The following is a 230,686-nucleotide window of genomic DNA, read 5'->3' on the forward strand; positions in this document are numbered from 1 at the left end:
CACGTGACGCCGAGTCCTGAAGATATCTCTTTAACTAAGCGATTGACGGAAGCAGGGCAGCTCATTGGCATTGAAGTGCTTGATCATGTCATTGTTGGCGACGGTCGGTATATAAGTTTGAAGGAGCATGGTCATCTGTAATATAATAATAAGGATTGTCGGAATGAGAAGGGAGTAACAACATGCTAGGTGGTTTTTCGAAAGATTTGGGAATTGATTTGGGTACAGCAAATACACTTGTATTCGTTAAAGGCAAAGGTGTTGTCGTAAGGGAGCCATCTGTTGTTGCCCTGCGCACAGACACGAAAACAATAGAGGCGGTAGGGGAGCAGGCAAAAAAAATGATCGGCAGAACGCCGGGCAATATTCGTGCTGTTCGTCCAATGAAGGATGGCGTAATTGCCGACTTTGAAACTACTGCAACGATGATTAAATATTTTATTCGCTCTGCTCAAAAGCAGCGCTCGTTATTCCCTCGCCATCCGAACGTTATGATCTGTGTGCCGTCCGGTATTACAGCCGTTGAAAAACGCGCGGTTGAAGATGCAGCAAAGCAGGCGGGCGCAAGAGAAGCCTATACGATTGAAGAGCCGTTTGCAGCTGCAATAGGCGCTGATTTGCCTGTATGGGAGCCGACCGGCAGCATGGTTGTTGATATCGGCGGCGGAACGACTGAGGTAGCTGTCATTTCCCTTGGCGGCATCGTGACGAGCCGTTCTGTTCGCGTCGGCGGTGATGAAATGGACGATGCGATCATCCAATACATTAAAAGAATGTATAATCTGATGATTGGGGAGCGTACCTCTGAACAGCTCAAAATGGACCTTGGCTCTGCGCTTAAGCTGGATAAATCGGAGTCGATTGAAATTCGCGGCCGAGATTTGGTGACAGGTCTGCCAAAAACGTTAAAGATTACGTCCGAGGAAGTAACGGATGCGCTTAGCGATACTATCACTGCGATTGTAGATGCAGTCAAAATTACTTTGGAGAAATGTCCTCCGGAGCTTGCGGCGGATATTATGGATCGCGGTATCGTGCTGACAGGCGGCGGAGCGCTTCTGCGCAACCTGGATAAGCTTCTTCAGAAGGAAACAGGCATGCCGGTTATTGTTGCTGAAAATCCGCTGGACTGCGTAGCAATCGGCACAGGACGTTCGCTTGATCATATTCACTTGTTCAAAAAACGCGGCTCAGGGCCGCGGCATAAACGATCCTAATCGAATAATTGTATAAAGATAAAGATGGCAGGTGATCGGGCTGTTTAATCTAATGCGTAATAAGCGAGTTTTTATGCTTATGATCGGTATGATCCTTTTCATCGCGGTTATTGGTTATTCCTTAAGCGACCGCGGTGAACTGTCATTGCCGGAAAAAATAACGAAGGACACCTCGGCATTTGTGCAGCAATGGTTCTATAAGCCCGCTGGCCATATAGCGGGCTTCTTTGAGGACATAAGACAGCTCAGAAGCGTATATGAGGAAAATGAAAGGCTAAATTTGCTGGCAGCTGCCTATGCCCGAGAAAAAGTGAATTATAATTTTATTCAGCTGGAAAATGAACGTTATAAAGAAATGCTGCATTTTACTGAGCGCCAGAAGCAAATCCATAACTACAATTATTTAATAGCCCAAGTCATATCTGTCAGCAATGATGCTAACAACCGGTCCCTCAACATCGATCTTGGCTCCAAGCATGGCATTAAGCGCAATATGGCTGTTACAACCGTCGATGGCTTAATTGGGATTGTAAGTGCGGTTTCCCCCTATTCAGCAACTGTTACTCCTATCACCGAGCTTGACGAGAATTCGCCTACCTTTAATTCGATATCAGCAACGGTTTTTGGACGAGAAGACGAGTCGTTCGGCATATTGAGCGGCTACAATAAAAGCACGGGCAAATTGATTATGACCAAAATCGCTGAAAATGATAAAATGGAAATAGGCGATACTGTTATTACATCCGGTCTCGGCAATGTTTATCCACGCGGACTGATCGTAGGAACGATTGAAGCGAAGCAGGTAGGCGATTTTGGCCTAACGTATACAGCTGATATTAAAATGTCGGCGAGCTTTGATCATTTAACTGAGGTATTCGTCGTTCAGGTTCCGGACATGGAGGAAGAATAATGAGCATGAATCGAATCGTGGTGCTCATGTTCTTTGTTTTTATACTGGAAGGAGCACTGATGCCCTGGCTGATTCCGGCAGGATTTGGCGACCGTATAATTCCTCATTTTGTATTTGTATTCGTATTGTATGCAGCTCTTTATGGAAACCGGCATCAAGCCTTGCTGCTTGGCGCCGGCTTTGGCTTGCTGCAAGACATCGTCTATTTTGGACATTTAATAGGGGCGCACACGTTCCTGATGGGCTTAATCGGATACTTTACCGGCGTACTGTTTGCTGCCCGCAAAGCGACCTTGATGATGGCCGTAGCGGTAGTGGGGCTCGCGTGCTTGTTATATGATTCAACTCTATTATTTATTTATAAGGTATTTAAAATTTCCAACGCAGATTATGCGTGGGCGTTGCTTAATCATATATTGCCCAGCTTATTTTTACAGCTTGTATTTATGCTGCTTTGTTACATACCTCTTCGCAAAATGTTCCAGTCTACGCAAAAGATTCAAACGGAGGATGATGAGGAGTAATCCAAATGCGGTCTAAAGAGAAGGAATTCGAGCAGCAGAGCAAGAATTAACTGTATAGGGCTGAGGAGGGACGAAATTGACCGAAAAGCAGTATATCGTTATTAAGGGAGTCAAGGAAGGTCTATTGTTCCTTCTCGACGACCAATGCACATTTGATGCTTTGCTGGAGGAATTGAAATATAAGCTTGAAAAGACGCATCAGCAGCTGCTGACGGGACCTTTGGTTCATGTACATGTTAAGCTTGGCAATCGTCTGCTGGCTGAAACCGATAAGGAATTAATTCGCAATATTATTCGTACACAAGGAAACTTGATCGTTCAATCTATTGAATCCGACCATGCTGAGGAAATGAAGTACGGCCCGAAGCTTCAGGTTTTAACCTCCATTGTCCGGTCAGGACAAACCGTGGAACATGACGGCGATTTATTGCTGATGGGGGATGTTAATCCGGGCGGCAGCATATTATGTACAGGTGATATTTACGTGCTCGGCGCGCTGAAGGGCTTGGCCCATGCCGGTACGGCAGGGCGTACCGACGTTATTATCGCAGCCTCGCTTATGCGGCCAACTCAGCTTCGCATCGCAGATATTGTAAGCAAGCCGCCAGAAGAATGGATGAGCGGCGATGCTTCAATGGAATTCGCCTATCTAAACGAAGGTCAGATGCAAATGGATAAGTTGACGCAGTTGTTCCGTATACGGCAGCATTCGATCATGTTTAAAGGGGTGTAGATTATGGGAGAAGCAATCGTAGTCACTTCTGGAAAGGGCGGCGTTGGAAAAACAACGACTTCCGCCAATGTCGCGACAGCGTTAGCTCTATTAGGAAAAAAGGTTTGTATGGTCGATACGGATATCGGGCTCCGCAATTTGGATGTTATTATGGGCCTTGAGAATCGTATTATTTATGATTTAATCGACGTTGCGGACGGAAGATGCCGTTTGAACCAGGCATTAGTCAAAGACAAGCGCTTTGATGAGCTGTATATGCTGCCGGCGGCGCAAACGAAGGATAAGGATGCAATCAAGCCGGAGCAGGTGCGAGAAATTGTTCTGGAGCTGAAGAAGGATCATGATTATGTGATCATCGATTGTCCTGCAGGCATTGAGCAAGGATTCCGCAACGCAATAGCTGGGGCTGACAGAGCGATCGTGGTGACGACACCGGAAAATGCGGCTGTGCGCGATGCCGATCGAGTTATCGGCATTTTGGAGCAGGAGAAAATTCCTTCACGCTTAATTATTAACAGAGTGCGCTCCAATATGGTGAAGAGCGGCGAGATGCTCGATATTGATGAGATTTGCCAAGTGCTTGCTATTGATCTGGTAGGAATAGTTCCCGATGATGAGAAAGTAATTGTCGCCTCGAATACAGGCGAGCCGACTGTTATGAACCCGGCATCACGAGCAGCTATTGCTTATCGTAATATAGCAAGGCGTATTCTGGGCGATATGGTTCCGTTGATGCAATTGGATGAAAAAGTAGGAGCCTTCAAGCGTTTCCGCAAGTTTCTAGGGATAGGATGAGTACTGCGTGCTAAACAAAATAAAAAAGCTGGATATAAGCATTTTGCTCATTCTTTGTTGTTTAATGGCTATTAGCGCTATTGTTATTCACAGCGCTACAGCCAATAACCCGATGTATGCACAAACTCCCGTTAAGCAAATCATTTTTTTTGTACTCGGCTTTATAATAGCGATATGTTCTGTATTTTTTGACTATCGCATTGTACTTAAAAGCTGGTATATTTTATATGGACTCGGAATAATAATGCTTGCCCTTGTATTTTTCGTCGGTGCAGAGATCAACGGTGCAAAGGGCTGGTTTAAAATAACCGAATCGCTTTATTTTCAGCCTGCCGAAATCGTGAAGATTATTCTCATTATAGGTATTGCATATTTAATGGGCAGGAGACAAGGCGAGAAGCTGGGCTTTATGCGGGACTTGGTGCCGATCGGACTTTTTGCTTTTGTGCCATTCATGCTCGTTATGCTGCAGCCGGATTTGGGCAATGCGATCATTTATATCGTTATCGTTCTGGGCATGCTTTGGATTGGCAATGTGAAGTATGTGCATGTCATGATCGGTGCTACCGTCGTTGTTGCAGGAATTTTTCTGTTTATGTTTTTATTCAATACATTCAATGATGAAATCTATGATTATTTGAATAAAGAGAATAAACGGCATTGGTATGAGCGCATCAATACGTTCATTAATCCTGACGAAGCGACTGCTGATGCGAAGCATCAATCCGAAAATGCACAGATTGCTATCGGCTCCGGCGGCCTTAGCGGCGACGGATATCTCAATGGCGATATGAAAAATGGCGGATTTGTGCCGTATGCCTATTCAGATTCGATATTCGTAGTAATAGGTGAGGAATTCGGATTTCAAGGAGCGGCAGTATTGCTATTGCTCTATTTTTTATTAATTTACCGGATGATAGTTATCTCTTACCGATGTTATGACATACGTGCTTCCTATATTATTATAGGCATCGTATCGATGTATGTTTTTCAGGTTTTTCAAAATATCGGCATGATGATCGGGCTGATGCCTATTACAGGAATTACGCTCCCTTTCGTCAGCTACGGCGGAACATCGCTAATTCTTAATATGCTTTCAATCGGATTAGTGTTTAGCATCAATGCGCACCAGCAGCTATATGAGCTGGAGTAGCTGAATACGATACGAACATGATAAGTTGTCCTGCAGCTGAAGCGGGGACAGCTTTTTTTGTTAAATTATAAGACTTTACAAGTTTTCACAATAAACTTGTTCTTATCATTCATCGGTAAACGCGCCTTTCCAAAGAACGGCGGAGCCGTTTATCCTTGTGTATCAATTTATGAGCTATTTAAGTTGTATATAAAACGGACATATATTTTTTCAGATTACAGAGGTTGTCCGCATACTTGACTTGCTGCCCTCATACAATGGATAGCAGTACAAGCCTTTTAAAATCGGTAAACATGCTTTCTTCGTTCAAGTGAAGAATGCGGGGTTCCGTTTATTCCAGATAGGCTTGAAGCGGGAGGGAGTCGAAATGTCTCGTAAATGGAAGCAAAGCTCTAATCAAAGCACTAATCAAAATCAAGCTGATAATTATAGTATGAAGCCGGCTGATCGAGATCCTGAACGTGATTGGAAGAGCAAGCCAGACCGATGGGCTGCATGGGAGGAGGCTTCGAGCCGGTTTACGAAGCAAACCTATGTGAACGAGCCGGATTGGAGCAGGTTCAGCGATCCGCGCAAAAGATCTGTTTGGTTGAAGGAGCTTGGCTGGAAAACCTTATGTGCCGCATTGCTTTTTGCTGCGATTTGGGGACTGTTTCAATACGATAACAGCTGGACAAAACGAGGACAGGCTTTCGTGAAACAAGCATTGACTGATGAAATTGATTTCGTGGCTGCGGCCGCTTGGTATAAACAGACCTTTGCAGGCTCACCGACATTGCTGCCTATATTTGGTCAGAAGCCGCAAAATGCTGTCGGCGTTGATGCCGAAGTCAAAACAGCTGTCGTCGCCCCACTAGAGCAGGGCGACCTTGTGCGCACCTTTGCAGAGCTGCTTAATGGAATCGAGCTGGCAGCGCCATCGGCCTCTCCGGTAATGGCGATTGAAACCGGACGTGTTATTCTGGTATCGGAGGATCAGGCAAGTATTATGATTCAGCATGCAAATCGAAGGGTGTCAATCTATACCGGACTCGGAGCGGATGTCAAAGTAAACGACTGGGTGGAGGCCGGAGATCAAATCGGAACCTTGCTCAAGTCAAATACCGGCTCACATAGCCTTCTGTATTTTGCAATTAAAGATAATGATCGGTATGTTGACCCGTTGGACGTGATCCCATTTGATTAAATGGCGCGGAATAATTTGGTCCGTACATCCTTTATTCGTCATTCTGATGATTGGCGCCGTAATAACCGGTTACTTTCTGGAATTATTTACGTTATTTATTATAGTGCTTGTTCATGAGCTGGGCCATGTTGCAGCCGCCAGATACTTTGGCTGGACAGTAAGGGAAGTGAAGCTGCTGCCGTTCGGCGGCGTGGCGGAGGTAGAGGAGGCGGGCGGAGTTTCGGCCAAGGAGGAGGCGCTCGTCGCGCTGGCAGGCCCTCTTCAAAATCTGTGGCTGGGATTGCTCGCATGGGGGCTTGGCGCGCTTGGCTGGTGGGATGAGCAGTGGTCAGAGTATGTGTGGCGCGCCAATGCGATGGTCGGTCTGTTCAATCTGCTGCCTGTCTATCCTTTAGATGGGGGAAAGCTGATGCAAGCCGCATTAAGCTATATGGTTACCTATTATAGAGCAATGCTTTGGACGATGCGGGTAAGCATGCTCCTTAGCTTGCTAATTGTTATGGCGGCAGTCATTCCGGCTGTCTTGTACAGTACTGGCATTCAGCTTAATTTTTTAATTATCGGTTGCTTTTTACTGGCCTCCAACTGGTCTTACTATCGTAATATCCCCTATTTATTTTTTCGTTTTCTCATATACAGGGAGCGTGTGGCGGAGAAAGCGATAAAAAGCGGTGAAAGCGCTCGAGCGATCATAGTCGGCAGCAAGCAGACCATTTTGTCGGTAGCCCGTTTGCTGAAGCGTGAAAAATATCATCTTATCTATTTGATGGAGCCTGGCGGTGCCGGCATGAAGATGATTCCAGAACAGGAAATTGTGAGGGATTGCTTATCTGGCCGAAATCCTTATCGTGCAGTGGAAGAGCTTTTCAGTTAAAATAAAAGAAAAGCTGATGGCAGGTGATTTCGGGAATGCGACAAATGCTAATGCACGCTAATGGGCAAATGCTGCAAACAGTCGTGCTCAAGGATGGGCAGTTGCAGGAATTTTATATGGAACGATCAGGAGAAAGCGGACTGGCCGGCAATGTGTACTTAGGGCGGGTCGTCAATGTGTTGCCAGGAATGCAGGCCGCTTTTGTAGATATTGGACTTTCTAAAAATGCTTTTTTATATATCGATGATTTGCTTCATCCTCATCTGGACAAGCAGCCTGAGCAGAAGCCGTCTATCCAGTCAGTCGTCCATGCCGGGCAGCTTCTAATTGTACAGCTGATTAAGGAGCCGTTAGGCACAAAGGGAGCTCGCGTAACGACACATATTAATCTTCCTGGCCGATCTCTCGTATATATGCCTAGAGCAGATTACATAGGGGTTTCCAAAAAAATAGTTGATGATCAGGCACGGGAATGGCTTCGTCAAATAGGAGAACAGCTGCGGGAAGGCGATGAAGGCATTATTTTGCGAACAGCGGCTGCCAGCGAAAGCGAATCTGCTTTGGCTGCTGATTTTTTTCAGCTGCGAGAGCTTTGGAGAAAAATCGAGGTATATGCCAAGGAGTACAGCTCTCCGATGATTCTGCACAGCGAGGCAGATTTGATGCAGCGGGTTGTCAGAGACCGCCTTACTGCTGATATTGATGAGATATGGATCGATGATCAGGCACGCTATGCCGACGCTTCAGCACTAGTCGCGCTGATGACACCGTCGCTTGCAGACAGGCTGCGGCTGTACAAGAATAAAGGGCAACAGTCGATATTTGAATATTTTCAAGTTGACGAGCAGATGAATTTGGCATTCGGGCGGCGGATACCGTTGGCAAGCGGTGGATACATGATATGGGATGAAACGGAAGCATTGACTGTAATTGATGTCAATACGGGCAAGTTTATTGGCTCGCATGCGCTTGAAGATACTGTTTTTCAAACAAATATGGAGGCAGCGGAGCTGATATCCAGATTGCTGCGCATTAGAGATGTAGGCGGAATCGTTATTATCGATTTTATCGATATGGAGCTGGAAGCAAACAAGCAGCTTATTCTGTCCCGCATGACAGAGGCAGCAAAGGAGGATGGCACGAAATGCTCGATCGTGGGCTGGACGAAGCTGGGCTTGATGGAGCTGACACGAAAAAAATCCCGCGAGAGCAACCTTCACAGAATAAAAGAGGCATGCCATGTTTGCGGGAAATGAATGGCAACTTATAGTTGTATGCCTGTATAATATGTGATATATTATTTAAGTGTATATTTCGTAGCGAATTTGCGAGTATGCAGGTACCGCTCCGATCGGGTTCAAAGCTACCGGATTTATGCCGGACACCTTGATCAGGCGAGTCTTCAAATTAACAAGGAGGTGCAACCACAATGTTCGCAATTATTGAAACAGGCGGCAAACAGTACAAAGTTCAGGAAGGCGATGTAATCTACATCGAGAAACTGGACAACAACGAAGGTGACAACGTAACTTTCGATCGTGTTCTTGTTGTATCTGGCAAGGATGGTCTAGTAACTGGCTCTCCAGTAGTAGCAGGCGCTACTGTAACTGGCAAGGTTGAAAAACAAGGCAGAGCTAAAAAAATCATCGTATACAAATACAAAGCGAAAAAGAACTACCGTCGCAAGCAAGGTCATCGTCAGCCTTACACGAAAGTAACAATCGACAAAATTCAAGCTTAAGGCGAGTTTTTAGATGATTACTATACTCGTGGAACGAAGCGCTGCTAACAATCGGATTAATCGCTTCACCATAAGCGGACACGCAGATTATGGCGAGCATGGGGAAGATATCGTATGCGCTGCAGTGTCAGCCGTGTCGATCGGAACCGTTAATGCGATTGAGAAGCTGGCCGGAGTTGAGCTGCCGGCACAGATGAAGGACGGATGGCTGAAGTCGAGTATACCGTTATTGAATGATCAAGAAGCGGAAGGCAAAACGCAGCTGTTGCTGGAATCTATGCTTACTATGCTCACATCCATATCAGAATCGTACAGCAAGCATGTTTCTGTAAAGGAACGTAGGAGCTGATTAATTTGAAACGTTTTTTGCAAAGGGAGGGAATTTCTATGTTGCAAATGAATCTTCAACTTTTCGCATCCAAGAAAGGTGTTGGTTCCACAAAGAACGGTCGTGACTCGCACTCCAAGCGTCTTGGCGCTAAGCGTGCTGACGGTCAAATCGTTTCTGGCGGAAGCATCCTGTACCGTCAACGCGGAACAAAAATTCATCCTGGTACTAACGTAGGTATCGGTAAAGATGACACTTTGTTTGCTAAAGTAGACGGTGTTGTGAAATTCGAGCGTTGGGGACGCGATCGTAAAAAAGTCAGCGTTTATCCTGTAGCTCAAGCAGTAGAAGCTTAATAACCAAAAGCCCCGCTCAATGCTGAGTTCGGGGCTTTCGCTTTTTTTAATGACCATGCGACTGACGCATGGTATACTGGATAAGCTAGGAAATTAAACAAAGGCAGGTTCTATCCATGCTATCCCAATTTTCTACGCGGCATTATGCTGCATTATCTATATTACTGCCATTGACTGCTGTAATGGTTTGGTCTAGTTATTTTTGGATACATATCGTTTTTATATTGTGGACAGCAGCGGTGTCAGCTTATTGGATATATTCAGAACGAAAGCAGTATGGCGAGAGACAAAAGCGCATCATTCAAACGCTGCAATTGTCGGCAGTTCGCACACTCAATCATCATCGTCATGACTGGATGAATGATTTACAGGTGCTCTATGGCTACGCTCGTCTTCAAAAGCAGGATCGCTGGATGGAATATATGGAGAAGGTTAAGGATAAAATGACTGCTGAGAGCGACATTGCCAAGCTCGGCAATACAGCGCTGATCAGTTATATTCAATCGTTTCGCACACTGACTAATCAATTAACGCTGGACGTTGAAATTGAAGGCAGAATTGTATTGGATGAGATTGTATTAGACAGCGAAAAGATCGCGCAATCTCTTATTGATACGCTGAACGCATATCGTATGCAGGCTATTGCTGGAAGCTTGCAAACCGCTTCATTGAAGCTGCGTTTGTTTACGGATCAAGCCAATCTTTATGCGCAGTTTGTGTATGAAGGCGAAATGGCGGATGAGCGGCGCTGGAAGCAAAGAATAGATGAGCAGTTAAAAGACACACCTGTGAAGCCGGCAGATTCAAAGCTTGATTATACGAGCTTGCTGCTTAAAGCTGAATTGCACGTTTGAACGGAGGTTCGTCATGTTTGTCGATAAAGCGAAAATTTTTGTAAAAGGCGGAGACGGAGGAGATGGGCTAGTATCCTTCCGCCGTGAGAAATATGTAGAGAATGGCGGGCCTGCTGGCGGAGACGGCGGCCGCGGCGGCGATTTGATTTTTGAGGTGGACGAAGGCCTGCGCACATTAATGGACTTTCGTTATCAGAAGCATTTCAAAGCAGAGCGCGGAGAACGAGGAAAAGTAAAAAGCATGATCGGCGCCAGCGCGGACGATACAATTGTCAAGATTCCGCCTGGTACAGTAATTATCGATGATGATACAGGCGCCATTATTGGCGATATGACTCGACATGGACAACAGGTTGTTGTAGCTAAGGGCGGCCGCGGCGGCAGAGGTAATATCCGTTTTGCAACACCTAGCAATCCGGCTCCGTACATTTCAGAAAATGGCGAGCCGGGAGAAGAACGCTGGATTGTGCTTGAGCTTAAAGTAATGGCTGATGTTGGCCTTGTCGGATTTCCAAGCGTAGGCAAATCGACGCTGCTTTCAGTTGTATCGGGCGCAAAGCCTAAAATCGGCGCTTATCATTTTACGACGCTGACGCCTAATCTTGGCGTCGTTGATGTGGGGGACGGCCGCAGCTTTGTAATGGCTGATCTGCCCGGTCTAATTGAAGGAGCACATGAGGGCGTTGGCCTCGGCCATGAATTTTTACGCCATGTAGAGCGGACTAGAGTCATTATTCATGTTGTGGATATGGCAGCTTCTGAAGGGCGCGATCCATTTGATGACTGGCTCAAAATTAATGCCGAGCTCGTTCTCTATAATGATAAGCTAGCGGATCGGCCGCAAATTATTGCAGCTAACAAAATGGACATGCCTGAGGCTGTGGAGCAGCTGGAGCTGTTCAAGCAGCAGCTTGCTGAATACGAGAATGGCCACAAATATCACATCGTTCCAATTTCTTCCTTGACCAAGCAGGGCATACAAGAGCTGCTGTATAAAGCTGCGGATGTGCTCGATGAGTCGCCAGTGGAAACAGCCGTCGAAGAGGTTAAGGAAAATGAGGAGCGCAAAGTATTTACGTTCAAGAAGAAGGAAGAGATGACCTTTACTGTACACAAGGAGGATGACGTTTACGTCGTTGTGAGTGAGGGCATCGAGCGCTTTATGCAGCGTGTTAATTTGAACTCTTACGATGCTGTAATGCGGTTTGCCCGCGTAATGCGCAAGATGGGTGTAGATACTGCGCTTCGCAAAATTGGTGCCAGAGATGGCGATTATGTGCGGATTGGCGATTTTGAATTCGAATTTTTTGAAGGCTCGGACTATAATCCATACGATTAGATGATTGCCTTAAAACTTGCTATTATTGATTTATTGTAATAGCAAGTTTTTTATTTTATCCATTAAACAATTAAAAACCTATTGCCGGATGCGGCTTAATTCGCTATAATGTCCACTATAGGTGTACAAATGTCTTTCTGGGGGATACAAACAATGGCGGATCGCTATTTTGTCGTTCGTGAGGATTTGCTGCCCGAAGGAATCGTAAAGACGATTCAAGTGAAGGAAATGCTGAATCGCGGCGAAGCAGTTACTGTACATGAAGCAGTAGAGCGTATCGGCATTAGTCGCAGTGCTTTTTATAAGTATAAAGACGGTGTGTACCCGCTTAGCGAGCTGGCGCGAGATCGTATTGTTACGATTTCGATGGATCTTGAGCATCGGTCCGGCATTTTATCTACTGTGCTTGCTTTAGTTGCAGGACAGAGCGGTAATGTGCTCACGATAAATCAATCCATACCGCTGCAGGGCTTTGCCAATGTTGTTATTTCAGTCGATATTTCAGAAATGTCCGGCGAGCTGACGACGCTTGTTGAACTGCTCCGCAAGCAGCAGGGCGTTCGCAAGGCAGCGGTAATCGGTCAAGGATAATATAAAAAATTGGGGGAATGGAAATGAAGCCAGTTAAGGTAGGATTGTTAGGGCTTGGAACTGTAGGAACTGGAGTCGTACGAATCGTAGAAGGCCATCAGGAGGATTTGCTGAATCAGTCGGGTTCTCCGATACAGATCGAGAAAGTAGCCGTTAGAACGATTAATAAAAGCCGCAGCGTTGCAATCGATGAAAGTAAATTGACGGAAGATCCTTGGGATGTTGTGCGTAATCCGGATATTGACGTAGTGATTGAAGTGATGGGCGGAATTGAACAGACAAAGGAGTATATTATAGAAGCGCTTGAGCGGGGCAAGCATGTCGTAACCGCGAACAAGGATTTAATGGCTCTTTACGGGCCGGAGCTGCTCGAAAAAGCAAAGCAAAGCGGCAGCGATCTTTTCTATGAAGCAAGCGTAGCGGGCGGTATTCCAATCATTCGTACGCTGATCGAAGGGTTCTCCTCTGATCGTCTGACAAAAATTATGGGGATAGTCAACGGAACAACGAACTATATTTTAACTAAAATGAGCCAGGAGGGCGCTACCTATCTCGATGTCCTTAAAGAAGCTCAAGAGCTGGGATATGCGGAGGCTGATCCTACTGCCGATGTCGAAGGCCTTGATGCAGCGCGCAAGATGACAATATTGGCTTCATTAGGTTTCAGATCAACGGTTTCACTGGATCAGGTTTCAGTAAAGGGCATTTCCTCTGTTACGAAGGAAGATATATTGTATGCCAAGCGTCTAGGCTACGAATTGAAGCTGCTTGGCATTGCTGATCGCGACGATGATCTTATCAGCGTAAGCGTACAGCCAACTATGGTGAAGCAGTCTCATCCAATCGCATCTGTCAACGGCGTTTTCAACGCGGTATATGTGTATGGCGAAGCTGTAGGCGAGACAATGTTCTATGGACCAGGCGCAGGCGAGCTTCCGACTGCAACTTCAATCGTTGCTGACCTGGTTGCTGTAGTCAAAAACATAAAACTTGGCGTAAGCGGCAAGCAAGCAAGCTTATCCTACAAACAAAATAAGCTGAAAACGGATGATCAGATCCATTCCAAATACTTTTTGCTGCTGCAGGTAGCTGACCGTGCAGGTGTGCTCGCGCGCATTACTCAAGTATTCGGAGATTACAATGTCAGCCTTGAATCTGTTTTGCAGCATCCAAATGCTGAAAATCCTGAAGCAGAAATCATTATCATCACTCATGATGCTACTAAAGCTTCAGTCAATAAAGTGTTAGATGTGTTTACTACTATGGATGTTGTTCATAAAGTGAAAAGCGTCTATCGAGTGGAAGGTTAATCGAATGGATAAACAACGTGTTATAGTAAAGGTGCCCGCAAGCACTGCCAATTTAGGCCCTGGCTTTGATTCGCTGGGCATGGCGCTTTCCTTGTACGCTTGGATAGAGCTTGGCTATGCTGAGCAAACCAGCTTCGAGCTGCATGGGGAAGGCATGAACGGACTTGCGCAGGACAAAACAAATTTAGTGTATAAAGTAGCGCAGCTTGTATTCAAGGAAGCTGGAGTGAGCATTCCCGAGCTCAGTATTCGCATGTACAGTGAAATTCCATTGACGCGCGGACTGGGCAGCAGTGCGACGGCAATCGTAGGCGCGCTGGCAGCCGCCAATGCGCTGATCGGTTCTCCGCTTTCACAAGATAAGCTGTTTCAAATGGCGACAGCGCTGGAGGGACATCCGGATAATGTAGGAGCCTCCTTGTTTGGCGGTATTGTAGTATCTGCCTGGGATGGAAAGGCTGCACAGCATGTGCGGCTGGAGCCGCCCAAGCAGCTGGAAACGCTCGTAGCTATACCCAATTTTCACCTGGCTACTGAAAAGGCACGCCATGCTTTGCCTGCGCAATTGAATATGTCAGATGCTGTATTCAATATTGGCAGAAGCTCCTTGCTCGTTGCAGCTCTTGCAAGCGGCCAGCTTCAATTGATTCAGCATGCGATGCAGGATCGCTTGCATCAGCCTTATAGGGCTGCTCTCATACCTGGCATGACTGAAATTTTGGAAGCAGCTGTTTCCAAAGGGGCGCTTGGCGCTGCTTTAAGCGGGGCAGGCCCTACGCTTATCGCGTTTGTTGATAAGGATAGCGCGAACAAAGACGAGCTTGAGCAGTTTCTCAAAGCGACGCTGGCGCAGGAAGGCATTGAAGCGGACACGTTATGGCTTGCGCCAAGCTCAAGCGGTCCTGAGGTGATATCCGTACAGGCGGCAGAGGGGAATGCCGGTTCGTTTCTCGATTTGATAAAAGGAGAAGTGCGGATATGAAAACAGTAGCATTGCTGCCGGCCGGATCTGTATCCGATGAGGCAGCCAGACATTTATTTGCAGGCGAACAAATCAATTGGAAGTATCATCGGCTTATATCCGATGTATTTTTATCGACTGCGAACGGTATAAGCACTTATAGCATCATTCCGACTGAAAATACGATCGAGGGTTCAGTGAGCCTGCATATGGACTGGCTCGTGCATGAGGTTGATTTGCCGATACAGGCTGAATGGGTATATCCGTCTATTCAAAATTTAATTGGAAATTATGGGGAATTCCGTTTCTCCAACGGTGAAGTTGATTATTCAAAAATTAAAAAAGTGATCAGCCATCCTGTTGCAATGGCACAATGTTTAAAGTTTTTAAATGAACATTTGCCGCATGCAGAGCGGGAGCATGCAAGCAGCACAGCGGAAGCAGTCAAGCTTGTCAGCAAGCAGCCTGGGGAAGGTGTTGTAGCTTTAGGCACGCTGATTGCTGCCTCGCTTAATCAGTTGGATGTACTGGCCAAAAGTGTAACGGATCATAACAATAATTTTACGCGCTTTGCGCTTGTGGGCAAAGAACCATATAAAGCACGCACCTCCAACCGCATAAAAACGAGTATTCTTATTACGTTGCCAGAGGATTATCCTGGAGCTCTGCACCAGGTGCTGTCTGCTTTTGCCTGGAGACGGATTAACCTGACGCGCATTGAATCGCGCCCTACTAAGAAAAAGCTTGGCAATTACTATTTCTATATCGATATCGAAATGTCACTTGATTCTGTCCTGCTTCCTGCAGCGCTGCAGGAAGTTGAAGCGATTGGCTGTCAGGTTCGTGTTCTTGGCTGCTATCCTGTTTTTTCTTATGAACAGTTATGCATGCAAGAATAAATATAGTACAATACAAGTAATGAGCAAAATTTGCCAAAACAATATTCGATTTTACAATTGTCGACCTAATATTCGGAGGTGTAATAGTAGCAATGGCACAGCAATGGATTTATTTGAACGGGGAGTATGTTACAAAAGAGGATGCAAAAATTTCAGTATATGATCACGGCTTTCTCTATGGTGACGGAATTTTTGAAGGGATCCGGGTATACGAAGGCAATATATTCAAATGCCAGGAGCATTTAGTGCGCCTTTATGACTCCGCTAAGTCTATCATGCTTGATATTCCGCTTTCAATGGAAGAAATGGAAGCAGCATTAATCGAAACATTGCGACGCAATGAAATGAGAGATGGTTACATTCGCCTTGTCGTTTCTCGCGGACCTGGTAATTTGGGGCTTGATCCGAAGCGCTGCCCGGCTGCTTGGGTTATCATTATTGTGGAGCAGCTCGCTATTTACTCTGAAGAAGCATATCGCAACGGTCTTGTTTCGGTTTCCGTGTCGCAGCGCCGCAATATTCCTGATGCGCTGAATCCAAAGATCAAATCTTTGAATTACTTGAACAATATTTTAGTTAAAATTCAAGCTAATCTTGCCGGCGTAGGCGAGGCCATTATGCTAAACTCACAGGGCTATGTTGCTGAAGGATCCAGCGATAATATTTTCATTATCAAAAATGGTACTGTATTTACACCGCCTTGCTATGTTGGCGCGCTTGAAGGCATTACCAGAGCAGCCATTATAGAGCTGTGCGAGAAGTTTGGCTACAAGCTGAAGGAAGAGCCATTTACACTGCATGACGTCTATGTGGCAGATGAAGTGTTCTTTACAGGAACAGCGGCAGAGGTTATTGCTGTGCGCGAGGTTGACGGAAGAACGATCGGAGCTGGCAAAGCAGGTCCTATTACGACACATTTATTGCAAGAATTCCGCAAAATAGTTACTGTTGACGGCGTAAAAGCGTTTGACTAATAGCATATCTGTTTTAACCTTAAAAGGTCTGCATGGATGCAGGCCTTTTTGCTGTTATATGAAATATCATAAAGAAACGGTAGGCGCCCCCCTCAAAACGGCAAAATGTATATAAATATCATACAGAATCGATCGGTGCTTCCTCAACGCTACTTTTAGTTGGTGCATTTCGCGAAGTAAAGGTATTTCAACAGTCTGAATTCATAGGAGTAATTGACGGAATGCGACTTTTGTAGACAGGTTTGTAGACAAGTTGCTATCATGCCAGTTAATATTTGTTATATTTTTTTGCAAAATTAGGAGAGAGTTGCCCATGTTCTGCATAGGATGTATGGATTGATATGAGGCATTAGCCGTGCCGAATGATTAAGAACGTGACAGGAGGTAATAAGTAAGTGAGAATTCATATTGTCAAATCAGGCGAATCTTTATACCTAATTGGGCAGAAGTATAATGTCTCCGTAGAAGAAATCATGAAATTAAATCCACAAATCAAAGATCCGAACGTAATAGATGCAGGTATGAAAATTAAGCTGCCATCATCCCACACGCAAGGAGGAGGTGGAGGGATGCAAGGTGTCGAGGTAGTGAATCAGCATATTGTCAAACAAGGAGATACATTGTGGAAGCTTTCAAAAGCATGGGGAATTCCTTTGGCCACCTTGATTCATGCGAATCCGCATTTGAAAAATCCGAATGTACTGCTGACGGGAGAAGTTATTAACATACCTAAGGCACATGCAGCTAATTCATCTCATACCGGCAGCCAGGGGGCAAATGCGAATGCTGGCGCAAATGTAGGACCAAATGCAAAGGCAAACACAGGTGCAAACGCGAATGCAAAGGCTAATACTTCATTAATAGAAAAAGCTGCTCCAATTGCCAAGTCGGCCAATGCTATTAAGCAAGGCGTTCAAGGAATTGTCGGTAAGCTGTCGACGACTCCTATTGTCGGCAAGAAAAATACGGCGCCAGCAGCCGAGAAAAAGCCGACTGCGCCAATCGTAGCGCCAGTTGAGCCTGCACCAGCGCCTAAACCGGAACCGGCGGCTATCAAGCCAGCGAAAACTGTTAAGCCTATGGCGCCAACGAAAGTTGAGCCAGCGCAGGTTAATAAACCAATTGAGGCAAACAAAGTTGCGCCTGCTCAGAAAAAGGTTGAGCCGATGGCCAAACCGGCCCCATCTAAGGTGATGCCGGAAGCAATCAAGCCAGCGCCAACGAAAGTAATGCCGCAATCGATCAAACCCGCTGCAACGAAGGTAATGCCGGAATCAGTGAAGCCGATGCCGAATATGATGGCAGAATCCGTTAAGCCGGCTCCATCCAATATTATGCCGCAATCGTATAAGCCAATGCCAATGAACGTTGCTGAAAAAACGCTGCCAATGTTAAGCCCCGCCGAGAAAAAAATAATGCCATATCAATCTGAATATTTGTCAGAGCTTGAAACGTTCAAGCAGTATAATGTGCCTGCAACTGAAGCCATGGCAAATATGTATGCAAACAATAAAAAAGTATCGCCGTATATGTCGGGTAATGAGTCATTAAAACAATCAGTTTCGCCGTATATGTCAGGCAATGAGTCATTAAAACAATCTGTATCGCCGTATATGTCAGGCAATGAATCGTTAAAACAATCTGTATCGCCATATATGTCAGGCAATGAGTCATTAAAACAATCTGTATCGCCATATATGTCAGGCAACGAGTCATTAAAACAATCTGTATCGCCATATATGTCAGGCAACGAGTCATTAAAACAATCTGTATCACCGTATATGTATCAGCCAGTCCCTTATTATTATCAGCCTTGCGGCTGCCATTACGGGTACGGACCTGTGCAGCAGCAAATGTATCCGTATGCAGGGATGTATCAAGCTATGCCGAATGCAAGCAATGTATCGGCACAGTCAATGATGTCAAAAGGAAGCAATGTGTCGGCACAGTCAATGATGCCAAAAGGAAGCAATATATCGGCACAGTCAATGATGCCAAATGCAAGTAATGTGTCAGCACAGTCAATGATGCCAAATGCAATTAATGTATCGCCCATGTCGATGATGCCGAATGCAGGCAATGTGCAGGCGCAGTCGATGATGCCGAATGCAGGCAATGTGCAGGCGCAGTCGATGATGCCGAATGCAGGCAATGTGCAGGCTCAGTCGATGATGCCGAATGCAGGCAATGTGCAGGCGCAGTCGATGATGCCGAATGCGGGCAATGTGCAGGCGCAATCGATGATGCCGAATGCGGGCAATGTGCAGGCGCAGTCGATGATGCCGAATGCGGGCAATGTGCAGGCGCAGTCGATGATGCCGAATGCGGGCAATGTGCAGGCGCAGTCGATGATGCCGAATGCAGGCAATGTGCAGGCGCAGTCGATGATGCCGAATGCAGGCAATGTGCAGGCGCAGTCGATGATGCCGAATGCGAGCAATTTGCAGGCGCAATTCATGCCTAACGCGAGCAATGTATCGGCGCAGTCTATGCCGAATGCGGATTATATTCAATCGATGTCGACGATGTATCCGCCGCCGGGCTATGGCTACAGCCATTATTCCGACCATTATCCCTCGCAAGCTTTCCAGCCGACCTATACTTCATGGCCCCAAACTCCTGAGTTTGGATGGTCGCCAGATACATTCGCCAATCAGGCAGCGCTGGCAGAGGATTGCGGATGTGAAAAAAAACGTGATGAGCATTTGCTAACGAATGCAAATGCAAACCAGGCAACGGCGTTTGAAGATTTTACAAACGTGCCAATCAAGGCTTCGACAAAGAAAAGAAAGAAAAAAGTATCCATTAAAACCGTTACGGCGAAAAAAGGAAGCAACTCAAAAAAGAGCAGCCCATGGATTAAAAGATAGTAAATAAAAAAGTACAGGCGATAAGAGCTGTATCTTTCAGTCAATAAGGAAGAGGAAGCTGCGTTAAGAAACAGGCGGCAGGGCATTCTTTATCAGACTAATGAAACAGCTCTTTATGTATGATGAATAGTTATATAATTATGGAAGCATACTAGCCAAAACAAGTAAGGGAGGCTTCCATATGATGACATTCAGCTTGTGGAAGCAATTGAAGAAAAAGTTGAAGCGTAAAAGAAGGCCGCTTTGGTCCATGTGTGCTGCAACAGCCGTATTGATGGCAGTAATTATTTTATTAGCGACAGCAGAGCATACAATGGCCATGCATATTGCCAATGGACGTTCGACCAGTCATTTGGAGCCTGCTCATGATAAAAGCGTGCTGCAAAAGCTGGAGCAAACGGAGCAGACGCTGCTGGTAAAGCTGCATCGTGTTTTTGTATGCGGAGAAGAGGAGCAGGTGCTGGGGGAGCTTTCTCCAAAGCAGGTTATAAATATGCTTACCCAGTATCCGGATTGGACGGCTATATTAAATCAGGATGACCGTTCTGTGCTGCTGGAGCAGCATATTAATGATTTATCAGATTATTGCAAATCCAATGCATATTTTGGTGTGGATCGCCAAGGCAATTTTTCCTTATTTGACGGGCTGCCTGTTAAAGATAAAGTAATGCGTACCTTTTTTCAAATCGACATTCAGTATATGGAAAGCAATTTGCCGCAGGAACGAGTAGATCAGCTTGCAAAAGGCATACGTGTTAACGATATTGATGAATATAACAGCGTTTTGTCCACGTTCAGCGATTTTGCAAAGGAAAGAAACGAGGAAGGCCGCGAAGGAACAGAGCGTTATTAAAAGAAGATCATGCAGACAAGGAGAGCTTGTACCCTACGAGGTACAGGCTCTCAGGCTGTCGAGACTTTCTCGACAGCCTGACTGCCCTAAGGGCAGTGTTTTCCACTTTAGAATTCCCCAAAAGCTAAAATTTTTAAAACTAAGTAAAGGAAATCAGGCCGTTGAAAAACACTAACGGAACTGAGACACGCTATTGTACTTAAATCAGCTTATTCTAAAATCTAAAGGAACTGAGAAACCTTATTTACTCAAACTCACTACCTAAACGGGAAAAGAACACTTATAACGCTTCACAGTTCCGTTACAGATTTAAACCATCTTTTTATTGCTAAATAGAGCCTCTCAGTTCCGTTACATTCTAAACAGATGGCATTACGACTTTTGCTCGGTTATTTAACTCCTACAACGAATCGACGGCTTCCCGTTTACTGCTTTAGGGCTGTTATCCGAGCTATTAAGCTGCTGCGGAGCTTTTTCAACACGCTGAGAGCTTGTACCCTACGAGGTACAGGCTCTTTTCTTTTTTAATATTAACCGAAGTAACGATATTATATGGGCCGGTAGTCGCTTATTACGAAACATTCGTTCTCATTGCCAAATAATTTTGCTATAATGGAGGATGGATAATTATGTTTTGATGAGGAGCTGGCAGTTTGCGTGTACTAGGCATTGACCCCGGCATCGCTATAGCGGGCTTCGGGTTTGTAGATTATATCGGTCATAAGCTGACTCCCGTTCAATATGGCGCGATACAGACAGAGGCACATACTCCATCAGAGGAGCGGCTTTTGCAAATCTATGATTCGGCAGGAGCGCTGATGGATCGCTATAAGCCAGATGCGGTGGCGGTCGAGAAATTATTTTTTAATCGGAATGTGACGACTGCGTTTGCGGTCGGGCAAGCGCGAGGCGTAATTATTTTGGCTGCTGCCCAGAGAGGATTGACGGTAGCGGAATATACACCGCTTCAAGTAAAGCAGGCTGTTGTAGGCTATGGCAAGGCGGAAAAACGCCAGGTGCAGGAGATGGTCAAAATGTTTTTGCGGCTATCAGCTGTACCCAAGCCTGATGATGTTGCCGATGCATTAGCGGTTGCGATTTGTCACGCTCATTCTGCAGGCATATCGAACAAAATAAATGAGGTGACCGGTCGATGATAGATTTTTTGCGTGGAAAAGTGGCCTTGCTTGAGGCTGATTATATCGTTTTAGATGTGAGGGATATAGGATATCGTGTATTTACGCCGAATCCTTATGCCTTTGCAGGCAGTGAGGATACCATTACCGTGTACATACACCATCATGTAAGAGAGGATGCCATTTTACTGTATGGCTTTTCAACGCGGCATGAACAAACGTTGTTCCGCAAATTGATTGAAGTGTCCGGTATCGGGCCGCGCGTCGCGCTCGGCATTCTTTCAGGCGGTCAGCCTGATAATGTAATTATGGCCATTCAACAGGAAAATATTGCGTTTCTCACCAAACTTCCTGGCATTGGCAAGAAAACGGCGCAGCGCATGATTTTGGATTTGAAGGACAAGCTTCTGGGCCTCGGAGGAGATGAAGGCTTGCTGGCGAAGGATTTATTTGGTGAACCGCATGCCATAGCAAGCAGCGATAACGGGCACGAAGGCTGGAGCGAGGCGAGAGAAGCGCTTGCTGCGCTTGGCTATAAAGCAGCTGAGCTGGACAAGGCATGGGCTGTTCTGCAAGAGAAGGTGGATGGAAGCGAATCGGTTGAGGCTCTTATGAAGCTTGCATTTCAGCAGCTTGTGAAAGGGTAACGGAGGGAGTGACTATAATGGATGATGATCGGATCATTTCCGCAAATCTGATGATGGATGAGCATGCGGTGGAGCTGAGTCTGCGTCCGCGTTATTTGGCTGAATATATAGGCCAAACTAAAGTAAAGGAAAACTTGACGGTTTACATAGAGGCTGCAAAAATGCGCAAAGAAGCGCTTGATCATGTGTTGCTTTACGGCCCGCCAGGACTTGGTAAAACGACGCTGTCCAACATTATCGCCAATGAGCTCGGCGTTAATCTGCGGACTACATCGGGACCCGCAATAGAGCGGCCAGGTGATTTGGCTGCGCTTTTGACCAATTTGCAGGAAGGCGATGTTTTGTTTATAGATGAAATTCATCGCCTGCATCGAACCGTAGAGGAAGTGCTCTATCCTGCAATGGAGGATTTTGCGCTTGATATTATGATAGGAAAGGGGCCCAGTGCACGGTCTGTACGTCTGGATCTGCCGCATTTCACCTTAATAGGCGCTACTACTAGGGCAGGCTTGCTGTCTGCGCCGCTTAGAGACCGTTTCGGTGTAGTTAGCAGGCTGGAGTTTTATACGGTAGATGAGCTGGCGTTTATCGTTTCACGCGCAGCTGAAATTTTGGATGTAAGCATCGTAGGCGAAGCATCCCGGGAAATTGCGCTGCGCTCGAGAGGAACTCCTCGCATTGCGAACCGCTTGCTCAAGCGGGTACGTGATTTTGCCCAGGTGCGCGGCGATGGGATCATTACGCATGAATTGGCGCAATCAGCGCTTGAGCTTTTGCAGGTCGATCCTATGGGGCTCGACAGTATCGATCACAAAATGCTGCACGCCATGATGACTAATTTTGCTGGAAGGCCGGTAGGGCTGGATACAATAGCAGCTACAATCGGGGAAGAAAGCCAAACGATCGAGGATGTGTATGAACCTTATCTGATGCAAATAGGTTTCTTGCAGCGTACGCCAAGGGGAAGAATGGCAACGGAGAGCGCTTATTTGCATTTAGGCATTCCGATTCCGAAGCGAAACTAACTCTCGGTGTCGGAATAATTGAAAGGAGCTTGGCAGGATGGATATGAAAAAAAGCTTGATTCAAGCCAAAAGGCTGTCTTTATCGTTTCTTATTGCTTCACTATTAATATTGGGTGTCCAATCGACGCCAGCTTATGCTGCTGTTCCTTCACTTGATCAAATCAGAGTGGCTTTGTTTATGAAGCTTCCCGGCAAATATGAATCGCTTGCGCCAGCTGCCGCCTTCTCATCGCCCGGCGGAATGCAAATCGGGACGAGAGCGCCTGATGGCGTTACAAGCTGGTTTTCGGCTGCTGCTAACAGCGAGGCAAGATTTGCAGTTGATGATTATAAGGCCAGAGTACTTGAAACAAGTGATTTCGCAACAGCTTTATCCGTGTATCAGCATATCGTCTCTGCGAAAGGGACTGCTTATATAACGAGCTCGGCCAAGAGCGGAGCAGCGTTGTATCAAGTGTCTGAGGGTGCTTATGCGACTGCTGCGGAAGCAGTATCCGCTGCGGCACGCTGGAGTGCCGACAGTAAGCTGACCGCCTTGCTCAAAGGCTACAAGCCTTCAGCGATAGGCCCCTATCACCTAGAATCGCCAGCTTATCCTACCGAGGAAGCAGCGCTAAAGGCAGCACAGCAATTCGGTGCAGCAGGCCTTGACGCTTATGTGGCCATTCGGGCAGGCAGCAAGGGAGGCGTACAATATAGCGTTATGGTAGGCGCTGCAACTTCCGCAGCTGAGCTGAAGGTAGTGCAAACAGCTTCGATTAAAGTGCCGGGCGGATCTGCGCTGAAAGAAGCGGCAGCTGGACAGGGATATTTCTTAAAGCAGGCGGATTATTCTGCAGGCGGCAGTGCCAAGTCCGCAGTTACCTTATACTCCTTTCCTGCCAATGAAATGAAAGTATGGATTTCTCCTGCCAAGCCAGAACAGGCGATCAAGCTGAATGAGCGAAGCAATCATTCATATCGCGGAAGCTTCGAGCTTAGCAGCTTTAACGGGAAGCTGGCAGTCATTAACGAGCTTTCTTTCGAGGAATATTTGTATTCTGTCGTTGCTGTAGAAATGTATACAAGCTGGCCTATGGAAGCACTAAAGGCACAAGCGGTCGCAGCGCGTACCTTTGCACTTCAGAAAGGATTTGGTTTTCAAATCGCGCACGTCGTTGATACAACTTTAAGCCAGGCGTATAATGGCATAGGAGTGGAAGTCAAATCAGCAACAGATGCGGTTCAAGCTACAAAGGGTGAAGTTATTTTATATAATGGCAAGCTGATAGAAGCATTGTATTCCTCCAGTGCAGGAGGGAAGACAGCTGATGCATCGGAAGCCTGGAATAGCAGCATACCTTATCTGGTTAGCACTGCCAGTCCCGACGAAATTTCAGAGCAAGGACTGTTGCATTGGTATAAGGTCGTGCTTGGAAGCGGCCAGATCGGTTATATCCGCGAGGATTTGTTGAAGGGTACAGGCCGCAAGACAGCTGCGGACAGCACTATAATGGAATTGACTACAGATAACACTAATGTCCGCCGCCATCCTGTTGTTCAAGACAGCGTTCCTGTCGTAGCTATATTAAATAAAGGTGACCAAGTCATTGTGCTGGAAAAAGTACTTCAATCGAATGAAATGAGCTGGGTGAGAGGCCCATTCACTTCTCCAGAGCTTGTGACAGCAATTAATGCAAGAGTGAATCCGAAAATTACAGGATCTATCTCATCAATTGAAGTAACAAAAAGAGGCCCCTCCGGTAGGGCGCTCGAAATAGCAGTCAATGGAGAAAAGCTCGCTGTATCATCCCCTGACGGATTTCGTTCTGCGTTAGGGGTGCAAGGGGCGCTGCCAAGCACATTATTTACTGTAGCGGAGGAAGGCAAGCTTGTTATTCTTGGAGCAGGCGGCCAATCGCGTACGAAGACGGATGAGAAGCAGTCCGTATATGTAATGGGCGCTGCAGGAAAATCTGCTGTATCAGCCGATCCATACTTATATGTTTTGGGCAGCAAGGAGCAGGTTAGAGCAGTCAGCAAGGAAGCGACATTCAGCTTTAGCGGCAGCGGCTTCGGCCATGGTGTCGGCATGTCGCAGTATGGCGCTTATGCACTGGCAGAACAAGGGTATGACTATGCTTATATTTTGAAATACTATTATAAAGATGTAACTATCGAGAAGGACTGATTGATTTTTTATGAATGTGGACTGGTTTGATTTTCATTTGCCGGAGGAGCTTATCGCGCAAACGCCGTTAAAGGAACGGACAGCTTCTCGACTGCTGGGCCTGAACAAGCAAACGGGTGAAATTACACATGGCATGTTTACTGACCTAGAGAGTTATTTGCAGGCAGGGGATGTGCTCGTTCTCAACAATTCAAGAGTAATTCCAGCCCGTCTAATGGGTATTAAAGCAGATACAGGCGCCAAGGTGGAGCTGCTCTTGCTCAAGCAGCTTGGCGAGGATCGCTGGGAGGCGCTTGCCAAGCCAGCCAAGCGAATGAAGCTTGGCTCCAGGCTGCAATTTGGCGTCAATGAAGAGGGCGAGCCTTTACTGGAAGCAGTAGTAGAGGAAGAAGGAGATATGGGAGCGCGGGTAATCAAATTTCACTACTCTGGCATATTTCAAGAGCTGCTTGACCGGCTGGGCGAAATGCCGCTTCCTCCTTATATTAAAGAAAGACTGGAAGAACGCGAGCGATATCAGACGGTTTATTCCAAGCAGGAAGGCTCCGCAGCTGCACCTACAGCAGGGCTTCATTTTACAAAGGAATATTTGGAGCAGCTGGCAGCCAAAGGTGTGCAAATCGCTTATGTAACGCTTCATGTAGGGCTTGGAACATTCCGGCCGATGTCAACGGAAACGGTTGAGGAGCACGAAATGCATGCCGAATATTATGAGCTGGATGAGCATAATGCCGGATTAATTGCCAAGGCGAGGCAGGAAGGACGGCGAATTATAGCTGTTGGCACCACTTCCACGAGAACGCTCGAAACGATTGCGGAGCGATTCGGCAGTGAACCGCTTATTGCTTGCAGCGGCTGGACCTCCATTTTTATTTATCCAGGCTATAGTTTTCAAATTGTAAATGCGATGCTGACGAATTTTCATTTGCCAAAATCTACGCTGATGATGCTGATCAGCGCTTTGGCTGGCCGGGACCGAGTAATGAAAGCCTATGAGGAAGCCATCGTCAGCCAGTACCGATTTTTTAGCTTTGGGGATGCGATGTTCATTTATTAAATAGAATAGGAAGCGTGAACAGTGGCAGTTAAATACGAATTTATTAAACAATGCAAGCAAAGCGGCGCCCGTCTCGGCAGAGTGCATACGCCGCACGGTATTATCGATACGCCTACCTTTATGCCGGTAGGTACGCAGGCTACCGTAAAAACGATGAGTCCGGAAGAATTAAAGTCTATGGATGCGCACATTATTTTAAGCAATACGTATCATTTGTTTTTGCGGCCAGGCCATGGAATTGTAAAACAAGCCGGCGGGCTTCACAAATTTATGAACTGGGATCGTCCCATCCTGACAGACAGCGGCGGATTCCAAGTATTCAGCTTAAGTGAAATGCGTAAAATTTCTGAAGAGGGCGTCCATTTCCGTTCCCACCTAAATGGAGATAAGCTATTTATTTCTCCAGAGGTCGCAATGGAAATCCAGAATGCGCTTGGTTCGGATATTATGATGGCATTTGATGAATGCCCGCCTTATCCGGCAGAGTATAAATACGTGAAGGAATCGACTGAAAGAACGAGCCGATGGGCCGAGAGATGCCTAAAAGCACATGCCAGACCTCATGATCAAGCGTTGTTCGGCATCGTACAAGGGGGGATGTTCGAAGATTTGCGCATTCAAAGCGCAAAAGATTTGACTTCCATGGATTTCCCGGGGTATGCTATTGGAGGATTAAGTGTTGGCGAGCCTAAGCATCTTATGTATGAGGTGCTTGATTATACGGTTCCCCATTTGCCATTCAACAAACCGCGCTATTTAATGGGTGTCGGTTCGCCGGATGCGCTTGTTGAAGGCGCTATACGAGGCGTTGATATGTTTGACTGTGTATTGCCGACACGCATTGCTCGCAATGGGACAACGATGACAAGCAGCGGACGACTCGTTATACGCAATGCGAAATTTGCAGAAGATTTTGGGCCTCTTGACCCGAATTGCAGCTGCTATACGTGCAAGAACTACTCCCGCGCATATATCCGCCATTTATTGAAGGCGGATGAAACGTTCGGGATCAGACTTACTACATATCACAATTTGCATTTCTTATTGCAGCTCATGCGGGACGTTCGCCAAGCGATTATGGACGATCGGTTACTTGATTTCCGTGATCAGTTCTTTGAAGCGTACGGACTTAATGATAATGAAAAAGGATTCTGAGAGGGGGGAAAACAATGTCAGAGTGGTTTACAGCAGCAGCTGATGGCGCCCAAGGCCAAAGCATTTGGGGACTTGTGCTGCCATTTGTTCTAATGTTTGCAGTGTTTTATTTCTTGCTTATCCGCCCGCAGCAGAAAAAGCAAAAGCAGCGCACATCGATGTTGAATCAAGTGAAGAAGGGCGACAAAATTACGACGATCGGAGGCTTGCACGGCACAATCGTGGAGCTTACTGATGATACAGTTGTAATTCGTGTCAATGATACAACAAAAATGACGTTTGAGCGCAGCGCAATTAATACAATTAGCAGCAGCGCGCCAGGTTCAGCAGAATAATGCAAAGCCGAGCTTATCACCAAAGGTGAATGAGCCCGGCTTTTTTTAATATATAAGTAAGTATAAGATTTGTCCAAAGGACGGCGGAGCCGTTTATCCTTGTTATTTGAAGCAGAAGTTTTCACCTAGCGCCTATTCAACGAGAAAAGCTTACCCTGTTTATTTTTTTAAGTTTACGCCAATCATCCCGCCTAATGCCCCGGCAAGCAATGCTGTTAAAAGAATCGTCCCGCTATGCCATGTAATTGAAGTATTAGCAGCAAGAAAGCTGATGATCAATATCATAATAAAATAGATAATGCCGAGCATTCCGCCGTTATACCAGCCTTTTTGCTCTGAGCGCTTGCCGGCAGCCGCACCGCCAAACAAAGCAGCCGCGCCGTGTACAATCATTGTGTATGTATTCATATTGCTTTCTTTAACATCTGTGAAATAAAGCAGCAAGGATAAAATAAGAGCGCCCGCAGCAAGCCAAATAAGGGAAAAAACGGCTCCTGCCAAAAGCGGCGATTTTAAGTTGGGCGTTTTCACTGTACCTTTAATTACCTTCATCCTTATAACCCTCCTATTAAGAACAGTAATAATACACCTTATGGTCAAGCTGTTCATTTTAGTACAGCATTCCAAGCATGCTGCCATATTTATGTATACTTTCTTTTGCATGTTGTTGCACGCAACAGGTCAGAATAGCTGTACATGCCTATGCGCTAAAAAATTGGAGGTGATGGGAATGGAATTGTGGAGTCTGTTTCTGCGCACAATTATTACGTATATTATCGTATTTCTCATCATGCGTTTAATGGGAAAACGTGAAATTGGCAAGCTATCCTTGCTTGATCTTGTTATTTCCTTCATGGTAGCTGAAATTGCTGTCATTGTAATAGAAGATTTGGATCGGTCGTTGTGGGAAGGAATCGTACCTATGGCTACATTAGCCATCATTCAAATAACGACTGCCATCATATCGCTGCGCAGCCGCAAGCTCCGCATCTGGTTTGACGGCAAACCGAGCGTCATTATTGCCGATGGGCAGATTTATCATGATGTGATGCGCAAACAACGTTACAATTTGGATGATTTAATGCTGCAATTAAGAGAAAATCAGATTACATCCGTAGAGGATGTAGCTTTTGCTATTTTAGAAACGAGCGGTAAGCTTTCGGTCATCCCTAAGGAAGACAACAGAGCTGATCCTGAGGATGAGATAAAGCAGGTAAACAAAAACGAGCATGCAGAACATAAATGCATTGAAACTAAGCCATCGATTATTCCGGCAGGCTACCGTTTTGAGATATTGCCAATTCCATTAATTATGAACGGCAAGGTACAGGATGAAAATTTAGATAAGCTGGACAAAAATCGTTTTTGGCTGAAAAATATTATGCAGGAGCATTCGATCAGAGATTTCAAGGATGTATTTTTTTGCTCGATAGACCATCGGGGCGAGCTATATATCAACACGGTGAACAATAAGCTATTTAAACCAACGCCCGATTAGCGGAATGCGTATCACATCGAAACGGTCGATAAACTTCATCCAGATCATCAGCAACAAATAGACGGTGATGCTCGCCATACAGGCGATAATCAGGTTCAAATATTCCAAACTGAGCAGCTCCTTATTCATTACAAATTTAGCGGCTGCTCCCATAATTATCATGGCGGCGCCAACCTTTGCGAAATCAAGCAGCTTCATTTTAAAACCGATGTGGCGCAGCACGCTGATGCCGTGTAAAAGTGTAACGAGTATGGTGTTCACATTAATGGCGATAAGAGCGCCATATATACCGAGCGATGGCTGTGAGGCCAGCTGAACAATCAAGGTAAGCTTGACAACTGCGCCTATGAAAGTATTCGTTAGAGCCGTTCCAGGCCGGTTAAGCGCCTGCAGCGCAGCCTGCAAAGGAGCCTGCAAATAAATAAAAATTCCGATTGGCGCCATAAGCTGCAGCATTGGCGCATATTCGCCGTGAGCGTATAAAATACGGCATAGCGGCTCTGCAAATAATGCCATCACGACGATAAACGGTGCGCCTGAAACTAGCGCAAGACGCATCGATTGATGCAATCGTTTTTGAATCAGGCCGAATTCACCTTTGGCAGCAGCTTCTGAAAGGGATGGGACAAGCGATACAGCAAGCGATTGCGTAAGAGCGGTTGGCAGTAAAATAAGCGGTATAATCATTCCCTGCAGCGCTCCGTAATGGGCGGTAGCGATTCCTGTTGCTATTCCGGCGGCTGCCAGAGAGCGAGCGATAAAAATAGACTCAAACAAATAGGATAAGGATCCGACCAGCCTGCTGCCAGTAACGGGAATGGACAGGCCCAGCAAACGGCGGAGCACTTTTGGCGGCTTTTCGAAGATTTCATTTTTTTTATTAGGCTGGCTGGCCGCAGCCAGCTTTTCTTTTTTCTTCTCTGAATAATATTTCCACAAATAAACTGCTAATCCGCCCAATTCGCCGATTGTAACGCCCAGCATCGCTCCCGCAGCAGCCCATTCTAAGCCTAGAGGAAGCAGTAAATAAGCAAATAGCAAAGAAAAAATGATACGGATTATCGTTTCAATCGTTTGGGACAATGCGCTTGGAATCATATTTTGCTTGCCTTGAAAATAGCCGCGGTAAACAGCTGATACGCCTACAATAAGCAGCATTGGCGACATCATGAAAAACGTCCGATACACTCGAGCATCCGGCAAGACGTACTTTGTAATAATTGGCGCAAAAATAAGCATAACTGCAGTTAAGAAAGCGGCAATTGAAATGCTGAGCAGCATAGCGGTTCGGAAAATATGCTTTACGCGGGCATGATCGCCCTTTGATTCCGCTTCTGCTATCCATTTGGCTATAGCAAGCGGTATGCCTCCTGTAATAAAGGTTAGCATAACGATCAAAAACGGATAGCTGAGCTGATATAAGCCGACACCTTCTGCTCCGATAATTCGCGGCAGCGTTATGCGGGGAACGAATGCAAGCAGCCTGTTAATAATTCCTGCTGCAAGCAGAATCATAGCTCCTTTAATGAATGATTGCTTGGTCATTGGGCGCCCTCATTTCAAATATCGGTAATGGCGGCACAAAAATTTCTAAGAGTGCCTGTACTATATGCTTATGCACAGCATGTACATTTACATGTCTGTCATTTAAGCACTAAGATTTATAAGTTTCGCTATATATTGTTCTTGGAGTTCACGTAGAAACCGTGGTCCTCGAATAAGGACGCCATCGGACATTTCGCAACAATTTTAAGTTGAAGCAGGAAAAAAGAAGACAAAAGGCGAATTACGAACTATGGTACTATTATGATGGAGGTGCGGTATGGCGGATACTGAGCTGGATGAAATGATTGAGGAGTTGTGCAGCAGCAAGGCTGAGGAATTCCGACTTATCGGCTACGATAATATAACTGCAGAAGAAATATGGCAATGCGTCAGTGCTCCGTATGCCAAGAAGGGTCGGCCGGCGCTTCATCAGATTGTAAATGATATTTTGTCGTTGAAAATTACGCAATTTATGAATTTCATGACGATGAGCGCTTTTAAAGGCACTTTATTTTAAAATGCTCCTTCTTGGCCGCTGCAAGAAAACATGCCGCATTTTATGCTAGGCATGTTTTTCTTTTTTTTGACTCATTTTTGAAGCATCTGTATAATAGGACTATTGAGACCATAAGGGGGATTAAGTCGTATGCACGGGAAGAGATTCGTTGCCTTCCTTGGGATCGTGGTTATTTTGTTCGGCGTAATTGCTTGGACAAGCCCGTCTTTAGTGAAGGATGTAAGGCTTGGCCTGGATTTGAAGGGCGGCTTCGAAGTATTGTATGAAGCGGAGACGTTTCAAGAGGGCGGTACGGTAACGCCGTCGCTTCTAAAGGAAACTGCCAAAAACTTAGAAAAAAGGATTAACAGCACAGGTGTTGAAGAGCCTGAAATTACGACAGAAGGAACGAATCGCATTCGCGTGAAGCTTGCTGGAGTAGAGAATGAGGAAGAGGTCCGCGCGCTGCTTGCTAAGCCGATTCGACTAACCTTCCGCGGTCCAGATGGCAAAATTGAGCTCGAAGGCACTGACTTTAAGCAGGACGGTGCTGGCGTTGGCAGAGATAACATGAACAATCCAGTTGTTACAATCGAGCTGGTTGATGCTGCCAAGTTTGAGGAAATTACAGGCAGACTTTCCAAGCAAGCGCCACCAAATAATTACTTAGCCATTTATCTGGATGAAGAGGAGCTGTCACGTCCAAGCGTAAATTTTGCGATACCGGGCGGCTCTGCTCAAATTCAAGGCAACTATACTACGAAAGAAGCAAAGGATCTTGCTGATTTAATTAATCTCGGAGCCCTGCCGCTTAAGCTTAACGAAAAGTATACACAAAGCGTGGGCGCAACCTTGGGACAAGCCTCGCTTACAAGCACTGTTGAAGCAGGTGTTATCGGAAGTATTATCGTGCTCGTATTTTTAATTGTAATATTCCGCATTCCTGGTGTAGTAGCTGCTATTTCTGTCATTTCTTATACATGGCTGCTAATTCTAGTATTTAATTTATTAAATGTCACGTTAACTTTGCCGGGGATAGCGGCTTTCGTGCTCGGGATCGGTATGGCGGTCGACGCCAATATTATTACTTACGAGCGGATCAGAGAAGAAATTCGCAGTGGGAAAAGCTTGCTGTCTGCTCTGAAGGCCGGCTCGAAAACTTCGCTTAGAACGATTATGGATGCGAACATTACGTCTATCATTGCAAATATTGTACTTTACTATATCGGCAATGGCGCCATCCGCGGTTTTGCTTTGACGATGATTTTCAGCATCGTAGTAAGTATTTTGACCAATATTATTTTCTCGCGTTTCTTAATTACACTTATTATTCGCAGCAACGTATTTAAGAAGCCAACCTACTTTGGAGTAAAGGAGTCAGAAATCCGTGAACTTTAGTGAAAAAATCTACTACGATTTTATTAAAAATCGAAACAAGTTTTTTCTGTTCTCCCTTATTCTAGTTGTTGTCGGCATCGCATCTTTATTTATTGTAAAGCTTAACTTCGGTGTTGATTTCAGCGCAGGGACGAATATGGACATTGCCACGCAAAAGGCAACCAATAAAGAAGAAGTCGACCAGATCATGAGTAAATTTAACTTCGACTATATCGCTACTGTAGGCGGAACGAATGATGAGCGCGTAACGATCCGCTTCAAGGAAGTGCTGGCTCAAGCTGATACGAATGCAATTAACAGCGCATTTAATGAAAAGCTTGGCACTGACGTATCGTCTGAGGTAAATATTGTATCGCCGGACATGGCCCGCGAACTCGGCATTAAGACGATCTGGGCAATATTAATTGCCAGCCTTGGCATCATGCTATACGTTATGCTTCGCTTTGAATGGCGCATCGCCCTTGCTGCAAATCTTTCGATTTTATACGACGGCTTCGTCGTTGTCGCTCTGTTCTCGATTTTCAGATTAGAGGTAGACCTGCCATTAATTGCGGCTGTCCTTACAACAATTGGTTATTCGATCAACGATAAAATTGTTATATTTGACCGCGTTCGCGAAAATATGCGTTTTTCCAAATCCAAAAAGCCCGACCAGCTTGCCCTGATTATTAATCGAAGCATTTGGCAAACGATGGCTCGTAATATTTATACGGTATTGACTGTATTTATCGTTGCGCTTGCGATTTACTTATTCGGAAGTGAGTCCATCAAGCTGTTCTCACTCGCTATTCTAATAGGGCTTGTAAGCGGCGCTTACTCTTCTATTTGCTTGGCGAGCCCGTTATGGTATGTGTTTAAAAAGAATCAAAAAGAAAAAAAACCAGTCAAATCTCAGACTGCATTATAATATAGGTATTTTAGCTCCTCGCTGCTGTCAGAACAGCGCTATCATGGATGCGAACGATTAAGGGCGGCATTGCCGCCCGCTTCTTTGTATTGGCATACATAGTGGACAAGGCAAGTCCTAACAGCACATTATTGCAGGAGGGAATTATGTCTGGAGCGAAGCAACAGCAAATGAGAAACAGAGATGGTGAAGATAAGGTGACATTTTGGAAAAAAATTATGTTAGCGATTATGCCAAAGAGTAAGATACGGCGATATGCAATAGCTGAGATTGAAGAAGATTCAGGCGAGCTGCTGCAATTTGTACAGCGCGTTCCCGGAGTAATCAGCGTAGAATCACTGCGTGCCAAAGAGCAGGGGCACTATGTGGTAGCTGACGTTGTTATTCATGTCAATCCCAAAATAACGGTGCAGCAGGGCCAGGAGATTGGACGCCGTGTGAAGCTGCTGCTTATGCATCGCTTTCATCATATAACTGAAGTGTCGGTGCGTGTCGAGCCCTATGATGGCGGCTATCCTTATAATACGAATTATGAGTTGAATGATGAGCAGGCACCAACGTTGCTGCAATAAGGAAGCAAAGGGGGAAAAGCCTGATGATAGAGCGCAGAACTAGGTGGTCTGTCGCAGATTGGAGCAACGAGCAGGAAGGACTTGCGCTTACGTTGTCCAAGCAATTGAACTTATCCTTACTGGTTACAAGATTATTGGTCAAGCGAGGCTATTCAGAGCAAGAGTCAGCCAGCAGATTTCTTAGCTGTACTGTTGAGCAATTGCATGATCCTTTTTTATTAAAAGGGATGGAGCAAGCGGTTAACAGGCTGAAAAAGGCTATAGAAAACAATGAAAAAATTCGAATATATGGCGATTATGACGCAGACGGGGTCACAAGCACCTCGCTGCTCATTCGTCTGTTTGCATCGTTAAATTGCCGGTTTGATTATTATATTCCCCATCGTGAGAAAGAAGGCTATGGCCTTAACAGGGGAGCAATTGAACAAGCTGTGCAGGATGGAATAGATTTAATGGTTACGGTCGATACAGGTATTAGTGCAGCAGATGAAATTGATTATGCCAATCAATTATCACTCGATGTCATCATAACGGACCATCACGAACCGCCAGCTGTTATTCCGGCAGCTTGCGCAGTGGTCAATCCGAAGCAGGAGGATTGTCCTTATCCCTTTAAGGGGCTGGCTGGCGTAGGCGTGGCTTTTAAGCTTGCATGTGCGCTGCTTGGAACTATCCCGCGTGAATGGACAGATCTAGTCAGCATTGGCACGATCGCCGATTTAATGCCACTTACAGATGAGAATCGTGTTATGGTGCAAATGGGGCTGAAGCAAATTAACGATTCCGCCGCAATCGGCATTCAAGCGCTTGCTAAAGTGAGCGGCCTGGATATACATGTGTTAACCTCGACGAATATTGCTTTCGGTTTAGCTCCGCGCCTTAATGCAGCGGGACGATTGGAGCATGCGGGACAGGCCGTAGAGCTGCTTATTTCCAATCGTATGGAAGCGGCTTTGGAGCTGGCAGAGCGACTAGATGCCCTCAACAAAGAAAGGCAAGCCATCGTTGAGGAAATTGTAGAGCAGGCTGAAGAACAGTGGCAAGCGAAGCTGGCAGACTGCAGGCGCGGCAGCTCTGACCAACTGAATGCACAGCAGGAGCCGGGAGTTATCGTGCTTGCCGGGGAAGGCTGGAATGTAGGCGTTATTGGAATTGTAGCCTCCAAGCTGCTCGAAAAATATTATAAGCCTGTTATTATTCTCGGAATAGACAGAGCGACCGGCATGTGCAAAGGCTCAGCACGTTCGATTGAAGGCTTTGACCTGCATGCAGCTCTAACAAGCTGTGAGGAATGGCTCGACCATTATGGCGGACATCAAGCTGCAGCAGGCATGAGCATGCGCCGTGAGCATGTGGCTTCTTTCGCAGAAGCGATGTCCGTGCTTGCGTATGAGCGGCTTACTGAGGAAGACTGGATCCCTAAATCTGCAATTGATCTGGCATGTACATTGGAGGAGGCGTCGTTGTCCACTATTGAACAGCTGGCGATGCTGGAGCCGTTCGGCGCCGGCAATCCTTCACCCAAGCTCATGTTCAACAACATTGTTGTAAAGGATCGGCGTGCTATAGGCAAGGACGCGAAGCATTTAAAGCTGCAATTCGGCGCTGGTCAGCAGGTGCTGGACGCGATCGGCTTTGGGGTTGGCCATCATGCTGCACTGCTGAAAGCTGGACATGCAGTAGATGTAATCGGCGAGCTGTCCGTCAATGAATGGAACGGCAGAAGAACGCCGCAGCTGCAAATTAGCGATATACATATGGGATCGCAAGCACTTATGAAATTTCCTGAACGAGAGCAGTTTATACGAGTTTATCAGGAGCTGCGTGTGCTTCAAGCGATTGACGAAGCAGGGGCTGCGGCTAGTCTTGGCAAGCGCTGCGGCATAAGCCATGAGGCTGCGCAGCTTGTGCTTGACGTGTTTGTAGAGCTGGAGTTTATTGAGCGCCAAGGCGGAAGACTGACTGCAGTCGCAGCGCCAGCTCGCAGAGATTTATCGACGTCAAGCCTGTATCAAAGAGTCAAGCGTGTAACTGAGCTACTCAATCGTAAAACAGCTGATATATAAAGAAAGGGTTGAACAGCATGTCTAGTTCATCAATCGATTTTAAATCCTACATTCGTGTTATTCAAGATTTTCCACAGCCAGGCATTCGTTTCAAGGATATTACTACGCTGCTTAAGGATGGAGAGGCTTATCGTGCTGCAATAGAGCAGATGCGCTCCGCAGTTGAACATTTGCAGATTGATCTGATCGCAGGACCAGAAGCGCGCGGCTTTGTAATAGGCGCGCCCCTGGCAATGGCGCTTGGTGTAGGCTTTGTGCCGATCCGCAAGAGCGGCAAGCTGCCGGGTGAAACGATTACAGCCGGATACAATTTAGAATACGGCTCCGATCAGCTGGCGATGCACAAGGATGCGATATTGCCAGGCCAGAAAGTGCTTATTGCAGATGATTTGCTTGCTACAGGCGGCACAATAGCTACGTCCATCAATCTTGTTCGTCAGCTTGGCGGCGAGGTGGTTGGAGCTGCGTTTCTTATCGAGCTTGGCTACTTGACTGGCCGTGAAAAGCTGGATGGCATTGATGTTTTCTCTTTGATCACTTATTCATAATGAGTTCATACGCTAATTAATGGAAGGCCGCTTTTTCCTATCGCATTAGTGATACAATAGGAAAAAGCGGTTTATTTTAAAACAAAATCGTTTTAAAGTTGTAGTCAAAAAACGCCGTCAGGCGTTTCTTTTTAAAATAATAGAAAGTATAAGATTTTCTTCATATCTACAAAATGAGTCGCATCAATCAGTTTTGTATGAAAATTTTTATGAAAGAAAGTTGACGGCTAGCATTATTTACAGGCATAATATTATAAAACTCGGAAAATGCAAGGATGGAAGTCCGCAAGCATATTTTTCAGAAAGGGACATTTCATGGGCATAGAGCAATTACTAGAGAAAGCTTCCGCTTATATGAAAGAGCAGGATATTGCTCGCATCAGGGAAGCTTATAATTTCGCTGAACAGGCTCATCATGGACAAATTCGCAAATCAGGCGAGCCTTATATTGTACATCCTGTAACAGTAGCTGATATCCTTGTAGATATGGGAATGGATGTGCTGTCTATTATTGCTGCTTTGCTTCATGATGTTGTTGAAGATACAACAGTTGATTTGCAGACGGTGCGCTCTAAATTCGGTGATACCTGTGCGATGCTGGTTGATGGTGTAACGAAGCTGGAGAAAATTCGTTTCCTGTCCAAGGAAGAGCAGCAAAATGAAAACTATCGCAAAATGTTTGTAGCGATGGCACAGGACATTCGCGTTATTTTGATTAAATTGGCCGATCGGCTTCACAATATGCGCACGCTTAAATTCCAATCAGAAGAAGCGCAAAGAAGAATAGCCTATGAAACACTAGAAATTTTTTGCCCGATTGCTCATCGCCTTGGTATTTCTGCAATCAAGTGGGAAATGGAAGATATAGCCCTGCGCTATTTGAATCCGCAGCAGTACTATCGTATAGCCAATCTGATGAAAAAGAAGCGGGCAGACCGCGAGTCCTTTATTGAGGATATTATTAGCCGCATCAAAGAAAAGCTGGCAGAGATGGGGATAGAAAGCGATATTTCCGGAAGACCGAAGCATCTGTACAGCATTTACAAAAAAATGACGACCCGCAACAAGCAGTTCAATGAAATTTATGATTTAATGGCTATCCGCATAATCGTTGATAATATTAAAGACTGCTATGCTACACTTGGCATTATCCATACATTGTGGAAGCCTATGCCAGGCAGATTCAAGGATTATATTGCTATGCCCAAGGCCAATATGTATCAGTCGCTTCATACGACGGTAATTGGTCCTAATGGCGAGCCCACCGAAGTGCAAATCCGCACATGGGAAATGCACCGGACAAGTGAGTACGGTATCGCGGCGCATTGGGCATACAAGGAAGGCATGCTTGTGCCTGACGGCACCTTTGAGGACAAAATGTCCTGGTTCAGAGAAATTATCGAGCTGCAGCATGAAGCGCGCGATGCTTCTGAATTTATGGAATCCCTCAAAATGGATTTCTTCTCGGATCTTGTTTTCGTATTTACGCCAAGCGGAGAAGTGATTGAACTGCCAGCCGGATCGGTACCGCTTGACTTTGCCTATCGTATTCATACTGAAGTCGGCAATAGAACGATCGGCGCTAAGGTTAACGGCCGGATTGTTCCGCTTGACCATAAGCTCAAAACAGGGGATATTGTTGAAATATTAACGTCCAAGCATTCTTATGGCCCGAGTCAGGACTGGGTCAAAATCGCTCAATCCTCGCATGCCCGCAGCAAGATTAGACAATGGTTCAAGAAGGAAAAGCGGGAAGAGAATGTTGCAAAAGGACGCGAGCTGCTTGAGCGTGAAATTAAGCGTCTTGGTTTGGACCCTACAGCATGGATGCAGGAGGATAAGCTGCTCGAGGCAGCGGCGAAATTTGCATTTAATGATCTGGAAGATATGATGTCTGCAATCGGCTTTGGCGGTATTACGGCCGCCCAAATTTGTACAAGGCTGACCGAAAAGCTGCGCAAAGAGGCAGAAGAAGCCAGTCAAATCGAGCTTAGCAGTGAAGTGAAGGAGCTCAAGGCTCCCGGTTCATCGCGCAAAAACAGGCCGACGCACGGCGTCACTGTGAAAGGCGTCGACAATTTACTCGTTCGTTTTGCACGCTGCTGCAATCCTGTGCCGGGTGATCTGATTATCGGGTATATTACAAGAGGCAGGGGTGTTTCCGTACATCGTATGGATTGCCAAAACATCCCGTTCGGCAGCGAGGACGAGGAAGCGGACCGCGTGATTGAGGTTGAATGGGAGGATTCAGTAGAAGCTAATTATAGCGTAGACATTGAAATTACCGGTCATGACCGCCGCGGATTGCTTAACGAAGTGCTGCAAGCTGTATCCGAAAGTAAAACGAATATATCTGCAGTTACGGGGCGGACAGTAAAAAATAAAATGGCGCTTATTCATATGACTGTTCTCATTAGAAACGTCGATCATTTATCCGCAGTCGTGGAAAAAATAAAAAGAGTACAGGATATATATTCTGTGCAAAGAATTATGCAATAACATAGATGCCAAGGGGAGTACAAGCTGTATTCGGGAGCTTCCTTTGGCTTTTATTTCGTAATAAACATAAGAAGCTTTAAAGGAAGCAGATATGTATGCTTCTTTGACTTTGTAAGGAGTGACAAGGATGAAGGTTGTAGTGCAGCGCAGCAAGCGGGCAAAGGTGACAGTCGATGGAGAAATCGTTGGACAAATCGAGGCAGGACTTACGCTGCTCGTTGGTGTGCAGCATGATGATACAGAAGCAGATGCCATATGGCTTGCTGAAAAAATAGCAGGACTTCGCATTTTTGAAGATGAGAGCGAGAAGATGAATCATTCCGTTACAGATATAGGCGGTCAAATTTTGTCAGTTTCACAGTTTACTTTGTATGGTGATTGCCGCAAAGGAAGAAGACCCAGTTTTACACAGGCGGCCAGACCGGAGGCTGCAGAGCATTTGTATCAATTTTTCAATGATCGCTTGAGACAGCTTGGCTTGCAGGTCGAAACGGGCAAATTTGGCGCTATGATGGATGTTGAGCTGGTCAATTGGGGACCGGTTACTTTGATTGTCGAAAGCCGTGCTTAAAGAAGCCTGAAGCGGGATACAATATACTTAGGCAGCTGCGTAGTCGCCATATTTAATTTTGGAGGAATACGATAATGCGCCAATCCCGCAAGGAAGGGCAAATGACCCATACGATGAAAAGTTTGCAGATGGCTAGTCGCGAGGAGGCGCTGAAACTAATGCGGGCGGAGCAGATGGTTGCTATGGAGTCAGCTGAGGAGTTCGCCGCAAAGCCTGTGCATCCATCGATTAAATTCAAGCGATAGGACAGGCTTGAAACGCTTTCTAAATTGTAATACAGCTGTAATATATCGTTAATGCTTCTTTAACATCCAAGGTCTATACTACTAATAGACCCCCTTTTTAATTATATATTGTATATGGACCTGCACATTGCTGCAGGTTTTTTTCTGTTTTCAGCAGGAAACAGCTTGTATGAGTCTCATTATGAACGCAGCTCGCTTCGTTTTAAAATAAACCAGATGGCATATACTTTAGTTAACGATATAATTTTATGCTTATAAGAAGAATCATGATATGTGGAAAGCGGCTTCTGCCGTATATTGACCGAAAATCAATCGATGAGTATAATTTACTTTATTCAGGGTTGGGTTAAACGCAGTGAAACCTATTCTGTATCCAAGTCCTAAGTAGACGAGGGCTTGGCATATGGATGGGTTTTTTGTATTAAAGAGGAAAGGGGGAGCTTAATTGGAAAATATTTGGACGATATCAGAATATGAGCTGACGATAAGGCTGCTCATATCTGCTTTGTGCGGCGGATTCATCGGATTGGAGCGTGAGCTTAGCAATCATGCAGCGGGCTTTAGGACACATATACTCGTTTGCATTGGTTCAACCTGTATTATGCTTTTATCGATTTACGGGTTTTCGCAATTTGTGGACGAGATCAATGTCAGGGTTGACCCTGCGCGTCTTGCAGCACAAGTTATTACCGGTATCGGCTTCCTTGGGGCGGGAGCGATTATGCGCAATGGATCAATGATCTCGGGACTTACGACCGCTGCATCAATATGGGTTGTTGCTGCAATTGGTCTGTGTATCGGTGCCGGATTTATGTATCTTGCTTTTCTTGCGACGGTACTTGTAGTCATTATTTTGTTTGTTCTTAACAAGGTTGAAAATGCGATGATGCGTCATTGGCGCAAGCGCGAAGTTATGATCCATTTAATTGATCGGCCTGGCGCACTTGCCAATATTACTAGTTTATTTGCTCGTTATGATATTCAAATAAGCAATATGGTTATGAAGTCAGACAGCCGGATGATGGAAGACGGAGTGAAGATGCCGACCATGGAAGTTCGTTTTCAGCTGAAAACGAAAAAACCGAAGTTTTTCTCAATTGTAATGGAGCTTATTGTTGCCAATAAAGATGTTATCGGTATGGAATCGGAATTTGATGTTCGAACGTTAGAACGGAATAAGCAAGCGGATACTGAGCAACTGTCAAAAAATAAAGAAGCTAATTTGTAAAGTTGCCACAATCTGCTGGATACCAAGTAAAGAATGGCCGCATTAAGGTTATGATGGACAATTTCAAAATTGTGGCCGTTCACGTAAGCACTTACAGAAAAAAGTATGGAGGCCGTATGGATATTTATTTGCTTGGAACGGCAAGCGCTGCTGGTGGCGCTGATAGAGAAAATACCTATTTGCTTCTGCAGGATCAGCAAGAATGGGTTATGGTTGATGTAGGGGGAAGCTCTCTGCAAAAGCTGAAAAAGCTGGAAATTTCTTTACATGATATTAGAGATGTCTTATTCACACATTTTCACACGGATCATATTTACGGATTGCCATCCCTTTTATGGGGCATGTGGCTGGCGAAGCGTACGAAGCCGCTGAACATACATTGCGCCGCTGAAAATGAGCCGCGGCTAAGAAGCTGGCTGGAATGGATGGAAGCTAAGGAATGGCCTATTTTGTTCCCAATTCACATTCAGACATTCAATTGGAAGGAAGAGACGGAGCAAATTAAGGGCAATGATGTAACGATTCGAGTATTTCCAAGTAAGCATGGCGTTCCTACTGTAGGGCTTAGAGCACAGTATCAGGATAAAGTCATTATTTATTCAGCTGATACAGCTCTAAATGAACGAATCAATCAAGAAATCAAAATTGATTTGCTCATACATGAGGCTACGAGCGCAATGAATCCGGGACCTACTCATACTGGCCTTAAGGAGCTTGCACAGTTCTACGAGCTTGAGAAAATAGCGCAAGTAGCACTTGTACATTTAACCGATGAAGAGCCTTATGCGTCAGTGTTAGCTGCATTGCCGGAGGAACAAAAGCAAAAAATAAAGCTAGGCTATGATTTGATGAAGCTGAAGGTATAGGCTGCTATGCCAATATATTGACATTTCACGCTTCGACAAGTACAATTAGCTTTTAGAATAGTGAACAATTCGATGATGGGACAAAGTATTCTTGTACGAGTACACAGAGAGGGATGCCAATAGGCTGCAAGCATCCTTATTACGGCAAGGGGAAAGAACCTCCCGGAGAACAATCAGTGAACCGCTGTTTTACCGATTGCATGACATGCATGCGGCAGCAGACACATTAGCTGATATGCGGCTTACGGACGTTAACCGTTATAAGCGAATTTTAGCTTTTTGCAGCTTTTATTCGGAATGTGGGTGGTACCACGAGAACAATATACTCTCGTCCCTTCGGCTTTGCCGTTGGAGCGAGAGTTTTTTTGTTTTTAGGACGTAAGCTCGCTAATAGAATGAACAGCCATTTTAAAAGTATGGAGGGATGAAAGCTATGTTATTTCAAAAGTCGCCAGGCACACAGGATATATTGCCTGGAGTGGTCGAGAAATGGCAGTATGTCGAGCAGAAGGCAAGAGAGCTTGGCAGACGTTACAATTTCAGCGAAATCAGAACGCCGATTTTCGAAGCGACTGAGCTCTTTCAACGCGGCGTGGGCGAAACGACTGATATTGTTGAGAAAGAAATGTATACCTTCACCGATCGCGGCGATCGCAGTATAACGCTTCGTCCGGAGGGAACGGCGGGGGTCGTTCGGTCTTATGTTGAAAATAAGCTGTACGGCGAGCCGGATGTGACAAAGCTTTACTACATTGGGCCAATGTTCAGATATGAACGGCCGCAGGCCGGGCGTTACCGCCAGCTGCATCAGTTTGGTGTAGAGGCGTTTGGTTCAGTTGATCCGGCGTTGGATGCCGAAGTTATTGCGCTGGGCTATTCCTTCTACACTGAGCTTGGCCTCAAGGATGTTCGAGTTGATATCAATTCTGTCGGAACTCCAGAAGTCAGAGCTGCATTCCGCGAGAAGCTGCTAGCCTTTTTGCGGCCGATGAAAGACCAGCTTTGCAAGGACTGCAAGGATCGAATGGAGCGCAATCCGCTGCGCGTGCTGGACTGCAAGGTAGACCAGGACAAATTTACAGAAGCTCCGTCCATTCTCGATAGTTTGGATGAGGAGTGCAGTACGCATTTTAATCAGGTGCAGCAGCATTTAACGGCGATGGATATCCCATTTACGATTGACCATCGTCTAGTTCGCGGGCTTGATTATTACACGCACACTGCCTTTGAATTTAAAGCAGCAGGTATTGGCGCTATTGACACAATCGGCGGCGGCGGCAGATTCAATGGTCTTGTGCAAAGCATAGGCGGGCCAGATCAGCCAGGAGTTGGCTTCGGCATTGGGCTCGAGCGCACCCTTTTAATTCTTGACCATCAGCAGGTTGAGCTTCCTCTGCAAACAGGACTTGACGTCTATGTAGTGGCGCTTGGCGATGCAGCAGTCATGAAATCGGCACAAATTGTTTATGAGCTTAGAAGCAACGGCATCCGTGCTGAACGAGATTATCAAGGGCGCAAAATGAAGGCGCAGATGAAGTCCGCAGATCGCCTGCAAGCCCGTTATACCGCTATCCTTGGTGAGGATGAGCTGGAGCGGGGTGAAATTGCGCTTAAAGATATGGCAGAAGGCTCACAAGTCGTTATTCCGCTTTCAGAGTTGTCCGCTGCAGTACAAAATGGCGCAAAACGTTAACTCAAACACTTCCTGCTCTAAAAGGCAGGCTTAAGTATAAACAAAATTATTGGAAAGAAGGGCATTCAAATGATGCTAAAAACTCATAACTGTGGAACTTTAACGAAGGAGCATGTTGGCCAGACGGTTACACTAAATGGCTGGGTGCAGCGCCGCCGCGACTTGGGCGGAGTACTGTTTATCGATCTTAGAGACCGTTCCGGAATCGTGCAAATTGTATTCAACCCGGATTTTTCCGGCGATGCTTTGGCTATTGCGGACCGCGCACGCAATGAATACGTGCTTGCTGTGCAAGGAACAGTAGTTGAGCGTGATCCAGAAACATTCAATCCAAACCTGAAAACAGGCGAAATTGAAATTCGTGTAACTGAAATCGAAGTGATGAATGCAGCTAAAACACCTCCATTCCCAATCGAAGATGGCGTTGAAGTTGACGAGTCCATTCGTTTGAAATACCGCTATTTGGACCTTCGCCGCCCGGAAATGCAAAAAACATTAATGCTTCGTTCTAAATCAGCAAAAATATTCCGCGACTTTTTAGATGCTGAAGGGTTTATGGATATCGAAACGCCGATTTTGACTAAGAGCACGCCAGAAGGCGCTCGTGATTACCTTGTACCAAGCCGTGTGCACGAAGGCGAGTTTTTCGCATTGCCGCAATCACCGCAAATATTCAAGCAATTGCTGATGGTCAGCGGTATTGAGCGGTATTATCAAATCGCTCGCTGCTTCCGCGATGAGGATTTGCGCGCAGACCGCCAGCCTGAATTTACGCAGGTCGATATCGAGACTTCCTTCCTGTCACAGGATCAGCTGCTTGGCATGATGGAACAACTTATGGCAAAGCTGCTTCGTGAAACTGTGCAGGTTGAGCTTGAGCTTCCGTTCCAGCGAATAACGTATGCAGATGCCATGAACAAGTATGGCTCTGATAAGCCTGACCTTCGCTTCGGTTTGGAAATCGAAGATATTACAGATATCGTAGCAGGCAGTGACGTAAAAGTATTCGCAAGCGTTGCAGCTGGCGGCGGCGTTGTAAAAGCGTTGAATGCTAAAGGCTGTGCGAGCTGGAGCCGTAAAGAACTTGATGATTTGCAGCCGTTCGCAGCGCGCTATGGCGGCAAGGGCTTGGCATGGATTACAGTGAAAGACGGTGAGTGGCGCGGTCCGATCGTGAAATTCCTCAAGCCGGAGGAAATCGCAGCTTTGACAGAGCGTCTGCAGGTTGAAGAAGGCGACTTGCTGACTTTCTCTGCTGATAAACCAAAGGTTGTTGCTGATGTGCTTGGCAATCTGCGCCTAAAGCTTGGGCGTGATCTAGGTTTGATCGACGAGTCCAAGTTCAAGTTTGCTTGGGTAGTAGACTTCCCGCTGCTCGGTTGGGACGAAGAAGCGAAGCGTTATGTGGCTGAGCATCATCCGTTCACTAGACCGAAGGATGAGGATTTGCATCTGTTCGAAACAGATCCAGGCGCTATTCGCGCACAAGCGTATGATTTGGTGCTTAACGGTTATGAGGTTGGCGGCGGTTCTATGCGTATTTTCAAGCGTGATGTTCAAGAAAGCATGTTCAATGCGCTTGGCTTCTCTAACGAAGAAGCACAAGAGAAGTTCGGTTTCTTGCTTGATGCATTTGAATTCGGAACACCTCCTCATGGCGGTATTGCATTCGGCTTTGACCGTCTGGTTATGCTTCTTGCTGGCCGTTCAAACCTGCGCGAAACGATTGCTTTCCCTAAGACAGCGAGCGCGACAGACTTGCTGTGCGATGCTCCTTCTGAGGTTGAGCTATCCCAACTGGAGCAGCTTCATATTCGTACCGTCATTAAACCTAAGCCGGTTGCTGCTGTTGAGCAGTAATTCGTATAAATGCATGAAGGAGGCGGCAAAAATATGCTGCACCAATTTTCACGTACAGAGCTGGCTATTGGTCCGGAAGGACTGGAGCGGCTAAAAGGCAGCACGGTTGCTGTTCTCGGCGTTGGGGGCGTCGGCTCGATTGCAGCCGAAGCGCTTGCCCGCACCGGAGTAGGACGTATTATTCTAATTGACAAGGACGTTGTCGATATTACGAATATTAATCGGCAAATTCACGCCTTGACTACAACGGTTGGGCAGCATAAGGCTGACTTGATGCAGGAGCGTATTAAATTAATCAACCCGGAATGCGATGTCGTTTGCTTGCGTATGTTCTATACGGAGGAAACCTACGAGCAATTGTTCGAGCATAAGCTCGATTATATAGTTGATGCTTCGGATACAATCATTTACAAAGTGCATGTTATTAAAGAATGCTTAACTAGGAATATACCGATTATTTCCAGTATGGGCGCGGCTAATAAGATGGATCCTACGCGTTTTAAGGTCGCCGATATATCCAAGACTCATACGGATCCGATTGCGCGAGTCGTAAGAAACAAGCTTCGCAAGGACGGTATTAAAAAAGGCGTAAAAGTCGTATTTTCAGATGAAGAGCCGATGAAGCCGCGCGAGGATGTTACCCAGCGGATCGTGCCAGAAAATGCGCCTGAAATCCGGAAGGCGCAGCAGCCGCCTGCAAGCAATGCGTTTGTTCCGCCGGTTGCCGGGCTTATTATGGTGAGTGTTGTCATTAAGGATTTAATAGCTGCAAAGGGTGAATAGTTGCAAAGAGAGAATAGCTATAAATGCGCTGAGGATTAGCAACCTTCACCTCTTACAGCAAATTTTATGATGTTATGCAAAGTGCGAGTTTATTGGCCATCAGTGCCTTGAGCTCGCGCTTTTAATTTTAAAAGTGCTGTATGAAGGGATAGGCATCACAGGGATTTAAAAGACGGCAGTTTGAATAAACTGGCGAACGCATGTGCTTGTATGCTATCATTTTCATAATAGACTGTAAGGGTTGTGGGAATTATGGATTTATTTTCGATTCAAGAGGAAGAAGCGCCGCGCGCTCGCTTGCTAGCTGATCGCATGCGTCCAGTTTCCTTGGATGAATATATCGGGCAGGAGCATATTGTTGGTGAAGGAAAGCTGCTTCGCCGAGCGATTGAAGCCGATCAGCTGTCATCTATCCTTTTGTATGGTCCGCCCGGCTGCGGCAAAACGACGCTGGCTCATATTATTTCGCTGCGCACCTCTGGCGAGTTCGTGAAGCTTAATGCCGTTGATGCAAGCGTAAAGGATGTGCGTGAAGTAATTGAGCGGGCGGCTACAAATAAAACTTTGTATGGCAAAAAAACAATTTTGTTTTTGGATGAGGTGCATCGCTTCAATACATCGAGGCAGGATGCGCTGCTGCCGGCAATCGAACAAGGAATTATTATTTTTATCGGAGCTACGACAGAAAATCCGTTTCATCATGTGAATGGCGCATTGCTGTCCAGATCGACACTGTTTCAGCTAGAGCCGCTTGGCAAGGAGCATGCCAAGATCGCTATGAAGCGAGCGCTGGCGGACAAGGAGCGCGGTTTAGGCTTTATGACGCTGCATGTTGAGGAGGATGCTCTGGAGCATATCGCCGCAATGGCAGGGGGCGATATACGCAGAGCGCTTAATGCGCTTGAACTGGCAGCTGTCACAACTCCGTCAGAGCAAGATGGCTCGGTGCGGATTACGATAGAGGTTGCCCAGGAATCCGTGCGGAAGCCTACCGTAAGAGCAGATATGTCCGCGCAATATGATGTGTTGTCTGCTTTTCACAAAAGTGTGCGCGGCTCCAGCGATGCTGCGCTTTACTGGTTTTTGTACGCGGTAGAGAAGCTGGGCATGGACCCCATGACATTTATTAGAAGACTAATTGTCGCATGCAGCGAGGATATAGGGCTTGCCAATCCGCAGGCGATGGTACAGGCTGTTACAGCGATGGATGCCTATCACAAAATCGGCTGGCCAGAGGCAAAGTACAATATTGCACAGGCGATATTGTTTGCAGTGGAGAGCCCCAAGTCTAACGCGGTAGCGGTTGCGATCGGCAATACGATGCAGGCTATCGAATGGAATCCTTCGGCCGATGTGCCGCTGCATTTGAGGGATACTCATTACAGCGGAGCACAGAAGCTTGGGCATGAAGGGTATAAGTATCCGCATGACTATCCGAATCACTATGTGAAGCAGCAATACATGCCGGATCCGCTTCTTGGCAAGAAGATTTATTTTGCAACGGAGCAAGGAATGGAAGAGCGTATTAAGCAAAACCAGCAGCGTCGAGATCGTTGACGCTGCTGGTTTGTTTCTGTGTGCAATTTATTGTTTTATTACGAAGTATTGGCGAGACAGGTGTGTTTGGGTAGTGGACAGAGCTACATGACTACGTGCCCCTTTTTTAACTAAGTGCCTGCCTTTATACGAAATTTCGAATACACTTGGCCGTTTTAAGGTGGCACCGACCATTTCTGTATGATTTTTCATATACATTTGTGTTTTTTGCGGCATTTTAGCATAATGTGTATGAAATTTCATATACAATTGGACGTTTTGAGGTGGCGCTCCCGATTCTGTATGATTTTTCATATACATTTCTGTTTTTTGAGGCATTTCAGTGTAATGTGTATGAAATTTCATATACAATTGGACGTTTTGAGGTGGCGCCGACCATTTCTGTATGATTTTTCATATACAATTGTGAATTTCGGGTCTTTTCGGTTTATTCTGTATGATTTTTCATATACAATCGCTTCCCTATGCTGTGTTTTTTAGTAGGGTCTACAATGAATCCATAGTCCTCTGATAAGCGCTATTTCAATGAAAACAGCTCATCTTAACTTGTAACGAAGCCTAGCCGCTCTATTTGTGAATAAACCACGTTTTAAGTACCATTTGCCCTCAATTCGTTTTGACTTAAAATCGTCTAGCCTCGTTAGATTAGTAAGCTCTCTCACGCTATAGCAAACATTAGACCAAAATAGCCGAACAAGGATGCCAGGAGTCCCATTAACACGGAAAGAATAAGGCGCTGATTGCGATACGTCCATATAACTCCTCCAGCCATTAGCAAGGCAGCAGCAAACATAAGCAAACTTTCCGTATCAAGTGTGAACTGCAGCTGCAAATCGGGGCTAAAGCTGCCCTGATAGAAGCTTTTGAACAGTGATGAAGGAGAGGTTGTCTGCAGCGTATCCTTTACATTATGCGGCGGTGCCTGCTCTCCCATAACAGCTGTTGCAAATAATACAAGAAGTGCAATTAGAGATTCTGCACGCAGCCACCCTCTCGGCTGGAAGTTTTCGTGCTTCTTTATTACTGAGCGATAGATAAAGCCGTTGCTGAAGGCGAACAGCAGCAGTGGCAGCAAAAGCAAATGCTTGATAAGCATCATTTGCCCATAAGGAAGCATCCAAGAATTCAAATATTGCTCTGTGGTAAAGCTCATCAGTAAAAAGCCTGCTGTCAAAGCTACGATTACACAAACGATAGCAACAGGCGAGAACCAGCGCAGAAAGGACTCCCAGTTATTTTGATCGCGGGAAAACCAGCTGATGACGAACAAAATGCCAATCCAGACGGAGACAGACATAAAGTGCAGGGAATGAACGACCAAGCCTTTGAATGTATAAAGGGATGAGGCGTGGCTGCCGAATCCAACCCATACAAATAGCAAGAAAGTGATGAAAAGGGCTATGTACGGCATATGTTTGTCATTTCTGAAAGCTTTCAGCTGCAAAATTAAAAATAACCCGCAGCAGCCAACAGCAGTCCAAAGCCATGCTTTGCCTAAATTAAATTCCAAAATAATGACCTTTGCCATTTCGCCATACGACATTTCTATATCTTTTATTAATGAAACCGTCAGCTGGTGAATTGGCGCAAAGGATAGTATCGGTATCGCTGCGACGATAACAAGCAAAAGAGGATGCGGAACAACGACAGAAGGCCTTCTGTCCTCCGGCACAAGCCGGAGCAGTAAGGCCCCTGTCAATATAGCAAAGCAGATATATAGCAAACCTTCGCTTGCATAAAGCATTATTTTTTCCTCCGGGCTGCCAGTACAATCAGTCCAATGACGATAATTGCTGCAGCGATAACAATATAAATTGTGCTTTTGGACGATGAATCCTTGTCAGCGCTGCTGTCGTCTGGAGCAGCTGAGGGCTGTACGGAAGCAGTAGGCTCTGCTGAAGGCTCAGTTGTAGGCTCGACTGTCGGCTCGGGCGAAGCTTCTGTACCCGGCGTTGCTTCCGGTTCGTTTGAAGGCTCGCTTGCAGCTGTTTTAACTTCAAATGTGTATTGTCCGTCAACCGCATGCCCGTCAGCGCCGATAATCGTCCATTTTACGGTATATTCATCGTTGGCAAGCGTGTCTGGAACCGTTCCTGACAATACTGCGCCATCCACTTTAATATCGCTAATGTTCATTTGCTCATCGCTGGAATTGAATAGCTTGAAAGTGCTCAGCTTCTCTATTTTTGTATTGAATGTCATTTGAATCGACTGCGGAGAAGCTTCTACTACAGATTCCTTGTCGGGAATTGCGTTCTCCAGCTTGGAATGGGCAAGGGCGGTGCCAGGCAGCATTACTAATAAAGCCAGCACGAGCCATACTATTTTTTTCATTTTGTTTGACCTCCTAATGATGTTTCATTCATGCAGCTGCTTAAGCAGAACGGTTTTATTATAGCAAAGCGAGCCGGGCTTGAATGTAGCTATATGTGGTCATTTCGTAACGAACCTTTGAACGTTGTATGACAAATCCACCAACAAGGAAACTTCTAATGAGTCGACGAAACTTTGGCTAGGTACAATGTCTAGATAAAATAAAAGTACAGTATAAGGAAAAACTTCTACTGTACTTTATTTTTCGCATCGCAGACTCTTGCCGCGATTTCATATTTATAAGCAGTTATTAAACTTCGGCATGCAGCGCATCCCGGCTAATTGCGTTTACTTTATCGATTGTGCCGCCGCCAAGGCAAATTTCACCATTGTACAGCACTACAGCCTGTCCAGGCGTAATAGCTTTCTGCGGCTTGTCAAAGACAATATGCGCTGTGCCGTCTTCGCCAGGCATGACAGTTACCCCTTGATCAGGCTGGCGGTATCTGAATTTTGCAGTGCAGACGATGGGCTCCATTGACTGCAGCGGCTTGATCCAATTCATTCCGGAAGCCTCGAGGCTTTCCGAATAAAGGCTTTCATGCTGCTCGCCCTGCACAACATACAAAATGTTTTGCTCCAAATCCTTGCTGGCTACGAACCACGGCTCGCCATTGCCGCCCCCCGAGCCGCCGATGCCAAGGCCTTGCCGTTGACCTAGCGTGTAGTACATCAATCCGTCATGTCGGCCTTTTTTCTCGCCTGTGCGAATATCGATCATATCGCCTGGCTGAGCTGGCAGATAGCCGCTTAGGAAGGTTTTGAAATTGCGCTCGCCGATAAAGCAGACGCCCGTGCTGTCTTTTTTCTTAGCGGTATGAAGCCCGGCCTCCTCGGCAATGCGGCGGACTTCCGGCTTAGGCAAGTGGCCGATTGGGAACATGGCCTTAGCTAGCTGCTTTTGATTCAAAGCACATAAAAAGTACGTTTGATCCTTATTGGCATCTACACCGCGCAGCAGCGTTGCTTCTCCGTTCTCATCGCGCTCCACTCTGGCGTAGTGTCCTGTAGCCAAATAATCTGCGCCAAGCTCAGTAGCTTTTTTAAGGAAATCACCGAATTTAATTTCTCTGTTGCACATAACATCGGGGTTGGGAGTGCGTCCCTTGCGATATTCATCCAGGAAATAGGAGAACACTTTGTCATAGTATTGTATCTCAAAATTTACCGTATAATAGGGGATGCCGATTTGCTCGCACACGCGGCGAACATCTTCAGAGTCCGCTTCGGCTGTGCAATGGCCGAATTCGTCAGTATCATCCCAGTTTTTCATAAATATTCCAATCACATCGTAGCCTTGCTGTTTAAGCAGGAGGGCTGTGACTGAAGAATCAACGCCGCCGGACATGCCGACAACGACTCTTGTTGAAGCATTATCTTTATTCATCTCTTACACCACCTTGTCGATTAAAACATGTCCTATTGTATCATAATATGAAATAATTTTCATGAAGTAGTCAACCTTTTTGCACAACTTATGCTATGGATGTGTTAACATATATAAATAATGGGGATACAATGATTTAAAGAGAGGTGCTACCTTGAAAATATCAACGAAGGGCCGTTACGGCTTAACAATTATGATGGAACTGGCAGCGAAATATGGAGAAGGTCCGATTTCCTTGAAGAGCATTGCAGAAAAAAATCAATTGTCGGAGCATTATTTGGAGCAATTGGTCGCTCCGCTTAGAAATGCAGGCTTGGTAAAAAGTATTCGCGGTGCATACGGCGGCTATATTCTTGCGGCTGAACCGGCCGACATTACAGCGGGTCAAATTATCCGTATATTGGAGGGCCCGATTTCGCCGGTTGATTTCACTGAAGAGGATGATCCAGCCAAACGCCAGCTGTGGCTTCGTATTCGCGATAGTATCGCAGAGGTGCTTGACAGCACGACTTTAGAGAATATGATTACTTATCAAGATGAGGAAAAAGCTGATAATTATATGTTCTACATATAATACAGCCGCTTAGAGGATAAAGAAATGAGAAGGATTTATTTCGATCATGCTGCAACGACGCCAATGCATCCGGATGTTATAGATGCAATGGTTCGCGTCATGCAATCACAAGCAGGAAATAGCTCCAGTGTACACGCCTTCGGCCGCATGGCGAAGGCGTGTTTGAGTGATTCGCGCGATCAAGCTGCCAAGCTGCTTGGATGCAGCCCGTCAGAGCTGCTCTTTACTTCGGGCGGGACAGAAAGCGATAATACAGCGCTGATCGGCGCAGCCTTCGCACAGCGCAAGCTTGGCAAAAATCACCTGATTACGACTGAAGCTGAACATCATGCTGTTCTTCATACGATGAAATGGCTGGAGAAGGAGCATGGCTTTGCGGTAACCATATTGCCGGTCGATCAGGCCGCCCGCGTAGCTGCCGACACGGTGAAGCAAGCGCTGCGACCTGAGACAGGGCTCGTCAGCATTATGCACGGCAACAACGAAATCGGTTCGCTTCAGCCGATTAAACAGATTGGCGAAGTTGTACAGCAGGCAGGCGCGCTGTTTCATGTGGATGCCGTGCAGACGCTGAGCTCCGAGGAATATCATCTGCATGCGCTTCCTGTCGATTTAATGAGCTTTTCAGCTCATAAAATTAACGGGCCGCAAGGCGTAGGGGTTTTATATATCGCAAACGGGACTCCTTTCGAAGCGATTATTCATGGCGGGTCGCAGGAGCGCAAACGACGTGCGGGCACTGAAAATATCGCAGGTGCAGCCGGATTTGCCGCTGCGCTAAAAATTTGTGTGGAAAATAGAAAAAATAAGCAACTTTTCATGGACGAGCTGCGTAAAAGATGGATAGAGCTGCTGCGAGAGCATATTCAAATGATTCCGCTCGTCGTTCATGAAAGCAAAGGGCATCAGCTTCCGCAAATCGTTAATATTAGCTTTGTCGGAATTGATACAGAAACGATGCTGATGAATTTGGATATGGAAGGAATCGCTGCTGCAAGCGGTTCTGCCTGCACGTCAGGCTCCCTGGAAAGATCGCATGTGCTTCGCGCCATGCGTATTCCTGCAGAAGAAATGGATTCTGCTGTGAGATTTAGTTTTGGTTTGGGGAATACTTTGGAGGAGCTAGAATACGCAGCTCCAATCGTTGCCAAAATTGTGAGCCGCGTTCAAGAAATGAACTCGGGAGGACAATAATCCAAAGTGATAAAACTTCAACAACTTATCGGCTTGTCTGTTTTCGTCATGCATTCAGGCAAACGAATCGGCACAGTAAAGGATGCTTGGTTTGACGAGCATTGGCAGCTAAATGGCATTATCATAGACTTTGCGAGCTGGTTCGCTACTTCATTAAAGGTTGTGCCATGGTCTGAAGTGTTGTCTTGTGGTGAAGACGTCGTATTGATTAGCAGTGAAAAAGCGATTGTTCGCATGAAATCTAATCAAATTATGCGCGCGTTTTACACCGGCGTTACAAAATTAAAGGATTTGCCAGTCGTAACGGTGCAGGGCATGCAGCTTGGCCGAGTGTCCGATGTTTATTTTTATCCATTTCAGGGTACACAAATAGTAGGCTACGAGCTTACGGACGGTTTTGTTTCGGATTTGATGGAGGGACGCAGGTGGTTGAAGGCGCCGAGTGACAAGGAGCAAATTATGCTTGGCGAGGATGCTATTATCGTTCCTGCTGTCAGCGAAGCGGAATTGGAGCCAGTCGCAGCTTCCAATTTCACTAGGTAGGGAGAATGGTAGTATGAAATGTCCGAATTGCAATTCGAAAGATATCGGAAAAATCGGTTCTCATCAATTTTATTGCTGGGGCTGTTTTATTGAATTGACTGTTAATGGCGACAAAATGTCGGTATATCAGGTTGAAGAGGATGGGACGCTCAGCTCGCTGGACGATCTTTTCTTTGAAGATGAAATTGTGCAAGTACAACTATAAGCGGCTGGAAGCAGCTGCATAATGAAATAAGATGACAAACAGCTTCGAACGGGCAGTACAGGTGCAAAGAGCTTGAAGAACATTTCTTCAAGCTCTTTTTGAATGCTATGTTAAGCAATTATTATAGAAATTTATAAGAAGGTGAAATATGAAAAATAATATTGAAAAATTTATTAATTGGGCTAGAGAAGAAAAGTGGAATATAATCGAGCAATCTAAAACTGATTTAAATCTGGATAAAGAGATAGTGACTAGATATAAGGAATTTCCACCCGAGTACAAGCTATTTTTGAAAATGGTTAAACAATGCATAACGCCGAACGATAAAACTTGGTTTGTTTGTGAAAGCGAGTACAATAATGAGTCAGAGTTTAGATGGAATGAATTTGAATGGCTAAGTTTAGAAGCAGCAGAGAACGATGGAAATTGGAAATCGGATATTATAAAGTGGTGGGATAATTACTTGCCGATCGTAATGTCAGTAGATGGAGGATATTCCTTTTATGCAATGGATTTAACGTACGATGCAGGAGCAATTGTAAGAGGATATGAACCGGAGTTTGAAGAGGTAGAAAAAGTAGCTGACAATCTTGACGAATTTCTCCAGTTGATTATGTCTAACGCAATAATAATGTAGAACAATAAATCAATAATAGTGCCGAAAAGTGAATGGGGACAAATCCTGCTAATATACATCATTTTAATGAAAATTTGATTAGTATTTCAGCAGGAATGTCCCCATTAATAATTTTGATCGGATCATGTTCCGTCAATAAATTAGAATTGGAAGTAAATAAAGCTGCTTCCTTCGCTATGCACAAGATATGAAAGGATGACCGTAGCTAAAATCGCATACACAGCACCGCGTACAATTGCCGGGATCCTCCGCTGCCAGAAGCTTGCAACAGCACCGAAATACTTGACAGCTATCGCTTCAATAATATGAAGTGCATATAGACAAATGACTACGATGCAAAGATGTGACAGCTCCGGCGTCAGCTCTACGTGCTGAATTGTCAGCATGCGCTTAATTAACAGTAAAGCCTCGCTAAATGTGTTTGCTCTAAAAAACACCCATCCAATAACAGTCAGCTGAAAAAAAATGAAAACTGCGAATATGTGATAAATGCGGCTGCTCCAAATCGCTTCCAATTTGCATTTTTTAATAATAATTTTGTACATGCGATGTCCGGCAGACAGCACCCCGTGATAAACACCCCAAATAATAAATGTCCACGCTGCGCCGTGCCATAAGCCTGAAATTGCCATAGCGGCAATCAGATTGAAATAGATGCGCCAGTTAGCAACTCGCGAGCCGCCTAGCAGGATGAAAATGTAATCCCTGATCCACTGTGATAATGTAATATGCCATCTTCTCCAAAATTCATTGGCGTTAGCGCTCAAGTACGGCGTACGGAAGTTAAGGTCGAGCTGAAGCCCGAGCAGCAGTCCGATACCGACAGCCATCTCGCTGTAGGCAGAGAAATCAAAATAGATTTGAAAGGCGAATAAATAGGAAGCGAGCCAAGCCTCAACGCCGCTTAAGGAGCTGGCGCGGTCATAGTAGTCATTGACATACGGCGCAATGTATTCGACGATGACAAGCTTTTTGATTAGTCCTAAACAAATGTACGTGACGCCTAGCTTGAAGCGATTGCTTTCCGGTCTGATTTTTTTGATTGCTTCAAGCTGCGGCAAGAAATCATTGCCTCGCAAAATCGGTCCTGCAGCCGAGTGGGCAAACAAAGCGATAAATACCCAAAATTGCAGCAAGGAACGGCTTGGCTGCAGCTGCTTGCGGTAAACGTCGATCAAATAAGCAATAAGCTGAAAGGAATAAAAGGATATGCCGATCGGCAATAAAATGGATCGATCCGCTAAAATCGTTCCAGACAGGTCAAATTGAAAGCCAAGCAGTCTTTCCATATTTCCAATTAAAAAAATCGAATATTTAAAAAAGCTAAGATTGCCAAGTACTATCGTAAGTCCGCTTGCAAGCGCAAGCTTTCTCCATTTCGTTTGCAGGCCTTTCGAAATAAAATAGACGGATGAAACGACAATGAAAAATAATACAAAATATGAAAAGCCCGCATAAGCGTAAAATAAGGCGTTGGCGATTGCTAAAATATACATTCTTGCTTTTGGCAGGAGATAGAATAGCAGCGCTACAATAATTAGAAAAAACAAAAAAATAGGTGAATTAAAGAGCATTGCCCGTTCTCCTCTCCTGCCATAAGCCCCATACGATGTCTGCAAGCAGCTTGTTGCCGTCCTTGGTCAAATGAACATGATCCGTAAAATAATCAGATGGAATTTTATCCTGCAAATTAATAAAGTCAACGTTGTTGTCCTGCAAATATTTATTAATCGCCAGCAAATTTTGCTGATAGCCAGTAGTGCTGACTTCTTTTTTGGAAAGCTCGCTATTGCCGCCTGCTACAAATACAAGCATGTTTTTGCCTGCTTGATGCTTAATTATTTTGTTCATAAAATAAACGCCCCAGTTGCTTTCTTCCATAACAAACGGCTCCGGATTAAAAAAGCTTAAATATTCAGGCCTTTGCAATCGGTCATCCGTATATTTTTTTTCGTACCACGGCTTGGGATTGCCTAGCAGATCGCTGTCCTTTTTTTCCTGTTCCCAATAGCTCTCAATTATACCCTTGTATTTGTAGAGCGGAAAAATATTAAGCAGCTTATGCGTGTAAGTATCCTCGATATAGCTCCAGCCTGTTTTATAAACGTAATAATCTTTTATAAGCTGATCTTTGACATCAGCAAAAGACGGCGGATCAAGCTGCCGCAAGTGATCTCCGAGCCAAAAAACAGCTCTTGGCCCTTCGGAACGGTCGACAAAAGCAGAGTAAGTGAGTCCGATAATAAGATTGTCGGTTTTGATTCCCTTTTTCTCCAGCATCAACAGCAGCGTATAAATGTCGCCGGCCTGCATCGAAGGCATGGAAAGATTGAATACAACTTGCCTATGCTGCGGATTTTGCTGGCTTAAGTCATTCAAATATTTACCAAGTGAATGATCCGATCGTTCGTTGGTTCCCCAGGCCACGGAGTTGCCGGCCATAATAATGTAATCCTCCAGCTTGTCCTTTTGTATGGTATTGGCGATTTCCTCAACGACTACATCGAATGTAGTGCGATCATCAAGAAATATTGGATATTTGATACGGTAATGATAGACGGTGTCCAGATTGACATAGCCGCTAATTACACTCTGCATGCCAATAAAAAAGATAAGTGCGAAAAGTCCCGTTAAAGTGCCATTGTATTTTTTGAAAATCGTGCGAATCGACATAATGCCTCCCAATAAACTTCTAATATATATGGATACCTGCAGAACAGGGGACTATAGTTGTTAAGCAAAAAAATGGGTCAGCTTCGTATCACCTGTATGATTATATCAAAATCAGAATGAAAAGTGTTGGGGTTCAAGTATGGTATTTATAACTTGTACATATACTTAAATGCAATGCTTAATTGACACTGCTGACGCCTAAGACAATTGTGCCTTGCTGCTGGAGGTGGAAATGATGGAACGCTTTACGAATAATCGTTTGTTTCAATGGCTCATATACTTCATTTTATGCCTAATTGCCATTTACTTGCTGCTGCAGCTAAAGCCGATGCTGCTTAATATATATGTATTTCTGCGGGCTGTGCTAGGTCCTTTTATAATCGCTATGATAATCTCTTATGTGTTAAACCCGATCGTTACGATGCTGCATGAGCGCAATGTCCCCAGAACGATAGCTGTGCTGTTAATTTACGCTGTTTTTTGTGCGGCCCTGACCGTTATTCTCGTTAATGCCATACCGATGTTTATTAACCAGGTGCAGGAGCTGAACCGACATATGCCGGAGCTGTCGATGCGAGCGCAAAATTTAGTATCCGATATTAATAATACGTCGCTGCTGCCAGAAAGCTTTAGAGAGAGCTTAAATAAAATGCTTGTGCATTCGGAGAAAAAAATTAGCGAAACCTTAATGGACTTCGTCAATAATATAGGCGAGATGTTGAACGCCGTTTTTGTAGCCTTTATCATTCCGTTTCTCGCTTTCTACATATTGAAGGATTTCGATGTGTTTGAAAGGACGATTATTACCTATGTGCCGAAGTCGCATCGCAAAAATGCTGTCCGATTAATGAAGGATATCGATCATGCGCTCGGCAGCTATATTCGCGGTCAGTTTCTAGTTTGTGTAATTGTCGGCATGCTCGCTTATTTTGGCTATCTGATTATTGGCATGCCATATGCGTTGCTGCTGGCCAGTGTTGTAGCTATTACGAACATTATTCCTTACATGGGCCCGTTTTTCGGAGCTGCTCCTGCTATATTGATGGCTTCAACCGTCTCGTTCAAAATGGTCATTATGGTAGCTGTAGTGAATACCATTTGTCAAATATTGGAGGGCAATGTTATTTCTCCGCAGGTCGTGGGGCGGACGCTGCATATGCATCCTCTGTTTATTATATTCGCTTTGCTCGTCGGCGGCGAAATAGCAGGCATAGTAGGCATGATATTGGCAGTGCCGATCTTTGCCGCTTGCAAAGTTATTGTCCAGCATATGTTTGCTTATTACGTAAGGAGAAAGATCATTTGACAGCAGTAATCGCTTATGGCTATAATCTGAACAGGCATATATGAAAGCGTTGATGAAAATAAGTAAGCTACTGCCCATCAATCAGAGAGAAGGCTCCTTCGTTGTTTGTTTTGCGCGCGCAAGCAGAGCATTGTGCTAATGGCAAATAAACTGCGCTGGCTGAGAGAGCTTTAGGATGAAGAGTAGCCGAACGCTGTTTCGGAGCGTGAATAAACTTCACCGGCTGGACCCGTTATAGTCCGATAAGGCGATTGCGCTCGAGCTGCGCAATAACCAGGGTGGTACCGCGAATTCATTCGTCCCTGTCATTGACAGGGGCGTTTTTTAAAATTATAAGACTTTATAAGTTTTACTATAACTTGTGCTTATAATTCCCGAGAAACCGAGCGTTCCCAGAAAAGGGCGCAAGCGTTTCTTCTTAATTTTCAAGTTGTCAGGGAGGAAATTATTAAGATGAAAGCTAGTGAAATCCGTGCAAAATGGCTTGCTTTTTTTGAAAGTAAAAGTCATAAAATTGAACCGAGCGCTTCGCTTGTGCCTCACAATGATCCATCGCTGCTATGGATAAATGCAGGTATGGCACCGCTAAAGCCTTATTTTGACGGTCGTGTTATTCCTGAAAATCCGAGAATGACCAACTCTCAAAAATGTATCCGCACAAATGATATAGAGAATGTCGGCAAAACGCGCCGTCATCATACTTTTTTCGAAATGCTCGGCAACTTCTCAATCGGCGATTATTTTAAGAAGGAAGCGATTGAATGGGCGTGGGAATTTCTAACGGATCCGAAATGGATTGGCTTTGATCCGCAGCGCTTGTCCGTAACGGTATATGTTGAGGACGAGGAAGCTTACAACCACTGGCATAATGTAATTGGTTTGCCGGAGGAGCGTATTTATAAGTTAAAGGAAGATAATTTCTGGGATATCGGCGAGGGGCCATGCGGACCTTGTACAGAAATTTTTTATGACCGCGGCGACAAGTATGGAGATTTGGCTGATCCGGAGTGCTGGCCAGGCGGAGAAAATGAACGTTTCCTGGAAGTATGGAATTTGGTATTTTCTCAATTCAACCATAATAAGGACGGCAGCTATACGCCGCTTCCGAAAAAAAATATTGATACAGGCGCAGGCCTGGAGCGCTTCGCATCGATTTTGCAGGACGTTGATTCCAACTTTGATACCGACTTGTTCCTGCCTATTATTGAGCGTGTAGCTCATATGTCTAATGTCACTTATCGCAGCAGCGAGGAATCCGATATTGCGATGAAAGTAATTGCTGACCATATTCGCACAGTCGTATTCGCAGTAGGCGATGGCGTAATGCCATCCAACGAAGGCAGAGGCTATATTATCCGCCGCTTGCTGCGCCGTGCTGTAAGATACGGAAAAACATTAGGCTTGGATCGTCCGTTCCTGTATGAGCTGACAGCTGTTGTTGGCGATATTATGGGCGTATACTACCCGGAGGTAGTACAAAAGCGCGAGTTTATCGAGCGAGTTATCCGTACAGAGGAGGAGCGCTTCCACGAAACATTGTCCGATGGCCTTGTTCTATTATCTACGCTTGCGGAGGAAGCAAAGAAAAACGGCGCAGCTGTAATAGGCGGCGAAGATGCTTTCAGGCTGTATGATACGTACGGATTTCCGTTTGATTTAACGGAGGATTTTGCTGCTGAGCATGGTATGACTGTTGACCGTGAAGGCTTTGATCTTGCGATGCAGGCACAGCGCGCCCGTGCCCGCGCAGCTCGTCAAGATACAGGAAGCATGAAGGTACAGGGCGGACCTTTATCGGATATTACGGATAAAAGTGAGTTTGTTGGCTATAATGACTTGGTAGCCAGCACTAAAGTTATTGCGATTGTTCTGGATGATGAGCTTGCTACTGAAGCGCATGAAGGCAATCAAATTGCTGTTATTCTGGACCGTACGCCTTTTTATGGCGAAAGCGGCGGACAGATTGGCGATAAAGGTACTATTACAGGCGAAGGCTTTGTATTAGAAGTGCAGGATGTCACGAAGGCTCCACACGGTCAGCATGTGCATCATGCTGCGGTTGTAACGGGCACTGTACGTGCTGGCGATACATCTGTAGCAGAGGTTTCCCGCGCCGTACGCGAGGATATCGTAAAGAATCATACAGCTACGCATTTGCTGCATAAGGCGCTCAAGCAAGTGCTCGGCGAACATGTGAATCAAGCCGGATCATTGGTGCAGGCTGAACGTTTGCGCTTTGACTTCTCTCATTTTGGAAGTATCACTGCAGAGGAACTGCAGCAAATTGAACGCCGTGTCAATGAGCAGATATGGCTCGGGACGAATGTTCAGATTGAAAGCAAATCGATCGATGATGCGAAGGCTATGGGCGCAATGGCGTTGTTTGGAGAAAAATATGGCGATATCGTGCGCGTCGTCCAAATTAGCGATTACAGTATTGAGCTTTGCGGCGGCTGCCATGTCGGTAATACTTCGCAGATCGGAATGTTCAAGCTGCTCGGCGAGAGCGGAATTGGCTCTGGCGTAAGAAGAATTGAAGCCGTTACTGGAAGACATGCATATAATTATTATGAAGAACAGCTAGCAGTGCTGAACCAAGCAGCAGCTCAGCTTAAATCAAGCACAGCGGATGTGCCAAAACGCATCGATGCCATGCTTGCCGAAGTCAAAGAGCTTTCTCGCGACAATGAATCGCTGCAGGCGAAGCTAAGTCATATTGAAGCGGGCTCCCTAGAAGAAAAGGCAATACAGGCTGGCGCAGTTAAGGTGCTGTGCGCAGAAGTTAATGCCCCTACGATGGACGCGCTTAGAGGAATTGTCGATGAGCTGAAGGTCAAGCTAGAATCCAGCGTCATTGTGCTGGGCGCTGTGCAAGAGGATAAGGTTAATTTTGCTGCAGCCGTTTCGGCCGATCTCGTTAAACAAGGCTTCCATGCAGGCAAGATTATTAAAGAAGCTGCTGCGCATTGCGGCGGCGGTGGCGGCGGGCGTCCTGATATGGCACAGGCAGGCGGCAAGGATAAGTCTAAATTAAGTGAAGCATTGAAACTTGTAGAAGAACTAGTTGTTAAGCAAGCAAATGTGATATGATAGAGGTGCATATAATTCGCCGGTAAACGCTCCTGACCAAAAGACGGCGGAGCCGTTTATCCTTCTGTGATTTAAGTATGATATGCTTCGAAAAGCGAGGTGCTGTTAGTGAGTTCCATGGACCAAACCATGAAGTTTAACGTGAAGGCGGAGGGGGTGGAAGCTTCTTCGGAAGACATTCTGCTGTCTGTGTATGAGGCGCTTCTTGAGAAAGAATACAATCCAATCAACCAGATCGTAGGTTATTTGCTGTCCGGAGATCCCGCGTATATTCCGCGGCACAACAACGCCAGAAGTTTAATTCGCAAAAAAGAACGAGACGAATTAATCGAAGAGCTGGTTCGGTTTTATCTTAAATCCAAAAAGTCATAATGCCAGCATTAGACATGGTTGGGTTCAATTAACCGTGCTTCCCCGGGAGAGCAATATACAGCAGATACACAAGTGGTATTAAGGAATGCAAGGAGCCGCTCATTACATGAGAGTTATGGGAATAGATTACGGAGATCGCAATATTGGAATCGCAATTAGCGACGCCTTCCAGTGGACTGCTCAAGGACTTGAAGTCGTTGAGAAAAGAAGAGATAGCGGAGAAATTGACCGCATCGCACAGTTGGTACGAGAGCATGAAGTATCGGAGGTAGTGCTAGGACTGCCGAAGAATATGAATGGCTCAATCGGCCCGCGTGGAGAAATTTCCATCGCATTTGCTGAGCTGCTAAAGGAAAAGCTCGGCATACCCGTTCACCTTTGGGATGAACGGCTGACGACCGTAGCAGCAGAAAAACTATTGGTTGATGCTGACGTCAGTCGTAAAAAACGAAAAGCCGTCATTGATAAGATGGCAGCAACGATTATTTTGCAAAATTATCTCGATTCTAAAACGAAAAGGTGAGGGTAACGATGTCAAAGGACGACATGCAGCATGAAGAACCGGAAATCATTTATATTCCGGATGAAGAAGGCAACGAGGAAGAGTTTGAAGTCATTATGAAGTTTGAAGTGGACAACTCGGATGCAATGTATATGATGGTTGTTCCGCTAATCAGCGAGAATGAGGAAGAGGATGAAGTCTACGCTTTCCGTTATGAAGAGGATGGCGACGATCTGAAGCTGTATACGATTGAAGATGAAGAAGAATGGAATATGGTCGAAGAAACTTTCAACACGCTAATGGGTGATTGGGAGGATCAGGATTAATGTCAGATGCACAGTATGCTGCTCCGCATCTGCTTCATCGGTTGAGCGAGGCATTCGGCAAAGTTATCGAGCTTGTCGATGACAACGGCGAGGAATTTGCTTATTACATCAAGGCTGAATTTCAGCTTGGCGATGCAGTCTATGCAGCACTTCAAACAGAAGATATGCGCAAGGAAGACGAGATTGATCTGTTCCGCGTAATCGAAATCGGCGACGATCTGCAGCTTGAATCGATTGACGATGAAGATGAATGGGAGACAGCCTGCGAAGCTTATGATGATTTGCAGTTTGCAGATGAAGAAAGACCTTAAAGATTGTGATGAATTACGCTAAGGGGACAGCTCGCCTGTCCTCTTTGCACCAATAAATCATCGATAAACGCGCTTCTCCAAAGAACAGCGGAGCCGTTTATCCTTGAATAAGTGCGTATAAGTGAACCTTATAGGCCATCATAAATATACACGCGGAAAACAGCTTTTGCCCTTGTGCTCGGCGATAGCTGTTTTCGTTTGTTCATTTCCGTAAAAGAAGGTGTAAATGCTTGGAGAAGGATAGGAAAAAAAAGCGAGTTCGCAAAAGAAAGCCAGGACCGAGAGTTTGGCTAATTAATTTATGGGTCGTTATCAGCCTGCTCAGCTTAATGGCGCTTACGGCAGGCGGCGCAGCATTTTATTTATGGAATAACTTGCGTCCAATGCCAGCCGGGCCTGCAACTGAAATTACAATTACAAAAGGGATGTCTGCAAAAGGCGTATCCAATGAGCTTGAGGAAAAAGGGATTATTAAAAATGCCACAATATTCAGCTATTATTTAAAATATAAAAAAGAAGGCTCACGCTTTCAGGCTGGCCAGTATGAGCTCACCCCCGGCATGGATACGACCCAAATTATAGCAAAGTTAAATTCTGGAGATACGATCAAAGCAGAGACTATACGCTTTACTATTCCGGAAGGTTATACGATTGAGCAAATCGCAGATAAGCTTTCAAATGAAAAATTGGTCGATAAAGACAAGTTTTTAAAGCTGCTTGAAGAGGACAAAACATGGGGCGAGGTAGAGTCAGTCTTGTCTTTACCAAAGAACGCCAAGCTTAAACATAAACTTGAAGGCTATTTGTTCCCGGAAACGTATGAGATGAAAATAGGCAGCACAGAAGAGGAAATCATTTTGCGCATGCTTGCCGAGATGGACCGCAAGCTGGGTACATTGCCTGATGGCTGGCAGGATACACTGGAGCAATCTGGCCTAACCTTCCATCAAATGCTCACTGTCGCTTCGCTTGTAGAGCGTGAGGTTGTTGTCGACTCGGAACGTCCGATCGTTGCGGGCGTCATTTTGAATCGCCTTGCCAAGCCGATGAGGCTGGAAATAGATGCGACGATTCAATATGCGCTGGATAAGCCTAAAGAACGCTTGCTGCATGCCGATCTGGAAATCGAAAGTCCATACAACACGTATCGCAACGACGGTTTGCCGCCAGGTCCGATCGCATCGCCAAGCCTTGCTTCTATATCGGCTGTGCTGAATCCGGAAAAAACGGATTATTTGTTCTATGTTACTAAGAAAGACGGTACCAATACGCATTATTTTGCTAAAACCTTTAGCGAACACCAAAAAAATATAGAAAAAAGCAACCAAGGCAAGTAATAATGGACAAGCTCGAGTGCAATCTTCAGATGATTGCAGCTCGAGTATTTTCTAAATATAGGAAAGTATAGGTTCTCACCTTATACTTGTTTAGATAGGAGGCTCAACATGACCTATAAACCAGAATTATTATGTACCGCAGCATCGCTTGATGAAATGAAAGTCCTAATAGAAGCTGGTGCGGATGCGTTTGTTGTAGGAGAAGCACGCTTCGGGATGAGACTGGCAGGCGAATTTTCAATCGAGCAAATGCAAGAGGCAGCTGAGCTGGCCAAGAAGCATCGTGTAAAAATATACGCCGCTTTGAATAATGTGATAGACAATGCAGTGCTTCCGCTGCTTGACGACTATATTCTAGCGCTGCAGCGTATGCAGATTGACGGCGTCGTATTCGGCGATCCAGCAGTGTTGATGGCTGTCCGCCGCATGGCTCCGGAGCTTAAGCTGCACTGGAACGCAGAGATGACTTCTACGAATTATTCCACTGCTAATTATTGGGGAAAACGCGGCGCTTCAAGATTTGTACTGGCTAGAGAGCTGAATATGGAACAAATTGTAGAAATGAAGGATCATACGGATCTGGAAATTCAAGTACAAGTCCACGGCATGACTAATATTTATCATTCCAAGCGTCAGCTTGTGCAAAGCTATCTCGATCATCACAATAATTCAGACCGCCTGCCTAGCAAGGCAATGGAGCAGGGGCTGTATTTGACAGAATCCGAGCGTCCCGGGGAAACATACCCTATTTATGAGGATATAAACGGTACTCATATTATGAGCTCCGATGATATTTGCATGCTTGAAAATTTACATGAGCTGCTTGACGCAAAGATTGATAGTTTCAAAGTAGAAGGTATAATGAAATCTACAGCATATAATGAAGCGGTTGTGAAAGCATATCGCCAAGTAATCGATTTATATATTGCATCGCCGGAGGCGTACGAATTTCAAGAGGAATGGCTGGAGCCGATTAAAGCGCTGCAGGATGAGAAGCGTGAGCTAAGTTTTGGCTTTTTCTTCAAGGAACAGGTTTATTAAAAGCGTTTGATATAAGGCTAAGCAAAGGTGTGATCAATAATGGGTATTGCTACTACACAAACTACAAAATATTCAGGCAAGCGCAATCGCTTGGAGCGGCCAGAGCTGCTAGCGCCGGCAGGCAACCTGGAAAAGCTGAAATTTGCGGTTCACTATGGCGCTGATGCCGTCTATATCGGCGGTCAAAAATACGGTCTCCGCTCCAATGCAGACAATTTTAGTTTTGAGGAAATGAAGGAAGGTGTTGAATTCGCTGCGCGCTACGGTGCAAAAGTATTCGTTGCGACCAATATTTATGCGCATAATGAAGATATTGAAGGACTTGAGCAATATTTGCGCAGCTTGCAGGAAGCAGGAATTGCAGCAATTATCGCAGCTGATCCAACGATCATCGAAACCGCGCAGCGTGTTGCGCCTAAGCTTGAGGTGCATTTAAGCACACAGCAGTCGACAATGAACTGGCAAACTGTCCAGTTTTGGAAGGATGAAGGGCTGCCCCGCGTCGTGCTGGCTCGCGAAACCAGCTTTGAAGAGATCGAACAGATCAAGCAGCATGTTGATGTTGAGATTGAAGCTTTTATTCATGGAGCAATGTGCTCCTCCTATTCAGGCCGCTGCGTATTATCTAACCATTTTACAGACCGGGATTCGAACCGCGGCGGCTGCTGCCAGTCCTGCCGTTGGAAGTATGATTTGCATGATGAAGACGAAGCGTTATATGAAGAAGACAGCGAATTGTTTACGATGGGCTCCAAAGATTTATGCATGATTGAATATATTCCAGAGCTGATTGATGTCGGTATCGACAGCTTCAAAATTGAAGGGCGCATGAAGAGCATTCACTACGTAGCGACAGTTGTGAATGTATACCGGCAGGCGATTGACGCATACTTTGCAGATCCGCAAGGGTATGAAGTGAAGCAGGAATGGCTGGATGAAATTAATAAAGCTGCCAATCGGCCGCTTAATACAGGATTTTTCCTTGATACACCGGGTGCTGAGGATCATATTTATGATGCAGAAGAAAAAGCGGCCCCATACGATTTCGCCGGCATTGTATATGATTTTGATGAGCGGACAAGCTTTGCAACCTTGCAGCAGCGCAATCATTTCAAGCTTGGGCAAGAGGTGGAATTTGTAGGCCCGGGCGGCAGATTTTTTAAACAAACGATTACGGAAATGACGGACATGGACGGCAATCTGCTTGAGGTTGCCCGCCACCCACTGCAATACATTCGGGTTAGAACGCTTAAGCCGGTCGAGCCGATGGACATGATGCGTAAAAAGATGAAATAAGTCAAATGCTTCACAACACAAGAACCTCTGAGACTAAAGTCGGGGTTCTTTTTGTTTTAGGTATTACAAAAGTCGGAAGAGAATCCGATAAATATTATAGTTCATACATAATTTACTTAATTTTCGAAGGCGAGGTCTGTTAATGTGAGTGATGAACAAGTATTAAAGAAGGGGAAATTAAAGATGAATCGTTCATCAAGCGAAGGCGAGTCAGCTGGAAGCCTCATTTATTCAGTAGGAACGAGATTATTTATTATTATTTTTATAAGTATTGTCGTTTGCGTATTGATGGTTGGAATGCTGGCTTATTCCGAGGCCAAAGGCTTGGTAGAGCGCAAAGTGTCAGAATCGAGCATGCAGACGATCAAGCAAGTTGCCAGCAATATGGACGTTATTTTTAAAACATACGAAGATATAACACTTTCTATGTTTACAGATAAAGAGTTCCAAAAGCTGACGGAAAATATTATGAATCAAACGAATGACTACGAACGATTTACAACGGAAAATCAGCTGTCCAGCAAGCTGCAAAGCTTTATGATGACAGACTCGAGCATCCGCGGTATGATGCTAATTCCGCTGCATGAGAAGCTGCCAGTACTGATAGCCGGCAATTCGACTGTGCTGAAGGTTGATGAAATTAAAGCAGCTGAGTGGTACAATCAGATACTTGAATATAGTGGAAAAACGTTTTGGATTCCTACCCAGCTGGAAGGCTTGACGACTCAGCAAAAATCGCCTTCAATCGGGCTAGGGCGCGTGTTACGAAATACTGGATCCAACAATTCAACATTTGTAGTCATTATAGATTTATCCGTGGAGTCTGTAAGCAAGCGCTTCAGCGATGTGTACTTAGGTGAAAACAGTGAACTAATCGTAATGGATGAGCAAAACAATTACATAATTTCTAATAATGAAGAATTAATTAATCAACCAGCTCCAGTGACGCTGCCGACAGATGGCGATGAAGCGGAATATGGCTCTAAGAAGCTGCTCACGGCTTCAGATGAAGAGGTATTGACGGTTTATCAGAAGTTCAAAGCGATGGACTGGAAACTGACAGGAATCATTCCTGTTGAAGAGTTGGTTAAAGATGCGCAAATTATTAATCGAGTGACATGGATTACAATCGCTGTGGCGGCGTTAATCGCAATCACGGTTGGCATATTTGTTGTATTCACGATAGCACGGCCGCTCAATAAGCTTACCTCCCAGATGGCAAAGGGGGCCAAGGGAAATCTGACGGTCCGCTATGAAGAGAAAAAACGGAGGGACGAAATTGGTCAGCTGGGCGGCAGCTTTAATGAAATGATGACGCAAATAGCTGGACTTGCCAAGCAAACTACGCAATCTGCCGTTGAAGTGCTGGCAACTGCAGAGCAGCTGTCGGATGTATCCAAAAAAACAGCCTTGGCTGCACAGGAAATTGCAGTAGCGACAGAAGAAATTGCCAAAGGGGCAACGAGCCTCGCTCATGAAGCAGAACGCGGCAGTGACTTGACCGTTAATATTACAGACCAGATGAAAGCTGTAATATATGCAAATGAGCAAATGGTGCAATCAGCTGCAGAAGTGGAGCAGGCAAGTGAAAAAGGAACCTCCTATATGAGCACGCTCATTGAGAAGACAGGCCAGACCGAAGAAATGACTCGCTCTATGGTGGAAAAGGTTGAAACCTTGAAGGATAGCACAGGCTCTATCGTTGAAATACTTGAGCTGCTCAACAATATTACGAAGCAAACGAATATTTTGTCGCTGAATGCAACGATCGAGGCGGCGCGCGCCGGTAGTGCGGGCAAAGGCTTTATGGTAGTTGCAGATGAAATACGCAAGCTGGCGGATCAATCCCGTCATTCCATCGATGTTGTAGGGCAAATGATCGCCAAAATCGAGACAGAAATGGATGAAACCGTAGAAGTGCTAGTAACCGCCCATCCATTGTTCCAGGAGCAAATTGCCTCTGTAAAGGAAGCGAATCAAATATTCCTTGCCGTACGAGGTCAGATGAGTGAATTTGCACAAAGTTTAGATGTTGTTTCATCGTCGGTTATAGATCTTAACCAGTCGCAGGCTATAGTAGCGGAGGCTATGACGAACGTAAGCGCAGTGGCTGAGGAATCATCAGCTACCTCGGAGGAAGTCGCGTCGCTAAGCAGCGAGCAAATGAATATAAGCACAGGTCTCGTTCAGCTTTCGGAACAGCTTGATTCTGTTTCGCAAGGGCTTAAAGAAACTCTCTCCAAATTTAAAATACAATAACGGCGCTGAATATTATTTTTTACAAGATAACAATAAGAAAGCGGGGCTGTTTGAATGCCAGGCAATTCAAAACCTATAAAGCAAGCTGTGAAGGAAAAGAAGGAAACGATTAAAGAAAAGAAGCAAGAAATGAAGCAAAAGCATGAGGACAAAAAAAATATTTGGAAGCAGATTCAGCAGAGCAATCTGCTCAGCTTTAGAAAGTCAATTGGAACGAAACTGTTCGCATTATTTTTTGTTAGCATTGTCGCCTGTGTACTTACGGTAGGATTGATGGCATATTCAAAAGCTAAAAATGCTATAGAAACAAATGTTTCCGATGCAAGCCTGCAGACGGTTACCCAAGTAGCAAACAATATGGATGTTGTATTCCAGACCTTCAATGATCTTTCATTGCAGCTGATTTTGGATAAGGAAATTAATTCGCTATTGGATACGATTGGCTCAACGACAGATGATTTTGAAAGATTGCAATCGAATCGGACATTGTCAGAGAAGCTGAACGCCTATATTATGAGTAATCGTTCTATTCTGGGCGCAGCGCTGATTCCTGAAAAAAGCGGAACGGTTATTATTGCCGGCAACGGTTCTACAACATTGGCGGATCAAGCCAAAGAAAAAGCATGGTTTAAGCACACTGTTGAGGAAGCGGGCCGTGTTAACTGGATCGCATCGGATTCAGACGGCATTATCGCATCGAATGGCGAGCCCGCCATAGCACTAACCAGACTTGTGAAGGGGATTAATGGAACTGGGAATAAACAATATGTGCTTGTAATAGAAATTCCGGTAAAATTCATCATTGAGCATTATGAGGAAGTAAATCTAGGCGAACATAGCAAGCTAGCTATTGTCAATAGCGATGGTGTTTATATTACTAACTATGATTACAATATGATAGGCTTGCCGACGGATGTTACATTGCCGCTAATCGCTGAAGAAGATGTAAGGGACAGCGTTAAGCTGAATGATTCGGCTGGCGCGGAGCTGCTAACTATTTACAAATCGTTTGAAACGATCCCAAAATGGAAGCTGGTTGGAACTATCCCTGTTGAGAATCTGATTAAGGATGCGAATCAGATTCGCGATCTTACTTTGATTACAGTTTTAGTTGCTGCTGTATTAGCTATTTTGATCGGAGCTCTAGTTATTCGTATCATTGCAGTTCCTCTTATTCAATTATGCCAGTTGATGCAAAAAGGCTCCGATGGCGATTTGACTGTAAGAGCGTCGCAAAAGAAACGCGCGGATGAGATTGGCCAGCTGAGCAGCAGCTTCAATGTGATGATGAGTCAAATCGGTGCGCTTGCGGTTCAGACGACGCGCTCTGCGGAAGAGGTGCTGACTACTGCAGGGCAGCTTTCAGACTCTTCCAGAAAAACGGCAATCGCAGCTCAAGAAATTGCTGTTGCGACTGAAGAAATTGCTAATGGCGCTACCAGCCTTGCTGTAGAGGCTGAAAAAGGAAGCGATATGACTAGCAATATTAATGAGCAAATGCAGAATGTTATGAATGCGAATCAGGAAATGGTGCAGTCAGCTGTTGAAGTGGAGCAAGCGAGCGAGCAAGGCACCAGCTACATGAATACGTTAATTGAAAAGACTGGCATGACAGAAGAGATGACGCGTTCCATGGTTGAAAAGGTCGATTCGCTAAAAGAAAGTACAGGCTCTATCGTTCAAATACTGGATGTACTTACTAGCATTATGCAGCAGACCAATATTCTATCGCTTAATGCGGCAATAGAGGCAGCGAGAGCAGGTACGGCTGGTCGTGGATTTATGGTTGTAGCGGATGAAATTCGCAAGTTGGCTGAACAATCACGGCAATCGATTGAAGTTGTTGGCCAAATTACAGAATCTATTCAAACGGAAATTGGCGAGACGGTAGAAGTGTTATCGAATGCTTATCCAATATTCCAGGAGCAGATCAGCTCAGTGAAGGAAGCCAATCAAATCTTCTTAACAGTACGAGGCCAGATGGGGCAGTTTGTTCAAAAGCTAGAAAATGTAACAAGCTCGATAGGCGAGCTGGATAACTCGCAAACGATACTTGCGGATGCGATGACAAGCGTAAGCGCGGTTGCTGAGCAATCCTCTGCAACGTCGGAGGAAGTAGCATCGCTTAGCAATGAGCAGCTTGGCATCAGTGACAATTTGGTAGCTTTGTCAGAAAAGCTTGATGCTGTATCGCGCGGGCTGAAAGAAACGCTAACTAAGTTTAAGATCGAATAGATTGCAAGAGTGATTATGCTCGGTAGAGAGCCATAATCACTCTTTTTCTTTATTACCGATCTAAACGATTGCGCCATGCTGTATGAAGGTCTGCACGGTAAGGGAATAATAATGCTATGACAACAACCGACAGGAAGGTAAAGACATTGTTATGAGCAAAAGACTGTGGAAAATCGGAATGGCTATAACTGTTTTGCTGGCTTTGTTTACAATTCGATTGGCCTGGCTGCAGCTAATCCCGTCGAGCTGGACGACGCTTGCGACGACCGCGGGCACGCCTGAGAAGCTGGCGAAGTGGAAGCGGACCTCCATTCATCAAAGGCAGCAAAGCATCGTTGTGAATAGTGGAAGAGGCAATTTTTATGACCGCTACGGGAATCCGATAACAGGGGAAAGCTATATGTCCCTGGCGCTGTTTCCTGCTGTTTTTCGACATTGGGAAGAGCAGCAGGAAACAAAACTGAACGAGCTGGCTACACTTCTGTCCATCAGCCGCTCAGATTTGCTGGAATATTTAAAGAAGCAGCAGGATCCGGCTTATTGGCAGGACAGAAATGGAAGGCCAATAAAATTATCTGACAGAGAAGCAGAACGGATCGAACAGCTGCATATAGATGGAATAAGAGTATTGCCCTATCAAAATAGATATATTGCAGCTTTTGAAAATAAACATATTATCGGATTTACAAGCCAGCATCCAGAATGGCTGCTGCGCAATGAACAAAAAGCGGTCATGTCCGGCAAGCGCAGCTTGACCGACCAGGTAGGCGGCAGCGGCCTGGAGCGCTCCCTTGAGCCGCTTATTCATAGTGTTGGAGCGACGTATGCCTCCTATTATTTTGATGGGCGCAACTATCCGCTCCATGGGCTCGATTTGCGCATTAAACAGCCGCGCAATAGCTATTATCCGCTTGAAGTAATAACCACGATAGATTTGGGACTGCAAAACAAATTGGAAGAGTATGCGGATCAGATCGGGCTAGTTGAAGGCGCGATAGTTGTGCTTGATGCAAACAATGCGGATATTGCAGCGATGGTATCCAGACCGAAGCTGCCGCAACGATTTACAGCATCGGATGGCTCTCAGTGGACGAACTATGCGTTAAAGGCAGTTGCACCAGGATCGATCTACAAGCTTGTAACGGCTGCTGCAGCGCTTGAAGCGGGCATGGCGGATAAAGATGAGCTCTTTTATTGCAACGGTTCCTACGGCAAATATAAGCTTAGCTGCTGGAAGCGGGACGGACATGGCGCAATTACGTGGGAGGAAGGTCTCGCCCAATCCTGCAATATTGTATTTGCGACGCTTGCTGAGCGAGCGGGAAGCGAGCGGCTTGAACGTACGGCGAGTGCGCTGGGCATGCTTGGACAGGCTGGCTGGCAGAGCAAGCAGACGAAAGCGCTGCTGCCTGCAAAGCTGCGGCTGCTGCAGGAAGAGGAGCCGGGAAGAATATTTTTGCCAGAGGCGGCGCCTGTTGATGGCGGTGTGACTGCCCAAAGCGGAATCGGTCAGCGCGATGTGGCGATATCCCCGCTTCAAGCTGCCAATCTTGTCGTTACCTTGCTTCATAGCGGTACTGTGCTCGAGCCGCGGAGTGTAAAAGAGATACGCTATGCCAATCATCAGACGATGGTCAGGCTGCCTGTGCAGACTGCCTCCAGCACCTCCCGCATACGCCAAAGCACGTCAGCGGCTATTCTTAAAGGGATGGAGGCGGTAGTGGAGAGAGGGACGGGAAAAGCAATTCGCCCCGGTATATGGAGGCTGGCCGGCAAAACCGGTACCGCACAGGTAGAGAAGAAAGGTCAGGAGCGGGTACATCAATGGTTTATCGGTTATGGCCCGGTACAAAAGCCAAAATACGCTGCAGCTGTGCTATCCGCTAACCGCTCGACTGTCAGCTCCAATCAAGCAGCTGTTATATTTCGAGGCGTTATGGATATTGCTGCACAGCTGCAGCGTTGACAGATACCAACGGTATTACTTTCTAAACTTGGTCTTTTGGCAAGCCGGCTTGAACATCGTCCGCGGCCGGCTTGTTTTCATCATCGTCAAATTCATCAATAGGCGTTCGAATCCATTGATGCAGATAGCCTTGATCGTATAGTGATTTCAACAAAATAACTAGAACAGGCGATAGAATAACGCCGGCAACGCCGAACAAGGATAGCGAAATAATCATAAAGGCTAACATCGTAAAGGCGGATACACCTAAAGAATCGCCGGTAATTTTGGGTTCCAGCACTTGGCGGGTCAGGATAACGACCAGCAGCAGCACAGTAAGCCAAATGGCTAAAGAGGTTTGACCGACGATAAACAAATAGGTAATCCACGGAATAAACAGCGTGCTGACGCCAAGCAACGGCAAAATATCGAATATAGCCGCTACAAACGCCACTGTAAAGGCGTTTTTGACATTCAATATAATTAGTGCGATCAGAATGACCACAAATGTGACTGTAATCATTTTAAGCTGGGCTTTTATGTAGGAAGCGATGCCTTTGAATACATTTTCTTTAAGGAATGAAAATGCTGCTTTAAACGTTTTTGGCGTCTTTTCTTTAGCGATCCGGTTCCAGTCTTTAATTTCAATGCTAAGGAAATAGGCTAAAATGATACCCACAATAAGATTGAACAAAAAGGCAGTGAAGGATGAAAAATAGCCTAACAGCGCGAGTAATCCTGTTTTTAGCCATTTGATTATATTTTCGGACATGCCTTGCAGAAGCTCACTCGATTTTTTTACAACATCCACATCTTCAGGCAGCTTGCCGATTTGAATTTGCAGCTCTTCAGCAATAATAGCAATATTAGTTGCTAATATATCCTGATATTCAGGAAATTTATTGACCAGCTCCGTGCCTTGCTTTGTTATCATATAAGCGATGCCGGAGAAGGCTGCCAGAATGAGAAGGGTAAAGATGACGATAGAAATGCCTGTCGCAATAGATTTTTTTATTCCCCATTTATTAAGTAATTTTGCCAAAGGTTCAATAACGAGAAAAATAACGAAAGCGAAAAATATTGGGGTGGCTATGTGGTATACATAACTGAAAGCAAACATAATTAAATAGACGGTTAGTGCAATTAAAGCGATATCAAAAGCGGTTCTCCAATATTTTTTATAAAAAGGAAGCATTCATTACTCTCTCCTTTAGAATCATATAATAGCTAGTACGGACAAAAGTGCAATTAGATTCATTAAGTTTGTACTATAAAAAATTAAGTTTAGTACCTATTTATTGACTGAATATGCTACAATTAAAGTTATCGCTGTTAAATTATTTGGATGAACTGATTCGTGTTTTGTTGCTAATCCATTGAACAAGAGGGATTTATAAACAGTACGATGGATCCTGCATTCGTACATGTTCAGATGAAGCTTGGCAGTTTTTGGATTGCTTTGCTTGTTATCATGTACAATATCATAAACGGTGGGGAAAATAAACTATGGAAAATTTGCTGTTGTGGGGATTCTATGTGATGACCTTCTACGCTTTTCTTCCGGGGCTTGTCAGTCGTACATTCGGATTTCGCGTTTTTAAAAAAGGAGATGCCCATAAAGAAATTGCGCTGACCTTTGATGACGGGCCTGACCCGGTTTATACAAAAAAGTTGTTGGACTTATTAGCGCGCTATGATGCGAAGGCAACTTTTTTTGTAGTAGGTGCTCACGCTGAAAAAGAACCAGAGCTGCTTAAGCGTATGGTTGAAGAGGGCCATGTGATCGGTGTCCACAATTATGTGCACAAATCCAACTGGCTTATGCGTCCCAAAACGGTGAAGCGCCAAATTGATCGTACAAACGATGTCATTGAGGCTGCCACTGGCAAAAGATCAATTTACTACCGTCCGCCTTGGGGCATTGTAAACTTGTTCGATTATTCCAATCTGGGACATATGCAAATTATTTTGTGGTCGGCGTTATTCGGCGATTGGCGTATACGCGTGGGAGCAAAAGGCATGGAGAAGCGGCTTATGAAAAAGCTCCGTCCCGGTGAAGTGCTGCTGCTCCATGATTGCGGACGGACGCTTGGCGCAGATATCGATGCTCCGGCTAATATGCTTGCTGCGCTTGAAGTTTATTTGGAGGCAGCCAAGCAAAAAGGCTATTCCTTTGTCGGCATTGATCAAATGATCAAATTGACTGACGCTAATCGTTTGCTTAGGCTTTCTCCGATCAAGCGTCTGCTAATTTCATTGTGGCTCGGTTGGGAAAAGCTGTTCCACGCGATGTTCCGCTTAAAGCAAGTCGGCGATCGCGAGACCCCGACTTTTTACTACCGCATTACTCCTTATACCGGTCAAAAGGTCGAGCTGGCCGAAGGTGGTCAGGTAGAGAAAGGCGATCAGATCGCTGAGCTTCATTTTGACAATAAGATGCTGTCCAGTATTGCCGTTACCTCCAAAACACCACTTGCGGCAGGACTGCGAATGCTTCGAGAAATCGAATATGCCTTGCCGCAGCTGGCTGATCAACTGGCTGCCGATCCGGAAGCCAAAAATATTAAAGCGGTATATGGCGTTACGATGATACACCGAGGGGCAGACCGGCTAGGATTTCAGGTTATACCGATGCCTGATGGGATGTTTGCACGAGCGTCCAGCATTTATTTGAATTTATTAATGAAGGTGCTAACCAATCCCAAGCTGCAAAATAAACGGAAATCATCGAATTTGACCAATAAGAAGCTTACGCCGCGTATATTGCTAATGCCGACGCAAGTCGTTAAAAAATATGCGACATCCAGTCTGAATCGAGTGCAAGAGGAAGCAGAGCGGATAGGCGGTGCTGTTGAGCGGAGCTTTCAGCAGGCAGCTGACGAAACAGCTGCTTTAGGTACGAAAACCGTTATGTAATGTTCTTATACTTATTAAGCCATAAAAAACCAGCAACGCATTTGACTGAAGCAGTCAGCGTATTGCTGGTTTTTTGCTGTAATAAAAACGGTTGTTATACGCTCAGCGCATGTTAAAAGAAAACCTGTACGCCCTAATTAAAGGACGTACAGGTTTAGAAAAAGTAAATACTACATTTTCATTACGCCGCCTGTGCTGGCAGATGTAACAAGATGAGCATAACGGGCCAAGTAGCCGCGTTTGATTTTGAGTTCGAAGCCAGGCCATGCAGCGCGGCGTTTCTCAAATTCTTCATCGCTTATCAGCAAATCCATCGTACGGTTGTTCATATCAATTTCGACGATATCGCCATCTTGAACGAAAGCGATCGGGCCGCCTTCAGCAGCTTCAGGCGAAACGTGACCGATACTAATGCCGCGGGATGCGCCGGAGAAGCGGCCATCTGTAATAAGTGCTACTTTGGCGCCAAGTCCCATACCAACAATTTGTGAGGTTGGAGCGAGCATCTCAGGCATGCCTGGGCCGCCGCGCGGTCCTTCATAGCGAATAATAACAACATGTCCTTCTTTAATTTTGCCATTAGCGATGCCTGCCAGGCAGTCATCTTGTGAATCGAAGCAAATCGCAGGACCTTTATGGTAGCCGCCTACCGATTTGTCAACGGCGCCAGTTTTAATAATTGCTCCGTTTGGTGCAAGGTTGCCGAACAGAACAGCTAGTCCGCCGCGCTCTGTATGCGGGTTATTAATTGTATGAATAACGTCCGTATCTTGGATCTCACAGCCAGCTGCATTCTCGCGCAGCGTTTTGCCGGTTACAGTAATACAGTCGCCATGCAGCGCGCCTTCTTTTTTGAACAATTCATTCAAAATCGCGCTAACGCCGCCTGCATTATGAACGTCTTCGATATGGTAGTCGGATGCAGGAGCGATTTTAGCCAGATGCGGTACGCGTTCAGCAACTTCATTAATACGCTCGATCGGATAATCAATACCAGCTTCATGAGCAATAGCGAGCGTATGAAGAACGGTATTTGTTGAACCGCCCATAGCCATATCCAATGCAAAAGCGTTGTCGATTGCTTCTTTAGTAACGATATCGCGAGGCTTGATATCAAGCTTAATAATTTCCATCAGCTGGCGAGCAGCCTGCTTAACGAATTCTTTACGCTCTGGCGATACAGCAAGAATTGTACCGTTGCCCGGAAGCGCAAGTCCTAGTCCTTCTGCCAAACAGTTCATGGAGTTGGCTGTAAACATGCCTGAGCAGGAGCCGCAAGTAGGGCAGCCATATTGCTCCAGCTCCATTAGCTGACTATCATCGATTTTGCCGGCCTGGTGAGCGCCGACGCCTTCGAATACACTGGATAGAGAAATGGAACGGCCATCGGAAGTTTTTCCGGCTTTCATCGGGCCGCCGCTGACAAGCATAGTTGGAATGTTAACGCGCAAAGCGCCAAGAATCATACCTGGCGTAATTTTGTCACAGTTAGGGATACATACCATGCCATCAAACCAGTGAGCATTAACTACTGTCTCGACAGAGTCGGCGATAATTTCGCGGCTTGCAAGGGAATAGCGCATGCCGATATGTCCCATCGCAATGCCATCGTCAACGCCAATTGTGTTGAATTCAAACGGCACGCCGCCTGCTTCGCGAATCGCTTCTTTTACAAGCTTTCCGAATTCCTGAAGATGAACGTGGCCAGGAATAATGTCAATATAGGAGTTACAAACCGCGATAAACGGCTTGTCAAAATCTTCTTCCTTGACGCCGGCAGCACGCAGCAAGCTGCGGTGAGGCGCGCGGTCGAAGCCTTTTTTAATCATGTCAGAGCGCATTCTTTTTGATGCCATCGGTAGAACCTCCTCATTATAAAGAACAACGAAATAAATTTCGCGATTCCGTGTCTATAAAAAATTATCAATACAGTCCAGTTTATCATATTGGCCAAGTATTGGCTACACTTTGAGCTTGGGGGAGGAGGCGTGGCGAAGGCAGCTATTTATGCACAAAAGCGTTTAATTTGCTCGAGAACAAAAATTGCTTATCATATGGCTCGGGGCATATCCTATTTTAGAATGGAGAAATGGCCAAGCGCTGGTGGAAGCTAAATACAATTTGTGCTTCTAGATTCGCCTTTTTTATCAACGATTCTACATGTACATCATCAGACTGTTGAAAAACCTTTTGTATCGCGAAATGTATATGAAATATCATATACAATTAACCGTTTTGAGGTAACACCGACCGATTCTGTATGATTTTTCATATATAATTGTGTTATTTGGGGCATTTCAGCTAAATGTATATGAAATTTCATATACATTTAACCGTTTTGAGGTGACATTGACCGATTCTGTATGATTTTTCATATACAATTGTGTTATTTGGGGCATTTCAGCGAAATGTATATGAAATATCATATACAATTAACCGTTTTGAGGTGGCACCGACCGATTCTGTATGAATTTTCATATACAATTAGCCATTTTGAGGTGGCACCGTCGCGCATAGTGTTGATGAGTTTCGTACAATAGAAAAATTTCTGTTTTCGTTGAAAATAGCGCCTTTTCAGATTCGTTAGAAATATACTTTTCCAAAAGCTGATTTCATGTACCTAGTAGTGCCGTTTTCGATGTTTTTCAAAGTACACATGCAGGATTCATCCTAGCTAGCACTGGATTTTGATCAATGACATCATAATATAGCTGCCGAAATTAAGCTGCGAAAGTTGATATTATAAAATGTATTGTTTTAAAAAAATATTAACAAATGCTTAAATATTATAAATGTTGCTGTATTTTCATGACGTAGGGGATGCAGTTCATGTATAGTAAGCAGAGAAGCATCAATGATAGTAAATAGTTGCTGAACATATTATAAGCGGAGGCGAGTTACGCTTGGATAGACGTATTCTAATTGTAGATGATGAAAAAGAAATCGCGGATTTAATTGAAATATATTTGCGCAATGAAGGCTTTTTAACAGAGAAGGCATATGACGGAGAGCAGGCTCTTGAATTGTTTGCAGAGCAGGACTTTCAACTGGTCATTCTTGATATTATGATGCCTAAGCTTGATGGGCTGGAGGTTTGCAGAACGTTGCGTCGTGACCAGCATGTACCCATCTTGATGCTTAGCGCCAAGACGCAGGATATGGATAAAATATTAGGATTAATGACAGGGGCCGATGATTATATGACTAAGCCCTTCAATCCGCTAGAGCTTCTGGCACGCGTTCGTTCCTTGCTCCGGCGCTCTTACCAGTACAGCGCTGTAAAGGAGTCAGGATCGCCAGAACGCAACGAGCAGGAGTTGCGGCTAGGGCAGCTGCGTATCGATAAGTTGAGCCATTCGGCGGAAGTGAACGGGGTTCCTCTGCATTTGACTTCTACCGAATTTGGCATTTTGCATCTGCTTGCCAGCCAGCCGGGCCGAGTGTTCAGTGCAGAGGATATTTTTCAGCAGGTTTGGAAAGAGAAATATTTTGATTCCAATAATACGGTAATGGTCCATATAAGCAAGCTTAGAGATAAGCTGGAGAAGGAGCTTGGAGAAAAGCTGATCGTTACAGTATGGGGAGTGGGATATAAAATTGAAGGATAATTTAATGTTCCGTTTAATTTTTCGCAGCTTGGTTAACGTAGTGATAAGCGGAGTATTGGCTTTTGCCACATTAATGTTTCTAATTTTTACGGGTGAAGTAGCAGGCCGCAATTTTCGGACGATTCGCAGTATCGGGTCCTCGCTTTTAAACATGTTCGGCGATACTGTGTTTTTTGGCTTGACTGGCATTTGCCTGTTTATTTTTTATTTCGTCGTTTTGCAGTGGTTTTTATTCAACTATTTGAATGTCGTGAATGAGACCGTCAAAAAAATTGCGAACGGACAGCTGCAGCTTAATCATCAGATTCCAATGCGGCATAACAATCCTTTCAGCAATTTGGCGCAAAATGTAAATCAGCTGTCGTCTCGTTTGGAAAATGCGCTCGAGGAGGAAAGACGGGCTGAGCAAACTAAAAATGAGCTTATTACGAACGTTTCACATGATCTGCGAACGCCACTCACATCCGTTATCGGTTATTTGGGACTTATCGAGCAAGATCGCTACCGCGATGAAATAGAGCTTCGCTATTATGTGCAAATCGCGTACGAAAAATCGCAGCGCCTGCATGTGCTCATCGATGATCTGTTTGAATACACGAGAATGAGACATGATTCCGTAACCTTGCATAAAGAACAGGTCAATATCGTTGAGCTTTTAGGCCAATTGCTGGCACAATATCATTTGTCTCTGCAGGAGGCGGGAATGAATAGCCATATGACCAGCTCCAAGCCTGTTATTATGCTGGAGGCTGATCCAGCTATGCTGGCCAGAGTGTTTGAGAATTTAATTGCCAACGCGATGCATTATGGAAAGGATGGCCGCAGGCTCGAGCTGCACACGGAGCTTGTTGGAAGAGAAGTCGCAGTTGATGTCATTAATTATGGCGAGCCGATTTCCTCATTGGATTTGCCGCATCTATTTGACCGGTTTTATCGTGTTGATAAGTCGAGAACACAGTGGAAGGGCGGTTCAGGCTTAGGCCTTGCGATATGTAAAAGCATCGTTGAAAAGCATGGCGGACGTATAGAAGTGACGAGCACAATGGAGCGGACCGTTTTTAGAATCTATTTGCCAGTGAAATATTGAAAATAGGGCTAACCAGAATCAAATGTTTGGACTGCATTAACGCTGCCATTCCGGATTTTAGATATTCCTAAAGTAGTTGATGTAAAAAAATGATGCAAAAGTTCAGAATACGTTAATCTTATAATGAGTCGTACTAAAATCCCTGAATGTTGTCCGCAACTCCATTCCAAACGAGGATTTTGGCTATGGCTCCTTTTTTGCGATCCTAGCTTTTCACAACTATGCGGACTGATCTATCATGTTCGGATGTTTTTGAATGAGTAGCGCCGGCCCGCCAATTTATGCTTTGTAAAAGTTGAAAGCACACGTTAATTATTAAGAAACGTTAAGCTTTTTTTATGATTCAGTTACAACCTCCTTAAACTTCGCTTTGTATAGTGGACTATATAAGAAGTGAAACGATGGAGGAATGAATATGTTCAAGCAGTCAGAACGTCTTTTTAATACCAACATATCTCGGGCCGGAAGTGGCAGAAAAAAGAAAAATGCTTTTCCTATTATTGCCCTAATTGCTTTTGCTGCTTTAATCTATGCATTATCCAGTTCGGTTAAAAGTGGTGCTGCCAATGGGGGCCAGCCATTATTGGGGGCTAAAGCGGCAATATTGCTTGATGCGGCTACTGGTGAAGTTCTGTATGAGGTCAATGCGGATGAGGCGATGCCGCCAGCAAGCATGTCCAAAATGATGACCGAACTTATTGTGCTGGAGCAGATTAACGGGAAGCATATTTCGTGGAAGGATAAAGTAACAATAAGCCGTTACTCAGCTGAAGTGCCCGGCTCACAAATGGGGGCGCTAGAAGGGGAAAGCTACACGGTTAGAGAGCTTTTTGATGCTGTAGTGATTCATTCTGCCAATGATGCGGCTGTCGCTCTAGCCGAGCATATTAGCGGCTCAGAGGAGAAATTTGCAGCTCTAATGAACGACAGAGCAAGCAAGCTTCAATTGTCTGCAAATACTTATTTTGCAAATGCTACAGGGTTGAACAATGCCGACTTAATCGCATTCCATGAGGCTTCCAGCAGCAGTAATACGATGATGACAGCATCCGATGCTGCGAAGCTGGCCGGTTATTTAATTAAAAAATATCCTGAGGTGCTGGAAATATCAAGCCGAAGCAGCTTGAAGCTTGAGGGGCTAAGCAAAGTATTGCCTGCTACTAATCAAATGTTGAAAGGCGGGAGCTTCTATTATCCTGGCAATGACGGCTTCAAAACAGGATACACGCCTGAAGCGGGCTATTGCTTTACGGGCACAGCTATACAGGATGGACGCAGATTGATCTCAGTAGTTATGGGGGTCGGCAGCTCTGACCAGAGATTCGAAGATACGGCTAAATTATTCAAGTTTGGTTATAATAACAAGCAAGCTGCTATCCCATTGCTTACAAAATGGTTCAACTAAATATAATGCAGACGCGGATGCGTTATGGATATGCGGATTCCGATTCATTAATCTGAACTTCAATAGCAGCTCAAAAGGCTGCTATTTTACTGTAAAAAAGGAAACACTGACCAAAGTAAGGGTATTCAATGTTACAAAATTGTGAATAAAGAGCTTTTTGCACCAGATTAACTTCACCATTCATTCAATGATGGCGAAAAATGTTGTAAAATGTTGAAGGTGCTTGATACGAATAGGTTGACAAAAGCCCACAAAACAACTAGGATTAAAGGGAATTAAGTTTTTGGACAGGAACAGGGGGAGACATAATTGAAAAAACAGATTGCTTTATTATTGACACTAGTATTAATGGTAGGCTTGCTTGCAGCCTGCGGCGGTTCTGACAAAGAAAAAAATAATAACGGCAACGAAAAAGGTGCTGACGGCGGCTCAGACAAAAAACAGCGCATCGCACTTGTATTGCCGGAAAAAATCGGCGTTAACCCTTTCTTTGAGCTAATGGATCAAGGCTTGAAAAAAGCGGGTGAAGAGTTCGGTGTAGAAGTTAAAACAACAGAAGCATCCGACCCGGCGGCGTTTGAGCAAAATCTTCGATCTGCAGTTGCTGACAACTATGACTTGATCATTACAGCTACATTCCAAGCGGAGGATGCTCTAAACAAAGTAGCAGCCGAAAATCCAAACAGACCTTTTGCTATTGTGGATACTAAGGTTGACCTGCCTAACGTGCGCAGCGTAGCGTTCCGTGAGCATGAAGCAGCTTTCCTGCTTGGCGCTGTTGCAGGACTTGTTACTAAAACAAACAAGGTCGGCGCAGTTGTAGCGATGGATGTGCCGATTATGACTCGTTATACTAAAGGCTTTGAGCAAGGTTTGAAACAAACAAACCCTAATGCTGAATTTATTATCAACTATGTAAACAGCTTTAATGATGCAGCGAAAGGCAAAGAGCTAGCTCTTGATCAGCATGCTAAAGGCGCTGACTTTATTGCAGGCATTGCAGCAATTGGCGATTTCGGCGTTTGGGAAGCTGCTAAAGAGCAAGGCTTCTATTCTTCTGGACAAGACGTAGACCGTACAGTAGAAGATCCTGAGCATGTTATTGTGTCGCAGCTAAAAGGTGCGGATACTGTAACTTATGAGACAGTAAAATCTTTTGTAAACAATACGTTTGAATTTGGCGAAGTGGATTACGGTCTTAAAGAGGATGGCGTTGGCTTGACTTATGTAACAAGAGACAGCGTTACTCCGCTTAGCCCGGCGATCGGCCAAGAAAATATCGACAAAGTAAAAGCTCTTGCACAAGACGTTATTTCTGGTAAAATCGAAGTAATGTCGAAATAATGTCGAAATGAATACAAATTGCCTATGAGCGGTCAGCTTATAAGCGCACAGTGTTCAAGAAGAAGCTGCACACTTATTTACTTGGGATAGTTTCTTCATACTCGTTAAGTAATGATTGACGCCGGCTGCGATATTTAGCAGCCGGCTTGCTTATTGAAAGGAGCGTCTACATGCTGCTGCAGATGAATCGAATCACGAAGCTGTATGGTGCAGTTACAGCGAACAACGATGTAAACTTCTCTTTGAAAAAAGGGGAAATACATGCGCTTATCGGCGAGAACGGCGCAGGGAAGACAACTCTAATGCGCATTTTGTATGGCATGGAAACCCCGACTAGCGGTGAGATCGTAGTCAATGGAAAAGAAGTGTATTTTCATAATCCTACAGATGCAATAGCGCACAAGATAGGCATGGTGCATCAGCACTTTATGCTTTTTCCTGCTTTTACGGTTGCTGAAAATATCGTAATTGGAAAAGAGCCCAAAAACAGATTTGGCTTTGACCGCAAGGCGGCAGCCAAAGAAGTCGAAAAACTTAGCAAACAATACGGCATGCCGATCGATCCATGGAAAATAGTCGGGGAATGCTCGCTGGGCATGCAGCAGCGTGTAGAAATACTTAAGGTTTTATATCAAGGCGCCGAGACTATTATATTGGACGAGCCTACGGGCGTGCTCACTCCTATTGAAGTAAAAGAGCTGCTTGCAGCCATTCGAGAGCTCGCCAAGCAAGGCAAGAGCTTTATTCTTATTAGCCACAAGCTGCAGGAGGTAATGGGTGTAGCGGACCGCATTACTGTTATGCGCGATGGCGTTGTGACTGGAACGGTGAAGGCTTCGGAGACAAGTGAAGAGCAATTGTCAAGAATGATGGTCGGGCGCAATCTTGTGCCTCTCGTAAGGGAAGAAAAACCACAAGGAAGTGTGGTGCTTTCTGTTGATCATTTGCAGCTAAACGGTCATAAGGGAAAACCGATCTTAAGTGATATTTCCTTTTATGTAAACGAAAATGAAATTGTCGGCATCGCTGGCATATCGGGCAATGGCCAATCGGAGCTGCTGCAGGTGATATCGGGATTAAGCAAAGCGGATAGCGGAAGTATTAAGCTGCTTGGCAAGGAGCTTTCAGGGAAGCCGGTTGCTGAAATTCGGGGGCAAGGGCTCGCTCATATACCGGAGGACCGTTATCAATGGGGCGTTTCGAAAGACGCGACTGTGCTCGAAAATGGCCTCATGGGCCACACCAAGACACATACGCGCGCAGGAATTTTGACAGGCTCGACCATAAAAGAGATGATCGGCAAGTGGGTTGACCATTTCAAAATTAAAACGGAATCGCTGTCTACAAAAGCGCAAAATTTATCCGGCGGCAATTTGCAAAAGCTCATCATTGCCAGAGAGCTTGCGCATGGCACTCCTTTTCTAATTGCAGCTGAGCCGACTAGAGGCGTCGATGTGGGGGCAATGGAAATTATTCATGGCGAGCTTCTGAAAAGACGCGGGGAGGGCGGCGCGATACTGCTCGTTTCCTCGGAATTGACAGAAATCATGAAGCTGTCTGACCGCATACTTGTTATGTTTGAAGGGGAAATTGTCGGCGAAATAGCTGCGGAAGCAGCGACGGAAGAACAAATCAGCTTATTAATGGCAGGAGGTAAAGCGGTTGGATAAGCTACGAAATTTCGGAAAATCTTTATGGCAGCCGCTGCTTGCCATTATAATAGGGCTTCTTGTCGGCGCGATCGCGATATTAGTCGTTGACGGATCGATTATAGAAACCTATGCGCAAATGTGGAAAGGTGCTTTCGGCAGCTTCTATTACTTTACGAATACATTAAGCAGGGCTACGCCAATTATTCTAATAGCGCTAGGTGTTTCACTGGCTTTTCGGGCAGGATTTTTCAACCTTGGCTCAGAAGGACAGCTTGTATTTGGAGGCTTATGCGCAGCGATAGCGGCTATTTATTTTCCAGGCCCGGGCTGGGTCAAAATTGTTATGGCTTTGCTGGCAGGTATTGTAGCGGGCGGGCTATGGTCAGCCTTTGCAGGTTATCTGGACGCGAAGTTCCGCATGAATTTGTTAATCACGACTTTATTATTGAATTATATAGCTACTTTATTTACCCAATATATCGTCGCTTATCCACTGATGGACCGTTCCGGCTCAGCGGCAATGCATCAGACGGTAAAAATTGATTCTAGCGCGATGCTGCCTAAGCTATTCGCAGGAATGAGCGTGCATGCCGGGTTTATCATCGCGATTGCAGCTGCTATTTTGCTATTTTTGTATATGAAATACACAAGCTCAGGCTATCGTTTGAGAATGCTTGGCGGCAATCCGCTGTTTGCCGGTTATGGCGGCGTTAACCGCAACCGCTTGATGCTGCTTGGCATGTTTGCCAGCGGAGGTTTTGCAGGACTTGCAGGCGCAGTTGAGGTGCTTGGCACGCAATATCGTTATCTGGATGGCGCACTCACCTCGCCAGGCTATGCATGGTCCGGCATTATGGCGACCTTGCTGGCCAGATCGCATCCAATCGGGGCAGTGTTTGCTGCATTATTCCTTGCTGCGCTGCAAACTGGCGGAATGGGGATGGAGCGCAATACAAATGTGCCGCTCGAGGTTTCCGACATTATTCAAGCTGTATTGATCTTGTTTATATCCGCACAAATTACGCTGTCGTTTATTAAAAGAAAGAAAGCGAGGTCAGAAAATGGATCAGCTGTTTAATATCTCGCTTTTTGCTTCCATACTTCGCGTAGTTGCTCCCATTTTACTTGCTGCTTTAGGCGGTGCGATATGTGCGCGAGTTGGCTTGTTCAATGTTGGCTTGGAAGGCATGATGTTAACCGGTGCTTTTACAGCTATTGTCGGCAATTACTATACTGGCAATATTATAGTAGCGGTACTGTGTGCTATCGTAAGCACAATGATCGTTTCGCTTTTATTCGGCTATATGAGCATTCATCTAAAAGCAAATGTTATTATAGTCGGCATTTCGATCAACTTTTTGGCCCTCGGCTTGACCACCTTTGGCCTCCGGGCAATTTTTCACACGAAAGGCGCATACTTCGATAAAAATATGGTAGGGCTGCCTAAGTGGAATATCCCTCTTATCGATCAAATTCCATGGGTTGGCAAGGTGCTGTCCGGACATTCACCGCTTGTTTATTTATCCATCGTGCTTGTTTTTACATTGCATTGGTTTTTATTCAAAACAGTAACAGGCTTCAGGCTAATAGCGGCAGGCGAGAATGCGACCGCATCGAGAAGTCTTGGTCTTCGCGTAGCCAAGCTGCAATACTTGGCAGTTCTGATGTGCGGAGTATTGTGCGGTCTAGCAGGAGCGCAGCTGTCGCTCGGCAATGTCACGATGTTCAGCGAAGGCATGACAGAAGGGCGCGGATTTATTGCGTTAGTTGCTACAATGCTGGGACAATCCAGTCCGTTTGGCGTTGCGGGCGCCAGCCTGTTGTTCGGTTTTATGGAATCATTAAACTTCCGCCTGCAAGGCTTTTCAGTGCCTACCCAAATTTCAGCAATGCTGCCGTATGTGATGACGCTTATTGCTATGCTGGTGTTTAAAGATAAGAGCTATTTGCAGGAAGCAAGAAAATCGAATGACAGCTCGAGATAATAATTTATTAAGTAAGTGTTCAAAAAGTCTGGTTTTCAGAACAATAGCGTATGCTTCCGATGCTGCGTTTTTTTCAAAAACGCTGTAGAAGGTTGTATGAAGCTAGAAATTGGAGGCGCGGAGCGTACTTAAAGGTACGTGGAAATTTCGGGAAATACCGGGCCCCGCGAAAGTAATCGGAATTTACATCGAAGCTTATCTTCACTTTTGTGGGTATCTTAAAGATTCGATGTCGAGATGCTTCCTGAACTACTTCGTTATCAAAATCGGACTTTTTGAACTACCTCTATAAGATGATTAAGGGAGATGAAGGATATGTTTTTATCAATACTTGAAGTTGAATCAGAATTGCTGCCGGAAATTGCGCTCGTATGCGGTGATCCTCGCCGCGCTGCTGTTATCGCGCAGAAGCTTGACAATGCCAAGGAATTAGCTTTTGCTCGCGAATATCGTACGTTCGTAGGCGAATATAATGGGGTTCAAATAGCTGTTGTCAGCCATGGCGTTGGCTCACCTGGCGCAGTCATTTGCTTTGAGGAATTGATTAAAGGCGGAGTAAAAACGATTATTCGCGTTGGAACAGCCGGTTCTTATTCCGCTGATCATCCTGCAGGGAGCCTTGTTGTAAGCACAGCAACTGTGCGTGCTGAAGGCCTAACGCATCAGCTTGTTCCAGACGGCTTCCCGGCTGTCGCTGACGGCGATGTTGTACAAGCGCTGTACGAATCAGCAACGGAGCTTGGCGGCATCGTTAAAAAAGGAATTACGATTACGCTGGATGTATTTTTTAAAGGAGTAATTGAATTCCCTCATAAGCTTTATAAGCAGGCAGGTGTCCTTGCAGTAGAAATGGAAATTGCAGCTTTATATGTAGTTGCTGCATTGCGCGGAATTCGTGCAGGTGCAATTGTGGCCATCGATGGTTATGCCGATTCCGATTTGGCAGCAGAATACAATCCCCATACTGACGTTGTCGCTCAAGCTGTGGAACGCGAAATTAATGCTGCACTTAATGCAGCAGTTAAGCTGGCTTCAGCAAAATAAAAATACTAATATTGAAAAGCTTCAGGCACTGTGCAAGCAGCAGCTTGAAGTTTTTTTATTGATGGCAAAAGGCAGACTCACATCTTATATTCTAGCAAAATTGCATATGCCAAATTGAGCAGCTTGCTGACAAAATTCACATCAAATAAAGTACAACATGTGGTACACTATATCCAATTGAATATTTTTGGACTACATAGAGACGAGAGCTTGGAGCAACGGGGGATGCTGAAGATGGGACTCGGTATAAAGCTGGCTAATCGGTGGACAACGATCAATCCTTTCAAAGGAGGCGCCGTTCCGCCAGAACGAAGACTTGGAAAGGACGCAGTTACAGCTTTAATTATCCATTGCTGCTTTCAGTTTGGAGCATCAATGTCTGGGTTGTTCTTGAACTTGTATTTATGGAGGCTAACGCAGGATTTAGTTGTAAATGGGCTGTATAATATTATTTTGTACTGTATTACGCCTTTTGCATTTGCGGCGGGAGGATATATCGCCAAAAAAACGGATCGGATGGTCACCTATCGATTAGGCATCATGATGATCGCTTTATTTTATTTGATGGTGATTATTGCTAGAGAGCAGGTAGTAAATTACTATATTTGGTTTGCTATATGCAATGGCATCGCGTCTGGTTTTTATTGGACCGGGTATTTGATCTTGCAGTACGATGTGTCTACCGATTCCAATCGGATTCGTTTTTTGGCCATCAATATGGTTGCGTTTAATTCGGCCGGACTGGTCGGGCCGGCTTTGGCTGGCTACGTCATACAGCGCAGTGCTGGCCTTGAAGGATATATTATTATTTTTACGATCGCTTTTATTATGTTTGTCTTAGCGGCAGTAATCAGCTTCCGCATACCAGCGATTATTTCTCATCATAAAGCCTATTATTTAAAATTTGTTGGCATCGTAATGCGTAAAAATCGCAGATGGGTGAAGGGCTTGTTTGGCTTTTTTGTCATCGGGTTATTTCAAGGCATTATGCTCTTTTTACCTAATATATTACTTTTCAAGGCTGTTGGCAGAGAGGACTGGGTAGGCTATCTGGGCGTGTTTTTTGCTGGAGTAACCGTAGTGACGGGCTATGTGATTTCCAAGAAAGCTTCCAAGGAGAATGTCAGCAAATATATTGTCCTATCCACTACAGGCGTTGTGCTCGGAGCCGGCTTGCTCTTATTTGAAGTGAAATTGTGGTCGGTCGTTATTTTTATGATTTTATTTTCGATTTGTAACCCGTTAATCGTGAATACTTTATCTTCTTATTATTATCGTATAATGGGCTATCTTCCGCTAAGGGGACAGCTTCGGGTAGAATCAGTTGTAATGCGCGAGGTGTTTATTAATGTCGGCAGAGTGATATCCATCTCAGCGCTGCTTATTTTTGCAGGAAATCTGGAATCCTTTTTGCTCCCGTTAATTTTGTTTTTAACCGCTGTTATGCAGTACGCGCTTCTGTTTCTAGTAACAGATTCGGAGGAGTCAAAGCCGATGCGAGGCTAAAAAGGAAGAAGCAAAAGAAGCCTGTCACTCTTTGGAATGACAGGCTTCTTTTTCTGAAAATATAGGAAAGTATAAGTTTTCACCTTATACCTGTTCCTATATTTCAACGGTAAACGCGCCTCCTTCGTTTTAGCGAAGGACGGCGGAGCCGTTTATCCTTGGCGGTTGAATTTATTCATCATTAAACTTTTCTTCGATGATAGAATAGTACGACTAATAAAGAAACAATCAATAACGCGGCTGCACTGCCAAATATAATCAGCTCATGCTCAGCGTTAACATTTTTTGCCGCTTGTTGTCCGTCTCTTCCCGGAAAGCCGCCCATGCCGCCCATTCCTCCAGGAAACTCCATGTTAAAGCCGCCGCCGTTATTTTGCCGGTCGTTCATAAATTGCTCGAAACCCTCCGGCGGGTTTGCCGGATCAAATGCCGGCATTCCATTGTTATCAACAGGAAAGCCAGGATTCTCATTCATTTGATCATTGCCTGTATTGGCCCCCGGGTTAGGGGGGAATTGCCTATTCTGTCCGTTTTCTGCATTGGCGCCGGGGTTAACGTTCATCTGTCCGGCAGGCCTATTGCCGCCATTTCTGCCGCCCATGCCGTCACCAAAGCCGCCATTCATGCCTCCGCCCATACCGCCGCCAAAGCCGCCACCCATGCCTCCGCCGCTGCCTGAGCCGTCTCCAGAAGAAGGGGCACTGCCGTCAAGCTGCGCCGCAATGAGCGTTACTTGCGATTCATTAAATGATTTCAGCTGATCAATGCCTTCCACATACTGATCATAGGTGAAAAAGGCGGTCGGATCATCCTTTACATACGAATCAATAAGGGCTGCCAGCTCATCTACTCGTTTGTCAAATGTATCGCTTGCCAAGTAACCATTAATAATTGACGATAAAATTTCGTGGTACTGCTCTTTGTACTGCTCGTTGCCAAGCAGGATGCTAACGAGCGGGCGGTCCGCTACCGCTCCTGTCGTAGGCTCATCGATAAGTAAATTATTCGATCTACCGAAGCCGCCGAATGACATATTGAAATCCCAAGGCAATATTGTGAATTGTCCTTTATTTTCATACAAATAGTAATTATGCTTGAAATTGCCTTGATAGCTGTCCATATTGCTTGCTGCTATATTGAGTGCAATGTAGGATAGCGCACCTGTCACATTAAGTGAGTCTTCAAAATCAGATGCTGTATTAAGCTGCTCCAGCATGCTGAGCAGCTTGCTGTGATCCGTCCCTTTGGACTTCACATCGAATCCGGAGTAAGTATCGATATTGTCTGTATTTAACCAGCTGAGCTCGCTTCCGTTTCCGCCATTGGCTTTGTACAAGGCTCCATAGGCATTGCCAAAGTTTCTTTCCAGATAGGCGTTACCGATTTGTTCAACAGCAAGATACAAGCCCCACAGCTCATTATTGAAGTATATTTGCACAAAAGAATATTTGGGAGTTGGCAGCCCTAACTGCTCTGCCAGCTCGTAGGTTAAATATTCGCGCAATGAGGACGAATCGCTGAAGTTATTGTTCAAATTGATTTTAGTAATTCCGCCTATCGTTTGATTGACATATTCATCAAAGCTTAGCTTGAAGCTGTAACGATCAGTATTTTGATCATTTACGATACTCCGGAGTGAGGAATTGCCTTTGGTGCGAATAGCAATATTGTCAAAGACCATCCCGTTATATTCAACGGATGCTTGCTTGAATTGCTCATCGACGGCATTATCAAGCATATCCTGAAAGCTTGCTTCATCGATCGTAATATTGACTTTTACAACTTTATCTTTAGGAAACACTTGTTCATCAAGCAGCTTTTCATTGCTGGTTTTAGACTGGCTGCTTAATCCTATGGCGCCAGAAGTTACGCTGTTTGAGCGCTCAACAGTAGAACAGCCAGCACTGCATAGCAGCACGAGCAGTGCCGCCATAGCCGTAATGAAAGCTTTTTTTACCGAAAAACGCTTTGTCCTCAAATAAGGACGCGCATTGCATCTGCTTGTTGTCAGCATTATGCGCTACCTCCCTTTACGAAACATAGTCGCCGTTGTAGCTGATCAGTGTCGCATTGCGAATGCCAGGCTGCTGAGTGAGCTGGTTGATAAATTGGCCGCTTTTATCGCGCAATCTAATTTCAAGAGTCAGCTCGATATTGTTCGCAGTCACATTTTTTTGCTTCACATTATAACGTTTAATGGAAGAGGCCATATGTTTATGGAGCTGTTCCTCGGACTGGTCATCCATGCAATTAATAACGAGCAAATAAGGTGTATCCTTGCTTCCGCCTTTAACGAAGAAAAATAAAATAAGTCCAACGATCGCCGAGCCGATCATTGCCAGCGAATAGAAACCTGCTCCAGTGACGATTCCAACAGCTGCGGCCCAAAAAAGAAATATTAAATCAGTCGGATCTTTGATCGGTGTACGGAAACGGACGATGGACAATGCGCCGACCATACCTAGTGACAGAATTAGATTTGAATTAACGGCTAGTATGACAATTGCGGTAATCATGGTCATGCCAATTAACGATATGTTAAAGCTTTTGGAGTATAAAATGCCGCTGAATATTTTGCGATACAAGAAATAGATAAAAAGCCCAATTAGAAAGGCGACTCCAAGCGTGACCACAATTTGTGATATGCTTATAGTTGATCCAAAATTTTCAAGAACAGAATTTTTAATAATATCCGTAAAACTGGTCGATGTAGTGTTCGTGCTTGTGTTTGCCATGTTATTGATCCTCCCAAGTGTTTTGTTTTAACCATTTGCGGCATATGACATATTTGGATGCGGCCTGTCTGATTAAGCCTTCAAGCTGAAGCGAGCTGCGAATAACTTCGGGTAAGTATTCGTCATATTTCACTTCCATAATGATGCTGCCATTATCCAGGACAGGAACGGTCGGCGCTGACTGATCAAATAGCTGCAAATTATGCTGGCCGGAGCGCAGGTTTTTATCAAATGTAATGCGCACGTTTCCGTTGCTGCAAATAAAAGGCTCTCGCACATAATCGACGATTACCTTTGGCCTAAGCAGCTTATGCTCGGCCAAATAGTATATTTCCTGCAGCAGCGGCTTATTTTGCTCGAGCAGCGGTTTATAATCTCCGTAAATTAGTGAGTTGTAAAGTTGTCTCGTCAGCGGCTCTTTCAGCTTTGCAATATAATCTTGTTTTTTAATTTTTTTTTCAAAATGAATGACCTGATCGCTGAAATTGTAAATTCTTATTCGGTATTTCGCCCGGTCGCTAATCCCGCCCTGCTTGTCATGCAGCGCGCTGTTGCTGACATCGTCGAAGTACAAGCTTCGAATATGATACTGGCCGTCAGGACCGGCATGTTTATCATGCTCTAGCAGTTTGCTAAGGCGCTGCCGCAGTATATGATAATGGTGCTGCCCGATTAGATATTTCAATTCATGCCGAAATTTCAAGCTTTGTTTCATTTGTTTGCACCTCAGCTTTCTATATTGGATTGATTCGGTTGATAATTGTAATTGTAGAAGAGCGAGCTTATTTTAAAGTGAATCGAAACTGAAAGATTGCTGAATATCCTTTACAATTGCTTTACATTTGCTTGCAGTGAAGAGCATGATACATTTAATATTTACAATAGAAAGAGGGGGATGCTATGTCAGGCATCAAGCGGTGGATCGCCATCGCTGGCGCAGTTTTTTTAACCATTGCCGTCCTTGCAGGGGTATTTATCTATCATGCATTGCAGCAGCAAAGGCCGCACTCGATTGTGACTACTTTTCGGGGAGACCCGCATACATCCCGCGCCTTTACTTGGCAAAGCCCGGCAGGGGATAGCAAGGCTGTTCTTCAGTTGGTAAAGGCAGACGGGAAAAAATCAGATTGGTCGGATGAACGGGTGATAACTGTTGACGCCCAAACGACGGTCATGAGCGATGATAATGGTGCTTCTTACCGTATTCATAAAGCTGAAGCCAGCGGGCTTGAAGCGGGAACCATGTATCAGTACAGGGTAGGCGATGGGACAAAATGGGGATGGAGCAAGACAAGCAGCTTTCGAACTGAAGCAGAGCATACTGAGGCCTTTACCTTTATTAATGTAACAGATTCACAAGGAGAGACGGAGCAGCACTTCAATATTTGGAAGGACACGCTGGATCAAGCGTTTAAACAGTTTCCGCAGGCGGAATTTATCGTCCATAATGGCGATTTTGTCGAGTACCCGGAGGATACAGACGCTTGGAAGCTGCTGCTGAATAAGGCAAATGAGTGGATAACTAGTGTGCCGCTGATGCCGGTAACTGGCAATCATGATGAGGTCAAAGGTGATGCGAAAGAGTTTACAGCGCGTTTTTTTGTACCGGACAATGGAGCAAGCAAGTCCAATCCGGGAACAACCTATTCCTATCAATACGGATCAGCATTATTTATTATGCTGAACACAGAATCGAACAAAAAGGAGCAAACCCGCTGGCTTGAAGAACAGCTGGCCGCAAATACGAAGGAATGGATCATCGTGTCGATGCATAAAGGGCCTTATGGGGGAAAACCAAATGAGAAAATACAGGATTGGGTAGAGCTGTTTGATCAATATAAAGTTGATCTTGTGCTGCAAGGGCATAATCATGAATATGCAAGATCATTCCCAATGCGGAACGGCAAGGTAGTCGCTAACAGCGGTGAAGTAGTTTCTGGCAGAGAAGGGACCGTGTATGTGGTCACTAATGCGGCTGGAGCAAAGCTGAACAAAAAGAAAGAGGATCAGTTTTACCATCAGGTACATTTTCAAAATGGCGAAGCTATGTTTGCCGGTATTACAATTGAAGGTGACTCGCTCGTTTACAGCGCCTATAATCGTAGTGGTCGATTGCTGGACCGATTTGGGCTGCGGCATTAGCATGCATCAATATATTAAAAAAGACTGCTGATTGCTCAGCAGTCTGATAGGATCGGCAGCTGAATAATAAATTCACTGCCTTTTTTGTTTTGTTTTTCAGTAGGGCTGGCTTTATTCTCTCCGTACTGTAATGCAGACCGACCAGTTGTATTATTTCCAATGGCCCCTTCGGGCGGGCTTACAGCCCGGATTGTACCTTTGTACGACTCGACGATGGATTTGCTTATGGCAAGGCCAAGTCCGAAGCCACCCTTCAAGCGGCTGCGTGATGCTTCACTGCGATAGAAGCGCTCGAATAGATGCGGCAAATGCTCCGTGGGGATTCCGCTGCCGTTATCCTCCATACGGATAATAGCATGCTGACGCTCTGTGTAAAGGACAAGCTTGATGACTCCTTCTGCCTCATCAGTATGCTGTACAGCATTTTGAAATAAATTGAGCAGCACTTGCTTCAACTGATCAGCTTTGGCATATACGGCAGCAGGCTGATAGATGTTAAGCTCCACCTTGCGATTGCCTGCCAGTAATTGCAGCTGCGGCAGCAGCTCGGATAAGAGTTTGTCAATATGCACGGGCGACAGCTGCAGCTTCGGTGATTGATCGAGTTTAGCCAGCGTAAGCAATTCCTCAACCAGCCTTATAATTCGCTGTGATTCCCCCTTCATGCTCGTAAGCGCGCTTTGCAATTGCTGCGGGTTTGAAGCTGCTCCGCGGAGCAGCACATCGATAAAGCCATGTATGGATGTAAGCGGCGTACGCAGCTCATGTGAAGCATCAGCAATAAATTGGCGCATTCTGTCGGTCATCTCCCGCTCTGCTTCGAAGGCTTGATCGAGCCTTTGAAGCATGCCATTAAATGCTTCCGACAGCGTATCAATTTCTTGCTGGCCTTGATGCACGGGGAGCCGTACCGTCAAGTTGCCAGCGTCGGTTTTTTCTGCAGCGGCAACGATCCGGGATAATGGTGCAAGTGCACGGTAAAGTGTGATCGCATATAGGATTGCGGCGCAAAGCAGCGCAGCTAGAGCAAGCACGGTATAGATCGATAGCTGGGTAAGCAGCAGCTTGTCCAGCGAGGCCGTGTGAAAACCGACCTGTATAACTCCTTTCGGTGCTTCAGGCGGACCGGCGATACGAAAAACGAGCAGCTGTTGCTCAGAGCCGGAGCCCGTTTCTATATAATAGGGTTTTGCTTTTTTGTCCATTTGTTCATTTATAATCTTGCTATAACGTTCATTTGACAACTGTAGAGGGTCAACAGCATCGTGCTGAGAAAGCGTAACAGCTTCACCATTGAGCGTGATGTACATCAAAGTCAAATCCGGTTGAAACAACAGCGGTACGAAGGGTGTGTTTCTAGGCGGATATTGTGTATTGTTTTTTGGAGGCTGCATATTGCCTGTTGCGCGCTGCAACAATGCAGGATCAGGCGGTAAGCTCATGAGCTGAGTTTGCAGCGACTCTGCTTTATTCCGATAGACAAAGTCTTTCATAAAAAAGTATTGCAGCAACCCAACGGCTAATAGCACACAAGCGAGCAGCAGCAGGGACGATTGAGCGAGCCGACGGCGCAAGGAGCGGGGGAATAGGCGCATCTTCATAAGTCTAACCGGTAGCCGGCACCGCGCAAAGTGCGTATTAATCGATGATCAGCATCCTGCAGCTTGTCTCGCAATGAACGAATATAAACCTCAACAATATTGTAATCCCCGCCAAATTGGTAGCCCCAGACATGATCAAGAATAGATGACTTGCTAAGTACAACCCCTTTATTCAGTACAAGATATTGCAGCAGCTTATATTCAGTAGGCGATAGCTCAAGCAGCTGATTGTTATAGGCAATTTCGTTGCGCTTACCGTCCATGCGGAAAGGCCCAATTTCCACAACGTCAAGCAAATGCGGAAACTGGTTGCGGATTCTGGCGCCAATACGTGCGAGCAGCTCGGTAAAGCTGAATGGCTTTACCATATAATCATCAGCGCCGATATTCAATCCTTTTACGCGGTCTTCAATTTCATCCTTAGCTGTGAGCATAATAATAGCTATCTGGCTATCCTGCGACCTTAGCGCATTGCAAATCGCAAAGCCGTCCATGCCAGGCATCATAATATCCAGAATAACGATATGCGGCTTAAATTGCTTGGCGGCTTCAAGTGCAGCCGGGCCATTGTTGGCAATAAAAGTTTCATAGCCTTCGTTAGTCAGGCCTAATTCAAGAAATTGCGTAATGCTCGGTTCGTCATCTGCAATTAAAATTTTAATAGTCCCATTCATTGCTTGCGTCCTCCATATAGATATGATCAAAAGTATAGAGCACAGGCTGTCATGATTGCAATTAAATCGATTTACATTATAAAAGTGGATGCGCTATGCTAAAAAGGTTACTATATAGATAAATGGTCATTTACAGGAATTATATGACAAACAGCCTAAGAGATTGGAGCTCCAGACATGTCGAAAGAAAATATTCGAAAAGGCGCCAATACAGCCTTGGCCGTATCCGGAGCAGGGATATTAGCAGCATTTCCATTTCAGAACACCTTTGCAGGCGGTTTATTATTTTCAGCATGCAGCGCGGCAGTCATTGGCGGGCTTGCAGATTCATTTGCTGTGTCCGCTCTTTTCGGAGAACCGCTGCGCATCCGTTGGCCTAGCTGGATGGGTACTAGAATTATTGCTAAAAATAGAGACAGGCTAATAAAAGAGCTTGTCCATATGGTCGAGCATGAATTGCTGACAGTAGACAATATACGCTTGAAGCTGGGAGAGCTTTCCTTCTCCTCGATGGCTCGGGCTTATCTTGAGCAGGGCGGGGAAGAAGAGCTTAGCCGTATTGCCCAAAAGCTGGTTACGGAATTTGTTGCCAGGGCGGATATTAAAAAGCTGTCTGCTGATCTGGAGGAATTACTGTTTAATCATGCGGATGCCATATCGTTATCTGATCTGCTTGCTGACATCGCACACTGGTCTATTAAGCATAATTATGATAGCGAGCTGATTGCTTTTTTAGCCAAGCAGCTGCAGAAAGCTGCGCAGTCGACTACGTTTCGGGCAATATTAGAGAAGCTGATCCACTCTGCGATTAAATCGTACGAAGGAGATAAGTTCAGAAGACGCTTGTTAGATTATGCCGCGGGACTAAATAGTGAATTCATTACGGACAAGATTCAACAGTGGCTAATTCAATATTTGGATAAAGCGTCAAAGCCAGTGCAATATGAGCATCAGCTGCTTAGGCAGCAAATACAGAGCCTGGAGCTGCGGCTGAGGCATGATCATGACTTTCGGAAAAAGGTTGAAGAGGGCAAGCTCACAGCTGTAAAGGCTATTCATCAAAATAAACAACTTGCGACACTGCTGGAGAAATTAATTATTTCCCTTCAAGGGCAGCTTACAGACAGCTTTATAACAGGAGAGACATCTGTACTTTACAGCAAGAGCAGGCAGTGGCTGGCAGCTTGGCGCAGCAACGAATCGAAACAAGCGGATTTCGATCAGATGATTAAACAATATGTGCTGCGAATAATCGAGCAAAAGCATGCAATTATAGGAAGGACAGTGGAAGACGGGCTAAATAAGTTTTCTGAGCAGCAGCTGATTGATTTAGTAAAAGAAAAGGCAGGCAAGGATTTGCAGTTTATCCGGTTAAATGGAATTGTGGTAGGCGCTTTAATCGGTTGTGTCATTTATTTAAGCACATTTTGGATTGGGGTGAAATAATCCCATGACAATGAGAACGAGAGCTAATGTAAGCTTGGCGTTGCTGGCAGTATTGTTTTTCCCGGCACTTTATTTGGTAAAGCATTATTCGTCCGAGTGGTGGCCGTCGTTGCTGCTGTATACGATCGAAGCCGGTTTAATCGGCGCATTAGCGGATTGGTTTGCGGTAACGGTGCTGTTTCGTCATCCGCTAGGGATGAAATGGGTGCCTCACACTGCTATCATACCGCGCAATCGCACAAAATTAATTGATGGCATCGTCATGATGGTCGAGGGACAGCTGCTTGGCAAGCAGATGCTGCTGGATAAGGTGCGCCAACTGAATATCGTTCAGACGCTGATTCGCTGGGGAGATCAGGAGCAGACACGCAAGCAATGGAGCGAGAAGCTCTGGCAGCTGCTGCTTAGCGTAAGCTCGAAACATAAAACCTCAGAGCTTGCTTCCAAGCTAGATACAGCCGCCCGCAGCAAAATAAAAGAGCAGGATCTTTCCTTTATGATTGGTAAGCTGATGCGCTACTTATTGGAAAAACAGTATATGGACAGCATATTGAATCAGCTGCTCTCAGTTGTAAGTAAGCAGCTTGAAACGGAAGAAACAAAGGTGAGGATATATGAGCTGCTGCAGGCAGAGAAGGAGAAATTCTCCAATTCCGGCGGCGGAGCAATGCGCTGGCTGAAGCAAAAGCTGATTCAATTTGCAGAATCGTCCGATGCTGTAAATTTGGAAGAAGCAGCTAATACTTTATACCGCGATTTGCATGCATTTTTGCACGAGCTGCAATCGCCGGAGCATGAGCTGCGCCAATACATTTATAAAACGCTGTATGATTTGTCGTCGCAATTGGAAGACGATATTGATGTGCGGGCGGCAGTTGAAGAGTGGAAAAATGAACTGCTGGAGCAAATATCGCTGCAGCCCTCCTTCGAAGCTATGCTTAGCGCGGTTTATTATTTACTGCATCAGGATACTGAAGCCTTAATGAGGCCACTGCATAAAGAAGCTGATTCTGAGAGACACACGATTAGCAAAAATGAGCTGCAGCGCTGGCTGCAATGGCTGATTACAACATTTTGGCGAGGCTTTCGCAGCGATAAAGAGCTGCAGCAGCAGCTGGAAACATATATCCAGCAGCTTATCGTCAAGCTGATTGAGGCGGAGCATGAGCAAATCGGCCTTATCGTCAGACGCACCTTGGATGATTTTTCTGAGGAACGCCTGGTCGAGTTTATCGAGAGCAAGGTCGATACTGATTTGCAGCGCATTAGGTTGAATGGCGCATTGATTGGCGCTGCGGCAGGTGCGATCATCTACTGCTTTTTGTACGGGATCTATAGTCCTCTGCTGGGATGGGCAGCTGGATGACAGGAAAGTGGATGGCGGCGAGCGGGTCCCATTCAAGGACACAGCATCCCATTGGGCGAAGTCTTCTATTAATCTTGCAGTCGCAAACGGCATTATTCAAGGTTATGGCCTGACCTTCGGGCCTGAGGACGCTCTGACAAGAGAGCAGATGGCCGTCATATTAGCGAAGGCGCTAAACCTGACGCTCGATGTCGACGCTGTGGAATTCCGGGATAATGCGAAAATGTCTTCATGGGCAGTTTCATCCATTGCGGCTGTTGTGTCAGGCGGTATAATGGACGGCTATCCGGGAGGAGCATTCAAGCCGCGGTCGGCCGCTACCCGGGCGGAGGTTGCTGCTGTACTTGTAAAGCTGCTTCTGCTGCTGCCATCGCGGGACAAGTAGCAGGCGCAGTCGCTGCATCGTATATGAAAAAAACTCTGGAGCGGCCTTTCGGAAGAAGGGCCGTTTTTTTTAAAAAAATTAACCGGCAGGAAAACACAAAACTTGGAGGTAATATAGGACTTAATAAGGAATATAGTACCTATCCGATAAAATTAGGAGACGATTAAATGGACACTTTATTAAGCGAGACGTTGGTCTTTGATGACATAATAAAAACAGTTCATCGTTTATTCAATTTGAATGTTCTTAATTCTACTCCAATAAAGCGTGGCTGGTTAAACTTAAAATGGAAGATCACTACTGATTCAGGGCAACAATTTTTACTTAAACAATACAACAAAGAAAGATTTAAACGATTTAATCAGGAGGAACTATTGTTTGCTTTCTCTCAACAGGTTAGATTGAACGGCCAGGGACTTGCTTGCCCTAATTTGTTATCACATAATGACACTATTTTATTAAGATCTGATAACGAAGAAATTTTCATAGTGATGGAATATTGTCATGGGAAAATAATTGCACCAGGTAAAAGTAATGTCCATCAAATATACGACTTAGGTCGAGCAACAGGAAAAATGCATCGTTTGCTAAATGACGGGACACTTGGAATTAAGAAAAACCCGAAATTTATTCCTCCAAACCGTGAGGATCGTTTAGCACATTGGAATTTAGTTCTGGAAAAGACAAAGGAGTCTGATAAATTTCATTTGATTGCTGATGTCGAAACTCAAAGTATAGTAACTGAACAAATGGATTTAGAAGTACTTGAATCACTTCGATTAGGATGGGCACACCGTGATCTTTGGGTCGATAATCTTTTATTTGAGGATAGTCGATTGACTGTTATTTTAGATTTTGACCGGCTAAGCTATGATTATCCGCAACTTGATGTAGCTCGTGCTGTTATATCGTGTGCCCTAGATGATCATTTAGATGTCTCCTTAGCCTCAGCATTTATGGAAGGGTACAGCGAGGAATGCATCGTGATGGAGGGCTATTTAACAAATTCATTACGTTTGTTATGGTATATGGAAAGTACGTGGTGGATAAATGCTCAAATGGATCACCACAGTGTACCGCCAGCACGCTTTGCAAAAGAAATGATTTGGCTTGCCGAAAATTATAAAAACATACCCTCTATTTTGAGCAATATATGAAGCATGAATTGAACGACTGACAGCCATGATTTAATATTTCATTGTTTATACATATTGTTTTATCCTGTGCCGCCGCACATTCACGGTTTTATTTTGTTATAGACAGCACCGCGGTCGTTTGCTATGATCTAGTTGAATAGTTGATTTTTGAGAACATGGTTTTATAATATAAAACTATTAGAAGGGAGTGTACATACTATTTAATTATGCCCATTATACAAGCGCTGGATCGCGCACTTAAAATTGTCGATCTGTTCGACGATCAGCATATGGAATTAAAGCTTTCCGAAATATGCGCAGCTATGAATCTGCACAAAAGTACCGTGCATTCACTGCTTAAAACGCTTCAGCTTCATCAATATATTGATCAGGATGAGCAAAGCGGAAAGTACAGGCTAGGCATGAGGTTTGTAGAGAAGGGGCAGCTGCTGCTGCAAAACTTTGATATTCGAGATATAGCACGGAATCATCTTCGCTCCTTGTCCGCTGCAACGGGACAAACGACACATTTGGTCATTCTTGACGGCAAGGAAGGCATATACATTGATAAGGTAGAGGGGCAAAAGGCAGCGATCAGGTATTCACGCGTTGGCAAGAGAGTGCCGCTGCACAGCAGCGCTGTCGGCAAGGTGCTTACAGCATTCCGCTCCTCCGAGGAGCAGCAGTCCATGCTGAAGGATTACAAGTTTTCACAGCATACAGACAAAACGCTCGGCACGCTTTCAGCCTTCGAACATGAACTGGAGCTTGTAAAGCTGCAAGGGTATGCGATTGATAATGAAGAGAATGAGCCGGGCGTTCGTTGTGTTGCTGCACCGATCATCAATCACTCTGGTCAAGTTATCGCAGCCTTGAGTCTGTCAACGATGGTCGCCCATGTTGACGATCATGAGCTGAAGCAGCTTATTCAGCTCGTATGCGAGGAGACGGCAGCCATTTCTAAACAGCTGGGCTATAGATTGAAATAGATGGATATTTGGATATTTTCCCAAATTGATCGACATGGTCACACGTTCCGTTATTTGCCTTGAAACCGCTATTTATTTCATTTCGCGGTCACACATTCCGCTATTCGACTCTAAATGAGGGTTTTACTTCGATTTATTGATCAATAACGGAACGACTGTCACTTTGCCGCCTCAAAAAATGCGATTTTGGGTGTAATAACGGAACGACTGACCAGCTAGGGAAGCAGCTGATCATTGTGGAACGGGTAACAAGTAACCGAAAGGGAATAGTATAGCGACCAAGTTTGGGCGAGGGATTATTCCAGCTCTATTCTTGTCCCTGTTACCTCCTATTATTGGTTACCTGCGTTAGTCCAAAATGAATCAACACGCTCCTGACAGCCATTACAATTTGCAGGAGTAGTTTTTCAACAGCCTGATGTTAGCAATGATGTTAGTAATGATGTTAGTAATGATGTTAGTAATGATAGTAGCATTTGGTCTATTTTTACACTAAATGCTGCAATAATATGAGAACATCGTTTTATAATATAAAACCAAAAGGAGCTAGACAGATGAAAATTATTCGTTATCGCCATCAAGAAGCAGCACAATTAGCAGCTGTAACCGAAGAGGGAAAGATTTATCCGCTAATAGACGCAGATTTTATGGCGCTTCTCGAGCGTGCTGAGCAAGCAGGCATTACACCGCTGCAAGCGGTAGAAGCAGCAATAAGCAAGGCTCAGCCGATTGCCGAATGCATGGAGCAGTTGGAGCTGCTCGTTCCTATTGAAGCGCCGGAGGTATGGGCGGCTGGCGTTACTTATGCGCGCAGCAAAGAGGCAAGAAATTACGAGGCAACGGGCGGAAAGCTGGATGCGCTTACGTTTTACGACAAGGTATACGACGCCGAGCGTCCAGAGCTGTTTATGAAATCAACAGCAGCGCGGACGGTTGGTCCAAGTGATCATGTATGTCTCCGCAATGATTCCAAATGGCAAGTGCCGGAGCCAGAGCTGAGCCTGGTCGTGAACACTAAGGGAGATATCGTCGGTTATACAGTCGGCAATGATATGAGCTGCAGAGATATTGAAGGGGAAAATCCACTCTATTTGCCGCAAGCAAAAATGTGGAAAAGATCATGCTCGATCGGTCCGGCAATCCGTTTGGCTGAAACCGTTCAAGACCCTTACAAGCTGGATATTAACCTGCGCATTTACAGGAATGGGGAAAAGGTTGTCGATGAATCAGCCAGTACAGGGCAATTAAAGCGTAAATATGACGAGCTCGTTTCCTTCCTGCTGCGGGACAATGAGATATTTAACGGGACGGTTCTTATGACAGGCACTTGTATAGTTCCTCCTAATCAGTTCAGCCTGGAGGGCGGAGACCGCATTGAGATCGAGATTTCTGAAATAGGAACTCTAGTTAACACTGCAGCATGGGCTTGATGATACAAGCTATGAATTGAAAGATTCAAATGGCAGATAGGGTTTAAGAGAAAGGTATAATTATATTTGAGAGGATGCGTTAAAATGAACGAACAACATGTTAAAAACTATATGAATGGACAGTGGAGAAGCGCAGACAGCAATGAGACGCTGACAAGTATTAACCCTGCTAATCGAAATGAAATCATAGGCTATATTCCAAGCTCAGGCAAATCAGACTTGAATGCCGCAGTGCAGGCTTCCAAGGAAGCAAGATTGGGCTGGAAAAAGCTTTCTGGCTCGCAGCGCGGTGATTTTCTGTTCCGTGCAGCTGATATTATGCAGAGCCGTGTGGATGAAATCGGCGAAATCATGACGAGGGAAATGGGCAAAACACTGCCGGAAGCAAAAGGAGAAACATTACGCGGCATAGCTATTTTACGTTATTATGCTGGAGAAGGGATGCGCAAGGTTGGCGATGTTATTCCTTCCACTGATGCAGATGCCTTCATGTATACAACGCGCACGCCGCTTGGCTCCGTGGGTGTTATCTCACCTTGGAACTTCCCGGTAGCGATTCCGATCTGGAAAATAGCTCCCGCACTAATTTATGGAAATACGGTTGTATGGAAGCCTGCTACTGAAACTGCCGTAACCGCAGCTAAAATCATGGAATGCTTCCATGATGCAGGCTTGCCGGCCGGCGTATTGAACATGATTATTGGCAGCGGCTCTGTTATCGGCCAAGGCATTGCCGAGCATGAAGATATAAATGGCATTACTTTTACTGGATCCAATAACGTCGGCAAGGCGGTAGGCCAGGCTGCACTGGCGCGCGGCGCTAAGTACCAGCTTGAGATGGGCGGCAAAAATCCTATCATTATTGCGGCTGATGCAAATCTCGACCTTGCCGTCGATGCGACGATAAGCGGAGGACTACGTTCGACCGGACAAAAATGTACGGCGACAAGCCGTGTCATTGTCGTGAAAGAAATTTATGAGCAGTTCAAGGAGAAGCTTGTCGAGCGTGTGAAGGAGCTTAAAGTAGGCGACGGAATTGACGCTGCTACTTGGATGGGACCTTGCGCCAATGAGAAGCAGATGGAAACGGTGCTGTCTTACATTGAAAAAGGCGTCGCTGAAGGGGCGGTTCTTCTGTACGGCGGCACGCGTCCTGAGAACAGCAGTTTGGATAACGGCTTCTATGTGACGCCTGCTATATTTGATAAAGTTACGTCTTCTATGTCAATCGCACAGGAGGAAATATTTGGGCCGGTATTGGCTTTGATCGAGGCTACAAGCTTTGAAGAGGCAATAGAGCTGGCTAATGATACGGAATACGGGCTAAGCGCATCGGTCTATACCCAAAATATCGGAAAGATGCTAACCTTTATTCAAGATATGGAGGCTGGGCTTGTGCGTGTAAATGCGGAGACAGCCGGTGTTGAGCTGCAGGCTCCATTCGGCGGCATGAAGCAGTCAAGCTCGCATTCCAGAGAACAGGGACAGGCAGCCATCGAATTTTTCACTTCAATAAAAACGGTGTTTATTAAGCCATAAGGTGGATCGACATGAATGAAAAAATAGCGGGCATTATGGGAGAAGCTTCAGACAGCATTTATAGCATTTATACGCATGCGTCCGGGCCTGCCGGCGCTTTGCCGCTGACGCCGGAAATGCTTAAAAATTCGCCAAGCGGCGATTTGTTCGGATTGACCCAAAACGTCGGCATGGGCTGGAATCCAGCCCGGCTGCTTGGCAAGCAAGTATTAATACTCGGCACACAAGGCGGAATAAGGGATGAAGCGGGAAATCCAATAGCGCTCGGCTATCATACCGGACACTGGGAGATCGGCCTTCTAATGGAGGCAGCGGCAAAAGAAATAACGAAGAGCGGAGGCATTCCTTTTGCCGGCTATGTGAGCGACCCATGCGACGGGCGCTCGCAAGGCACGACGGGCATGTTCGATTCGCTGCCGTATCGCAACGATGCGGCAGTCGTATTGCGCCGCCTCATACGCTCCTTGCCGCAGCGGGCGGCAGTGCTCGGCGTCGGCACCTGCGACAAGGGACTGCCCGCCATGATGCTTGCGCTTGCTGGATCGACGCAGCTGCCGGGCGTAATCGTACCTGGCGGCGTAACACTGCCTCCAACGCATGGCGAGGATGCCGGCAAAATTCAAACGATCGGGGCGCGCTATACGCATGGCGAGCTTTCATTGGAGGAGGCGGCTGATCTCGGCTGCAGAGCATGCGCTACCCCGGGCGGCGGCTGCCAATTTCTAGGCACGGCCGGAACCGCCCAAGTTGTAGCGGAAGCGCTGGGCATGACAGTGCCGCATGCAGCGCTCGCGCCTTCCGGGCAGCCGATCTGGGAGGAAATGGCCCGCCAATCAGCCCGCGCTGCACTCTATATGGCTGATGCGGGACTGACGACCGGCCATATCATTACGAAGCAGGCGATTGCTAATGCGATGGCAGTCCACGCCGCTTTTGGCGGATCAACCAATTTGCTGCTGCATATCCCCGCCATTGCACACGCTGCCGGTCTGGCTGTTCCAACAGCTGCAGATTGGGCGGAAGTAAACCGCAGCGTGCCAAGGCTGGTCAGCGTACTGCCGAACGGACCTGAGCATCATCCGACAGTGATAGCGTTTTTGGCAGGCGGCGTGCCCGAGGTCATGCTGCATATGCGCAAGCTGGGCGTGCTTGATGAACAGGCGCTTACGGTAACGGGCAGCACGATCGGAGAGACGCTCGATTGGTGGGAGCAGTCCGAGCGCAGATACCATATGCGCAAGCATTTGCAGGAGCACGAAGGAATTGACCCGGATCGGGTCATCTTTAGTCCAGAGCGTGCCAAGCAAGCAGGGCTAAACTCTACGGTTACGTTCCCTTCCGGCAATATCGCTCTTGAAGGCTCAGTTATTAAATCAACAGCTATCGATCCTTCGAAAGTAGATGCGAATGGCATTTTCCGTCATGTTGGCCGCGCCAAAGTATTTACGACAGAGAAGTCTGCGATCTATGCCATCAAAAATCAAGGCATTGCAGCAGGAGACATCATGGTGCTGATCGGAAGGGGTCCTTCCGGTACTGGAATGGAAGAAACGTATCAGCTTACGTCAGCCCTGAAGCATCTGCCTTTCGGCAAAGAGGTTTCACTTCTGACAGATGCCAGGTTTTCGGGCGTGTCTACAGGAGCCTGCATAGGCCATATCGGGCCTGAAGCGCTTGCCGGCGGTCCAATCGGCAAGCTGCGCGACGGGGATTGGATCGATATTTTCATAGATTTAAACAAGCTTGAAGGTCATATTCATCTGGTAGGCTGCGGCGATCAGCCGGAATCGAAGGAAATCGGCGATGGCTTGCTGGCGATGCGTCAGGCTCATCCTGAACTCGCGAAGGACCCGGATCTGCCGGATGATACACGGCTATGGGCAGCTTTGCAGGCTGCCAGCGGCGGTACCTGGAAAGGCTGCGTGTATGATGTCGACCGCATAGTTGAGGTGCTGGAAGCAGGCATGCAGGCGATGGCGGATAAACAAGCAACGACCGAAAATGATGAAAGGTAGGAGAAGGCTATGATCAGCAACCCAATTTTGCGCGGATTTCATCCCGATCCTTCTATTGTTCGTGTAGGCGATGATTATTATATCGCTACGTCCACCTTCGAGTGGTTTCCTGGCGTGCTCATTCATCACTCCAAGGATTTGGTACATTGGCGGCCGCTTACTACGGTACTGAATCGTGCGTCACAGCTTAACATGGAAGGCAATGTCGATTCCGGGGGAGTATGGGCGCCTTGTTTAAGCTATTCCGATGGAATTTTTTATCTCGTATATTCGGATGTAAAGAGCCGGATGGGCGCCTTCAAGGATACGCCTAATTATTTAGTTACGGCTGCGGACATTATGGGTCCCTGGTCAGAGCCGGTATATTTGAACAGCAGCGGCTTCGATCCTTCCTTGTTTCATGACGATGACGGACGCAAATGGCTGGTCAATATGCTGTGGGATCACCGAAAAGGCACGAATTCCTTTGCCGGCACCGTGCTTCAGGAGTATTCTGCCGCCGAGCAGCGCCTGATCGGACCGAAAAAAAATATATTTAGGGGTACGGAGCTGCGTCTTACGGAAGGGCCGCATTTGTACAAGCGCAATGGCTATTATTATTTATTGACTGCAGAAGGCGGTACACAGTATGAGCATGCTGTAACGATGGCTCGTGCAGCTTCACTTGAAGGCCCTTATGAGGTGGATCCGAAAAATCCTATTTTAACGTCAGCGGGAAGGCCGGAGCTGCTGCTGCAAAAGGCTGGACATGCCAGTCTTGTAGAAACGCAAACAGGCGAATGGTATATGGTTCATCTTGTCGGCAGACCTGCAAGAGAGCGCTTCTGCACGCTCGGCCGGGAAACTGCGATTCAGCGCTGTTATTGGACAGAGGACGACTGGCTGGCCGTCGAAGGAGAAGGCTCCCCACTCGAGCAGGTGCAGCCGCCTCAGCTTCCTGCCTATCCATTTCCGGTACAGCCGGAGACGGATCATTTCAATACCGATGTGCTTGGGCTGCAGTGGTGCACGCTGCGCGTGCCAGCTGAGGAGAAATGGCTGAGCCTGACGGAGCGGCCCGGCTATTTGCGGCTTCGAGGCCGCGAGTCGATGAGCTCTACGCATCGTCAAAGCCTCGTTGCGCGCCGGCAGCAGTCGATGTACTGCGAAGCGGAGACGGAGCTGGAATTTGCCCCTGAGCATTTTCAGCAAATGGCAGGTTTGATCGTCTATTACGATACCCGCGACTATATTTATTTGCGTGTTACTCACCATGAGGAGCTTGGCACCGTCCTTGGAATTATTCAATCCATTAATGGCGTATATAATGAGCTGCTTGAGCAGGATATACCGATTGGCAGCGGCCCATTAGGTTTGAAGTTGAAAATCAATCGCGATCAAGCGAGCTTTATGTACAAAGAGCAAGGCAAGCAATGGCAGCCTGTCGGGCCTTCGCTCGATATGGTGCATCTATCGGATGAATGCTCCGATTACATTCGGTTTACGGGCACCTTTATCGGCATTTGCGCTCAGGATTTAAGCGGCGAAATGAAGCATGCCGATTTTGACTATTTTCGCTATTCAGAATTGGATTAGCACCATATGGAGTTGTTTCGCATGCAGCCGCGCTGCCGCGGGACAGCTCCCCTTTTCGTTATGGTATAATAAGCCGATATTTGCATCAGGCGGTGAAGCATCTTGCTGAAAAATCTTAAAATTAAAGAAAAGTTTTTTGTTATTCAATGTATTATGATGCTAATTGTGTGCGCAGTTACGCTCGCTGCCTTCCATACGATTGCAGAGAGCTATGAAAGCCAGATTTATGCGGAATCGGCAGAGATTTTGCAGCTTGCTTCTAAAACGATCGACAATGAGATGAAAAAGGTAGAGAAGCTGTCGTTTCAAATTAGTACGGATTCGCGGATCCAGCAATATTTGAGCGAAAGGCTTGATGAAAATGCTACGTACGAAAGCTTTAAAAATAAAGAAAACCTGGCCAACAGACTGCTGCTGTTTATGCATCAGGAAAACTACATTTCGTCATTGCGGATCGTAGATTCCCGCGGGGCTGCCGTCAATACCGTATTGTACAGCATTGCTGATCCGCCTGAGGATATGGAGCAGGTCGCTATTGCCGTGCAAGGTGAAAACAGGTGGATATACGGTGCGCCGGAATCGCAGCATTTAATTGCGGTCAGGCAAATAAAAGGAATGGAAAATTTAAATTTGGAGCATTACGGAGTGCTGATGGCCTGGATTGATATGGGCAAGCTGGTCAAGCAGCAGCTGGATTTATCGGGCAGCAAGCTGTTTTTTATCGCCCAGCAGGACCGGTTTGTTTATTCCTCGCAGCAGGGCTTTTTTGAGGAAAGGCAGTTCCCTTTCCATCATAGCAATAAAGGCTACACGATCGAGGAAATTGCCGGAGCCAAATATTTGGTTTCCTACTTAAAATCTGAAAGCAATGATGAATTGACCTACTATAATATATTGCCGTATGAATCCATTGCCCAAAAAACGGAAGAACTGCGCTCACTCGTTACGATCCTTTTTGTTGCCTTGTTTGTGATCGTTATAATTGCAACCCGTATAACAGCCCACAGTATAACGAAACCGCTTGCAGCGCTTACTGAAAAAATTAAAATGGTGCAGCGGGGGAGCTTTGATGTCCCAGATACGCATCATTCCTTTGCAAATATGGATGAGACCGGGCAATTGCATCGAAACTTTAGAATTATGCTGGAAAAAATAAACGAGCTGTTCAAAGAAAATTATCAGAAGCAGATTGTTATCAAAGAAACGGAATATAAGGCGCTTGAAGCGCAAATCAATCCCCATTTTCTATACAATACGCTCGATACGATCAACTGGATGGCGCACATCAATAAGCAATCACAAATCGCTGAAATGGTGGAAGCGCTGGGACAAATGTTCCGCAGTATTATAAGCAAGAAAAAACAGCTGATTACGCTGGAAGAAGAGCTGCAAATTGTGAAGGATTATATTACCATTCAGCGCCATCGCTTCAACGAAAGATTAATATTTAAGCTCAAAGCAGATCAAGAGGCTATGCAGGCATTAATACCTAAGCTGACGATTCAGCCTTTGGTCGAAAACGCCATTCAGCATGCGCTCGAAATGATGAGCGAGCCGTGCACGATTGAGGTAGCTGTCCAGCTGCTTAGCCCGCCAGCTGACGATTTTTCAGTACGGGAAATCAAAATTTTGATCCGGGATAACGGTTCAGGCATGGAGCAGGAAGTGCTGCAAGGGCTGCGAAATGGAGAGGTGCGCTCAAAAAAAGCGGGCATTGGCATGTCCAATATTAACGAGCGTCTGGCCATTATGTTCGGCGAGCAATATCAGACGCGAATTGACAGTCAACTAAACAGAGGGACTTCGGTTACGATCATACTTCCCTACAAAGAAGGTGAGCAGGATGCTTAAGGTTTTACTGGTGGATGATGAGAAAACGATACTGCAGGGCATCTCGATGCTGGTTGAATGGGAAAAGCTTGGTACAGCCTTGATTGGCACAGCGATGAATGGAAGTCTGGCTTATGATATGGTGCTGCAGGAGACGCCAGACATTATTATTACAGATATAAAAATGCCGATTATGAACGGCCTGGAGCTGATCAAAAAGGTGAAACATGTTAAACCTAAAGTTAAATTCATTATACTGTCCGGCCATGAGGAATTCGATTTTGCGAAGCAAGCGATGGAATTTGGCGTACAGCACTATTTGCTGAAACCTTGCAATCCGCAAAAAATTTCCACCGTGCTCGACTGTATGACAAAGGAAATTGCCATCGAGCATAAAAAAGAAAGCGACCTGCAGCAAACGATGTATCAGCTTGAAAAAGTGAAGCCGCATGCCGAGGAGCAATTTTTGCGCGAAATGCTGATCAATCGCAGCTATGGCGAGCAGGAATGGGCGGAACATATCCAAATGAATCACCGGTCGAAGGCACCGGAGGCCGTAAAGCTGCTTGTGCTGCAAATTGAGCGGACGAGCGAGCATATGTATTTGTTTGCGCTGAAAAATATATTAGTAGAATTGCTGGAGCGGACAAGCAGCTTTCTGCTCAGCACGTTGCTTGACGGAAAGGTCGTAATTGCAGTAAACGATCAGCAAAATAGCGAGCTTATTCCTGTGCATCAGCAAGCGACGTCAATTTTTGAAGCTTATTACAAGTACAAAGCTTTAGCCGTGATCAGCCGTTCTGGAGCAGTAGGCGAGCTGCGCAGATTGCATAAAGAAGCCGAGCTTTCCTTGAAGCACCATTTCTTCTATGGCGAAGGCAGCGTGATTGCGGAGGAACCGCAAATTCAAGGGGGCAAGCACATCACCGGCAGATCAGTCAACGAGGCTGAAGATAACAATGCCGCATTGCAGGAGGCAGATTTGAAGCAGGTGGCGGCGGCTGTTCGCAGCGGTGACTTATTGACGGCAACCGGCCTGATTGAGCAGTCGTTTGCTTCAATGGCAGAGTGCAATTTTTCAATCGAGCAGATCAAGAGAGAAGCGGCAGCGCTTTATATGGCTGTAATCAAGCAAGCTGACGCCAATGAGCAGGAGTCATTGTATAAGCAGATTATGGAGCTGCAGGAGCTTCAGACACTCGTGGAAATGAAAAGCTGGATAAAGGATGCAGCAGAGCAAATCATCGAGCAGTTTTTTAACGACGACGTCAATGCGCACAATGACATTGTGAGAAATATGCTGCGCTATGCTAGAGAAAATATAGCCGATGAATCATTCTCTCTATATAAGCTGGCTAATGAAATGATGTATATGAATGCGGATTATATCGGGAAGCTGTTCCGCCGGCATACCGGCCATCGTTTTAAGTCTTACATCGTCATTATGCGGATGGAACGGGCGAAGAAGCTGATCGATCAGGCAGAGGATATAAAAATGAATGAAATTGCAGAGCAGGTCGGCTTTGGCAACAATCCCAAATACTTTAGCCAGGTATTTAAAAAGGAGACGGGCTATACCCCTTCCGAATACAAAAAGCGCGGGCTGCAATAGACTGTTTTTTTAACCTTTTAGGACGGATTTATGGGTTCTTTACGCGCTGCTCTCATTCTATAATGAGCACAAGCAACATAAAGCAAGCTACTTAGAGGAGGGTATAACGTGTTCAAAAAAAGATGGGGCATCGCGTTAGTATCAGTCATGACAACAGCTGCGATGCTGACAGGCTGCGGAGGCGCCAATACAGGAGGGGCTGGCAGCAGTGCCGAGCCACAGAGCAGCAACAGCGGCAAAGATTCAAATCAAGAAGTCAAGCTTAGTGTAAGCTGGTGGGGATCACAAGCCCGCCATGACGATACGCTCAAAGTAATCAGCATGTATAAAGAGCAAAACAGCCATGTAACAATTGAACCCGAATTTTCAGGCTTTGCTGGATATTGGGAAAAGATGGCTGCGCAAGCGGCAGGAAACAATTTGCCAGACGTCATGAATCAAAACTTCGGCGATTATTTGACGCAGTACACAGAGAGAGGCTTGCTGGCGGATCTGAATCCTTTTATTGAAAGCGGTTTAATAGATGTGTCGCATATTGATGATGCTGTGCTTGATCTTGGCCGCCTAGACGGCAAGCTGGTCGGAATTCCGCTTGGCTTGAATGGCTATGGCACGATCTACGATGCGGAAATGTTCAAAAATGCCGGCGTTCCGGAGCCGGAGCTGGGCTGGACTTGGGCAGATGCTACAGAGGCAGCCAGAAAAATGAAGCAGAATACGCCTTACGGTGTTCACAATATGGAAATCCACAATGTAGCTGAAATCGTGCTTCGTCAGCATGGAGCACGCATCTTTAACCAGGATGGAACAGGACTTGGCTATGAGGATGACAGCATCATTGAGAACTTGCTGGCGCTTAAGCTGAATTGGATCAAGGAAGGGCTTGCGCCGACGCTTGATGTAAATATGCAGCATGACACACCGGAAAATAAGCTGATCGTGCTTGGCAAGCTGGGCATGGAATTCGGCTGGTCAAGCGGCATCGCGGGCACTTCCGAAAGCGCCAAGCGTCCGCTTAAGCTTGGTCCGCTGCCAAGTGATACAGGGGAGTACGGCGGGTTCCTACGTCCGGGCATGTTCTTCTCAATACCGGAAAGCTCGAAAAATAAAGAAGAGGCAGCCAAGTTTATCAACTACTTTGTAAATGATCTTGAAGCTGGAAAAGTTTTGCGCGCTGATCGCGGCGTTCCTGTCAATTCACAAATTCAAGAAGCGCTGAAGAGCGAAGTAGACGATGCTACTTTGCAGGCGTTTGAATATGTAGAGTTTTTAACGAAGCATGGCGGCCCGATTGACAAAAACCATCCGAAATCAGCAACAGAGGTTATGAATGCGCTGAAAGAGATTGACGAGCAGGTGCTTTATGAAAGAATGACGCCTGCCGAGGGCGCAAAGGAATTTAGAAAGAAAGCGGAGCAAATCTTGTCCAGATAATAACGGAATATGCTGTGCAGCTGCGCCCTGAATTCGTTACGGAATTCAGGGCGCAGCATAATCAGGCGGTGCATAGCTCTAGAAAGCGGTGATCTTATGGCAGCGAGCAATAACATCAAAAAAGTTAAAAACAGCAAAGGCTATTCCAATTTATCCGGCTATTTGTTTATTTCGCCTTTTTTAATCGGATTTATTGCGCTTAATGTGTTTCCTATCGGCATGTCCTTATATTTATCCTTTACCAGATATGATCTGCTTGGCGCCCCGGAATGGGTCGGCATGGATAACTTTATTCGAATGTTTACCAATGATGAGAAGTTTTGGACTTCGCTAAAAGTCACCTTTTTTTATGTTTTTACAGCAGTCCCCTTTCGATTATTGTTCGCACTTGGCGTAGCTATGCTGCTGGCCCGGCTTATAAGAGGGGCGGGCTTTTACCGGACGGCTTTGTATTTGCCTTCCATTATAGGCGGCAGTGTCGCTGTTGCGGTTATGTGGAAGCAGCTGTTTGGCAATGAAGGTGCAATTAACGGCATTATGGGCATGCTGGGGCTGCCAACCAGCTCATGGCTCGGAAATCCGGATACGGCAATATGGACGCTCATTTTGCTGTATGGCTGGCAGTTCGGATCGACCATGCTCATTTTTTTAGCGGGGCTAAAAAATATTCCGGTTTCCTTCTACGAAGCAGCCAGTGTGGATGGCGCCAATAAATGGTACCAGTTTACTAGAATAACGATTCCGCTGCTGACGCCGGTTATTTTATTCAATGTCATTATGCAATTAATAAGCGGATTTATGTCCTTTACATCCAGCTTTGTTATAACGAAGGGCGGGCCGCTCGACAGCACACTGCTCTATGTACTTTATATGTATCAGCGCGGCTTCGTTTATTTTGAGATGGGCTATGCATCGGCAATGGCTTGGATCATGCTCATTATTATCGCAATTTTCAGTGCGCTCGTATTCAAGAGCTCCGCGCATTGGGTGCATTACGAGTCAGGAGGCGACAAGTGATGATTGAAAGCAAAGCGACTAAAATTACTCGTCAAGTGACAGTCTTCATTCTGACAGCCTTTATGCTTTATCCGCTTATATGGATGATCAGCAGCTCACTTAAGGAAAGCTCGCAGGTGTTTGTTGAAGCACAGTCGTTAATTCCAAAGGGCTGGCACTTTGAAAACTATGTAAACGGCTGGAAAGGCTTTGGCGGCATTACCTTTACTACTTTTTTCTCAAATACATTTTTTGTCGTTATCGTATCTACGATAGGCAGCATTATTTCTTCAACGCTCATTGCATACGGCTTCGCTAGAATCCGTTTTGCTTGGCGTAACGTCTGGTTCGTCTGCATGCTGCTGACGATGATGCTTCCATTCGAGGTTATTATGATCCCGCAGTACATTATGTTCAACTGGTTCGGCTGGATCAACACTTATTACCCGCTCATACTGCCAACGTTTTTCGGCGTTCCATTTTTTGTGTTTTTGACGATGCAATTTATTCGATCCATTCCGTATGAGCTGGATGAGGCGGCAAGAATTGACGGCTGCAACCGCTTTGAAATTTTTTACCGGATTACGATTCCGCTTATCGTTCCCGCTCTTATGACCTGCGCTATCTTTTCATTTTATTGGAGATGGGATGATTTCATGGGGCCGTTGTTATACTTGAGCTCCCCGACGAAATACACGCTGGCGCTGGCGCTTAAAATGTTCTCGGACCCTGAAGCCGTTACGGATTGGGGCGCATTGTTTGCCATGTCAACGTTAAGCTTATTGCCTGTAACGATCATATTCTTTAGCTTCCAGCGTTATATTGTGGAAGGAATCAGCACGAGCGGCTTGAAGGGTTAATTCTAGAAACATTAATAGGAGGGTGAGCCATGATTAAGGTAGCGATTATTGGACTTGGAGCTATAGCTCCTTCTCATATTAAAGCTTACAAAGAGCTTAATGAGCATTATGAAATTGCAGCGCTATGCGATGTTTATTTAGAAAAAGCACAGCAAACGGCGGCGGAGTACGGCTTGAACTGCGAAATATATCAAGATGTTCAACAGCTGTTCGCAAGAGGGGACATTGATCTAGTATCGATTTGTACGCCTCCTTATACGCATGCTGAGCTTGCCATATCGGCGATGAAGGCAGGCCTGCATGTGCTGGTAGAGAAGCCGATGGCCTCCTCACTGGAGGAATGCGATGCGATGAACCGCACAGCTGCTGAAACAGGCAAGCTATTGTCCGTAGTTGCACAAAACCGCTTCCGAACGCCAATGATGAAGCTAAAGCAGGTGCTTGACAGCCAGCTCATTGGACAGGTTGTCCATGCACAGGTCGATTCCTTCTGGTGGAGGGGGCATAGCTATTACGACCTATGGTGGAGAGGCACCTGGGAAAAAGAAGGCGGTGGCTGCACCCTTAATCATGCTGTGCATCATATTGATATTTTTCAATGGATGAACGGCATGCCGCAAGAAGTAACCGCGCTGATGAGCAATACGTCGCACGATAACGCTGAAGTAGAAGATTTGTCGATTGCCGTATGCCGGTACAACAATGGCAGCATGGCGCAAATTACTAGCTCAGTCGTACATCACGGACAGGAGCAGCAGCTCATTTTTCAAGGGAAAAAGGCCAGAGTGTCCGCACCTTGGAAAGTAAATGCTTCGATTTCGAAGCCAAACGGTTTCCCTGAAGTAAATAATGAACTCGAAGAGAAACTGCAGCAGCTGTACAACAGTTTGCCTGAGCTGCAGTATGAAGGCCACACGGGTCAAATCTATGATATAGCAAGAGCTATTAAAGGCGAGAAGCCATTGCTTGCTGACGGGCAGCAGGGACGGCAAACGGTTGAGCTAATTACAGCTATTTACGAATCAGCCAGCACGGGGCAAGCGGTGAAGCTGCCGTTAGGCAGCAGCAGCTCATTTTACAGCAGAGAAGGAATTATTAAGAACGCCAAATATTTTTATGAGAAAACGAGCAGCGTAACCAGCTTTGCAAGCAATGAAATTACAACAGGTGATGAAAAGTAAGGAGCGGGCAGGATGGATAAAAAAGATGGCATGAATTATGCGCCGAAAGGCAACAAAAGCAGTGTCGTTGCGGAAGGCGAATTTAAGTTTGGCGTGATCGGACTGGATCATGGCCATATTTATGGCATGTGCAACGGCCTATTGGAGGCAGGCGGCGAGCTGGTCATCGTCTATGACCCGGATCCAGGCAAGCTTGCCAGCTTTCAGCAAAAATTTCCGCAAGCCGCAATAGCTGCTTCCGAATCAGAGGTGCTGGAGCATAATGAGCTGCAATTAATTGCCTCTGCGGCTATTCCTTCCGAGCGCTGCGGTATAGGGCTTCGCGCGCTGGATCATGGCAAGCATTATTTTGCCGATAAGCCGTCCTTTACTACACTGGGGCAAATTGAGCTTGCGGAGCGCAAAACGGCGGCAACCGGGCTGAAATGGGGCGTATATTTCAGTGAGCGCCTGCATGTCGAGGGAGCTGTATTCGCGGGCCAGCTTATTGAGGATGGGGCGATTGGACGCGTCGTCCATGTAATTGGCACAGGTCCTCACCGCATCAATGCGCCTTCAAGGCCGGATTGGTTTTTTGAGCATGATCGCTATGGAGGCATTCTATGCGATATCGGCAGCCATCAAATCGAGCAATTTTTGCATTATGCCGGAGCGAAGGACGCCCGTGTGCTGCACAGCAAGGTAGCTAATTATCACTTTAAGCAGTATAAAGGCTTTGAGGATTTCGGAGATGCAACACTTGTGGCTGATAACGGGGCAACCTTCTATTTTCGCGTAGACTGGCTTACTCCGGAAGGTCTTGGCACTTGGGGGGATGGCCGGGTTCTAATCATGGGTACAAACGGCTACATAGAAGTGCGCAAATATATCGATATTGCTGCAAGGTCAACAGGCAATCATGTTTATTTGGTTAACGGGCAGGGAGAGCAGCATTTTGAAGTAACCGGCAAAGTTGGCTATCCCTTCTTCGGCGCTTTTATAAAAGATTGTATTGACGGAACGGACAATGCGATGACACAAACGCATATCTTTACAGCTAGCCGCTTATGCATAGAAGCGCAACTGCAGGCTATCGTAGTTGAAAGTTAATAAAAATAAACACAAGCTAGCTTTTTTTACAGGCTGGCTTGTGTTATTTTTTTGTATTCCTTGGCTTAGCCTTTTTATTCGAATTTGCAATTAGCGGCTTGGAACGAACTGCTGCAGTCTTGGGTTCATTACCGCTTTCTGTAGACGGATTCGGGTAGCAAGAGCTTATTAATCGGATCGTTTGCTGTAAAATTTGCCGATTAGTTTTAGCAGAGAAAGGGAATCTTCGCATAACCTGGACAAGCAGCTTTTTAACATCTACCTGAGAGGGAGTTTTATTTTGCGGAAACGCTGCAGCATTGTAAGTAATAGGAATATAAAAATGAGGTTGGAAGAAAGAGCTGCATATACTCGATATGGCCAGTGAGAGCTTTGTCATTTGCTCTTCTAGCAAGCGATTTAATTCAGCAGCTTCGATCTTTGATTGTTCAAAAATGAGCTGGGCTAGAGCCGCGATCCAATCTAATTTTAATTGATACAGCTTCTCTATTTGAATTTGATATTTTGCAAAAGAATTCTCTGAAGCAGACGGGCTCCAAATTTCAAGCGTCGTGTTTATTTTTCGAAAGGTGACCCATTTCAGCATAAGCAGCGAGTCTATCAAATATAGCTGCGAGGCATTAAAAGCGATCAGCTCCTGCAAGTTTACTTTGCTGCTATCGAATACATTATTTTGAATAAAAACTAGCACCTGCTCAATATTAGCTGAAATCAATCCTTGCAGAGCAGCGATTTCATGGCTGATCGCAGCAATGGCCCATTCGGCATTCGATTCGTTATTCTTCATAGTTATCTTCGTCGTAACGCCCGCATTTGCAGCATTGCTCAAAGTCGTGATTGCAGCTGGAGCCGCATACATCTGATTCCTGGCTATAATGGCCCGGATCGTCATAAAACGTATCGATTATTTTCATAATATCGCCAAGCTTATGCAGCATAAGCATTTGATTAGTAAGAATGCCCCGCATCATCTTCTCGACACTTGTGTTAACTGTAATAGCGTCTTTTAACGATAAGGACTTATCTTTCAGAAAGTGCTGAATCTTTTCAGCTTCAGCATTAATGATGTGTGAGAAGCTGATATCTTCAAGCGCTATGGAGGTTAGCAATAAGTTAACGACATCTTCGCGATTAAGAATAATATCTGGTTTAATGTCCGGAATGTTGGGCATTGACATACAATCACACCTCATCATTTTAATGGGCTAGATTTGCTTCTTAACATGCATATGCAGTCAGCAGCTGAAACTTGTCTAACTATGCTAATTGTTTTGTAACGCCTCTACTAGGAGGCTGGCACTTTTTTTGTACTTGCACTTCTGGGCGAATACCTACATACACTATATAACTGCACTGTTTATAAAGAGAAACATAAACGGTAAACTGGCCTGGAGGTGTACGACAAATGGGATTGTTTACAACAATAGCTTTATTTATTAAACAGCTATCGTTACTTGTATCGTATGTGAAGAACAATGCCTTTCCACAGCCTTTAAAAGAAGAGGAGGAAGCAAAGCATCTGGCACTGATGGCTGAAGGAAATGCGTATTCGAGGAATTTGCTTATTGAACATAATTTGCGGTTAGTGGCACATATCGTCAAGAAATTTGATAATACGGGTGAGGATCTAGAGGACTTGATCAGCATCGGCACGATCGGGCTAATTAAAGCGATTGAGAGCTTTCAGCCTGGCAAAGGCACAAAGCTGGCCACTTTCGCAGCCCGCTGTATTGAGAACGAAATACTTATGCATTTACGTTCGCTCAAGAAGGTTCGCAAGGACGTTTCCTTGCATGATCCGATCGGAACGGACAAGGAAGGCAATGAAATTACTTTGATCGATATATTAGGCACGGATACGGATGATGTGGCGGAAAAGGTGCAGCTGAAAATTGAAAAAAGTAAAATCTATAAAAATCTGGACATACTCGATGATCGCGAAAAGGAAGTAGTGATCAGCCGTTTTGGATTAATTACTGGCGGAGAAGAACGAACACAGCGCGAGATCGCGAAGGAACTGGGCATCAGCCGCAGCTATGTGTCACGGATAGAGAAGCGGGCGCTGATGAAGCTGTATCATGAGTTCTATAAGGTGAAGCGGTGAGTTGAATGGCAGTGATCAGCCTATGAGCGTGAGATATGTATTCTCATGCTTATGGGCTATTAATGTTAGTAGCAGGAACTATGGTTCCGACTTATGTAACATGTCACATGTTATGGTATACTCAAGCTACATATAACGAAATCGGCGGTGATAAAGATGATGAACCGAACAAAAGGTTTAGCTAAATTAATTCGTTTAACGGGTGATCGTGCGAAATTGGATGCGAAAGCAAATGGTACGTACATTGTATATAAGACGTCGGATGGGCAATTTGTGAAAGAATATAGTACAGGCAAGATTGAACCAATGAATGAACGGGAGCTCTATCATGAATAAGACAGTTGCAACGATGTTCGTGTTCGCTGGTAATAATGGAAGTGGGAAGAGTACAATACGTAATTTGATTGTAGATCGACTTGGTGTAAGTGTTAACATTGATCCTGATGCTCTAGCTCGTAAAATCGATCAGCTACACCCAGAGAAATATAGGGTAACTGCAGGAAAGGAAGCCATAAAATTAGCCAGAGAATGTATTCGAAATAATAGGGATTTCACAGTCGAGACGACCTTAGCAGGTGGTAACGTTATTCGTCAAATGCGTGAAGCAAAAGAAAGTGGCTTCGAGATTTTTATGTTCTATGTAGGACTAGGAGATGTACGACTTAATATTGAGCGTGTTGCTACTCGCGTGAAAAACGGTGGCCATCATATTGAGTCAGAGGACATCATTAGACGTAGCGTAACGAGTATGGAGAATCTTTTGGTTCATCTGGATCTAATTGACCACCTCGTCGTTATTGATAATAGTAAAGCAGATGGTGAAATTATACTGGAAGCAGATCATGAAATCATCAAATATCATTTGAAGGTTTTGCCTGAATGGGCTCAACGCATTGAGCAACATTTGATATTAAGGAATAATCACAAATAAAACCGAGCGCTGAAAGGTCACAGTGTTCGGTTTATTTTGTTTGTATTGTGATCCTGGTACATTAAATCAAGTAGCCGGTATTAATAATACAAAGATAAAATTATTTAACAAGTACCCATGATATCAAACATATTGAAAGATATACAGTAAAGGGCTAATTAAAGCGATTGAGAGATTTCAGACCGATAAAGGCACAAAGCTGGCCACTTTTGCAGCCCGTTGTATTGAGAATGAAATACTTATGCACTTACGTTCGCTCAAGAAGGTTCGTAAGGACGTCTCCTTGCATGATCCGATCGGAACGGACAAGGAAGGTAATGAAATTACTTTGATCGATATATTAGGCACGGATACGGACGATGTGGCGGAAAAGGTGCAGCTGAAAATTGAAAAAAGTAAAATCTATAAAAACCTGGACATACTCGATGATCGCGAAAAGGAAGTAGTGATCAGCCGTTTTGGATTAATTACTGGCGGAGAAGAACGCACGCAGCGCGAGATCGCAAAAGAATTGGGCATCAGACGCAGCTATTTGTCACGGATAGAGAAGCGGGCGCTGATGAAGTTGTATCATGAGTTTTATAAGGCGAAGCGTTAAATCCAACAATTTTGATAAGGCCGGCGATGCCGGCTTTTTTATTGTTTAGGAAATTATGCATCAGTTAAAATTGTGGATAAGTATGTCGGAATAATTAGGGGGGATAAAGACGGCGTACGATGCGGCTGTGAGTTCGAATTGCTCCTAATGATGCAGACAATAATGACCGTTAGCGCTCATATTTCGCTAACTTCTACTTTCTAGCGGACAGAAATGTCCGTTAGCGGGAAAAAAGCTAGAAAATTCGGCGGAATGTTCTTCTAATGGTCATAAGTGTCCGCATACACAACAAAAAGACTGCTTTTTTGGTTCCAACGGTCATGGATGTCCGCACCGCAAATAACATCGCATTGTTTGTTCTTTGCACACGATGACGGCAAGTTAGGTCACCGATTGGTGATTTTGTTCTTTTTATACGCGGCATCTTAGTTTTAAAAAAGGGAAAGGATTTGTCGATAGATATATTTTTCGGACTTACTATTAAACTGTTAACTCAAAAGATATGGATGGAAGTGGTGGAGGAATGAAGAAAACAATCATGATAATTATCATGATAATTACATCATTTATTATTGGTGTTAATAATTTAATATGGTTAGTTGAGTTTGTTTTTGCGATAACAGGTACATTCAGACCACAGCCCTATTTCATAATTGTCGAAGTGAACATAATGAGCATACTCTAAAATTAGTTTCTCGAATAATGTATTATTCGATCGAGGTAACTTTTGCAGCTCGTTGTATTGAGAGCGAGATACTTATGCATTTACGTTCGATCAAGAAGGTTCGCAAGGATGTCTCCTTGCATGATCCGATCGGGACGGAAAAGGCAATGAAATTACTTTGATGGTTATTATTGTGCTAACAGTATCAAAATTAGATAGTAATATGGCCGAAAGCTCAGCCGTCTATTTGAGACGATGGCTGGGCTTTTGTGTTTACCGAAGGTTTGCAGGCCACAGCTTCAACCGCCATGTAAATGAGGACACAAGGGGTGACAAACCTTGCTGTTATGCGGTTTTTTGACAATGTGCAAGTATTGTCACTTACATGCAGCTATTGTTTCTCCCTATAATTGGAGTTGAAAATACAATATCAGGGGGTCGCTATGAAGCTAAAATCGAAGAAGTTATTGGGATCAGTGATGTTGATTGCAGTTGCCGCCACGGTGTTGTCGGGTTGCGGCAGCAGCAGCAATAAAAAGGAAGGAGAGCAGGAGGAAAAGCTTAAAATTCAATTTATGGTTCCATCCTATGCGGACGTGCCAAATATGAATGATGAATACTGGAGCCATTTTCAGAAGAAAAATGCTGTAGAGCTTGATATCGAATGGATACCATCGGGAGATTACGATACAAAGTTTGATCTCGTACTTTCGTCGGGCAATATTCCTGAGGTTATTGTTGCTAATAATATTACTCGTCCGACTTTGCAAAATGCGGTAAAGCAAGGGGCGTTTTGGGACTTAACGCCGTTTCTGGATGATTTCAAACAGTATCCGAATTTAAAAAATAACAGTTTTGAAGCCGTTTGGGATTATGTGAAAACGGATAATAAAGTGTTTGGCATTCCTAGAAATCGTCCTCAAATCGACATTGGCATAAAAATGCGGAAGGATTGGCTGGATAAGCTGAATCTACAGGTTCCTACAACGCTCGAGGAATACCGTACGGTGCTGAAGACTATCGTTGAAGGTGACCCAGACGGCAATAATCGCAACGATACGATCGGACTTATCGGCCACGGCACGATGAGCAGCTTTTTCTCGGACAGCGATGGCAGCTTCTTGGCAGCCTTTGGCGGTTTAGATCCCATCTATGATGATCGTGGCGGTATTATTAATAAGTTTTTAACGCCTAATTATACGGATTTGATTCGTTATTTCCGTCAGCTATACGAAGATGGCATATTGGCACAGGATTTCTCCGTCGTGAAGCAGACACAGGCGGAAGAAATTTTTACAACAGGCAGAGCCGCTTCTTACGGACGAAATGTATGGCGTGACTTCACCTTTGAGCAAAGTATTCAAAAGGTACAGCCCGAAGCAGAGGTTATATCCTTGCCTCCAATGAAAGGTCCAGGGGGCAGCAGCGTGCAGCTTTCAGTTCCTTTCTCCGGCGCGTTCTATATATCCAAAAAAGTGTCTGAGGAAAAAGTGAAGCAAATATTGCAGTTCTTTGAACGCACGACAACGATGGAAGAAACAGACTATAACTATTACGGTCTGCAAGATATTCATCATACACTCGCGGATGGGCAGCCTCAGCTGACTGAGCTTGGAAAGCAGCAAGTAACGGCTAATGGCACCGGGGCGATCTTCCCGCTAGCCTACAATAACAAAATGAAGGTTGTTAATCCAGCTGCGCCAAAATCTTATAATGATGCAAAAGAGCAATCAGTAGCTAATTATGCGGAAGTAGGAAGAATAGATTTCTTCGCCATTATTAATTCGGATACCTGGACATCCATCTGGCCGAAATATCAAACGGATTGGCAGTCCATGGCAGTTAAAGCGATTGCTGGCCAAATTACAATGGAGGAATACGAGGCTTATATTAAACAGCTAAATGAAAATCCAGAGTTTCAAGAGGCTTATCAGCAGTTTGCTGCAGATTACAGTATGAAATTTCCTAAGTAATAAATAGGCCATTTACGAAAAGCGGTGTAATATTTACTTGATCTGTTTGACAGCGCTTTCTATTATTAGATTAATAGAGCAGTCTGCTGCAAATTACACCTGATGAAATGGGGAGAATCAATGGCTGGTTGGAAAAAGGCATTTGTTCAATTGCTTTCAGCGTTGAAGCGAGCAAATTCAAGAAGCTACTTTTTGAAGCTGATCTGGTTTGGATGTATTTCTGTTTGTGTTCCAGTTATTTTGGCTAGTGTCGTTTACTATCAATATTCCATGAATAAAATGGAGAAATATATTCATTCCGAGAGCACGGCTTCACTATCAGCGATGCGTGATCGCGCAGAGCGGGTGCTGCAGCAAATCGAACAGGAGTCGCTCCAATTAGCCAATGATGCTTTTCTTCAGGATTCACTAGCAGGGGGAGCACAACCATCCGTGCTTACGAAGACAGAGCTGTTAAAGAAAATCGCGCTAGTTAAAAATTTTAATAGTTTTATCAACGAAATCTATTTATATAGTTCAAGCGATAATCTGGTGCTATCAAATGAATACGGTGCAATTGCCAAAGAGGATTATCGCACGAGCAGCCATTTGGATGAGCTGCTGCAAAGCAATCATCCTACCCAGTGGACGAAAACGACAGGCAGGGAAGGGTTCATTACTTTTTCCAGAGCGCTGCCGCTTATCGGCACAGAAGGCCCTAAGGGAATACTTGGGTTTGAAATTGAAACAGCAGCGCTAAGCAAATTTATGGAGACGGACACGACGCTTGTCGCCGCTAATCAAGAGCTGATGATTGTGAAACTGAATGATCCTTTTGGCTCTGAACGAAGATCGGAGCAATTTCTTGAATCCTTAACGAGTCTGCCAGCCATTGAGAAGATTAGAGAATCAGACAAAAGTGCCGATTTCTTCGTAGCGGAAGGAATCGACGGCAAGCAAGCCCAGTACCGTTTTGTTAAAAACGTATTTTCAAGAACGTATATTTCTGTCGTACCGGAACAAATCATTACAGATCAGTTAAGCTGGATTCGGCAGCTGACTGCTTTTATTATCGTTGTATTTGCGGCGATTGGCATATTGCTCACTTATATTAATTCCCGGAGAGCCTATACCCCAATTGAACAGCTCATTCAGCACAGCCGTCAATTACGGGATGATCAATCAGGGCAGTTAACAGATGATCTTGGCGTTATTCAACAATCGCTTGATTATTTAAGCGGAGAAACTAAAAAGCTGGAGTCTTATATGCAGTCGCTTGAGCCTTCATTAAGAGAAAAGTTTCTCTATCAGCTGCTTAACGGAGATTATCGCGGAAACCAATCATTATTGCAGGATTGCGAAACATACGGAATGGAAATGAACAATACCTACGTAACCTTATTGGTTGAAGCTGAGAAAATATATAAGGAAAAAAGGTTTATGCCGGAGGAGAAAGGAATCGTTGCTTTCTCGCTAGCGAATGTCATGCAGGAAATATTGTCTGGACGGGATATAGTCGATATGAAGGGCTTTGTCATTCCCTTTCAAGGCCGAGGCGCTGCCATATTGCAATTCAAGCCTGATCGCTCTGACGATGTTATACGCCAGCATATACAGCAATTTGTACACGCGATCATCGAGGCGTTTCGTCATTACTTGGCCTTTGAGGTCACGGTAGGAATAGGTCGGTCCTATTCGCATATAGCTGACGTTCCAGTGTCCTGCAATGAAGCGGATCACGCGCTGCAATACCGGTTATTCCGTGAGTCAGAGCAGGTGCTCTTTATTGACGAGGTCGAGCAGGTGAAATCACAGTCCTTGCTTCGTTACCCGTCTGAGCTGGAGACTGATATATTAGATGCGCTTAAACAGGATGATTTGCAGCAGGCAACTGAGCTTTTCGAGAAGTTTATTGCCACGATCCATAGCTCGCAATCCTATGCTTTTATTTATCAAAGCTATCATGTTTTTTTATCGAAATTCATTATAAGTATGGAAGCGCAGGGAGCGAGCAGCAATGAAATTATTGCTCATAATTTGTTTGGCCAGCTGAGAAGCATGCAAACTTCAGACGAGATGAAAGAGTGGTTCAAGCAGAAGCTGTTTCCGTTATTCAGCTGGCTGACTGCTAGCGAGCGTGAGTCAAGCGGCGATTCCGCGATTGAGTGGATATGCAATTATATCGAGCAAAATTGCGGGCAGGATTTATCTCTTGTTCACTGCGCAGATAAAATCGGTGTAAGTCCATCTTATTTAAGCAGGCTGTTCAAGAAAAAAACCGGAAAAAACTTTTTGGAATTCGTAGTAGAAACCAAAATGGAAGAAGCCAAAAGGCTATTGAAGGATACAGACGGCAATATTTCTCTAATTGCGGAGGCAGTCGGATATTCGGAGCGGAATTTTATTCGTGTATTTCAACGATATGTGCATACGACTCCAGGGAATTTTCGTACACAGTTTCGCTAGCTCAACTCTATGTGCGCTAAAAAAAGGAGGAGTGATGATATGAAAATTAAACGGATTGAGACGTTTACGAAGCAACAGCTTTCCATTGTACGAGTTACAACGGAGGATGGTATGCAGGGTTACGGGCAAATCGCGCCCTACCACGCCAATATATCTGCCTTGGTGCTTCATCAGCAGGCAGCACAGCATGCGCTTGGCGCCGATGCTAACGATATTGCAGCTGTATCTGAAAAAATCATACGCGAGGAGCATAAGTTTCCAGGCTCCTATATTTGCAGGGCAGCAGGAGGCATTGATACCGCGTTATGGGATTTGTTGGGGAAGCGTGAGGACAAGAGCGTTGCTGAGTTACTGGGAGGTACAGTCAAAGAAATTGCTGTATATGGCTCCAGCATGAAGCGCAATATTAGCCCGCAGGCTGAAGCAGAACGGATTAAGCGCCTGCAGGCTGAGCGGGGGATCGAAGCGTTCAAAATTCGTATCGCCAATAACTTTGGCAATGATGTAGATGTTTATCCGGGCCGCTCCGAGGAGGTTGTACGGGCTGTTCGCTCGGCAATCGGAGACAGAGGCTTATTATTCGTCGATGCCAATAGCGGATATACGCCACAAAAAGCTATCGAGACGGGGAAGATGCTCGAGCAGTACGGAGTGACGCATTTTGAAGAGCCTTGCCCGTATATGGAACTGGAATGGACGAAGCAGGTTGCTGATAAGCTTGATATTCCGGTAACAGGCGGCGAGCAGGATACCGACTTGGCACAATTCAGACGAATGATTCATATGCGCGCAGTCGATATTGTTCAGCCTGACATTTGCTATGCAGGCGGATTAAGCAGAGCTTTGGAGGTTGCCCGAATGGCAGAGGCTGTTCAAATGCCTTGTATGCCCCATGCTGCGAACTTGTCTATGGTTACTGTGTTTACTATGCATATGGCATCAGCAATACCTAATGCGGGTGCTTATATGGAGTATACGATTGAAGAGGACAACTGGACGAAGGATTTATTTAGGGAACCGCTTCATGTTGCCGATGGCAAGGTGCAAGTGCCGAGTGGACCAGGCTGGGGAGTTACAGTAAATCCAAAATGGCTGGAGCAGGCCGACTATCAAGTAAGTGAAAAATAAAATGAGGTGCGACAGCTATGCAAACAGCAGCAAAAAGGAGAACGGGAATAAGCATTAACAGTTCGCGGCTATGGAGGGTACTGGTTCGTTATCGCTGGATGTATCTGCTCGCTTTGCCCGGCATTATCTATATGCTTATTTTTAAATTTGGACCGCTATGGGGTTTGTTAATTGCTTTCAAAGAATATAATCCGTTCCAGGGGCTTTGGGGAAGCCCGTGGGTAGGCTTCACTCATTTTAAAGAGTTGTTTTCTAGTGAGATTTTTTATACGATGCTGCGAAATACGCTGGCTATAAACATTATCGGCATCATTTTCATGTTTCCGATGCCAATATTGCTGGCGCTGATGCTCAACGAAGTTAGGCATGAGGTATTCAAGCGCTTGAATCAATCCATCGTCTATTTGCCGCATTTTTTATCCTGGGTTGTAGTAGCGAGTATGACTTTCTTTATGCTTTCGACAGATGTTGGTCTGATTAATAAGCTGATTTCCGGTATGGGCTTCAAGCCGATTTCGTTCCTGTCCAATCCTGATTTGTTTTGGGGACTGCTGACGGTGCAAGGCATGTGGAAGGAAGTGGGCTGGGGCACGATTATATTTTTGGCTGCTATGGCAGGCGTAGATCCCCAGCAATATGAGGCCGCAGTAATCGACGGCGCATCGAGAATGAAGCAGATTTTTCATGTCACCTTGCCTGCTATTCGGCCGACCATTATTGTGCTGCTAATATTGCGGTTAGGACAAATGGCGGATGTCGGCTTTGAGCAAATATTGCTAATGAGCAACCCGCTCGTTACAAGCGTTTCGCAGGTATTCGACACGTATGCCTACACGGTCGGCATATTAGGCGGGAAGATCAGCGTTGGTGTAACCGTCGGGATGTTTAAAGGCTTGGTCGGCTTAGTGCTGGTCGTTCTTTCTAATCGTATTGTTAAAAAGCTGGGACAGGACGGCATTTATTAAGGAGGGTTACTCATTTGAGCTACGTCGCTACGAAGAAGCTGACATTATTTGATTATGTGAACTATTTTCTACTTACTATCATTTCACTTGCGTGTGTATTTCCGTTTATTTATGTTGTGAGCGTTTCATTTACAGACCCGGATGCCTATATTCCGCTGCAATTTTATTTGTACCCGGAGAAATGGTCGCTGGCCGCTTATAAATATATTTTGTCGACAAACAGCTTTATGAATGCATTAAAAAGCACCGTGTTTGTTACAACGATTGGAACGGTGCTTAGTATTGCCATCTCTTTTACATTCGCATATGTGCTTACGAAGAAGGAAGTGCCTGGAAGAAATATAATGCTGGGCGCAGTTGTTTTTACGCTGGTCTTTCATGCAGGCATTTTGCCGAACTACTTGCTTATTAAAGAGCTGAATTTGCTGAATTCGCATTGGTCGCTTATTTTATCCGGACTTACGAATGCCTGGAGTTTAATTGTTATAAAAGGTTTTTTGGACTCGCTGCCTTCAGAGCTGGAGGATGCGGCAAAAATAGACGGCTGCTCGGATATTAGTGTATTCTGGCGAATTGTTATTCCGCTATCTATGCCGGCCATTGCTTCATTTGTATTATTTTTTGCGGTAGCTTATTGGAATACCTATTTCAACGCGCTAATTTATTTGAGCGACGCCAAGAAATGGACGCTGCAGGTGCTGGTCAAATCACTCGTCATCGATTCGGACTCTAACGGTGTAGGCGCAGCAGGTAGCAGTGACGATCGCGTTTTGCCGCAGGAAACGATTCGAATGGCTTCGATTGTATTGGCGATGCTTCCTATATTGGTTGTGTATCCTTTTTTACAAAAGCATTTTGCGAAAGGCGTTATGCTAGGATCAGTAAAAGGATAGGAGCAATCGACAATGACTACAACAGCGGTTGGAAGCCCAAACTTGTTCGCAGTGTCATGCCCGTTCGTTTGCTTGGTGCCTCATTCACAATAAATAGACAGTATAAAGATATCAAAAATGAAGATTGACAAGAAATAGATCGTGTGTGAATATATTTTTTAAGCATATTTATGAACATTGTTCAATATAATGAACAGAAAGGGCGTTTTATATGAAATTTGTCCGTTTTTCTGTGGAAGGCGAAGCTGCAATTCGCTCTGGTCAATTAGAAGAAGGCATTATCCATGAATGGACCGGACATTTATTTGGCAGCCGGGTTACGACGGGGAATCAATTTCCGCTTGAAGCTGTTCAATTGAAGGCGCCGCTGGAGCCTCGCCATATTATTGGAATCGGCAAAAATTTCAGTCCGGCTGGGGAAGAAAAACAGCCCATCCCTGAAATGCCTATCCTATTCTTTAAACCGCTTACTACTGTGATTGGGCCGGGAGATGCTATTAAGCTTCCCTCTGCAGCAGCGCAAGTTAAATTCGAGTCTGAACTGGCGGTGATTATAGGGGCAGAAGCTAGTCATATTAAGACTTCAGACGTAAAGGACTATATTTTTGGCTATACGATTGGCAATGATTTAGGGGCGTTCAATTATTTTCACCCGGAAGGCCATTGGACGATCGGTAAAGCATTTGATACATTTTGCCCGCTAGGTCCATATATTGAGACACAATTTGATTATAACAGCGCGCATATTCAAGCCAGAGTCAATGGCGAGCTTCTGCAGGATGCAGGCATGGACCGGATCATTATGCCGGTAGATCAGCAGATTGCCTATATTAGTTCATTTATGACGCTAAAGCCTGGTGATGTTATTTTGACGGGTACACCCGCGGGCGCTCAGTATGTGAAGGACGGAGATAGCATTACATGCAGCATTGAAGGGCTGGGTCATTTACATAATCCGGTTATTTTAGAGGAAGGGAGCTAACTTGTATGACTTATATGACAGTAGGCAATTTAAAGGTTGATGAGCAGCTTTTTCAGTTTATAGAAAAGGAAGCGCGCCCAGGCACGGAAGTTGGTTCGGAGCATTTTTGGGCTGATTTTGAACAAATCATCCATGATTTGTCTCCGGTTAATAAAGCACTGCTTGCGAAGCGTGATGAGCTGCAGGCTGCAATAGATCGTTTTCACCAGCAGCATAAGGGGCGGGTTTCTCCGGAGGATTACAAGTCTTTTTTATTTGATATAGGCTACCTGGAGCCTGATGCAGATGACTTCCAAATATCGGTTAGCCGGGTTGACGATGCGATTGCGCTGCAGGCAGGCCCACAGCTGGTCGTTCCTGTCAATAATGCGAGATATGCTCTAAATGCAGTGAATGCGCGATGGGGCAGCCTCTATGATGCTTTGTATGGAACGGATGTTATTAGTGAGGAAAATGGCGCAGAGCGGGGAACAGGCTACAATCCGAAGCGCGGAGAGCTTGTTATAGCCTATGGCAGAGCATTTCTGGATCAAGCGGTTCCATTGGAGAAGGCCTCGCACGCTGAAGCCGCTGCTTACACGGTTCAAAGCGGACAGTTGAAGGTTAAGCTGACCAGCGGCAAAATAGCTGCTTTGCAGAATGCTGCTAAATTTATTGGATATGTGGGAGAGAGTGACACGCCTTCTGTTCTATTATTGCAAAACAACGGGCTTCATATCGAGCTGCACATAGACAGACAGCATATTATAGGCAAGTCTGATCTTGCGGGAATTAAGGATATTGTGCTGGAAGCGGCATTGACGACGATTATGGATTGTGAAGATTCAGTCGCTGCAGTTGATGCCGAGGATAAGGTGGCAGTTTATCGCAATTGGCTTGGACTTATGAAAGGCAGCTTGACTGCCGACTTTATGAAGGGCAAAGAAAAGGTGCACCGTGTTATGCACGCTGATCGTTCCTATCAATCTGCCGCCGGCGGATCGATTGAACTCTCTGGCCGTTCGCTGCTATTCGTTCGCAATGTAGGCCATTTGATGACTAGCGATGCGATATTAGATTCACACGGCGAGCCAATCTTTGAAGGCATAATGGACGGTGTGATTACCAGTCTTATCGCCAAGCATGATTTGCTGCGGACAAGCAAGCAGCGTAATTCTGCTGCAGGCTCCATTTATATCGTTAAGCCTAAGATGCATGGTTCGGACGAGGCAGCCTTTGCTAATCAGTTGTTTGACCGGGTCGAGGATATGCTTGGTCTTGACAGGCATACGCTGAAAATCGGACTTATGGATGAAGAACGGCGCACTTCTCTTAACTTGAAGGCTTGCATAAAGCAAGTGAAGGAGAGGGTTGTATTTATTAATACAGGATTTCTTGACCGTACAGGGGATGAGATACATACGTCGATGGAAGCCGGCCCGATGCTTCGCAAAAGCGATATGAAATCTTCAGTATGGCTGAAAGGCTATGAGCAGTCCAATACGAGCGTCGGCTTGACATGCGGCCTGCAAGGCAAAGCTCAAATCGGCAAGGGTATGTGGGCGATGCCGGATTTAATGAAGGAGATGCTGATTCAAAAAAGAAGTCAGCTGGAAGCAGGCTGTTCCACCGCTTGGGTGCCATCGCCAACGGCCGCCGTGCTGCATGCCCTTCATTATCATCAGGTTGATATCAGAGAGGTCCAACATAAATTAAAGCAGCAAAACAAAGATTACGTTGACCAAATACTAGAGATTCCTGTAGTCATTGAGCCTAGTTGGGCAGCTGAAGAAGTCCAGCAGGAGCTTGATAATAATGCACAAGGCATACTAGGGTATGTTGTGCGCTGGGTAGAGCAAGGAATCGGCTGCTCGAAGGTACCGGATATTAACCATGTCGGCCTGATGGAGGACCGTGCAACGCTGCGCATTTCGAGCCAGCATATGGCAAATTGGCTTCATCATGGCATTTGTACAAAGGAGCAAATCATCGTGACGATGAAGCGGATGGCGCTTGTGGTAGATAAGCAAAATGAGCACGATCCTCTTTATCGTCCAATGGCTGGCCGCTTCGAGCAGTCAGCAGCTTTTCAGGCTGCGCTGGAATTAGTGCTGTCAGGCTACGATCAGCCTAACGGCTATACAGAGCCGATATTGCATCGCTATCGCAGACAGTATAAAGCAGCTTCCGGAATGGCATGAAATACAGATCGGTTGGTAGGAGCAGCGGCCAGCCGGAACAACTCCGTCTGGCCTTTCTAAAAACAGGAGGTCGGTTTGCTATGATTACAATTGTTTATAGCAATGCTTCGCCTATGCAGCAATTTGCTGTCGCTAAGCTGCAAGAGTCTATACGATTGTCTGGCGAAGAAGCAGAGGCAATCGGCTATGAAGAGTGGCAGACTAGCGGGAAAAAAGCCCAAATTATAATTACAGTTGTTGAACAAGAGCAAGCTGCTCCCCTAGCAGGTGGCAATAGCCGCCTTGCTATGACGATAGATGCTGCTGTTTTGCCTGATGGCTTTGAAATTCGTAGGGCGGAAGGGGTAACATACGTGCTTGCTGTTAATGAAGCGGGCGCAATGTACGGTGTGCTTGAGCTTGCAGAAAGATTAGAGCTTAGCGGTGAATTTGAGAAAGTTGCTGAGGAAGTTATTAACGCCCGGTTTTCGTTTCGCGCCGTCAAGTTCAATCTGCCCTGGTCCAGCTATCGTAAAAATGATTGTTTCCGCTTGCAAACGGATACAGTGCGGGATTTATCCTTTTGGGCTAAATTTCTCGATATGATGGCAGTGAACCGCTACAATGTATTAACCTTCTGGAATTTGCATCCTTTCACATCGATGATTCGTCCTGTCAACTTTCCGCTTGCTTGCCCTCTTACGGATGAAGAGCTGCAGGAGTGGCGGCACTATTGGACGACATTATTTCGCATGGCAAAAGAACGAGGCATTGCTACGTACATGATTGGCTGGAATATATTTGTGTCCGAGGCATTTCGTGAACATTATGATCCGAAGGCTATTAGTGATGAGACCTTTTATCATTATGGCGACAGCTACTCCACGGAGCAAATTAAACAGTATACACGGGAATGCGTAACACAGCTAATTAATGAGTATCCCGATCTGACCGGCATTGGCACCTCGCTTGGAGAACGCATGAATGATATGATGCCTGAGGAAAGACAGAGCTGGATTAATGATGTTTATTTTGAAGGGATGCGGCAAGCTGACCGGCGCATTAAATTTATTCACCGGGCGCCATTTTCTGTTGATCCCTCGGTTACCAGGCAAGCGATTGAAGCGATCAGTGCTGCAGCGGAGGAAGTGTGGCTGGAGGTTAAATTTAATTGGTCTCACGCCTACTCGTCAGAGAAGCTTTTATTAACGCATGGCGGCTCAAATGGTATGGAAGGTTATTGGAATCCGGAGCCTACTCATTACGGCATCACATGGATGATTCGCAACGAGGATTTTTTTACTTTGCGTTGGGCGCAGCCTGCGTTTATTCGCAAGCATATTGCCGAGAACGGCCAGTCCTATGTCGGCGGTTACTATATTGGTTCGGAATGCATGATACCAGCGCTTGATTATTCTCATAAACAGGATAGCGAGCATAAAAACTGGGATTACTTGTTTGAGAAAAATTGGCTCTACTACATGCTTTGGGGAAGAATACTTTATCATCCTGGCGTAGCAGATAAAGTATTCGAGCATGCGCTCAATAAGCGGCATCGGTCTGCGATCGGTAAATCTTTGCTTGCTGCCTATTCATCTGTGTGTAAAATGCCAATGGCGCTCGCTTCACTTTACTCCTTTACTTGGGATTTCACGCTGTATGCTGAAGGGTTTATGTCTACGGATGAAGCGGAATTTGATGAAGGCGCTTCCTTTATATCGCTGCAGGATTTGTTGGAACGCGGCAGCTTTAATCCAGAATACGTGTCTGTTGCTAATTTTACAGCGAATCAGCTTGCCGGAGTCCATTCTAGCGGCATCACGCCGCTTGAACTCGCTAGCACATTAGAAAAAGATGCCAGTGCCGGACTGGATTTACTTGCGGGTATGCCGAGCGGAACACCCGAGCTTTGCTGCGAAAAGGCTGATATTGAAGCTTGGGCCTTTTTGAACTTGTATTTTGCCGCAAAGCTTCGGGCAGCAACAGCCTATTCCATTTATCGCCATAATGGTGACGAGGAACAATTTCAAATTGCCCTTAAATATATTCAGGCGCCTTACGCTGCGGCATACTGGGAGCGCATAGTGGACATTACGGAATCTCATTATACAGCTCATCCGCTTATGCATCTTGGCAAAACCTTGTTTTCTTGGCGATTATATCTTCCATTTGTGCAAGCTGATATAAAGCATATTTTGGAAAGACAATAAAAGGAGGAACTTTTATGGCTAAATCAGATTGGCTAAGCAAACGCGGCAGAGGCGTTCATCTAACCATTCGCGATGTAGATTGCAAGCAATTTGATACGGAGCAGTTTGCCGATGATCTGCAAAAGCTTGGGGTAAATGTATTGTCTTTCTTTTGTGCAGGATACGTTACGGTGCATCCTACATCGCTGGGCATACGGCAAAGCCCTTATCTTGCCGGACGTGATTTGACAGGAGATATTGTAAGGTCTGTCCAGGCGCGCGATATTCGCGCAATACCGGCTATTGATTTGAGTCTAATTCCGGGCAGCATAGCGAAAGAGCACCCCGATTGGTGCTCATGCGATCATCATGGCAAGCTCTATAAAGCGAATGAAGATTTGGGAGATTTCTATATTGCATGTCCGTTTAGCGGCTATCAGAATGAATATCTGGCACAAATATTAAAAGAGATTGTCAGCAGATATGACGTCGATGGGATCAAATTCGGCGGCGGCAGCTATGGCTTTTCTTCGTATGGCAACGGAATTTGTCATTGCGAGCGATGTAAGGCTGCGTATTCCAGCTGCTCGGAGAACGATATTCCGCTAGAGGAGAAATGGAATGATCCGAACTGGGTGAGCTTTCAGAGCTGGCGTCAGCAGAAGGTGGTAGACCGATCGCAATATTTATATGAGCTTGTAAAATCTCTTGATCCCAATCTGCCAGTCATGTGCAATAGCGTTTGCTTCGGAGAGACGGGCTGGACAATGAAGGGCGCACTCGATATTGAGCGGATGGCTCAATTTATCGATGCGGTGCAGGTAGAGGCCCAAACAAGAGTGCGCTATGAAAATGGTACTGCCAAATGGGATTTTATTGCCTGGCCGGGGGAGGAGGCTAATTACCTTTCTCATGTAACCGAACATCAGCCTTGGGTACTTGCTTCTTACTTCCAGGCATGGCCTTGGCGCCGCAGCGCTGTCCCGCCAGCAGAGCAAAAAATGTACATGGCACAAATTTATGCTAACGGCGGGAGTGCGATTTTGAATTTGTCGGGCGGGCCGATTGCTGGACATCAGGATAAGCGGGGATTTCCAGCTGTGCAATCGCTTTATCAATTTGTAGCTGCCAACGCCGGCTACTTTGACAATGATCTGTCTGCTGCCAATATAGCTATCGTTTATTCTCAGCATACTTTATTCAATTATGGCAAGGACCAACCGCAAAAAAGGTATGTAGATGCTATTCGTGGCATGGAGATTGCGCTTGCCGAGCATCATATACCATTCGATCTAATATCAGAATCCGTATTAATGGAGAAAGAGCAGGGCAAATATCGTGTTATCATGCTTCCGTCAATGGCTTGTATGACAGAGGAAGCTGCGGAGGCGCTCAGAAGCTATTCCGATCAAGGAGGAAGTATTATCGCCAGCTGCGAAACTTCCCTATTTACACCTGATGGGCAGCGGCGCTCCAACTTTTTGCTAGCTGATTTGTTTGGAGCTGACTATATAGGTACCGCATCCGTGATGGGTGAAGATAACGGCGTGTTTAAACAAAGCTATATGAACATTCAGTCTGCAGTCCATCCATTGCTGGATCAGCTTGGCGAAACGACGGTAATTCCAGCCTCGGACAATTATTGTCAGGTTCATGCAGGTGCGCATACAGAAGTTCTATTGACGCTTTCTGCACCATTTCGCGTATTTCCAGAAGGTATGAGCTATACGGAGCAGCTGGACACAGGGATGCCTATGCTGTTGTCTAGCGAAAGGGAGAGTGGGAGCAGAATTGTCTATTTCCCGAATCAGCTTGATGCTGCATTCGCAAGGGCTGGTTATCCAGATTGGGCGCGCTTGCTAGTAAATGCTGTGCGCTGGTCGGCTAGAGGGGAGCTGCCTGCTGAAGTTAATGGACCAGGCACGCTTCATGCGACCGTTCGCAAACAAGCTGGCCGCCGCAATGTGCATCTCGTCAATATGAATGGCGGCAGAAGAATGTTTAGCGAGCTTATTCCTGCTCGTGATGTAGTCGTTAAATTGCCGCAATGGACGGGTCCCCATGTAAAGCGCGCCTACAAGCTTTCCAATAAAAAAGAATTGCCGCTGAATCAGGAAGAAGGCGCGGTAACGGTGATCGTCGATCAAATCGATGATTATGAGGTCATTGTATTTGAATCGGACAGATTTTAACCAGTCAGACACCTATTGCTGATGGCTCTTAACGGTGCTATACAGCAAAAATTGTCGCTAACATGCATAGATGCAGCCCTCTATACTAACTTTGAAAGCGCTGCCAAAAATAACGAGAAAGACCGCATCGTATAAGGCAAAGTGCTAATTTATTACGAAGAGGAGAGGTTCACGATGTTCCAGCTCTATCGGAAAGGTTTTATTGCATTACTGGCAAGTATGCTTCTTATCTCTTTGCTTGCTGCTTGCGGAAGCAGCGGAGGCAGTAATAATCCGCCAGCAGGCTCAGAGAAGCCTGCCAATAATGATCAGCAAGGAAAGCAGCAAGGCACAAAAAAAGAAGAGCCTGCTGCTCCGATCAAGCTGCAATTTCTCGTGCCGTCTTATGCGGATGTGCCGAATATGGAGGATGAATATTGGACGGAATATCAGAAGAGAACGAATTCAGAGCTTGATGTAGAATGGGTTCCATCAGGCGACTATGATACAAAGTTCGATTTGGTGCTTGCGTCGGGCAATTTGCCTGAGATTATTGTTACGACCAATATTACAAGACCAACACTGCGCCAAGCGATCAAGCAGGGAGCGTTTTGGGATCTGACAGAATTTCTGGGCGATTTCAGCAAATATCCTAATATGCTGGAGAAGAGCGGACCTAATGTGTGGACTTATATGAAGCTTGATGGGAAAACGTATGGCATTCCGCGCAACCGGCCGCAAATTGACCTAGGCATTAAAATGCGCAAGGATTGGCTCGATAAGCTTAATCTGGATGTGCCGACTACACTGGAGGAGTATACAGCAGCGCTTAAGCAAATTGTAGAGAGCGATCTCGACAACAATGGCAAAAAGGATACGATCGGCATTATCGGCCACGGCTTTTTGATGGCGGACGGCGATGATACCTTCTCAAGCGCTTTTGGCGGTCTTGATCCATTCTATAACGAAGAGGGCGGACTTGTTCGCAATTTCCTCACTCCAAGCTATACAAGCATGGTTGAATGGTTCCGCCAGCTTTATGCCGATGGCATTCTTGCCAAGGAATTTTCAACGATGAAGAAAACACAAGCCGAGGAAATGTACGCAACGGGAAGAGCAGCTTCGTACGTCCGCAATATTTGGCGCGACTATACTTGGGAGCAGGACATTAAAAAGGTGCAGCCTGAAGCAAACGTCATTACACTGCCGCCGCTGCAAGGTCCTGGTGGGGTTACCGTCAGTCTAGCAAGTCCAACCTTTGGAGCTTTCTATATTTCCAAGAAGGTGCCTGAAGCCAAGGTGTGGGAAATTCTCGATTACTTCGAGCGCACAACTACGGATGAACTGACTGATTTCAACTACCATGGCATTGAAGGGATTCATCATAATCTCGTAGATGGTCAGCCGCATTTAACGGAGCTTGGCGTGCGTCAAGTTACGACGAATGCGAACCAAGTATTTTCGCTTGCTTTTAATAACAAAATGAAGGTGCTTAATCCATCGGCGCCAAAAGCATACAACGATGCCAAGCTTGAATCTGTTCAAATTTATAGTGAAGTAGGAAAATTGAATCCATTTACGATTATTAATTCAGATACTTGGACCGCTGTATGGCCAAAGTATGAGAAGGAATGGCAGGCTATGGCGACCAAGGCTATCGTCGGTCAAATCACTATGCAAGAGTATGAAAGCTATGTCGAAAAGCTTAGCAAAAATGAAGAGCTGAAGAAGGCATTCCAGGAATTTGCAGCAAGCTATAAAGAGTATTTTGAAAATTGACAAGTAATTGTAGCGCTAAGGAGGGTTTATGATTAAAGGAAATAGCAGGGTAAAGCACGGCAAATATTTTTATAAACTTATTTGGCTTGGCTGCATATCTGCTTGCATTCCTTTAATTATGGCAAGCTTGGTGTACTATCAATTTTCAATGGAGCGTGTGCAGGGGCAAGTAAATGTAGAGAGTGAATCCTTTCTGTCAGTCATGAAGGATCGTTCCGAGCGGCTGCTGCAATCCATTGAACAGGAATCTTTCAAGCTTGCAATCGATCCGATCGTAACTGGCTTCTTACAGGAGATGGGCTACGAATATTGGGAGTGGCATTTGGAGCTGTTAAACCGGATGTCCGTAGTCAAAAATAGCGATAGCTTTATTAGTGAAATTTATTATTACAACCGCTTCGAAAGTACGGTACAGTCCAATCGCTATGGGGTAATCGCCAAAGAGCATTACCCCTATAGCGAAGATATTGATCTATTGCTTGCCAGTCAGCATATTTCTCAATGGGCCTTTATGCCAAAGGCGCAAATGGATGGATATATTACTTATTCAAGATTGCTTCGCAATTTGAACGGAGAGGTATACGGTGTAATAGCGTTTGAAATCGAAAAATCTTTATTTAGTGAATTTATGGATGCAGATACGTATTTAGTGCCTCAAGATCAGCAATTGTTTGTCGTTCATTATCAACGGACAGCTAAGCAGGAAGAAATGTCTTATGAGCAGATCTACAGTTTGCTTGAGCAGCTTTCCGCAATTTCTAGAATTGCAGAAAGCGATGAAAATACGGGCCGCTTTATTGCAGCGGGACTTGATGGCAATGATACACAGTTCAGGTATGCCAAAAACGTGTATGGACGAACTTATGTCATGATCGTGCCCGAGCAGCTGCTGTCGGAGCAGTTGAATTGGATTCGCGTTGTTACGATAATGCTTTTCGCAATATTTGTTTTATTTGCAATCCTATTAACTTATTTCATTTCGCGTCGAGCCTATAATCCAATCAGCGAGCTTGTAAAGCATAGCAGTGCGATTCAAGCCGGACAATTGGAAAGAGAGAAAAATGAGCTGGAGTATATTCAGGAATGTATGACCTTTTTGAATACGGAGACAAAAAAGCTGGGCGATTTTATATCCAGTATGAAGCCGACACTGCAAGACATTTTTTTGAGGCAGCTTGTATGCGGAGAGTATATGCATCCAGAGAGGCTGCTTCAAGATTGCAAGACGCACGGTGTGTCCGCTCACGCTATGAATGTCATTTTAATTGCAGATGCGGACAAAGCTGCGCAGGAAAACCGGTTCCGGCCCGATGAGAAGGGAATAATCGCCTTTGTTATTTCCAATGTCATGCAGGAGCTGATGAAGCAAGAGGAGCTAGCTGGATTTGTCGTTCCGGTCAATGGAATGGGCGCGGCGCTGCTGCAATTCCATACTGACGCGGAGCAGGCGTACATGAACAGTCAGATAACAAAGTATGCGCAGGCAATTGAGCAATCGATGAAGAGCTATTTGAAAATGAGTGTATCGATTGGAATTGGGCGCTGCTATTTGCATATTAAAGACATTGCTGTCTCGTTCAAAGAAGCGGAAAACGCTCTGCGGTACCGCGTATTGGAGCAGACAGAGACGATTATGTATATTGAGCAAATGGAAAGCGGCAAAAAGCAAGCGGCTTTTCGCTATCCGCGTGAAGCGGAAGCTGCTATCATACATGCTTTAAGTCACGAGGATCTCGATGCGGCGGCAAGCGCATTGAAGGAATTTATGCAAACGATCAAGCAATCGCAATCCTATCGTTCCATCTGCCAAAGCTATCTGCTTCTGCTGGCTCAATTCATTCATCATTTGGAAAGCAGCGGCGGAAGCCTGCTCGATATTTTGGAAGATGACTGGTATGGACAATTACAGCTCCAGCAATCCTCTCAGGATGTTTATGAATGGTTTGTCCATGTGCTCTTTCCTTTGTACTGCAGCATGCTGGCAAGCTATCGCAGCGAATCCGGCCAGACGGTCATACAACAGGTTTGCAGCTACATCCGCAAGCATTGCGGCGAGGATTTGTCCCTTATACAATGCGCAGATCAGGCGGGTATAAGCCCATCTTATTTAAGCAGGCTGTTCAAAAAAGAAATGGGCATTAATTTTCTGGATTATGTCGTGCAGTGCAAGGTGAACGAGGCGAAAAGGCTGCTTTCGGATACCGATATGCTGATTAGCGAGATAGCAGCGTCTGTAGGATATTCAGAGAGAAATTTGCATCGCATTTTTCAGCGGTATACGAATGTATCGCCAAGTACTTATCGCTCCCAGCAGCGCTTGCAGCTTCACATATAAGAGAGGTGCACATAGTTTGCCAAGGGAGTCATGCTGGGATCGGTAAAGGGTTAGGGAGGGAGCACAATGAAGCTTGTATATGATCATAGTAATGAGCTTGTCCGATTTGGGGTAGAGCAAATTAAGAAAAGCCTGGAGAATCGGGGTATTTATTATGCTGAGCAATATGCCTTGTACACGGCTGCCCCTGCTCCTAAGAAAGGGATAGTTGTGCAGCTGCTTGCTGTACGAAGCGGCAATGGAGCTACAGCTGCTGACCCGAAGGTGCTGGAGCAATATGAGGAGCAAGCCTTTCGTTTAATCCGCATTGGTGAGCTGTACCGAATTGAAGCTATTGATGCGAGAGGGCTTATGTATGGCTGCCTGGAGCTGGCTGAACGGCTAGCAATGGGTAAAGCCATGGATGAGGGGGAGGAAATATATCGCGCGCCATTGCTGCGAATGCGCGGCATTAAATTTAATTTGCCCTTTGCCCCTTTTGATTCCGGCGATCCATTTGTACAAAATGAGGAAACTTGTCTGGATCTGGAGTTTTGGAAATCGTATATCGATATGCTCGCTCTTAATCGATATAACTGCTTGAGTCTATGGTCGGAGCATCCCTACGACATCATGGTCGTATCGCCAAAGTACCGGGCTGCCAATCCTTATTCTGACGATGAGATCAAGCGCAATATAGCTTTGTTTCGCAGTATTTTTCGCCATGCGGCCAGCCGCGGTATTGATATTTACTTATTCACATGGAATATTCGCATTACGAAGGAAGTTGCCAAAGGGCTGGGGTTGCCAGATGCTGTTGGCGATTATGGCGATATGTACAGCCATCTTATACACCGAACTGGCGTTACGTTTAACCGTTTCCGGGCAGAATCGCTGCTTATTCAAGATTATGTGCGCGAAATGGTATTGCAGCTTCTGCTAACATATCCGGAGCTGAAGGGGCTCGGAACATCAGCGAGCGAATGGATGGATGGCAGCGGATATGAGCGAGAAAAGTGGATTGTGGAAACGTATGTGGAGGCCATTGAGCAATCGGGGCGTGCCATTCCATTTATCCATCGGACTAACATGCAAAATGCAGGCAAGGAAATTAAAGAGCTCGTCCAGACTAGATTTAATAAGGATGATTTCTATATTAGCTGGAAGTATTCCAATGCACATGGCTACTCGCATCCTGAGCCGCAATTCGAGCAGCTATGGAACGCGTGGGAAGGGATTGACTTGGCAAGCACCAACGTATTGTATACGGTTCGCAATGACGATGTATTCACACATCGCTGGGGTGATCCGGATTATGTGCGGAGCTATGTGAAAGGCATGGCAAAGCCTTATGTGAAGGGCTTTTATTGGGGAGCGGACGGTTATGTGTGGGCAAAGGATTTCCAGCATATCGACTATGGGCATAAAACATGGCGTTACGATTATGAGCGTCATCTCTTTCAATTTCAGCTATGGGGCCGATTAGCTTATGATCCTGATACGCAGGAGGAAGTATGGGTTTACCTGCTGGCATCCATGTATGGTGATGAGCATGCGCCTATCTTTTTGCAAGCGCTGCGCAGCGCTTCTGCTATTATTCCAGCCGTTAACCGCTTGTACTGGCTCGATTATGATTTTCAATGGCATCCTGAAAGCTGCTTGTCCGAGGTTACGGGCTTTAAAACGATTATAGATTTTGTAAATGGCAAGCCAATGCCAGGAGTCGGCGTACAATCCATCGCAGAGTATGCTGCGCAAGAGAAGCAAGGAAGGTTTACGACAGCAAATTTGGAGACGCCTGTTTCCATTATTAGCTTATTGAATACGGCTGCAGATAAGACAGAGATGCTTGCCACTGAGCTTACGCAGCAGCTTGGTGAGCTAAGCTGCAGTCATTCTGCCTGCACGCTCTATGATTTGCATGCGTATGCCGAGATGGGACGTTATTATGCATGCAAGTTTTCAGCTGCCCTTGAGCTGCATCGATTCGGGCAATATGGCGAGCAGAAGTACAGGGAGCAGGCTGTCCAGCAATTGGAGAACGCAGTTTTGCATTGGGAGAAGCTGGGGTATTACTGGGGGCTTCACAATAAACCATATTTTATGGCAAGAGTGAAAAGAATGTTTGGCTACCCTTATTATTTAAATGATGTTCGAGCAGATATTGAGCTTGTTCGGCAATACGAAGGAGTGCAGAGATGAAGCTGACTTTTATTGGACTTGGCAATATGGGCTTGCCGATGGCAAACAATCTAGTAAAGGCAGGATATAATGTCATAGGCTATAACCGAAGCAAAGGTGCAGAACAGCGGTTTCTTGAAGAGGGGGGCAGCACCGCAGCTTCTCTTGCTGAAGCTGCAGCGGAGGCAGATATAATTATGACCTGCCTGCCTATGCCACGCGATGTGCTTGATGTCTATTTAGGTTCAAATGGAATAATAGAGCATGCCAAGCACGGCGCGCTGCTCATAGATTTTAGCACGGTGTCACCCGAAGTGAATAGGAAGACAGCTCAAGCAGCTAACGAAAAGGGGCTGCGGTTTCTTGATGCGCCGGTAAGCGGAGGAACTGTTGGAGCTGCAGCGGCAACACTTAGTATCATGGTGGGAGGCAGCAAGCAGGATTATGACGAGGCTCAACCTGTTCTGCGGAGATTGGGCTCTAATATTTATTATGTAGGGGAAACCGGCAGTGGGACAGTTGTCAAGCTGGTGAATCAATTAATGGTAGGCATTCATTCACAGGCGGCCAGCGAGGCGCTATTATTGGGAGAACGGCTTGGAGTAAAGCAGGAGCTATTATTCTCAATACTTGACAATAGCTTTGCGCAAAGCCGAATAATGGATCGCCACTACAGTCAATTTATAGCGAAAGACAGCTACACTGCTGGCTTCGCTATTAAACTATTGCATAAGGATGTTCAGCTAGCGAAAGAAATGGCTGCTGAACATCATATCAGCATACCGCTCGGAGAAGAAATCTTTCATATTTTGAGTGCCGCGGAAGCGAGTGGGCTGGCGGACAAAGATATGTCGGCAATTTATGTGCATCATAAAAATAATCAGTTACTACACCATAAAGGAGAATAATAGGATGAAAATATTCGCTTGTTTTTTACCTATGCTCGATCATGAGAAGAGCACAGCATACCGTCAGGAACATTTGGATTACTTGGAGAGCCAGCGTAGTGCGGGTCGCATCATTGCCAATGGCCGATTTGTAGATGGATGGGGCGGACTCGTTATTTATAAAGCTGCGACGATGGAGGAAGCTGTAAGCTACGCTGAGAATGATCCGTATATAATCAAGCAGGCAAGAACCTATGACATTCATGAGTGGGATATGGTTTCTACAGTACTCCAGCAATGATATAAAAATATATATTAAATAGAAGAGACCAAGCGCTGAAACTGGCAACTGTCCAGGGTTTCATCGGCTTGGTCTCTTTCTCTAAAATATAAGAAAGTATAAGTTTTTCCCTATTAATCAATTTTTTAGTTGACTATGCTTATTAAGAAATTGATTCCAACCTGTTTCTTATATTTCATCGGTAAACGCGCCTGTCCCAAGGACGGAGATCCGTTTATCCTTGTTATTTCGCTGACTGCGGCTCCTTGTCTGCTTGATCCTCGACGCGGAATTCAGGCGGAATCCGGCCAGCGACACCTGTATCGATAGCAGCCTCGACTACCGCATTGCGTACTCTCTCTACTACCTTATCATTAAATATGCTTGGCACGATATAATGCTCATTCAATTCTTCCGGACTGATGGTAGAAGCAATGGCTCTGGCAGCGGCTATCTTCATCGTTTCGTTAATATGCGATGCTCTGCAATCAAGCGCTCCGCGGAATATGCCCGGAAAGCAAAGCACATTATTAATTTGATTCGGAAAATCGCTCCTGCCTGTTGCCAATACGCGCACATATGGTTCAGCTGCATCAGGATCAATCTCCGGCTCAGGATTAGCCATAGCGAATACGATCGGATCAGCAGCCATTTTTTTCACATCCTCCACTTTCAGCACACCGGGGCCAGATACGCCAATAAATACGTCAGCATCTGCTATAACCTCGCTTAAAGAGCCATGAAGCTGATGAGGATTTGTCTTGCCGGCAATACGGTCAAGCGTAGGATGATGGTAAGGAGTACCGGGCACTAGGGCGCCGCAGCGGTCCACGGCAATAAGCTGCTTCACGCCGGCAGCAAGCAGCATTTCAATACAAGCGGCCCCGGCTGCGCCGACTCCGCATACGATAACCTTTATGTCGGCGATCGATTTGCGCACAAGATGGAGGGCATTTAAAAGGCCTGCCAGTATAACGACTGCCGTGCCGTGCTGGTCGTCATGAAAGACAGGAATATTAAGCTCCTCCTGCAGCCTTCTCTCGATCTCGAAGCAGCGCGGGGAACTGATATCCTCCAGGTTAATGCCTCCAAATGTCGGCGAAATAGCTTTTACAATTTGTACGATTTCATCAGTATCCTTTGATTGCAGACAGATTGGGAATGCATCAATATCGGCAAATTGCTTAAACAGCATAGCCTTTCCTTCCATAACAGGCAGAGCGGCTTCTGGTCCAATATCGCCAAGGCCGAGCACGGCAGTACCATCTGATACTACAGCCACAGTGTTTCGTTTTATCGTAAGTGAAAAGGCCTTGCTTGGATCTTCATGAATAGCCGTGCTTATTCGAGCAACGCCAGGTGTGTATACTCTTGAAAGATCATCGCGGTTTTTAATAGGAGCTTTAGGCGTTACTTGTATTTTTCCGCCCAAATGGGCAAGGAAGGTGCTGTCGGACATATGAATAATCGATGATCCAGGCAGTCCGCGAATCGTATCCATAATCGTTTGATGTGCATTTACGTTGAGCTGAACGGTAATATCAAGTATAGTTACCTGCTTGCCTGCTTGAAAGACGTCAACGGCATGAATGTCGCCTCCCGCCTTATTAATTGCCGTTGCTAATTCCCCGAACGTAAGCTTACTTTTGTCCAATTCTACCCGAAAAATAACTGCAGTATGAATTGCCATAGACCCCACTCCATTCTGTTAAGAAAACTAGTGCTAAATTAGTTTGTTCATCATAATGAACGATGTTCATTATAATGTGTTACTAATATATTCCTATACAAATGAAGGGATGTCAATGGGGAACATAAAAAAAGATCAACTAGGAATGGTTACATACCTGGTTGATCTTACTATTTTAAATTATATAATGGACGCTAATTGACTGGCAAGCTGGAGCATCTCTTTTGCCGCTTGTTCTTTTTTCGTTTCCCAGTGATGAATAGGGATCGAACAGCTTACAGCAGCAGCGGCTTCGCCATTTAATTTTTTAATAGGTGCCGCAATACAGCCGAAGCCCATTACGACCTCTTGAATGTCAGTGGCATAGCCTGTCTGTCTGACCTTTTCAATATCTATAAATAGGCTTTTAGCGGAGTCAATCGTATAATCGGTATATTTACGAAACGGCTCAGCGGGAAGCAGCTGATCAATTTGATCGTTGCTTCTCGTCGAAAGGATAGCCTTGCCTAGTCCCGTAGCATACGCGGGAAGGCGAACACCGGGTCCGGATACCATCTGTACAGGCGCAGGCGCTTCTACCTTGGACAAGTAAAGAACCTCGTTGCCATCAAGCTCTGCGAGCTGGATGCATTCCTGCAGCCGCTGCATAACTGGTCTTGCAAAGCGTTGAAATTCTTCAATTATCGTATACTGCCTGAAGTAAGCATTGCCAAAGCTGCCCATAGCTGGTCCAAGCGCATACGTATCGCTGCGATCACGAATAATCCAATTCAATCTCTCCAGTGATTGCAGTAAAGAAAAGAGTGTGCTCTTGCTTATATTCAAATGGCGGGAAAGCTCAGACAGCTTCCACTTTAGCGGCTCTTCAGCTAACAGCTGCAATACCGCATTTGCTCGTTCCAGCGCGGGCACATTATATTTGGGCTCCATATCATCACATCCAAAGTTCACAATAATCAATTAATCTCGATCTTAGCATGATCGGCAGAAGGCAGTCAATTGGCATCGCTCAATCATTGCAAAGCTCCTTCACTTTTGAGATAGCGCTCGCGAAATTGCTTGGGAGAACAATCGTTGTATTTGCGAAAGCGGTCATAAAAGTGACCGATATTGGACAAGCCGACTGAATCAGCAATTTCCGCTATGCTGGCATCCGAAGTAAGCAGCTGCTGCTCTGATTTTTTGATGCGCTTGAAGGCGATATAGTCGGTAAAGGACATGCCAATCGCTTTTTTGAACGTTTTAATAAAGTACGTATAGCTCATATTGACGGCTTGAGCTGCTTTATTGACGGATAGCTTGCTTGCCAGATTTTCATCAATGTATGCAAGTGCAGGCTGCAACCGCCCAATGAGCTGGTTATGATCATAATTAAGCTCCTTCCGAGCGTCATTGCGCAGCAGCAGGAGCAGCAGATTTTTAACCATAGCGGATACAGCCAGCTCATAGCCTAACTGGGCTTGGTTCATTTCTGCATAAATAGAACGAATGAACTCAGCGGCATTTTTTCGCACGTTTTCGTTTTGTCGAAAAATATAATTTAAAGAGCTGAGCGGACGAATAACTTCCGTAAAATGATGCATCAGGTTAACTGTGCTGGAATCCCAATATTGATTGAGCTGAATTTGCAGGACGATCTGGCTTAAATTATCCTTCGCCTGAATTGTCATATGCGGCTCCGATGAACCAAACAGAACGATATCACCCGGTTCGAGCAGCAGCTCATCATCTTTGTAAAAGGCCAGCTGCGCGCCATTTTGTATGAGCAGAAATTCGATCTCAGGATGATAGTGCCAAGTGAATTGGTGCTTGATTTTTTGATCGCTTTTTTGAAGTGCCTGATTTATAAAGTCCGGCTTGGCAGGTGAATCGATTTGCCAGACGCGAAGTGCGAGAAACGGGTTCTGATAAATAACATTTTCGTAGCGCATGTTATTAAGCATGGATGGACTCCTTCGCCATGGGTAGATTAAGTATTACTACTATAATAACAGAATACCGTAATAAAAGAGTGGAAAAAGCAATCGCATATTGCAAACGCTTCTATTACAATGAAGGAAATATCACTTAGTCATAAGGATGTGTGAACTGTGTCAAAAAAATTGCATGTTACGATTTGGAATGAATATCATCATGAGCGTCACAATGAAAAGGTTGCTTCCGTTTACCCTAATGGAATTCACGCTGTTATCGCTGAAGGATTAGAAAGTGCAACGAAGGTTCGTACAGCTACACTTGAGGAGCCGGAGCATGGCTTGACCGAGGAAGTACTGAATGATACAGATGTATTGATCTGGTGGGGACATGTTGCTCATAATGAGGTTTCTGATGAAATTGTAGAGCGCGTGCAGAAGCGTGTATGGCAAGGTATGGGCTTAATTGTGCTGCATTCCGGCCACTTTTCAAAAATTTTCAAAAAATTGATGGGTACTTCCTGTGATCTAAAATGGCGTGAAGCTAATGAGAAGGAACGCATTTGGATCGTAAATCCTGGTCATCCGATCGCTGATGGCATTGGCGAATATATTGAGCTTCCGCATGAAGAAATGTATGGCGAGCATTTTGATATTCCGCAGCCGGACGAGCTTGTAATGGTAAGCTGGTTCGAGGGCGGAGAAGTATTCCGCAGCGGCTGCTGCTATACGAGAGGAAATGGTAAAGTATTCTATTTCCGTCCTGGACATGAAACTTATCCGACTTATTATAATCCGCAAATCCGCAAGGTTATCGATAATGCTGTAAAGTGGGCAGCGCCGGTAGACCGCGAGTACCCGCGTTACGGCAATGCTAAGCCGCTAGAAGCGATTAAAGGGCTGGATGCCGATGTTTAAGGTTGGAGTAGTCGGGACAGGCAATATATTTAAACAGGCGCATTTGCCAGGCTGGCTTAGCAGTAAAGATGTCGAAATTATTGCTTTGTGCGATGCTTTTCGTGATTCGGCTGTGGCAGTGGCAAAGGATTTTCCTGATGCTAAAGTTTATGATGATTATAATGAGCTGCTGGACAATCCGGCAATTGATATTGTCGGGATCAGCACGCCAAATATTTTCCATTCCGAAATAGCGATTGCTGCGCTGCGCAAGGGAAAGCATGTATTTTGCGAGAAGCCGGATGCGATCAATCCGCTTGAAGCTCAGAAAATGGCTGATGCTGCTGCCGAATCGGGCAAGCTGCTTATGACGATGCGCAATAACCGCTTCAGTGCAGAAGCACAGTTTATGAAGCGGCTTATGGATAAAGGCGAGCTGGGCGAAATGTATATGGGGCGCTGCGGCTGGATTCGCCGGCGCGGCATTCCTGGACGCGGAGGCTGGTTTACAACAAAAGAGCTGTCAGGAGGCGGGCCGCTGATCGATCTCGGCGTCCATATGATCGATATGGCGATGTATCTTGGCGGCAGTCTAAAGCCAGTTACGGTGTCGGGCTCTACGTATCGCAAGTTTGCCGATCAGCCAGATGCATCAGGCCAGATACCGAGCGGCACCTTCGATGTAGAGGATTTGGCGGCTGGCTTTATCCGTTTTGACAATGGTGCTTCATTGCAAATTGAATTTAGCTGGGCTTCCAATATAGCTGTCGAGCAGAAGTTTTTGGAGTGGAGAGGCACAAAAGGCGGCTTTTCTCTTATTAATGATAAGCTGAATATTTTTACAGAGAAGGAAGGCGCCCTTATCGATGAGCAGCCATCCTTCGCAGCTGCGAAAATCCCGCAGCATACTGCTAATATCCAGCATTTTATCGCTTGTGTGCTAGGCAAAGAACAGCCAATTATTACGCCTGAGCAAGGTGTGGATATGATTAAAATTTTAAGCGCGATTTATGAATCTGCCGATCGCGGCAAAGAGATTCGACTATAGCTTGATGAAGAAGAAGAGCGAGCTTGGGATGCAATCCCGAGGCTCGCTCTTCATTGTTTAAAATATAGGAACAGGTTTTCACTAAATACCTGTTCCTATATTTCATCGGTAACTTTCTAAAGGACGGCGGAGCTGTTTATCCTTGTTGAGATGCTGGCTTTACATGCTCAGAGCATTGCTTCACAAACGGATGCGGCTGATCAATAAAAAGATATAGTTGCTCTACCTCTTGCGTCACGCCAAAAATTTTAACTACTCTAGTTTTTTGCTTAAGCCGAATAAGCACATTGCCCTCAAAGCCGATGGGGATAAAAGAGGCTTTCATTTGCTGTTTGTCTGGAGCTTTGTAAGGAACAGCTTCAATTGAAGCGATATTGCTCCAAGCCAGTTCTGCTGCGAGCTGAACACCGTAGCGTAAAACAAGGCCGCGTTCAGATACAATCGCTGGATTTAATTTCATCGCGCGATAATCGCTAATCAGCAGTATGATGAAGTAGAGGTTGCCTACAGATAACATCCAGGCTGCTGGATGCGACCAATTCATAACTAATATATGAATAATGATTCCTTCAAATAGAAGTATTTTTGAAAACGCAAGCACGGCAATGAACCAGCCGGATTCTTTATGGTAGCTGTATGCCGAGGTGCCGGGCTCTTGGTATGGCTTTTTGCCCCAAGACAGAAAAGCGTAATAGATCATGCTGCACTCATGCTGCAGGAAAGCGGCTATCTTTTGATTCGAAATACTTGTACGAATACTTTTCTTTAAAGCTTCCAGCGGATGAACGCCGTTTGGAAGGTTTCGCCTGGCAGCTCGATAAGCTGCGGTGAGCTTATAAAAGCTGTAGCTGAGCAGCAGCAATTCCAGTGGAATAATGACAAATTTAAGTATAGTCAGCAAATCATGGCTGCTTGCTGGAAGGTAGAAATGCAAAGCGGCGAGCCCAAGCAGCATAAACGGAATGACTGCGACAATTTTTTTGCTAATCCTGCGATAAATCGCAAAGTAAAGCAGCAGCGGAAGCGCTACTGTGAAATCCAGCGCGATGCCTATCGTTAAAGCTTGCTCGTTTTCTTGAAACAGTGAGGATTGCACGACCCATTGATCAAAGAGAGCTATTAATAATATTACGGCAATAAGGCTAAAGGTGACCGCTCGATTTGGTTTGCTTATTTTATTAACGATAGCCATGCACGCCCTTTCTTAAACAACTTATGCTTGTTATCTAATATAAACTATAAAGGATTGCGAATTGTATTCCAACAAGGATTTGTAAACAATGGTAAAAAAGCAATCTTTGTTTGACAAAATTATGTCTAGCCTGCAAAATCGGTGCTATCGATTGTTTATTTTGAATGAGAAAACAATTATGGATAAGGAGAATGGACATGCATGTACTCGTTGTTGACGATGAGGTCATCATTCGTAACGGGATTAAACATATGATATCAACCTACAGGAAGCCTTTCAGCAGCATTAGGCTGGCTGAGAACGGTGAGCAAGCGCTTCAATTTATTGCAGATGCGGCACCGCAGCTCGTTATTACCGATATTCGGATGCCCAAAATGGATGGGCTCGAGCTTTGCAAGCAGCTGTACGAGAAATACCCGTATATAACGATCGTTGTTATTTCTGGCTTTGCTGAATTCGAATATGCGCAAAAATGCATGAGCTATGGCGTGAAAAACTATTTGCTTAAGCCTGTCATTAAGCAGGATATGCATGAGCTGCTGGACAAGCTGTTAGTTGAGCTGGAAAAGGGAGTCGTAGAGCCGACGCAGGTCAAGCGGTGGATGGATGAAATTGTGGAGCAGATTTGGCAGCTGCAGCTGGATACGGCAACTGGCAGCATTGACGGCTGGCTGGATTACTGTACGGCAAAAACGGGGACACCCGGACAGTTGAAAATACTGCTTTCGGATTTTTATGCTGGCGTTATCGAGCAGCTGCAAGTAAAAGGACATCAATCGTCGCTAATTGAGGCAGCGCTTACAGGCGGCAGCTTTGATCAGCTTAGAGGCAGCTTTCAGCGCAGCTTGCTGGAGCTGGCAAAAGAAATTATGCAGCGCAGAGGCGGCTATAAAGACGTGATGGATGAGGCGAGAGAATATATTGAGCAGCATTTGTCCCGTGAAGTGACGCTGGAGGAGGTGGCCCAGCATGTCGGGCTTACGCCTAATTATTTCAGCATGTATTTCAAGAAAACGATGGGGGTAACGTTCATTCATTACCGGATGAACAAGCGGATGGAGCTTGCTGAGCAGCTGCTTGCCCAGCCGCATTACCGCATTGTCGATATTGCGCATGAGGTCGGTTATGAGGATTATTCACATTTTGCCAAAACCTTCCGAAAAGTAAAAGGCTTGTCGCCTACCGAATATCGCGCGAGATTGGGGATCAAATAGATGGCAAGAAAAAGCAGACGGAAAACGCTTTTTAAACGTCTTTATTTATTTTTTACCGTCATTATTGTCATTCCCTTATTAGTACTGGGCTTATTTACGTATAACGGCGTATCAGAGAAGCTTCGCCATCAAGCTGAGACAAATATGGCTCAGGTTGTCAATGTGGCGACCACCCACTTGGAGCAGTATATTCGAAGCTATGAGAATTCTACCCTGTCGCTGCTTACGAATTTGGACATAAAAGAATATTTGGATGTGAGCCGCGAGCTGAATTATGAATATTATTACTACTCCTCGCGAATTAAGGAGTTTGCTTTGGATCCGATTATGATCAGGCATCCGGAAGTAAGCGCGCTGTATGTTGTCGGTCAAGACGGCCGCGTTGTAGCCGCAAATGCAGGCGCTTCCATTGACTTCACCAATGATTATGTTGAGCAATACATTGTGAAATTATTTGAGACGATGCCTGATAACAGCCAGCTCGTGCTGCTGAACAACAGCATTGTTTCCTCCAAGCAGGGACAAACGATAACGCTTGCCAGAAAAATCAGAGGCTTGCGCTCCATGGATTATAAAGGGATTTTGGCGATGGAGGTGCGCAGCGAGGATCTTTCTACGCTGTGGGAAGGCATTGAGCTGGGACCAAGAGGCTATTTCGTTATTGAGGATCGCGATGCCAAAATTGTCTATCATACAGATGCTTCAAAAATAGGCACCCAGCTGCCTGAGCTGCATCAAAAGGAGCTGCCCGTTAATCGCGTCATGTCTTACATTAGCGAGGTAGAAGGAGAGGAGCGCTTTATGATCGGGCGCCATTCCTCGTACACCAATTGGAATTTGCAGCTTTCAATTCCGATGGACGAGCTGCGCGCGCCGATTATCGGCATTCGTTCGGATATGATCTGGATCGGGGCAGCGGCGCTTATTATAGCGCTATTGCTTGCCTATCGCTTCAGCCAGTCGATTACAAGGCCGATTCAAAAGCTGCGCAAAGGGATGAAGCAGACGGAGAAGGGAGATTGGACTACTATTCCGCAGCAAGGCCGCAAGGATGAAATTGACGAGCTTGTACTGAGCTATAACTCGATGGTGCACAAGTTGTCCGATTTGCTGGAGCAAATTTATGAGGCCGAAAACACGAAGCGGGAAGCGGAGCTGGAGCGGCAGAAGGCGGAGCTGCAAGCACTGCAGCTGCAAATCAATCCTCATTTTTTATATAACACACTTGAGACGATTGTCTGCTTCCCGGCTGTCCAGGATTCAGACGAAGTATCGGAAATCGTAAAAAATATGGCCTATATGCTGCGCTATGCTGTCCAAACGAGTCTTGAAGAGATTACAGTAGCCAATGAGCTTAAGCATGTGCTGAGCTATATGACGATTTTGAAGCATCGGCACGGCAAGGAATTTGAAATCGAGGTAGAAATACCGCCAGATTATTTGCTGGAGAAGATGGTGCGGCTTACGATGCAGCCGCTGATCGAAAATGTGTTTCAGCATGCGTTTTTTGAAGGAATTGAAGAGCAGCACCGCATTATGATTTCGGCCCGCGTAACTGAGAATGAGTTTATCGTTTCTGTGCAGGATAATGGCTGCGGCATGAGCGAGGAGCAGCTTGTGAAGCTGCGCAGTAGACTGGAGACGAAAAAGCTGACTGAAGTGAAGGAGGGCAAAGGCGGCATCGGCGTGCTGAATGTGCATCGGCGCATTCAGTTAGTGTTCGGTGAAGCCTACGGCCTGCAAATAGATAGCGAGCTTAATAAAGGCACGACGATCAGCATGCATATGCCAAAATCGTAAAAGAAACCATAGCAACAAATATGAGCCCATCGCTGAATGCAGCTTCTGCGTGTACGATTACAGTACAAAAAGACGTAAGGAGATGAACCCTATGGCCAAATCAAGTCAGTCAGAAGCCGGCCGCATTCAATTTCGGAACAGGCAGGAGCGATGGGCTTTTTTAAAAAAATATAAAGCGCTCTACTTCCTGTCGATTCCGGGCATTATTTACTTTGTTCTGTTCAAATACGTTCCTTTAGCGGGATCCTTTATGGCATTTCAGGATTACAACATTTTCAAAGGCTATTTTGGCAGTGATTTTGTCGGGCTGGATCAGTTCCGCCGCATGTTCACCTACCCTGACTTTTTAAGAATTTTAAAAAATACACTTTTAATCGGATTATATAGCCTTGGTTTTTCTTTCCCGATACCGATTATGCTCGCCTTGCTGCTGAACGAAATCCGCAAGGCGCTATTCAAGAGAACATTGCAAACCGTTATTTATATGCCGCATTTTTTATCCTGGGTAGTAATCGGCGGTATTGCGATTGAAATTTTGTCGCCGCGCAACGGTTTTGTCAACAATATTATTGAATTGTTCGGCTTTGAACCTATTTATTTTATGGGTGAGGAGTCCTATATACGGACGATTCTCGTATCTTCTGGCATTTGGCGCGATGCAGGCTGGGGAACGATTATTTATTTGGCCGCGCTTTCTGGTATTAATCCCGATCTGTATGAGGCAGCCGAGATGGATGGCGCTAATCGCTGGAAGCAGACGCTTGCGATTACGATTCCGGCCATTATGCCGACGATTACGATTTTATTTTTGCTCAACATTGGTAATTTCCTTGATTTTGGCTTTGAACGGGTATCCGTATTTCTCAATACGCTCAACTCTGGCAAAGGTGAAATACTCGATACGTATATTTATACGGTCGGCTTGCTAGATCGCCAGTACAGCTATACAACGGCCATCGGCTTGTTCAAGTCAGTGGTAGGGCTTGTCCTTATTGTCATCGGTAATACGGTAAGTAAAAAATTAACCGGCGACGGGTTATATTAAGGAGGAGACGACATGATTAGAATAAGTAAAGGCCAGCGCGTATTCAGCGTATTCAATTATTTTTTCCTTACGATACTCGGTCTAAGCATGCTGCTGCCGATTTTGCACGTACTGGCACAATCGTTGAGCAGCAATGAAGCGATCAGCGGCGGCAGAGTCTTCTTCTGGCCGGTGGAAATGACTTTCACGAATTATAAGGCAGTTATGGGCGAGACGCTTATGTGGCGCTCCTTCGGCATCAGCGTATACATTACGGCAGTGGGCACATTAATTAACCTAGCTATGACGGCATCGTTAGCCTACCCGCTTTCCAGAGCGGAATACATTTATCGCAAGCCTGTCCTGCTTATGGTGCTTATTACATTAATATTTTCAGCGCCGCTCATCCCGAATTATTTGCTTATTAAAGAGCTCGGAATGCTTGACACCTTATGGTCGCTTATGATTCCAGGCGCGATCAGCGCGTTTAATTTGTTCGTTATGCGTTCCTTCTTTATGGGCTTGCCGACAGAGCTTATCGATGCGTCCAGAATCGACGGCTGCGGTGAGATGAGAATACTGTGGAGCATTATATTGCCGCTGTCTAAGCCGGTTATGGCAACATTAGGTATTTTTTATGCGGTAGCACATTGGAACAGCTATGCCAGCGCACTTTACTATATTAACGACCGCTTGCAATATCCGCTTCAGGTTCGCCTTCGCGAATTTATTATTACCGACAGCTCATCCATTTCTGCCCCTGCCGAGGACCTGCTGGTCAGCTCGCCTGAAGGCATCAAAATGGCTGTAGTTATGGTGGCGACGATTCCGATTATGCTTATCTATCCATTTTTGCAAAAGCATTTTATGAAAGGCATGCTTATCGGATCCGTAAAATCTTAACACAACGAACCGTAAAAAAAACCATTGCACCATAGATAAGCCCATATCCATTTAAAACAGCAGCATGCTAAAGTGGGATACAAGCAGTGAGGGAGCTCATCATTGCAACTAATGAAAACGTTGTTATACAAAAAAGAGAGGGGAACGTCGAATGAAAAAGTCGATTATGAGCCTGGTATGCATCGTTTTGCTTACCAGCATGCTGGCAGCTTGCGGCTCAAAGAATGAAAACACGCCGCCTGCTACGAACACAGGCAATAATTCCAGCTCAAGCAATCCATCTGAGGCGCCAGCAGCGCCAACCAAGTTTTCTATTGCAAGAGGTACTCTTGCGCTTAAAGCAGTCGAATCCGTAACTGATATTAACAAAGACAAATGGGTGCTGGAGCTTGAGAAGCGTACAAACACCGATATGGATATCCAGCTGCTTCCGCACAAGGATTTCAAACAAAAAGTATCGTTGATGTTTGCTGGAGGAGAGCTTCCTGATGTGCTGGTTGCTTATCAATCGATGACTCCTGCAAGCAAGGATATGAGAGGCGCAGTTGATGCAGGCATTTTTATGCCGCTTGACGATTTGCTCAAATCGCACGGCCAGAACCTGCTGAAAGTCATTCCTCAAGCAGCATGGGATGAAGTAACCTACAACGGAAAAATTTACTCGATCCCGCAATACTTGACGGTTCAATCCCGCCGCGCAACGTTTGTACGTTCTGATTTGCTTGAAAAGGCAAACGTTACTGCTCCAAAAACAATTGATGAGTTGCTGCCGGTTTTAAGAGAGCTTAAAAAGATTGGCGTTGAACAGCCATTCGCTTTCCGTGAGAACTTCAAATATGCAGATTTTATTCTAGGCGCTTATGATGTTCTTCCTTACAGCACCATGTATGAAAAACAAGGCGACGAAATCGTGCCTAAGTTTTTCAACAGTGAAAACATGATGAAGGCTTTGGAAATTTACAAAACGATGTATGATGAAGGACTAATGGCAAAAGACTTTGCTACAATTACAGGCGCAATGTGGACAAAGAGTCGTGAAGCAGGCAATGTAGGCTTCTACAATGCTAACGCCAACACTTGGGGCTCCTACGAAACGACGCTGAACAACTCTGTACCGGATGCCAAGCTGGAGATGATTCCATCGCCAGTAGGTCCAGATGGCAGAGGCGGCCAAATGTTGTACCAAACTACGCTCGAGCAGGCTTACCTGAATGCGAAGCTTGATCAAGCAAAAGCAGAAGCGATTGTAAAATATTTTGATTACATGGTAACAGAAGAATCAGCAGAATTTTTCAACTACGGCATTGAAGGCGAAGACTACACAAAAGCAGATGGCAAAATCAATTATGAAGTGCCGACTGAGGAAGCAGCAAGAGATTCTGAGATTCGCCGTGACTGGCTGCGCGTCATTAAAGATGGCGGCTTCAACAGCGAGAAGCTGCCGCTCGAAAATCGCGGACCCGAAATGCTGACAGCGTTCGAAACATTGCTTCCTAACGAAGGGCGCGGCGGTATTTCTTTTGATCCAGAGCTTGACAGCTACACGCAATTCCCGGACCTGGCTCCAAAATTTGATGAGCCGTCCAAGTTTATTCTTGATTATATGGTCAAAATGATTTATGGCAAGGAACCGATTTCGGATTGGCCGAAAGTGATTGAAGAGTGGAGAAAGAGCGGCGGCAACGAAATTATTAAAGAAGCGACTGCCCGCTACAATAATAAGCAAGGCATTTATATCGGACCGGATGCTAAAGTAGAGTAATAACATATCAAAAGAAGGGCACCTGTTCGGGTGCTCTTCTTGGCATAAAGGAGAACGTATGTATGCATAAAAAGAGATTGATAGACGGCTGGCAGCACTATACCGGCGGACTTGGCGGAGTATGGGAAGTATGGAGAGCGGATAAGCTGAACAATCATTACAATGTGCCATGGCATCAGGTGCAGCTGCCGCACAGCTATAACGGGCTTGATGTGATGGACCCCGACAGTACGTATTATCAAGGAGAAGGCTGGTACCGCACGAGGCTGTCGCTGCAAAACCCTTATCCAGAAGGCAGAACGCTGCTTCATTTTGAAGGAGCGGGACAAAAAACGGACGTTTACGTATACACAGAAAAAATAGCGTCCCATTTGGGCGGTTATGATGAGTTTACGGTAGATATAACAGAAGCTGCTGCTGGCAATCAATTGGAACGCTACGAAGGACAGGTGCCTTTAGCGATATGCTGCAACAATAGCCGCGATCTTGAAACTATCCCGTCAGATGCGAACGATTTTCATGCCTATGGCGGCGTTTATCGTTATTTGAATCTCGTATATGTGCCGGCTGTTTCTATCGAAGATATGCATATTGCAGCACAATGCCATGGATTGGCCGAAGGAGGCGAAAAAGGCAGCCTTGATGTTCAGCTATCGTTGTATGCTCCGCAATTTGCAAATGAAAACATAGCAATAGATATTATAGTAAAAGCGCCTGATCAGAACATTGCCGCTTCTGTCCACTGGGAAGGCAAGCAGTGGGAAGGGATGAAATCGATCGCTCAAATTGAGCTCGATGAGATTATGAGATGGTCCACCGAGCAGCCTCGTTTATACGAAGTAGAGGTTAGACTGGCTAGCCAATACGGCGAGACAGCGAGAACTGTGCGGACCGGTTTTAGAACGTTTGAATTTGTGAAAAAAGGACCATTTCTACTAAACGGAGAACGTCTGCTGCTTCAGGGCACGCATCGCCATGAAGACTTTGCAGGTGTTGGCCCGGCCATGACGGAAGCTATGATTACAGAGGAAATGCGCGTCATAAAAGAGATGGGCGTTAATTTTATTCGGCTTGGGCACTACCAGCAGTCGCGTATTGTGCTTGAATTATGTGATGAGCTTGGCATTCTTGTGTGGGAGGAAATTCCCTGGAGCCGAGGAGGACTAGGCGGAGAAGGCTATCGCCAGCAATGCATAGATATGCTGCGCGCCATGATTACGCAGCATCGCAATCACCCGTCCGTAATTTTATGGGGCCTTGGCAACGAGAACGATTGGGAATGCGACTTTGATTACTTCGACCAGGAAGACATTCGCCGATTTATGAAGAGGCTGCATGATCTGTCTCATGAAATCGATCCGACAAGAAAAACGGTAATACGGCGCTGTGATTTCTGCAAAGATATTGTAGATGTATACTCGCCTTCTATATGGGCGGGCTGGTATAGAGGGATATACACTGATTACGAGAACAGCTGCAAGCAGGCAGCAGACGAGGTCAACTCCTTCTTCCATGCGGAATGGGGCGCAGATAATGTAGCAAGACGCCATGTCGAGGAGCCGTATACGGGTTTTCAAATGATTGACAGTGGGGGCGGCTCGACCGACGAAAGAGATGGCGATTATTTGCTGACTGGCGGAGAGCCGCGCGTATCGCGCGATGGCGACTGGTCGGAAACGTACTTTTGCGACATGATTGACTGGTATTTGAGCGCACAGCAGCGCATGGACTGGATGACAGGTGCCGCTCAGTGGGCTTTCAAAGATTTTGCGACGCCTGTAAGACCGGATTCTCCTATTCCGTATTTGAATATGAAAGGCGTTGTGGAGCGCGATTTGACCAAAAAGGAAGCCTATTATGTATTCCAATCGTACTGGTCGAAGCGTTTAATGGCTCGCATTTATGGTCATTCCATGTCCGTTCGATACGGGCAGGAAGGACAGGCGAGGACGGTTAAAGTATATTCCAATGCGGCTACTGTTGAGCTGTTTTGCAATGGTGTAAGCTTAGGCAAAAGAAACCGCAATAGCGAAGATTTCCCTGCTGCCGGCTTGCGTTGGGAGGTTAATTTCCAGCCTGGAGAAAATGTATTGAAGGCCGTTGCAGAAAGAGATGGCCAAATAGTTAGCGATGAGCTTTCGTTCGTATATCAGACGGAAAGCTGGGGCAAGCCGGTACAGCTGCAGCTGGAAATCGAGCGGGTATCAGCGGATCGCCATGTCGTTTATGTGAAGGCTTATGATGAGCATGGCGTATTCTGCCCGGTTGCAGCCAATTTTATCCGATTTAGCGCAGCGGGTGACGGCAAGCTGATTGATAATCTAGGCACTGTCGGCGGCTCGCGTCTAGTGCAGCTGGCAAGCGGCCGCGCAAGCATCGCAGTCGAGCCCGGGGGTGCGCCCGGCGCGTACATTCCGGTCGAGCACTTTTTTACTGCAGGAGGACCTGCGATAACTGCTAGAGAGCAGGACACGAGAAAACAGCTTCGGACTACAATTGTAAGTGCAGCATGTGAAGGCATGGAAACGGCTTTTGTAACGATAAAAGAGCAGCTGTAACCAGTTTCATTGTATAGTAGTAGTAGTAGTAGATTACCATTATTAGGAGAGGCGTCGATTTTTAGTGGTCAACACCATTAGATGCCTTAGTTGGAGGGAATGCATATGATGAATTTAAAAGCTGATTTTAAAGAGCCGTTCCGTATGCTGGATCAGAAGGTTCAGCAAATGATGAAGCTAATAGGCGACAAATCGCCCCATGTAGCTGGAGCAGATGGAAAGTATGATGATATGCGGCTCGATTGGTGGACGTCGGGCTTTTGGCCAGGAATTTTGTGGATTATGCATGAAATGACAGGCAATGAGGCCTATAAGACAGCGGCATGGCGCTGGGACGAGCTGCTAGAGCAAAAGATGATGCAGCCAAATAACTTCCATCATGATGTTGGATTCCAGTTCATGCCTACTGCGGTTATAAAGCATAAGCTGACAGGAGATGAGGATGCGCTGCGCCGCGGTTTGTTTGCAGCTAATTTTTTGGCAGGCAGATATAATATAGCCGGACGCTTCCTAAGAGCCTGGAATCAGGAGAAGCTTGGCTGGTCAATTGTGGATTCATCTATGAATCTATCGATTTTGTTCTGGGCCGCGGAGCAGACAGGCGATCCAAGGTTTACTCATATCGCCAAGGCGCATGCCGATACTGTAGTGGAACGTTTTATTCGCGAGGATGGGTCAGTTAATCATATTGTCAGCTTTGATCCGCAAACTGGCGAGCATATCGGCTCGCTGGGAGGCCAAGGAGCGGGTCCGGATTCCGGCTGGAGCAGAGGCGCTGCATGGGCTCTATATGGCATGGCCAGCACATATCGGATTACGAACGAAATCAAATACTTACGAGCCGCACAGCGGGTTGCGCACTATTTTATAGCTAATTTGCCTGAGGATTCCGTTCCGCATTGGGATTTTCGCGCAGCAGCGGATCTTGGCGAGGAGCCGCGCGACACATCAGCGGGCGCTTGCGCCGCTTCGGGCATGCTGGATTTAGCTGATTTGCTGCCAAAGGTAGAGGGGGCTATATATAGAAGAACAGCTGAGCGAATTCTGTTGTCGCTTCATCGCAATTATGCGACCTGGAACATGCCAGAGCATGAAGCGATATTGCTGCATGCCACAGGGCATAAGCCGGCAGATCAGAACGTAGACGTATCACTTATTTATGGCGATTACTTCTTTGTCGAAGCCATTGCGAAGCTTAATGGTTGGAAGAATCGTATCTTCTAATTCATTTTTGCATAGCTACAAATCGTAAAAAACAGCAGCTGCCTGACGTTAATGGTCGGGGGCTGCTGTTTTTGATAACAAATAGTCCAAATCTGATCGCAGTGATATCCGTTTCTATTTTTCTCCACCTACAGTTAATCAAGGCGCTCACAAGGGAATTAAGACGATAGCGTTACAGCTTGTAGTCGCTACTCTAATGTATTATGCTCATTTATAATGAAGAGAAAGTTTAAGGGAGGCAGTGGAATGAATAGAGAAAAGGCTGCTGAAATCATTAGAGAAGGCAAACGCATTGTATTTTTTGGAGGAGCAGGTACCTCGACGGAGAGCGGTATTCCCGATTTTCGTTCCAGCACCGGGCTATACGCAGAGCAAAAGCAAAAGTATTCGCCAGAGCAGCTGCTCAGCCATTCTTTTTTTATGGATCATCCGCAAGAGTTTTACACTTTTTATAAGCAGAAAATGATTCATGCAGCAGCGAAGCCGAATCGAGCGCATTTGGCGCTTGCCGAGCTTGAAAAGCGCGGTGCACTGCACGCGATTGTGACGCAAAATATTGACGGCTTGCATCAAATGGCGGGCAGCAGCAAGGTTTTTGAGCTGCACGGCACTGTTCATCGCAACTATTGCATGCAGTGCGGACAATCGCACAGTCTTGCGGAGGTTATGCAGTCAGCTTCCCTCATTCCTTATTGCGTATGCGGAGGTATCGTCAGGCCGGATGTCGTGCTTTATGAAGAAGGGCTGGATATAGACATCGTCAATGGCGCGATTGCTACGATTGAACAAGCGGATGTGCTCATCGTTGCAGGTACGTCGCTGACAGTTCAGCCGGCTGCAGGCCTCGTGCAATATTATCGCGGAGATAAGCTTTTGCTTATTAATAAAACCGCTACCTCATATGATCATTTGGCGCGCTATACCATTCGTGACAGCATAGCCGATGTGATGCATGAGGCCGTGTTTGCCAATTAAGCTAAATACAAACGATACGGAACGGTGAGAAAAACAACTATATAAAATCTAACGAAGCTTGACGGCCTGATTATGCCAAAAAAGCCAAATTTGAAAATCTAACGAAGCTGAGCGGCTTTATTTGGGGGAAAAGGTGCTTCGAATGATCGTTTGTTCACAGATAACGTTTGTCAGATTCCTTAAGAATTCAATTTGGCTGTATTCAGAGAAATAGCTCTTCTCTACTCCGTTAGAATTTGATCGAGTTAAGATATTTTGTTCGCAAGAATCGACAGACTCTCTAGCCGGTCAGTCGTTCCGCTATTTCGTCTAAAATCGTAGTTTTGAGGTGGTAAAGTGACAGACGTTCCGCTATTGATGCATAAATCGTGGATAAAGCCCCGTTTAGAGCTGAATAGCGGAATGTGTGTCCGCGAAATAAAAAAAATGACGGTTTTAGGGCAAATAACGGAACGAGTGACCATGAAATTCATTGTGAGCAACTATTCGCTACTATTCGCAACTAAGCAGGTTGTAGTAAGCCTTATTAGTCAAAATCCCAGCATAAATACACCAAAGTTCATACATAAACGCTTCTCACAACCGCTATATATTCGAAACTCCCGTTTTTTGCTAAATAAAGCCCCTCACAACCGTCCCAGTATTCTAAAACTGGCACCAAGAACACGCAGCGCTTCTCCGGGCTCCTCTCTCGACGTATATACTCATGCATCAATAAATGAGGAGCTTGTCTATGACTCTTTTGGCTGTTGCTGCATAGGATGTAGCAATAGCTGTATGGGAGGGGAAGCATATGAATAGACGAAGGATGTTAATTATTTCATATGTATGTTATGTGTTGTTTATAATCGTGATGATTGCCAGCATTATTTACAACCGATAACGCTTGAAGCTAGAGCTGCATGAGCAGCTATGGAGCCGTAATTATAAGAATTTGCTTGCATGAGCTTAAAGTATGGTACCATATTAATTGGTCATTGCTTGCATAAGCTTATGTATGGATCTGAAGCGGTACTTGCAGCTATGGAGCCGCCTTATATGACATTTTTTTGCATAAGCTTACGGTATTCTTTTGGAACGATGCCTTTTGTTGCTTTGAAGACGCGAGCGAAGGTTGGATAGGAGCCGTAGCCGACTTCAAGCGCAATTTCAGCTACGCTCATTTCTGTGGAAGCAAGCAAGCTGCAGGCATGTCTCATTCTAAGGTCATGTAAAAAATGGACAAAGCTTTGCCCGGTAGTTTCCTTGATGACCTCGCTAATTCTCGATAGGCTCATTGCAAATTTTACAGCAAGATCAGATAAAGCAAGCGGTTCCTGATAATGCTGATGGATGTAATAAATAATTGGCCATACAGAAGCTTTGTGCAGCTGCGCGGAAGGTGCGGCGACTGCGCGGGTTTCTTTTTTTTGCCTTATACGGTCAAAGCTGATTAATATTCCGGTTAGTTGCGCTTGCATCAGACTAAGCTTCCATGGCTTTTCGCTAATATATTCCTCATGCAATTCTTGAACTAGCTGCAGCATTTTGTAGTGTTGATTCTCTTCCAGCTGAAGGTGAGAAGGGAGAGGCGACATGTCCATGAGCGCCATTAACCCTCCGTCTTTATGAGGATTCATCAGCAAATTCATACTGAAATTGCAATTATACAGGACAAGCTTGCTCCCGGGTTCCGTAAAAATTTCATGTATTTGATAGGGCAGCACAAAGGTAAACGTACCGGCAGTCATTTTGTGCGGCACACCATTGATCGTTTCCACGCCCTCGCCTTCGATTACATACGAAAATTCCAGAAAATCATGCCGATGAGCTCTGTATCCGTGTTCAAGCTGATTAAGGCTAATATGAAGCGGACAAGTGCTGTCCATATTGGGATAGGATTTTAGATAGTCCGGAAAATAAGTCATTTGGCTCCTCCGAAATTTTGAGATATTTTTCGAAAATAGAAAGCGCATTTATTTTACTTTTATTTTACCATAAAGAGCAGCGGCACTAGCAATGCGACAAACAATAAACATTCGAATGGAGGAATGTTCGTGGCTAACGAATCTAAGGTGAAAATCGGTATTATTGGCGCTGGCAATATTGGCAGCGTTCACGCGAATGAATTTTCGAAGCTTTCTGATTTGTGTGAAATAACGGCTATAACAGATGCGTTTCTTCCTCTGGCCCAGCAAAGAGCTGTACAGTATGGCATTGCGGGCGTAGCCGAGTCTCCAGAGCAATTAATTGAGCGAAGCGATGTTGATGCAGTCATCATTGGCGTTCCCAATCAATTTCATGCTCCGCTTGCGATAAAGGCGCTTCAAGCCGGCAAGCATGTATTGCTTGAAAAGCCGATGGGGATCAACAGCGAGGCAGCGCGAGATATTTTGAGAGCGAGCAATCAGTCAGACCGGGTCGTTATGGTCGGACACCAGATGCGCTGGGAAGCTGTGCCGATGCAAATTAAGGAACAAGCAGACCGAGGCGAGCTTGGACAAATATATACAGCAAAGGCTGGCTGGTTCCGCAGAAAGGGCATTCCGGGCTGGGGAACATGGTTTACGCGCTCGGATCAGTCTGGAGGCGGCCCGCTCATCGATATCGGCGTACATATGCTCGATCTTGCGTTATATTTGATGGGCAATCCGAAGCCTGTTACTGTTTTCGGCTCCACTTACGCACAATTCGGTCCTAAGCGCAAAGGAATCGGCACTTGGGGCAAGCCGGATTGGAACGGCAAGTATGATGTTGAAGATTTGGCAACTGCGCTTATTAAAATGGAGGATGGCAGCAGCTTGACGCTGGAGGTAAGCTGGGCTGTTCATATGGATACAGATAACAAGCCTTTTATTCACTTGATGGGAACGGACGGAGGGGCAAGCTATAGCGGCTCATCCGGCAAGCTGCTCACTGAGAAATTCGACCGGCCGATTGAGTCGCTGCTGCAGGCGCCTGAGCAGGATGAAGGAGAGCGGGCCCGTCTAAGCCGTCATTTCCTAACCTGTATCCGGGAAGGAAAGCAGCCGATTACTTCGGCATTGTCAGGCTATATAAATAATCTTGTGCTAGATGCGATTTATGAGTCATCACGCACGGGGCATGAAGTGAAACTTAATTTAGATATTTAATGAAGGGAGGAGAGGGAAACATGTTAAGAGGGCTATCGAGCGCTGGACTGGGCGCATTGAAAAACAGCCGGCAGCTTGTTGAGCTGGCAGCTGCAAACGGATTTCAATCCGTAGATTTGGATGCCTTTGCATTTGTACAAGAGCTGGGCGTGGAAGAAGCGAGCAAGCTGTTGACGGAGCATAAGCTTGTTATTGGCTCCATCGGGCTTCCTGTGGAGTGGCGCCAAACGGAGGAAAAGTTTCAGCAAGGGTTGACGAAGCTGGCGGAGCATGCGGCTGCAGCAGCGGCTCTAGGCTGCACGAGATGCTGCACGTATATATTGCCAGCTACTGATTACAAGGCGGCTCATTTCATGGCGCTTGCCACAAGAAGACTGAAGCTGTGCGCGCAGCTGCTAGGGGCATATGGCATTCGTTTAGGGTTGGAATTTGTCGGACCGCATCATTTGCGTACTTTATGGGCGAACCCGTTTATTTGGACGCTGGAGGAGACTTTGGATTGGATTGGTGCCATTGGCGAGCCGAATGTAGGGCTGCTGCTCGATGCTTATCATTGGTATACGAATGAGTTGTCAGCTGCTGATATCGAGGCGCTGCGTGCTGATCAAATCGTTCATGTGCATATCAATGATGCTCCTGCTCTTCCCATTGACGAGGTGCTTGATAATGGGAGGTTGTATCCTGGTGAAGGGGTAATCGATTTGGCAGGCTTTTTGCAGGCGCTTGTGAAAATTGGTTATGATGGCTGCATTACACAGGAAGTACTAACCGCAGAGCAGCCTAAGGACAGTCCGGAACAGCTTGCGCAGCGTTCCAAAGCAGCCTTTGATCGCGTTTTTGCCAAAGCTGGGATTTAATAATAAATGAAGAAGCTGAAAGAAAATCATTCCATGTGATTTTCTTTCAGCTTCTTTCTTTTATTGGCATAATGCATCTCATTTTAACAAATAATGAAGGAAGCAAAGCAAGCATAATTTTGGACTGTACGAAAGGAGTAATAAGTGTGAGTGTAAAATCAAGCAACGGCAACAGATTTAAAGATATGTCGATGTCGCCAAAGGAATATAAGCAGTTTGCAAAAACAAAAGAGCCGCCAAGATCAATCTTTGCCAATTGCTTAAAGGCGTTTCTAATCGGCGGAGCTATATGTATGGTGGGTCAGGCGATTCAGGAAATGTTTATGTATTTTTTCGGCATGGACCGCGAAACGGCAAGCAATCCAACAGTTGCAGTGTTAATACTGATATCCGTTATATTGACAAGCTTAGGCGTTTATGACAAGCTGGCCCAATTTGCCGGTGCTGGCTCGGCCGTCCCCGTAACCGGCTTTGCCAATTCGATGTGTTCTGCGGCGCTGGAGCACCGCAGTGAAGGGCTTGTGCTTGGCGTAGGCGCGAATATGTTTAAATTAGCGGGCTCAGTTATTGTTTTTGGTACAGTAGCAGCTTTCTTCGTCGGTATTGTGTACATGATATTCGGCTTAGGAGGTCACCATTAAATGAACAAGGGAAATCAAACCTGGTTTTTCAAAAAAAAACCGGTCATTATCGGCGTAGCGACGGTCGTTGGACCCGATGAGGGTGAAGGCCCGATCGCAGAAGATTTTGATTTGGTTCATCCGGATTTGGATATGGGTCAAAAAAGCTGGGAAAAGGCTGAGCGTATGCTTATGGAGCAGGCATCCCAATTTGCAATTCAAAATGCCAATATTCAAGCCGAGCAGCTTGAGTATTATGTCGGCGGAGATTTGATGAATCAGATCACGAGCACTACTTTTGCCACTAGATCGCTGGGAACGCCTTATTTAGGTGTTTTTGGCGCCTGCTCCACATCGATGGAATCGCTCGCCCTGGCATCACTACTTATCGACAGCGGCGCAGCGCAGTATGTAATGGCAGGAACGTGCAGCCATAATTGCACCGCCGAGAAGCAATTCCGTTATCCGACTGAGTATGGCTCACAAAAGCCGCCGACAGCACAGTACACGGTAACCGGAGCAGGCGCAGCTGTCTTGGCCGCGGAAGGGAAAGGGCCTGTCATTGAATGCGCGACAATCGGTAAAATCGTGGATTTAGGCATCACCGACCCGTTCAATATGGGAGCAGCGATGGCACCTGCAGCGGTCGATACGATTAAAGCGCATTTCAACGATACAGGAAGATCGCCCAAAAATTATGATTTGATAGTAACAGGCGATTTGGCGGGCGTAGGATTGCCGATTGCAAGAGATTTGCTGCTTAAGTCTAATGTGCCGATGAATGAGACGGAATTCAATGACTGCGGCTTAATTGTGTATGATGTTGAAAAGCAGAAGGTGCAAGCAGGAGGAAGCGGCTGCGCTTGCTCCGCGGTCGTTACCTTTGGCCATTTGCTTAAAAAAATGGCCAAAGGGCAGTACAAGCGCATTTTAGTTGTTGCTACAGGAGCCTTGCTGTCGCCTTTATCTTTTCAGCAAGGTGAAACGATCCCATGTATTGCGCATGCGGTCGCTATTTCAGCAGGAGGAGAATAAGCTATGATTTATTTTTGGGCATTTGTTGTCGGTGGTGGTATTTGTGTGCTTGGACAGCTCATGTTCGATGTGCTGAAGCTTACGCCGGCGCATACGATGGCAACGCTGGTCGTGCTTGGCGCCATAGTCGACGGACTGTATTTGTATGAGCCGCTAGTCGAGTTTGCCGGAGCCGGAGCTACGGTGCCGATTACAAGCTTCGGCAACGCGCTTGTACACGGCGCATTATCAGAGCTTGAGAGCGTTGGCTGGATTGGCGTTTTGTCCGGCATATTTAAAATAACGAGCTCAGGCATATCGGCAGCTGTAATATTTGCTTTTCTTGCAGCATTATTTGTAAGACCGAAAGGCTAAAAACGTTTAATCAAATATTTTTAAAAAAGCTGGAGAATCCTGTGGGATTCTCCAATTTTTTTTGGAATGAGCAGAAATGTTAATATTGCTGTTATAATGATGCTATAATCTAGCAAACTCTAGTATTTTTCGGGAGGGAATGGAATGGAAATTCGTACTGTTGATCGCCATGTATGCTCGATGATGCTTCATAATTTGGAAGCTTGTATTCTCGGAAAACGAGAGCAAATAGAAAGATTATTAATCGCTGTTATTGCAGGCGGACATGTTCTGATAGAGGATGTCCCGGGAACGGGAAAAACACAGCTTGTCAAAGCGTTGGCCAAAACAATCGGCGGGCAATTCCGCAGGGTTCAGTGCAATCCCGATTTGCTGCCGACAGATATAACAGGTGTGTCCATCTATCATCCTCGTCATGAACAGTTTCAATTTCGCCCAGGTCCGATTATGACGAATATATTATTAGCGGATGAAATTAATAGAGCTACAACGAAGACGCAGTCAGCCTTGCTGGAGGCGATGGAGGAGGCGCATGTTACTGTTGACGGCGAAACCTATCATTTGCCGCAGCCTTTCGTGCTGCTGGCAACGCAAAATCCGATTGAGTTTGAAGGCACCTATTCTTTGCCTGAAGCTCAGCTTGACCGATTTATGATGCGGCTGACGCTCGGTTATCCAAGCAAGGAGGATGAGCATCAGATGATTGTAGCCTCGAGCAAGGCTCCATCCGAGCATATTCAAGCGGTTATCGATATCGAGGATATGCTGTATATTCAGGAGCAGGCTCAACAGATTCATATCGATAGCGCTGTTGCCACTTATATTCTTTCTATTATAAGTGCTACGAGAGAGCATGAAAATGTGGTGCTCGGGGCAAGTCCTAGAGCGACGATTGCACTTGCTAAAGCTGCCAGAGCGAGAGCGTTTCTGCATGAGCGCGACTATGTAACGCCTGATGATGTAAAGGAATTGGCGCCGTACGTTATTGCGCACCGCCTGCTGCTTCAGATGGAAGCGAAGATGAGGGGGATCAATGCGCAGCGCGTTGTGGACGATATTTTGCAATCGACAAAAGTTCCAGTAAGACTGGAGAATTAAATGATGGTTAAATCAATCAATGCGAAGCTGAGATGGATGTATATGGCGGCTATTTATGGAATCAGCCTGCTGTATGTAATGTTTCAAGGCGGGAAAACAGCGTTTATGCTATTTATTATATTGAATTTGCTGCTTTTATACTTATTGCTCGGCCACTTTAGCGGTATTTATAGAGTGCGTGGCAAGCGAATGGTTAAAGTGGAAGGGGACGAGGTCAGGGAGCCGTATATTCGTGCAGGCACCCAGCTGGAGCTTGAGCTGCACATTACAATTCCAGGCTATTACCCGCTTACTTATGTTATCGTACGCGATTATTTGAAGAGGCACGATGGGCAGCTGCTTATGTTCGAGGATTCCTTTTTGCCAACCTGGCGAAAAGGGGGACGGATTGCCTACAAAAGCCCGCAGCTAAAAAGAGGCGGCTATACTTTCCAAAAGACAGAATGTCTGACTTACGATGTGTTTGGATTGTTTGAGCATAAAGGATCGTTTGAAAGCGGAACTGAGATAGCGGTACAACCGCAAACGGTATATTTAAGAAGCTGGGACAGCTTGTTTAAGTCGCAGCAAGGGTTGTATGCACACGCAGCCGCCTCGCGCTCCGCGAAGGAGACGACGCAGCTTAACGGCATCCGTGAGTATTTGCCGGGCGACCGTTTATCACGCGTGCATTGGAATGCGACTGCCAAAACAGGCGAATGGAAATCCAAAGCTTTTGAAAAGGAATCGCTGCCCCGCATGATCGTCATATTGGATTGCAGCAAGGAAAGCTACTCGAGCAGCGGCGACGACTTTGAGCTTGCCGTATCTGCCGCAGCCTCTTTGCTCGAAAGCGGCCTGCGTTCCAATACGGCCATGGGTTTGCTTACGACCGGACATGAGACCGCTTGGTTTAATCCGCGTGCCGACGCCTGGCAGAAGGCTGCGGTGCTGAAGCATTTGACTTTTGCTGAACCGAGCGGTTTGCAGACGTTGCTGGAAGCAGTTAAGCATTCCGAGGCTTTGCTGGACAAGGGCGGAGTTGTCATTGTTGTTTCGGCAAGCCCGTTAGTGAAGCTGTTGCCCGTGCTTGACTGGCTGCAGCGTCGCGAGCTGCATCCGCATTTGATACGGACTGGCGCTGCAGAGCCTGGAATCGAATTCCGCCGCGAGCAATCTATTAAGTGGCCGATCTATTCGATTCATGAGCTTCATGAGCTGCCCGCGGTGCTGGAAGGGGGAGGCAGGCGATGAATAGCAAACGAAATGCGTGGTATGAAAAGCTGGTCTCTGTCTTGATAGCTTGTATAATAATGAGCACTTTATCAATATTTGAAGCCTATTGGTGGGAAGAAACGTTCTCGATTGCCTATTTTACGATCGGTACCGCACTTGTAATCCAGTTGGTGCTGCCATGGCGTTGGCTGAAGACGAAGCTTTTTTTGCAGTGGCTTGCCGCAGCAGCTGTAACTGTCGTTAAAGTGCCGGAAGTGCTTCACTGGAGCAAGCAGGAAAGCTGGGCGGTTACGTTCGAAATGCTGATGAACGAGCTTGTTAAGCTCTATCCTTTTATTTGGATAAGCCTTGCTGTTCTAGTTATTTATCAAATGCTTTTGTATTGGTCGACGACTAGAATTCGAATTTTTGGAACAATCGGCACCAGCCTAATTATTTTAACAATCGTAGATTCCTTTACCCCTTACTGGTTATGGGATAATGTAGCGGTTGTTGTGCTGCTTAGCCTGATTTGGCTGGCTGCCTATCATCTTCATACCTTGCAGAAGGAGCATCCTCACAGCTGGAAGGTGCTGCTGGAATATCCGCTTTATGTCGTGCTGCCCATGCTGCTTGTATTGAGTATTATTATGCTGACAGGTATCAGCATGCCGGCAACGGCGCCTCTCTTGAAGGACCCATATACAATGTGGAAGCATGCCAAGGGCGAGCGAGTAAATATTAATCTGGGAGAAAAAAATAATGCTGCAAATAACGGATTGAAGTCAAATTTGTCAGCGAGCTCAGGCTACAGCCGGGATGATAGCAGTCTTGGCGGCGGCTTTCAGTATGATTATTCTCCTGTCATGACGGTTACTACTAATAGGAAAAGCTATTGGAGGGGAGAAACGAAAAGCTTCTATGACGGCAAAGGCTGGATGATTGAGGATTCTGCTGATTACAAACGTTTGCTGAGCCGGACGAAAGCTGTCGGCAGCAATGGCGAAATAGACGAGCAGCGTCCGCGCCCCCATGCGCAAACGAATGAAATTGTGCAAACTGTATCGATGGCCAGAGATGTAGATTATCCTGTATTGTTTGCAGCTGCGCCAGTTACAAAGGTTATTTCGATTGGAGCGGATGATGCGGAGCTGTATGAACATTTAAGTTGGTCGCCAGGTCTTTGGGAGCTGCGCTGGAATGATCAGACGCCGCAATCCTTTCCTTCGACTTATACCGTAGTTTCCGAAGAGATCATATTGGACGAGGAAGCTTTGAGAACGGTGGACGCGCACATTCAAGAGAAAGATCTAAACGATATTTATTTGCAGCTTCCGGATGATTTGCCGGAAAGAGTAAAGCAGTTGGCCGAGGAAATTACGGCAGAAGCGGCTAATGACTATGATAAAGCCCGGATGCTGGAGCAATATTTACGGCTTCATTACACGTACTCCAGTACACCTGACAGCAGCAAGCTGACCGGTCAATCCACAGATTTCGTCGATCAATTTTTATTTGAGCTGTATGAAGGCTATTGCGATTACTTTTCGACAGCAATGGTAGTCATGGCCCGCACGCTTGACATGCCTGCCAGATGGGTAAAAGGATTTGCACCAGGCTATTTGCCAGCCTCTGCGTCAGCCAATGGCTGGATGGATTCTGAAGCTGTAGTCACAGATCCGGCAGGAGCCGGCACCTATACCGTTCGCAACAGTGATGCGCATTCCTGGCTGGAAATCTATTTTGACGGCTATGGCTGGATTGCATTTGAGCCGACCGCCGGTTTCTCTTTTCCTTACGCCATGCCGCTTCAAGAGGAGACGGACATACAACAGCCTGAAGTGCCGGAGGAGAAGGATGAGCCTGCTGCTCCAGAAATGAGTGAGAATACGACTGAAAAAACAGCTTCTCTCATCCCGTTGCTTCTATTAATTATAGTGCCGGTTATAGGGCTGCTGTTCGCTCTGCTTTATCGCAAAAAGCTAATAGACTGGTGGACGGCTTATCGTTATAAGTCCATCGGTAATAATGAAAGAATTATAATGGAAGCCAATAAGCTGCTTCGCCAATGCGCGAGACAAGGACTGCTAAGGTCAGAGCATGAGACGATGCGCGAGGCTGTGCTGCGCTGGCTGGATGAAGGGAAGTATAAGTCCGCCAAACAGCCGCTCCTGCAATTGCTGGATTTATTTGAACAAGCGAGATACAGCGGCAAGCAGGCTAGCGCTGAGCAGCTGCAGGTTGTGCAGCGCTGCGCGGAGGAAGTAAAGCATATCATTGCCGAGGCCAAAAAAGATAAAGGATAAAGGTTATTTGTCATTATAAGAAGCTATAAGTTTTTTCTACAAACTTGTTCTTATAATTCGTCAGTAAACATGCCTTTTCAAAGGTCGGCGAAGCCGTTTATCCTTGTTTGCAACGAATTTGGTTTGTGTGGTATAGTTTCGTAAGATAGCAGGGAGAAAGAAGAGGGATTACGGCTATGCTCGAAAGATTAGTACCGAAGCTGCGTGTCAATTCGGTATATGATATCGATTTGGAAAAGTTGTATGCGCAAGGAATTAGGGGGATCATTACCGATTTAGATAATACACTTGTAGGCGCCAAGGTTGCTCTTGCAACGCCAGAGCTTGCAGCTTGGCTGAAAACGGTTGAGGAGAAAGGCATTCGAGTCGTTATTGTTTCCAATAACAATGCGGATCGGGTAGGCGGCTTCTCAACCCCGCTCAGCCTGCCGTTTGTCTATTCCGCGCGCAAGCCGTCTAGGCGTGCGTTCAAGCAGGCGCTTGATCTGCTCCGCTTAAAGCCTGAGCAGACGGTTATGATAGGCGACCAGATGCTCACTGACGTGCTTGGCGGCAATCGTATGGGATTGTACACCGTTCTGGTTGCTCCTATTTCGCCTGCAGATGAAGGAGTAATGACCCGTGTTAACCGAAAAATTGAACGGATTGCGCTCGTTAGGCTGCGCAAGCGGGGCCTATGGCATGAGGAGGAACAAAAGTGAGTAAGGATCAAGCAAATATGGAGGCTCTGTCCTGCTCTGGCTGCGGCGTCAAGCTGCAAACAGAGCGCAGCGAGCTGCCAGGCTATTTGCCGCAAAATGCAATGCAGCGGGAGCCGGTTATATGCCAGCGCTGCTTTAGAATTAAACATTATAATGAAGCATCAACCGTTGCCATAGACCAGGATGATTTTTTGCGCCTGTTAGGAAAAATCGGCGAAACGGACAGCCTTGTCGTACATATCGTAGACTTATACGATTTTGAAGGAAGTCTTATTTCGGGATTGCAGCGCTTTGTCGGCAACAATCCTGTTTTGCTTGTCGTCAACAAGATCGATTTGCTGCCTAAATCAATCAATGCCAACCGGATTCGCAATTGGGTGCAGCAGCAGGCCAAGCTGCAAGGAATTCGTACGGTTGATGTTGTGCTGTGCAGCGCTAAGCGCAATATGGGCATGGAGCATGTGCTCACTGCTCTTGAGAAGCATCGCGAGGGACGGGATGTATATATCGTCGGTGCGACAAATGTGGGCAAATCTACATTAATTAATCGCATTATCCGCGATTACAGCGATTTGGATAATGAGCTTACGACCTCGCGTTATCCGGGCACAACGCTTGATGCCATTAAAATTCCGCTGGATGATGGAAGATTTATTATCGATACGCCTGGTATTGTTTATTCCAGCCGGCTGACAGAGGCAGTGCCGCGCAGCTTCCTTGGCTCATTGCTGCCAGATAAGCCGATCAAGCCGCTTGTTTATCAGTTGAATGAAAAACAAACGTTATTTATCGGCAGCATCGTTCGTTTTGATTTTGTAGAAGGAGAACGACAATCCTTTACCCTCTATATTTCCAATAGCTTGAATGTTCACCGTACAAAGCTGGAACGCGCGGATCAGCTGTATGAGGAGCACCGCGGAGAGCTGCTCGGCACACCTTCATTAGAGGAGCTTGCAGAAATACCGCCATGGACAAGGCATTCGTTGCGCGTTGCGCGCGGAGCCAAGCAGGACGTATTTATAGCAGGGCTTGGCTGGATTCATATTAACAGCACCGAAGGGGCATTGCTGGATGTTTATGCGCCTAAAGGAATAAAGGTTATGCTTCGTAATGCTATGATTTAAGCGACAGCTCGAGACTGTCGTTTTATTGCGGTAACAATTGTATATACCATGAATCGACAATCTCAGCTTGCTGCTTGCATGAAGGGGGAAAATTTGTGGCAAGAGAGAGTTTTCAGCATGTCATTGATAGTAACACCACTTTATATGGGGTTATCGGCGATCCTATACGCCATTCTAAATCGCCTATTATGATGAATCGCGCTTTTTGCGAAACAGGCGTTAATGGTGTATATACAGCGTTTCATATTACTGATCAGACTCTCCCCGCGTTTATCGCTGGTGTTAGAGCGATGAATATTCGCGGCGTCAATGTGACGATTCCGCACAAGCTGCAGGTTATGGAGCTGCTGGATCATATCGATGAAGGAGCCGCGGCACTTGGAGCCGTCAACACGGTCGTCAATGACAACGGGATTTTGACGGGCTATAACACAGACGGGATAGGCTATGTTCGTTCGCTTAAGGAAGAAGCAATTGCGAGTCTGGCCGGCAAGCGGATCGTCGTTATTGGAGCGGGCGGCGCTGCCCGCGGCATTATCTACGCGCTGCTGCAAGAGCAGCCTGCTCAAATAACGGTTGTCAATCGCACTGTCGAAAAGGCTGAGCAGCTCGCTGCTGCACTTGGAGGCTACGCCAAGAACGGGGCTGCCGTGCTTGACGCTCGCTCGACAGATTCGCTGCAGGCGCTGTGCGGCGAAGCGGAGCTTGTTATTAATACAACCTCTGTAGGCATGTTTCCGAATGTTGATGCTTCCCCGCTCGATGCTTCCTGGCTGCAGCCGGGGGCAGTGGCGAGCGATCTTATTTATAATCCGCTGCAAACGAAGTTTTTGCTCGATGCGAAGCAGCGCGGCTGCATCACGCACGGCGGATTAGGCATGTTTATTAACCAAGGCGCTTACGCATTTGAATATTGGACAGGCAAGCCGGCCCCTGTAGCTGCTATGCGCGAGATCGTGCTGGCCTCACTTCAAGCCTAACGCGTAGTATAGAAACGCACTAATATAGAGATAACTGTGATGAAAGAAGGAATAGCAGCATGCTAACAGGTAAACAAAAGCGATATTTGCGCTCGATGGCTCATCATCTGCAGCCCATTTTCCAAGTAGGAAAAGGAGGCACGAATGATCATCTTGTGCGGCATATTTCAGAGGCGCTTGAGGTTAGGGAGTTAATAAAGATATCGGTGCTCAACAATTGCATGGACGATCCGAAGGAAATTGCAGTTGAGGTAGCGGATGCCGCAGGCGCTGAGCTTGTGCAGGTAATTGGGAAAACAATCGTTCTGTATAAGGAATCGACTGATCATAAAAAAATCGAACTGCCAAGGTAAGGAGCGCTCGCTATGAAAGCAATCGGCATTATGGGGGGCGCGTTTGACCCAATCCATATTGGCCATTTGATCGCAGCAGAAAGTGCTCGCGAGGCTTGCAAGCTGGATGAGGTTTGGTTCATTCCGACGTTCGGCTCTCCGCTTAAGGCGAATCGTCCTGGAGCAGAAGGGCATCATCGATTAGCGATGGTGGAAGCGGCCATATCCGGCAACTCCGCCTTCAGAGCGATTGATATGGAGCTTGCCAGAGGGGGGACCAGCTACTCGATTGATACGGCAGCGGAGCTGTTGCGCCAGTATCCCGCCTATAGCTTCTCTTATATTATCGGCTCAGATCGGATTAATGATTTGCCCCAATGGCATCGGGTAGAGGAGCTTGCAGCTATCGTTTCCTTTATTGGATTAGAGCGTCCGTCCGACGCGCCTCGTCTTGAGCAGCTGTCTCCCCGGTTGAAAGAAAGGCTGCAGATGGTGCAGATGCCTGCTATCGGCTTGTCTTCAACAGCGCTGCGAGATAAGCTTTCTGCAGGCCAATCCGTTAGGTACGAGATTCCTGCTGAGGTTGAGGCTTATATAAGGAGGCACGATTTGTATGGATCGGTTGCAGCTGATTAATACGGTGAAGCAAGAAATGCCCCAGCGCAGATGGCTGCATACGGAAGGCGTTATGCAAACGGCGATCGAGCTTGCGCGGCGCTTTGGCGGCGACCCCGAAAAGGCCGAGCTGGCGGCAATTGTGCATGATACTGCAAAGTACTGGGCAGTTGACCGTATGGAACGAATGATTCGCGAAAATAATTTAGATATACAAGTTTTGCAATATGAGAAGGAGCTATGGCATGCGCCAGTTGGAGCATGGGTAGCCGAGCATGTTTATGGGATCACTGATTCGGAGGTGCTCAATGCTGTTCGTTATCATACCTCCGGCAGGGCAGGCATGTCTTTGCTGGAGAAGATCGTATGGGTTGCAGATTATATTGAACCGGGGCGCAGCTTCCCGGGTGTCGAGCAGGTGCGTGCGATCAGTGAAACGGATTTGGATGGGGCGCTTCTGTCCGGCTTGATGAGGACGATTGATTTTTTGAAGGAAAAGGGTAAACAGATTTATCCGCTCACATTGGAAGCGAGAGATAGCTTACAGCAAGAAATTTTAGAGAGATAGGGCATAAGGAGGAAACAATTTGACAATTAAAGCGGAAGCATTGCTTTCCTTGGTTGTGAATGCGGCTGAGGATAAGAAAGCTCATGATGTGATTGCGTTGAATTTAAAAGAAATCTCGCTTGTCGCGGATTACTTTGTTATATGCAGCGGTAATTCAGATACCCAGGTTCAAGCTATAGCATCGGAGGTGCGCAAGCAGGCTGAGCAAAAGGGTGTTCGCATTCGCGGTATTGAAGGCATGGACACAGCGCGCTGGGTGCTTATTGATATGGGCGATGTCGTTGCTCATATTTTCCATCGCGAGGAACGCGAATTTTACAGCATTGAGCGCCTGTGGTCAGATGCGAAGGTTGTGGAATTCTCATGAGCTTAACAGCGGGCACTACAATTGTGCTTACCGTATCCAGAGAAGTGTCGCCTTACGGCTATTTCGTCACGGACGGAATTTCGGATGTGCTGCTGCCGTATACGGAATTGGTTGGCTCCAAGCCGAAGGTTAATGATGCTGTAGAAGTATTTATTTTTTATGATTCCGAGGACCGTATTGCGGCAACGATGCATAAGCCGCTTCTTCAGCTTGGCGAATTGGCCCGGCTGAAGGTGGCTGACGTGCATCCGCGCCTGGGCTGTTTCCTAGAAATGGGATTGGGCAGGCAGCTGCTTCTTCCGTTGTCGGAGCTGCCTGAGAAAATCGATTTTCGACCGCTTCCAGGCGATGAGGTTTTCGTCATCATGAAGCATGACAAAATGGGACGGCTAGTAGCGAAGCTTGCCTTTGAGGAAGAATTGTCACAGCTTGTTTTTCCGGCTCCTGACAGCTGGAAAAGTCAATGGGTGGAAGGCTGGGTAACAAAAACGCTGCAAATGGGCTCGTTCGTCATTCTAGACGGCGGAGTAGTCGGCTTCGGCGTATATGGACTTATACCTAGCCCGGAGCGTACGCGGCCGCTTAGACTGGGTGAGCGCGTGCGTGCGCGAATTACATTTATTCGCGAGGATGGCAGAGTCAATCTTTCGATGACGGAGCGTAAAGAAGTAGGAAGAGTACAGGATGCTGACCGCCTGCTGCAATTTCTTAAGGAACGTCCTGGCGGCAGCATGCCCTATTCGGATCAGACAGAAGCCGAAATTATAAAAAGCCGCTTCGGGATTAGCAAGGGTGCATTTAAGCGTGCGTTAGGAAAGCTGATGCGCGAAGGCGTTGTGACGCAAAAAGGAAGCTGGACTCATCTTGTGCAGCCTGCAGAGGATACCGGCAAAGATGGAGGCCAGGATCAGCAATGACACAATATTACGGCCATTTTGCAGCGGTCTATGATCGGTTGATGGAGGATATGCCGTATGCGGAATGGCTTGGCTTTGCACGGTCCGCCTGGAACAAGTACGGCATGCCGGAGACGATTGTCGACTTAGGCTGCGGAACGGGCAGTCTTTCTATTCCATTGTCCCGCTCGGGCTTTCATGTGTACGGGATCGATTTGTCATCGGACATGCTTACGGTTGCCCGCAGCAAATGGGACGAAACCCCTGCGCAGGCTGTAAGGCCCCGTGCAGGCTCGATCAGGTGGCTGCAGCAGGATATGAGGGAGTGGCAGCTTCAAGAGCCTGTGGACACCGTTATATCGTTCTGTGATTGCTTGAATTATTTGACGGAGGAAGCAGATGTCGAGGCAGCCTTTAGAGCGACCTTCCGCGGGCTTAAGGATGGGGGCACGTTTTTATTTGACGTGCATCCGCCCAAGCAGTTTGTTCGCTATGCAGAAGAGCAGCCTTTCGTATTGGACGAGCGGGACGTCGCTTATATTTGGACTTGCGATTTTGAAGAAAGCAAGCATTTGATCGAGCATCATTTGACGATCTTTGCCAAGGATGAGGGCTCGCGCTTCTCGCGTTTTGAGGAGATGCATATACAGCGCGCCTACGATCCCGAGTGGCTGAGGGCGGCGCTTCAGCGCGCCGGCTTTTCTAAAGTGGACAGCTATGCGGATTTCGAGCTCAAGCCAGCCAGCGCACAATCGGAGCGCTTGTTTTTTGTTGCTGTCAAGTAGAGTGTTTTATTAGAAAGTCGTTTGGAAACTCTAACGAATGCTGACACCGCTATTAGACCGAAAAAGCTTGTTATAAATTTGTAACGAACCGTAGCATGCTTATCAGCTATAAACAACTGCCTAAACGAGCATTTGTTCACAGATAGCGTCCCTGTGATGCGTTAGAATTTCAAAAAGTGCATTTTATGCGAAATAACGCCTTTAGGATTCGTTACAAAATGAAAGCTTCTCGAGCTCCGTTCTAAATTTGTTATCCAAGCTATTAGGCTGCAAGCTCTTTATTCTCTCAGCGCGTCTTTTAATCGGGTATTCATATTACTTAAAGGTTGCTGGCGTCTTGCCGCAGCCTTTAATTTTTTTTGCTCTTCTTCTAGCGCTGCAACTTTTTGCTCTAGCTGTTCTATATAGTCAATTAGTTCAGTAAGTGTATAACCGGCATCGGAAAATAATTTGGCAATCTTTTCGCGCAACTGTGCTGCAGAATCATTATTCATATAACTTCCTCCAAAAATATTTAAAATGATCATTAAAATGACACTACCCCATCATAGCTGTATCTGATAGAATAGTCGAGTACGTCTTTTTTTGAAAAAATGCGTTCGTTCACCGTCTATGAAATTATGACTTTTATTTGTCACCGGTTTTACAGGAAATTGAAATGCCGACTTTAAAAGGAGTAAAATGGACTCGTTTTTACCGTCTGTTTAACAAAATTTTTTAGCCTATTGACACTTTATAATCGCTTGTCCGGTGCGCAATTTGAGACATTTCTGCTGTCAAATATATGAAATTGCTGCTCGCTTCTCTTAAAAAATAGCTTGACAAATGAATATTTCAACTCTGGTAAAGCAACCATTTTTATCGTCAAATATGGATTGACTATATCTATATATTGAGGTACAATTCTATTCGTCAACTACATATTGACGAATACAACCTTTTTAGCAGTCTATTACTGGTAAGTCAGTACAGGCGCATTCGGCGCGAATTTAAGTCGGAAGCGCTTTTTGATTGCTGAAATTTACTAGAGGAGCGAGTATGCGATGCTAATTGTCTATGAATCGAAAACAGGCAATGTCAAGCGTTTCATTAACAAGCTGAATATGAGGGCAGTATCGGTCGATGAACAGAGTGAAATCAACGAGCCTTTTGTTCTCGTAACCTATACGACAGGCTTTGGACAAGTTCCAGAAAAGGTGAATCAATTTTTGGAGCGCAATTCCAAAAATTTGCGCGGTGTATCCGCCAGCGGTAACCGAAATTGGGGGACAGGCTTTGCAAAAAGCGCTGACCGGATTTCCGAGAAGTACCACGTACCTGTTATTTTAAAGTTTGAGCTTAGCGGCACGACACAGGATACGAAACATTTTGTCGAAAGGGTGCAAACCATTGAAGCATATTGAGCTGAATAATGAATTGATGCAGCGCGGAGACGACGGCTTCTACCAATTGGAGAAAGATAAGGAAGCTGTTGTCGCATTTATGGCAGAAGTAGATGAAAAAAGCGTTAAGTTCGAGTCATTGCGCCACAAGCTGGACTATTTAATTGATAATGACTACTACGATAATGTTTTCGACTCTTATACATATGAGCAGGTAGAGGCCGTATTTAACCTTACAACAAGCCATGATTTCCAGTTCCAGTCTTATATGGCAGCCTCCAAGTTTTATAAAGACTATGCTATGAAAACGAATGACAAGACGCAGTACTTGGAGCAGTATTCAGACCGTGTCGCAATCGTAGCGCTGCATTTGGGCGAAGGCAATTTCGAGCGCGCCATGCGCATAGCAGAAGCGATGATCGAGCAGCGCTTGCAGCCTGCAACGCCAACCTTCCTTAACGCGGGCAAAAGCCGCCGCGGCGAGATGGTATCCTGCTTCCTGCTTGAGATGGATGACTCTCTCAACTCTATTAACTATGTGCTTGGCACCTGCATGCAGCTTTCCAAAATCGGCGGAGGCGTAGCGGTAAACTTATCCAAGCTTCGCGGCCGCGGCGAGCCGATTAAAGGCGTAGAAGGCGCTGCAAAGGGCATTATGCCGGTTCTGAAGCTGATGGAGGATGCGTTCTCCTACGCAGACCAAATGGGACAGCGCAAAGGCTCAGGCGCTGGATACTACAATATTTTTGGCTGGGATATTATCGAGTTTCTTGATTGTAAAAAAATCAATGCCGATGAGAAGCTGCGCATTAAAACATTGTCTATCGGCTTAATTATTCCTAATAAATTTTACGAGCTTGCGGAACGCAATCAACCATTAGTCGTATTCGGACCGCATTCTGTATATCGTGCATACGGCAAGCATCTGGATGATATGGATATGGATGAAATGTATGAGGAACTGCTGGCTAATGACAAAGTAAAGAGAAAAACGGTCATGAGCGCTCGCGATATGCTTACAAAAATCGCTTCCATTCAGCTTGAATCCGGTTATCCGTATATTATGAACAAATCAAACGCCAACAGCATGCATGCGCTTAAGGATGTCGGCTCTATCAAAATGTCCAATCTTTGCACAGAAATATTCCAGCTGCAAGAGACTTCTGACATTAATGACTACGGCACAGATGACATTATCCGCCGCGACATAAGCTGTAATCTGGCATCTCTTAATATCGTTAATGTAATGGAGCATAAGAAGCTGAAGGAGTCCGTTCATGTAGGCATCGAGGCCCTTACAACGGTCAGCGATTTGTCCAAAATCGATAATGCGCCTGGTGTCCGCAAAGCGAATGAGGAGCTTCATTCTGTCGGATTGGGCGCGATGAACCTTAACGGTTATCTAGCCAAAAATAAAATTGCTTATGAGAGCAAGGAAGCCAGAGAATTTGCAGGCGTATTCTTTATGATGATGAACTATTATTCCTTGGAGCAAAGCATGCTGATCGCCAAGGAGCGCAACGCGACGTTCAAAGATTTTGACCGCTCTGAATATGCGAAGGGCACCTACTTTACACGCTATATTGAAACGGACTACCGACCTGTATCCGACCGCGTGAAGGAACTGTTTGAAGGCATGTACATTCCGGGGCCTGAGGATTGGGCAGCACTGAAGGAGCAAGTGCAAAAGCATGGCCTTTATCATGCGTATCGTCTTGCTATCGCGCCTACACAAAGCATTTCGTATATTCAAAATGCTACGTCAAGCGTCATGCCGATCGTTGAGCATATTGAAACAAGAACATATGCGAACTCAACGACCTACTATCCAATGCCATATTTGTCCCAAGATAACTTCTTCTATTACAAGTCTGCTTACAATATTGATCAGTTCAAGCTGATTGATATGATTGCAGAGATTGGACAGCATGTGGATCAAGGCATTTCGACTGTACTGCATGTTAATAGTAATGTTACTACTCGTGAATTGGCGCGTTTCTATGTTTATGCAGCCAAAAAAGGCTTGAAATCCCTTTACTATACGAGAACTAGAATTCTATCTGTTGAAGAATGTACGAGCTGCGCAGTATAATCTATCAATATAGTTGCATATGCAGCAAAAAAGGAGCTTGCCAATTATGAAAGCAGTAAACTGGAACCGTCCGGATGATGACTTTACGCTCACATTCTGGCAGCAGAATGTTATGCAATTTTGGACAGATGAAGAAATCCCACTGTCTGATGACAAGATGGACTGGCTTGCAATGTCAGAGGTAGAACGCCACACGTATAAGCATGTGCTTGGCGGGCTTACCCTTTTAGATACGATTCAGGGCGGCGTCGGCATGCCCAAAATTCTTGAATTTGTAGATGGCCTGCAGCGCAAGGCGGTGCTTGGCTTTATGTCCATGATGGAGCAAATTCACGCTAAATCATACAGCAGCATATTTACAACACTGGCATCGGTTGAGGAAATCGATAATATATTTAAATGGATTGAAACAAATGAGCAGCTGCAAAAGAAGGCAAAAATGATTACAGCATGCTATAATAGCATTACAGGTCCAAAAGAGCTGTACAAAGCGATGGCAGCATCTGTATTCCTCGAAAGCTACTTGTTCTACAGCGGCTTTTTCTACCCGCTATATTTGGCTGGTCAGGGCAAAATGACAAACAGCGGCGAGATTATCAATCTCATTTTGCGTGACGAGAGCATTCACGGCCTTTATGTAGGCGTGCTTGCACAAGAGCTTATGCAAACCTTTGAGCCAGAAGAACAGGAGCAGCTGCGCGCCGAGATTTTAGCGCTGCTGGAGGAGCTGCACGCGAATGAAGAGATTTATACAGAGCAGCTGTACAGCGATATCGGGCTGGCGGAAGAAGTAATGACTTATGTGCGCTATAATGCGAATAAAGCATTGATGAATCTTGGCTATGATCCTGTGTTTCCAGAGGAGCCAATCAACCCGATCGTATTTAACGGCATTAGTACGCACACGAAGCAGCATGACTTTTTCTCCAAAAAAGGAAACGGCTATATTCGTACGCTTAATGTTGAACCACTTACAGATGAAGATTTTGTGTTTGAGTTTTAAGAGCAGATGGCTTACCTTGGACTAAAATCAACAGTACTACTATAGATTACACAAAATCGCTCGCGCAATTGGCTTACAAACCATGCAAGAGCGATTTTTGGCGCTGAAAGGGAGTGAACCTTGATGAAATCAGTAGCAGTGAGAAAATTGGCCGAACGATTCTCGTTGGAGGTGCTTGCCGGCGAGAGCTGTCTTGACCGTCTTATAACAAAAGCCAGAGCGCATCGTCCTGGCTTGGAGTTTGTCGGTTATTTCGATTTTTTCCCGCAAGAGCATGTTCAGATTTTAGGGAAAAAAGAAATTAATTACTTGCACGCCTTAACAGAGGATGAACGAAATCACCATATAGGCAATATAGTAAAATACCATCCGCCCTGCTTTATCGTAACCTCTGAACAAGAGGGCCTCAAATATTTGAAAAAATATTGCGATGAGGAAGGCATTCCGCTGCTGCGTACAAAGCTGCGCACGACTCCTTTCATTGGCGCGCTCGACGCTTATTTGCTTAAGTCGCTAGCTCCTGAAATATCGATTCACGGTGTATGCCTCAATGTATCCGGCATTGGCATATTGCTGCGCGGCAAATCGGGAGTGGGCAAGAGCGAAACAGCGCATACGTTAATTCGCAGAGGCCATAGATTGGTTGCCGATGATATTGTTGTGCTTAGAAAGCTGAGCGATCAGACACTGCTCGGCAGCCATAATGAGACAACGAAGGAGTTCCTTGCGCTTCGCAGCGTTGGGCTCGTTAATGTAGTGCGCTTATATGGGCGTAAAGCCTTTCAGGATGAAACAAGAATTGTGCTTGACATAGAGCTGACCAAATGGAAGGATAACGAGCTGAACAATGATCTGGAGCTTGAGCCCAAATTTGTCGATTATATGGGTGTATCTATTCCACATATCGAAATTCAGCTGCAGCCAGGCCGCGATGTAGCGGGGTTAATTGAAGCAGCAGCGAATAACTGGTATTTGAAGCAGCAGGGCTATAGCGCAGCTGAGGAATTCATGAAGCGATTGGAATTTTAATTAGCGGAGCAGAATAAGCATGTACCGTTGTGCGCATGTAAAAAACTGTACCTTGAATGGCAAAATATGTTACACTTACCGTAGTATGATGATCCAAGCTTATTATTTCTAACCGATGAAAAGGAGAGAATAGCATGGAAAACTGCTCAATCATTTCAAAATCTGCTCTACATCTAGTCGGAATGAGCTACAGCGGGCCTTTCTCCACAATTGGAGATGAGGCGATAAGACTGCAAACAGAATTTCTGGCACGCAAGCATGAATTGAACGGAGCGGAGAAGTCATCCGTGTTATATTGTCCTTACTACGGTAATGAAGTGTTTGCTACCTATTGGGCCTGTGTAGAGGTAGAACGGCATTTGGACAATTTGCCGCAGGGTATGGTCCAGTTTACGATTCCGCCGCATCAGTATGCGATGGCGGCAGTTTCAGATAAACGAATAGGCGAAGGATATGAACAGCTATTCTCATGGATTGAAGAGCAGCGCTTGATTAAGGATGAAAAAGCTGTATCGTTAGAGCTGTTTTACTTTGATGAATCCTTGTTTGAGGAAGAGCCGGTAGAGCTGCTGATTCCGCTTCAAAGCTAGACGGTATACAAATGATATAAAAGACTTCCCATTATTATTAGAGAGCATCTAATGATAACAGGAAGTCTTTTTTTCATTTATAGTTTCAGGTTACAGCCTGGTTTTTTTTGAGAGCAGCGGGGATAGTTTTATAGGCAGATACCTTATTTTTACCTGTCGTTTTGGACATGTACATCGCTTCATCCGCTTGCTTGACGAGCTCGTGTATTGGGCAAGGCTGCTTGGCTATACTGTAACCGACACTTACCGTTACACCGGACTCTAGCTCCACTCTGCTGCGTATCGATTCAGCAACGCGGCGCACTTTGTTGGCGGCTACCGCGATGCAAGCAAGAAGCTCTTCGCCGCCGTAGCGGCCGCTAATGCCGATTTCGGCTGTTTCTTCTTTAATAATTTCGGCTACTTGCTTTAAAATAACGTCGGCATGCAAATGGCCCTTCGTATCATTGAGCTTCTTGAAGTTGTCAATATCGCAAAAAATAATAGCAACAGGAGTTGACTGCCGTATCATCTGCTCCGCCTTCGACTGGAAATGACGTCTATTATACAGTCCGGTCAGACCATCTAATATTGAAACATGATACGTAGTGAGCAACCGGTCGATCACCCAGTCAAATAATAATAAAAACAATAAACAATAGTATAGGATAGGTGCAGCGTAAATAATTAGTTTTAGGTAGGGCGTATACGTCTCGAATAGGTATTGATTTGCCAAGCGTGCCAGCTCATATATAAAATATATGATGAGGCTTGCATAATATTTGCGCGTCAGATTAGCTGATCTCGTGGCAATGATGACGATAAGCACGACTGCCAGGCTGTATAAATCAAGCATCGGCCATTGAGGCATAAAGTGCTCCGCTACAGGAAGCAGCAGCGAAAAAGCTGCGAGCAGTGCAAAAGGAACCACCTTTAGCTGTGCGGAACGGTATGTATACAATTTTAAATAAACAAAGTTTATAATGATAAAGGAGATGATTTGCAGTAAAATAGCTGTCACATTCAGCCAGCTTGAGTATGCTGTTGGTATAAGGGAATCAGAAAGCAATAAACTGTGCTTAACGAAGAACAGGAGCAGAGCAGATATTAACAGCTGGTAAATTTGTTTGTTCTTATAGCTTTCATATAGCTTAAATGCCATGAACAGCATTAATACGATAACGGCGATTGTTGCCCCATTGGCAAATGGCATGGCATGCAAGCTGAAAATAGATAATGACACGATACGACCACCTGTACAATGAAATCACGCTCCGCTTTACGGAACATACGTTCTATTGTATCATGTATAGGAAAAAAGGCATAGGAAAAGTTTAGCAGCTTGACAATGCAGTCTGGGAGATGAGTAACGATGAATATTTTACAAGCATTATTTTTCCCTCCGGAACAGCCTGGAGGGGTATCTTCTATGGTTCCGTATATTAAGGAAGGTTTTAAGGAGCTTGGTACCGAAATGGAGCTGTTTTCTTTGCCTAAGCGGGTTCGCGGCAAGGGGCAGGACGATATTCGTTTTCATACATTTGACGTTTCGGAGTATACCGGTAATACTTTAGTTGAAAAGTATATGCAAACGTATCGCGATTACTTGTGGTGGTCGCGTATGCGCATTCAAAAAAGCTACGATATTATTCATGCCCATCATCCGATCGTAGCACTTACCATGAAGCGATTATTTCCGAATACGCCGCTGGTTGTCACCATACATTCCAGCTTTGAGCGAGAGCTTATTCTTAACGGTAAAATCGAGGAGGGCGGAGTAGAGCATCGTTTTTTGACAGCGGTGTACGGAGAACTGGAAGCAAGGGCAGATCTGATCTTGACGGTTTCTCAGTCGTTCAAGCAATATCTGGCCCCGTATATTCAGAAGCCGGAGGCCATTCAAGTTATTGCAAACGGCTTTGACGAGAAGCGCTTCAGACCGATCGATCATGATAATGAAACTGCTCAGCTTATATCGGTGTGCAGGCTTGTGCCAGCGAAAGGTCTTGACGTACTGCTGCACGCTTGCGCTTGCTTGAAGCAGAAAGGTCATTCCTTCGTGCTGCATTTAATTGGGGACGGACCGATAAGAGAAGAGCTTGAGCAGCTGGCTGTCAAGCTTAACTTATACGATGATATCATTTTTTACGGCTATATGCTCCATCCAGAGCAATTTATGCCGTTCTTTGATATTTTCGTATTGCCTTCGCGCGCGGAAGCTTTCGGTTCAGTATTTGCAGAGGCTGCGCTATGCCGCCTGGCGCTTGTAGGCACAAAGGTGGGCGGTATTGCCGAGCAAATTGAAGATGGCGTAAACGGCCTGCTGGTAGCGCCAGATTCACCAGATGAGCTAGCCCGTGCCCTTGAGCAAATGATTCTTGACGGCGAATATCGTACAAAGCTGAGCTATGCTGCTTGGGAAAAGGCGAAGCAAGCTTATTCTTTGCAGCGCGTCATAGCGGAGCTTGAGCAGGTATACAATCATTTGCACCAAGGTTAAGCATGCCTGAAGAAGATTTCTGTTATTTATGGGCGACAAATCGCTAAAAACTTCAGCACCTAAATTGTTTTTTGGCGGAATAGCTGAATAAGCCAAATCAGGCTAATAAAACCGAAGATCGGGTATAAGGTCGAAAGCAATATTTGAAAGCCGATTTGACTGATAAAGTAACAAGCAACAAGAGCAGCAAACAGCAGCAACGGCTTGCTCCATTGAATGCGGCTGTGCAGCTGCAGCGTAAGCCCATAGATATCTGCAATTAAAGTTGTGAAAATTTCTGAAAAAATAATGAAGATATAGGCGGTTTGGATAATGAAGCCGAATTGCTTGGCGATACCTCCCATTGGAATGGAATACTGGGCGATATCAGGCATATTGGCGGATAGGGCGAAGTGTCCGGCGATGAGCATGAAGCCTATTCCAATACCGCCTAATATTGCTCCCCGACGAATTGCTTTCGTGTCGGCAACCTGCGAGCCGAGCGGGACGAGAACAGCTTGGGCGAGAGCCAGATTAAAGGCAACATAAAGGAAAGGCGAGGCTAGGGCTGACCAGAAGCTTTTGCCCGTTTCTAAACTAATAAATTGAGCAGAAGTTGGCAGCTGGCTTGTTTTTAGAATTACAAACAGAGTAAAGAGGAGCATAAAAGGAACAACGATGCTGTTGACGGCGAGAATAGCATTCATTCCTTTTTGCAGCAGCAAATAACAGGCGGCTCCTGTCAAGATAAGCCCGAGCTGATAGGACAGGTCCCAATGCTCGTGAAAGATAGTGCCGGCTCCTGCAAGCATAACCGACGATACGCCCAATAATATAATCAGCATGAAATGGCTTACCCATTTGCCTAAGCGTTCTCCCAAAATCGCTTTATTCAAGTCTTCGTATGATTTGGCAGAAATATAATAGGAAAGCAACATCAGCTTATAGCCAAGCCATACAAATAAAATTGTAGCAATAGCGATCGTGTAGGTAGCGATATAACCGTACTTGGTAAAAAATTGCAATATTTCCTGGCCGGTTGCAAAACCGGCTCCTACAATCGTGCCCATATACGTAAAAGCGATTTGGATCGCTTGATAGCGCGGCGTTTTCATTCTCCTAGTCCCCCTGTCCATCTACCCTATAACTAATAGTTATGATGAAATGGGGACAAGCATGACAGATTTAACCGGCAATGGATCGCAGGATGTGCTAAGAGGCAGCGGTAGACATTAATTTAATGGATATAATTTCGTTCTGGTCCGGGTCGATGTCCAGCTTGAGCAGCGCCCCGACGGCTGAAAACGTTAGTAAATAGTCTGTTTGCTTTTCGGGCTTGCCAAGCTCCTGTACGGCTTCTTCAGGATGATCGCCTATTTGAATGCCGCTTAGTCCGGTGGGCAGCATCTTGCCATAGATTTCTACAAAGTGCACGGCGTTTTTATCATTCAGCCCAATTGAAAATCCGTCATATTCCAGCACGATAATCGTTTCTTTATCTTCTGTCAGCCGATATGTACTATTTTCTTTGCCGTAAATGCGATGTATGTCTGCTATGCTGTCGCCTATAGCAATCCCTTTAAGCAGTGGAGAAGCAGGCTGCCATAGCGCTGATGTTACAGCATCTCCGTCTTGATTGTGCTGCTCGTGAAGAGCGGATGCCGATTTTTCTGTGTCTTCGGTCTGGGGAGGCTCTGACTGGTCTATTTTTTTATCCCAATAGCTTTTTTGAGGGCTTGTTCCAGCAGTAGCCGCGGGCTCAATAGCAGGCACATAGGTTGGCGCAGGCGGTGCCGGCGACAGGCATGCCGTAAGCGATAATGCAATAACAGCAATTGCGACGGAGAGCTTGATTGAAGTACGTGCTTGAAACCGACCCGTGTATGGAACTGGAACTTTCATCCTGTATGGAGCCTCCTTTAAAAATAGAATCGCAACGAAGCCGTTTATAATTGTCTGATATATATACTAACGTTTATAGAACAGGAAAGTTTCTAAATTTGTCATTTTATATAAATTAACAGCGATTGATGACTGAGGACTGGTCGAATCATAGAAGCAGGTTACATTTATTGCTAATTAGATTATAGCAGATGTAACAAAAAGCTTCCATTCAACCCTGTTGATAACCAGTTCATTTTACTGTAGAAATCCTGGCCATCCACATCTTTCCTTTGTTCTGACAGCCGCAAAATCATCTTTACTTTTGCAGATGAACATAATCATTTGCGTATTGGGATAAATGAGCAATATTTGATGCCTATAAACAAACAATAAGTCCGCTAAAGAAACGTTGGTTTTCCAAGTGTTTCTTCAGCGGATTTTTTTTGTTGACAAAATGAGAACGGTTACAATATAATAAAATCGCGTTGAAAAAACGTATTAGCATAACGTATTAGCATAACGTATTAGCAAATTATTAAAAAGGGGGTGATTCGCCAAGAGCCTAGGCGTTAATTAAAAACGTCAAAGCTTGATTATGCTAATGTCTTTTTTTTCGTGTAAATACCCGACGGTCAATTGACACAAAATTATGTCCAATTAGATGGAGGGGTTTAAATGTTAAAAACAATGAGCAAGTTTTCACTTACCTTGATTTTGGCTTTTGCAATAATTTTAAGCGCATGCTCGAAGAATGAACCGGCGCCTGCGTCCGGGCCATCCAACAATGAGAAGAACACCCCGGAAAAACAATCTAACGAAGTAATCGCCATTGATTATTGGGGAGGCTGGACTGGGCCTGACGGCGATGTGATGCGGGAGATGGTTGACCGGTTCAACAGTGAAAACCCAGATATAAAAGTGACGCTAACGACGCTGCAATGGACGCCGCTATTTGAGAAGTTGGTAACACAGTTTAAAGTAGGAGCGCCGCCTTCTTTAATGGCTATGCATCCTCAAGATGTGGCGCAGTTTGCCAATATGGGGATTCTTGACCCGGTTGCCGATCAGGTCGGGGTGAAGAAGGAAGATTTCGATGAGAATGCTTGGAACTATACGTTCTATGATAGCAAGCAGTATGGCATTCCGCTCGATATGCATATGCACGGCTTGTACATGAACACAGAGATGTTCGAAGCAGCCGGACTGGATCCCGCTAAATCTCCTAAAACAGGGGAAGAGTTGATCGAATATGCGACTAAGCTGACCATCGATAACAATGGAAAGCATCCGAATGAAGCTGGATTTGACATAAACAATGTGAAGCAATGGGGCATCGGCCTTCAAAATAACCACCACGCCTTTTACTTGTGGTACGCGCTAATGACACAGCAAGGAGAAGCGTTTTTAAGCAAGGATGCCAAGGAAACTGTATTCGATATGGCTAAATCAGACAAAGCGTGGCAGTTTTTGCAGGATTTGATTTATAAGCATCAGGTTGCACCAAAGGGACAAAAAGCGCCATTCGATGATTTCAAAGCGGGTCTCACTGCAATGGCCATTGACGGGCCGTGGCAGCTTGCAGGCTTGGAAGGCCAGTCGACTATGAAATGGGCAACAGGCGTATTCCCGCAAGTTTTCGATAAGCCGGCTGCATGGGGCAGCGGACATATTCTGACTTTCCCGGTAGAGAAGGATGCCAAAAAGCGCGAAGCGGCGATGAAGCTGGCGAAGTGGATTACAGAGCACTCCGAGGATTGGGCAAAGTCGGGCAACATACCATCTAAATTGGAGGTTCAGCGAAAGATTATAAGCTTGCCTGGCCGGGAGGCATTTGCAGAAATGATGCCGTATGAGGTAGTTCTTCCGAATATTCCAAAAACAGCACAAGTGTTTTCTGCTACAGCTCCTAGTCCGATTCTAACAGCGGGTCATGACATTCTGCTTAATAACCAAGAGCCGAGCGGAGTCAGCAAGGAGCTTAAGAAGGGCATTGATGCTATTTTGAGCCAGCCCTAAATTGTTGACTCAACGAGAGGAGTGAGACTACAGAGTGGAATCCTTACAAGTTGAACGGAAATATGACAGCATTTATAGGAGGCAGTGGCATACAGCGCTACTATTTTTACTGCCTTATTTACTAGTGTTTATTATGTTTCGATTGGGCCCGGGCATTGCGGGGCTGTTAACCTCATTCACCAAATGGAATATTATTGGCAGTCCTGAGCTGGTGGGGATTGATAACTTCACGATGCTGATGAAGGATAAAATGTTCCATACTGCACTGTTGAATACTGTATATTTTATGGCGATAACAGCACCGACTTTAATCATAGCCGGACTTTTCCTAGCGATATTATTGAATGCTCCGATTAAAGGAAAGGCTTTTGCGCGCACGGTAATATTCGCTCCTTATGTTGTCATGTCTACCGTTGTAGGGATTATTTGGAACTGGATATATGACGGCAATATAGGCTTGCTCAACTATGCGTTAAGCTTTGTTGGGATTGGAAAAGTAGAGTGGTTGACCAGCTCCGGCATGGCTATGATATCTATCGCCATTACGACCTCTTGGTGGCTTGTCGGCTATAATATGGTGCTTTTTCTGGCAGGGTTGCAGGAAATTCCCGAAGAGCTGTATGAGTCGGCCAAGATTGACGGTGCGGGCGCATGGAGACGGCTGACCAGCGTAACCCTGCCATTGCTTCTTCCAACTACATTCGTTGTTGTCATGATGACAGTCATTAACTGCTTCCAGGTATTCGACCAAGTGTATGTAATGACGGGCGGAGGACCTGGAACAGCTACTCTGACGCTTGTTCAGTATTTATATCACCAAGCCTTCAGCAACTTTAATCTAGGCTATGGTTCTGCGATTGGATTTGCCCTGTTTGCGATTCTCGTTCTTTTCGCTATCGTTCAAATGAAGACGATGCGAGTCAGAAAGGAGGCTTAATATGCTGAAAAAAAGAAAGCTATCCAAACCGCTCCTTTTTATTTTCATGATGATGGCAGTTGCGCTTTTTGGCATACCGCTTCTATGGACGATCGCATCTTCCTTCAAGAATGAATTTGATATTTTACAATATCCGCCTGTTTGGGTAACAGAAACACCAACGACGGACAACTATACATCGGTACTTCAGCGATTTCCGTTTTTCATTTGGCTCAGAAACAGTTTAATTGTAGCAGTAGTTTCAACGATTATTGTCGTTATTTTTGACTCTTTGGCGGCCTATGCTCTAGCACGCTTGGAATTTCGCGGCAAGAAGTTTTTGTTTGCGCTTATTGTTTCCATGCTGCTTATCCCCATGCAAATTGATATTATTCCGTTATTCATTATGTTCTCGGAATTCAAGCTTGCGGATCATCCTATAGCGTTGATCTTGCCAACGACGGCCAATGTAACCGGTGTTTATCTGCTTAGACAGTTCTTTATGTCTATACCGGTTGAGATTGAGGATGCGGCAAGAATAGACGGCTGCAACGACTTCCGCATATGGCTGCAGGTAATATTGCCGTTATCCAAACCGGTCATTGCGGCAGTTGCGATCATTACCTTTGTTTCAAGCTGGAATAGCTTTCTTTGGCCGCTCATTGCAACGAATTCAGAGGCCAGCAAGACATTGCCGGTAGGCATGGCGCAATTTATGAGCGCGTCCGCGGGGGCTAGCGGATCTGCTCCTGCTTACGGCATTACTTTGGCCGCCTCTGTAATGGCGACCTTGCCTACACTGCTTATGTTTGTGTTTTTACAAAAATATTTCGTACAAGGCATTACCTCATCCGGTGTGAAAGGATAGGTAGCGAGCTTGGGAGGGCTGTCATGCTTACTTTTACTATCAAAAAACTACAACCTGTATTTACTGAAACCTTAACGCCTCCTGCCTGTCATTCAGCCTCGATTGCGGAACTGCCGGATGGAAGCCTGGCTTGTGTCTGGTACTCGGGATCGTTCGAGGGCTCCAAAGACACGGTGCTGTATTGGAGCAAATCCGGCTCCGAAGGTGGATGGGAGAAGCCGAGAGTCGTAGTGGAACTGCCGGGGCTTTCAACGGGCAATCCGGTGCTCTGGCATGACGGGGAAAAGCTGAATTTATATTTTGTTATTTTGTATGGAGATTGGTGGAGCGAGGCGAAAGTGTCATACACATCTTCTATGGATAATGGGGCGACCTGGTCTCCGAAAAAGCTCTTATGGGATGAAGCCGGCACGATGCTGCGCACGCCGCCGTTACGGTTGACAACAGGAGAAATATTGCTGCCGATTTATGATGAACGCGCCTGGTGCTCGCTTATTTTGCGGTCAGAGGACAACGGGCAAACCTGGCGGAAGTACGGTGATGCTACGGCACGCGGCATTACCATTCAGCCATCGCTTGTCGAGCTGGAAGACGGACGCGTTCTTGCATATTCCCGCAGCTCCAAAGGGTTTATTTACGTATCCTGGTCTTATAATAAAGGACTTAGCTGGACGGCCTCACAGCCGCTGCCGTTAGTGAATAACAATACGGGGATTGATCTCATTCGCAGCGATGAGGGCTTGCTGCTTGTGCATAATGACACGGCGACCGGACGGCATCGCCTCGTTGTATCTCATTCCACCGATGAAGGCAATCATTGGAAGCTGACTGCTGTTCTTGAAGATTCGGAGGGCGAGTTTTCATATCCCACGATGATTCAGGCGCAATCTGGCAAGATTCATATTGTTTATACGAATCAACGTCAAACGATCAATCATATAGAAGTCGTGCTTAGCCGCTGATGACACATAGAAAGGATGACTTAGAGTGGAGAGACTCGATGGAAGAAAGCTGCAAGGAATCGTTGTTCCGACTGTAACCCCGCTTAATGAGCGCGAAGAGGTGCAGCTTGATGCGTTGCGAAAGTTAAACGAGCATATGATGAAGGGCGGTGTACATGGATTATTCCCGCTGGGCACGACAGGAGAATTTGCTCGAATGGATGATGAACAGAAGGAGCAGGTTGCTCGCGTTACGATCGAGCAGGCTGCTGGAAGGGTGCCTGTATATGTAGGTGTCGGCGATACGGGGACGCGCAAGGTATTGCGGAATATGAAGAAGGCTCACTCCTGGGGAGCTGATGTTATTGTCAGTACGCTGCCCTATTATTATCCAGTCAACGATGAGCGGGAACAGCTTCAATATTTCGAAGCAATAGCGGCAAGCACGGACTTGCCTGTCATGATGTACAATATGCCAGCGACAGTAGGCGTGAATATTGCCCCAAGTGTAGTTGAACGTCTGTCTCATGTACCTAATATTATCGGGATTAAAGACAGCAGCGGCAATTATGATTATATTCATGCCTGCCTGCGAATTAAAAAAGCGTCCAGCCAAGTGTTTCAAATATTCGTTGGGGATGAAAGCTTGTCCGCAAGAGCGTTATTGGCTGGCGCTGACGGCCTTGTTCCTTCACTCGGCAATGTATTTCCCAAGCTATTGGTGCAATTATATGAAGCTTGCGCGGCTAAGGAGCATGAAAGAGCAGAAGACTTGCAGCAGGAGCTTAGTATAATTAATCAGTTTAACAAGGTGGGGGACAGCTGGCTTGGAGCCTTAATTTTACGCAAAAAACTGCTTAGCATGATGGGCCTGAGTCCGGAAAAGGTCAGCCATCCAAGTCTCGCTATGGATTCAGCAGCAGATGATAAACTTGACCGTTTTATTAAGAAGTGGGCTTAATCATTATATTAAAAGGAGAATGTAAAATGCGGTTAAAAAAAGTATTGATGACTACTTTAGCGACAGCATTAGTACTATCAACTTTTGGGCTTGATGGACAGGGTCATGTCGCAAACGCAGAGAAGACAGTTGCTACAATGGCTCCGTCACAGGATATTTTTGCTCCAGTGCTGGATGGCGGCTCTAATAAAGAGCATACGCACGGCTCTACGATCGTTAAGCTTCATAATGGCGAAATGATGGCCGCCTGGTTCCAAGGCAATGGCGAGCGCGACGGTACAACCACCCGAATTATGGCGTCACGGCTGCCGGTGGGAGCGACAGAATGGACAACTCCATTCGTACTTGCTGATACCCCTCGGATCGCGGATATTAACCCGGCGCTATATATGGACGATAGGGAGAGACTATGGCTGTTCTGGTATCCCGTGCTGGCAGGCAGATGGGAAACCTCCCAGCCCAAATATTTATATGCCGAAAAAGGAAATTATGAATATGCCAACGGTTACGAGCAGACTCCAAAATGGGACTGGCAAGATGCCATCTATGTAAGACTTGGCGATCATCCATTTGGCGTTCAGCCTACTGACCCGTTTGTGCTGAATTTAGAAGCTAAATTGAAGGAATTTGAGAATTATACATTCAAGCCCCAGCAGGATGGCGGTGCAGGGATGAATGAGATATTCAGGAATGACTGGGCTCAATTTGCCATAGAGAGAATGCGGCTCGCGAAAGGTTCAGTATATTCGATAAAAGAGGGATATCCGCTAGGAAGAAGACTGGGCTTCCAAACGAAGGATAAGCCGTATTCCTTTAAGCTGGCTGATGGCGCAACAAGAATGATCTTGCCGCTATATTCCGATAATTTAGAATTTTCGGTTATGGCGATTACCGATAACTACGGAGAAACTTGGAGTTTTAGCGAACCGATAGTAGGCATGGCTATTATTCAAGCTTCGATGGTGAAGAAAAAGGACGGTACATTGGTTGCTTATCTTCGTGACAATGGAAAAGCCCCGTATCGAGTTGTTTATTCGGAATCAAAGGACAATGGAATGACATGGACGATAGGCATGGACCGAAATGACTTGTTCGACTATGGGGTTGGTCATGATCTTACTATTCTTCCAAATGGAAATTGGGTGTTTGTCCATAACAATGTGGAGGATGGCCGCTATTCGTTAGCTGTGCTGTTATCGGACGATGATGGTAAAACGTGGTCATATAGACGCCATATCGAAACAGACAGAAGGGCGGAACGGGGGGATTATCACTACCCTGCGGTAATCAGCGATGCGGAAGGCAATATCCATATTACCTATACAGTGGATTACACATCCGCCGATGTAGATAAGGATGGTAATTCTTTAGCCAACTATAACAACATTAAATATTTGAAAATTGATGAAGATTGGATTAAAGAAGGCGATGCGAAAGATGCTTCCGAACAAGTCGTTTACAGCTATGAAAAATTTGATTTGGTTATTGACGGATCTACCGTCGATGAGGCCAATATGGACCAGTCAACTGGCAAAATCGCCATAACGGAACTGGAGAAGCTCAGCTTGCCTACGGAGGTCAATGGATACTTAACCTATCTGAATCCGCTTCCGAATGGCAAGACGCAAGAGGTAAAGCTTGGAGTCAGCTGGAATTTAACGGAGCTTGCTAATAAATACAAGCCGAATTCTTGGATTAAAGATATACCAGGTGTAATAGACACAGCTAATTTGCCAGAAGGATTTGCTGCGAATTTATTGCCTGAAATAGCGCCTAAATTAACGATTTATATTCAAAAATAACGAGCTTATCAAGGTGAAGGGAGCGTGTTGGCGTGAATATAAACAAGATCGTGAGTGTGGCATTAAGCCTGGTTGTTGCATGCAGTTTATTGGTTTTTCCAGCTGTTCCAAAGGCGAATGCCGCCAGTAAGTTAAATGAACCGAAACTTATCGATGTATTTGATCTGATGTGCGATTGCGGCGAGAATCATATTCATGGATCGACAATTGTTGAGCTGGGCAACGGAGAATTACTGGTTGCCTGGTTCCAGGGCAGCGGGGAGAAGGATGGGGACAGCACTAAAATTATGGGGGCTAGGCTTCCGCAGGGTGAAAGCAAATGGACCGAACCATTTGTAATGGTAGATGTTCCGGGGTTTCCTGATATTAATCCTTCTTTATACATGGATAAGAATGAAAGACTGTGGCTGTTCTGGTATCCGATACTGGCGAATCGCTTTGAAACCTCCCAGCCTAAATATGTTTATGCCGAAAAAGGAAACTATGAATATGCAAGCGGCTTTAAAGAGGCTCCGAAATGGGATTGGCAAGAAATTATGTATGTTAACCCAGGTGATGATTTTACAGGCAAAAGCACCTGGAGCAATGGTTCTTTTACACATGGCATTAAAGGATCGGAAATGAGATATTTCAGTGATGCCAGTCTGATCAGCCAAGTAGGCGAAGACAATTATGTCGAAGTCATCGGCAAGCCATCGGGTGAAAAAAGGTATATTATCGATTCCTTTGCTGTGAAGTTAAGGAATGCCATCAAAGAATCGACAGATAGCATACAGGCATCGCGGGCATATGGCGATAAAACGGATGATTTCGTAGCTAGGATGCAGACCCAAGAGCTTCCGCAGGCCCTCGATAGAGCAACCGGAGCCGGTAATAATCTGCGTGAGTGGAATCCGATCTATAATGTGATAGGCTGGCAAACAAAAAATAAGGCGATGGAAATTGAGTATGGAGGGAAAACAAGATTGCTGCTGCCGCTCTATTCGGATAGCCTGAGAGCTTCGATCATGGCATATTCTGACGACAACGGGACGACTTGGAATTATAGCGATCCTATTGCAGGAGCGGGAAATATTCAAGCGGCAACGGTGCAAAAGAAAGATGGAACGTTAAGATCCTATTTCAGGAATATTTCACCGAACGGGGAAATGGTGTTTAACGAATCGGCAGACGGAGGCGTCACTTGGGGAGTTACTCAAGTAGAGCCGAATTTAAAACATAATGCAGGCTTCGATATTGTGAAGCTTCAAACCGGGGAATGGGTTTTGCCGCATACCGATTCCTTGGACGGCAGAAATTCATTGAGCATCTCGATTTCCGATGATGAGGGTGCGACATGGACAACCAGACCCATTCAGGTAACGGAGGACAAAGAGGATAAAATTCATTATCCGGCTGTCATACAAGCTAAGGATGGAACGATTTATGTGTCCTATAGCCAAGCTATTAATGATGGTGATATGAAAAACATTCGTATAGCCAAGTTTATTGATTTTGTTTATGAGATAGAGGAAGTAAATGTTGTTACGACTCAGGGGTACGAGCCAAAACTGCCTGCGAAAGTAAAAGTGACTTTTCAAGAAGGGACAAACGAATATCCGGTTGTTTGGGAAGCGATAGATCCGGGGCAATATAAAGCAGCAGGAACTTTTAAAGTAAAAGGAACTGTGAATGTGGACGGAAAGTCGCTGAATGCTTACGCGCAAATAACTGTCAGAGCGGCAGGAGTTGTTTATCCTCCGACTGAGCCGCCTAAAACAACGGATCCAGAGCCTGAGACAGAAACGCCTATTGAAAAGAAATTTACCGATCTTGGCAAGCATGAATGGTCGCGAGATGCGATTGAAGCGTTGACGGCACAGGGAGTAATCCTTGGCACGTCCGAGACAAAATTTAGTCCGGAAAAGTCTATAACTCGAGCCGATTTCCTCCTTCTGCTTGTCAGAGCTTTTGAGTTCAAGGCGGAATTCCATTCTAATTTCGAAGATGTTGCCAAAACAGACTACTACTATGAAGCGTTAGGGGTCGCCAGAGAGCTTGGCTTGGCTAAAGGGACTGATGGCGCACGATTCAATCCTAAAGCGAACATTACCAGACAAGATATTATGGTATTAGTTCATAGAGCGCTCCTTCTGGCTGGAGAGCAAATAGAAAGTGGTACGTATAAAGACATCAGTCATTTTAGCGATGTTTCCATGATAGCCGAATATGCGAGGGAAAGTGCTACTGCGCTTGTAAAAGAAGGTATTATTGTAGGGGACGGCAAAGCGCTGAAACCGCTGAAATCTGCCACTAGGGCAGAAACGGCAGTAATCATCTATCGATTACTGAAGCTATAATGAAGACAATCTGAATCATTGCTTTTTTAATCTGACTCGGTGTATATTGAAATTCAGACGCTGCTTGATAAGCTAATATAATAACTTTGCTGAGCCGCGGAACAATATGTTCTACGGCTCGCTCTTTGCTTAAACTCTAATCTTAATAAGAAATTTGAAAAGTAAAGGAGGTATGAATAAATGACTAGTATTAAAGATATTGCGAAGTTTGCTCAAGTAGCACAAGGAACGGCGTCTATTGTGTTGAATGGAAAAGGCGATCAATATCGAATTTCATCAGCTACACAAAAGAGGATTTTGGACGCTGCCAAGGCTCTTGATTACAGGCCCAATATTTCTGCGAGGCGTCTTCGTTCAGGCGGAGAGACAGTTGCACCTATTATTGCGTTGTTCTGGACGATCGATACCCGTACCTCCTTGATCGGACGATTTCTGAAAAGTATTCAGAATTCAATCTTTTATTCGAGTGAAGAATGCGAGCTGTTGATTCAACCGTATGTCGGATCGGATCTAAGCAGTATGAAAAGCTTGATTACAGGTACGCGCTACAACGGTGCAATTATTGCCAATCCCACAGAAGAGGACGAGCAATACCTCGAGGAATCAAATCCAATGGTTCCCATTGTCTTGTATCAGCGAAGCTCGACCAAATATTCCTGCGTCAATGTCGATAACTCGTATACCGGAATGGAAGTTGCCCGTTTATTCGCTAACCGCGGTCATCAGGACGTTGGCATTATTATACCTGATGTTTCTTCAGCAGCAATTCGTTTGCGGAAAGAAGGTTTTCTGGCAGAGGCTAAGGAGCTTGGTTTAAAGGTGGCGGATGAGCATATCATTTATTCGGAGTTTAGCGAGAAGGGCGGATATAATGCCGCTATGCAACTATTGGAGTCCTCTAAGAAACCGTCAGCCTTGTTTATATTGAGCGATCAGATATCTGTGGGCGTTATTAATGCTTTGAATGAGAAGAGCATTAACGTACCGGAGGAGATTGAGATTGTCGGGCATGATGACGACGACTTTTCACAATTTACTACTCCGCCGCTCACTACGATGCATTTGCCTGTCGAGGAAATGGCTACTGCCAGTGTAGAAATAATGCTCGATTTAATCAATCATCATAAAGATTCACCTATTGTACAGAACTTTGAAACTAAACTATTGGTGCGTAAATCATGCGGCGGTTTTATTAGCCGTGAAGACTTATGAAAAAAATATGGAGTAAATTTCAGATAACGATATTTAGGTTTTTCGTAAAGAGTGAATCTCCTCGGACCATGTCCAGAGGAGATTCTTTTGGTTGAAATGTGAATTTTGAAAAACATTAGCGCATGAAGCCATAGTTGCTCATTCATTTATATATTGATGTAAGAAAAAGCAGCCCTGACACATCGATGCGTTTTTAGAGTAAAGTTTGTACTTTTAGTTGCGCATTCCGGCATACGTATGGTAAGTTATGAAAAAGGATTTTAGCGGGGGTTATAACAATGAACAAACTTAAGCAAAGAATTATGGAAGAAGCCTCTGTCATTTCGAATGATGTACTTGGAATGGACGCATTTTTGAACCATCAAGTAGATCCAGAGCTTACTCTGGAGATGGGTCAGCAGTTTGCATCATTGTTCGGCGAACAGAACATTACAAAGGTCATAACGATTGAATCCTCCGGTATTGCCGTTGCTTTTGCAACAGCAGTCGCGCTAGGCGTTCCATTAGTATTTGCAAGACGCAAAAAAACGCTGATGGGCGATACAGAAGTATATACTGAGCGAGTACCGTCGTTTACTAAAGGTATGGTAACCGATATTATGGTTTCCAAGCCGTTTTTAACAGAAGATGATAAAGTGTTATTTATTGACGATATTATTGCTAATGGCGACGCCGCAAGAGGCTTGATCAAAATTATTGAGCGTTCAGGAGCAGAGCTTGTAGGAATTGGCATTGTTGTGGAAAAGTCATTTCAAGCAGGCGGGAAATCATTGCGCGAAAGCGGCATTCGTGTAGAATCGCTCGTTAAAATCGCTTCCCTGCATGATGGTGTAATCAGCTTTGAACAAGATTAATCTTAGTTAAAACTTAGCAACCAATCAAATCCTCTTTCCACGTTTACAAATATAACTTATAATAAACATGAGAAATGAAGGGGGGCACAACTATGGGAACAATGTCTGCTGAATTTATGGACGAAAAGCTTATTGCTGCAAAAATTCATTTTGAGCGCGCTCTCGATTGCAAGCATACAGAATTTGACGATTTGTATCCTTATATGATTGAGCATCCGCAATTTTTTTGGTATAAGCGTTACGTAGCCTGGTCCGAGCTTTTAACGATTGTGAAGCTGTGTGATGAGCTTGGAATAGAGTGGCAGAATCATTTTACCATCAAGCAAAGCGCATATATATGCAACAGAGTCATGTCTTCAAGAGTGCTGGATGAATGGTATGAGACAGAAACCAACGATTCCAAAGAACATGTCGGCTAATTATAATTGTATTTTTTGAAACCAGCCTCAATGATTTGCGTATGCATTCATTGAGGTGTTTTTGTAAATACAACAATGTATAACTGTTTATAGAAGCTGTCGATTAATTATTCTTTTGGAAGGAGGCTGACAACGTGATTACGGATGAACAACTAGATGTGTTTCGCCAAAACGGTAATTCGGTGCGCGCGATTCGCGATGAAATGGAAGTCAATGATGTTATTGGAATCGTAGTAGCTTGGGATGACAGCCATGTTGTCCTGCGCCGACCCAATCGCCGAGTCGTTAAGCTGAACAGAAGCTACCGCTATATTGACGCCTCTCAGGACCGAAGCATTTGAGTACTGTGCAAAACATTACATGAACGCACAACCCAATAACAAATAATGTGAGGAGCATATGCCATGAAATGTCCAATCTGTGATGATGTCAGAATGCGAGAAGTTGTTAAAGACGGAGTTGCGATCGATGTGTGTCCAGACTGCAAGGGAGTATGGCTTGATCGCGGAGAGCTGGAGAAGCTGATGCAGGGCGTTAAAGAGGTGCAAAGAGATTATGACCGTATGGAGCAGCAGTCTGCCAACTATATGGAGCCGCCTGTACAGCATGATCAAACTTATTATCAGCAAAAAGAGTATCGAGAGGATTACCGCAAAGGAAAATACGCAACTGACAAATATGGCCGACCTTATAAAAAGAAGAAAAATATGCTTGATGTTTTGGGCGACTTATTTGATTGATCGCTTGCATATGGTTGTTAAAATAGCAATCCCCTATGCTTCGGAATACCGGAGCATAGGGGATTGTTTGCTATGGCGTTGAATGAGGGATAAAGAAGGAAACCGAGGTGCCTTCATTAATTTTGCTCTGGATAGTTAGTCCCGCACCGTACCTTTTCACTAATCTGCGATTTGTATTGAATAGTCCAATCCCGCCCTTGCCGATCATGGCAGGGTCAAGCAAGCGTTATTAGTTGTCCAAATAATAAATAGTAATATTCGACAGCAGACTACATAATCCTTTCCAACTATCGGGGCATAATTTACATCTAAATAACAAACAATGAAACCGTATCTCATTTCGTCAAAACAAGGATGTGAAATTATGTTTCGAACCGTACGAGCAGCTGCTAGCTCATTCATTATTGCGATGTTAATCACCAGTTCAAGCCTGTCAGCAGATGCAGAATCCGAAATAGAAGGACAGACACAGAAAAAGATTGCGATCGTTATTGATGACTTTGGCAATCACATGAATGGAACGCCTGAAATGCTTAATATGCCGTTTCATTTTACAGCGGCGATCATGCCGTTTATGCCCAGTACTAAGGCGGATGCTGAGGAAGCCCATCGCCGTGGGCATGATGTCATTGTGCATTTACCTTTGGAGCCGATAAGAGGTAAGAAGGAGTGGCTAGGTCCAGGCGCGATAACAGTGGAAATGAGCGATGAAGAAATACGCGCTCGGGTATTAAAAGCTATAGCCGATGTGCCACATGCCGTTGGCATGAACAATCATATGGGTTCCAAAGCAACGGCTGATGAACGCGTTATGACAGTTATTTTAACTGTCTGCAAAGAAAAAGGGCTGTTTTTTCTGGATAGCCGGACGACCCATAAAACAGTTGTTCCCAAAATTGCGGAGGAGCTTGGCGTGAATTATTTAAGCAACCAAGTCTTTTTGGATGATGTTTATAGTGAGGCGCATGTGGCAAAACAGGTAGCCGCGGTGAAGAAGCTGCTTGAAAATCAGGATAGCGTTATCACGATAGGCCATGTTGGGCCTTCAGGCAAGCATACGGCTGCCGTTCTAAAAAGAAGTATCCCAACGATGGCCCCGACGACCCGATTTGTTAAGCTTACGGATATGCTTGCTCCGACTGAACTAATGAACCGTCCAATGAAATTGTCCAATCCCTGATGCGATCGCTTCAGCAATTTTTTCCTGACTTTTTGGATCGGTTAGCATTTGCCTGTCATTGCTGTTGCTAATAAAGCCCATTTCAACGATAACAGCAGGTATTTTGACTCGCTTAAGCAAATAAAACGGCTTTCCTTCTCTAGGAAGGAAGGCTGTTTTATGTTGTTTGTTCAATTCATTTTGAATAAAATGAGCAAGCATAACACTTTCGCCCGTATTTTGATGCAAAACAACTGGCCCGTGGCTTGAAGTATTACGTGAAGCATTCACATGCAGACTGATCAGAAGGCCGCTGTTAATTTCTTCCGTAAGCTGTCTTCTGTGCGATAAATCCTTGCCATGCCTGCTGCGTCCAGTTGACCAGCGGTTATCCTCGCTAAGCGCGTAATCGCTCGTGCGATTCATGACTACTGTAATGCCTTGCTTGATAAGCTGAGCGTATAGCTTTTTTGCAACAGCCAAATTAATATCCTTCTCCAGCACATCGCCATAAGAAGCGCCGCCGTCAATGCCTCCATGCCCAACATCAAGTATGACTGTCGTATGAGGAACAGCCCATTGGGTATGAGGTGAAGCAGTAGATTCCATTTTGTTTGCTGGGCTCACTTTTTGAGGCTTGGGATGTGCTTGCGGATTTAACAGGAGCAGGCATATCGTTGCAGCAATACAAAACCATTTCAGCATTTTAAAATCCTCCATTTGCTTTAGCAGTAGTTTGCTTACAAATAGAGTGCCTTTTGGATGGGGAATTGATTCATGATTATGTTTAGTTTGAAGAGGGAAAGCTTAATATAACGATGCTGAAACAGGAGGTGGAAGTATGGCAAAAGGAAATGATTTGGTTAAATATGTAACTGAACAAATTGTACATTATGTGGATCAGCCCATTGAGCAAAGAAGAGAAGCAAAAAAAATAGCCAAAGCTTCGAGAGAGCCATGGCTAGTGCGTTGGTTTGGAGCAGGCGGTTTAAGCATTATACTATGGAACAAAAAAAGGCAGGACCGCCGTCAAAATAAAGCTCAGCGATAAAAATGCCCGTATGCCATCAGAACAGATAGGGGAATGTACCGAACTGCAGTTTGATGCTCTGGCACAGAAAGCGCAACATAAAGCTGCTCATCCCATTGATGATATCCGGTTACGGATGATGCAAACAGCACTGCTTCCTTATACTGCTCCGTAACATAGCGGAGCTGCTCGTCTTTTTGAATGGCTTTAATGATTTGCGCTTTCAGTATGTTTAATTCTTTAAGTGAATAGTTTTGATTTAAAGAAGCTTTCGTTAACCAAGGCATGCTGGAAAAGCTGTCAAAGGGCTCGACATGGGCAAACGAAGCAAGCCTAGAAAGGCCGGCTGTTGCAATTTTATTATTAGTCAGAGCCTGCAGCTCAGCTTGCTTGGCTTTTAATGAGCTGCTTTGCGCTTCCGCTTTAAACTGATCAATTGTGACAGGCAATTGCTCACTGCTGAAAAGCTCATAGAGTCCTTCTGCCGCATTGTTCGATGCATATACAGCAAGGAAGGGATGAATATAATAAAAGGCTGCAGCTTCATTATTTTCATTAGAATAAGTGCCTGGCAGCAGCGAGGTCTGCTGCTCAAAGGAATCAAGCAAAGAAATATAAGGGTCCAATCCGTATTCGCCAAGCGTGTAGCCGCCGTTTTCTACAGCGTGAATAATAAAATAGCCTACGCGCTCTTCTTGCTGGGAAAGTATGACCATCCAGCTGTGAGTGCCTGGACCAAGCGGATAAACAGAAAGTTTAGCGCCGCGCCAAGTGGCAAAGGATGGATCCGCAGCAAGCTGTTTGCACCATTGCTCAGCAAGCTCCGTTAATTGCTGCTCGGCAGGCGCTTCTGCAGGCGCTTCCGCATTCATATGCTTCGCGCCGGCAAATAAAGTAAGAGTTAGCACGAACAGGACTGCTAATTTTTTTGTTCTAGCGTTCATAATCTGATCACCTCCATGCTAGTTTATCGGACAAGCTCTAAAAAGGCTGTTGCAATGTGTCGCGAATAGCGATGCAAGCAACAGCTTTTTTTGGCGATTGAATGGGGGAAACGTCAATCGATGCCTTCAAGATGAAAAATGCCGCAGTTAATAGCGGATGCTATCACTCTAGGCTCATACTGCTGGCGAATTTCAGACTTGCGCTGCTCGAATTGCTCAGAAATTCCGGCTTTGTTCTCCTCAAGCGCATGCTCCAGCAATTTATTATAGTAGCTGCTTACTCTATCAAGTTCTTCCTCCAGCCGCAAGGAAGCTTGTTCTGCCCATCCATAATCCATTTGCTTCAGCTTTCTTTCGAGTGTTTGCTCAATAATTTGCAGTGCGCGAATTGCTGTGACGCCATTTTTGGCAATATGAATATTGGATGGCAGCTGGGGGGAGAGTCGGCATTTAAGCAGCTTGTCATGAAAACCTTCAACGCAATGCCCTGTAATGAGAGATACGCCGAAGCTGTAAATTTCTTCTTTTTTCTGATCGCAAATGTACTCCACCTTTAAATTAACGCCAAGCCACGCTGTGTATGCTGCTGACTCAAATGGATTCGCGTTTCTGCGGTTAGGCTGCTCAAACAGGCAAACATAGCTTCCGCTCTCCTTGGCAGCATCAAATATTTGCTCCAGCTTGCGCGCGCCAAAGTATAGATTTTCACGCGGGTAGCGCTTGCCTTCCTGCAAGCTAGCAGGCACAAAGCCAAGCGAGCGGACCAAATGTGCATCGCTTCCGCTCATCTCAGCTGTTTCACTTGCAAATTCGCTATCCGCTTGCTGAATATTGGCGGAAACTTCTTGCTGGTCATACTGCTTGCTGTTTGTTACGAACAGGAAGGACATCGTTTCCGGCTCAACGCCTACGCGATCAACGAAGCCCCAATAATAGGGACGGTTCGTTAAAGCGCGGTCGGCATCCGGTGAAAGCTTGACGATAAAATGATCGGGAGCTTTTTCCAAAATTGTGCAATTGGTTGCATCGAGATACCGCTGTACATATTGATGAATTTCACGTTCATTCACGGGGGTTATGTTCACCTCTACTCTGTGGTTGATTGCCAGCTAGTCAAATCAAGCGGTGCACCTGCGTCGTTTTCTTTACAAACCTCATCTCTAACTTGATGCAGCGAGCTGCCCAGCTTATTAAATTGCTCGATAAAATCCTCATTGCTTTTTGATTCAAGCAGCGCTTTGGCCAGCTGCTGCTCGATTGCTTCTCCCTTGTCGAAGCGTTCCAAAATGTGATCCAACTCACCGATCACGAGCTCAAATAAATTAATCTTTTCGTGCAGAAGGCTGACAATATACTCTTCAATTGTACCGAGCGTGCATAGATTGTATATTTTTACATCTTCCGTCTGGCCTAGCCGGTGAACACGGCCGATCCGCTGCTCTACGCGCATCGGGTTCCAGGGCAGATCGAAGTTGATCATATGGTGGCAAAATTGCAGATTGATGCCTTCGCCGCCAGCTTCCGTTGCAATAAGCACTTGCGCCCGGCCACGGAATAAATCCATCATCCAATCCTTTTTGCCGCGATTCATGCCACCCCGGTAAGGTACGGCGATCATATTGTGCTCGCGGAAAAATTGCAGCAAATATTCTTGGGTAGCGCGGTATTCCGTGAAAATAATAACCTTCTCATTCATATCCTTAATAAGCTCCAGCGCTTTTTCAGCCTTCGTGTTAGCTTTAATGCCCCGAATTTTTTCTACCAGCTCCCATATTTTGGGACGCAGGGGCGACTGCTCCTCTGTTTTTTTGAACATATTGACCAGTGTTAAAAAAACAGCATCGCGGCTGCTGCATACTTCGCGCTGCAGAGTGACCAGTGAGAGCATATTGGCTAGTAAACCTTCACTCTCCTCATAGCGCTCCTTTACGAAGCTTGTTACCGCATCGTAAAGCTGCTTTTCCTCTTCGGACAGCTGCAAAGGTATGTTTTTTACAATTCTACGGGTGAAGCTGATGCCGCCATCGCCGCGCCGGTTGCGGATCATAACGGAAGAAAGCGCCTCCTGCAGCTGGTCTTCATTTTTGGGCAAGCGCTTGTCAACGACATAGTTGGCAGAAAACTCGCTTTGGCCGCCAAGCTGTCCGGGCTTCAACAAATTAATCAAGTTGTAAAGCTCATCAAGATCGTTTTGAATAGGCGTCGCTGTAAGCAGCAAGCAATATTTTTTGCGCAGCTGTACCGCAAACTGGTAATTGGTCGTTTTTTTATTTTTAAGCTTATGCGCTTCGTCGATAATGATCATATCGTAATCCGTTTCCAGAATTGTATCCTTGTGCGGCTCACGCTTGGCGGTGTCAATGGAGGCAACGACAATATCATAGCCCCATGTGTGCGCTCTTTTTTGCGCTACTGCAGCAATGCCGAATTTTTGATTCAGTTCACGCACCCATTGCAGCACTAGCGAGGCCGGGACAAGAATAAGCGCACGCTTTACAAGGCCTTTTATCAAATATTCTTTTAGAATAAGACCGGCCTCTATTGTTTTTCCGAGCCCAACTTCATCTGCAAGAATAGCTCGTCCTCCCATGGAATGGAGCACCTTCTGCGCAGTGCTGATCTGGTGTGGCAGCGGCTCCAAGTCAGGCAGGCTGCCCAGACATTTTAGCTGCTCGAAGCTATTAATTGCTTTTGCCTGCTCAGCCTCCATGGCAAGCTGATATAACGTCCAGTTATCCCATGAGCCGTTACGGCTAAGCCGCTCCTGCAGTTCATGAAACCAGGTGCGATCATGCTGAAGCTGTACAAGCGGATGCAGCTTGCGCAGTGCAATATGTGATTCAACTGCTGCGTCGGCAGCTTGTGCTGGTGTCGATTGGAACATTTTAGACGGCTCCTTTTTACGTTTTCTCACTATGTAACTAATAGTATGACCCAAGAGAGAGAAAACTAGTAATGCTTTGTATATAGGAGAGAATAAAATTAACAATAAGGATAGTCGGCATAAACAAAAATTAATATTACGAAGTGATTTTTTACATATAATTTCTATATATAGTGTGTTAAAATGATTTATATACAATATATTGTATCCTAGATTGGAGACGATACATGTGACAAAGCTGGAAGGATTAAGCGAAAAAATATTTTTAGACCGTTATGCGAAAAAAAATGCAGACTCAAAGCAGGTTCGAATTGGCGATGTCGTGCTCGTTATGGTCAAGGATGATCCTAAATTTCCAACGAAGGAAGTAGGTAAAGTAATTGAAAGAAACAGAAGTGAGGTTACTGTAGAGCTGCGCAGCGGCGAGATCGTCCATGCTCCGGTTGAGCAGCTGACGCTTACGGTTGAGCACACTCCCGAAGAGATGTGGGACAGGCTTGCAGCAGCAATGGCATCCGTTGAAAGTGAGTCTGAAAAAGAACTGTGGCAAGAGCGGTTTCGCCATGTACTGACAGATTGGAAGCTGGTTCCGGGCGGCAGAATTGCCGCAGGTGCAGGTGCGAGCGATGAGCTTACCTTATTCAATTGCTATGTTATTCCTTCTCCAAAGGATAGCCGCGGCGGCATTATGACGACGCTAACCGAAATGACAGAAATTATGGCTCGGGGCGGCGGTGTAGGCATAAATCTGTCTTCCTTGCGTCCGCGCAAGGCAATCGTTGCAGGCGTTAACGGCACGTCAAGCGGCTCTGTGTCTTGGGGCGGCTTGTTCAGCCATACCACGGGATTGATTGAGCAGGGCGGAAGCAGGCGCGGAGCCTTAATGATTATGCTCAATGACTGGCATCCGGATATCATGGAGTTTATTACAGTGAAGCAGACGATGGGATTAGTGACAAATGCTAATCTGTCGGTGTGCATCAGTGATACCTTTATGGAAGCCGTTAAAGCTGATGCCATGTGGGAGCTTGTCTTCCCCGATTCGAAGGAGCAAGACTACGACGAGCTTTGGGACGGAGATATAGCGAAGTGGAGAGAGCTTGGCAAAAAAGTCGATACTTATAAGACGGTCAGAGCGCGGGAAATATGGCGGTTAATTATAGAGTCAGCCTGGAAATCTGCCGAGCCTGGCGTCGTGTTTATGGAACGCTATAATAAAATGTCCAACAGCTGGTACTTCAACCCGATCATAAGTACGAATCCTTGCTTTCATCCTGATACCCGGATAGCTACTGAATTTGGGCTAATTAAAATTTCAGAGTTATATAAAAAAGTTGGAACAAAGTCCTTTACAATGATCACCGATGAACGAGTCATTCAAGCGGCCAAAGTAGTTGGTGGACGTCAATATGAGACAACAGGAACGTGTATACGCACAGGCACCGTTTTTCCTAGCGGTTATAAGCCTACGTTGAAGCTTGTATTCGCAAATGGCCTGGAGCTTAAAGTTACACCTGAGCATCGTATTTATACGGATTCCGGTTGGAAAGAAGCCCAGCAACTGAATGAAAATGATCGCATTTATGTTCAATCAGGCAGCGGGATTTTTCCTGAAAAAGATCATCTTGGCAAACAGTGGGGAATGTTTTTGGGTTGGCTGGTTGGCGATGGCTGGATTGCTAAGCGTGGAGATATCGGGATGGTTTTCGGAATGGAGGATTCTGAAGTAATCCCTTATATGATCGAAGCGGGCAAGCTTTTTAGTGGCGCAGAAGCAAAAATCCATAAGCGTGATAATGGAACCTCGCAGCTATTTTGGTGGCGCAAGGCATTTCGAGATAAATTATTGGATCTCGGGATAAAAGCAGTACCGGCTGCGGAGAAGGAAGTACCTGAATGTATTTTTACGGCAGCTAAGGAGACTGTAGCAGCTTTCTTGCAAGCTTTGTTTAGCGCAGATGGCACAGTGTACGAAAATGATGAAATGCATCGCACAGTCCGGCTCACATCCTCATCCAAGAAGCTGCTTCTTGATGTACAGCTGCTACTGTTCAATTTCGGTATACATGGCCATATTTATAGTCGTCCCAAAAGAAATCAGGCACCTTTTAAATATGAAACGATAAGCGGCGAGAAGCGTGAATATAGCAGTAATATGTTCTTTGAATTAGTCTTAAGTGGAAATAACATCGTTGCATTCAAAGAGCAAATCGGATTTAAATTTATTTCAAGAAAACAAGCCGCTTTAGAAAGGATTTCGCGCAAATCTAGAAAAACTGAAAAGTTTTTCTCTAAATTAGTCAGCATTACAAAAGCGGAAGAAATCGAGGTTTATGATATCAATGAACCGATAACAAATTCATTAATCGCTAACGGCATAGTCGTTCATAACTGTGGGGAACAAGGGCTGCCTGCTTGGGGCGTCTGCAACTTGTCAGCGGTCAATTTATCTCAGTTTTATGATGCGGAGCGTCATGATGTCGCTTGGGAGAAGCTGGGCGAGACAACACGCTGGGCGGTTCGTTTTCTTGATAACGTCATCGACAGAACTCCGTATCATTTTGAGGAAAATGAACAAAATCAAAAGCTGGAGAGACGTATTGGCCTTGGCACGATGGGTCTTGCTGAACTGATGATCAAGCTAGGCATTCGGTATGGCAGCGCGGAATCCCTCGAATTTTTGGATCATTTATACGGCTTTATGGCTAAGGAAGCTTACTTGGCTTCTGCGGACATTGCTGCTGAGAAGGGTTCCTTCCCGGCCTTTGATGCGGAACGCTACTTGCAAAGCGGCTTTATGAAGCAGCTTGTGGAAGCATTCCCGGAAGTTGGAGAGGCAATACGCGAAAAAGGCATGCGCAACGTAACGGTTATTACGCAAGCGCCGACAGGCAGTACCGGAACGATGGTAGGCACATCTACCGGCATTGAGCCGTATTTCGCTTTTGAATATTTCCGCCAAAGCCGTCTCGGCTTCGATAAGCAGTATGTTCCGATCGCGCAGCAGTGGAAGAATGACCATCCTGATGAGGAGTTTCCTGAATATTTTGTAACAGCAATGACGCTTTCAGCAGAGGATCATATTAGGGTGCAGGCAGCTATTCAGCGCTGGGTAGACAGCTCTATCTCCAAAACTGCTAACGCTCCGAACGATTTCACAATTGAGGATACGGAGCAATTATATGAACTGGCTTATGAGCTTGGCTGCAAAGGCGTAACCATCTATCGAGATGGAAGCAGGGATACTCAGGTTCTTTCTACGGAAACCAAGGATGTGGATCAGGAAGAGAAGACAAGCAATGAGGCTGAAGCTTATACGGTTCAAGACTCTGAGGACCAATCGGATGTTCTGCCAATATCAGACACTCAACCATTGATTCAAGCAGAAGGCGAAGACTTGATTCCAAGTACTTCTATAGGCACTCCTGACAAACGATACAAATCGCGCCCGCAAATATTGACAGGCGCCACCTACAAAATGCAAACATCGTTCGGGAAGGCATATATTACAATCAATGATATTAACGGCACTCCCGGAGAAATCTTCCTTAATGTAGGCAAAGCTGGCTCAGACGTATTTGCGATGGCAGAAGCACTTGGCAGAGTATGCTCGTTATTTCTTCGTTACGGTGATCATGGCGATAAAGTAAAGCTGCTCGTCAAGCATTTGAAAGGGATTGGGGGCTCCGAAGCGAGTGGCTTTGGCGCAAACAGAGTAGAATCAATTGCGGATGCAGTTGCCAAAGCACTGGAGCTGCATGTGCAGACAAGAGGCTCTGAAATCCAACAGAAGCAGTTCGAGCAGTCTGAGCAGCAGGCTGCTTATGATGAGCTGTCAGCAACAGCAAGCGGTGCAAATCATTCCAATTTGTCTAAGGGACATAAAGATTTGTGTCCGTCCTGCGGTACCGCGTCATTAATTAATATAGAAGGCTGCAAGCAGTGCAGCAATTGCGGATATAGCAGGTGCTGATGGTGCATTTCGGAACAGGGCTTCGCCGTTCGGATATGCTATAATGTTACCTATGAGGGTGTCGATTAATTGTGGGCAACGATTGATAAGCAAAAAGAAAGGGGAACGAAGAGCAAGATTGGGAATGGAGAAGCGGTAGCGTCCGCCTTTGTAGGCCAATTTTATCCTTTACAGGAGTTATTTCATCAAAAAAATTGGACTACAACAGCGGTCGGAATCCCAAACTTGATCGTAGTAACCTACCTTTCGTTTGCTTGTTGCCCTATCCACAATTAATCGACACTCTCCCTATATTCGTTATAAATGATGCCCCTCGCGGGCAAGATCATCAGTTCAGGAGCTGACAATGGCATGGAGAAAACAATTGTGCAGAAGCTTAGCTTGCATAAATATACCGATATTGCAATATTGAACCAGCCGGAAGGCTCTCATTATTTCGACGAATTGGAAAAAGCGGACACAAGTCTTGCAGCGGCCGGATACGACACTATTTTTGCCTTTGTGCTTGATTTGAATGCGATGAAGGAGCTTACTTTTGATGTAATCGAGCGAGGCTTGCTGAATAAGAATGGCTATCTTTTTATGGCTTATCCGAAAAAAGGCAATAAAAAGTATTCCACTTACGTGCACCGCGATGAGATCATGCCGGCCATTGGATGCGATGAAGAAGGCTATATCGGGACAAGCTCTGTCAAGTTTGCGCGAATGGTTGGGATGGATGATGTATTTACTGTGGTGGGCCTCAAAGAGGATGCCAAAAGCAAAGGGAAATCGGGCACATCCACAAAAGCGAGCCAGCGGGTAGACGACTATATTGAGTTGATTGCCGATGTGGAAAACGATTTGAAGGATGAGCCGGAGCTGCTTGCTTTGTATGGGAAGCTGACGCCAGGCTACCGCAAAGATTGGGCAAGGTATATTTATAGCGCTAAGCAGGAAGAGACGCGTGAAAATCGGCGAGTCGAGATGAAGCAGATTTTGCAAGCTGGTTACAAGAGCAAGGAGCTGTATCGGAAGGATCATCCATAGCATCCATAGGTTTCAAATTGAAAAACTGAAAAGGCTGTCCTGTTGGTAGCATATGCTGCCTTATAGGACAGTCTTTTTGCATTTTGCATAAGCCCGGTAGTATTCCCAACCATAGAAGTGAAAAAGATGTTATACAGCATAAAAAGTCAATAATGTCATCATTGTATGATCGATTTCGAAATGCCCGTCCTGTTATAATTAGGGATTGAATCATCTATTTCGACTTGATAATCGGAGGAGAGAAGCAGTGAAAAATAAATTTATACCTTGGACAAGTACGACATATTTGCGCTTCCTGCTGCTGTTCATTGTTATACTCATGCCGATCTATATCATCGGGCTGCTCATCTATAATTGGGGCGTTGATGCGGTAGAGGAACAGGTTTATCAATCCGTTGATTCGCAAATGACATATTATTTAGATGCGCTGACGACAGACATGGAGCAGATGAAGGTGCTTATGCTGGACGCTTTGAATGATGACAATTTGAATGATTTGGCTATGCTTTCGCCCGTGAAGACGGTTTACGAAAAGCAAAAGGCAATCACCCGCTTGCAGCAGCGTTTGAATGCAATAAAAAGCAGCAGCGAGCTCATAGCCGATGTTGTAGCCTATATCCCTCAAAATGCAATGAAGGTATCGGGCGGGAACGGTTTTTCTGCTATGAGCGAGAATGAGGTGACAGATCTGGTTGATAGCAAGTTACGGTTTACTAGTACGCCGCAGCTTCAAGATGATCATTTGTTGCTCAGAGCATCGTTTCCTAACTCTGCTGGACGCAAGCCGATATTCGTCATTGATTTGAGCATATCGCTAGAAAATCTAACCCAATCGTTATCCAATCTGGCGCGCAATGAGGACGGGGAGCAGGTCGTGCTGCGAAATTTGGCTGATCGTTCGGTTATTGCTGCAGTTCATGCGACGCAAGGCGCATTGAATTGGCATCCCCAGGAGCGAAGCGGGAGAACATTTATCGAGGATGGAAAAGATCGGCTTTTTGCGGTGTATAACAGTTCGGAGGAGCTGGATATGGGGCTCACGCGTTATGTGGACAGTGATTTATTTTTCGGTCCGGTTCACAATTATCAGCGTTGGTTTTGGTTTTTTTCATTAACGGCGACCCTTATTATTGTGTTTTTCTCCGTCTTTCTTTACAGGTTTATTCATCAGCCTCTTGTTACATTGATTCGCGCATTTCGCAAGCTGCAGGAGGGGGATTTCAACTTACGCATTCATCGGCGCAAAAAAGATGATTTTACTTATTTGTATGATTATTTCAATGTTACCGTAGAGCATTTGCATTCCTTGATCGATCAAGTGTATAAGCAAAAAATATTGGTGCAGCACGCGGAGCTGAAACAGCTTCAGGCGCAGATTAATCCCCATTTTTTGTACAATAGCTTCTTTATGCTGCATCGGATGATTAAGTTGGAGGATAATGAAAACGCTGTCGTTGTATCCAAGAAGCTGGGTCAGTTTTTTCAGTACATTACGCGGAATACAGCAGATGAGCTGCTGCTCGCGCGCGAGGTGGAGCATGCGCAAAATTATGCGGAAATTCAACAAATGCGGCTTGGCAATCGGCTGCGTTTGATAATTGGGGATGTTCCGGATGCGTTTCAATATATCTATGTTCCGCGTCTTATTTTGCAGCCTTTGTTAGAAAACGCAATCGAACATGGCCTGCATGCGAAGGAGCAAAATGGTTCGGTGAATATGCGGTTCATCGAGGAGGAGAGCGCTTGGCTTATAGAGGTGGAAGATAACGGCGCTGGCATGGAAGAATTTGAGCTGCGGGAAATGAATAAGCGTTTGACTTCAATGAACGAGTCGCAGCCGGATTTTGAAGTGACGGGGTTAATGAATATTCATCATCGCTTGCATATTAAGTTTGGCTTTGGCAGCGGGATTTCGCTTTGTATAGGAAGCGGCGGCGGATTGCTAGTGCAGCTCCGTTTATCTAAGGAGGGGATGGCTCATGTATCGCATACTGATCGTGGATGATGAATCGCATGTAGTGGATTGGATGTATGAAATGCTTGGAGAGTTTAAGGACGTCGAGCTTGATCTATACAAAGCTACTACGGTGACCGATGCGCTTTGCTGGCTTGGTCGAACTAGAATAGATATTGTCGTTACGGATATTGCGATGCCGGGAATGTCAGGTTTAGAGCTGCACGCGCATATTCGCCGGTTATGGCCAGCGTGCAAAGTAATCTTTTTGACAGGCCATAACGAATTTGATTACGCATACCAAGCGGTTAAAAATGAAGCGGCCGGCTATGTGCTGAAAACCGAGGATGATGATGTCATTATTGCCGCCGTGCATCGCGCGATTGATAGCATCGAAGAATCGATGCGACAGCAATGGATGCTGCAGCAGGCGGAGGACCGGAAGCAATCGGCGATTGCAGCGCTACGCAAAGATTATTTGGCTGAATTGCTGCGTGGCGGGGAGTGCGATGCCGAACAAAGAAGGCAAAGCTTTAAGGAGTTGGATATAGCTCTGGAGGCGGATGAGCCTGTTATGATCGTCATTGCCCGGATAGATGAAGAGAATCGCGAGCATTCATTTATGAAGCCGGAGCTGATTCCGATCGCGGCGCAATTAATTGCCACAGCCGCGCTTGTGCGGTGGAGGAACTGCGAATGGCTAAGCACGTTAGATAGTGTGATTTGGTTTATTCAAGGCGAGAAGGAAGTTGCTGAACAGAGCATGACGGCGGTCAAATATGTCGAAGAAAGCTTGGAACGGATTCAAACGGACTGCCGGACAAAGCTGGGAATATCGTTATCATTGATTATAGCAGAGCAGCCGGTTAGCTGGGAGCAAGTGGGACAAAAGCAAGCGGGATTGCGGCAATGGCTGATGCAGCGTATGATTTATGGCCGCGGGTTATTATTGACGGAGAGCGAGCGTGAGCGTGAGAAAAAGGCTCAGCCAACCATCGGTTGGCAGCCGGATCGAAGCAAACTTGAGCTGATACGGCTGCAGTTGGAGAAGGGGCAAAAGGAAGCGTTCGAAGAGACGCTAACCGAGATAGAGCAAAGCGTTGCTGCAATTCCTTATCTGACAGGGGAAAGCGCAAGTTCAAGCTCAAGCTCGTGCCTGGAGCTTTTTTTCGGGATTTCCGCGCCATTATTGTCTTATATGAACCGTTGGCAGTTGCAATCACTGCTTGATATGCCTGGTATTGTCGAGAAGTTGACGCAACCTGATTTGTTTGCAAGCTGGAGCGAGCTTTTCGATTTTCATCGTTGGGCGGGGCGGGAAATTTTTCGTTTGCTTGGTGAGCGGCATGAGCATCGGGAATCCAATGTCATTCGTCATGTGAAGGAATATATGCAAGCGAATTTGCATACTGGAGTGTCGTTGGTTGAGCTCGCGGATCGGGTGTATTTTAATCCGTCGTATTTATCCAGATTATTCAAAGAGGCGACTGGAAAAAGCGTTACGGATTACTTGTCCGAGCTGCGATTGGAGCGGGCGATGTCGATGCTGCAAGAAAACAAAAAAATCAGCGAAATATCTGAAGCGGTAGGGATTGAATCCCCTGCGTATTTTTCGCGTTTTTTCAAAAAAATGACCAAGCGGTCGCCGCAGGAGTATAGGGAAGCGCATCTGCTCGGAGCCGCTGCCGATAAAACCGTCGAAGGACATAAATAATGCTGTTGGACGGTAGGAATGGTAGGTAAATGTGTGCTGGTGGCGGGCGTAGGAACTATAGGTAAACTGGTGCTGAAGTAATTGGATAAGTCATGAGAAGTCAAGAAAGTAAAAAGATTAGCGTTACGCAGCTCGGGGAGCCGATGCTAAGATGTTGTCATGGGCCCAACACATCGAGAGTGGAGTGATAGTATGAAACGTCTAGGAAAAATGATACCTGCCATGTCGCTTGCTGCGGCAATTATGCTGACAAGTGCTTGCGGCAATAGCACACAGCCTAATCATGCAAAGCCTCAATCAAGCAGTGAGGCGACTAATGGAGAACAGCAAACGGGGGAAGTAAACAAAGGCAAGTATGATCCTGCGATTACGATTTCTTTGGTCGGTGCAACAGAGGATACTTTGGAAGGCGTCCTAGCGAAGCTGAAGGGCGAGACGTTTGAGCAGAATCGCTGGTCCAAGCTCTATCAAGACGAGCTGGGTATTCAATTCAAATATAATTGGATTGCGAAAGGTACAGATCAATATAAGCAAAAAATGAATGTATCGCTAGCGTCTGGCGAGGTTCCTGAGTTTATTCAAGTCGATGCTACCGAACTAAAACAATTGCAGGAAGCGGATCTCATTATGGATTTGGGCGCTTTGTATGAGGAGTATGCAGCGCCGCTTACGAAAAAAGTATTGCAGCAAGACGGAGATGCTCCGTTCAAGGCAGCAACGATTGATGGCAAGCTGTTGGGCATTCCGAATATTCGTTCTTCAATCGATATGGCGCAGTTTGCTTGGGTTCGGACGGATTGGCTAGAGAAGCTAGGTTTGCCAGAGCCCAAAACGATGCAGGACCTTTTAGTTATAATTGAAGCATTCGCTAAACAGGATCCAGATGGTAACCAAAAGGATGATACGGTTGGGTTATTGGTACAGAAGGATTTGTTCGGCGGATTTGCAAGCTTGGAAGGCTTCTTTAATGGCTATCATGCTTACCCGACGATTTGGGTTGAGGATGAGAATGGACAAATTGTACATGGCAGCACTAGAACGGAAGTGAAGACAGCGCTCGCGGAGCTGCAGCGTTTGTATAAAGAAGGCATGTTTGATCAAGAGTTTGGTGTTAAAGACTGGGGCAAAACAGCAGAGACGGCTTCGGCTGGCAAGGCTGGCGTAACCTTCGGTCAACAGTGGCTAAGCGCATGGCCATTCCAGTCGAATCACGATAATGACGTGAAAGCGGTATGGAAAGGCTTCCCGTTAATGTCCGCGGATCAAGAGCCTGCATTGTCTGAAATTAGCCTTGGCACAACGCAATATTGGGCGGTTCGCAAGGATGCGGCAAATCCAGAAGCATTGTTCAAAATGTTTAATCTCTACATCGAAAAGAACTGGGGCGAGACAGCGGAGTTCGATACGTATTACTTGCCTGGTGATGCGGAAGGAACTTGGAAGCTTTCGCCGGTGACACCTGAGCCGCCGAACAAAAATCTGGACGCTTTCCTAGCCATTCAGGAGGCGACGAAGAATGGCACGCTTGATCAGTTGAAAGGCGAGGCTAAAGTTATTGCTGAGAAAATTGCCGATTACGAGAAAAATGGCAATGAGGGCTCGTGGTCCTGGAGCGCAGGATATGGAGCGGATGGCGTATACAGTGTGATGCAGCAGTACAAAGAAAAGGATTTGTTCAAGAAAAATAGCTTTGTAAGCGCGCCAACACCAACGATGGCGGATAAGAGCGCTACTCTTTCCAAGCTGACGAATGAAACCTTTATGCGCATTATTTTGGGCGATTTGGATGTAGCGGCATTTGATAAATATGTAGAGGATTGGAATAAGCTTGGCGGCGCACAAATTACGAAGGAAGTTAACGAGCTTCATAAGGCAGGAAACTAATTATGAGCGGGAAGCATGCTTTTCGGCGTAATCTGCCGCTGCATCTGATGATTTTTCCGGGATTGCTTCTATTGATAATCTTCTCATATATTCCGATGGCAGGATTGTATATTGCTTTTCAAAAGTTCATTCCGGCCAAAGGATTTTTCGGAGATCAACGGTGGATTGGTTGGGATAACTTCGTTTACATGCTCGATATGCCAGGGATTTATAGTGTGCTTTGGAATACCGTATTTATTGCAGGGATGAAAATGATTGCAGGGCTGATCGTACCGATTACGGTCGCCCTCCTGCTTAATGAGCTTCGCAGCTCAGGGCTTCGACGGGGGATTCAAACGCTTGTATATTTGCCTCATTTTTTATCCTGGATTATTCTAGCGGGCGTACTCATTGATATATTATCGCCTTCATCAGGTTTGGTGAATCAGCTGCTTAATATGTTCGGGTTGAAATCTATCTTCTTCCTTGGCAGCAATGATTGGTTCCCCTATACGATGGTGATCTCGGATGTGTGGAAGGAGTTTGGCTTTGCTACCATTGTGTATTTGGCCGCATTAACCGGGATCGACCCGCAGCAATACGAAGCTGCTGTTATTGATGGCGCGAATCGCTGGAAGCAAACCTGGCATGTGACCTTGCCTGGCATGCGAATGATTATCGTGTTGATGATGGTGCTGAGCATGGGTAATATTTTGAATGCGGGCTTTGATCAGATCGTCAATTTGTATAGTGCGCAGGTCTATCAGAGCGGCGATATTATTGATACTTTAGTGTACCGGATCGGACTTCAGCAGGCTCAATATGGTGTGGCAACTGCCGTAGGGCTATTCAAGTCAGTCGTTTCGTTCCTGTTTATTTCTGTTGCCTACTTTTTGGCCTATAAACTGGCTGATTATCGGATTTTTTAGAAAAAGGAGGCAACGAGGATGCACAGAAAAACGTTCGGCGGCAGACTGTTTCAATTCGCTAATGCTAGCTTTCTCATTCTATTGTCATTGCTGTGCATTGCTCCGCTTATTCATATTGCGGCAGTTTCATTCAGCTCCAGCGCGGCAGTGACAGCAGGATTTGTAAAGTTTTGGCCTGTGGATTGGACGTTTCGTTCCTATGAGCATGTATTTGCCAGGGGGGAAATATGGGTTGCTATGAGTGTTACGGTACAACGCGTGTTGTTAGGCAGTGCCATTAATTTGCTTATTACGATACTTGTCGCCTACCCGTTATCGAAAGAATCAACAACGTTTCGTTCGCGTACATGGTATGCGTGGATTTTTTTCTTTACGATGCTGTTTGCAGGTGGCTTAATTCCATGGTATATGGTGATCAAGGAGCTGGGCTTGCTGGATACGATCTGGGCATTGGTGCTGCCAGGGGCTGTTCCTATTTTCAACATTGTACTTCTGCTCAATTTCTTCAGGCAGCTTCCTAAGGAAATGGAGGAGGCGGCTTTTGTGGATGGAGCGGGGCATTGGACGGTGCTATGGAAGCTATTCGTGCCAGTGTCCTTGCCAGCCATGGCGACCATTTCGTTATTCGCTATAGTATGGCATTGGAATAGCTGGTTTGACGGCTTGATACTAATGAATAAGCCAGAAAATTATCCGTTGCAAAGCTATTTGCAAACGGTCATTATGCAGCGGGATATGACTTATTTGCAGCAACTCAGCCGATCAGAGCTGTCGATTATTTCCGATCGAACCATTAAGTCGGCGCAAATATTAATCGCAACCTTGCCCATTGTCGCTGTGTACCCATTTCTGCAGCGGTATTTTGTAAAAGGAATTGTTATTGGAAGTGTAAAAGGCTAAAGAAAATATAAACAAGGATAGGCTGTGGAAGGAACCAACTGGCTTACAATAAACGATCAGTAGAGGAGAAGGGTAATGAAAAAATTATTACTATCTACGTTTCTATTCATGTTTGCTATTATGACGCCAATCGGTTTCGTTTCTGCAGACCAAGCAGCAGCGCCTTTGCACGAAGAAGGATTTGAAGGAGCAATTGCAAGCACACTCTATACGCTGAATACGCCTTATGGCACGTTGACGAAAGAAGCTAACCAAGTCATTGCAGGCACTGGCTCGATCAAGGGGCTAAGCGCTAGAGGTACGCAATGGGCAGAGTATGCTTCGCTTAATAAGCGCGTGCAGCTAACGGCTGGGAAGGATTATACGATTTCTTTTAAATATCGGATTTTGGAGCAGGAAGGAAATTTCTTTTATTTTTATATGAAACAACAGGTGAATGGAGCAGATGTGACTTCGGGCTTCAACTTTAAGAGTGGCGGAACAATTCCTTATCGAGCAGAGCTTGCAGCAGATCAGGTTCGTTTAACAGAGAAGGATGGCTATTGGCTTGCTGAAGCTAGCTTTAAGGCAGCGGGAGACGGGCTGTATAACATGCTTTGGGGGATACAGGATGGCGGCGTTATCGTTATTGATGATGTGCTTATTAAAGAAGGCAAGCTGCCTGTCATGGTAAATAAAACGGCGGCAGTAGCTATTGAGGGCTTTGAAAGCGGTGATTTAACGAAGACTTCTTTTCAAGCTCTAGGTAGCGGTGCGCTAGTGCAGCAAGCTAAGGCGATTCAGGGGAAGTATGCAGTGGGCGCGAGCGCTACCGTTCAACAGGAATGGCATGAGTTTCTCGCTACTGATCCAGCAAAGCTAGAACTGGCTGCGAATACCGTCTATACCGTAATGTTCAAATATAAAGTGGTTCAGCCAGAGGGGCAAGACAGCTATTTCTATGTAATGGCTGGGACTGGCGATCAATCTAAAGCGATGAACTTTGGCTCCAGCGCTGCACCGATATGGACGAATGTGGACGCTGCAGAAGTAGCAGATCGGGGTACTTATAAGGTTGCAAAAATGACCTTTAAGACAGGCTCCACACCAGATATGCAAGTGAAGTGGGGGATTCGTAAAGGTGGCGCCATCGCAATAGACGATGTGTCGATTGTGAAGGGCAAAGCTAGCATTCCAACTCAAGAAGGACCGCATATTGGTTATGCAAATGTTGTGGATTATGGTGCAGTTCCGAATGATGGTCAAGATGATACGGTTGCTTTTCAACAAGCGATTGCGACAGGCAAAAGCATTTTTGTTCCAGCAGGGGTTTATCACATCGAGGAATCTTAGAAAATTCAGAATCAAAATTTGATAGGTTCAGGTATGTTTGTAACAAAAATAGTATCTCGCAGCACGGATGCGAAGGCGCCAATTCTGCGAGCAGGGAGAAGCTCAGTAGTAGCTGATCTGGAATTATCCTTTGAGCCAGGCCTGATTTCAAATACTGAAGGCCGCGGGGATCGAGTTGGTATTTATACGGCTGCACAGTGGTCGTTGCAGCGTGGTTCTACGGTTCGCAATGTGCGTATTTCGGATGTAGGAACTGCCATTTACTCGCCTAATGGCGCAGAATCATTCTCCGTTACGTATGATACGCTGGAGATTGAGGATTTTTCATATCGCGGCATTGATTTTTCCTCTGATATCCGTACTGGCAATGTGTTCAACAACATCTACTTAAAGTCCTCGCGGCCTAATGTTGATATTCCATTCGCATTAACAGGCGAGGAAAGCGAAGTATCCATTCAGCAGCTGAACGTGGAGCATACGAAGGTGAATACCGCTATTTTGCTAGAGGATGTATATGGTCTTGCTGCTTCTACCATTCATATTGAAGGTGTGACGCTGCGTAATCCGGATACAGGCTATATTACGCTTGATGGCAGCTCAGGCTCTGTTGAAAGCTTGTCTGTATATTTGTCTCCTATTGAACAGCATAACACAAGTATTATTCGGATTGGTGACAGCGTTTATGACATCGGTGCAGCCTTCAAGCCGCACTCGGCAGCTTATTTGCGTGTGGGAACGCTCCATGTGAAGGGCTTAAATGATCCGAATGCTGATTTGCATGGGGCAAAGGTCGGCGGTTTGAATCGTACAGACGCAAAAGGCTTTGTTTTTTTTGATCGTCCGCAGCAAGCAATTGGCGAATACACGGTTCAGCTAGATAATTATGTTTGGTACACCTACCAAGAGGATAAAGACATTTATCGAGCGTTTCCAGTAGATCCGAATAAACGCATTCAATTTACAAAGCTAGGTGTTGTGCCTACCTCTGGGAAAACGTCGGCTCGTCCAACAAATCGTTTAATTCCATATGTCTCGACGTACTATGATACCGATCTAAGCAAATTGTTAATATGGGATGGTACGAAGTGGCGCCCAGTTGTCTAACGATCTAGCAGAGCAGTAGTGGTAAGGCGTAGTGAGTGTTGGAGTAATCGTGAGCGGGAAGGAGTTTGGTCGATAAATATGTTGAAATTGCAGGATATTCATATTCGAGATCCGTTCGTTCTAACAGATATGAAGAACAATCGATATGTCATGTATGGAACGATTGGCGAGACCGCATGGTCGGGAAGGCCAGCAGGCTTTGATGCGTATGTGAGCGATGATTTAGAAAATTGGGAAGGGCCGATCGCCGCTTTTCGTCCAGAGGAACATTTTTGGTCAGATCAGGATTATTGGGCGCCCGAGGTACATGAATATAATGGGGCTTACTATATGTTTGCAAGCTTTAAGGCAAAGAACATGCCAAGAGCGACACAAATTCTGAATGCGGACTCTCCGCTTGGTCCTTTCGTTCCACATACGGAAAAACCGATAACACCTGCGGAGTGGGAATGTTTGGATGGCACGATGTATGTCGATTCTGATCAACAGCCATGGCTTGTGTTTTGCCGGGAGTGGCTGGAGGTGAGAGACGGCCAGATATGGGCGGCGCCGCTGACATCTGATTTGAAGGCTTTGCAGGCAGAACCAACGATGCTATTTCGAGCGTCTGAAGCACCTTGGGCTCGTGCGATAAGCGAAGCTAAGGAATATGTAACAGATGGGCCTTTTTTGTATCGGGAAACGGATGGCAGGCTATTCATGCTATGGTCAAGCCAAGGCGAGGCGGGCTATGCGATGGGGAGGGCCATATCTGAGTCAGGTGAAGTTCTAGGGCCATGGCATCAAGAGGAGGAGCCGCTATTTGGCGAGAACGGCGGCCATGGCATGATCTTTGCTTCGTTGGCTGGCGAACGATTTATTTCACTGCATGCGCCGAATGATCATCCGCTGGAGCGTCCAGTTTTTTTACTAATGCGGTAGAATAAAAATGGACATTTCGTATTATTAGGTCAACCAGAGATTTCTGGTTGGCTTTTTTTTTCACTGTCTAGGAAATTATGCATCAGTTAAAATTGTGGATAAGTATATCGAAACACGAATCAGTTCTCGAAACAACTGCACTGCCATGCCGTAACATGAAATATGCGTAACAGGGATGATGATGGCGTAGTTCTGTATGTTTGGCGTACGATGCAGCTATTGCGCTCGAATCGCTCCGAATGCTGCGGACAATAATGACCGTTAGCGCTCATTTTTCGCCAATTTCCCTTTCTAGCGGACAGAAATGTCCGTTAGCGAGAAAAAAACTAGAGTATTCGACGGAATTTTCTTCTAATGGTCATAAATGTCCGCATAGGCAACAAAAAAACTTCTTTTTGGTTCTAACGGTCATTAATGACCGCACCACAATGAAGACAGTCGGCTAAATAGATATCGGAAGCATCACTTGTTTTTTTACACACGAAGATGGCAAGTTAGGTCACCTATCGGTGACCTAACTTGCTAGCCGACGGTTGCTCTTCCGCCGGCTTTCCTTTCTAACAAAGTCAAGGGATAGATCTTTATTAATGCTTATTATACACCGATGAAATGATGATGACGCTGTTCTTTTTCAGCCATACATATACCAAATTCGTGCAGAAGCTCTGACGGTCAATTGACCCGGCTCAATGGGGCTTGCGGCGCTTTCCAACGGCATAGCTGTCGCCTTAAAGTACATAGGCTCCGCCTCGGGCTGCGGTACTTCCTCGACCTTGCATGGAACTGCGGACAAGGAAACGCCGAGTGCCTCGGCGATGGCGGCAGCCTTCGCCTCTGCATCTCGCACAGCAGCAATCAGTGCTTTTTGCTGTACTTTAGTCGCCTCGCTAGAGTAAAACTTTATTGAAGTAACCATATTCGCCCCATTCGCGACAGACATATCGATTAAACGTCCAGCCTCTGTAACATTGTCTAGCGTCACTTGAAGCAAATGGGTGACTTTGTATCCGCGGAACTCTTGCTTTCCATCCATATAATCGTATTGAGGCTCAATTAGAAATTGTATAGTTTTGATGCTCTCACGGGCAATTCCCGACTGCTCCAGCGCTTCAATAATCGCAGCCATCTTTGCAGCATTGTCGGTTTGGACGGATTCCAGCTCTACCCCTTCACTAACGGTTCCTAAAGTAATCAATGTACGGTCTGGAACTGCTGTTACCGCACCTTCTCCCAACACCTCTAGCGTAAAATCACATGAATGTTCTTTATGCTGCGCCATAGCCGCCATACTCCTCCTTTATCATCGCATCTATAATTAAACTATGACTATTTATCGCTTGAAATTCAATGCATCCTCCGCACCATTATCGGGAAAAACATCTTATTTTCTCAGTAATACTTTCGACAAAGTACACCTTCCTCATTTTCTTTTATAGTAAATTGAAGTATTTTCTATTGTGCAGCTGCTGCTTGTTGGGCTATTATAGTCTAATGGTCCAATCGTAAAAAATAGAAATATTTTTAGGCCGTAATTTGCAAGTTAGAAGGGATCGTAACATGAAAAAAGGAATCATGTATGCCGTAATTACGTACTTATGCTGGGGATTGCTCCCTTTGTATTGGAGACTGTTCGAATCGATGTCAGCGCCAGAAATTTTGTCGCATCGAATCCTATGGTCTTTTATATTTGTTGCTCTTTTAGTAACCGTGGTTAAACGCTGGAAGCATATGAGAGCTGCAATTGCTGACTGGAAAAGCAAGCTTGCTGTTGTGCTATGTGCATTGTTTATTAGTGCGAACTGGCTCATTTTTATATGGGCAGTTAATCAGCACCAGGTGCTGGAGACGAGTCTGGGCTATTATATGAATCCGCTAATTAGCGTTTTGTTTGCCGTTATATTTCTGAAGGAAAGGCTGAATGTCGGTCAATGGCTAGCTATCGGCCTTGCGGCGATCGGTGTACTGTGGATGGCTATTCAATATGGTCATGTGCCTTGGATTGCCTTGTCGCTGGCTATATCATTTGCATGCTACGGGTTAGCTAAAAAAGCAGCGAAGCTGGATGTTTTGCTGGGCCTTACTTGGGAAACGATGATCGTGTTCCCGATTGCGCTTTTTTATTTGATTTTTGTACACAGCAACCATACAGCGACGATCGGTCAGTTGTCGACTGCATCGCTCATTCTATTGCTGCTTGCAGGGGTTGCTACCGCATTGCCTTTGTTCTGGTTCGCGAAAGCTGCCGAGCGGCTGCCATTGTCAATCGTAGGCTTTATCCAATACATTGCTCCGACAACGAGCCTGTTGCTCGCTATTTTTGTATTTAAAGAGCCGTTTACAAACAGTCAGCTTTACAGCTTTATATTTATTTGGTGCTCGCTTGTGTTATTCTCAATAGCAACGTTTAGGCAAAGCAGACCAGCCAGCTTGACAAAGCTCAAGAGCGAAAAAGTGCCAACATAACTGTTCGATACATTTTTAAGTGAGCTTGATGCCATCCCTCCGGATGTGTCATCAAGCTTTTTTTATGCCCGCATACTGAATTTTTTGAGGACGCCGACAGGCGTTCTTTTTTTAAAATACAGGAAAGTATATGTTTTCACTTTATACATGTTCCTAAATTTCATCGGTAAACGCCACTGTCCAAAGGACGGCGGAGCCGTTTATCCTTGAAACTTGTGCTTCTCTTTATAAAACTTTAAGATTTAACGCTTTTTGTTTAAAAAAACAGTCACTTTATTAAGGTTTTCTTTATAATAACCCTACTTTTTTTTAAATTGTTTTCTCTATTCTTATGGAAGAAGGACAAGAGAAATATGGAAGTATAGACCAGGAGGCTGGAGAAATGAGTAAGAAATCAGTTGCGGTATTGTTTGGTGGCTGCTCCAACGAATATGAGGTTTCACTAAAATCAGCTGCATCCGTAATCGAGCAAATTAATCTGGATAAATATAACTTGATTATGATTGGCATTACAAAAGAGGGGAATTGGCTTAGATACAGCGGTTCGATTGACGAGATAAAAAAGGATAGCTGGCATCAGCATCCGAGCTGTATACCGTCATTTATCTCTCCCAGCAGAGAGGTAAAAGGGTTAGTTGAACTGGTACATACGGAGTTCCACGTTGTGCCTGTCGATATTGTGTTTCCGGTGCTTCATGGCAAATACGGCGAGGATGGTACTGTACAGGGCTTGCTGGAGCTCGCAGGCATCCCTTATGTAGGCTGCAACAGTCTTTCCTCAGCTGTTGCTATGGACAAGGTCATGGCGCACACGCTTGTGAAAGCAGAAGAGATAAAGGTAACAAGCTCCGTCGTTGTATATCGAGGAGAATCGGCGACAGAGGCAGCTGTGCAAGCAGAGAAGCTGGGATACCCTCTATATGTAAAGCCTGTTCGCTCCGGTTCCTCTATTGGCATAACGAAGGCTGCGAATAAGGAAGAGCTCATTGCCGGCATTCAAGCAGCATTTGCGCATGACAATAAGGTCGTTATTGAGCGAAATATTGCCGGCTTTGAGATCGGCTGTGCCGTTCTCGGCAATCAGGAGCCGATAGTAGGCATAATTGATGAAATTGAAGTGACTGACGGCTTTTTCAATTTTACAGAAAAATATACGCTGCAAAGCTCTAAGATTCATCTGCCTGCGCGAATTGATAGCGACACGTCTGAACGCGCGCGTGAAACGGCGCTGCGCATTTATAAGGTGCTTGGCTGCCAAGGCTTTGCCCGTGTAGATCTGTTCGTTACGCCGGAGAAGGAAATTGTGTTCAATGAGGTAAACACGATCCCTGGCTTTACCTCTAGTTCCCGCTATCCAAACATGCTGCAAAAAAGCGGAATGAACTATTCGGAAATTATTGATCGTTTGTTGAATCTTGCTTTGGTGGAGGCTGATGAGCAATGGAAGTTGTAGATACGAAAGAAATTGTAATTCGATTGAAACATTCAGACATCTATAAAGGGCATTTGCTTCTTGTAAATAAAGACCATCCAATACGCTGTCTGAAGCAGGATTTGCGGCCGGTCCCGCGCGCGCATATTCATAAATCTGAACAATTGCGCATGATGTATTTGGAGGCAGAATGCTTGCAGCAGCTGCTGGCTTTGCTGCAGGCCTGCCATGCGCTGGATGATATTTCAGCTGTAAGCTGTTTCCGCTCCAGCAGCGAGCAGCATGAGCTATATAAAGCAGCAGCAGCAGAGCGCGGAGAGCTGTTTGCCGCAAGCTATGTGGCGAGGCCTCATGAGAGCGAGCATCAGACGGGACTCGCAGTTGATGTTGGTTTAAGCAAGGAGGAGGTCGATTATATTTGTCCTTCCTTTCCAGATGAGGGGAAAAGCGCAATTTTCAAAAGACTCGCTGCCAAATATGGCTTCGTGCAGCGATACAAGGAAAGCAAAACAAGTATAACCCGAATTTCATGCGAGCCATGGCATTATCGCTACGTCGGTATTCCGCATGCGATGCTGATGGAGAAGCAAGATTTTTGCTTAGAGGAATATATTTTGTATCTTAAGCAATTTGAAAGCAATCAAAAGCATTTATTTATTGAGCAGGGGAGCTGTATTTATGAAATTTACTATATCGCTTCGACGGGTGCTGAGACGGAAGTAATGATTCCAGAACAGGTCAGCTATGCTACTTCGGGAAATAATGTAGATGGGTTTATCGTTACAATAGCTCATTGGAAAAGGCAGTGAAACAATTGAACGCAAAGCAAAGCTATGGCGCTATTGATATCTTCAAGCTTATTGCGGCTCTGTTTGTTATAGCTATTCATACAGGGCCGTTAACTACTTATTCAGAGTATGGAGATTTTTTGCTGACCGGCATTATTGCGCGAGTAGCTGTACCTTTTTTCTTTATGGCAGCAGGTTTTTTTCTATTTGGCAAATTAAACGGCAGGCGCAAGCAGGATCGCAGTACAGTTAATAAGTATGTATGGCGTCTATTAAAGCTGTATGCAATAGCAGTTGCGATCTATATTCCAGTTAATATATACGCAGGTTACTTTAGTACAGATTTTACATGGTATTCACTTGTGAAGGATTTCATATTCGATGGCACCTTGTATCATTTATGGTATTTTCCAGCTTTAATTATTGGCGTATATATTGTAGCTTTCTTATATCATAGACT

At 45.6% G+C, this 230,686-nt stretch carries 197 protein-coding genes and 1 pseudogene (1 of these 198 cut by a window edge); 168 read left to right on the forward strand and 30 right to left on the reverse strand.

The features are described from left to right. From ACRRU2_RS00005 to yajC, 29 genes are all read left to right on the forward strand, one after another. Positions 1-141, forward strand: a 141-nt coding sequence (locus ACRRU2_RS00005; RefSeq protein ID WP_432499840.1) for a JAB domain-containing protein, incomplete at its 5' end; no start/stop codon positions are given. A gap of 41 nt (positions 142-182) precedes the next feature. Continuing rightward, entirely contained in the window at positions 183-1,217 is a 1,035-nt protein-coding gene (locus tag ACRRU2_RS00010) for a rod shape-determining protein (protein ID WP_331697031.1), read from the forward strand. A gap of 52 nt (positions 1,218-1,269) precedes the next feature. After that, on the forward strand, positions 1,270-2,127 hold the full coding sequence (gene mreC, locus ACRRU2_RS00015; protein WP_331697030.1) for a rod shape-determining protein MreC: 858 nt from the start codon (positions 1,270-1,272) through the stop codon (positions 2,125-2,127). Then, positions 2,127-2,651, forward strand: coding sequence for a rod shape-determining protein MreD (gene mreD / locus ACRRU2_RS00020; RefSeq protein ID WP_331697029.1), 525 nt, complete (start codon positions 2,127-2,129; stop codon positions 2,649-2,651). Before mreC ends, mreD begins: the two co-directional genes overlap by 1 nt. A gap of 76 nt (positions 2,652-2,727) precedes the next feature. Next, the gene (minC, locus tag ACRRU2_RS00025) at positions 2,728-3,384 is read left to right on the forward strand and encodes a septum site-determining protein MinC (protein ID WP_331697028.1); all 657 of its coding nucleotides are present in this window, start codon (positions 2,728-2,730) and stop codon (positions 3,382-3,384) included. Positions 3,385-3,387: 3 nt separating this feature from the next. Then, a complete protein-coding gene (minD, locus tag ACRRU2_RS00030; protein ID WP_331697027.1) occupies positions 3,388-4,179 on the forward strand; it encodes a septum site-determining protein MinD in 792 nt (263 codons plus the stop codon). Between the two features lie 7 nt (positions 4,180-4,186). After that, positions 4,187-5,332 (forward strand): FtsW/RodA/SpoVE family cell cycle protein, encoded by a 1,146-nt coding sequence (locus ACRRU2_RS00035; RefSeq protein WP_331697026.1) that lies wholly within the window; start codon positions 4,187-4,189, stop codon positions 5,330-5,332. 367 nt (positions 5,333-5,699) lie between these two features. Beyond that, complete coding sequence (locus ACRRU2_RS00040) at positions 5,700-6,518, forward strand: peptidoglycan DD-metalloendopeptidase family protein (RefSeq protein WP_432499559.1); 819 nt, start codon at positions 5,700-5,702, stop codon at positions 6,516-6,518. Further along, complete coding sequence (locus ACRRU2_RS00045; RefSeq protein ID WP_432499560.1) at positions 6,511-7,392, forward strand: M50 family metallopeptidase; 882 nt, start codon at positions 6,511-6,513, stop codon at positions 7,390-7,392. The genes ACRRU2_RS00040 and ACRRU2_RS00045 overlap by 8 nt, the downstream gene beginning before the upstream one ends. A gap of 35 nt (positions 7,393-7,427) precedes the next feature. Next, entirely contained in the window at positions 7,428-8,648 is a 1,221-nt protein-coding gene (locus ACRRU2_RS00050; protein ID WP_432499561.1) for an Rne/Rng family ribonuclease, read from the forward strand. Positions 8,649-8,821: 173 nt separating this feature from the next. Next, on the forward strand, positions 8,822-9,133 hold the full coding sequence (gene rplU / locus ACRRU2_RS00055) for a 50S ribosomal protein L21 (RefSeq protein ID WP_331697022.1): 312 nt from the start codon (positions 8,822-8,824) through the stop codon (positions 9,131-9,133). 13 nt (positions 9,134-9,146) lie between these two features. After that, the gene (locus tag ACRRU2_RS00060; RefSeq protein ID WP_331697021.1) at positions 9,147-9,482 is read left to right on the forward strand and encodes a ribosomal-processing cysteine protease Prp; all 336 of its coding nucleotides are present in this window, start codon (positions 9,147-9,149) and stop codon (positions 9,480-9,482) included. A 38-nt stretch (positions 9,483-9,520) separates the two neighbouring features. After that, positions 9,521-9,817, forward strand: coding sequence for a 50S ribosomal protein L27 (gene rpmA, locus ACRRU2_RS00065; RefSeq protein WP_331697322.1), 297 nt, complete (start codon positions 9,521-9,523; stop codon positions 9,815-9,817). Between the two features lie 116 nt (positions 9,818-9,933). Beyond that, positions 9,934-10,671: a Spo0B domain-containing protein gene (locus ACRRU2_RS00070; protein ID WP_331697020.1), complete on the forward strand. Its 738-nt coding sequence runs from the start codon at positions 9,934-9,936 to the stop codon at positions 10,669-10,671. A 13-nt stretch (positions 10,672-10,684) separates the two neighbouring features. Then, complete coding sequence (obgE, locus tag ACRRU2_RS00075) at positions 10,685-12,010, forward strand: GTPase ObgE (RefSeq protein WP_331697019.1); 1,326 nt, start codon at positions 10,685-10,687, stop codon at positions 12,008-12,010. A 153-nt stretch (positions 12,011-12,163) separates the two neighbouring features. Next, the gene (locus ACRRU2_RS00080) at positions 12,164-12,601 is read left to right on the forward strand and encodes an ACT domain-containing protein (protein WP_331697018.1); all 438 of its coding nucleotides are present in this window, start codon (positions 12,164-12,166) and stop codon (positions 12,599-12,601) included. A 23-nt stretch (positions 12,602-12,624) separates the two neighbouring features. Continuing rightward, positions 12,625-13,911 carry a homoserine dehydrogenase gene (locus tag ACRRU2_RS00085; protein WP_331697017.1) on the forward strand — a complete coding sequence of 429 codons (1,287 nt, stop codon included), beginning with the start codon at positions 12,625-12,627 and terminating at the stop codon, positions 13,909-13,911. A 4-nt stretch (positions 13,912-13,915) separates the two neighbouring features. Then, a complete protein-coding gene (gene thrB / locus ACRRU2_RS00090) occupies positions 13,916-14,893 on the forward strand; it encodes a homoserine kinase (protein WP_331697016.1) in 978 nt (325 codons plus the stop codon). Then, positions 14,890-15,771, forward strand: coding sequence for a prephenate dehydratase (gene pheA / locus ACRRU2_RS00095; protein ID WP_331697015.1), 882 nt, complete (start codon positions 14,890-14,892; stop codon positions 15,769-15,771). The genes thrB and pheA overlap by 4 nt, the downstream gene beginning before the upstream one ends. A gap of 92 nt (positions 15,772-15,863) precedes the next feature. Further along, positions 15,864-16,745 (forward strand): branched-chain-amino-acid transaminase, encoded by an 882-nt coding sequence (gene ilvE, locus ACRRU2_RS00100; protein ID WP_331697014.1) that lies wholly within the window; start codon positions 15,864-15,866, stop codon positions 16,743-16,745. A 395-nt stretch (positions 16,746-17,140) separates the two neighbouring features. Next, entirely contained in the window at positions 17,141-19,615 is a 2,475-nt protein-coding gene (locus tag ACRRU2_RS00105; protein ID WP_432499562.1) for a LysM peptidoglycan-binding domain-containing protein, read from the forward strand. A gap of 181 nt (positions 19,616-19,796) precedes the next feature. Further along, positions 19,797-20,468 carry a BofC C-terminal domain-containing protein gene (locus ACRRU2_RS00110; protein ID WP_432499563.1) on the forward strand — a complete coding sequence of 224 codons (672 nt, stop codon included), beginning with the start codon at positions 19,797-19,799 and terminating at the stop codon, positions 20,466-20,468. A gap of 653 nt (positions 20,469-21,121) precedes the next feature. Further along, a complete protein-coding gene (gene ruvC / locus ACRRU2_RS00115; RefSeq protein ID WP_432499564.1) occupies positions 21,122-21,625 on the forward strand; it encodes a crossover junction endodeoxyribonuclease RuvC in 504 nt (167 codons plus the stop codon). Next, the gene (gene ruvA / locus ACRRU2_RS00120; RefSeq protein WP_432499565.1) at positions 21,622-22,251 is read left to right on the forward strand and encodes a Holliday junction branch migration protein RuvA; all 630 of its coding nucleotides are present in this window, start codon (positions 21,622-21,624) and stop codon (positions 22,249-22,251) included. The genes ruvC and ruvA overlap by 4 nt, the downstream gene beginning before the upstream one ends. 17 nt (positions 22,252-22,268) lie before the next feature. Next, complete coding sequence (ruvB, locus tag ACRRU2_RS00125) at positions 22,269-23,276, forward strand: Holliday junction branch migration DNA helicase RuvB (protein ID WP_331697009.1); 1,008 nt, start codon at positions 22,269-22,271, stop codon at positions 23,274-23,276. A gap of 37 nt (positions 23,277-23,313) precedes the next feature. After that, on the forward strand, positions 23,314-25,446 hold the full coding sequence (locus ACRRU2_RS00130) for a SpoIID/LytB domain-containing protein (protein ID WP_432499567.1): 2,133 nt from the start codon (positions 23,314-23,316) through the stop codon (positions 25,444-25,446). Positions 25,447-25,456: 10 nt separating this feature from the next. Beyond that, positions 25,457-26,503 carry a tRNA preQ1(34) S-adenosylmethionine ribosyltransferase-isomerase QueA gene (gene queA, locus ACRRU2_RS00135; RefSeq protein ID WP_432499568.1) on the forward strand — a complete coding sequence of 349 codons (1,047 nt, stop codon included), beginning with the start codon at positions 25,457-25,459 and terminating at the stop codon, positions 26,501-26,503. Between the two features lie 21 nt (positions 26,504-26,524). Further along, positions 26,525-27,658 (forward strand): tRNA guanosine(34) transglycosylase Tgt, encoded by a 1,134-nt coding sequence (gene tgt / locus ACRRU2_RS00140; RefSeq protein ID WP_331697006.1) that lies wholly within the window; start codon positions 26,525-26,527, stop codon positions 27,656-27,658. Between the two features lie 14 nt (positions 27,659-27,672). Next, a complete protein-coding gene (gene yajC / locus ACRRU2_RS00145; RefSeq protein WP_331697005.1) occupies positions 27,673-27,993 on the forward strand; it encodes a preprotein translocase subunit YajC in 321 nt (106 codons plus the stop codon). Between the two features lie 159 nt (positions 27,994-28,152). Here yajC and ACRRU2_RS00150 read toward each other — a convergent pair whose 3' ends face one another. Continuing rightward, the gene (locus ACRRU2_RS00150; protein ID WP_331697004.1) at positions 28,153-28,545 is read right to left on the reverse strand and encodes a TIGR04086 family membrane protein; all 393 of its coding nucleotides are present in this window, start codon (positions 28,543-28,545) and stop codon (positions 28,153-28,155) included. Between the two features lie 178 nt (positions 28,546-28,723). Here ACRRU2_RS00150 and ACRRU2_RS00155 point away from each other — a divergent pair, with 178 nt between their 5' ends. Beyond that, on the forward strand, positions 28,724-29,491 hold the full coding sequence (locus tag ACRRU2_RS00155; protein ID WP_432499571.1) for a YetF domain-containing protein: 768 nt from the start codon (positions 28,724-28,726) through the stop codon (positions 29,489-29,491). Here the strand turns inward: ACRRU2_RS00155 and spoVB are convergent. Then, the gene (gene spoVB / locus ACRRU2_RS00160; protein WP_432499572.1) at positions 29,468-31,036 is read right to left on the reverse strand and encodes a stage V sporulation protein B; all 1,569 of its coding nucleotides are present in this window, start codon (positions 31,034-31,036) and stop codon (positions 29,468-29,470) included. The genes ACRRU2_RS00155 and spoVB overlap by 24 nt on opposite strands. A 277-nt stretch (positions 31,037-31,313) precedes the next feature. On the opposite strand from spoVB, the gene ACRRU2_RS00165 reads away from it, so the two are divergent. From ACRRU2_RS00165 to ACRRU2_RS00235, 15 genes are all read left to right on the forward strand, one after another. Further along, complete coding sequence (locus tag ACRRU2_RS00165) at positions 31,314-31,553, forward strand: post-transcriptional regulator (protein WP_432499573.1); 240 nt, start codon at positions 31,314-31,316, stop codon at positions 31,551-31,553. 129 nt (positions 31,554-31,682) lie between these two features. Then, positions 31,683-32,930 (forward strand): protein translocase subunit SecD, encoded by a 1,248-nt coding sequence (gene secD, locus ACRRU2_RS00170; protein ID WP_432499574.1) that lies wholly within the window; start codon positions 31,683-31,685, stop codon positions 32,928-32,930. Further along, on the forward strand, positions 32,920-33,837 hold the full coding sequence (gene secF / locus ACRRU2_RS00175) for a protein translocase subunit SecF (protein WP_331696999.1): 918 nt from the start codon (positions 32,920-32,922) through the stop codon (positions 33,835-33,837). Before secD ends, secF begins: the two co-directional genes overlap by 11 nt. A gap of 47 nt (positions 33,838-33,884) precedes the next feature. Then, on the forward strand, positions 33,885-34,409 hold the full coding sequence (locus tag ACRRU2_RS00180; RefSeq protein ID WP_331696998.1) for a cation transporter dimerization domain-containing protein: 525 nt from the start codon (positions 33,885-33,887) through the stop codon (positions 34,407-34,409). Positions 34,410-34,432: 23 nt separating this feature from the next. Further along, the gene (recJ, locus tag ACRRU2_RS00185) at positions 34,433-36,475 is read left to right on the forward strand and encodes a single-stranded-DNA-specific exonuclease RecJ (RefSeq protein ID WP_432499575.1); all 2,043 of its coding nucleotides are present in this window, start codon (positions 34,433-34,435) and stop codon (positions 36,473-36,475) included. Between the two features lie 32 nt (positions 36,476-36,507). After that, positions 36,508-37,023, forward strand: a complete 516-nt coding sequence (locus tag ACRRU2_RS00190; RefSeq protein ID WP_432499841.1) for an adenine phosphoribosyltransferase — start codon at positions 36,508-36,510, stop codon at positions 37,021-37,023. A 315-nt stretch (positions 37,024-37,338) separates the two neighbouring features. After that, entirely contained in the window at positions 37,339-39,522 is a 2,184-nt protein-coding gene (locus ACRRU2_RS00195) for a RelA/SpoT family protein (protein WP_331697320.1), read from the forward strand. Between the two features lie 127 nt (positions 39,523-39,649). After that, positions 39,650-40,093 (forward strand): D-aminoacyl-tRNA deacylase, encoded by a 444-nt coding sequence (gene dtd, locus ACRRU2_RS00200; protein WP_331696996.1) that lies wholly within the window; start codon positions 39,650-39,652, stop codon positions 40,091-40,093. Positions 40,094-40,167: 74 nt separating this feature from the next. Continuing rightward, complete coding sequence (locus ACRRU2_RS00205) at positions 40,168-40,338, forward strand: hypothetical protein (RefSeq protein ID WP_432499576.1); 171 nt, start codon at positions 40,168-40,170, stop codon at positions 40,336-40,338. 445 nt (positions 40,339-40,783) lie between these two features. Next, positions 40,784-41,566, forward strand: coding sequence for an MgtC/SapB family protein (locus ACRRU2_RS00210; RefSeq protein WP_432499577.1), 783 nt, complete (start codon positions 40,784-40,786; stop codon positions 41,564-41,566). Positions 41,567-41,568: 2 nt separating this feature from the next. Continuing rightward, positions 41,569-42,432, forward strand: coding sequence for an MBL fold metallo-hydrolase (locus ACRRU2_RS00215; RefSeq protein WP_331696993.1), 864 nt, complete (start codon positions 41,569-41,571; stop codon positions 42,430-42,432). 433 nt (positions 42,433-42,865) lie between these two features. After that, positions 42,866-44,125, forward strand: a complete 1,260-nt coding sequence (gene hisS / locus ACRRU2_RS00220; RefSeq protein ID WP_331696992.1) for a histidine--tRNA ligase — start codon at positions 42,866-42,868, stop codon at positions 44,123-44,125. A 69-nt stretch (positions 44,126-44,194) separates the two neighbouring features. After that, positions 44,195-45,985 carry an aspartate--tRNA ligase gene (gene aspS / locus ACRRU2_RS00225; protein WP_331696991.1) on the forward strand — a complete coding sequence of 597 codons (1,791 nt, stop codon included), beginning with the start codon at positions 44,195-44,197 and terminating at the stop codon, positions 45,983-45,985. Between the two features lie 33 nt (positions 45,986-46,018). Continuing rightward, a complete protein-coding gene (locus tag ACRRU2_RS00230; protein WP_331697319.1) occupies positions 46,019-46,768 on the forward strand; it encodes a tRNA threonylcarbamoyladenosine dehydratase in 750 nt (249 codons plus the stop codon). 252 nt (positions 46,769-47,020) lie between these two features. After that, positions 47,021-48,325 carry a replication-associated recombination protein A gene (locus tag ACRRU2_RS00235; protein WP_331696990.1) on the forward strand — a complete coding sequence of 435 codons (1,305 nt, stop codon included), beginning with the start codon at positions 47,021-47,023 and terminating at the stop codon, positions 48,323-48,325. Between the two features lie 658 nt (positions 48,326-48,983). Here the strand turns inward: ACRRU2_RS00235 and ACRRU2_RS00240 are convergent. From ACRRU2_RS00240 to mnmA, 3 genes are all read right to left on the reverse strand, one after another. Beyond that, positions 48,984-50,069: a copper resistance D family protein gene (locus ACRRU2_RS00240; RefSeq protein WP_432499578.1), complete on the reverse strand. Its 1,086-nt coding sequence runs from the start codon at positions 50,067-50,069 to the stop codon at positions 48,984-48,986. Further along, positions 50,069-50,659 carry a copper resistance protein CopC gene (locus tag ACRRU2_RS00245; protein ID WP_331702143.1) on the reverse strand — a complete coding sequence of 197 codons (591 nt, stop codon included), beginning with the start codon at positions 50,657-50,659 and terminating at the stop codon, positions 50,069-50,071. Before ACRRU2_RS00245 ends, ACRRU2_RS00240 begins: the two co-directional genes overlap by 1 nt. 289 nt (positions 50,660-50,948) lie before the next feature. Continuing rightward, the gene (mnmA, locus tag ACRRU2_RS00250) at positions 50,949-52,085 is read right to left on the reverse strand and encodes a tRNA 2-thiouridine(34) synthase MnmA (RefSeq protein WP_331702144.1); all 1,137 of its coding nucleotides are present in this window, start codon (positions 52,083-52,085) and stop codon (positions 50,949-50,951) included. A gap of 154 nt (positions 52,086-52,239) precedes the next feature. Between mnmA and cymR the strand changes: the two genes are divergently transcribed. The 5 genes from cymR to ACRRU2_RS00275 all read left to right on the forward strand — a co-directional run bounded on the left by cymR (position 52,240) and on the right by ACRRU2_RS00275 (position 55,238). Beyond that, a complete protein-coding gene (gene cymR / locus ACRRU2_RS00255) occupies positions 52,240-52,659 on the forward strand; it encodes a cysteine metabolism transcriptional regulator CymR (RefSeq protein WP_331702145.1) in 420 nt (139 codons plus the stop codon). A gap of 24 nt (positions 52,660-52,683) precedes the next feature. Further along, positions 52,684-53,853, forward strand: coding sequence for a cysteine desulfurase family protein (locus tag ACRRU2_RS00260; protein WP_331702146.1), 1,170 nt, complete (start codon positions 52,684-52,686; stop codon positions 53,851-53,853). Positions 53,854-53,859: 6 nt separating this feature from the next. Further along, the gene (locus ACRRU2_RS00265; RefSeq protein ID WP_331702147.1) at positions 53,860-54,396 is read left to right on the forward strand and encodes a PRC-barrel domain-containing protein; all 537 of its coding nucleotides are present in this window, start codon (positions 53,860-53,862) and stop codon (positions 54,394-54,396) included. Positions 54,397-54,409: 13 nt separating this feature from the next. Continuing rightward, positions 54,410-54,601 (forward strand): hypothetical protein, encoded by a 192-nt coding sequence (locus tag ACRRU2_RS00270; protein ID WP_331702148.1) that lies wholly within the window; start codon positions 54,410-54,412, stop codon positions 54,599-54,601. Positions 54,602-54,749: 148 nt separating this feature from the next. Continuing rightward, positions 54,750-55,238, forward strand: coding sequence for an SMI1/KNR4 family protein (locus ACRRU2_RS00275; protein ID WP_331702149.1), 489 nt, complete (start codon positions 54,750-54,752; stop codon positions 55,236-55,238). Between the two features lie 140 nt (positions 55,239-55,378). Here ACRRU2_RS00275 and ACRRU2_RS00280 read toward each other — a convergent pair whose 3' ends face one another. Both ACRRU2_RS00280 and ACRRU2_RS00285 read right to left on the reverse strand, forming a co-directional pair. Then, the gene (locus ACRRU2_RS00280) at positions 55,379-56,812 is read right to left on the reverse strand and encodes an MBOAT family O-acyltransferase (RefSeq protein ID WP_432499579.1); all 1,434 of its coding nucleotides are present in this window, start codon (positions 56,810-56,812) and stop codon (positions 55,379-55,381) included. Next, positions 56,802-57,911: a hypothetical protein gene (locus ACRRU2_RS00285; RefSeq protein ID WP_331702151.1), complete on the reverse strand. Its 1,110-nt coding sequence runs from the start codon at positions 57,909-57,911 to the stop codon at positions 56,802-56,804. The genes ACRRU2_RS00280 and ACRRU2_RS00285 overlap by 11 nt, the downstream gene beginning before the upstream one ends. A 235-nt stretch (positions 57,912-58,146) precedes the next feature. On the opposite strand from ACRRU2_RS00285, the gene ACRRU2_RS00290 reads away from it, so the two are divergent. The 12 genes from ACRRU2_RS00290 (at position 58,147) to ACRRU2_RS00345 (ending at position 73,952) form a co-directional block, all read left to right on the forward strand. Continuing rightward, positions 58,147-59,217 (forward strand): AI-2E family transporter, encoded by a 1,071-nt coding sequence (locus ACRRU2_RS00290; RefSeq protein ID WP_331702179.1) that lies wholly within the window; start codon positions 58,147-58,149, stop codon positions 59,215-59,217. A 453-nt stretch (positions 59,218-59,670) separates the two neighbouring features. Further along, positions 59,671-62,307 carry an alanine--tRNA ligase gene (gene alaS, locus ACRRU2_RS00295; protein ID WP_432499580.1) on the forward strand — a complete coding sequence of 879 codons (2,637 nt, stop codon included), beginning with the start codon at positions 59,671-59,673 and terminating at the stop codon, positions 62,305-62,307. A gap of 108 nt (positions 62,308-62,415) precedes the next feature. Then, positions 62,416-62,679 (forward strand): IreB family regulatory phosphoprotein, encoded by a 264-nt coding sequence (locus tag ACRRU2_RS00300; RefSeq protein WP_331702153.1) that lies wholly within the window; start codon positions 62,416-62,418, stop codon positions 62,677-62,679. A gap of 106 nt (positions 62,680-62,785) precedes the next feature. Continuing rightward, positions 62,786-63,202, forward strand: coding sequence for a Holliday junction resolvase RuvX (ruvX, locus tag ACRRU2_RS00305; RefSeq protein WP_331702154.1), 417 nt, complete (start codon positions 62,786-62,788; stop codon positions 63,200-63,202). A gap of 8 nt (positions 63,203-63,210) precedes the next feature. After that, on the forward strand, positions 63,211-63,507 hold the full coding sequence (locus ACRRU2_RS00310; protein ID WP_331702155.1) for a DUF1292 domain-containing protein: 297 nt from the start codon (positions 63,211-63,213) through the stop codon (positions 63,505-63,507). Continuing rightward, positions 63,507-63,818: a DUF1292 domain-containing protein gene (locus tag ACRRU2_RS00315; protein ID WP_331702156.1), complete on the forward strand. Its 312-nt coding sequence runs from the start codon at positions 63,507-63,509 to the stop codon at positions 63,816-63,818. The genes ACRRU2_RS00310 and ACRRU2_RS00315 overlap by 1 nt, the downstream gene beginning before the upstream one ends. Before the next feature lie 230 nt (positions 63,819-64,048). Continuing rightward, positions 64,049-65,155, forward strand: a complete 1,107-nt coding sequence (gene mltG / locus ACRRU2_RS00320) for an endolytic transglycosylase MltG (RefSeq protein ID WP_331702157.1) — start codon at positions 64,049-64,051, stop codon at positions 65,153-65,155. Between the two features lie 108 nt (positions 65,156-65,263). Then, positions 65,264-66,196, forward strand: a complete 933-nt coding sequence (locus ACRRU2_RS00325) for a peptidase U32 family protein (RefSeq protein WP_432499583.1) — start codon at positions 65,264-65,266, stop codon at positions 66,194-66,196. 39 nt (positions 66,197-66,235) lie between these two features. After that, positions 66,236-67,492: a peptidase U32 family protein gene (locus tag ACRRU2_RS00330; RefSeq protein ID WP_432499585.1), complete on the forward strand. Its 1,257-nt coding sequence runs from the start codon at positions 66,236-66,238 to the stop codon at positions 67,490-67,492. A 183-nt stretch (positions 67,493-67,675) separates the two neighbouring features. Next, complete coding sequence (locus ACRRU2_RS00335) at positions 67,676-69,751, forward strand: methyl-accepting chemotaxis protein (protein WP_331702160.1); 2,076 nt, start codon at positions 67,676-67,678, stop codon at positions 69,749-69,751. Between the two features lie 54 nt (positions 69,752-69,805). After that, complete coding sequence (locus tag ACRRU2_RS00340; RefSeq protein WP_331702161.1) at positions 69,806-71,986, forward strand: methyl-accepting chemotaxis protein; 2,181 nt, start codon at positions 69,806-69,808, stop codon at positions 71,984-71,986. A gap of 151 nt (positions 71,987-72,137) precedes the next feature. Next, the gene (locus ACRRU2_RS00345) at positions 72,138-73,952 is read left to right on the forward strand and encodes a peptidoglycan D,D-transpeptidase FtsI family protein (RefSeq protein WP_331702162.1); all 1,815 of its coding nucleotides are present in this window, start codon (positions 72,138-72,140) and stop codon (positions 73,950-73,952) included. Between the two features lie 22 nt (positions 73,953-73,974). On the opposite strand, the gene ACRRU2_RS00350 is transcribed toward ACRRU2_RS00345, so the two are convergent. Further along, positions 73,975-75,126, reverse strand: a complete 1,152-nt coding sequence (locus ACRRU2_RS00350) for an AI-2E family transporter (protein ID WP_331702163.1) — start codon at positions 75,124-75,126, stop codon at positions 73,975-73,977. Between the two features lie 311 nt (positions 75,127-75,437). Between ACRRU2_RS00350 and ACRRU2_RS00355 the strand changes: the two genes are divergently transcribed. Further along, positions 75,438-76,847 carry a polysaccharide deacetylase family protein gene (locus ACRRU2_RS00355; protein ID WP_331702164.1) on the forward strand — a complete coding sequence of 470 codons (1,410 nt, stop codon included), beginning with the start codon at positions 75,438-75,440 and terminating at the stop codon, positions 76,845-76,847. Between the two features lie 170 nt (positions 76,848-77,017). On the opposite strand, the gene ilvD is transcribed toward ACRRU2_RS00355, so the two are convergent. Beyond that, positions 77,018-78,703 (reverse strand): dihydroxy-acid dehydratase, encoded by a 1,686-nt coding sequence (gene ilvD / locus ACRRU2_RS00360; RefSeq protein WP_331702166.1) that lies wholly within the window; start codon positions 78,701-78,703, stop codon positions 77,018-77,020. Positions 78,704-79,750: 1,047 nt separating this feature from the next. On the opposite strand from ilvD, the gene ACRRU2_RS00365 reads away from it, so the two are divergent. The 9 genes from ACRRU2_RS00365 to ACRRU2_RS00405 all read left to right on the forward strand — a co-directional run bounded on the left by ACRRU2_RS00365 (position 79,751) and on the right by ACRRU2_RS00405 (position 90,478). Then, entirely contained in the window at positions 79,751-80,455 is a 705-nt protein-coding gene (locus ACRRU2_RS00365) for a response regulator transcription factor (RefSeq protein WP_331702168.1), read from the forward strand. Next, complete coding sequence (locus ACRRU2_RS00370) at positions 80,445-81,542, forward strand: sensor histidine kinase (protein ID WP_331702169.1); 1,098 nt, start codon at positions 80,445-80,447, stop codon at positions 81,540-81,542. The genes ACRRU2_RS00365 and ACRRU2_RS00370 overlap by 11 nt, the downstream gene beginning before the upstream one ends. Before the next feature lie 415 nt (positions 81,543-81,957). Next, positions 81,958-82,947, forward strand: a complete 990-nt coding sequence (locus tag ACRRU2_RS00375; RefSeq protein WP_331702170.1) for a D-alanyl-D-alanine carboxypeptidase family protein — start codon at positions 81,958-81,960, stop codon at positions 82,945-82,947. Between the two features lie 309 nt (positions 82,948-83,256). Then, positions 83,257-84,291 (forward strand): BMP family lipoprotein, encoded by a 1,035-nt coding sequence (locus tag ACRRU2_RS00380; RefSeq protein WP_432499586.1) that lies wholly within the window; start codon positions 83,257-83,259, stop codon positions 84,289-84,291. 170 nt (positions 84,292-84,461) lie between these two features. After that, the gene (locus tag ACRRU2_RS00385) at positions 84,462-85,961 is read left to right on the forward strand and encodes an ABC transporter ATP-binding protein (RefSeq protein WP_432499587.1); all 1,500 of its coding nucleotides are present in this window, start codon (positions 84,462-84,464) and stop codon (positions 85,959-85,961) included. Continuing rightward, a complete protein-coding gene (locus tag ACRRU2_RS00390; RefSeq protein WP_432499589.1) occupies positions 85,954-87,021 on the forward strand; it encodes an ABC transporter permease in 1,068 nt (355 codons plus the stop codon). The genes ACRRU2_RS00385 and ACRRU2_RS00390 overlap by 8 nt, the downstream gene beginning before the upstream one ends. Continuing rightward, on the forward strand, positions 87,005-87,928 hold the full coding sequence (locus ACRRU2_RS00395) for an ABC transporter permease (RefSeq protein WP_432499590.1): 924 nt from the start codon (positions 87,005-87,007) through the stop codon (positions 87,926-87,928). Before ACRRU2_RS00390 ends, ACRRU2_RS00395 begins: the two co-directional genes overlap by 17 nt. A 315-nt stretch (positions 87,929-88,243) precedes the next feature. Further along, complete coding sequence (locus tag ACRRU2_RS00400; protein WP_432499591.1) at positions 88,244-88,972, forward strand: nucleoside phosphorylase; 729 nt, start codon at positions 88,244-88,246, stop codon at positions 88,970-88,972. Between the two features lie 225 nt (positions 88,973-89,197). Then, positions 89,198-90,478: an MFS transporter gene (locus tag ACRRU2_RS00405; protein ID WP_432499592.1), complete on the forward strand. Its 1,281-nt coding sequence runs from the start codon at positions 89,198-89,200 to the stop codon at positions 90,476-90,478. 181 nt (positions 90,479-90,659) lie between these two features. On the opposite strand, the gene ACRRU2_RS00410 is transcribed toward ACRRU2_RS00405, so the two are convergent. Genes ACRRU2_RS00410 through ACRRU2_RS00420 form a run of 3 tightly spaced genes read right to left on the reverse strand, consistent with a single transcriptional unit; the run spans position 90,660 to position 93,928 of the window. Continuing rightward, positions 90,660-92,492, reverse strand: coding sequence for a CotH kinase family protein (locus ACRRU2_RS00410; RefSeq protein WP_331699163.1), 1,833 nt, complete (start codon positions 92,490-92,492; stop codon positions 90,660-90,662). A gap of 16 nt (positions 92,493-92,508) precedes the next feature. Next, positions 92,509-93,213: a DUF4956 domain-containing protein gene (locus ACRRU2_RS00415; RefSeq protein WP_331699164.1), complete on the reverse strand. Its 705-nt coding sequence runs from the start codon at positions 93,211-93,213 to the stop codon at positions 92,509-92,511. Position 93,214: 1 nt separating this feature from the next. Then, a complete protein-coding gene (locus ACRRU2_RS00420; protein ID WP_331699165.1) occupies positions 93,215-93,928 on the reverse strand; it encodes a polyphosphate polymerase domain-containing protein in 714 nt (237 codons plus the stop codon). Between the two features lie 185 nt (positions 93,929-94,113). Between ACRRU2_RS00420 and ACRRU2_RS00425 the strand changes: the two genes are divergently transcribed. Next, positions 94,114-95,355: a purple acid phosphatase family protein gene (locus ACRRU2_RS00425; RefSeq protein WP_432499595.1), complete on the forward strand. Its 1,242-nt coding sequence runs from the start codon at positions 94,114-94,116 to the stop codon at positions 95,353-95,355. A gap of 35 nt (positions 95,356-95,390) precedes the next feature. Here the strand turns inward: ACRRU2_RS00425 and ACRRU2_RS00430 are convergent, their stop codons facing one another. Together ACRRU2_RS00430 and ACRRU2_RS00435 are read right to left on the reverse strand one after the other, a co-directional pair. Continuing rightward, the gene (locus tag ACRRU2_RS00430) at positions 95,391-96,956 is read right to left on the reverse strand and encodes a sensor histidine kinase (protein ID WP_432499596.1); all 1,566 of its coding nucleotides are present in this window, start codon (positions 96,954-96,956) and stop codon (positions 95,391-95,393) included. Then, positions 96,953-97,630: a response regulator transcription factor gene (locus ACRRU2_RS00435; protein WP_432499597.1), complete on the reverse strand. Its 678-nt coding sequence runs from the start codon at positions 97,628-97,630 to the stop codon at positions 96,953-96,955. Before ACRRU2_RS00435 ends, ACRRU2_RS00430 begins: the two co-directional genes overlap by 4 nt. A 177-nt stretch (positions 97,631-97,807) precedes the next feature. Between ACRRU2_RS00435 and ACRRU2_RS00440 the strand changes: the two genes are divergently transcribed. The 16 genes from ACRRU2_RS00440 to ACRRU2_RS00515 all read left to right on the forward strand — a co-directional run bounded on the left by ACRRU2_RS00440 (position 97,808) and on the right by ACRRU2_RS00515 (position 118,513). Continuing rightward, complete coding sequence (locus ACRRU2_RS00440; protein ID WP_432499598.1) at positions 97,808-99,076, forward strand: DUF445 family protein; 1,269 nt, start codon at positions 97,808-97,810, stop codon at positions 99,074-99,076. Between the two features lie 4 nt (positions 99,077-99,080). Beyond that, on the forward strand, positions 99,081-100,442 hold the full coding sequence (locus tag ACRRU2_RS00445; RefSeq protein ID WP_331699170.1) for a DUF445 domain-containing protein: 1,362 nt from the start codon (positions 99,081-99,083) through the stop codon (positions 100,440-100,442). Between the two features lie 7 nt (positions 100,443-100,449). Further along, positions 100,450-100,827: an S-layer homology domain-containing protein gene (locus ACRRU2_RS00450; protein ID WP_331699171.1), complete on the forward strand. Its 378-nt coding sequence runs from the start codon at positions 100,450-100,452 to the stop codon at positions 100,825-100,827. Between the two features lie 167 nt (positions 100,828-100,994). After that, a complete protein-coding gene (locus tag ACRRU2_RS00455; protein ID WP_331699172.1) occupies positions 100,995-101,984 on the forward strand; it encodes a phosphotransferase enzyme family protein in 990 nt (329 codons plus the stop codon). Between the two features lie 206 nt (positions 101,985-102,190). After that, positions 102,191-102,952: an IclR family transcriptional regulator gene (locus ACRRU2_RS00460; RefSeq protein WP_432499601.1), complete on the forward strand. Its 762-nt coding sequence runs from the start codon at positions 102,191-102,193 to the stop codon at positions 102,950-102,952. 554 nt (positions 102,953-103,506) lie between these two features. Continuing rightward, entirely contained in the window at positions 103,507-104,382 is an 876-nt protein-coding gene (locus ACRRU2_RS00465; RefSeq protein WP_331699175.1) for a fumarylacetoacetate hydrolase family protein, read from the forward strand. Between the two features lie 84 nt (positions 104,383-104,466). After that, a complete protein-coding gene (gene gucD / locus ACRRU2_RS00470; protein WP_432499602.1) occupies positions 104,467-105,921 on the forward strand; it encodes an alpha-ketoglutaric semialdehyde dehydrogenase GucD in 1,455 nt (484 codons plus the stop codon). 11 nt (positions 105,922-105,932) lie between these two features. Next, positions 105,933-107,936: a YjhG/YagF family D-xylonate dehydratase gene (locus ACRRU2_RS00475; protein WP_432499604.1), complete on the forward strand. Its 2,004-nt coding sequence runs from the start codon at positions 105,933-105,935 to the stop codon at positions 107,934-107,936. A 9-nt stretch (positions 107,937-107,945) separates the two neighbouring features. Beyond that, entirely contained in the window at positions 107,946-109,511 is a 1,566-nt protein-coding gene (locus ACRRU2_RS00480) for a glycoside hydrolase family 43 protein (protein WP_432499605.1), read from the forward strand. 102 nt (positions 109,512-109,613) lie between these two features. Next, positions 109,614-111,362, forward strand: a complete 1,749-nt coding sequence (locus ACRRU2_RS00485; protein ID WP_432499607.1) for a sensor histidine kinase — start codon at positions 109,614-109,616, stop codon at positions 111,360-111,362. Then, positions 111,355-112,953, forward strand: a complete 1,599-nt coding sequence (locus ACRRU2_RS00490; RefSeq protein WP_432499608.1) for a response regulator transcription factor — start codon at positions 111,355-111,357, stop codon at positions 112,951-112,953. Before ACRRU2_RS00485 ends, ACRRU2_RS00490 begins: the two co-directional genes overlap by 8 nt. A gap of 108 nt (positions 112,954-113,061) precedes the next feature. Beyond that, positions 113,062-114,387: an ABC transporter substrate-binding protein gene (locus ACRRU2_RS00495; RefSeq protein WP_432499609.1), complete on the forward strand. Its 1,326-nt coding sequence runs from the start codon at positions 113,062-113,064 to the stop codon at positions 114,385-114,387. Positions 114,388-114,483: 96 nt separating this feature from the next. Then, positions 114,484-115,404 (forward strand): carbohydrate ABC transporter permease, encoded by a 921-nt coding sequence (locus tag ACRRU2_RS00500; RefSeq protein WP_432499610.1) that lies wholly within the window; start codon positions 114,484-114,486, stop codon positions 115,402-115,404. Further along, the gene (locus tag ACRRU2_RS00505; protein ID WP_432499611.1) at positions 115,404-116,243 is read left to right on the forward strand and encodes a carbohydrate ABC transporter permease; all 840 of its coding nucleotides are present in this window, start codon (positions 115,404-115,406) and stop codon (positions 116,241-116,243) included. Before ACRRU2_RS00500 ends, ACRRU2_RS00505 begins: the two co-directional genes overlap by 1 nt. Before the next feature lie 29 nt (positions 116,244-116,272). Continuing rightward, positions 116,273-117,424, forward strand: a complete 1,152-nt coding sequence (locus ACRRU2_RS00510; protein ID WP_432499612.1) for a Gfo/Idh/MocA family protein — start codon at positions 116,273-116,275, stop codon at positions 117,422-117,424. 12 nt (positions 117,425-117,436) lie between these two features. Then, entirely contained in the window at positions 117,437-118,513 is a 1,077-nt protein-coding gene (locus tag ACRRU2_RS00515) for a Gfo/Idh/MocA family protein (protein WP_432499613.1), read from the forward strand. Positions 118,514-118,556: 43 nt separating this feature from the next. Here ACRRU2_RS00515 and ACRRU2_RS00520 read toward each other — a convergent pair whose 3' ends face one another. Further along, positions 118,557-119,300 carry a hypothetical protein gene (locus ACRRU2_RS00520; protein WP_432499614.1) on the reverse strand — a complete coding sequence of 248 codons (744 nt, stop codon included), beginning with the start codon at positions 119,298-119,300 and terminating at the stop codon, positions 118,557-118,559. Beyond that, positions 119,290-119,691, reverse strand: coding sequence for a hypothetical protein (locus ACRRU2_RS00525; RefSeq protein ID WP_331699186.1), 402 nt, complete (start codon positions 119,689-119,691; stop codon positions 119,290-119,292). Before ACRRU2_RS00525 ends, ACRRU2_RS00520 begins: the two co-directional genes overlap by 11 nt. Before the next feature lie 227 nt (positions 119,692-119,918). On the opposite strand from ACRRU2_RS00525, the gene sigK reads away from it, so the two are divergent. The 18 genes and pseudogenes from sigK to ACRRU2_RS00615 all read left to right on the forward strand — a co-directional run bounded on the left by sigK (position 119,919) and on the right by ACRRU2_RS00615 (position 145,177). Continuing rightward, positions 119,919-120,617 carry an RNA polymerase sporulation sigma factor SigK gene (gene sigK, locus ACRRU2_RS00530; RefSeq protein ID WP_331699187.1) on the forward strand — a complete coding sequence of 233 codons (699 nt, stop codon included), beginning with the start codon at positions 119,919-119,921 and terminating at the stop codon, positions 120,615-120,617. 156 nt (positions 120,618-120,773) lie between these two features. Beyond that, positions 120,774-120,953 (forward strand): hypothetical protein, encoded by a 180-nt coding sequence (locus tag ACRRU2_RS00535; protein WP_331699339.1) that lies wholly within the window; start codon positions 120,774-120,776, stop codon positions 120,951-120,953. Continuing rightward, a complete protein-coding gene (locus ACRRU2_RS00540; protein ID WP_432499615.1) occupies positions 120,946-121,548 on the forward strand; it encodes a zeta toxin family protein in 603 nt (200 codons plus the stop codon). Before ACRRU2_RS00535 ends, ACRRU2_RS00540 begins: the two co-directional genes overlap by 8 nt. Before the next feature lie 151 nt (positions 121,549-121,699). After that, positions 121,700-122,146, forward strand: a pseudogene (locus ACRRU2_RS00545) (sigma-70 family RNA polymerase sigma factor); the annotation flags it as partial. Between the two features lie 1,107 nt (positions 122,147-123,253). Further along, a complete protein-coding gene (locus ACRRU2_RS00550; RefSeq protein WP_432499616.1) occupies positions 123,254-124,783 on the forward strand; it encodes an extracellular solute-binding protein in 1,530 nt (509 codons plus the stop codon). A 120-nt stretch (positions 124,784-124,903) separates the two neighbouring features. Continuing rightward, positions 124,904-127,228, forward strand: a complete 2,325-nt coding sequence (locus ACRRU2_RS00555) for a helix-turn-helix domain-containing protein (protein WP_432499617.1) — start codon at positions 124,904-124,906, stop codon at positions 127,226-127,228. Positions 127,229-127,267: 39 nt separating this feature from the next. After that, positions 127,268-128,356 carry a mandelate racemase/muconate lactonizing enzyme family protein gene (locus tag ACRRU2_RS00560; protein ID WP_432499618.1) on the forward strand — a complete coding sequence of 363 codons (1,089 nt, stop codon included), beginning with the start codon at positions 127,268-127,270 and terminating at the stop codon, positions 128,354-128,356. A gap of 17 nt (positions 128,357-128,373) precedes the next feature. After that, positions 128,374-129,321, forward strand: a complete 948-nt coding sequence (locus tag ACRRU2_RS00565; RefSeq protein ID WP_331699192.1) for an ABC transporter permease — start codon at positions 128,374-128,376, stop codon at positions 129,319-129,321. A 14-nt stretch (positions 129,322-129,335) separates the two neighbouring features. After that, positions 129,336-130,214 (forward strand): carbohydrate ABC transporter permease, encoded by an 879-nt coding sequence (locus ACRRU2_RS00570; RefSeq protein ID WP_331699193.1) that lies wholly within the window; start codon positions 129,336-129,338, stop codon positions 130,212-130,214. A 211-nt stretch (positions 130,215-130,425) separates the two neighbouring features. Further along, positions 130,426-131,196 carry a fumarylacetoacetate hydrolase family protein gene (locus ACRRU2_RS00575; protein ID WP_432499620.1) on the forward strand — a complete coding sequence of 257 codons (771 nt, stop codon included), beginning with the start codon at positions 130,426-130,428 and terminating at the stop codon, positions 131,194-131,196. A 5-nt stretch (positions 131,197-131,201) separates the two neighbouring features. Beyond that, positions 131,202-133,376, forward strand: a complete 2,175-nt coding sequence (locus tag ACRRU2_RS00580) for a malate synthase G (protein ID WP_432499621.1) — start codon at positions 131,202-131,204, stop codon at positions 133,374-133,376. A gap of 80 nt (positions 133,377-133,456) precedes the next feature. Continuing rightward, complete coding sequence (locus tag ACRRU2_RS00585; RefSeq protein ID WP_432499622.1) at positions 133,457-135,565, forward strand: hypothetical protein; 2,109 nt, start codon at positions 133,457-133,459, stop codon at positions 135,563-135,565. Between the two features lie 14 nt (positions 135,566-135,579). After that, on the forward strand, positions 135,580-137,736 hold the full coding sequence (locus tag ACRRU2_RS00590; protein WP_432499623.1) for an alpha-amylase family protein: 2,157 nt from the start codon (positions 135,580-135,582) through the stop codon (positions 137,734-137,736). 174 nt (positions 137,737-137,910) lie between these two features. Next, a complete protein-coding gene (locus ACRRU2_RS00595) occupies positions 137,911-139,494 on the forward strand; it encodes an extracellular solute-binding protein (protein ID WP_432499624.1) in 1,584 nt (527 codons plus the stop codon). Between the two features lie 28 nt (positions 139,495-139,522). Beyond that, a complete protein-coding gene (locus ACRRU2_RS00600; RefSeq protein WP_331699199.1) occupies positions 139,523-141,829 on the forward strand; it encodes a helix-turn-helix domain-containing protein in 2,307 nt (768 codons plus the stop codon). A 66-nt stretch (positions 141,830-141,895) separates the two neighbouring features. After that, positions 141,896-144,010, forward strand: coding sequence for a hypothetical protein (locus ACRRU2_RS00605; protein ID WP_432499625.1), 2,115 nt, complete (start codon positions 141,896-141,898; stop codon positions 144,008-144,010). After that, the gene (locus tag ACRRU2_RS00610) at positions 144,007-144,897 is read left to right on the forward strand and encodes an NAD(P)-dependent oxidoreductase (protein WP_331699201.1); all 891 of its coding nucleotides are present in this window, start codon (positions 144,007-144,009) and stop codon (positions 144,895-144,897) included. Before ACRRU2_RS00605 ends, ACRRU2_RS00610 begins: the two co-directional genes overlap by 4 nt. Positions 144,898-144,901: 4 nt before the next feature. Further along, on the forward strand, positions 144,902-145,177 hold the full coding sequence (locus tag ACRRU2_RS00615) for a YciI family protein (protein ID WP_331699202.1): 276 nt from the start codon (positions 144,902-144,904) through the stop codon (positions 145,175-145,177). 223 nt (positions 145,178-145,400) lie between these two features. On the opposite strand, the gene ACRRU2_RS00620 is transcribed toward ACRRU2_RS00615, so the two are convergent. The 3 genes from ACRRU2_RS00620 to ACRRU2_RS00630 form a co-directional block, all read right to left on the reverse strand. Then, positions 145,401-146,846 (reverse strand): NAD-dependent malic enzyme, encoded by a 1,446-nt coding sequence (locus tag ACRRU2_RS00620; RefSeq protein WP_432499626.1) that lies wholly within the window; start codon positions 146,844-146,846, stop codon positions 145,401-145,403. Positions 146,847-147,026: 180 nt separating this feature from the next. Then, the gene (locus tag ACRRU2_RS00625) at positions 147,027-147,776 is read right to left on the reverse strand and encodes an IclR family transcriptional regulator (protein ID WP_432499627.1); all 750 of its coding nucleotides are present in this window, start codon (positions 147,774-147,776) and stop codon (positions 147,027-147,029) included. A gap of 83 nt (positions 147,777-147,859) precedes the next feature. Beyond that, positions 147,860-148,789: an AraC family transcriptional regulator gene (locus ACRRU2_RS00630; RefSeq protein WP_432499629.1), complete on the reverse strand. Its 930-nt coding sequence runs from the start codon at positions 148,787-148,789 to the stop codon at positions 147,860-147,862. Positions 148,790-148,936: 147 nt separating this feature from the next. On the opposite strand from ACRRU2_RS00630, the gene ACRRU2_RS00635 reads away from it, so the two are divergent. Together ACRRU2_RS00635 and ACRRU2_RS00640 are read left to right on the forward strand one after the other, a co-directional pair. Continuing rightward, positions 148,937-149,677 (forward strand): ThuA domain-containing protein, encoded by a 741-nt coding sequence (locus ACRRU2_RS00635; RefSeq protein WP_432499630.1) that lies wholly within the window; start codon positions 148,937-148,939, stop codon positions 149,675-149,677. Further along, positions 149,670-150,704 (forward strand): Gfo/Idh/MocA family protein, encoded by a 1,035-nt coding sequence (locus ACRRU2_RS00640; protein WP_432499631.1) that lies wholly within the window; start codon positions 149,670-149,672, stop codon positions 150,702-150,704. Before ACRRU2_RS00635 ends, ACRRU2_RS00640 begins: the two co-directional genes overlap by 8 nt. Positions 150,705-150,840: 136 nt before the next feature. Here ACRRU2_RS00640 and ACRRU2_RS00645 read toward each other — a convergent pair whose 3' ends face one another. Further along, positions 150,841-151,896, reverse strand: coding sequence for a hypothetical protein (locus ACRRU2_RS00645; protein WP_432499632.1), 1,056 nt, complete (start codon positions 151,894-151,896; stop codon positions 150,841-150,843). A gap of 197 nt (positions 151,897-152,093) precedes the next feature. Here ACRRU2_RS00645 and ACRRU2_RS00650 point away from each other — a divergent pair, with 197 nt between their 5' ends. From ACRRU2_RS00650 to ACRRU2_RS00685, 8 genes are all read left to right on the forward strand, one after another. Further along, positions 152,094-153,110, forward strand: coding sequence for a response regulator transcription factor (locus ACRRU2_RS00650; protein WP_432499633.1), 1,017 nt, complete (start codon positions 152,094-152,096; stop codon positions 153,108-153,110). Further along, positions 153,111-154,910: a cache domain-containing sensor histidine kinase gene (locus tag ACRRU2_RS00655; protein WP_432499634.1), complete on the forward strand. Its 1,800-nt coding sequence runs from the start codon at positions 153,111-153,113 to the stop codon at positions 154,908-154,910. A 91-nt stretch (positions 154,911-155,001) separates the two neighbouring features. Beyond that, on the forward strand, positions 155,002-155,955 hold the full coding sequence (locus ACRRU2_RS00660; RefSeq protein ID WP_331699212.1) for an ABC transporter permease: 954 nt from the start codon (positions 155,002-155,004) through the stop codon (positions 155,953-155,955). A 12-nt stretch (positions 155,956-155,967) separates the two neighbouring features. Further along, the gene (locus tag ACRRU2_RS00665) at positions 155,968-156,837 is read left to right on the forward strand and encodes a carbohydrate ABC transporter permease (RefSeq protein ID WP_432499635.1); all 870 of its coding nucleotides are present in this window, start codon (positions 155,968-155,970) and stop codon (positions 156,835-156,837) included. Between the two features lie 151 nt (positions 156,838-156,988). Beyond that, the gene (locus tag ACRRU2_RS00670; protein ID WP_432499636.1) at positions 156,989-158,599 is read left to right on the forward strand and encodes a hypothetical protein; all 1,611 of its coding nucleotides are present in this window, start codon (positions 156,989-156,991) and stop codon (positions 158,597-158,599) included. Positions 158,600-158,661: 62 nt separating this feature from the next. Further along, positions 158,662-161,157 carry a glycoside hydrolase family 2 TIM barrel-domain containing protein gene (locus ACRRU2_RS00675; protein WP_432499637.1) on the forward strand — a complete coding sequence of 832 codons (2,496 nt, stop codon included), beginning with the start codon at positions 158,662-158,664 and terminating at the stop codon, positions 161,155-161,157. A 108-nt stretch (positions 161,158-161,265) separates the two neighbouring features. Next, positions 161,266-162,381 (forward strand): glycoside hydrolase family 88 protein, encoded by a 1,116-nt coding sequence (locus ACRRU2_RS00680; protein WP_432499842.1) that lies wholly within the window; start codon positions 161,266-161,268, stop codon positions 162,379-162,381. Between the two features lie 246 nt (positions 162,382-162,627). Then, on the forward strand, positions 162,628-163,356 hold the full coding sequence (locus ACRRU2_RS00685; protein ID WP_432499638.1) for an NAD-dependent protein deacylase: 729 nt from the start codon (positions 162,628-162,630) through the stop codon (positions 163,354-163,356). Positions 163,357-164,390: 1,034 nt separating this feature from the next. Here the strand turns inward: ACRRU2_RS00685 and ACRRU2_RS00690 are convergent. Continuing rightward, positions 164,391-165,263 carry an AraC family transcriptional regulator gene (locus tag ACRRU2_RS00690; RefSeq protein ID WP_331699220.1) on the reverse strand — a complete coding sequence of 291 codons (873 nt, stop codon included), beginning with the start codon at positions 165,261-165,263 and terminating at the stop codon, positions 164,391-164,393. 129 nt (positions 165,264-165,392) lie between these two features. Here ACRRU2_RS00690 and ACRRU2_RS00695 point away from each other — a divergent pair, with 129 nt between their 5' ends. The 17 genes from ACRRU2_RS00695 (at position 165,393) to ACRRU2_RS00775 (ending at position 180,301) form a co-directional block, all read left to right on the forward strand. Then, positions 165,393-166,469, forward strand: coding sequence for a Gfo/Idh/MocA family protein (locus ACRRU2_RS00695; RefSeq protein ID WP_432499639.1), 1,077 nt, complete (start codon positions 165,393-165,395; stop codon positions 166,467-166,469). Positions 166,470-166,489: 20 nt separating this feature from the next. After that, positions 166,490-167,326, forward strand: a complete 837-nt coding sequence (locus ACRRU2_RS00700) for a sugar phosphate isomerase/epimerase family protein (protein WP_432499641.1) — start codon at positions 166,490-166,492, stop codon at positions 167,324-167,326. 185 nt (positions 167,327-167,511) lie between these two features. Then, a complete protein-coding gene (gene spoVAC / locus ACRRU2_RS00705) occupies positions 167,512-167,967 on the forward strand; it encodes a stage V sporulation protein AC (RefSeq protein ID WP_432499843.1) in 456 nt (151 codons plus the stop codon). After that, the gene (gene spoVAD, locus ACRRU2_RS00710) at positions 167,968-168,981 is read left to right on the forward strand and encodes a stage V sporulation protein AD (protein WP_331699224.1); all 1,014 of its coding nucleotides are present in this window, start codon (positions 167,968-167,970) and stop codon (positions 168,979-168,981) included. 3 nt (positions 168,982-168,984) lie between these two features. Continuing rightward, a complete protein-coding gene (spoVAE, locus tag ACRRU2_RS00715) occupies positions 168,985-169,335 on the forward strand; it encodes a stage V sporulation protein AE (RefSeq protein WP_331699225.1) in 351 nt (116 codons plus the stop codon). Between the two features lie 144 nt (positions 169,336-169,479). Further along, positions 169,480-170,433, forward strand: a complete 954-nt coding sequence (locus tag ACRRU2_RS00720) for an AAA family ATPase (protein ID WP_331699226.1) — start codon at positions 169,480-169,482, stop codon at positions 170,431-170,433. Next, positions 170,434-171,666: a DUF58 domain-containing protein gene (locus ACRRU2_RS00725; protein ID WP_432499642.1), complete on the forward strand. Its 1,233-nt coding sequence runs from the start codon at positions 170,434-170,436 to the stop codon at positions 171,664-171,666. After that, complete coding sequence (locus ACRRU2_RS00730; RefSeq protein ID WP_432499643.1) at positions 171,663-173,933, forward strand: transglutaminase TgpA family protein; 2,271 nt, start codon at positions 171,663-171,665, stop codon at positions 173,931-173,933. The genes ACRRU2_RS00725 and ACRRU2_RS00730 overlap by 4 nt, the downstream gene beginning before the upstream one ends. 176 nt (positions 173,934-174,109) lie before the next feature. After that, complete coding sequence (locus ACRRU2_RS00735; protein ID WP_331699229.1) at positions 174,110-174,634, forward strand: YqeG family HAD IIIA-type phosphatase; 525 nt, start codon at positions 174,110-174,112, stop codon at positions 174,632-174,634. Positions 174,635-174,651: 17 nt separating this feature from the next. Beyond that, a complete protein-coding gene (gene yqeH / locus ACRRU2_RS00740) occupies positions 174,652-175,758 on the forward strand; it encodes a ribosome biogenesis GTPase YqeH (RefSeq protein WP_331699332.1) in 1,107 nt (368 codons plus the stop codon). A 95-nt stretch (positions 175,759-175,853) separates the two neighbouring features. After that, positions 175,854-176,738, forward strand: coding sequence for a shikimate dehydrogenase (aroE, locus tag ACRRU2_RS00745; RefSeq protein ID WP_432499644.1), 885 nt, complete (start codon positions 175,854-175,856; stop codon positions 176,736-176,738). A 59-nt stretch (positions 176,739-176,797) separates the two neighbouring features. Beyond that, positions 176,798-177,091: a ribosome assembly RNA-binding protein YhbY gene (gene yhbY / locus ACRRU2_RS00750; protein ID WP_331699231.1), complete on the forward strand. Its 294-nt coding sequence runs from the start codon at positions 176,798-176,800 to the stop codon at positions 177,089-177,091. A gap of 12 nt (positions 177,092-177,103) precedes the next feature. Then, a complete protein-coding gene (gene nadD / locus ACRRU2_RS00755; protein ID WP_432499645.1) occupies positions 177,104-177,706 on the forward strand; it encodes a nicotinate-nucleotide adenylyltransferase in 603 nt (200 codons plus the stop codon). After that, positions 177,684-178,253, forward strand: coding sequence for a bis(5'-nucleosyl)-tetraphosphatase (symmetrical) YqeK (gene yqeK, locus ACRRU2_RS00760; protein ID WP_432499646.1), 570 nt, complete (start codon positions 177,684-177,686; stop codon positions 178,251-178,253). The genes nadD and yqeK overlap by 23 nt, the downstream gene beginning before the upstream one ends. Positions 178,254-178,272: 19 nt before the next feature. Continuing rightward, positions 178,273-178,620: a ribosome silencing factor gene (gene rsfS / locus ACRRU2_RS00765; protein WP_432499647.1), complete on the forward strand. Its 348-nt coding sequence runs from the start codon at positions 178,273-178,275 to the stop codon at positions 178,618-178,620. Then, complete coding sequence (locus ACRRU2_RS00770) at positions 178,617-179,537, forward strand: CvfB family protein (RefSeq protein WP_432499648.1); 921 nt, start codon at positions 178,617-178,619, stop codon at positions 179,535-179,537. Before rsfS ends, ACRRU2_RS00770 begins: the two co-directional genes overlap by 4 nt. Next, a complete protein-coding gene (locus ACRRU2_RS00775; protein WP_432499649.1) occupies positions 179,534-180,301 on the forward strand; it encodes a class I SAM-dependent DNA methyltransferase in 768 nt (255 codons plus the stop codon). Before ACRRU2_RS00770 ends, ACRRU2_RS00775 begins: the two co-directional genes overlap by 4 nt. Positions 180,302-180,579: 278 nt before the next feature. Here ACRRU2_RS00775 and ACRRU2_RS00780 read toward each other — a convergent pair whose 3' ends face one another. Beyond that, complete coding sequence (locus ACRRU2_RS00780; protein ID WP_432499650.1) at positions 180,580-180,795, reverse strand: hypothetical protein; 216 nt, start codon at positions 180,793-180,795, stop codon at positions 180,580-180,582. A 549-nt stretch (positions 180,796-181,344) separates the two neighbouring features. On the opposite strand from ACRRU2_RS00780, the gene nrdI reads away from it, so the two are divergent. The 5 genes from nrdI (at position 181,345) to ACRRU2_RS00805 (ending at position 186,397) form a co-directional block, all read left to right on the forward strand. Continuing rightward, a complete protein-coding gene (gene nrdI, locus ACRRU2_RS00785) occupies positions 181,345-181,704 on the forward strand; it encodes a class Ib ribonucleoside-diphosphate reductase assembly flavoprotein NrdI (protein ID WP_331699333.1) in 360 nt (119 codons plus the stop codon). Further along, positions 181,691-183,775 (forward strand): class 1b ribonucleoside-diphosphate reductase subunit alpha, encoded by a 2,085-nt coding sequence (nrdE, locus tag ACRRU2_RS00790; RefSeq protein ID WP_331699238.1) that lies wholly within the window; start codon positions 181,691-181,693, stop codon positions 183,773-183,775. The genes nrdI and nrdE overlap by 14 nt, the downstream gene beginning before the upstream one ends. Before the next feature lie 46 nt (positions 183,776-183,821). Beyond that, a complete protein-coding gene (nrdF, locus tag ACRRU2_RS00795; protein WP_432499651.1) occupies positions 183,822-184,778 on the forward strand; it encodes a class 1b ribonucleoside-diphosphate reductase subunit beta in 957 nt (318 codons plus the stop codon). A 123-nt stretch (positions 184,779-184,901) separates the two neighbouring features. Then, the gene (gene hprK, locus ACRRU2_RS00800) at positions 184,902-185,807 is read left to right on the forward strand and encodes an HPr(Ser) kinase/phosphatase (RefSeq protein ID WP_331699240.1); all 906 of its coding nucleotides are present in this window, start codon (positions 184,902-184,904) and stop codon (positions 185,805-185,807) included. Between the two features lie 134 nt (positions 185,808-185,941). Continuing rightward, positions 185,942-186,397, forward strand: a complete 456-nt coding sequence (locus ACRRU2_RS00805) for an effector binding domain-containing protein (RefSeq protein ID WP_331699241.1) — start codon at positions 185,942-185,944, stop codon at positions 186,395-186,397. An 85-nt stretch (positions 186,398-186,482) separates the two neighbouring features. Here ACRRU2_RS00805 and ACRRU2_RS00810 read toward each other — a convergent pair whose 3' ends face one another. Then, on the reverse strand, positions 186,483-187,619 hold the full coding sequence (locus ACRRU2_RS00810; protein WP_432499652.1) for a GGDEF domain-containing protein: 1,137 nt from the start codon (positions 187,617-187,619) through the stop codon (positions 186,483-186,485). Positions 187,620-187,748: 129 nt separating this feature from the next. Between ACRRU2_RS00810 and ACRRU2_RS00815 the strand changes: the two genes are divergently transcribed. Further along, the gene (locus tag ACRRU2_RS00815; protein WP_331699243.1) at positions 187,749-188,876 is read left to right on the forward strand and encodes a glycosyltransferase family 4 protein; all 1,128 of its coding nucleotides are present in this window, start codon (positions 187,749-187,751) and stop codon (positions 188,874-188,876) included. Between the two features lie 59 nt (positions 188,877-188,935). Here ACRRU2_RS00815 and ACRRU2_RS00820 read toward each other — a convergent pair whose 3' ends face one another. Both ACRRU2_RS00820 and ACRRU2_RS00825 read right to left on the reverse strand, forming a co-directional pair. Beyond that, positions 188,936-189,970, reverse strand: a complete 1,035-nt coding sequence (locus tag ACRRU2_RS00820; RefSeq protein WP_331699244.1) for a YkvI family membrane protein — start codon at positions 189,968-189,970, stop codon at positions 188,936-188,938. A gap of 97 nt (positions 189,971-190,067) precedes the next feature. Continuing rightward, entirely contained in the window at positions 190,068-190,757 is a 690-nt protein-coding gene (locus ACRRU2_RS00825) for a hypothetical protein (protein ID WP_432499653.1), read from the reverse strand. A 657-nt stretch (positions 190,758-191,414) separates the two neighbouring features. Between ACRRU2_RS00825 and ACRRU2_RS00830 the strand changes: the two genes are divergently transcribed. The 13 genes from ACRRU2_RS00830 (at position 191,415) to ACRRU2_RS00890 (ending at position 204,987) form a co-directional block, all read left to right on the forward strand. Then, positions 191,415-192,755, forward strand: coding sequence for an ABC transporter substrate-binding protein (locus ACRRU2_RS00830; protein ID WP_331699246.1), 1,341 nt, complete (start codon positions 191,415-191,417; stop codon positions 192,753-192,755). Between the two features lie 34 nt (positions 192,756-192,789). Further along, on the forward strand, positions 192,790-193,692 hold the full coding sequence (locus ACRRU2_RS00835) for a carbohydrate ABC transporter permease (RefSeq protein WP_331699247.1): 903 nt from the start codon (positions 192,790-192,792) through the stop codon (positions 193,690-193,692). A 1-nt stretch (position 193,693) separates the two neighbouring features. Further along, on the forward strand, positions 193,694-194,539 hold the full coding sequence (locus tag ACRRU2_RS00840) for a carbohydrate ABC transporter permease (RefSeq protein ID WP_331699248.1): 846 nt from the start codon (positions 193,694-193,696) through the stop codon (positions 194,537-194,539). 23 nt (positions 194,540-194,562) lie between these two features. Next, positions 194,563-195,501 (forward strand): sialidase family protein, encoded by a 939-nt coding sequence (locus ACRRU2_RS00845; protein WP_432499654.1) that lies wholly within the window; start codon positions 194,563-194,565, stop codon positions 195,499-195,501. Positions 195,502-195,526: 25 nt separating this feature from the next. Next, positions 195,527-196,441 carry a dihydrodipicolinate synthase family protein gene (locus ACRRU2_RS00850; RefSeq protein WP_331699250.1) on the forward strand — a complete coding sequence of 305 codons (915 nt, stop codon included), beginning with the start codon at positions 195,527-195,529 and terminating at the stop codon, positions 196,439-196,441. Between the two features lie 26 nt (positions 196,442-196,467). Continuing rightward, a complete protein-coding gene (locus ACRRU2_RS00855; protein ID WP_331699251.1) occupies positions 196,468-198,243 on the forward strand; it encodes an exo-alpha-sialidase in 1,776 nt (591 codons plus the stop codon). Between the two features lie 32 nt (positions 198,244-198,275). Further along, complete coding sequence (locus ACRRU2_RS00860; RefSeq protein ID WP_432499657.1) at positions 198,276-200,582, forward strand: exo-alpha-sialidase; 2,307 nt, start codon at positions 198,276-198,278, stop codon at positions 200,580-200,582. A gap of 180 nt (positions 200,583-200,762) precedes the next feature. After that, positions 200,763-201,794: a LacI family DNA-binding transcriptional regulator gene (locus ACRRU2_RS00865; RefSeq protein WP_331699253.1), complete on the forward strand. Its 1,032-nt coding sequence runs from the start codon at positions 200,763-200,765 to the stop codon at positions 201,792-201,794. A gap of 278 nt (positions 201,795-202,072) precedes the next feature. Next, positions 202,073-202,648, forward strand: a complete 576-nt coding sequence (locus ACRRU2_RS00870; RefSeq protein WP_432499658.1) for a xanthine phosphoribosyltransferase — start codon at positions 202,073-202,075, stop codon at positions 202,646-202,648. A gap of 92 nt (positions 202,649-202,740) precedes the next feature. Further along, positions 202,741-203,067: a hypothetical protein gene (locus ACRRU2_RS00875; RefSeq protein WP_331699255.1), complete on the forward strand. Its 327-nt coding sequence runs from the start codon at positions 202,741-202,743 to the stop codon at positions 203,065-203,067. Positions 203,068-203,201: 134 nt separating this feature from the next. Then, on the forward strand, positions 203,202-203,408 hold the full coding sequence (locus tag ACRRU2_RS00880) for a hypothetical protein (protein WP_331699256.1): 207 nt from the start codon (positions 203,202-203,204) through the stop codon (positions 203,406-203,408). Positions 203,409-203,471: 63 nt separating this feature from the next. Continuing rightward, positions 203,472-203,807, forward strand: a complete 336-nt coding sequence (locus ACRRU2_RS00885) for a zf-TFIIB domain-containing protein (RefSeq protein WP_331699257.1) — start codon at positions 203,472-203,474, stop codon at positions 203,805-203,807. A 364-nt stretch (positions 203,808-204,171) separates the two neighbouring features. Beyond that, positions 204,172-204,987 carry a divergent polysaccharide deacetylase family protein gene (locus ACRRU2_RS00890; protein ID WP_432499661.1) on the forward strand — a complete coding sequence of 272 codons (816 nt, stop codon included), beginning with the start codon at positions 204,172-204,174 and terminating at the stop codon, positions 204,985-204,987. Here the strand turns inward: ACRRU2_RS00890 and ACRRU2_RS00895 are convergent. Beyond that, the gene (locus ACRRU2_RS00895; RefSeq protein WP_432499663.1) at positions 204,952-205,671 is read right to left on the reverse strand and encodes an N-acetylmuramoyl-L-alanine amidase family protein; all 720 of its coding nucleotides are present in this window, start codon (positions 205,669-205,671) and stop codon (positions 204,952-204,954) included. The two genes, ACRRU2_RS00890 and ACRRU2_RS00895, sit on opposite strands and share 36 nt — an antisense overlap. A 136-nt stretch (positions 205,672-205,807) precedes the next feature. Here ACRRU2_RS00895 and ACRRU2_RS00900 point away from each other — a divergent pair, with 136 nt between their 5' ends. Further along, positions 205,808-206,017, forward strand: a complete 210-nt coding sequence (locus tag ACRRU2_RS00900; RefSeq protein WP_331699260.1) for a YqzE family protein — start codon at positions 205,808-205,810, stop codon at positions 206,015-206,017. On the opposite strand, the gene ACRRU2_RS00905 is transcribed toward ACRRU2_RS00900, so the two are convergent. The 3 genes from ACRRU2_RS00905 to ACRRU2_RS00915 all read right to left on the reverse strand — a co-directional run bounded on the left by ACRRU2_RS00905 (position 206,008) and on the right by ACRRU2_RS00915 (position 209,824). Further along, a complete protein-coding gene (locus ACRRU2_RS00905; protein ID WP_432499665.1) occupies positions 206,008-206,940 on the reverse strand; it encodes a hypothetical protein in 933 nt (310 codons plus the stop codon). The two genes, ACRRU2_RS00900 and ACRRU2_RS00905, sit on opposite strands and share 10 nt — an antisense overlap. Positions 206,941-207,053: 113 nt before the next feature. Next, on the reverse strand, positions 207,054-208,010 hold the full coding sequence (locus ACRRU2_RS00910) for a YqhG family protein (protein WP_432499667.1): 957 nt from the start codon (positions 208,008-208,010) through the stop codon (positions 207,054-207,056). Between the two features lie 17 nt (positions 208,011-208,027). Further along, complete coding sequence (locus tag ACRRU2_RS00915; protein ID WP_432499670.1) at positions 208,028-209,824, reverse strand: DEAD/DEAH box helicase; 1,797 nt, start codon at positions 209,822-209,824, stop codon at positions 208,028-208,030. A 229-nt stretch (positions 209,825-210,053) separates the two neighbouring features. Here ACRRU2_RS00915 and ACRRU2_RS00920 point away from each other — a divergent pair, with 229 nt between their 5' ends. The 10 genes from ACRRU2_RS00920 (at position 210,054) to ACRRU2_RS00965 (ending at position 225,543) form a co-directional block, all read left to right on the forward strand. Further along, complete coding sequence (locus ACRRU2_RS00920; protein WP_432499671.1) at positions 210,054-213,797, forward strand: LAGLIDADG family homing endonuclease; 3,744 nt, start codon at positions 210,054-210,056, stop codon at positions 213,795-213,797. Between the two features lie 351 nt (positions 213,798-214,148). Continuing rightward, positions 214,149-214,826 carry a YdeI/OmpD-associated family protein gene (locus ACRRU2_RS00925; protein ID WP_432499672.1) on the forward strand — a complete coding sequence of 226 codons (678 nt, stop codon included), beginning with the start codon at positions 214,149-214,151 and terminating at the stop codon, positions 214,824-214,826. A gap of 247 nt (positions 214,827-215,073) precedes the next feature. Next, positions 215,074-216,831: a sensor histidine kinase gene (locus ACRRU2_RS00930; RefSeq protein ID WP_432499673.1), complete on the forward strand. Its 1,758-nt coding sequence runs from the start codon at positions 215,074-215,076 to the stop codon at positions 216,829-216,831. Beyond that, the gene (locus tag ACRRU2_RS00935) at positions 216,806-218,494 is read left to right on the forward strand and encodes a response regulator transcription factor (RefSeq protein ID WP_432499674.1); all 1,689 of its coding nucleotides are present in this window, start codon (positions 216,806-216,808) and stop codon (positions 218,492-218,494) included. Before ACRRU2_RS00930 ends, ACRRU2_RS00935 begins: the two co-directional genes overlap by 26 nt. 192 nt (positions 218,495-218,686) lie before the next feature. Then, positions 218,687-220,378, forward strand: a complete 1,692-nt coding sequence (locus tag ACRRU2_RS00940) for an extracellular solute-binding protein (protein ID WP_432499675.1) — start codon at positions 218,687-218,689, stop codon at positions 220,376-220,378. 2 nt (positions 220,379-220,380) lie between these two features. Continuing rightward, positions 220,381-221,286, forward strand: a complete 906-nt coding sequence (locus tag ACRRU2_RS00945) for an ABC transporter permease (RefSeq protein ID WP_331699269.1) — start codon at positions 220,381-220,383, stop codon at positions 221,284-221,286. Between the two features lie 18 nt (positions 221,287-221,304). After that, positions 221,305-222,186 (forward strand): carbohydrate ABC transporter permease, encoded by an 882-nt coding sequence (locus ACRRU2_RS00950; protein ID WP_331699270.1) that lies wholly within the window; start codon positions 221,305-221,307, stop codon positions 222,184-222,186. A gap of 75 nt (positions 222,187-222,261) precedes the next feature. Then, positions 222,262-223,518, forward strand: a complete 1,257-nt coding sequence (locus ACRRU2_RS00955) for a glycosyl hydrolase family 28-related protein (RefSeq protein ID WP_432499676.1) — start codon at positions 222,262-222,264, stop codon at positions 223,516-223,518. A 33-nt stretch (positions 223,519-223,551) separates the two neighbouring features. Beyond that, a complete protein-coding gene (locus ACRRU2_RS00960) occupies positions 223,552-224,622 on the forward strand; it encodes a hypothetical protein (protein WP_432499677.1) in 1,071 nt (356 codons plus the stop codon). Between the two features lie 78 nt (positions 224,623-224,700). Then, complete coding sequence (locus ACRRU2_RS00965; RefSeq protein WP_432499678.1) at positions 224,701-225,543, forward strand: glycoside hydrolase family 43 protein; 843 nt, start codon at positions 224,701-224,703, stop codon at positions 225,541-225,543. 631 nt (positions 225,544-226,174) lie between these two features. Here ACRRU2_RS00965 and ACRRU2_RS00970 read toward each other — a convergent pair. Further along, complete coding sequence (locus ACRRU2_RS00970) at positions 226,175-226,822, reverse strand: SIMPL domain-containing protein (RefSeq protein WP_432499679.1); 648 nt, start codon at positions 226,820-226,822, stop codon at positions 226,175-226,177. Between the two features lie 278 nt (positions 226,823-227,100). Here ACRRU2_RS00970 and rarD point away from each other — a divergent pair, with 278 nt between their 5' ends. The 4 genes from rarD to vanT form a co-directional block, all read left to right on the forward strand. Next, complete coding sequence (gene rarD, locus ACRRU2_RS00975; RefSeq protein WP_331699274.1) at positions 227,101-228,006, forward strand: EamA family transporter RarD; 906 nt, start codon at positions 227,101-227,103, stop codon at positions 228,004-228,006. A 382-nt stretch (positions 228,007-228,388) separates the two neighbouring features. After that, the gene (vanG, locus tag ACRRU2_RS00980; protein WP_432499680.1) at positions 228,389-229,459 is read left to right on the forward strand and encodes a D-alanine--D-serine ligase VanG; all 1,071 of its coding nucleotides are present in this window, start codon (positions 228,389-228,391) and stop codon (positions 229,457-229,459) included. Further along, a complete protein-coding gene (locus tag ACRRU2_RS00985; protein ID WP_432499681.1) occupies positions 229,447-230,247 on the forward strand; it encodes a D-alanyl-D-alanine carboxypeptidase family protein in 801 nt (266 codons plus the stop codon). The genes vanG and ACRRU2_RS00985 overlap by 13 nt, the downstream gene beginning before the upstream one ends. A gap of 5 nt (positions 230,248-230,252) precedes the next feature. Then, positions 230,253-230,686 carry the start of a serine racemase VanT catalytic subunit gene (vanT, locus tag ACRRU2_RS00990; RefSeq protein WP_432499682.1) on the forward strand. 1,708 nt of this gene lie beyond the right edge of the window, so the window shows 434 of its 2,142 coding nt (coding positions 1-434); the start codon lies at positions 230,253-230,255; its stop codon lies off the right edge, out of view.

It is taken from the genome of Paenibacillus sp. GXUN7292 (assembly GCF_050864975.1).
In the GTDB taxonomy this organism is placed as follows: Bacteria; Bacillota; Bacilli; order Paenibacillales; family Paenibacillaceae; genus Pristimantibacillus.

Coding starts and splice junctions, on each gene's coding strand:
- ACRRU2_RS00010 (WP_331697031.1), top strand. CDS start 183: ATGCTAGGTGGTTTTTCGAAAGATTTGGGAATTGATTTGGGTACAGCA.
- mreC (WP_331697030.1), top strand. CDS start 1,270: ATGCGTAATAAGCGAGTTTTTATGCTTATGATCGGTATGATCCTTTTC.
- mreD (WP_331697029.1), top strand. CDS start 2,127: ATGAGCATGAATCGAATCGTGGTGCTCATGTTCTTTGTTTTTATACTG.
- minD (WP_331697027.1), top strand. CDS start 3,388: ATGGGAGAAGCAATCGTAGTCACTTCTGGAAAGGGCGGCGTTGGAAAA.
- ACRRU2_RS00040 (WP_432499559.1), top strand. CDS start 5,700: ATGTCTCGTAAATGGAAGCAAAGCTCTAATCAAAGCACTAATCAAAAT.
- ACRRU2_RS00050 (WP_432499561.1), top strand. CDS start 7,428: ATGCGACAAATGCTAATGCACGCTAATGGGCAAATGCTGCAAACAGTC.
- rplU (WP_331697022.1), top strand. CDS start 8,822: ATGTTCGCAATTATTGAAACAGGCGGCAAACAGTACAAAGTTCAGGAA.
- ACRRU2_RS00060 (WP_331697021.1), top strand. CDS start 9,147: ATGATTACTATACTCGTGGAACGAAGCGCTGCTAACAATCGGATTAAT.
- rpmA (WP_331697322.1), top strand. CDS start 9,521: ATGTTGCAAATGAATCTTCAACTTTTCGCATCCAAGAAAGGTGTTGGT.
- ACRRU2_RS00070 (WP_331697020.1), top strand. CDS start 9,934: ATGCTATCCCAATTTTCTACGCGGCATTATGCTGCATTATCTATATTA.
- obgE (WP_331697019.1), top strand. CDS start 10,685: ATGTTTGTCGATAAAGCGAAAATTTTTGTAAAAGGCGGAGACGGAGGA.
- ACRRU2_RS00080 (WP_331697018.1), top strand. CDS start 12,164: ATGGCGGATCGCTATTTTGTCGTTCGTGAGGATTTGCTGCCCGAAGGA.
- ACRRU2_RS00085 (WP_331697017.1), top strand. CDS start 12,625: ATGAAGCCAGTTAAGGTAGGATTGTTAGGGCTTGGAACTGTAGGAACT.
- thrB (WP_331697016.1), top strand. CDS start 13,916: ATGGATAAACAACGTGTTATAGTAAAGGTGCCCGCAAGCACTGCCAAT.
- pheA (WP_331697015.1), top strand. CDS start 14,890: ATGAAAACAGTAGCATTGCTGCCGGCCGGATCTGTATCCGATGAGGCA.
- ilvE (WP_331697014.1), top strand. CDS start 15,864: ATGGCACAGCAATGGATTTATTTGAACGGGGAGTATGTTACAAAAGAG.
- ACRRU2_RS00110 (WP_432499563.1), top strand. CDS start 19,797: ATGATGACATTCAGCTTGTGGAAGCAATTGAAGAAAAAGTTGAAGCGT.
- ruvA (WP_432499565.1), top strand. CDS start 21,622: ATGATAGATTTTTTGCGTGGAAAAGTGGCCTTGCTTGAGGCTGATTAT.
- ruvB (WP_331697009.1), top strand. CDS start 22,269: ATGGATGATGATCGGATCATTTCCGCAAATCTGATGATGGATGAGCAT.
- ACRRU2_RS00130 (WP_432499567.1), top strand. CDS start 23,314: ATGGATATGAAAAAAAGCTTGATTCAAGCCAAAAGGCTGTCTTTATCG.
- queA (WP_432499568.1), top strand. CDS start 25,457: ATGAATGTGGACTGGTTTGATTTTCATTTGCCGGAGGAGCTTATCGCG.
- yajC (WP_331697005.1), top strand. CDS start 27,673: ATGTCAGAGTGGTTTACAGCAGCAGCTGATGGCGCCCAAGGCCAAAGC.
- ACRRU2_RS00150 (WP_331697004.1), bottom strand. CDS start 28,545: ATGAAGGTAATTAAAGGTACAGTGAAAACGCCCAACTTAAAATCGCCG.
- ACRRU2_RS00155 (WP_432499571.1), top strand. CDS start 28,724: ATGGAATTGTGGAGTCTGTTTCTGCGCACAATTATTACGTATATTATC.
- spoVB (WP_432499572.1), bottom strand. CDS start 31,036: ATGACCAAGCAATCATTCATTAAAGGAGCTATGATTCTGCTTGCAGCA.
- ACRRU2_RS00165 (WP_432499573.1), top strand. CDS start 31,314: ATGGCGGATACTGAGCTGGATGAAATGATTGAGGAGTTGTGCAGCAGC.
- secD (WP_432499574.1), top strand. CDS start 31,683: ATGCACGGGAAGAGATTCGTTGCCTTCCTTGGGATCGTGGTTATTTTG.
- ACRRU2_RS00180 (WP_331696998.1), top strand. CDS start 33,885: ATGCGAACGATTAAGGGCGGCATTGCCGCCCGCTTCTTTGTATTGGCA.
- recJ (WP_432499575.1), top strand. CDS start 34,433: ATGATAGAGCGCAGAACTAGGTGGTCTGTCGCAGATTGGAGCAACGAG.
- ACRRU2_RS00195 (WP_331697320.1), top strand. CDS start 37,339: ATGGGCATAGAGCAATTACTAGAGAAAGCTTCCGCTTATATGAAAGAG.
- dtd (WP_331696996.1), top strand. CDS start 39,650: ATGAAGGTTGTAGTGCAGCGCAGCAAGCGGGCAAAGGTGACAGTCGAT.
- ACRRU2_RS00205 (WP_432499576.1), top strand. CDS start 40,168: ATGCGCCAATCCCGCAAGGAAGGGCAAATGACCCATACGATGAAAAGT.
- hisS (WP_331696992.1), top strand. CDS start 42,866: ATGTTATTTCAAAAGTCGCCAGGCACACAGGATATATTGCCTGGAGTG.
- aspS (WP_331696991.1), top strand. CDS start 44,195: ATGATGCTAAAAACTCATAACTGTGGAACTTTAACGAAGGAGCATGTT.
- ACRRU2_RS00230 (WP_331697319.1), top strand. CDS start 46,019: ATGCTGCACCAATTTTCACGTACAGAGCTGGCTATTGGTCCGGAAGGA.
- ACRRU2_RS00235 (WP_331696990.1), top strand. CDS start 47,021: ATGGATTTATTTTCGATTCAAGAGGAAGAAGCGCCGCGCGCTCGCTTG.
- ACRRU2_RS00240 (WP_432499578.1), bottom strand. CDS start 50,069: ATGCTTTATGCAAGCGAAGGTTTGCTATATATCTGCTTTGCTATATTG.
- ACRRU2_RS00245 (WP_331702143.1), bottom strand. CDS start 50,659: ATGAAAAAAATAGTATGGCTCGTGCTGGCTTTATTAGTAATGCTGCCT.
- mnmA (WP_331702144.1), bottom strand. CDS start 52,085: ATGAATAAAGATAATGCTTCAACAAGAGTCGTTGTCGGCATGTCCGGC.
- ACRRU2_RS00260 (WP_331702146.1), top strand. CDS start 52,684: ATGAGAAGGATTTATTTCGATCATGCTGCAACGACGCCAATGCATCCG.
- ACRRU2_RS00270 (WP_331702148.1), top strand. CDS start 54,410: ATGAAATGTCCGAATTGCAATTCGAAAGATATCGGAAAAATCGGTTCT.
- ACRRU2_RS00275 (WP_331702149.1), top strand. CDS start 54,750: ATGAAAAATAATATTGAAAAATTTATTAATTGGGCTAGAGAAGAAAAG.
- ACRRU2_RS00280 (WP_432499579.1), bottom strand. CDS start 56,812: ATGCTCTTTAATTCACCTATTTTTTTGTTTTTTCTAATTATTGTAGCG.
- ACRRU2_RS00285 (WP_331702151.1), bottom strand. CDS start 57,911: ATGTCGATTCGCACGATTTTCAAAAAATACAATGGCACTTTAACGGGA.
- ACRRU2_RS00290 (WP_331702179.1), top strand. CDS start 58,147: ATGGAACGCTTTACGAATAATCGTTTGTTTCAATGGCTCATATACTTC.
- alaS (WP_432499580.1), top strand. CDS start 59,671: ATGAAAGCTAGTGAAATCCGTGCAAAATGGCTTGCTTTTTTTGAAAGT.
- ruvX (WP_331702154.1), top strand. CDS start 62,786: ATGAGAGTTATGGGAATAGATTACGGAGATCGCAATATTGGAATCGCA.
- ACRRU2_RS00310 (WP_331702155.1), top strand. CDS start 63,211: ATGTCAAAGGACGACATGCAGCATGAAGAACCGGAAATCATTTATATT.
- ACRRU2_RS00315 (WP_331702156.1), top strand. CDS start 63,507: ATGTCAGATGCACAGTATGCTGCTCCGCATCTGCTTCATCGGTTGAGC.
- ACRRU2_RS00325 (WP_432499583.1), top strand. CDS start 65,264: ATGACCTATAAACCAGAATTATTATGTACCGCAGCATCGCTTGATGAA.
- ACRRU2_RS00330 (WP_432499585.1), top strand. CDS start 66,236: ATGGGTATTGCTACTACACAAACTACAAAATATTCAGGCAAGCGCAAT.
- ACRRU2_RS00335 (WP_331702160.1), top strand. CDS start 67,676: ATGAATCGTTCATCAAGCGAAGGCGAGTCAGCTGGAAGCCTCATTTAT.
- ACRRU2_RS00340 (WP_331702161.1), top strand. CDS start 69,806: ATGCCAGGCAATTCAAAACCTATAAAGCAAGCTGTGAAGGAAAAGAAG.
- ACRRU2_RS00345 (WP_331702162.1), top strand. CDS start 72,138: ATGAGCAAAAGACTGTGGAAAATCGGAATGGCTATAACTGTTTTGCTG.
- ACRRU2_RS00350 (WP_331702163.1), bottom strand. CDS start 75,126: ATGCTTCCTTTTTATAAAAAATATTGGAGAACCGCTTTTGATATCGCT.
- ACRRU2_RS00355 (WP_331702164.1), top strand. CDS start 75,438: ATGGAAAATTTGCTGTTGTGGGGATTCTATGTGATGACCTTCTACGCT.
- ilvD (WP_331702166.1), bottom strand. CDS start 78,703: ATGGCATCAAAAAGAATGCGCTCTGACATGATTAAAAAAGGCTTCGAC.
- ACRRU2_RS00375 (WP_331702170.1), top strand. CDS start 81,958: ATGTTCAAGCAGTCAGAACGTCTTTTTAATACCAACATATCTCGGGCC.
- ACRRU2_RS00385 (WP_432499587.1), top strand. CDS start 84,462: ATGCTGCTGCAGATGAATCGAATCACGAAGCTGTATGGTGCAGTTACA.
- ACRRU2_RS00395 (WP_432499590.1), top strand. CDS start 87,005: ATGGATCAGCTGTTTAATATCTCGCTTTTTGCTTCCATACTTCGCGTA.
- ACRRU2_RS00400 (WP_432499591.1), top strand. CDS start 88,244: ATGTTTTTATCAATACTTGAAGTTGAATCAGAATTGCTGCCGGAAATT.
- ACRRU2_RS00405 (WP_432499592.1), top strand. CDS start 89,198: ATGCTGAAGATGGGACTCGGTATAAAGCTGGCTAATCGGTGGACAACG.
- ACRRU2_RS00410 (WP_331699163.1), bottom strand. CDS start 92,492: ATGCTGACAACAAGCAGATGCAATGCGCGTCCTTATTTGAGGACAAAG.
- ACRRU2_RS00415 (WP_331699164.1), bottom strand. CDS start 93,213: ATGGCAAACACAAGCACGAACACTACATCGACCAGTTTTACGGATATT.
- ACRRU2_RS00420 (WP_331699165.1), bottom strand. CDS start 93,928: ATGAAACAAAGCTTGAAATTTCGGCATGAATTGAAATATCTAATCGGG.
- ACRRU2_RS00425 (WP_432499595.1), top strand. CDS start 94,114: ATGTCAGGCATCAAGCGGTGGATCGCCATCGCTGGCGCAGTTTTTTTA.
- ACRRU2_RS00430 (WP_432499596.1), bottom strand. CDS start 96,956: ATGAAGATGCGCCTATTCCCCCGCTCCTTGCGCCGTCGGCTCGCTCAA.
- ACRRU2_RS00435 (WP_432499597.1), bottom strand. CDS start 97,630: ATGAATGGGACTATTAAAATTTTAATTGCAGATGACGAACCGAGCATT.
- ACRRU2_RS00440 (WP_432499598.1), top strand. CDS start 97,808: ATGTCGAAAGAAAATATTCGAAAAGGCGCCAATACAGCCTTGGCCGTA.
- ACRRU2_RS00445 (WP_331699170.1), top strand. CDS start 99,081: ATGACAATGAGAACGAGAGCTAATGTAAGCTTGGCGTTGCTGGCAGTA.
- ACRRU2_RS00455 (WP_331699172.1), top strand. CDS start 100,995: ATGGACACTTTATTAAGCGAGACGTTGGTCTTTGATGACATAATAAAA.
- ACRRU2_RS00460 (WP_432499601.1), top strand. CDS start 102,191: ATGCCCATTATACAAGCGCTGGATCGCGCACTTAAAATTGTCGATCTG.
- ACRRU2_RS00465 (WP_331699175.1), top strand. CDS start 103,507: ATGAAAATTATTCGTTATCGCCATCAAGAAGCAGCACAATTAGCAGCT.
- gucD (WP_432499602.1), top strand. CDS start 104,467: ATGAACGAACAACATGTTAAAAACTATATGAATGGACAGTGGAGAAGC.
- ACRRU2_RS00475 (WP_432499604.1), top strand. CDS start 105,933: ATGAATGAAAAAATAGCGGGCATTATGGGAGAAGCTTCAGACAGCATT.
- ACRRU2_RS00480 (WP_432499605.1), top strand. CDS start 107,946: ATGATCAGCAACCCAATTTTGCGCGGATTTCATCCCGATCCTTCTATT.
- ACRRU2_RS00490 (WP_432499608.1), top strand. CDS start 111,355: ATGCTTAAGGTTTTACTGGTGGATGATGAGAAAACGATACTGCAGGGC.
- ACRRU2_RS00500 (WP_432499610.1), top strand. CDS start 114,484: ATGGCAGCGAGCAATAACATCAAAAAAGTTAAAAACAGCAAAGGCTAT.
- ACRRU2_RS00505 (WP_432499611.1), top strand. CDS start 115,404: ATGATTGAAAGCAAAGCGACTAAAATTACTCGTCAAGTGACAGTCTTC.
- ACRRU2_RS00510 (WP_432499612.1), top strand. CDS start 116,273: ATGATTAAGGTAGCGATTATTGGACTTGGAGCTATAGCTCCTTCTCAT.
- ACRRU2_RS00515 (WP_432499613.1), top strand. CDS start 117,437: ATGGATAAAAAAGATGGCATGAATTATGCGCCGAAAGGCAACAAAAGC.
- ACRRU2_RS00520 (WP_432499614.1), bottom strand. CDS start 119,300: ATGAAGAATAACGAATCGAATGCCGAATGGGCCATTGCTGCGATCAGC.
- ACRRU2_RS00525 (WP_331699186.1), bottom strand. CDS start 119,691: ATGTCAATGCCCAACATTCCGGACATTAAACCAGATATTATTCTTAAT.
- sigK (WP_331699187.1), top strand. CDS start 119,919: ATGGGATTGTTTACAACAATAGCTTTATTTATTAAACAGCTATCGTTA.
- ACRRU2_RS00535 (WP_331699339.1), top strand. CDS start 120,774: ATGATGAACCGAACAAAAGGTTTAGCTAAATTAATTCGTTTAACGGGT.
- ACRRU2_RS00540 (WP_432499615.1), top strand. CDS start 120,946: ATGAATAAGACAGTTGCAACGATGTTCGTGTTCGCTGGTAATAATGGA.
- ACRRU2_RS00550 (WP_432499616.1), top strand. CDS start 123,254: ATGAAGCTAAAATCGAAGAAGTTATTGGGATCAGTGATGTTGATTGCA.
- ACRRU2_RS00555 (WP_432499617.1), top strand. CDS start 124,904: ATGGCTGGTTGGAAAAAGGCATTTGTTCAATTGCTTTCAGCGTTGAAG.
- ACRRU2_RS00560 (WP_432499618.1), top strand. CDS start 127,268: ATGAAAATTAAACGGATTGAGACGTTTACGAAGCAACAGCTTTCCATT.
- ACRRU2_RS00565 (WP_331699192.1), top strand. CDS start 128,374: ATGCAAACAGCAGCAAAAAGGAGAACGGGAATAAGCATTAACAGTTCG.
- ACRRU2_RS00575 (WP_432499620.1), top strand. CDS start 130,426: ATGAAATTTGTCCGTTTTTCTGTGGAAGGCGAAGCTGCAATTCGCTCT.
- ACRRU2_RS00580 (WP_432499621.1), top strand. CDS start 131,202: ATGACTTATATGACAGTAGGCAATTTAAAGGTTGATGAGCAGCTTTTT.
- ACRRU2_RS00585 (WP_432499622.1), top strand. CDS start 133,457: ATGATTACAATTGTTTATAGCAATGCTTCGCCTATGCAGCAATTTGCT.
- ACRRU2_RS00590 (WP_432499623.1), top strand. CDS start 135,580: ATGGCTAAATCAGATTGGCTAAGCAAACGCGGCAGAGGCGTTCATCTA.
- ACRRU2_RS00595 (WP_432499624.1), top strand. CDS start 137,911: ATGTTCCAGCTCTATCGGAAAGGTTTTATTGCATTACTGGCAAGTATG.
- ACRRU2_RS00600 (WP_331699199.1), top strand. CDS start 139,523: ATGATTAAAGGAAATAGCAGGGTAAAGCACGGCAAATATTTTTATAAA.
- ACRRU2_RS00605 (WP_432499625.1), top strand. CDS start 141,896: ATGAAGCTTGTATATGATCATAGTAATGAGCTTGTCCGATTTGGGGTA.
- ACRRU2_RS00610 (WP_331699201.1), top strand. CDS start 144,007: ATGAAGCTGACTTTTATTGGACTTGGCAATATGGGCTTGCCGATGGCA.
- ACRRU2_RS00615 (WP_331699202.1), top strand. CDS start 144,902: ATGAAAATATTCGCTTGTTTTTTACCTATGCTCGATCATGAGAAGAGC.
- ACRRU2_RS00620 (WP_432499626.1), bottom strand. CDS start 146,846: ATGGCAATTCATACTGCAGTTATTTTTCGGGTAGAATTGGACAAAAGT.
- ACRRU2_RS00625 (WP_432499627.1), bottom strand. CDS start 147,776: ATGGAGCCCAAATATAATGTGCCCGCGCTGGAACGAGCAAATGCGGTA.
- ACRRU2_RS00630 (WP_432499629.1), bottom strand. CDS start 148,789: ATGCTTAATAACATGCGCTACGAAAATGTTATTTATCAGAACCCGTTT.
- ACRRU2_RS00640 (WP_432499631.1), top strand. CDS start 149,670: ATGTTTAAGGTTGGAGTAGTCGGGACAGGCAATATATTTAAACAGGCG.
- ACRRU2_RS00645 (WP_432499632.1), bottom strand. CDS start 151,896: ATGGCTATCGTTAATAAAATAAGCAAACCAAATCGAGCGGTCACCTTT.
- ACRRU2_RS00650 (WP_432499633.1), top strand. CDS start 152,094: ATGCATGTACTCGTTGTTGACGATGAGGTCATCATTCGTAACGGGATT.
- ACRRU2_RS00655 (WP_432499634.1), top strand. CDS start 153,111: ATGGCAAGAAAAAGCAGACGGAAAACGCTTTTTAAACGTCTTTATTTA.
- ACRRU2_RS00660 (WP_331699212.1), top strand. CDS start 155,002: ATGGCCAAATCAAGTCAGTCAGAAGCCGGCCGCATTCAATTTCGGAAC.
- ACRRU2_RS00665 (WP_432499635.1), top strand. CDS start 155,968: ATGATTAGAATAAGTAAAGGCCAGCGCGTATTCAGCGTATTCAATTAT.
- ACRRU2_RS00670 (WP_432499636.1), top strand. CDS start 156,989: ATGAAAAAGTCGATTATGAGCCTGGTATGCATCGTTTTGCTTACCAGC.
- ACRRU2_RS00675 (WP_432499637.1), top strand. CDS start 158,662: ATGCATAAAAAGAGATTGATAGACGGCTGGCAGCACTATACCGGCGGA.
- ACRRU2_RS00680 (WP_432499842.1), top strand. CDS start 161,266: ATGAATTTAAAAGCTGATTTTAAAGAGCCGTTCCGTATGCTGGATCAG.
- ACRRU2_RS00685 (WP_432499638.1), top strand. CDS start 162,628: ATGAATAGAGAAAAGGCTGCTGAAATCATTAGAGAAGGCAAACGCATT.
- ACRRU2_RS00690 (WP_331699220.1), bottom strand. CDS start 165,263: ATGACTTATTTTCCGGACTATCTAAAATCCTATCCCAATATGGACAGC.
- ACRRU2_RS00700 (WP_432499641.1), top strand. CDS start 166,490: ATGTTAAGAGGGCTATCGAGCGCTGGACTGGGCGCATTGAAAAACAGC.
- spoVAC (WP_432499843.1), top strand. CDS start 167,512: ATGTCGATGTCGCCAAAGGAATATAAGCAGTTTGCAAAAACAAAAGAG.
- spoVAD (WP_331699224.1), top strand. CDS start 167,968: ATGAACAAGGGAAATCAAACCTGGTTTTTCAAAAAAAAACCGGTCATT.
- spoVAE (WP_331699225.1), top strand. CDS start 168,985: ATGATTTATTTTTGGGCATTTGTTGTCGGTGGTGGTATTTGTGTGCTT.
- ACRRU2_RS00720 (WP_331699226.1), top strand. CDS start 169,480: ATGGAAATTCGTACTGTTGATCGCCATGTATGCTCGATGATGCTTCAT.
- ACRRU2_RS00725 (WP_432499642.1), top strand. CDS start 170,434: ATGATGGTTAAATCAATCAATGCGAAGCTGAGATGGATGTATATGGCG.
- ACRRU2_RS00730 (WP_432499643.1), top strand. CDS start 171,663: ATGAATAGCAAACGAAATGCGTGGTATGAAAAGCTGGTCTCTGTCTTG.
- ACRRU2_RS00735 (WP_331699229.1), top strand. CDS start 174,110: ATGCTCGAAAGATTAGTACCGAAGCTGCGTGTCAATTCGGTATATGAT.
- yqeH (WP_331699332.1), top strand. CDS start 174,652: ATGGAGGCTCTGTCCTGCTCTGGCTGCGGCGTCAAGCTGCAAACAGAG.
- yhbY (WP_331699231.1), top strand. CDS start 176,798: ATGCTAACAGGTAAACAAAAGCGATATTTGCGCTCGATGGCTCATCAT.
- nadD (WP_432499645.1), top strand. CDS start 177,104: ATGAAAGCAATCGGCATTATGGGGGGCGCGTTTGACCCAATCCATATT.
- yqeK (WP_432499646.1), top strand. CDS start 177,684: ATGGATCGGTTGCAGCTGATTAATACGGTGAAGCAAGAAATGCCCCAG.
- ACRRU2_RS00770 (WP_432499648.1), top strand. CDS start 178,617: ATGAGCTTAACAGCGGGCACTACAATTGTGCTTACCGTATCCAGAGAA.
- ACRRU2_RS00775 (WP_432499649.1), top strand. CDS start 179,534: ATGACACAATATTACGGCCATTTTGCAGCGGTCTATGATCGGTTGATG.
- ACRRU2_RS00780 (WP_432499650.1), bottom strand. CDS start 180,795: ATGAATAATGATTCTGCAGCACAGTTGCGCGAAAAGATTGCCAAATTA.
- nrdI (WP_331699333.1), top strand. CDS start 181,345: ATGCTAATTGTCTATGAATCGAAAACAGGCAATGTCAAGCGTTTCATT.
- nrdF (WP_432499651.1), top strand. CDS start 183,822: ATGAAAGCAGTAAACTGGAACCGTCCGGATGATGACTTTACGCTCACA.
- hprK (WP_331699240.1), top strand. CDS start 184,902: ATGAAATCAGTAGCAGTGAGAAAATTGGCCGAACGATTCTCGTTGGAG.
- ACRRU2_RS00805 (WP_331699241.1), top strand. CDS start 185,942: ATGGAAAACTGCTCAATCATTTCAAAATCTGCTCTACATCTAGTCGGA.
- ACRRU2_RS00815 (WP_331699243.1), top strand. CDS start 187,749: ATGAATATTTTACAAGCATTATTTTTCCCTCCGGAACAGCCTGGAGGG.
- ACRRU2_RS00820 (WP_331699244.1), bottom strand. CDS start 189,970: ATGAAAACGCCGCGCTATCAAGCGATCCAAATCGCTTTTACGTATATG.
- ACRRU2_RS00825 (WP_432499653.1), bottom strand. CDS start 190,757: ATGAAAGTTCCAGTTCCATACACGGGTCGGTTTCAAGCACGTACTTCA.
- ACRRU2_RS00830 (WP_331699246.1), top strand. CDS start 191,415: ATGTTAAAAACAATGAGCAAGTTTTCACTTACCTTGATTTTGGCTTTT.
- ACRRU2_RS00840 (WP_331699248.1), top strand. CDS start 193,694: ATGCTGAAAAAAAGAAAGCTATCCAAACCGCTCCTTTTTATTTTCATG.
- ACRRU2_RS00845 (WP_432499654.1), top strand. CDS start 194,563: ATGCTTACTTTTACTATCAAAAAACTACAACCTGTATTTACTGAAACC.
- ACRRU2_RS00855 (WP_331699251.1), top strand. CDS start 196,468: ATGCGGTTAAAAAAAGTATTGATGACTACTTTAGCGACAGCATTAGTA.
- ACRRU2_RS00865 (WP_331699253.1), top strand. CDS start 200,763: ATGACTAGTATTAAAGATATTGCGAAGTTTGCTCAAGTAGCACAAGGA.
- ACRRU2_RS00870 (WP_432499658.1), top strand. CDS start 202,073: ATGAACAAACTTAAGCAAAGAATTATGGAAGAAGCCTCTGTCATTTCG.
- ACRRU2_RS00875 (WP_331699255.1), top strand. CDS start 202,741: ATGGGAACAATGTCTGCTGAATTTATGGACGAAAAGCTTATTGCTGCA.
- ACRRU2_RS00885 (WP_331699257.1), top strand. CDS start 203,472: ATGAAATGTCCAATCTGTGATGATGTCAGAATGCGAGAAGTTGTTAAA.
- ACRRU2_RS00890 (WP_432499661.1), top strand. CDS start 204,172: ATGTTTCGAACCGTACGAGCAGCTGCTAGCTCATTCATTATTGCGATG.
- ACRRU2_RS00895 (WP_432499663.1), bottom strand. CDS start 205,671: ATGCTGAAATGGTTTTGTATTGCTGCAACGATATGCCTGCTCCTGTTA.
- ACRRU2_RS00900 (WP_331699260.1), top strand. CDS start 205,808: ATGGCAAAAGGAAATGATTTGGTTAAATATGTAACTGAACAAATTGTA.
- ACRRU2_RS00905 (WP_432499665.1), bottom strand. CDS start 206,940: ATGAACGCTAGAACAAAAAAATTAGCAGTCCTGTTCGTGCTAACTCTT.
- ACRRU2_RS00915 (WP_432499670.1), bottom strand. CDS start 209,824: ATGTTCCAATCGACACCAGCACAAGCTGCCGACGCAGCAGTTGAATCA.
- ACRRU2_RS00925 (WP_432499672.1), top strand. CDS start 214,149: ATGGAGAAAACAATTGTGCAGAAGCTTAGCTTGCATAAATATACCGAT.
- ACRRU2_RS00935 (WP_432499674.1), top strand. CDS start 216,806: ATGTATCGCATACTGATCGTGGATGATGAATCGCATGTAGTGGATTGG.
- ACRRU2_RS00940 (WP_432499675.1), top strand. CDS start 218,687: ATGAAACGTCTAGGAAAAATGATACCTGCCATGTCGCTTGCTGCGGCA.
- ACRRU2_RS00945 (WP_331699269.1), top strand. CDS start 220,381: ATGAGCGGGAAGCATGCTTTTCGGCGTAATCTGCCGCTGCATCTGATG.
- ACRRU2_RS00950 (WP_331699270.1), top strand. CDS start 221,305: ATGCACAGAAAAACGTTCGGCGGCAGACTGTTTCAATTCGCTAATGCT.
- ACRRU2_RS00955 (WP_432499676.1), top strand. CDS start 222,262: ATGAAAAAATTATTACTATCTACGTTTCTATTCATGTTTGCTATTATG.
- ACRRU2_RS00960 (WP_432499677.1), top strand. CDS start 223,552: ATGTTTGTAACAAAAATAGTATCTCGCAGCACGGATGCGAAGGCGCCA.
- ACRRU2_RS00965 (WP_432499678.1), top strand. CDS start 224,701: ATGTTGAAATTGCAGGATATTCATATTCGAGATCCGTTCGTTCTAACA.
- ACRRU2_RS00970 (WP_432499679.1), bottom strand. CDS start 226,822: ATGGCGCAGCATAAAGAACATTCATGTGATTTTACGCTAGAGGTGTTG.
- rarD (WP_331699274.1), top strand. CDS start 227,101: ATGAAAAAAGGAATCATGTATGCCGTAATTACGTACTTATGCTGGGGA.
- vanG (WP_432499680.1), top strand. CDS start 228,389: ATGAGTAAGAAATCAGTTGCGGTATTGTTTGGTGGCTGCTCCAACGAA.
- ACRRU2_RS00985 (WP_432499681.1), top strand. CDS start 229,447: ATGGAAGTTGTAGATACGAAAGAAATTGTAATTCGATTGAAACATTCA.